Source organism: Pseudomonas sp. BF-RE-25 (assembly GCF_019956105.1).
Classification (GTDB): domain Bacteria; phylum Pseudomonadota; class Gammaproteobacteria; order Pseudomonadales; family Pseudomonadaceae; genus Aquipseudomonas; species Aquipseudomonas migulae.
The window spans coordinates 1-230,686 of the sequence record NZ_JAHBDB010000011.1 but is presented as its reverse complement, the minus strand read 5'-3'; the positions used below and the strand labels follow the sequence as shown (position 1 = coordinate 230,686).

Annotated in this window: 200 protein-coding genes and 4 pseudogenes; 134 read left to right on the top strand and 70 right to left on the bottom strand. The window is 59.2% G+C overall.

All coding sequences use genetic code 11. The features are described from left to right. The first annotated feature begins 19 nt into the window (after positions 1 to 19). Positions 20 to 2,491 carry a UvrD-helicase domain-containing protein gene (locus tag KGB24_RS06710; protein WP_223414360.1) on the top strand — a complete coding sequence of 824 codons (2,472 nt, stop codon included), beginning with the start codon at positions 20 to 22 and terminating at the stop codon, positions 2,489 to 2,491. Between the two features lie 64 nt (positions 2,492 to 2,555). On the opposite strand, the gene KGB24_RS06705 is transcribed toward KGB24_RS06710, so the two are convergent. Continuing rightward, positions 2,556 to 2,828 carry a DUF1652 domain-containing protein gene (locus KGB24_RS06705; protein ID WP_223414359.1) on the bottom strand — a complete coding sequence of 91 codons (273 nt, stop codon included), beginning with the start codon at positions 2,826 to 2,828 and terminating at the stop codon, positions 2,556 to 2,558. A gap of 262 nt (positions 2,829 to 3,090) precedes the next feature. Here KGB24_RS06705 and KGB24_RS06700 point away from each other — a divergent pair, with 262 nt between their 5' ends. The 4 genes from KGB24_RS06700 to KGB24_RS06685 are packed head-to-tail and all read left to right on the top strand — an operon-like array spanning position 3,091 to position 6,865. Beyond that, a complete protein-coding gene (locus tag KGB24_RS06700; protein ID WP_008026304.1) occupies positions 3,091 to 3,906 on the top strand; it encodes a helix-turn-helix transcriptional regulator in 816 nt (271 codons plus the stop codon). A 50-nt stretch (positions 3,907 to 3,956) separates the two neighbouring features. Then, positions 3,957 to 5,363 (top strand): NAD(P)/FAD-dependent oxidoreductase, encoded by a 1,407-nt coding sequence (locus KGB24_RS06695; protein WP_223414358.1) that lies wholly within the window; start codon positions 3,957 to 3,959, stop codon positions 5,361 to 5,363. Between the two features lie 30 nt (positions 5,364 to 5,393). Further along, on the top strand, positions 5,394 to 5,735 hold the full coding sequence (locus tag KGB24_RS06690) for a cupin domain-containing protein (RefSeq protein ID WP_008026311.1): 342 nt from the start codon (positions 5,394 to 5,396) through the stop codon (positions 5,733 to 5,735). A gap of 44 nt (positions 5,736 to 5,779) precedes the next feature. Beyond that, positions 5,780 to 6,865, top strand: coding sequence for a polyamine ABC transporter substrate-binding protein (locus KGB24_RS06685; protein ID WP_192227154.1), 1,086 nt, complete (start codon positions 5,780 to 5,782; stop codon positions 6,863 to 6,865). Between the two features lie 43 nt (positions 6,866 to 6,908). Here KGB24_RS06685 and KGB24_RS06680 read toward each other — a convergent pair whose 3' ends face one another. Continuing rightward, a complete protein-coding gene (locus tag KGB24_RS06680; RefSeq protein ID WP_032828617.1) occupies positions 6,909 to 7,565 on the bottom strand; it encodes a hypothetical protein in 657 nt (218 codons plus the stop codon). A gap of 410 nt (positions 7,566 to 7,975) precedes the next feature. Here KGB24_RS06680 and KGB24_RS06675 point away from each other — a divergent pair, with 410 nt between their 5' ends. From KGB24_RS06675 to KGB24_RS06650, 6 genes are all read left to right on the top strand, one after another. Continuing rightward, positions 7,976 to 9,433: a serralysin family metalloprotease gene (locus tag KGB24_RS06675; protein ID WP_223414357.1), complete on the top strand. Its 1,458-nt coding sequence runs from the start codon at positions 7,976 to 7,978 to the stop codon at positions 9,431 to 9,433. A 73-nt stretch (positions 9,434 to 9,506) separates the two neighbouring features. Further along, a complete protein-coding gene (locus KGB24_RS06670) occupies positions 9,507 to 9,893 on the top strand; it encodes an AprI/Inh family metalloprotease inhibitor (RefSeq protein ID WP_207284344.1) in 387 nt (128 codons plus the stop codon). Between the two features lie 80 nt (positions 9,894 to 9,973). Next, a complete protein-coding gene (locus tag KGB24_RS06665) occupies positions 9,974 to 11,740 on the top strand; it encodes a type I secretion system permease/ATPase (RefSeq protein ID WP_223414356.1) in 1,767 nt (588 codons plus the stop codon). Then, entirely contained in the window at positions 11,737 to 13,071 is a 1,335-nt protein-coding gene (locus KGB24_RS06660; protein ID WP_223414355.1) for an HlyD family type I secretion periplasmic adaptor subunit, read from the top strand. The genes KGB24_RS06665 and KGB24_RS06660 overlap by 4 nt, the downstream gene beginning before the upstream one ends. 2 nt (positions 13,072 to 13,073) lie before the next feature. Further along, positions 13,074 to 14,450 carry a TolC family outer membrane protein gene (locus tag KGB24_RS06655; RefSeq protein WP_223414354.1) on the top strand — a complete coding sequence of 459 codons (1,377 nt, stop codon included), beginning with the start codon at positions 13,074 to 13,076 and terminating at the stop codon, positions 14,448 to 14,450. Positions 14,451 to 14,477: 27 nt separating this feature from the next. Beyond that, positions 14,478 to 16,325 carry a polyurethanase gene (locus tag KGB24_RS06650; RefSeq protein ID WP_223414352.1) on the top strand — a complete coding sequence of 616 codons (1,848 nt, stop codon included), beginning with the start codon at positions 14,478 to 14,480 and terminating at the stop codon, positions 16,323 to 16,325. Positions 16,326 to 16,424: 99 nt separating this feature from the next. On the opposite strand, the gene KGB24_RS06645 is transcribed toward KGB24_RS06650, so the two are convergent. Then, complete coding sequence (locus tag KGB24_RS06645) at positions 16,425 to 16,649, bottom strand: YgdI/YgdR family lipoprotein (RefSeq protein ID WP_008026328.1); 225 nt, start codon at positions 16,647 to 16,649, stop codon at positions 16,425 to 16,427. Positions 16,650 to 16,870: 221 nt separating this feature from the next. On the opposite strand from KGB24_RS06645, the gene KGB24_RS06640 reads away from it, so the two are divergent. From KGB24_RS06640 to KGB24_RS06625, 4 genes are all read left to right on the top strand, one after another. Then, on the top strand, positions 16,871 to 18,523 hold the full coding sequence (locus tag KGB24_RS06640) for a VRR-NUC domain-containing protein (RefSeq protein ID WP_411736627.1): 1,653 nt from the start codon (positions 16,871 to 16,873) through the stop codon (positions 18,521 to 18,523). After that, on the top strand, positions 18,520 to 20,799 hold the full coding sequence (locus tag KGB24_RS06635) for an ATP-dependent DNA helicase (protein ID WP_223414351.1): 2,280 nt from the start codon (positions 18,520 to 18,522) through the stop codon (positions 20,797 to 20,799). Before KGB24_RS06640 ends, KGB24_RS06635 begins: the two co-directional genes overlap by 4 nt. 128 nt (positions 20,800 to 20,927) lie before the next feature. Beyond that, positions 20,928 to 21,836 (top strand): zeta toxin family protein, encoded by a 909-nt coding sequence (locus KGB24_RS06630; RefSeq protein WP_223414350.1) that lies wholly within the window; start codon positions 20,928 to 20,930, stop codon positions 21,834 to 21,836. A gap of 87 nt (positions 21,837 to 21,923) precedes the next feature. Next, positions 21,924 to 23,843 carry a PAS domain-containing sensor histidine kinase gene (locus KGB24_RS06625; protein ID WP_223414349.1) on the top strand — a complete coding sequence of 640 codons (1,920 nt, stop codon included), beginning with the start codon at positions 21,924 to 21,926 and terminating at the stop codon, positions 23,841 to 23,843. Positions 23,844 to 24,344: 501 nt separating this feature from the next. Here the strand turns inward: KGB24_RS06625 and KGB24_RS06620 are convergent. From KGB24_RS06620 to KGB24_RS06590, 7 genes are all read right to left on the bottom strand, one after another. After that, complete coding sequence (locus tag KGB24_RS06620; RefSeq protein ID WP_223414348.1) at positions 24,345 to 25,493, bottom strand: MalY/PatB family protein; 1,149 nt, start codon at positions 25,491 to 25,493, stop codon at positions 24,345 to 24,347. A gap of 205 nt (positions 25,494 to 25,698) precedes the next feature. Continuing rightward, a complete protein-coding gene (locus tag KGB24_RS06615; protein ID WP_008026341.1) occupies positions 25,699 to 26,352 on the bottom strand; it encodes a hydrolase in 654 nt (217 codons plus the stop codon). A 186-nt stretch (positions 26,353 to 26,538) separates the two neighbouring features. Beyond that, entirely contained in the window at positions 26,539 to 27,807 is a 1,269-nt protein-coding gene (locus KGB24_RS06610) for an OprD family porin (RefSeq protein ID WP_223414347.1), read from the bottom strand. Positions 27,808 to 27,934: 127 nt separating this feature from the next. After that, positions 27,935 to 29,707, bottom strand: a complete 1,773-nt coding sequence (locus KGB24_RS06605) for an acyl-CoA dehydrogenase C-terminal domain-containing protein (protein ID WP_223414346.1) — start codon at positions 29,705 to 29,707, stop codon at positions 27,935 to 27,937. A gap of 60 nt (positions 29,708 to 29,767) precedes the next feature. Then, positions 29,768 to 31,429, bottom strand: coding sequence for a cation acetate symporter (locus KGB24_RS06600; protein ID WP_008026348.1), 1,662 nt, complete (start codon positions 31,427 to 31,429; stop codon positions 29,768 to 29,770). After that, on the bottom strand, positions 31,429 to 31,755 hold the full coding sequence (locus KGB24_RS06595; protein WP_223414344.1) for a DUF485 domain-containing protein: 327 nt from the start codon (positions 31,753 to 31,755) through the stop codon (positions 31,429 to 31,431). The genes KGB24_RS06600 and KGB24_RS06595 overlap by 1 nt, the downstream gene beginning before the upstream one ends. A gap of 122 nt (positions 31,756 to 31,877) precedes the next feature. Next, positions 31,878 to 33,500 (bottom strand): acyl-CoA synthetase, encoded by a 1,623-nt coding sequence (locus tag KGB24_RS06590; protein WP_223414343.1) that lies wholly within the window; start codon positions 33,498 to 33,500, stop codon positions 31,878 to 31,880. 230 nt (positions 33,501 to 33,730) lie between these two features. On the opposite strand from KGB24_RS06590, the gene KGB24_RS06585 reads away from it, so the two are divergent. The 8 genes from KGB24_RS06585 to KGB24_RS06550 all read left to right on the top strand — a co-directional run bounded on the left by KGB24_RS06585 (position 33,731) and on the right by KGB24_RS06550 (position 43,263). Further along, positions 33,731 to 36,007 carry a PAS domain S-box protein gene (locus KGB24_RS06585; protein ID WP_008026354.1) on the top strand — a complete coding sequence of 759 codons (2,277 nt, stop codon included), beginning with the start codon at positions 33,731 to 33,733 and terminating at the stop codon, positions 36,005 to 36,007. Positions 36,008 to 36,011: 4 nt separating this feature from the next. Next, positions 36,012 to 36,647 (top strand): response regulator transcription factor, encoded by a 636-nt coding sequence (locus tag KGB24_RS06580; protein ID WP_008026356.1) that lies wholly within the window; start codon positions 36,012 to 36,014, stop codon positions 36,645 to 36,647. 74 nt (positions 36,648 to 36,721) lie between these two features. Continuing rightward, complete coding sequence (locus KGB24_RS06575) at positions 36,722 to 37,816, top strand: AI-2E family transporter (RefSeq protein ID WP_008026358.1); 1,095 nt, start codon at positions 36,722 to 36,724, stop codon at positions 37,814 to 37,816. Next, positions 37,813 to 38,544 carry a hypothetical protein gene (locus tag KGB24_RS06570; protein ID WP_223414342.1) on the top strand — a complete coding sequence of 244 codons (732 nt, stop codon included), beginning with the start codon at positions 37,813 to 37,815 and terminating at the stop codon, positions 38,542 to 38,544. Before KGB24_RS06575 ends, KGB24_RS06570 begins: the two co-directional genes overlap by 4 nt. 21 nt (positions 38,545 to 38,565) lie before the next feature. After that, on the top strand, positions 38,566 to 39,030 hold the full coding sequence (locus KGB24_RS06565) for a MaoC family dehydratase (RefSeq protein WP_008026361.1): 465 nt from the start codon (positions 38,566 to 38,568) through the stop codon (positions 39,028 to 39,030). 219 nt (positions 39,031 to 39,249) lie between these two features. Then, on the top strand, positions 39,250 to 40,260 hold the full coding sequence (locus tag KGB24_RS06560; protein ID WP_223414341.1) for a GlxA family transcriptional regulator: 1,011 nt from the start codon (positions 39,250 to 39,252) through the stop codon (positions 40,258 to 40,260). 226 nt (positions 40,261 to 40,486) lie between these two features. Continuing rightward, on the top strand, positions 40,487 to 41,698 hold the full coding sequence (locus KGB24_RS06555; RefSeq protein ID WP_223414340.1) for a M24 family metallopeptidase: 1,212 nt from the start codon (positions 40,487 to 40,489) through the stop codon (positions 41,696 to 41,698). A 224-nt stretch (positions 41,699 to 41,922) separates the two neighbouring features. Beyond that, on the top strand, positions 41,923 to 43,263 hold the full coding sequence (locus KGB24_RS06550; protein ID WP_008026368.1) for an MFS transporter: 1,341 nt from the start codon (positions 41,923 to 41,925) through the stop codon (positions 43,261 to 43,263). Positions 43,264 to 43,377: 114 nt separating this feature from the next. Here KGB24_RS06550 and KGB24_RS06545 read toward each other — a convergent pair whose 3' ends face one another. The 3 genes from KGB24_RS06545 to KGB24_RS06535 all read right to left on the bottom strand — a co-directional run bounded on the left by KGB24_RS06545 (position 43,378) and on the right by KGB24_RS06535 (position 47,042). After that, positions 43,378 to 44,394: a GlxA family transcriptional regulator gene (locus KGB24_RS06545; RefSeq protein ID WP_008026370.1), complete on the bottom strand. Its 1,017-nt coding sequence runs from the start codon at positions 44,392 to 44,394 to the stop codon at positions 43,378 to 43,380. A 391-nt stretch (positions 44,395 to 44,785) separates the two neighbouring features. Then, a complete protein-coding gene (gene gabP / locus KGB24_RS06540; protein ID WP_008026371.1) occupies positions 44,786 to 46,180 on the bottom strand; it encodes a GABA permease in 1,395 nt (464 codons plus the stop codon). A 79-nt stretch (positions 46,181 to 46,259) separates the two neighbouring features. Further along, the gene (locus KGB24_RS06535; RefSeq protein WP_008026372.1) at positions 46,260 to 47,042 is read right to left on the bottom strand and encodes a creatininase; all 783 of its coding nucleotides are present in this window, start codon (positions 47,040 to 47,042) and stop codon (positions 46,260 to 46,262) included. A 396-nt stretch (positions 47,043 to 47,438) separates the two neighbouring features. Here KGB24_RS06535 and KGB24_RS06530 point away from each other — a divergent pair, with 396 nt between their 5' ends. Genes KGB24_RS06530 through KGB24_RS06515 form a run of 4 tightly spaced genes read left to right on the top strand, consistent with a single transcriptional unit; the run spans position 47,439 to position 51,433 of the window. Then, positions 47,439 to 48,566, top strand: coding sequence for an extracellular solute-binding protein (locus tag KGB24_RS06530; RefSeq protein ID WP_223414339.1), 1,128 nt, complete (start codon positions 47,439 to 47,441; stop codon positions 48,564 to 48,566). A 23-nt stretch (positions 48,567 to 48,589) separates the two neighbouring features. Further along, positions 48,590 to 49,510, top strand: a complete 921-nt coding sequence (locus KGB24_RS06525; protein ID WP_223414338.1) for an ABC transporter permease — start codon at positions 48,590 to 48,592, stop codon at positions 49,508 to 49,510. Then, positions 49,507 to 50,304, top strand: coding sequence for an ABC transporter permease (locus KGB24_RS06520; protein ID WP_008026377.1), 798 nt, complete (start codon positions 49,507 to 49,509; stop codon positions 50,302 to 50,304). Before KGB24_RS06525 ends, KGB24_RS06520 begins: the two co-directional genes overlap by 4 nt. Positions 50,305 to 50,344: 40 nt before the next feature. Next, a complete protein-coding gene (locus KGB24_RS06515) occupies positions 50,345 to 51,433 on the top strand; it encodes an ABC transporter ATP-binding protein (RefSeq protein ID WP_223414336.1) in 1,089 nt (362 codons plus the stop codon). Between the two features lie 51 nt (positions 51,434 to 51,484). Here the strand turns inward: KGB24_RS06515 and gfa are convergent, their stop codons facing one another. Together gfa and KGB24_RS06505 are read right to left on the bottom strand one after the other, a co-directional pair. Next, entirely contained in the window at positions 51,485 to 52,063 is a 579-nt protein-coding gene (gene gfa, locus KGB24_RS06510; protein WP_008026381.1) for an S-(hydroxymethyl)glutathione synthase, read from the bottom strand. Positions 52,064 to 52,217: 154 nt separating this feature from the next. Next, a complete protein-coding gene (locus tag KGB24_RS06505) occupies positions 52,218 to 53,840 on the bottom strand; it encodes a methyl-accepting chemotaxis protein (RefSeq protein ID WP_223414335.1) in 1,623 nt (540 codons plus the stop codon). A 296-nt stretch (positions 53,841 to 54,136) separates the two neighbouring features. Here KGB24_RS06505 and KGB24_RS06500 point away from each other — a divergent pair, with 296 nt between their 5' ends. After that, a complete protein-coding gene (locus KGB24_RS06500; RefSeq protein WP_223414334.1) occupies positions 54,137 to 55,924 on the top strand; it encodes a SulP family inorganic anion transporter in 1,788 nt (595 codons plus the stop codon). Between the two features lie 54 nt (positions 55,925 to 55,978). Here the strand turns inward: KGB24_RS06500 and KGB24_RS06495 are convergent, their stop codons facing one another. The 5 genes from KGB24_RS06495 to KGB24_RS06475 all read right to left on the bottom strand — a co-directional run bounded on the left by KGB24_RS06495 (position 55,979) and on the right by KGB24_RS06475 (position 62,240). Beyond that, entirely contained in the window at positions 55,979 to 58,015 is a 2,037-nt protein-coding gene (locus tag KGB24_RS06495) for an LTA synthase family protein (protein WP_223414333.1), read from the bottom strand. Positions 58,016 to 58,047: 32 nt separating this feature from the next. Continuing rightward, positions 58,048 to 58,662 carry a hypothetical protein gene (locus KGB24_RS06490; protein ID WP_223414332.1) on the bottom strand — a complete coding sequence of 205 codons (615 nt, stop codon included), beginning with the start codon at positions 58,660 to 58,662 and terminating at the stop codon, positions 58,048 to 58,050. Continuing rightward, a complete protein-coding gene (locus KGB24_RS06485) occupies positions 58,659 to 59,957 on the bottom strand; it encodes a sialidase family protein (RefSeq protein WP_223414331.1) in 1,299 nt (432 codons plus the stop codon). The genes KGB24_RS06490 and KGB24_RS06485 overlap by 4 nt, the downstream gene beginning before the upstream one ends. A 307-nt stretch (positions 59,958 to 60,264) precedes the next feature. Beyond that, positions 60,265 to 61,167, bottom strand: coding sequence for a universal stress protein (locus tag KGB24_RS06480; RefSeq protein WP_223414330.1), 903 nt, complete (start codon positions 61,165 to 61,167; stop codon positions 60,265 to 60,267). 182 nt (positions 61,168 to 61,349) lie between these two features. Then, positions 61,350 to 62,240 carry a LysR family transcriptional regulator gene (locus KGB24_RS06475; protein ID WP_032828620.1) on the bottom strand — a complete coding sequence of 297 codons (891 nt, stop codon included), beginning with the start codon at positions 62,238 to 62,240 and terminating at the stop codon, positions 61,350 to 61,352. A gap of 167 nt (positions 62,241 to 62,407) precedes the next feature. Here KGB24_RS06475 and KGB24_RS06470 point away from each other — a divergent pair, with 167 nt between their 5' ends. From KGB24_RS06470 to KGB24_RS29365, 6 genes and pseudogenes are all read left to right on the top strand, one after another. Next, complete coding sequence (locus tag KGB24_RS06470) at positions 62,408 to 63,490, top strand: 4-oxalomesaconate tautomerase (protein WP_008026398.1); 1,083 nt, start codon at positions 62,408 to 62,410, stop codon at positions 63,488 to 63,490. A 44-nt stretch (positions 63,491 to 63,534) separates the two neighbouring features. After that, positions 63,535 to 64,866 (top strand): dicarboxylate/amino acid:cation symporter, encoded by a 1,332-nt coding sequence (locus KGB24_RS06465; protein WP_192227181.1) that lies wholly within the window; start codon positions 63,535 to 63,537, stop codon positions 64,864 to 64,866. A gap of 141 nt (positions 64,867 to 65,007) precedes the next feature. Beyond that, a complete protein-coding gene (locus KGB24_RS06460; protein ID WP_008041516.1) occupies positions 65,008 to 66,312 on the top strand; it encodes a CitMHS family transporter in 1,305 nt (434 codons plus the stop codon). Positions 66,313 to 66,403: 91 nt separating this feature from the next. After that, positions 66,404 to 67,657 carry an OprD family porin gene (locus KGB24_RS06455; RefSeq protein ID WP_223414329.1) on the top strand — a complete coding sequence of 418 codons (1,254 nt, stop codon included), beginning with the start codon at positions 66,404 to 66,406 and terminating at the stop codon, positions 67,655 to 67,657. 80 nt (positions 67,658 to 67,737) lie between these two features. Beyond that, positions 67,738 to 68,553: pseudogene (locus KGB24_RS29370) on the top strand (cache domain-containing protein); the annotation flags it as partial. 36 nt (positions 68,554 to 68,589) lie between these two features. Then, positions 68,590 to 69,411 (top strand): methyl-accepting chemotaxis protein, encoded by an 822-nt coding sequence (locus KGB24_RS29365; protein WP_411740553.1) that lies wholly within the window; start codon positions 68,590 to 68,592, stop codon positions 69,409 to 69,411. Positions 69,412 to 69,460: 49 nt separating this feature from the next. Here the strand turns inward: KGB24_RS29365 and KGB24_RS06445 are convergent, their stop codons facing one another. Further along, entirely contained in the window at positions 69,461 to 70,327 is an 867-nt protein-coding gene (locus KGB24_RS06445) for a patatin-like phospholipase family protein (RefSeq protein WP_223414326.1), read from the bottom strand. Between the two features lie 72 nt (positions 70,328 to 70,399). Further along, on the bottom strand, positions 70,400 to 70,678 hold the full coding sequence (locus tag KGB24_RS06440) for a hypothetical protein (RefSeq protein WP_223414376.1): 279 nt from the start codon (positions 70,676 to 70,678) through the stop codon (positions 70,400 to 70,402). Between the two features lie 95 nt (positions 70,679 to 70,773). Between KGB24_RS06440 and KGB24_RS06435 the strand changes: the two genes are divergently transcribed. The 9 genes from KGB24_RS06435 (at position 70,774) to KGB24_RS06395 (ending at position 81,864) form a co-directional block, all read left to right on the top strand. Then, positions 70,774 to 71,343 carry a hypothetical protein gene (locus tag KGB24_RS06435; RefSeq protein ID WP_223414325.1) on the top strand — a complete coding sequence of 190 codons (570 nt, stop codon included), beginning with the start codon at positions 70,774 to 70,776 and terminating at the stop codon, positions 71,341 to 71,343. Between the two features lie 17 nt (positions 71,344 to 71,360). Continuing rightward, complete coding sequence (locus tag KGB24_RS06430) at positions 71,361 to 72,356, top strand: DDHD family phospholipase (protein ID WP_223414324.1); 996 nt, start codon at positions 71,361 to 71,363, stop codon at positions 72,354 to 72,356. Then, positions 72,353 to 74,008 carry a serine protease gene (locus KGB24_RS06425; protein WP_223414323.1) on the top strand — a complete coding sequence of 552 codons (1,656 nt, stop codon included), beginning with the start codon at positions 72,353 to 72,355 and terminating at the stop codon, positions 74,006 to 74,008. Before KGB24_RS06430 ends, KGB24_RS06425 begins: the two co-directional genes overlap by 4 nt. Positions 74,009 to 74,220: 212 nt before the next feature. Beyond that, entirely contained in the window at positions 74,221 to 75,321 is a 1,101-nt protein-coding gene (locus KGB24_RS06420; RefSeq protein WP_223414322.1) for a toll/interleukin-1 receptor domain-containing protein, read from the top strand. Continuing rightward, a complete protein-coding gene (locus tag KGB24_RS06415; protein ID WP_223414321.1) occupies positions 75,318 to 77,615 on the top strand; it encodes an ATP-binding protein in 2,298 nt (765 codons plus the stop codon). Before KGB24_RS06420 ends, KGB24_RS06415 begins: the two co-directional genes overlap by 4 nt. A 224-nt stretch (positions 77,616 to 77,839) precedes the next feature. Then, on the top strand, positions 77,840 to 79,525 hold the full coding sequence (locus tag KGB24_RS06410) for a toll/interleukin-1 receptor domain-containing protein (RefSeq protein ID WP_223414320.1): 1,686 nt from the start codon (positions 77,840 to 77,842) through the stop codon (positions 79,523 to 79,525). Continuing rightward, complete coding sequence (locus KGB24_RS06405; protein ID WP_223414319.1) at positions 79,526 to 80,089, top strand: hypothetical protein; 564 nt, start codon at positions 79,526 to 79,528, stop codon at positions 80,087 to 80,089. It begins immediately after the preceding gene. 922 nt (positions 80,090 to 81,011) lie between these two features. Beyond that, the gene (locus KGB24_RS06400) at positions 81,012 to 81,248 is read left to right on the top strand and encodes a hypothetical protein (protein WP_223414318.1); all 237 of its coding nucleotides are present in this window, start codon (positions 81,012 to 81,014) and stop codon (positions 81,246 to 81,248) included. Then, complete coding sequence (locus KGB24_RS06395) at positions 81,235 to 81,864, top strand: hypothetical protein (RefSeq protein WP_223414317.1); 630 nt, start codon at positions 81,235 to 81,237, stop codon at positions 81,862 to 81,864. Before KGB24_RS06400 ends, KGB24_RS06395 begins: the two co-directional genes overlap by 14 nt. A 7-nt stretch (positions 81,865 to 81,871) precedes the next feature. On the opposite strand, the pseudogene KGB24_RS29360 reads toward KGB24_RS06395, so the two are convergent. Then, a pseudogene (locus tag KGB24_RS29360) lies at positions 81,872 to 82,090 on the bottom strand (hypothetical protein); the annotation flags it as partial. 18 nt (positions 82,091 to 82,108) lie between these two features. Next, positions 82,109 to 82,441 (bottom strand): hypothetical protein, encoded by a 333-nt coding sequence (locus tag KGB24_RS06390; protein WP_223414315.1) that lies wholly within the window; start codon positions 82,439 to 82,441, stop codon positions 82,109 to 82,111. A 536-nt stretch (positions 82,442 to 82,977) separates the two neighbouring features. Between KGB24_RS06390 and KGB24_RS06385 the strand changes: the two genes are divergently transcribed. Continuing rightward, a complete protein-coding gene (locus KGB24_RS06385; protein ID WP_008026404.1) occupies positions 82,978 to 83,595 on the top strand; it encodes a dTMP kinase in 618 nt (205 codons plus the stop codon). Positions 83,596 to 83,733: 138 nt separating this feature from the next. On the opposite strand, the gene KGB24_RS06380 is transcribed toward KGB24_RS06385, so the two are convergent. Further along, positions 83,734 to 84,234, bottom strand: a complete 501-nt coding sequence (locus KGB24_RS06380) for a cupin domain-containing protein (RefSeq protein WP_223414314.1) — start codon at positions 84,232 to 84,234, stop codon at positions 83,734 to 83,736. Between the two features lie 68 nt (positions 84,235 to 84,302). Next, complete coding sequence (locus KGB24_RS06375) at positions 84,303 to 84,809, bottom strand: transporter suffix domain-containing protein (RefSeq protein WP_223414373.1); 507 nt, start codon at positions 84,807 to 84,809, stop codon at positions 84,303 to 84,305. A gap of 104 nt (positions 84,810 to 84,913) precedes the next feature. Here KGB24_RS06375 and KGB24_RS06370 point away from each other — a divergent pair, with 104 nt between their 5' ends. Genes KGB24_RS06370 through KGB24_RS06360 form a run of 3 tightly spaced genes read left to right on the top strand, consistent with a single transcriptional unit; the run spans position 84,914 to position 88,582 of the window. Continuing rightward, positions 84,914 to 86,431, top strand: coding sequence for an efflux transporter outer membrane subunit (locus KGB24_RS06370; RefSeq protein ID WP_223414313.1), 1,518 nt, complete (start codon positions 84,914 to 84,916; stop codon positions 86,429 to 86,431). Next, on the top strand, positions 86,428 to 87,567 hold the full coding sequence (locus KGB24_RS06365; RefSeq protein ID WP_223414312.1) for an HlyD family secretion protein: 1,140 nt from the start codon (positions 86,428 to 86,430) through the stop codon (positions 87,565 to 87,567). The genes KGB24_RS06370 and KGB24_RS06365 overlap by 4 nt, the downstream gene beginning before the upstream one ends. Continuing rightward, the gene (locus KGB24_RS06360; protein ID WP_223414311.1) at positions 87,557 to 88,582 is read left to right on the top strand and encodes a DUF2955 domain-containing protein; all 1,026 of its coding nucleotides are present in this window, start codon (positions 87,557 to 87,559) and stop codon (positions 88,580 to 88,582) included. The genes KGB24_RS06365 and KGB24_RS06360 overlap by 11 nt, the downstream gene beginning before the upstream one ends. Here KGB24_RS06360 and KGB24_RS06355 read toward each other — a convergent pair. Beyond that, a complete protein-coding gene (locus KGB24_RS06355) occupies positions 88,567 to 89,019 on the bottom strand; it encodes a YMGG-like glycine zipper-containing protein (protein ID WP_008026410.1) in 453 nt (150 codons plus the stop codon). The two genes, KGB24_RS06360 and KGB24_RS06355, sit on opposite strands and share 16 nt — an antisense overlap. 275 nt (positions 89,020 to 89,294) lie before the next feature. Here KGB24_RS06355 and KGB24_RS06350 point away from each other — a divergent pair, with 275 nt between their 5' ends. The 6 genes from KGB24_RS06350 (at position 89,295) to KGB24_RS06325 (ending at position 94,511) form a co-directional block, all read left to right on the top strand. Further along, entirely contained in the window at positions 89,295 to 90,071 is a 777-nt protein-coding gene (locus KGB24_RS06350) for an ABC transporter substrate-binding protein (RefSeq protein WP_008026411.1), read from the top strand. Positions 90,072 to 90,163: 92 nt separating this feature from the next. Then, positions 90,164 to 90,853 (top strand): ABC transporter permease, encoded by a 690-nt coding sequence (locus KGB24_RS06345; protein ID WP_223414310.1) that lies wholly within the window; start codon positions 90,164 to 90,166, stop codon positions 90,851 to 90,853. A gap of 13 nt (positions 90,854 to 90,866) precedes the next feature. Beyond that, positions 90,867 to 91,565: an ABC transporter permease gene (locus KGB24_RS06340; protein ID WP_223414309.1), complete on the top strand. Its 699-nt coding sequence runs from the start codon at positions 90,867 to 90,869 to the stop codon at positions 91,563 to 91,565. Positions 91,566 to 91,574: 9 nt separating this feature from the next. Continuing rightward, entirely contained in the window at positions 91,575 to 92,687 is a 1,113-nt protein-coding gene (locus KGB24_RS06335; RefSeq protein WP_192416381.1) for a succinylglutamate desuccinylase/aspartoacylase family protein, read from the top strand. An 18-nt stretch (positions 92,688 to 92,705) separates the two neighbouring features. Then, positions 92,706 to 93,470, top strand: coding sequence for an ABC transporter ATP-binding protein (locus tag KGB24_RS06330; RefSeq protein WP_008026415.1), 765 nt, complete (start codon positions 92,706 to 92,708; stop codon positions 93,468 to 93,470). 120 nt (positions 93,471 to 93,590) lie between these two features. Beyond that, on the top strand, positions 93,591 to 94,511 hold the full coding sequence (locus KGB24_RS06325) for a MurR/RpiR family transcriptional regulator (protein WP_008041565.1): 921 nt from the start codon (positions 93,591 to 93,593) through the stop codon (positions 94,509 to 94,511). A gap of 12 nt (positions 94,512 to 94,523) precedes the next feature. Here the strand turns inward: KGB24_RS06325 and KGB24_RS06320 are convergent, their stop codons facing one another. Beyond that, positions 94,524 to 95,444 (bottom strand): helix-turn-helix domain-containing protein, encoded by a 921-nt coding sequence (locus KGB24_RS06320; RefSeq protein ID WP_223414308.1) that lies wholly within the window; start codon positions 95,442 to 95,444, stop codon positions 94,524 to 94,526. A gap of 161 nt (positions 95,445 to 95,605) precedes the next feature. Between KGB24_RS06320 and KGB24_RS06315 the strand changes: the two genes are divergently transcribed. The 17 genes from KGB24_RS06315 to KGB24_RS06235 all read left to right on the top strand — a co-directional run bounded on the left by KGB24_RS06315 (position 95,606) and on the right by KGB24_RS06235 (position 116,128). Beyond that, positions 95,606 to 96,964 carry a glutamine synthetase family protein gene (locus tag KGB24_RS06315; protein WP_223414307.1) on the top strand — a complete coding sequence of 453 codons (1,359 nt, stop codon included), beginning with the start codon at positions 95,606 to 95,608 and terminating at the stop codon, positions 96,962 to 96,964. A gap of 173 nt (positions 96,965 to 97,137) precedes the next feature. Beyond that, positions 97,138 to 98,226 carry a polyamine ABC transporter substrate-binding protein gene (locus KGB24_RS06310; RefSeq protein ID WP_008026423.1) on the top strand — a complete coding sequence of 363 codons (1,089 nt, stop codon included), beginning with the start codon at positions 97,138 to 97,140 and terminating at the stop codon, positions 98,224 to 98,226. Continuing rightward, on the top strand, positions 98,223 to 99,524 hold the full coding sequence (locus tag KGB24_RS06305; RefSeq protein ID WP_008041573.1) for an NAD(P)/FAD-dependent oxidoreductase: 1,302 nt from the start codon (positions 98,223 to 98,225) through the stop codon (positions 99,522 to 99,524). The genes KGB24_RS06310 and KGB24_RS06305 overlap by 4 nt, the downstream gene beginning before the upstream one ends. A 785-nt stretch (positions 99,525 to 100,309) precedes the next feature. Further along, positions 100,310 to 100,906 (top strand): paraquat-inducible protein A, encoded by a 597-nt coding sequence (locus tag KGB24_RS06300; protein ID WP_223414306.1) that lies wholly within the window; start codon positions 100,310 to 100,312, stop codon positions 100,904 to 100,906. Then, positions 100,903 to 101,553 carry a paraquat-inducible protein A gene (locus KGB24_RS06295; RefSeq protein ID WP_008026429.1) on the top strand — a complete coding sequence of 217 codons (651 nt, stop codon included), beginning with the start codon at positions 100,903 to 100,905 and terminating at the stop codon, positions 101,551 to 101,553. Before KGB24_RS06300 ends, KGB24_RS06295 begins: the two co-directional genes overlap by 4 nt. After that, on the top strand, positions 101,534 to 103,189 hold the full coding sequence (locus KGB24_RS06290) for an intermembrane transport protein PqiB (RefSeq protein ID WP_223414305.1): 1,656 nt from the start codon (positions 101,534 to 101,536) through the stop codon (positions 103,187 to 103,189). Before KGB24_RS06295 ends, KGB24_RS06290 begins: the two co-directional genes overlap by 20 nt. 17 nt (positions 103,190 to 103,206) lie before the next feature. After that, positions 103,207 to 103,767, top strand: coding sequence for a membrane integrity-associated transporter subunit PqiC (locus KGB24_RS06285; protein ID WP_223414304.1), 561 nt, complete (start codon positions 103,207 to 103,209; stop codon positions 103,765 to 103,767). Between the two features lie 79 nt (positions 103,768 to 103,846). Further along, entirely contained in the window at positions 103,847 to 105,091 is a 1,245-nt protein-coding gene (locus tag KGB24_RS06280; protein WP_223414303.1) for an MFS transporter, read from the top strand. Between the two features lie 77 nt (positions 105,092 to 105,168). Continuing rightward, the gene (locus KGB24_RS06275) at positions 105,169 to 105,684 is read left to right on the top strand and encodes a sigma-70 family RNA polymerase sigma factor (protein WP_192416392.1); all 516 of its coding nucleotides are present in this window, start codon (positions 105,169 to 105,171) and stop codon (positions 105,682 to 105,684) included. Beyond that, positions 105,685 to 106,662 (top strand): FecR domain-containing protein, encoded by a 978-nt coding sequence (locus tag KGB24_RS06270; protein WP_223414302.1) that lies wholly within the window; start codon positions 105,685 to 105,687, stop codon positions 106,660 to 106,662. It begins immediately after the preceding gene. A gap of 101 nt (positions 106,663 to 106,763) precedes the next feature. Next, positions 106,764 to 109,193, top strand: a complete 2,430-nt coding sequence (locus KGB24_RS06265) for a TonB-dependent receptor (protein ID WP_223414301.1) — start codon at positions 106,764 to 106,766, stop codon at positions 109,191 to 109,193. Between the two features lie 65 nt (positions 109,194 to 109,258). After that, positions 109,259 to 110,446, top strand: a complete 1,188-nt coding sequence (locus KGB24_RS06260) for an ABC transporter substrate-binding protein (RefSeq protein ID WP_223414300.1) — start codon at positions 109,259 to 109,261, stop codon at positions 110,444 to 110,446. After that, complete coding sequence (locus KGB24_RS06255; RefSeq protein ID WP_008026444.1) at positions 110,443 to 111,504, top strand: FecCD family ABC transporter permease; 1,062 nt, start codon at positions 110,443 to 110,445, stop codon at positions 111,502 to 111,504. Before KGB24_RS06260 ends, KGB24_RS06255 begins: the two co-directional genes overlap by 4 nt. Continuing rightward, positions 111,498 to 112,253 (top strand): ABC transporter ATP-binding protein, encoded by a 756-nt coding sequence (locus tag KGB24_RS06250; protein WP_223414299.1) that lies wholly within the window; start codon positions 111,498 to 111,500, stop codon positions 112,251 to 112,253. The genes KGB24_RS06255 and KGB24_RS06250 overlap by 7 nt, the downstream gene beginning before the upstream one ends. A 192-nt stretch (positions 112,254 to 112,445) precedes the next feature. Beyond that, entirely contained in the window at positions 112,446 to 113,459 is a 1,014-nt protein-coding gene (locus tag KGB24_RS06245; protein ID WP_223414298.1) for an iron ABC transporter substrate-binding protein, read from the top strand. Between the two features lie 3 nt (positions 113,460 to 113,462). Continuing rightward, the gene (locus tag KGB24_RS06240; RefSeq protein ID WP_223414372.1) at positions 113,463 to 115,061 is read left to right on the top strand and encodes an ABC transporter permease; all 1,599 of its coding nucleotides are present in this window, start codon (positions 113,463 to 113,465) and stop codon (positions 115,059 to 115,061) included. After that, complete coding sequence (locus tag KGB24_RS06235; protein WP_008026452.1) at positions 115,058 to 116,128, top strand: ABC transporter ATP-binding protein; 1,071 nt, start codon at positions 115,058 to 115,060, stop codon at positions 116,126 to 116,128. Before KGB24_RS06240 ends, KGB24_RS06235 begins: the two co-directional genes overlap by 4 nt. Here KGB24_RS06235 and xerC read toward each other — a convergent pair. Continuing rightward, on the bottom strand, positions 116,125 to 117,015 hold the full coding sequence (xerC, locus tag KGB24_RS06230) for a tyrosine recombinase XerC (protein WP_008026453.1): 891 nt from the start codon (positions 117,013 to 117,015) through the stop codon (positions 116,125 to 116,127). The genes KGB24_RS06235 and xerC overlap by 4 nt on opposite strands. 433 nt (positions 117,016 to 117,448) lie before the next feature. Here xerC and arnB point away from each other — a divergent pair, with 433 nt between their 5' ends. From arnB to KGB24_RS06190, 8 genes are read left to right on the top strand one after another with little or no spacing between them, the layout of a single operon-like run. Then, the gene (gene arnB / locus KGB24_RS06225) at positions 117,449 to 118,597 is read left to right on the top strand and encodes a UDP-4-amino-4-deoxy-L-arabinose aminotransferase (RefSeq protein WP_223414297.1); all 1,149 of its coding nucleotides are present in this window, start codon (positions 117,449 to 117,451) and stop codon (positions 118,595 to 118,597) included. Beyond that, complete coding sequence (arnC, locus tag KGB24_RS06220; protein WP_008026458.1) at positions 118,594 to 119,613, top strand: undecaprenyl-phosphate 4-deoxy-4-formamido-L-arabinose transferase; 1,020 nt, start codon at positions 118,594 to 118,596, stop codon at positions 119,611 to 119,613. Before arnB ends, arnC begins: the two co-directional genes overlap by 4 nt. Then, positions 119,610 to 121,601: a bifunctional UDP-4-amino-4-deoxy-L-arabinose formyltransferase/UDP-glucuronic acid oxidase ArnA gene (arnA, locus tag KGB24_RS06215; RefSeq protein ID WP_223414296.1), complete on the top strand. Its 1,992-nt coding sequence runs from the start codon at positions 119,610 to 119,612 to the stop codon at positions 121,599 to 121,601. Before arnC ends, arnA begins: the two co-directional genes overlap by 4 nt. After that, complete coding sequence (gene arnD / locus KGB24_RS06210; RefSeq protein ID WP_223414295.1) at positions 121,601 to 122,485, top strand: 4-deoxy-4-formamido-L-arabinose-phosphoundecaprenol deformylase; 885 nt, start codon at positions 121,601 to 121,603, stop codon at positions 122,483 to 122,485. The genes arnA and arnD overlap by 1 nt, the downstream gene beginning before the upstream one ends. Continuing rightward, positions 122,482 to 124,131: a lipid IV(A) 4-amino-4-deoxy-L-arabinosyltransferase gene (gene arnT, locus KGB24_RS06205; RefSeq protein ID WP_223414294.1), complete on the top strand. Its 1,650-nt coding sequence runs from the start codon at positions 122,482 to 122,484 to the stop codon at positions 124,129 to 124,131. Before arnD ends, arnT begins: the two co-directional genes overlap by 4 nt. Continuing rightward, positions 124,128 to 124,472: a 4-amino-4-deoxy-L-arabinose-phosphoundecaprenol flippase subunit ArnE gene (gene arnE, locus KGB24_RS06200; RefSeq protein ID WP_008026468.1), complete on the top strand. Its 345-nt coding sequence runs from the start codon at positions 124,128 to 124,130 to the stop codon at positions 124,470 to 124,472. The genes arnT and arnE overlap by 4 nt, the downstream gene beginning before the upstream one ends. Beyond that, entirely contained in the window at positions 124,469 to 124,870 is a 402-nt protein-coding gene (gene arnF, locus KGB24_RS06195) for a 4-amino-4-deoxy-L-arabinose-phosphoundecaprenol flippase subunit ArnF (protein WP_223414292.1), read from the top strand. The genes arnE and arnF overlap by 4 nt, the downstream gene beginning before the upstream one ends. Next, a complete protein-coding gene (locus KGB24_RS06190; RefSeq protein ID WP_008026472.1) occupies positions 124,867 to 126,246 on the top strand; it encodes a UDP-glucose dehydrogenase family protein in 1,380 nt (459 codons plus the stop codon). Before arnF ends, KGB24_RS06190 begins: the two co-directional genes overlap by 4 nt. A 133-nt stretch (positions 126,247 to 126,379) precedes the next feature. Here the strand turns inward: KGB24_RS06190 and KGB24_RS06185 are convergent, their stop codons facing one another. After that, a complete protein-coding gene (locus tag KGB24_RS06185) occupies positions 126,380 to 127,348 on the bottom strand; it encodes a LysR family transcriptional regulator (RefSeq protein WP_223414291.1) in 969 nt (322 codons plus the stop codon). Between the two features lie 296 nt (positions 127,349 to 127,644). Here KGB24_RS06185 and argH point away from each other — a divergent pair, with 296 nt between their 5' ends. From argH to KGB24_RS06140, 9 genes are all read left to right on the top strand, one after another. Next, positions 127,645 to 129,072: an argininosuccinate lyase gene (argH, locus tag KGB24_RS06180; RefSeq protein WP_223414290.1), complete on the top strand. Its 1,428-nt coding sequence runs from the start codon at positions 127,645 to 127,647 to the stop codon at positions 129,070 to 129,072. Between the two features lie 135 nt (positions 129,073 to 129,207). Continuing rightward, the gene (locus KGB24_RS06175) at positions 129,208 to 130,086 is read left to right on the top strand and encodes an amino acid ABC transporter permease (protein WP_008026479.1); all 879 of its coding nucleotides are present in this window, start codon (positions 129,208 to 129,210) and stop codon (positions 130,084 to 130,086) included. 10 nt (positions 130,087 to 130,096) lie between these two features. After that, the gene (locus KGB24_RS06170) at positions 130,097 to 130,861 is read left to right on the top strand and encodes an amino acid ABC transporter ATP-binding protein (RefSeq protein ID WP_008026481.1); all 765 of its coding nucleotides are present in this window, start codon (positions 130,097 to 130,099) and stop codon (positions 130,859 to 130,861) included. Positions 130,862 to 130,899: 38 nt separating this feature from the next. Then, on the top strand, positions 130,900 to 131,724 hold the full coding sequence (locus KGB24_RS06165; protein WP_008026483.1) for an ABC transporter substrate-binding protein: 825 nt from the start codon (positions 130,900 to 130,902) through the stop codon (positions 131,722 to 131,724). 149 nt (positions 131,725 to 131,873) lie between these two features. Continuing rightward, complete coding sequence (locus KGB24_RS06160; protein ID WP_223414289.1) at positions 131,874 to 132,716, top strand: polysaccharide deacetylase family protein; 843 nt, start codon at positions 131,874 to 131,876, stop codon at positions 132,714 to 132,716. Continuing rightward, positions 132,709 to 133,596 (top strand): polysaccharide deacetylase family protein, encoded by an 888-nt coding sequence (locus KGB24_RS06155; RefSeq protein WP_223414288.1) that lies wholly within the window; start codon positions 132,709 to 132,711, stop codon positions 133,594 to 133,596. Before KGB24_RS06160 ends, KGB24_RS06155 begins: the two co-directional genes overlap by 8 nt. Then, positions 133,593 to 134,942, top strand: coding sequence for an MmgE/PrpD family protein (locus tag KGB24_RS06150; RefSeq protein ID WP_223414287.1), 1,350 nt, complete (start codon positions 133,593 to 133,595; stop codon positions 134,940 to 134,942). Before KGB24_RS06155 ends, KGB24_RS06150 begins: the two co-directional genes overlap by 4 nt. A 151-nt stretch (positions 134,943 to 135,093) precedes the next feature. Further along, the gene (locus KGB24_RS06145) at positions 135,094 to 136,272 is read left to right on the top strand and encodes an MFS transporter (RefSeq protein WP_223414286.1); all 1,179 of its coding nucleotides are present in this window, start codon (positions 135,094 to 135,096) and stop codon (positions 136,270 to 136,272) included. Between the two features lie 159 nt (positions 136,273 to 136,431). After that, a complete protein-coding gene (locus tag KGB24_RS06140) occupies positions 136,432 to 137,139 on the top strand; it encodes an HPP family protein (protein ID WP_223414285.1) in 708 nt (235 codons plus the stop codon). 51 nt (positions 137,140 to 137,190) lie between these two features. Here the strand turns inward: KGB24_RS06140 and astA are convergent, their stop codons facing one another. From astA to KGB24_RS06105, 7 genes are all read right to left on the bottom strand, one after another. Next, a complete protein-coding gene (gene astA / locus KGB24_RS06135; protein ID WP_008038379.1) occupies positions 137,191 to 138,225 on the bottom strand; it encodes an arginine N-succinyltransferase in 1,035 nt (344 codons plus the stop codon). Continuing rightward, the gene (ctlX, locus tag KGB24_RS06130; RefSeq protein WP_223414284.1) at positions 138,222 to 139,160 is read right to left on the bottom strand and encodes a citrulline utilization hydrolase CtlX; all 939 of its coding nucleotides are present in this window, start codon (positions 139,158 to 139,160) and stop codon (positions 138,222 to 138,224) included. The genes astA and ctlX overlap by 4 nt, the downstream gene beginning before the upstream one ends. 254 nt (positions 139,161 to 139,414) lie before the next feature. Beyond that, complete coding sequence (locus tag KGB24_RS06125) at positions 139,415 to 139,894, bottom strand: Lrp/AsnC family transcriptional regulator (protein WP_008026500.1); 480 nt, start codon at positions 139,892 to 139,894, stop codon at positions 139,415 to 139,417. 12 nt (positions 139,895 to 139,906) lie between these two features. Beyond that, positions 139,907 to 140,668, bottom strand: coding sequence for an ABC transporter ATP-binding protein (locus tag KGB24_RS06120; protein ID WP_008038375.1), 762 nt, complete (start codon positions 140,666 to 140,668; stop codon positions 139,907 to 139,909). A 51-nt stretch (positions 140,669 to 140,719) separates the two neighbouring features. Then, positions 140,720 to 141,430, bottom strand: coding sequence for an ABC transporter permease (locus tag KGB24_RS06115; RefSeq protein WP_008026504.1), 711 nt, complete (start codon positions 141,428 to 141,430; stop codon positions 140,720 to 140,722). Further along, positions 141,427 to 142,152: an ABC transporter permease gene (locus KGB24_RS06110; protein ID WP_008026506.1), complete on the bottom strand. Its 726-nt coding sequence runs from the start codon at positions 142,150 to 142,152 to the stop codon at positions 141,427 to 141,429. The genes KGB24_RS06115 and KGB24_RS06110 overlap by 4 nt, the downstream gene beginning before the upstream one ends. A 75-nt stretch (positions 142,153 to 142,227) precedes the next feature. Then, positions 142,228 to 143,007: a transporter substrate-binding domain-containing protein gene (locus KGB24_RS06105; RefSeq protein ID WP_223414283.1), complete on the bottom strand. Its 780-nt coding sequence runs from the start codon at positions 143,005 to 143,007 to the stop codon at positions 142,228 to 142,230. Between the two features lie 448 nt (positions 143,008 to 143,455). Here KGB24_RS06105 and KGB24_RS06100 point away from each other — a divergent pair, with 448 nt between their 5' ends. The 3 genes and pseudogenes from KGB24_RS06100 to KGB24_RS29270 form a co-directional block, all read left to right on the top strand. Next, positions 143,456 to 144,562, top strand: coding sequence for an enoyl-CoA hydratase/isomerase family protein (locus tag KGB24_RS06100; RefSeq protein ID WP_223414282.1), 1,107 nt, complete (start codon positions 143,456 to 143,458; stop codon positions 144,560 to 144,562). A 3-nt stretch (positions 144,563 to 144,565) separates the two neighbouring features. Further along, a complete protein-coding gene (locus KGB24_RS06095; RefSeq protein WP_008026512.1) occupies positions 144,566 to 145,717 on the top strand; it encodes an acyl-CoA dehydrogenase family protein in 1,152 nt (383 codons plus the stop codon). An 18-nt stretch (positions 145,718 to 145,735) separates the two neighbouring features. Next, positions 145,736 to 145,825 (top strand): annotated as a pseudogene (locus tag KGB24_RS29270) (outer membrane lipoprotein carrier protein LolA); the annotation flags it as partial. 47 nt (positions 145,826 to 145,872) lie between these two features. On the opposite strand, the gene KGB24_RS06090 reads toward KGB24_RS29270, so the two are convergent. From KGB24_RS06090 to KGB24_RS06060, 7 genes are all read right to left on the bottom strand, one after another. After that, positions 145,873 to 146,142: a hypothetical protein gene (locus KGB24_RS06090; RefSeq protein ID WP_008026514.1), complete on the bottom strand. Its 270-nt coding sequence runs from the start codon at positions 146,140 to 146,142 to the stop codon at positions 145,873 to 145,875. A 273-nt stretch (positions 146,143 to 146,415) separates the two neighbouring features. Then, the gene (locus tag KGB24_RS06085) at positions 146,416 to 147,189 is read right to left on the bottom strand and encodes an enoyl-CoA hydratase (protein ID WP_008038367.1); all 774 of its coding nucleotides are present in this window, start codon (positions 147,187 to 147,189) and stop codon (positions 146,416 to 146,418) included. Positions 147,190 to 147,202: 13 nt separating this feature from the next. Continuing rightward, a complete protein-coding gene (locus KGB24_RS06080; RefSeq protein WP_008026517.1) occupies positions 147,203 to 148,330 on the bottom strand; it encodes an acyl-CoA dehydrogenase in 1,128 nt (375 codons plus the stop codon). A gap of 147 nt (positions 148,331 to 148,477) precedes the next feature. Then, complete coding sequence (locus KGB24_RS06075; RefSeq protein ID WP_223414280.1) at positions 148,478 to 149,671, bottom strand: acetyl-CoA C-acyltransferase; 1,194 nt, start codon at positions 149,669 to 149,671, stop codon at positions 148,478 to 148,480. 12 nt (positions 149,672 to 149,683) lie between these two features. Next, positions 149,684 to 150,445 (bottom strand): SDR family NAD(P)-dependent oxidoreductase, encoded by a 762-nt coding sequence (locus tag KGB24_RS06070; protein ID WP_008026522.1) that lies wholly within the window; start codon positions 150,443 to 150,445, stop codon positions 149,684 to 149,686. Positions 150,446 to 150,461: 16 nt separating this feature from the next. Beyond that, on the bottom strand, positions 150,462 to 152,126 hold the full coding sequence (locus tag KGB24_RS06065; protein WP_008026523.1) for an AMP-binding protein: 1,665 nt from the start codon (positions 152,124 to 152,126) through the stop codon (positions 150,462 to 150,464). 250 nt (positions 152,127 to 152,376) lie between these two features. Next, positions 152,377 to 153,393, bottom strand: a complete 1,017-nt coding sequence (locus KGB24_RS06060) for an AraC family transcriptional regulator (RefSeq protein WP_223414371.1) — start codon at positions 153,391 to 153,393, stop codon at positions 152,377 to 152,379. A gap of 274 nt (positions 153,394 to 153,667) precedes the next feature. On the opposite strand from KGB24_RS06060, the gene efeU reads away from it, so the two are divergent. The 4 genes from efeU (at position 153,668) to efeO (KGB24_RS06040) (ending at position 157,986) form a co-directional block, all read left to right on the top strand. Continuing rightward, a complete protein-coding gene (efeU, locus tag KGB24_RS06055) occupies positions 153,668 to 154,510 on the top strand; it encodes an iron uptake transporter permease EfeU (RefSeq protein ID WP_223414279.1) in 843 nt (280 codons plus the stop codon). 110 nt (positions 154,511 to 154,620) lie between these two features. Next, positions 154,621 to 155,820 carry an iron uptake system protein EfeO gene (efeO, locus tag KGB24_RS06050; protein WP_223414278.1) on the top strand — a complete coding sequence of 400 codons (1,200 nt, stop codon included), beginning with the start codon at positions 154,621 to 154,623 and terminating at the stop codon, positions 155,818 to 155,820. Between the two features lie 17 nt (positions 155,821 to 155,837). Then, the gene (efeB, locus tag KGB24_RS06045) at positions 155,838 to 157,136 is read left to right on the top strand and encodes an iron uptake transporter deferrochelatase/peroxidase subunit (protein ID WP_223414277.1); all 1,299 of its coding nucleotides are present in this window, start codon (positions 155,838 to 155,840) and stop codon (positions 157,134 to 157,136) included. Between the two features lie 25 nt (positions 157,137 to 157,161). Continuing rightward, positions 157,162 to 157,986: an iron uptake system protein EfeO gene (gene efeO, locus KGB24_RS06040; RefSeq protein WP_223414276.1), complete on the top strand. Its 825-nt coding sequence runs from the start codon at positions 157,162 to 157,164 to the stop codon at positions 157,984 to 157,986. A gap of 54 nt (positions 157,987 to 158,040) precedes the next feature. Here the strand turns inward: efeO (KGB24_RS06040) and KGB24_RS06035 are convergent, their stop codons facing one another. From KGB24_RS06035 to KGB24_RS06025, 3 genes are read right to left on the bottom strand one after another with little or no spacing between them, the layout of a single operon-like run. Further along, on the bottom strand, positions 158,041 to 159,006 hold the full coding sequence (locus KGB24_RS06035) for an HlyD family secretion protein (protein WP_223414275.1): 966 nt from the start codon (positions 159,004 to 159,006) through the stop codon (positions 158,041 to 158,043). Positions 159,007 to 159,010: 4 nt separating this feature from the next. After that, the gene (locus KGB24_RS06030; protein ID WP_008026537.1) at positions 159,011 to 159,211 is read right to left on the bottom strand and encodes a DUF1656 domain-containing protein; all 201 of its coding nucleotides are present in this window, start codon (positions 159,209 to 159,211) and stop codon (positions 159,011 to 159,013) included. After that, complete coding sequence (locus KGB24_RS06025) at positions 159,201 to 161,348, bottom strand: FUSC family protein (protein WP_223414274.1); 2,148 nt, start codon at positions 161,346 to 161,348, stop codon at positions 159,201 to 159,203. The genes KGB24_RS06030 and KGB24_RS06025 overlap by 11 nt, the downstream gene beginning before the upstream one ends. 179 nt (positions 161,349 to 161,527) lie before the next feature. Between KGB24_RS06025 and KGB24_RS06020 the strand changes: the two genes are divergently transcribed. Next, positions 161,528 to 162,583 carry a tetratricopeptide repeat protein gene (locus KGB24_RS06020; RefSeq protein ID WP_223414273.1) on the top strand — a complete coding sequence of 352 codons (1,056 nt, stop codon included), beginning with the start codon at positions 161,528 to 161,530 and terminating at the stop codon, positions 162,581 to 162,583. A gap of 181 nt (positions 162,584 to 162,764) precedes the next feature. Here the strand turns inward: KGB24_RS06020 and KGB24_RS06015 are convergent, their stop codons facing one another. The 5 genes from KGB24_RS06015 to KGB24_RS05995 form a co-directional block, all read right to left on the bottom strand. After that, positions 162,765 to 163,142, bottom strand: a complete 378-nt coding sequence (locus tag KGB24_RS06015; protein ID WP_008026542.1) for a response regulator — start codon at positions 163,140 to 163,142, stop codon at positions 162,765 to 162,767. A 77-nt stretch (positions 163,143 to 163,219) separates the two neighbouring features. Then, complete coding sequence (locus KGB24_RS06010; protein WP_008026544.1) at positions 163,220 to 164,401, bottom strand: hybrid sensor histidine kinase/response regulator; 1,182 nt, start codon at positions 164,399 to 164,401, stop codon at positions 163,220 to 163,222. Further along, entirely contained in the window at positions 164,395 to 164,988 is a 594-nt protein-coding gene (locus KGB24_RS06005; RefSeq protein ID WP_008026546.1) for a chemotaxis protein CheB, read from the bottom strand. The genes KGB24_RS06010 and KGB24_RS06005 overlap by 7 nt, the downstream gene beginning before the upstream one ends. Further along, positions 164,985 to 165,818 carry a CheR family methyltransferase gene (locus tag KGB24_RS06000; protein ID WP_223414272.1) on the bottom strand — a complete coding sequence of 278 codons (834 nt, stop codon included), beginning with the start codon at positions 165,816 to 165,818 and terminating at the stop codon, positions 164,985 to 164,987. Before KGB24_RS06000 ends, KGB24_RS06005 begins: the two co-directional genes overlap by 4 nt. Then, a complete protein-coding gene (locus KGB24_RS05995; protein ID WP_223414271.1) occupies positions 165,818 to 169,309 on the bottom strand; it encodes a response regulator in 3,492 nt (1,163 codons plus the stop codon). Before KGB24_RS05995 ends, KGB24_RS06000 begins: the two co-directional genes overlap by 1 nt. A gap of 262 nt (positions 169,310 to 169,571) precedes the next feature. Here KGB24_RS05995 and KGB24_RS05990 point away from each other — a divergent pair, with 262 nt between their 5' ends. The 12 genes from KGB24_RS05990 to KGB24_RS05935 all read left to right on the top strand — a co-directional run bounded on the left by KGB24_RS05990 (position 169,572) and on the right by KGB24_RS05935 (position 183,207). After that, positions 169,572 to 169,937, top strand: a complete 366-nt coding sequence (locus tag KGB24_RS05990) for a response regulator (protein ID WP_223414270.1) — start codon at positions 169,572 to 169,574, stop codon at positions 169,935 to 169,937. 91 nt (positions 169,938 to 170,028) lie between these two features. Next, positions 170,029 to 171,330 (top strand): glycosyltransferase, encoded by a 1,302-nt coding sequence (locus tag KGB24_RS05985; protein WP_223414269.1) that lies wholly within the window; start codon positions 170,029 to 170,031, stop codon positions 171,328 to 171,330. 50 nt (positions 171,331 to 171,380) lie between these two features. Beyond that, positions 171,381 to 172,274, top strand: a complete 894-nt coding sequence (locus KGB24_RS05980) for a phospholipase (RefSeq protein WP_223414268.1) — start codon at positions 171,381 to 171,383, stop codon at positions 172,272 to 172,274. A gap of 119 nt (positions 172,275 to 172,393) precedes the next feature. Next, complete coding sequence (locus KGB24_RS05975; RefSeq protein WP_223414267.1) at positions 172,394 to 173,269, top strand: phospholipase; 876 nt, start codon at positions 172,394 to 172,396, stop codon at positions 173,267 to 173,269. Between the two features lie 95 nt (positions 173,270 to 173,364). Next, complete coding sequence (locus KGB24_RS05970; protein WP_008026553.1) at positions 173,365 to 174,270, top strand: AraC family transcriptional regulator; 906 nt, start codon at positions 173,365 to 173,367, stop codon at positions 174,268 to 174,270. A 329-nt stretch (positions 174,271 to 174,599) separates the two neighbouring features. After that, positions 174,600 to 175,910 carry an ABC transporter substrate-binding protein gene (locus KGB24_RS05965; protein WP_223414266.1) on the top strand — a complete coding sequence of 437 codons (1,311 nt, stop codon included), beginning with the start codon at positions 174,600 to 174,602 and terminating at the stop codon, positions 175,908 to 175,910. Between the two features lie 150 nt (positions 175,911 to 176,060). Continuing rightward, positions 176,061 to 176,987 (top strand): carbohydrate ABC transporter permease, encoded by a 927-nt coding sequence (locus KGB24_RS05960; RefSeq protein ID WP_032828623.1) that lies wholly within the window; start codon positions 176,061 to 176,063, stop codon positions 176,985 to 176,987. A 10-nt stretch (positions 176,988 to 176,997) separates the two neighbouring features. Beyond that, on the top strand, positions 176,998 to 177,828 hold the full coding sequence (locus tag KGB24_RS05955) for a carbohydrate ABC transporter permease (protein ID WP_008026557.1): 831 nt from the start codon (positions 176,998 to 177,000) through the stop codon (positions 177,826 to 177,828). A 174-nt stretch (positions 177,829 to 178,002) separates the two neighbouring features. Further along, a complete protein-coding gene (locus KGB24_RS05950; RefSeq protein WP_223414265.1) occupies positions 178,003 to 179,106 on the top strand; it encodes an ABC transporter ATP-binding protein in 1,104 nt (367 codons plus the stop codon). Positions 179,107 to 179,122: 16 nt separating this feature from the next. Beyond that, positions 179,123 to 180,595, top strand: coding sequence for a mannitol dehydrogenase family protein (locus KGB24_RS05945; RefSeq protein ID WP_223414264.1), 1,473 nt, complete (start codon positions 179,123 to 179,125; stop codon positions 180,593 to 180,595). Positions 180,596 to 180,752: 157 nt separating this feature from the next. After that, positions 180,753 to 182,249: a xylulokinase gene (gene xylB / locus KGB24_RS05940; protein ID WP_223414263.1), complete on the top strand. Its 1,497-nt coding sequence runs from the start codon at positions 180,753 to 180,755 to the stop codon at positions 182,247 to 182,249. Positions 182,250 to 182,262: 13 nt separating this feature from the next. Beyond that, positions 182,263 to 183,207, top strand: coding sequence for a carbohydrate kinase family protein (locus KGB24_RS05935; RefSeq protein ID WP_223414262.1), 945 nt, complete (start codon positions 182,263 to 182,265; stop codon positions 183,205 to 183,207). A gap of 100 nt (positions 183,208 to 183,307) precedes the next feature. Here KGB24_RS05935 and KGB24_RS05930 read toward each other — a convergent pair whose 3' ends face one another. After that, the gene (locus KGB24_RS05930; RefSeq protein WP_223414261.1) at positions 183,308 to 184,609 is read right to left on the bottom strand and encodes an OprD family porin; all 1,302 of its coding nucleotides are present in this window, start codon (positions 184,607 to 184,609) and stop codon (positions 183,308 to 183,310) included. 372 nt (positions 184,610 to 184,981) lie between these two features. On the opposite strand from KGB24_RS05930, the gene KGB24_RS05925 reads away from it, so the two are divergent. The 3 genes from KGB24_RS05925 to KGB24_RS29355 all read left to right on the top strand — a co-directional run bounded on the left by KGB24_RS05925 (position 184,982) and on the right by KGB24_RS29355 (position 187,806). Then, entirely contained in the window at positions 184,982 to 186,958 is a 1,977-nt protein-coding gene (locus tag KGB24_RS05925; RefSeq protein ID WP_223414260.1) for a type VI secretion system tip protein VgrG, read from the top strand. Positions 186,959 to 187,046: 88 nt separating this feature from the next. Further along, on the top strand, positions 187,047 to 187,598 hold the full coding sequence (locus tag KGB24_RS05920) for a hypothetical protein (RefSeq protein ID WP_223414375.1): 552 nt from the start codon (positions 187,047 to 187,049) through the stop codon (positions 187,596 to 187,598). 49 nt (positions 187,599 to 187,647) lie between these two features. Beyond that, the gene (locus KGB24_RS29355; RefSeq protein WP_411736642.1) at positions 187,648 to 187,806 is read left to right on the top strand and encodes a hypothetical protein; all 159 of its coding nucleotides are present in this window, start codon (positions 187,648 to 187,650) and stop codon (positions 187,804 to 187,806) included. 15 nt (positions 187,807 to 187,821) lie between these two features. Here KGB24_RS29355 and KGB24_RS29350 read toward each other — a convergent pair whose 3' ends face one another. Continuing rightward, complete coding sequence (locus tag KGB24_RS29350) at positions 187,822 to 187,953, bottom strand: helix-turn-helix domain-containing protein (protein WP_223414259.1); 132 nt, start codon at positions 187,951 to 187,953, stop codon at positions 187,822 to 187,824. A 903-nt stretch (positions 187,954 to 188,856) separates the two neighbouring features. Beyond that, positions 188,857 to 189,153 carry a hypothetical protein gene (locus KGB24_RS05905; protein ID WP_223414257.1) on the bottom strand — a complete coding sequence of 99 codons (297 nt, stop codon included), beginning with the start codon at positions 189,151 to 189,153 and terminating at the stop codon, positions 188,857 to 188,859. A 505-nt stretch (positions 189,154 to 189,658) separates the two neighbouring features. On the opposite strand from KGB24_RS05905, the gene KGB24_RS05900 reads away from it, so the two are divergent. Then, the gene (locus tag KGB24_RS05900) at positions 189,659 to 189,925 is read left to right on the top strand and encodes a DUF2790 domain-containing protein (protein ID WP_008044241.1); all 267 of its coding nucleotides are present in this window, start codon (positions 189,659 to 189,661) and stop codon (positions 189,923 to 189,925) included. Between the two features lie 130 nt (positions 189,926 to 190,055). On the opposite strand, the gene KGB24_RS05895 is transcribed toward KGB24_RS05900, so the two are convergent. Then, positions 190,056 to 190,325 carry a DUF1652 domain-containing protein gene (locus KGB24_RS05895; protein ID WP_008026579.1) on the bottom strand — a complete coding sequence of 90 codons (270 nt, stop codon included), beginning with the start codon at positions 190,323 to 190,325 and terminating at the stop codon, positions 190,056 to 190,058. 304 nt (positions 190,326 to 190,629) lie between these two features. Between KGB24_RS05895 and eco the strand changes: the two genes are divergently transcribed. Further along, positions 190,630 to 191,112 carry a serine protease inhibitor ecotin gene (eco, locus tag KGB24_RS05890; RefSeq protein WP_223414256.1) on the top strand — a complete coding sequence of 161 codons (483 nt, stop codon included), beginning with the start codon at positions 190,630 to 190,632 and terminating at the stop codon, positions 191,110 to 191,112. A gap of 145 nt (positions 191,113 to 191,257) precedes the next feature. Here eco and ilvA read toward each other — a convergent pair. Further along, positions 191,258 to 192,259 (bottom strand): annotated as a pseudogene (gene ilvA, locus KGB24_RS05885) (threonine ammonia-lyase, biosynthetic); the annotation flags it as partial. A 247-nt stretch (positions 192,260 to 192,506) separates the two neighbouring features. Here ilvA and KGB24_RS05880 point away from each other — a divergent pair. Then, on the top strand, positions 192,507 to 192,842 hold the full coding sequence (locus KGB24_RS05880) for a DUF2834 domain-containing protein (RefSeq protein WP_008026584.1): 336 nt from the start codon (positions 192,507 to 192,509) through the stop codon (positions 192,840 to 192,842). 240 nt (positions 192,843 to 193,082) lie between these two features. On the opposite strand, the gene KGB24_RS05875 is transcribed toward KGB24_RS05880, so the two are convergent. Both KGB24_RS05875 and KGB24_RS05870 read right to left on the bottom strand, forming a co-directional pair. Beyond that, on the bottom strand, positions 193,083 to 194,006 hold the full coding sequence (locus tag KGB24_RS05875) for a magnesium transporter CorA family protein (protein WP_008026585.1): 924 nt from the start codon (positions 194,004 to 194,006) through the stop codon (positions 193,083 to 193,085). A 7-nt stretch (positions 194,007 to 194,013) separates the two neighbouring features. After that, positions 194,014 to 195,588: a RimK family protein gene (locus KGB24_RS05870; RefSeq protein ID WP_223414254.1), complete on the bottom strand. Its 1,575-nt coding sequence runs from the start codon at positions 195,586 to 195,588 to the stop codon at positions 194,014 to 194,016. 92 nt (positions 195,589 to 195,680) lie between these two features. Between KGB24_RS05870 and KGB24_RS05865 the strand changes: the two genes are divergently transcribed. After that, a complete protein-coding gene (locus tag KGB24_RS05865; RefSeq protein ID WP_223414253.1) occupies positions 195,681 to 196,778 on the top strand; it encodes a peptidase C39 family protein in 1,098 nt (365 codons plus the stop codon). 110 nt (positions 196,779 to 196,888) lie between these two features. On the opposite strand, the gene KGB24_RS05860 is transcribed toward KGB24_RS05865, so the two are convergent. The 3 genes from KGB24_RS05860 to lpxO form a co-directional block, all read right to left on the bottom strand. After that, on the bottom strand, positions 196,889 to 198,040 hold the full coding sequence (locus tag KGB24_RS05860) for a PQQ-dependent sugar dehydrogenase (protein WP_223414252.1): 1,152 nt from the start codon (positions 198,038 to 198,040) through the stop codon (positions 196,889 to 196,891). Between the two features lie 51 nt (positions 198,041 to 198,091). Next, positions 198,092 to 198,448 (bottom strand): hypothetical protein, encoded by a 357-nt coding sequence (locus KGB24_RS05855; RefSeq protein ID WP_223414251.1) that lies wholly within the window; start codon positions 198,446 to 198,448, stop codon positions 198,092 to 198,094. Positions 198,449 to 198,608: 160 nt separating this feature from the next. Continuing rightward, a complete protein-coding gene (lpxO, locus tag KGB24_RS05850; protein ID WP_223414250.1) occupies positions 198,609 to 199,508 on the bottom strand; it encodes a lipid A hydroxylase LpxO in 900 nt (299 codons plus the stop codon). A gap of 494 nt (positions 199,509 to 200,002) precedes the next feature. Here lpxO and KGB24_RS05845 point away from each other — a divergent pair, with 494 nt between their 5' ends. Together KGB24_RS05845 and KGB24_RS05840 are read left to right on the top strand one after the other, a co-directional pair. Beyond that, positions 200,003 to 201,592, top strand: coding sequence for an ABC-F family ATPase (locus KGB24_RS05845; protein ID WP_008026595.1), 1,590 nt, complete (start codon positions 200,003 to 200,005; stop codon positions 201,590 to 201,592). 269 nt (positions 201,593 to 201,861) lie between these two features. After that, positions 201,862 to 203,049 (top strand): MFS transporter, encoded by a 1,188-nt coding sequence (locus KGB24_RS05840; protein WP_223414249.1) that lies wholly within the window; start codon positions 201,862 to 201,864, stop codon positions 203,047 to 203,049. 80 nt (positions 203,050 to 203,129) lie between these two features. Here the strand turns inward: KGB24_RS05840 and KGB24_RS05835 are convergent, their stop codons facing one another. Next, complete coding sequence (locus KGB24_RS05835; RefSeq protein WP_223451619.1) at positions 203,130 to 204,167, bottom strand: alpha/beta hydrolase family protein; 1,038 nt, start codon at positions 204,165 to 204,167, stop codon at positions 203,130 to 203,132. Positions 204,168 to 204,424: 257 nt separating this feature from the next. Beyond that, complete coding sequence (locus KGB24_RS05830; RefSeq protein WP_008029877.1) at positions 204,425 to 205,036, bottom strand: FMN-dependent NADH-azoreductase; 612 nt, start codon at positions 205,034 to 205,036, stop codon at positions 204,425 to 204,427. Between the two features lie 129 nt (positions 205,037 to 205,165). Between KGB24_RS05830 and KGB24_RS05825 the strand changes: the two genes are divergently transcribed. Together KGB24_RS05825 and KGB24_RS05820 are read left to right on the top strand one after the other, a co-directional pair. Next, positions 205,166 to 206,074: a LysR substrate-binding domain-containing protein gene (locus tag KGB24_RS05825; protein ID WP_008029879.1), complete on the top strand. Its 909-nt coding sequence runs from the start codon at positions 205,166 to 205,168 to the stop codon at positions 206,072 to 206,074. Beyond that, a complete protein-coding gene (locus KGB24_RS05820; RefSeq protein WP_192227109.1) occupies positions 206,071 to 206,430 on the top strand; it encodes an MmcQ/YjbR family DNA-binding protein in 360 nt (119 codons plus the stop codon). Before KGB24_RS05825 ends, KGB24_RS05820 begins: the two co-directional genes overlap by 4 nt. Here KGB24_RS05820 and KGB24_RS05815 read toward each other — a convergent pair. Then, positions 206,427 to 206,852: a DUF1294 domain-containing protein gene (locus KGB24_RS05815; RefSeq protein WP_008029882.1), complete on the bottom strand. Its 426-nt coding sequence runs from the start codon at positions 206,850 to 206,852 to the stop codon at positions 206,427 to 206,429. The genes KGB24_RS05820 and KGB24_RS05815 overlap by 4 nt on opposite strands. Then, positions 206,849 to 207,679 carry an undecaprenyl-diphosphate phosphatase gene (locus KGB24_RS05810; protein WP_223414247.1) on the bottom strand — a complete coding sequence of 277 codons (831 nt, stop codon included), beginning with the start codon at positions 207,677 to 207,679 and terminating at the stop codon, positions 206,849 to 206,851. Before KGB24_RS05810 ends, KGB24_RS05815 begins: the two co-directional genes overlap by 4 nt. 293 nt (positions 207,680 to 207,972) lie before the next feature. Between KGB24_RS05810 and KGB24_RS05805 the strand changes: the two genes are divergently transcribed. The 9 genes from KGB24_RS05805 to KGB24_RS05765 all read left to right on the top strand — a co-directional run bounded on the left by KGB24_RS05805 (position 207,973) and on the right by KGB24_RS05765 (position 216,939). Further along, positions 207,973 to 209,607: a methyl-accepting chemotaxis protein gene (locus tag KGB24_RS05805; protein ID WP_008029886.1), complete on the top strand. Its 1,635-nt coding sequence runs from the start codon at positions 207,973 to 207,975 to the stop codon at positions 209,605 to 209,607. A 685-nt stretch (positions 209,608 to 210,292) separates the two neighbouring features. Further along, complete coding sequence (pnuC, locus tag KGB24_RS05800) at positions 210,293 to 210,856, top strand: nicotinamide riboside transporter PnuC (protein ID WP_223414246.1); 564 nt, start codon at positions 210,293 to 210,295, stop codon at positions 210,854 to 210,856. Beyond that, the gene (locus tag KGB24_RS05795) at positions 210,853 to 211,377 is read left to right on the top strand and encodes an AAA family ATPase (RefSeq protein ID WP_008029890.1); all 525 of its coding nucleotides are present in this window, start codon (positions 210,853 to 210,855) and stop codon (positions 211,375 to 211,377) included. The genes pnuC and KGB24_RS05795 overlap by 4 nt, the downstream gene beginning before the upstream one ends. 357 nt (positions 211,378 to 211,734) lie before the next feature. Then, complete coding sequence (locus tag KGB24_RS05790; protein ID WP_008029893.1) at positions 211,735 to 212,160, top strand: hypothetical protein; 426 nt, start codon at positions 211,735 to 211,737, stop codon at positions 212,158 to 212,160. 1 nt (position 212,161) lies between these two features. Then, complete coding sequence (locus KGB24_RS05785; protein ID WP_008029895.1) at positions 212,162 to 212,734, top strand: hypothetical protein; 573 nt, start codon at positions 212,162 to 212,164, stop codon at positions 212,732 to 212,734. Positions 212,735 to 212,785: 51 nt separating this feature from the next. Continuing rightward, positions 212,786 to 214,096 (top strand): hypothetical protein, encoded by a 1,311-nt coding sequence (locus KGB24_RS05780; protein ID WP_008029897.1) that lies wholly within the window; start codon positions 212,786 to 212,788, stop codon positions 214,094 to 214,096. A 62-nt stretch (positions 214,097 to 214,158) separates the two neighbouring features. Beyond that, on the top strand, positions 214,159 to 214,839 hold the full coding sequence (locus tag KGB24_RS05775; RefSeq protein WP_008029899.1) for a C39 family peptidase: 681 nt from the start codon (positions 214,159 to 214,161) through the stop codon (positions 214,837 to 214,839). A 33-nt stretch (positions 214,840 to 214,872) separates the two neighbouring features. Then, the gene (locus tag KGB24_RS05770; RefSeq protein WP_008029902.1) at positions 214,873 to 215,613 is read left to right on the top strand and encodes a hypothetical protein; all 741 of its coding nucleotides are present in this window, start codon (positions 214,873 to 214,875) and stop codon (positions 215,611 to 215,613) included. Positions 215,614 to 215,658: 45 nt separating this feature from the next. Further along, the gene (locus tag KGB24_RS05765; protein ID WP_008029903.1) at positions 215,659 to 216,939 is read left to right on the top strand and encodes a hypothetical protein; all 1,281 of its coding nucleotides are present in this window, start codon (positions 215,659 to 215,661) and stop codon (positions 216,937 to 216,939) included. Between the two features lie 69 nt (positions 216,940 to 217,008). On the opposite strand, the gene KGB24_RS05760 is transcribed toward KGB24_RS05765, so the two are convergent. Further along, positions 217,009 to 218,334, bottom strand: a complete 1,326-nt coding sequence (locus tag KGB24_RS05760; protein ID WP_008029905.1) for a sigma-54 dependent transcriptional regulator — start codon at positions 218,332 to 218,334, stop codon at positions 217,009 to 217,011. 343 nt (positions 218,335 to 218,677) lie between these two features. Between KGB24_RS05760 and KGB24_RS05755 the strand changes: the two genes are divergently transcribed. The 3 genes from KGB24_RS05755 (at position 218,678) to nhaB (ending at position 222,095) form a co-directional block, all read left to right on the top strand. Then, complete coding sequence (locus KGB24_RS05755) at positions 218,678 to 218,941, top strand: hypothetical protein (RefSeq protein ID WP_008040259.1); 264 nt, start codon at positions 218,678 to 218,680, stop codon at positions 218,939 to 218,941. 283 nt (positions 218,942 to 219,224) lie between these two features. Further along, positions 219,225 to 220,514, top strand: a complete 1,290-nt coding sequence (locus KGB24_RS05750) for a hypothetical protein (RefSeq protein WP_223414245.1) — start codon at positions 219,225 to 219,227, stop codon at positions 220,512 to 220,514. A gap of 78 nt (positions 220,515 to 220,592) precedes the next feature. Further along, positions 220,593 to 222,095, top strand: coding sequence for a sodium/proton antiporter NhaB (gene nhaB, locus KGB24_RS05745; RefSeq protein ID WP_008029909.1), 1,503 nt, complete (start codon positions 220,593 to 220,595; stop codon positions 222,093 to 222,095). 84 nt (positions 222,096 to 222,179) lie between these two features. On the opposite strand, the gene KGB24_RS05740 is transcribed toward nhaB, so the two are convergent. The 3 genes from KGB24_RS05740 to gnd are packed head-to-tail and all read right to left on the bottom strand — an operon-like array spanning position 222,180 to position 225,501. Continuing rightward, a complete protein-coding gene (locus KGB24_RS05740; RefSeq protein ID WP_223414244.1) occupies positions 222,180 to 223,004 on the bottom strand; it encodes an HAD family hydrolase in 825 nt (274 codons plus the stop codon). Next, positions 223,001 to 224,524: a glucose-6-phosphate dehydrogenase gene (zwf, locus tag KGB24_RS05735; protein WP_008029913.1), complete on the bottom strand. Its 1,524-nt coding sequence runs from the start codon at positions 224,522 to 224,524 to the stop codon at positions 223,001 to 223,003. Before zwf ends, KGB24_RS05740 begins: the two co-directional genes overlap by 4 nt. Continuing rightward, the gene (gnd, locus tag KGB24_RS05730; RefSeq protein WP_223414242.1) at positions 224,521 to 225,501 is read right to left on the bottom strand and encodes a phosphogluconate dehydrogenase (NAD(+)-dependent, decarboxylating); all 981 of its coding nucleotides are present in this window, start codon (positions 225,499 to 225,501) and stop codon (positions 224,521 to 224,523) included. Before gnd ends, zwf begins: the two co-directional genes overlap by 4 nt. A gap of 272 nt (positions 225,502 to 225,773) precedes the next feature. Between gnd and KGB24_RS05725 the strand changes: the two genes are divergently transcribed. The 4 genes from KGB24_RS05725 to KGB24_RS05710 all read left to right on the top strand — a co-directional run bounded on the left by KGB24_RS05725 (position 225,774) and on the right by KGB24_RS05710 (position 230,635). Next, positions 225,774 to 225,956, top strand: a complete 183-nt coding sequence (locus KGB24_RS05725; RefSeq protein ID WP_008029917.1) for a DUF6026 family protein — start codon at positions 225,774 to 225,776, stop codon at positions 225,954 to 225,956. 200 nt (positions 225,957 to 226,156) lie between these two features. Continuing rightward, entirely contained in the window at positions 226,157 to 227,899 is a 1,743-nt protein-coding gene (locus KGB24_RS05720) for a phosphoethanolamine transferase CptA (protein WP_223414241.1), read from the top strand. Positions 227,900 to 228,101: 202 nt separating this feature from the next. Beyond that, entirely contained in the window at positions 228,102 to 230,336 is a 2,235-nt protein-coding gene (locus KGB24_RS05715; RefSeq protein WP_223414240.1) for a TonB-dependent siderophore receptor, read from the top strand. A gap of 98 nt (positions 230,337 to 230,434) precedes the next feature. Then, entirely contained in the window at positions 230,435 to 230,635 is a 201-nt protein-coding gene (locus KGB24_RS05710; protein WP_223414239.1) for a hypothetical protein, read from the top strand. Positions 230,636 to 230,686 lie beyond the last annotated feature (51 nt).

Sequence of the window (230,686 nt, the reverse complement as noted above, 5' to 3'; positions counted from 1 at the left end):
CACCCTGGAGTCAGCCCGCGTGCCGCAACACACCCCCGATCTTCCTCCTGAACTTCGTCCCTTGGCCGAGATGCCGCTGCTCAAGCGCCTGGCCGCCCGATTCTTTGGCCATGGGCTGACGCGTCTGCGTGCACAGCATCGGGCGTCATGGCTGCATGGCCAGGCCGACGGTTTTCGCAGCGGTCACAGCGCCGGGGTGGATTACGGCTATAAGGAAGGCAAGCTCGAAGGGTTGGAGGAAGGTCGGCAGGTGTTGCTGATTCGTGACTCGCGCTCCACCGAACACCGGCCCCCCAACGTCGATGACAACCTGTTCGACGACTGGCGCCTGCCATTGAGCGCCGAGCTGAAGAAGCGCATGAAAGCTGATGTCGCTCGTTTGCTGGCGCCGCACGCTCAACCCAGCGCCGCGCAGTGGAAAATGATCTTCAGCGACACGCCATCGACGTCGGTCATCGCCGGCGCGGGGGCGGGCAAGTCGACCACCCTTGTGCTGCGCATTTTGTTGCTGACCCACTATCTGGGCTTTGAGCTGAGCTCAATGACCGTCGTGACCTTTACACGGGAGTCGCGCAAGGACTTCATCAACAAACTGATCGAGATGTTTGCGCTCTGGGGGCGGCCGCTCGGTTTCAAGGAAGCGCGGGACCTGGTGCGCACCTTCCATTCGCGAATCCTGCCCATGGTGCGCAGCCTGCCGGGCTTCGAGCGGCTGCAAGCGTTTGAAAACCTCAGCAGCCGTGTGCAAGGCGCTGATGATGAGGCCGATAGCAATCCTTTCGATTTGCGCATCAACGACGCCCAGCGTCAGCAGCTCAACGCCTGCTATCACAACCTGCACACACGTGATGAGCGCTTTCGCGAACTGATCAAGCCGTTGTCGCGCCATGCCTTGCAGCTCAAGGAGCTGGAGCGCGATCACCCGGACGTGCAAAAACGCATGGCCGTGACTGAGCTGGCCGCCAAGCGTGATGAAGAGCTGTGCGACTTGATTGAAGATCTGTGGTTTCGCGCAGGTGCCTGGCCCATCAAAGGCATCGAGCCCAATCGCCAGTCGTTTGATATCAACGGCTCGACCTTTCATTGCCATGGCTATATCCCGAGTCTGGATGCGTGGGTCGTGCTGGGTTTCGATCCTCGGGAAAACCCGCAGGTCAGCCGCCCGAATGCCAAGCTCAGCGTTCGCGCGGAATGGGCGGTAAAGCGAACCCTGTTTCAAGCTTTCTGTCGTAAGCCTTTGATATGGCTGGATAGTTATGAGGCTTCAAAGCGTGTTTTGGCCTCCCTTGCGGGCGATGCCAGCGCCGGGCCGGGGTTCGATTACAAGGTCAAGGGCGAACTCGGTTCCGCGCCGTTGCTGGACTGTTTTGTCGCGGCGGCCGGGTTTATCGAAAACCTTGGCCTGGATGTTCCGAATGCCGTGGGCCAGATGAGCTTCGCCAAGGACGACCCGGACCGGTTTTTCTTCGAGGCCTTGAGCCTGTTCTGGCGAGCCCTGGAAGATCATCTGCTGGATCAGAAGCCGCCGGTAATGACCTACAACCGTATGTTCGCCTTGTTCAGCGAGCATTCCCCGGAAAACCAGAAGTTGTTGAGCGATGAACTGCTGCGACCGCTGTCGCACCTGATGATCGACGAGTTTCAGGACGTATCGCCGCAGATTGTTTCCTGGATTCGTGCCAGCCTCGCCGAGATTCGCAGTCGTGGCCCGGCCATGCACGTGGGACGCGGCGCTCAGCGTTCGTCGCTGCTGTGCGTGGGCGATGACTGGCAGTCCATTTATGGATGGCGCGGCAGTTCGCCGACGTATTTCATGGAGTTCAACAAGGAGTTTCCTTCGCCGAGCACGACCAGGGTCATGCTCAGCGACAACTATCGCAGCCATCAACACATCATCGATGCCGCCGAACACATCGTGCGCGCCGCACCGGCCATCGCCGGCAAGAAGGCCAAGGCCAGTGGCGAGTCGAAAGCGCTGCTGCCAGTCAATGTGCTCGATCGGGATGATCAAGGCTTGGCCAAGCGGTTGATGGAACACTACAGGCAGGGCGATACAATCTTGATGCTTTATCGAAAAAGTAGCGATAAGTCATTGATAGAAGAGCATATTCAGCCTGTAGTTAATGTTGATTCTAGCTTGCCGTACGAATCACGACGACTGAAGCAGTTGACCTATCACAGCGCCAAAGGCCTTCAGGCCGACGCGGTGTTTCTGTTGGGAGACTGCCAGCACCTGACCAGTTCGCCCTACAAGAATCAGGTCTACCGCATGGCGGGTCTGGGCAAGGCTGGCGACAACGAAGCTTACGATAACGCGCAAAAAGACGAGATTCTGCGGCTGGCCTATGTCGGCATCACCCGGGCGGTCAGCCATTGCTACTGGTATGTCGATGGCCAGGACACCCAGGCGGCGAACATGCCCAAGGCCTCCGACCGGATCGGCAAGGGCAAGGCGTTTTTTGCCGATCACCGGAGCAAGACATCGGCGTAAACCCGTACTCACAAAAAAGCCCACAAGATGTGGGCTTTTTATTAGGGCAATTGCGCTTCAACCTTCAGGCATAACTCCTGAGGGCCACCGGAGGAATGAAAGAATTGAGCTCATCCTCCACCGCTTCGATGATTCGTTCTACGTCCGCTGCGTTCATGACAGTGGCGCACGGAATGCCGGCAATGGCGATCATGGTCTCGCCCGTGGCGCGGTCAAAAAGACGGGCAATCATGCTGCCCGGTGCGTCCATGCTCGCCTCAAAACCCATGGGATGAAAATGCCAGCGCATCAGCTGGCAGGCGTTTGGAAAGGTGACTTTACTGAACCCTTTATTCATATGTTGCCCGCCTTGTTCATCGAGCGCTTCCGTTAGCTCATGTTAGGAGGGAAGAGCCTTCATTGGCTCAACCGTTGACTGTCTTTAAAAGTAGCATCCGCATGTGAAAATAATGTGGATTTTTCAGGCCGATTGGCAATTGGTTGCTTTTTTTTGATTCGGCTCACAGCGCTGTGACCTTTCAGCAAAAGGCCAGTACTGCTTGCTCATTGAAGCCGGTGCGGAATTTCGGCAAGCTCGCCTTTTTCTCGTCGAGTCCTTTATGCATGCCGATGATGATGGTCCGCTGCAAACCCAGGCCACGAGCGAGACGGTCATGCGCTATCACCTGCGCTGGAAGCACCGCGACCTGGACGGTGTCATGGCGTTGTATCACCCGGACATCCAGTACAGCGACTTCTTCCAGAACCGCGTGATGGGGCTGGACGAATTGCGCGAGTACGTGCGCAGCAGCATGCCGCGCGATCCGGATGAAGCGCTGGAGCACTCGGACCGCATCCGTCTGGACGGCAACACCGCGTTCATTCAGTACCGCATTACTCTGCGCGGTGGTGAAGGGTTGGTGTCATTTCGGGCCAGCGAGGCGATTACCGTCCGCGACGGTCTGATCTGGCGAGTCAACGAATACGCCTCGCTGGTGCATGAGCAGCCCGTCAGCAAAACCGCAAACAGTGCACGCCCGGCCGTCAGCCGGCTCGGGTTGTCGCCGCGTCAATTGAGTTTCATGGCGCAAGACCTGCAACAGTACTTCCAGCACCAGCAACCCTATCTGGACCCGGAGCTCGATTTGCAACGGGTGGCGAAGGCGTGCGGGTACAGCCGCAATCAGATGTCCTATCTGCTGAACCAGGTGCTGGGCCAGAGTTTCTACCGCTACGTAAACCAGGCGCGCTTGCAACATGTGCTCGCCGCACTGGAAAACGCCGCGCCGCCACTGCGTATCGACGATCTGGCGTTTGCCGCCGGCTTCAATTCGCTCTCGGCGTTCTACAGCTGTTTCCGCCAGCACACCGGTCTGTCGCCCAAGGCCTACGTCAAACAAATTTCTTTGCGTGCACGCGCGCAAGACAGCCTCTGAGCCCACGCACTAGGATCAACGCCATCGAAGTTTGAGTGGCGGAGTCTTGCATGCCGGCGTGGCGCACTATCAGTTTGTGGATGGATCAACTCGACGAGCCGTTGCTGGCGCGTCCGGCGCTGGAACACGATCTTGACGTCGACGTCGCCATCATCGGCGCGGGGTACACCGGGCTCTGGACTGCGTACTACCTCAAGCGCCTGGCACCGGGCCTGAACATTGCCATCGTTGAAGCGCAAACCGCCGGTTTTGGCGCCTCCGGGCGTAATGGCGGCTGGTTGATGGGCAACCTCCTGGGGGAAGACCGTTTGCTCGCCGATTTACCGGCCGAGCGGCGGCGGGCGTCGTATGACCTGCTGCACAGCATTCCCGATGAAGTTGAAGTTGTCCTCGAACGTGAAGGCATCGACTGCGATTACCGTAAAGGCGGGGCGCTGTATTGCGCGGCGCGGTATCCGGAACAGGAAGCCAGCCTTCGACAGTATCTGGACAAACTGTATGGCCAGGGCCTGACGGAAAGCCATTACCGCTGGCTCAGCCCCGAGCAGTTGGCGCAACAGATCAGAATCGCCAAGCCTTATGGCGGTATCTATGCACCGCACGTGGCAACCCTGCACCCGGCAAAGTTGGTGCGAGGTCTAGCCAGGACGGTCGAACGCATGGGCGTCAGGATTTACGAAAACAGTCCGGTCACCCACTGGCAATCGGGCAGCCTGCGCACGGCGAAGGCCATGGTGCGCAGCCGCTGGATCGTTCCGGCGGTAGAAGGCTATGCGACCACGCTGCCTCCGCTGGGGCGCTATCAGTTGCCGGTGCAAAGCCTGATCGTCGCCACCGAACCACTGTCCGCCGCCACTTGGGACGAAATCGGCCTGAGCCACGGGCAGGCGTTCGGCGAAAGCAGTCGCCAGGTGACTTACGGTCAGCGTACGGCGGACAACCGCCTGGTGTTCGGCGCGCGGGGCGGCTATCAGTTTGCCGGCAAGCTGCGTCATGACTTCGACCTGACCGCCAGTGAAGTCGACTTGCGGCGTTACCTGTTCGGCGAACTCTTCCCGCAACTCAAGAACGTACGTATCACCCATGGCTGGGGCGGCAACCTTGGCATGTCTCGGCGGTTCAAGCCGCACATGTTGTGCGATCAAGCGAGCGGCATTGCGATTTCCGGCGGTTATGGCGGGGAGGGCGTTGGTGCCAGCAACCTGGGTGGACGGACCTTGGCTGACTTGATCCTGCAACGCGATACCGAGCTGGTTCGCCAGCCGTGGGTCATCCCTCAGGGCGGTCTCGATGCACTGAAGCCCTGGGAACCGGAACCCTGCCGCTGGCTCGGCTACAACGCGATCATCCGCAGCTTCGTCCATGAAGACCAGACCCTGGCCAACCCGGCTACCGCGCCTTGGCGACGCAAACTGGCCAGTGGGGTCGCCGGGTTCATGGAAGGTTTCATGCAGTAATCGGCGCTTTCTCCATAGACAGGTACTCCCATGGGCATAACGCAGTTCAAGAACACCGCAACCCTGAAGCTGGACGAATCAAACCCGGTCGCCGTGCCGTTGGGAACTCCCGTGGCGGTGGCGTCCACCACCAGCGTCGAACGCGACGACGGTGTCGAAACCGGCGTCTGGGAATGCACCCCCGGCCGTTGGCGTCGGCAGATCGTGGCCCAGGAATTCTGTCATTTCATCCAGGGGCGCTGCACCTTCACTCCGGATGACGGTGAAACCCTTCACATAGAAGCCGGCGACGCACTGATGTTGCCAGCCAACAGCCTCGGTATCTGGGACATCCAGGAAACCGTACGCAAGACCTACGTTTTGATTTTTTGATCCTCTGATTGCCTGCCAACAAAAACTCACACAGGAATCCACTCATGATCCGAAAGACCCTGGCACTCGCTCCCCTGGCGCTCTTCGTGAGCCTCAGTCACGCCGCCGACACCGTGAAGATCTACAACTGGTCGGACTACATCGCCCCGGACACCACCAAAGACTTTCAGAAAGAAACCGGCATCGGCTTCAGCTATGACGTGTACGACAGCAACGAAACCCTCGACGGCAAGTTGATGACCGGCAAATCCGGTTACGACGTGGTGTTCCCGTCCAACCACTTCATGGCGCGGCAGATCGAGGGCGGGGCGCTGAAGAAGCTCGACAAGAGCCAGTTGCCGAACTGGAAGAACCTCAATCCGGTACTGCTCAAAGCCCTGCAAACCAACGACCCGGGCAATGAGCACGGCTTCCCGTACCTGTGGGGCAGCACCGGCATCGGCTACAACATTGCCAAGGTCAAAGCGGTGTTGGGTGATAACGCGCCGGTGGATTCCTGGGACCTGATCTTCAAACCCGAAAACATGGCAAAACTGCAGAAGTGTGGTGTGGCCATCCTCGACAACGGGCCTGAACTGCTGCCGGCCGCGCTGAACTACCTGGGCTTGCCGCATCACAGCAAGAACCCGGAAGACTACAAGAAGGCTGAAGCGCTGCTGATGAAAGTCCGGCCTTACGTCAGCTATTTCCACTCGTCCAAGTACACCAGCGATCTCGCCAACGGTGACATCTGCGTGGCGGTCGGTTTCTCCGGCGATATCCTGCAGGCCGAAAACCGCGCCAGGGAAGCCAAGAACGGCGTAGACATCGGCTATGCGATTCCCAAGGAAGGCGCGGCCATCTGGTTCGACATGGTCGCCATGCCCGCCGACGCCCCGGACGAAAAAGCCGGCTACGCCTTCATGGACTACCTGTTGCGCCCGGCCGTCATGGCCAGCATCAGTAACTACGTGCACTACGCCAATGGCAACGAACAGGCTGACAGCCTGATCGACCCGGCAATCAAGAACGACACCAAGGTTTATCCGAGCCCGGAAATGATGGGAAAACTGTTCGCGCTGGAAGCGATGCCGCTGAACATCGACCGGATTCGGACGCGGGTGTGGAACAAGATTCGCACGGGCAGCTGACAGGTTGCACCAAGGCATCGGGACAGGACGTCCCGTTGCGCAATCAGCCGACCGGCTCGACCGTGCAACTCATTTGCCCTGAGCCGGGTATCTGGAACAAGGCATCGCTGCCGTTCTGCAAGAAGCTGTAGCTCCCCCGGTAATCCTTGCCGTTGAATTGGGTTGCGGAATCATTTGGCACCTGGATAAGGGTGGCAGAGGTATTCGCCCATTTCAGGTACACGACACGCGGCTCGACATTGAAGTAAGTGACGGCAATCAGCGCGTTGAGCCCGGTGCAACGAAAGGCTACCGGGCCGTCGGTGAGCCTGCTCGGGTCCTTGGTTCGTGCAATCACCGAGCCTTGGCGAAGCTGATGCGCACGCTCGGCATAACTGCGGATCGTGCAGGCCTTGGGTTCCGCCTCGGCAGAGCAGCGATTGCGGGCGTCTACCCAGAACCGTTGTTCGATCTCGACTTTGTCAGGCCGCGGCACGGAATGATCGTCTGTGAGCGCGAGGCGATAGAGGCGCGTCAGTTCAATGTCCATCTGCTTCAGTTGTGGGGTGCGGCAGATCAGCTTCTCGATGGCAGCGCTGGCCCTGGCGCAGTCGAAGCTGGTTGCCAGGACCGTAGAAGTCCCGGCATTCGCGCACAGGCTCGTTGCCGCACATGCACTGGCGGTAATGAGCCTGACCCACAAGGGCGTGACCCTTTTCATCTCGGCTTCACCCGGATCATTTCATAAGGCCCGCGAAGAAACTTAACCCGGTATTCAGTGTGGTCTCATTCTTCGAAAAGTCTAATTTTTACCCATGGAAGTGCGCGAATCAAAACGCCAATAGTCGGACAATTTTGATCCTGGCAACTTACCTTTATTTAATATTTAAATTGTCAATTGTCCGACAATAACGCTGGCTCCTTATTTTAAATGCACTGACTTCTAATCGCGCCTATTGTTTTCGGGCATATTCTGAAGTGCGCAAACTTGACGCCAAAAAAGTAGTGGACGATTGATTTCAAATTGTGTCAGTTTTCTTTCGCCTTCATTGGGCGAGTGATAGGACGATCTCGCCAGAGATTGTTGCTATCTAAAAAAACTGTTCCATAGCAAAACAAGGAAGTGTGTTTATGTCGAAAGTAAAAGACAGCATTATTGATTCCGCTGAACAGGCATTCCAGCCATTTCAAGCCTTGGCGGCTCCCAGTTCTGCGTTCAACCAGATCAATAGTTTCAGCCATCAATATGACCGTGGCGGCAGTCTGACGGTCAATGGCAAACCCTCGTTTTCCGTCGATCAGGCAGCCACCCAATTGCTGCGCGACGGAGCTGCCTACCAGGACAAGGACGGCAGCGGCAAAATCGAACTGACCTACACGTTCCTGACCTCGGCCTCGTCGAGCACCATGAACAAGCACGGGATTACCGGGTTCAGTCAGTTCAGTGCCCAGCAGAAAGGCCAGACCGTGCTCGCCCTGCAATCCTGGGCCGACGTCGCCAATGTCACCTTCACGGAAAAGGCCACCGGCGGCGACGGTCACATGACCTTCGGCAACTACAGCGGCGGCCAGGACGGCGCAGCGGCATTCGCTTATTTGCCTGGCACGGGCGCAGGTTACGACGGGACTTCCTGGTACCTGATCAACAGCAGCTACACGCCCAACAAGACCCCGGACCTGAACAACTACGGCCGGCAAACCCTGACCCACGAAATCGGGCACACCCTTGGCCTGGCACACCCCGGCGACTACAACGCCGGTGAAGGCGCACCGACCTACAACGACGCGTCCTACGGGCAAGACACCCGCGGCTACAGCGTCATGAGTTACTGGAGTGAAAGCAACACCAGCCAGAACTTCAGCAAGGGCGGCGTCGAAGCTTATGCGTCGGGCCCGTTGATCGACGATATCGCGGCCATCCAGAAACTCTACGGCGCCAACACCACCACCCGCACCGGTGACACCACTTACGGCTTCAACTCCAACACCGGTCGCGATTTCCTGAGCGCGTCTTCGTCGGCGGACAAGGTCGTGTTTTCGGTGTGGGATGCGGGCGGCAAGGACACCCTGGATTTCTCCGGGTTTACCCAAAACCAGAAGATCAACCTCAATGAGACCTCGTTCTCCGACGTTGGCGGCCTAGTGGGTAACGTGTCCATCGCCAAGGGCGTCACCGTCGAAAACGCCATTGGCGGTTCGGGCAATGATTTGCTGATCGGTAACGGCGTCTCCAACGAGCTGAAGGGTGGTGCCGGCAACGACATCCTTTACGGCGCGGGCGGTGCGGACAAGTTGTGGGGCGGCACCGGTTCGGACACCTTCGTGTTCGCCGCCAGCAGCGACTCCAAACCGGGTGCAGTCGACCAGATTCTCGATTTTGTCAGCGGCCTCGACAAGATCGACCTGACCGGCATCACCAACGGTGCAGGCCTGCATTTCGTGAGCGCATTCACGGGTGCGGCGGGCGATGCCGTGCTGACGACCTCCGGTGGTAACAGCCTGCTGTCGGTGGACTTCTCCGGGCACGGCGTGGCGGACTTCCTGGTCAGCACCGTCGGCCAGGCGGCGTACTCGGACATCGTGGCCTGATTCAAGGCAAAAGGAGGGCGGCGCCGATGCGCCGCCCTTTGTCACTTGAGCCACGAACCTGAGTGAAACGCCTATGATTTGTAACGCTTTTACCTGCAAAACAAACGTGTGGCTGTTAGCCGCGCTCATGATGTTTTTTGGAGATGTAGCCATGGCAAGCAGCCTGAAGTTGGCAGACCCGTCGGAGCTGGCGGGAAAATGGCGGGTGACGCAGCAAGACAACCCGTCGATCGTTTGCCCCCTCGAATTCAAAGCCAACCAGACGTTGGGCGACGGCACCGAGTGCCTCGTCGAATGGCTGGAGGAACAACCGGTCGGCTGGTTCCCTGAGCCCGACGGCATCGCGCTCACCGGCAAGGAAGGGTCGAAGATTGTGTTTTTCAGTCGTCAGCGCGACGGGCTGTATCGAGGCACTTCAAAGTCCGGGCTGATCATAATACTTGAGCACCCGCTTGATTAATCGAGATGCGCAAAGTTGTTATTAAAGTGTAAGTAACGACCTCGCCAGGCAGGCGCGGGATAACACCTCAGGAAGAGCCCATGAAGATGGCGAATAACCCGGTTTCCACGCCGTTAATAAGGGCGCTGGGTGATTACAAGAGCATTCTGATCAGCGTCGGTTGTTTTACGGCGCTAATCAACATTCTGATGTTAGTGCCCTCTATTTATATGCTCCAGGTCTATGACCGGGTGCTGTCATCACAAAATGAAACCACGCTGGCCATGTTGTCGCTGATGGTCGTGGGGTTCTTTGCGTTTATCGGCTTGCTGGAGATTATTCGCAGTTTTATCGTCATTCGTATCGGCAGCCAACTGGAACGCCGCTTCAACCTGCGGGTTTATCAGGCCGCTTTCGAGCGCAATCTGTTCAAAGGCGAAGGCAACGCCGGGCAGTCGCTGGGGGATTTGACTCACATTCGCCAGTTCGTGACCGGCCCGGCGCTGTTCGCCTTCTTCGATGCCCCCTGGTTCCCGGTGTACCTGCTCGTGATCTATCTGTTCAACGTCTGGCTCGGCGTGTTTGCCACGGCGGGCGCGGTAGTGCTGATCGGGCTGGCGTGCCTCAATGAGGCCATGACCAAAAAGCCTTTGGGAGACGCGGCGGTTTTCTCCCAGAAGTCCAGCCAGATGGCCACCAGTCACCTGCATAACGCTGAAACCATTCAAGCCATGGGCATGCTCGGCGCCTTGCGTCATCGCTGGTTCCAGGTGCATTCGCGTTTCCTCGGCCAGCAGAACAAGGCCAGCGACACCGGCGCGGTCATCAGCTCCCTGAGCAAAACCTTGCGTCTGTGCCTGCAATCCCTCGTATTGGGTCTGGGCGCGCTGCTGGTGATCAAGGGCGACATGACCGCCGGGATGATGATTGCCGGTTCGATCCTGATGGGCCGCGTCCTGAGCCCCATCGATCAACTGATCGCGGTCTGGAAACAGTGGAGCGGCGCCAAGCTCGCTTACCGCCGTCTCGATGCGCTGCTGCAAGCCTTCCCGCCGAGCGACGACGTCATGGCGCTGCCGGCACCGAAGGGCCACATCCGTTTTGAACAGGTCAGCGCCGGTCCTCCCGGGCAGCGCGGTGCGACGTTGCACCTTGTCAATTTCAGCCTCGATGCCGGCGAAGTGCTCGGCGTGCTGGGCGCTTCCGGTTCCGGCAAATCGACCCTGGCCCGAGTGCTGGTCGGCGTATGGCCGACCCTTGGTGGCACGGTGCGCCTCGACGGTGCCGATATCCATCGCTGGAATCGCGACGAACTCGGTCCCTACATCGGTTATCTGCCGCAAGACATCGAACTGTTCAGCGGCAGCATCGCGCAAAACATCGCCCGGTTCCGTGAGGCCGATCCGCAAACCGTCGTCGCGGCCGCGCAACAGGCGGGTGTGCATGAACTGATCCTGCGCATGCCTCAGGGTTACGACACGCTGCTCGGCGAGGACGGCAGTGGCTTGTCCGGCGGTCAGAAGCAGCGCGTGGCACTGGCGCGTGCCTTGTACGGCAAGCCGAGCCTGGTGGTGCTGGACGAACCGAACTCCAACCTCGACACCGTCGGCGAAGCAGCATTGGCCAGTGCCATCGCGCACATGAAAGCCCAAGGCACCAGCGTGATCCTGGTGACTCACCGCTCTTCGGCACTGGCCCAGGCCGACAAGTTGCTGGTGCTCAACGACGGTCGTTTGCAAGCGTTCGGCCCGAGCCAGGACGTGCTCAAGGCGCTTTCCGGTGCCCAGGAACAAAAGCCCGCGCAGGCACCGGGTGGGTTGAGCATGAGCCGGCAGTATCAGCCCTCGACAAGGAGTTCGGGTGTATGAGCAACCTCAGCGAAGCCAACATGGAACACGACTACATCGCCGAACGCCCCGAGCGCGATGCGCGTTTTTTTGCGCGTATGGGCTGGATTCTGGCCATTGTCGGCGCCGGCAGTTTCTTCACTTGGGCCAGCCTGGCGCCGCTCGACCAAGGTATTCCGGTGCAAGGCACCGTGGTGGTCTCGGGCAAGCGCAAAGCGGTGCAATCGATGAGCAGCGGGGTGGTCAGCCGGATTCTGGTGCGCGAAGGTCAAGCGGTGAAACAGGGGCAGCCGCTGTTTCAACTCGACCAGACCCAAGTCGCCGCCGACGTGCAATCCCTGCAAGCGCAATACCGCATGGCCTGGGCCAGCCTGGCGCGCTGGCAAAGCGAACGGGACAACCTCAAGCAGGTGAATTTTCCGGCCGAACTGAGCAACGATCCCGAGCCGCGTCTGGCGTTGGTACTGGAAGGCCAGCGGCAGTTGTTCAGCAGCCGCCGTGAAGCGTTTTCCCGCGAGCAGGCTGCCTTGCGCGCGAGCATCGAAGGCGCTGGCGCGCAACTGGCCGGCATGCGCCGCGCACGCTCGGACTTGACCGCCCAGGCCAGTTCCCTGCAACAGCAACTGAGCAACCTTCAGCCGCTGGCGGACAACGGCTACATCCCGCGCAATCGGTTGATGGAGTACCAGCGCCAACTGTCGCAGGTGCAACAACAATTGGCAGAAAACACCGGCGAAAGCGGCCGGGTGGAGCAGGGCATCCTCGAATCGCGGCTGAAACTGCAACAACACATCGAGGAGTACCAGAAAGAAGTCCGCACTCAGCTGGCCGACGCGCAGCTCAAAAGCGTGACGCTGGAGGAGCAACTGACCTCCGCCGGTTTCGACTTGCAGCACAGCGAAATCATCGCCACCGCCGATGGCATCGCGGTCAACCTCGGTGTGCATACCGAAGGCGCTGTGGTGCGCCAGGGCGAAACCCTGCTGGAAATCGTTCCGCAGGGCACTCGCCTGGAAGTGGAAGGGCATCTGCCGATCAACCTGATCGACAAGGTCGGTACGCACTTGCCGGTGGACATTTTGTTCACCGCGTTCAACCAGAGCCGCACGCCACGGGTTCCCGGCGAAGTCAGCCTGATTTCCGCCGACCAGATGGTCGATGAGAAAACTGGCGCTCCGTATTACGTACTGCGCAGCAGCGTCAGCGAACACGCCATGGAAAAACTCAACGGCCTGGTGATCAAGCCCGGCATGCCCGCGGAAATGTTCGTGCGCACCGGTGAGCGTTCGCTCCTCAACTATCTGTTCAAGCCGCTGCTCGACCGGGCAGGTTCCGCGTTGACCGAGGAATAAGGATGTTGCGCTGTATGAATAAGCTGTCTGTGTTTGCGGCGAGCCTTGTGCTGCTGACCTGTAACCCGACCATGGCCATGGGACCGTTCGACCTCTACGAGCAAGCGTTGCGCAATGATCCGGTGTTCCTCGGCGCGATCAAGGAGCGCGACGCCGGCCTTGAAAACCGCGCGATCGGCCGCGCCGGGCTGCTGCCGAAACTGGGTTACAACTACAACAAGGGCCGCAACACCTCCAAGGTCATTTACCTCAACGAGCGCGGGCAAAACCAGAGCGATGACCGCAACTACAGCAGTTACGGTTCGTCGTTGACCCTGCAACAACCGTTGCTGGACTACGAGGCCTACGCGACGTACCGCAAAGGCGTGGCGCAGTCGCTGTTCGCCGATGAGAACTTTCGCGGCAAGAGCCAGCAATTGCTGGTGCGGGTGCTGGAGAACTACACCCAGGCGCTGTTCGCCCAGGACCAGATCGACATCACCCAGGCCAGGAAGAAAGCCTTCGAGCAACAGTTCCGGCAGAACGAGCAATTGTTCCGTCAGGGCGAGGGCACGCGCACCGACATCCTCGAAGCCGAGTCACGCTACGAGCTGGCAATCGCCGAAGAAATCGAAGCCCGCAACGAGCAGGACGCGTCCCTGCGAGAACTGGGCGCGCTGATCGGCGTGCCGGCCGTCGACATCAGCGATCTCGCGCCGCTGGATCAGCAGTTCCAGACCTTCACCCTGCAACCGGCCAATTACGACACCTGGCATGAGATGGCGGTCGCCAACAATCCGGGCCTGGCCTCGCAACGTCAGGCGCTGGAAGTGGCGCGCTACGAGGTGGAGCGCAATCGCGCCGGGCACCTGCCCAAAGTCAGCGCCTACGCAACGGTGCGCCAGAACGAATCGGAAAGCGGCAACACCTACAACCAGCGCTACGACACCAACACCATCGGCATCGAGGTCAACGTCCCGCTGTACGCTGGTGGCGGTGTCTCGGCGTCGACCCGTCAGGCCAGCCGCGCCATGGAGCAGGCCGAATACGAACTGGACGGCAAGACGCGGGAAACCCTGATTGAGTTGCGTCGCCAGTTCAGCGCGTGCCTGTCGGGGGTGAACAAGCTGCGGGCCTATCAGAAAGCGCTGACGTCCGCCGAAGCGCTGGTGGTGTCGACCCGGCAAAGCATTCTCGGCGGTGAGCGGGTCAACCTCGACGCGCTGAACGCCGAGCAGCAGCTCTACACCACACGCCGCGATCTCGCGCAGAGCCGCTACGACTATTTGATGGCATGGACCAAGTTGCATTACTACGCCGGCACCTTGAACGAGCAAGACCTGGCCAAGGTTGACGAAGCATTTGGGCAAGGCCCGAAGGAACGCCGGAAAGATCTCTGACAATTCCAACAAAAGAGAGGCTTTACCATGGGTGTGTACGACTACAAAAACATCGGCACAGCAGATTCAAAGGCGTTGTTCACCGACGCCATGGCAATCACGCTGTACTCCTATCACAACCTCGATAACGGCTTTGCCACCGGTTATCAGCACAATGGCTTCGGCCTGGGTTTGCCGGCGACGCTGGTGACTGCGTTGATTGGCGGTACTGACTCCCAGGGCGTGATTCCCGGCGTGCCGTGGAACCCGGATTCAGAAAAAGCCGCGCTGGCGGCGGTGCAGAAAGCCGGCTGGACGCCGATCACCGCCGCGCAGCTGGGTTACGACGGCAAGGTTGATGCACGCGGTACGTTCTTCGGCGAAAAGGCCGGGTACACCAGCGCGCAAGTGGAAATCCTCGGCAAGTACGATGCGCAGGGCCATCTCAGTGAAATCGGCGTGGCCTTTCGCGGCACCAGTGGACCTCGGGAAAGCCTGATCAGCGATTCGATCGCCGACGTGATCAACGACGTTCTGGCCGCGTTGGGCCCCAAGGATTACGCGAAAAACTACGTGGGCGAGGCCTTCGGCGACTTGCTTGCCGATGTTGCCGCGTTTGCCCGGGCCAATGGCCTGTCGGGCAAGGACGTGCTGGTCAGTGGCCACAGCCTCGGCGGGCTGGCGGTCAATAGCCTGGCGGACCTGAGCAACGACAAGTGGGCCGGGTTCTACCAGGATGCCAACTACATTGCCTACGCCTCACCAACACAAAGCAGCACCGATAAAGTGCTGAACGTCGGTTATGAGAACGACCCGGTGTTCCGCGCACTCGACGGCTCGTCCTTCAACCTGTCGTCGCTGGGCGTACACGATGCGCATCAGGACTCGGCGACCAACAACATTGTCAGCTTCAACGATCATTACGCCTCGACGGTGTGGAATGTGCTGCCGTATTCCATCCTCAATATACCGACCTGGATTTCCCACCTGCCCACGGGGTATGGCGATGGCATGACGCGGGTGCTGGAGTCGAAGTTCTACGACCTTACCAGCAAGGACTCGACCCTCATTGTTGCCAACCTCTCTGACCCGGCGCGCAGCAGCACATGGGTTCAGGACCTCAACCGCAACGCCGAAACACACAAGGGCAGCACCTTCATCATTGGCAGCGACGGCAACGACCTGATTCAGGGTGGCAAGGGCAACGACTACCTGGAAGGCCGCGATGGCAACGACACCTTTCGCGATGGCGGCGGCTACAACATCGTGCTGGGTGGCAAGGGCAGTAACGTGCTGGATCTGCAGCAGTCAGTGAAAAACTTCGATTTCGCCAATGACGGTGCGGGGAATTTGTACATCCGCGATGCGCAGGGCGGCATCAGCATCACCCGCGACATCGGCAGCATTGTCACGAAGGAGCCGGGGTTTCTCTGGGGGCTGTTCAAGGATGACGTGACCCACAAGGTCACCGCCAACGGCCTTGCGGTGGGCAACGACCTGACGCAGTACGCGTCCACCCTGAAGGGCGGAGCGGGAGCCGATACGTTGAAGGCGCATCCCGGCGGTGATTGGTTGTTTGGTCTGGACGGCAACGACCATCTGGTGGGCGGCCAAGGCAACGACGTGTTGGTGGGCGGGGCCGGAAATGACCTGATGGAGGCGGGTGGCGGGTTCGATACGTTCTTGTTCAGTGGCGCGTTTGGCCAGGATCGGGTCGTGGGTTATCAGGCGAACGACAAACTGGTGTTTCTCGGGGTTCAGGGTGTGGCGCCGAATGATGACGTACGCGCCCATGCCACGGTTGTGGGGCAAGACACGGTGCTGACGTTTGGCGGTGATTCGGTGACGTTGGTCGGGGTTGGGCTGGATAGCCTGGCCAATGTCGTCATTGCCTGAAGGTGATGTGGCGCCGGTAAGGGCCTCTTCGCCGGCAAGCCGGCTCCTACAAGATTTCTGTAGGAGCCGGCTTGCCGGCGATGAACGATAACGCGGTCTTCAGTCTTCCTTGCGAACCGTGGCCACGTCATTAACCTTGACCTTCACTTTCGCCCCGGAAATATCTTCGAACTCGTAAAAGCCTTCTTTGGTATTGGCTTTTGGCATGTCCTTGGTCAAATATTGAGTGCCGTTCTGCAGCGTCACCACCGTTGGCGTCGAGCAACCGGCCAGGGCCAGAAGGGCTGCCGCTACCAGTGGCAAACCCAGTGTCTTGATATTCATAACCACCTCTCATCCTCCAAAAATCAGCGCGACTGCTTCAAATCCTTCAATCGCCGCTGCACTTCTACCGCCGTTGGTGCGACGGATCCCCGGAAAGTTCGACGGGTCACCCAAAAAAACCGGATCGCGCCGCCGCTTATCCTTTTCCGTTTGCACCGGAAGGGTCGTAGCTGGTATCTGTACGCATAACCAGTATTCGTACGCCACGGCCCTGTTTTCCTGTGACCACAAATCCCCTCGACGATCCGTTCTATTACTTGAACAACTTCATGCAAGTGCTTGATTGGCTTGAACATCGTTATGCCGATGTATTGAGTGTCGAGGAGCAATGCTTCATCCGTGAGTTCAATCGACTGCCCCGGGAACCCCGTGCGCTCTTGGTCCGGATGGTCATGCGAAAGGGCGTTCACTTCCGGGCGAGCAAACTGCATTACGTCGAGATCGGCGACATTGCCATGGCCGCTGAGCCGTTGTTGGCCCAGGGCTGGATCGATGAGCAGTCGTCGCTGCCGCTCGACGTGGTGTTCGAGGCGTTGCTCAAGGCCGAAATCCTTCAATGTTTCGGTGCCGCCATCGATCAGCCCAAAGGGAAAAAGTCCGACTGGCTGCCTGCATTGAGCGAACGGTTTCCCGAGGTACAACCCTTCAATCAGTGGTGCGCACCACTGAATGATCGGTTGTTCAGCCTGACTATCATGGGCTTGTGCGATCGCCTGCGCCTGATGTTTTTCGGCAATCTTTACCAGGACTGGTCGGAATTCGTGCTTGCCGACCTCGGCATCTTTACCTATGAAAAAGTCGAGTTCTGCGCGGAATCACGCGGCTTGCGCAGTCGCGAGGACGTGGATGCCTGCCTGTTTCTCCATGACTGTCAGCAGCAGTTCGAGGCCGGTGAAGCGGTGCCGACGGTTGTCGGGCAGATCAACGGGTTGGTGCTGAGCAATCCCTGGCTGCAAAAACGGCGCAGCAAATTGCTGTTCCAGATCGGTCAGCACTGCGAACGCGTGGCGGATTTCGCCAATGCCCTGGGCATATACCGCGAGTGCGCCTGGCCTGGCGCACGGTCGCGGTTGATTCGTGTGCTGGAGCGCTGCGGCGAGTATCAGTTGGCCATGGACCTGGCCGTTGCTGCCGGGCAATCGCCGGAAAGCGCCGCCGAACAACAGCAATTACTGCGAGTGGTGCCCAGGCTGCGGCGCAAACTCGGCGGGCCGGCAGTGAAACGATCCTCTCCACGGGAAATGCAGCGTCTCGATCTGCAACTGCCCAGAACCGACCCGATGCTGTCGGTGGAGTTTTACGTTCAGGCGCATCTGGCGGAGGAATCGGCGCCGGTGCATTACGTCGAAAACAGCCTGATCAACTCATTGTTCGGGTTGCTGTGCTGGCCGGCAATCTTTGCGCCGTTACCGGGGGCGTTTTTCCACCCGTTCCAGCGAGGGCCGGCGGATTTGCTCAATGAAGACTTCCAGGCGCGGCGGGCCGATCTGTTTCAGGCCTGCCTCGCCGAGCTGGATGACGGACGTTACCGCCAGACCATCCGTGAGCGGTATGTCGCCAAGTGGGGCGTGCAGTCGCCTTTCGTGTTCTGGGGCGCGTTGAGCGAACCACTGCTTGAGCAGGCCCTGGACTGCCTGCCCGCCGAGCACCTCAAACACTGGTTCAACCGCCTGCTGCTGGACATCAAGGCCAACCGCGCCGGCATGCCGGACCTGATCCAGTTCTGGCCGCAGCACAAGACCTACCGCATGATCGAAGTCAAAGGCCCGGGTGATCGTCTGCAGGACAATCAGTTGCGCTGGCTCGAGTTCTGCCATGAACACCAGATGCCGATTGCTGTTTGCTACGTGCAGTGGGCGGAGCAGGGCGCTTGAGCTACAGCATCGCGGTGCGGGCGTTGTGTGAATTCACCGCCAAGGTCGGGGACCTCGACCTGCGTTTCACGCCCTCGCCGACGGCACTGGAAGGGATCGTCGGCCACCGTACGGTGGCGTCCCGGCGCAGCGAGGGTTACCAGAGTGAGGTCGCGCTTGAAGGTCTGTACCAGACGTTGAAGGTCAAGGGCAGGGCGGACGGCTACGACCCGGCGCAAAACTGCCTGGAAGAAGTCAAAACCTATCGCGGGGACTTGAGCAAACAACCGGCCAACCATCGTCAACTGCATTGGGCGCAGGCCAAGGTCTATGGCTGGTTGATGTGCCAGAAACTGGGCCTGGCGCAGATCAACCTGGCGCTGGTGTATTTCGACATCGTCAGCGAAAAGGAAACCTGCCTGGTCGAGGCCTTCAGCGCTGAGGAACTGCAGGTGTTCTTCGAGCACCATTGCCGACTGTTCCTGCATTGGGCCGAACAGGAAATGGCCCATCGCGAGGCGCGCAACGGCGCGGCGCAGCAACTGGCGTTTCCCCACGCAGGCTTTCGTCCGGGCCAACGGCATCTGGCCGAGTCGGTGTTCAAGGCGGTCAGCACCGGCCGCTGCCTGATGGCGCAGGCGCCGACCGGCATTGGCAAGACGCTCGGCACGCTGTTTCCGATGCTCAAGGCGCTGGCGCCGCAGCAACTGGACAAGGTGTTCTTCCTCACGGCAAAAACGCCGGGGCGCAAACTGGCGCTCGATGCTGCGCAGGTGATCCTCGACAGCGCTGATGCGCCGCCGCTGCGGGTTCTGGAGATGATCGCCCGGGACAAGGCCTGCGAACATCCGGACAAAGCCTGCCACGGCGAATCCTGCCCATTGGCCCAAGGCTTCTATGATCGCTTGCCGGCCGCGCGCCAGGCCGCCAGCGAGCTGTCAGTGTTGAACCAGAATGCCTTGCGCGAGGTGGCCGTGAAACATGCGGTGTGCCCGTACTACCTGAGCCAGGAAATGGCCCGTTGGTCAGACGTGGTGGTCGCCGACTACAACTATTATTTCGATTTCAGTGCGCTGCTGTTCGGGCTGGCCCAGGCCAATAACTGGAAAGTCGCGGTGCTGGTGGACGAAGCCCACAACCTGGTGGAGCGCGGCCGGCAGATGTACAGCGCCAGTCTCGACCAGTCGGCCCTCAATAGCGTGCGTAAAACCGCGCCCGAGCCGTTGAAAAAATCCCTGCAACGGGTCAATCGTGAGTGGAACGCCCTGCATAACCTGCAACTTGGTGCGTATCAGGCCTACGACAAGCCTCCGGAAAAATTGCTTCAGGCGCTGTCCTCGTGCAGTGCAAGCATCGGCGATTACCTCAATGATCACCCGCAGGGCCTGGACAGCGCATTGCAGACGTTTTATTTCGACATGCTGCAATTCTGCCGCGTTGCCGAACTCTTCGATGAACAGTTTCTGTTCGACATCAGCAAACGGGACCTCGAGCGCAAAAAGCCGCTCTCGCAACTGTGCCTGCGCAACGTGGTGCCTGCCGGTTTCATCCGCCCGCGCCTGACGGCTGCACGCAGCACCGTGCTGTTCTCCGCGACGTTGAGCCCGCGTCATTACTATGGGGATCTCCTCGGGACGCCGGCGAACACGGTGTGGATCGATGTCGAATCACCGTTTCACGCTGACCAGTTGAAGGTCCATATCGTCAATCAGATCTCTACGCGGTTCGTCCATCGACAGTCGTCCCTGGCGCCGATCGTCGAGCTGATTGCCCGGCAGTTCAGTCAGCGTCCCGGCAATTACCTGGCGTTTTTCAGTAGCTTCGATTACTTGCAGCAAGTCGCGCAGTTGCTGGCCGAAAAACACCCGCACATCACGGTGTGGGCGCAATCCCGGGGTATGGGAGAAGCCCGGCGCCAGGACTTTCTCGATCAATTCACCGCGGACAGCCAAGGAGTTGGCTTCGCAGTGCTGGGCGGGGCATTTGGCGAAGGCATCGACTTGCCCGGCGCGCGGTTGATCGGTGCATTTATCGCCACCTTGGGCCTGGCGCAACTCAACCCGGTCAATGAACAGTTGAAGCATCGCATGGCCGCGATTTTCGGTGCCGGTTACGACTACACCTACCTGTTTCCCGGCGTGCAGAAAGTGGTGCAGGCCGCAGGGCGAGTGATCCGCACCCAGCAGGATGAGGGGGTGGTGATGTTGATCGATGACCGGTTTGGCGACAGCAAGGTCAAGCAACTGCTGCCGCGCTGGTGGTCGGTTGCTCCGGCGATTTCGCTCTCGGCTGAGTAGGATTTTTTACCTTAAAAAACATCGACATACCTTGAAAAACTCAGACATTTGAACAAGTGGCGAATGCCCGCTTTATTCATAGAGGCAATCATCACTTTCAAACCAGTCTTTGATAAGGAAATCAAGGTATGTCAGCAGCACCGAACTATACGTACACCCAAGAGCAGGTCACGGCCGCATTCGATGAAATAAAAGCGACGCTGTTCAGCGGCATCAGGGCCGAGGCAACCCCGAAAATGCTGATCGTTGCCGGCCTGCAGGGATCGGGCAAAACGTATCTGCTTGAAAAAAGTCTTCTGTCTTCGGGCCGCTACAAAAACTACGTGCGGCTATACCTGCCCGAATACCGGAAAAAACACCCTCACTACGCTGAGATGATCAAGCTTGGCGTTCTGCATGCGTATGAGCATACAGAGGCGTTTGTACGTGAGGTCAGCGCGATGATCTTTACGCAGGCATTCGTCGGCAAATACAACATCGTCATGGAATGCGCGTTCGACAGCCTCGATTTCGCGGCTTTTCCGCCGACGGCAACAGCCGCCGGTTATCAGTTCGAGACTCATATCGTTGGTTGCACCCAAGAGTTCGCTCACGTGTCGAGCATCAAGAGAGCACTCAACAGCCTCGAAAACCAGGAAATGGAAAGATTTCTGACGGGATCAACACTGGCTGCCAGCATGGGGTATGCACAAGCGATCATCCTGGCCATCGAGACGGCCTCAAAAGCGATCAGCGGTTCGCAAATCACTGTGTACGAACGCGGATTCGGCATGTTGAAAGAGCGAGCGATACGGGCTCAGAGCACTTACACCCTGGATGCCGACGGCTCGCTGACCAAAACGACAACCCTGAGGCATTTTGAGCACATCGTTTACTCGCGGATTATTGATAACCCTGTTTTTGCGGTGAATGGTCACCACGAAATCATCAAGGAGTGCCATCTGGCGCTGCTCAAGATCGCGGGTCATACCCAGCATGTTCCGAGTTTCGTATACAACGATCTGTATGCCTGCATTGTCAGATATGCAAACCGATAAGACTTTGCGTCGAGCGGGGTATTTCGGCTTTCCAAACCCCGGGTTTGTCGCATACTCCTCAAAAAGCATTCACGACGTGAGGGCTCAATGAACGAAGATCGAGGCAAAGCCAGCACCATCGAGGACGGGCGTTTTCGCCTGTTGATCGATGCGGTGATTGACTATGCGATCTACATGATTGATCCCGACGGCATCATTACCAGTTGGAATGCCGGCGCTCGACGCTTCAAAGGGTATGAGGAAGCGGAAATCCTCGGTCAGCATTTTTCGCGTTTCTACACCGAAGAGGACCGTATCAAGGGGATGCCCCAACGAGCCCTGGACACCGCCATTCGCGAAGGGCGTTTCGAGGGGGAAGGCTGGCGGGTGCGCAAGGACGGTACGCATTTCTGGTGCCATGTGGTGATCGATCCGATCCTCGATTCGACGGGCAAGTTGCTGGGGTTTGCCAAGATCACCCGGGACCTGACCGACCGCAAAATGGCTGAAGAAGTGCTCAAGCAAAGCGAACAGCAGTTCCGGCTGCTGGTGCAGAGTGTCACGGACTACGCCATCTACATGCTCGACGCTAACGGACGGCTGACCAACTGGAACCCTGGTGCCCAGCGCATCAAGGGTTACTTGCCCGAAGAAGTGATCGGTCAGCATTTTTCGATGTTTTACACCCCGGAAGACCGCGCAGCCGGCGAACCGAAGCGCACGCTGGACATTGCCGTCCGTGAGGGGCGATTCGAGAACAAAGGCTGGCGAGTGCGCAAGGACGGCACGCGGTTCCTGGCGCATGTCGTGGTCGATCCGATCTGGGGCGATACCGGGACGTTGCTCGGTTTCGCCAAGATCACCCGGGATATCACTGAAGCGACCCGCGCTCAGCAGGCGCTCGAACAAACCCGTGAAGCGCTTTTCCAGGCGCAAAAAATGCAAGCCATCGGGCAATTGAGCGGGGGGATTGCCCATGACTTCAATAATTTGTTGACGGTGATCCTTGGCAATCTGGAAATCGTGCGCAAGCGAATCGGGGACGATTCGAAGATCACCCGATTGCTGGACAACGCTACTCAAGGCGCCTTGCGCGGAGTGGCGCTGACCCAGCGCATGCTGGCCTTTGCCAGGCGTCAGGAACTGAAGACCGAGTCCGTCGAGATACCGACGCTGGTGGAGGGCATCACCGGCCTGTTGCGCAGTTCCCTCGGGCCTTCCGTAGCGCTCGAAACCCGTTTTACGGAAACAATCGAGCCCGTTTGGGCCGACAAAAACCAGCTCGAACTGGCAGTTCTGAACCTGGCGACCAATGCCCGCGACGCCATGCCCCATGGCGGCAAGCTCCTGATCAGCGCGCGCCCTGAAGACGCCGGCGATCACTCCTCGCTCACGCCAATGACAGGTCGTTATGTTTGCCTGAGCATCAATGACACCGGGGAGGGCATGGACGACGCCACACTCGCCGTGGCGATGGACCCGTTCTTCACCACCAAAGGGGTCGGCAAAGGTACGGGGCTGGGATTGTCGATGGTGCATGGCTTCATCGAACAATTGGGCGGGCGATTCATTCTAAAAAGCCAGAAGGGCAAGGGCACCACGGCCGAACTGTGGATTCCCGTCGCCACACAGGGTTCGATCGCCAAGCCTGCCCAGGAGGAAGCCGCACCGCCGGTGCCTCGTCTGTGCGTGCTGGTGGTGGATGACGACAGCCTGGTGCTGACCAGTACCTGCCTGTTGCTCGAAGATCTGGGCCATCAGGTGATCAGTGCGGTATCCGGGGCTCAAGCGCTGACAGTGCTCGACAGCGAACAAGTCATCGACCTGGTCATTACCGACATGGCCATGCCGCAAATGAACGGTGCGCAACTGGCGCAGGCGATCCGAAGCATCAGGCCCGACCTGCCGATCATCCTCGCCACCGGTTACGCCGAGCGGCTGGAAGGCTTTGCGACCCGGCTCCCACGCCTGTCCAAACCATTCACGCAACTCAACCTGGTGGAAATCATCGCCTCGACATTACGGTAATAAACCGCCCGCTCTTCAAGCGTACGCGCTTATTCTCCCGCGCCCGTAGAAGCCGGCTTGCCGGCGATTGGCCCTTGAGCCCTGTGGTGACCATGCGGACGTCATCGCTAGCAAGCCAGCTCCTACAAGGTACGAGGTGGCTGGCAGTAATATGTGCCGCAACAAATCCCTGTAGGAGCCGGCTTGCCGGCGATTGGCCCTTGAACCCTGCGGTGACCTTGCGGATGTCATCGCCGGCAAGCCGGCTCCTACAACGTGCGAGGTGGCTGGCAGGGATGTGTGCCGCAACAAACTTCTGTAGGAGCCGGCTTGCCGGCGATTGGCCCTCGAGCCTTGCGCTGACCCTGCGGACGTCATCGCCGGCAAGCCAGCTCCTACAAGGTACGAGGTGGCTGGCAGTAATATGTGCCGCAGCAAATTCCTGTAGGAGCCGGCTTGCTGGCGATTGGCCCTTGAACCCTGCGGTGACCTCGCGGATGTCATCGCCGGCAAGGGGGCTTGTTAGCGGTCGCGCAAACTGCGCTCCATCCTTGCAATGCCTTCCTCCAGCAACGCGCGCGGGCAGCCGAAGTTCAGGCGTACGAACTGTTTGCTGTCATCGCCGAAATCCAGGCCAGGGCTAAGCCCGACTTTCGCCTTTTCAAGGAAGAACTGCTGCGGGTTCTCCAACCCCAGCGCCGAGCAGTCGAGCCAGGCCAGGTAAGTGCTCTGAGGCACATTCATGCTGATGCCGGGCAAGCGCGTGCGAACGGCTTCCACCAGATAATCGCGGTTACTTTGCAGGTAGTCCTTGAGCGCGGCCAGCCACGGCGCACCTTCGGTGTAAGCAACACGTGTCGCTTCCATGCCCAGCGGATTGACGCTGTCGACCATGCCGCAGCGCGCATGGTTGACGCGCTCGCGCAGGGCACGGTCCTGAATGATCATGAACGAAGTCTTCAGGCCTGCGATGTTGTAGGCCTTGCTCGCCGACATCAGCGTGATGGTGCGCTGGGCGATTTCCGGGCTCAACGATGCGGTGGGAATGTGTTGGCGGCCGTCGAAGCACAGTTCGGCATGGATTTCGTCGGAAATGATCCAGGCGCCCTGCGCCACGCAGATATCGGCCACGGCTTGCAGTTCTTCCCTTGGGAACGCCTTGCCCAGCGGGTTGTGCGGGTTGCTCAGCAGCAGTGCACCGCCGCCTTCCAGCGACTGGCGCAAGGCCTGAAGCGGCGTGGCGTACGTGCCATCAGCCATTTCCTCGAAATTCAGTTCAACCTTGTTCAGCCCCCAATGCCCCGGTGCATGACGCAGCGGTGGGTAGTTGGGCGTTTGCACCACGACATTCTGTTGCGGCTGGACCAGCGCATTCAGGGCCATGTTGAAACCCGATTCCACGCCCGGCAGGAAAACCAGCTCCTGCGGCTCGACGCGCCAGGCGTACTTGTTCCAGAGGTCGGTCACGATGGCATTGCGCAAGTCATCCTGCGCCACGCTGTAGCCGAGCAACGGGTGTTCCAGACGTTTTTGCAGGGCCTGGATGATCACCGATGGCGCGGCAAAATCCATGTCGGCAACCCACATCGGCAATACGTCGGCCGGGTAGCGGCTCCACTTGGTACTGCCGGTGTTATGGCGGTCGAACACCTGATCAAAATCGAAGGTCATGCTCAGTCTCATACAAGGCAGGGTTGTTTTCGGCGCTCATGATAAACGCCAACCCCTGTGTGAGCGAGCCTGCTAGCGACGGCGGAGGTTCAATTGCATCGATGCGGGCTGTGACGGCCCCATCGCGAGCAAGCTTGCTCCTACAAAAAACTCAGTTCTTCGCGAGGGGAAGCGACTCCGGTTTGCCCGGAGTCGCGGCTGTTGCTTAGTGAGCTTCGGATGCGCCGAACATGCTCTTGGCGTAGATCAGCCCCAGACCATAGGCGCCGCCGTTGGCAATCGAGGTTTTCACGGTTTCGTCATAGGTTTCACCGCGAGCCCAGTCGCGCTGCAATTCAAGCAGGTATTGCAACGAAGTCATCGGCCGCGCGCCGATCTGGATCATGCGCTGCATCGCCATTTCATGGGCTTCGGTGGTGACGTCGCCACAGGCGTCGGCAATCACGTACACCTCAAAACCCTGGTCGATGGCCGACAGCGCCGGGCCGACGATGCACACGGAGGTCCACAGGCCTGCGAGGACGATTTTCTGTTTGCCGAATTTATTCACTTCAACGGCAATGCGCTCGTCTTCCCAGGTGTTCATGCTGGTGCGGTCGATGACGTTGTGTTCCGGGAACACCGATTTGATTTCGTCGAAAATCGGGCCGGAGAAGCTCTTTTCGGCAACGGTGGTGAGGATGGTCGAGACCTTGAAGCCACGTGCAGCCTTGGCCACCAGCGCGGCATTGTTGCGCAGGGTCACGGCGTCAATCGACTTGGTGGCAAAGGACATTTGCGACTGGTGGTCGATCATGATCAGCGTGTGGTCGGTTGGGGTCAGCAGGGTTTTGCCGGGTACTGCTTTTGCGATAGCCATGGCGATGTCCTTACGGGGTGAGTGAGGAGGCCATGGTGGCGTAGAGTCGGGCGGGGATATTGAACCGATGTGCTGTGTTTTGACTTTCTTGCGGGGCGAGGCTAGCCAGTTCCTACAGGATCGGGGTGTACGCCCCCCCTGTAGGAGCCGGCTTGCTGGCGAAACGATGGTGGCCGTTATGCCGCCTTACCAGATCGGCAACGTATAGCTGACGATCAACCGGTTTTCATCCAGATCACTGCCAAAATTTGTCGAGCGCACTGTCGCATTGCGCCATTTCACGCCGACGTTTTTCAGCGGCCCGCTCTGCACGACATACCCGATATCGGTATCGCGTTCCCATTCCTTGCCTTCAGGACGGTTGTTACCCAGGTCTATATCGGTACCGTTGATGTAGCGGGTCATGAACGTCAGGCCGGGAATGCCGAGGGCGGCAAAGTTGTAGTCGTAACGGGCCTGCCAGGATTTTTCGTCCTTGCTGGCAAAGTCGCCGATCTGTACGAAGTTCACCAGGAACGCATCGGTGCCATTGATGTAGGCATACCCGGTGTCGCCGCTCATGCCTTGATAACCCAGGCCGAACGCATGCCCACCGAGGTTGTAGGTGAACATGGCGCCAATTGCCTTGTTGTCGACATTACTGCCGCCATCATCGATGGAGCGTGCGAACCGCAGATCAGTCTTCAACGATTGACCGACGGTGACCGGCAACACGTAGGTCAGGTTGACCAGGTGCTGGCTGTAGAAATTGTCGAGGTGGCCGTAGCTATAACCAGTGGCGAGGTTACTGGTCCATTTGTAGTTCAGGCTGGCGAAATCGAAGCTGTCGCTGTCCAAATGGCGGCTGGTGATGCCCTTGGCGCCGGTTCGGGTGATGCCCATGTCCTCATAGTCCGAGGAGTCGCGCTGGTTGACCTGCGTCAGCCGTCCGGCGTCCACGGTCAGGCCTTCGACTTCCAGCGAAGTCAACTGGCCGCCTTTGAAGGTTTGCGGCAACAACCGTGAATCGTTGGCCAATACCGTCGGCAGCTTGGGCAGCAATGTGCCCAGTTTCAATGTGCTTTTGGACGCACGCAGTTTGGCGGTCAGGCCCAGTTCACCGTACTCGTCCTGCGCGCCTTTGCGCGTGTCGCGATGGCGCTGGAGCAGGCCGGAGCCGGCGCGATCCGGGCTGGAGTCGAGTTTGACGCCTACCAGGCCGATCGCATCGAAACCGACCCCGATCAGCCCCTCGGTAAAGCCGGATTCGTAGCGCAACAGGAAGCCCTGCGCCCATTCCTCCTGTTTCGATTGCGCCGCGTTGGTCTGACGATAGTCACGGTTGAAGTAGAAGTTGCGTAGCTCAAGGCTGGCCTTGCTGTCCTTGATAAAGTCAGCAGCGGCGGGGGCCGAGAGGCTGATGACGCCGCCGGCCAGCAACAGTCGGGTAGCGAGAGTGCGGGTGTTGTGATCCATGTGAAGCCCCTTTGTTTTTATTATGAAATGACGGCTTGCGCGACCCTCGCCAACCGGGCGAGGGCTTACCAAGAAAAAACGCGAACGCCAAAAAGAGAGGAGCGTGGCGCCGCGTGCGGTTCAATCGTTAGAACTGCTCGGCGCTCAGACCGAACAACGAGGCACTGCCGGCGCGAATCGATTGTTCGAGGCTCAAAATGCGCGGCAGCAGGCGATGGAAGTAGAAGTCGGCGGTGGCGATCTTCGCACCGTAAAAGCCTTCGTCGTCGCTTAGCTTTTGCCGGGCAACCTGCGCCATGCGCGCCCACAACCAGGCGTAGGCCACATACCCGAACAGGTGCAAATACTCCACGGAAGCGGCGCCGACTTCGTTGCGGTTGGTCGCTGCCCGGTCCTGCAACCAGTCGCTCAGGTCTTCCAGGCGCTGCACGGCATCGAACAGTTGCGTGCTGTAGGGCGCGTCAGGCTGGTGGGCGAAATGCCGAATCTCGCCGGTGAACTGACGCAACGCGAAACCGTTATCGGCCAGCACTTTGCGCCCGAGCAGGTCCAGCGCCTGAATGCCGTTGGTGCCTTCGTAGATCTGCGCGATGCGCACGTCGCGGACCAATTGTTCCTGGCCCCATTCGCGGATGTAGCCATGGCCGCCGAACACTTGCTGGCCGTTGATGCAGCTCTCCAGACCGATGTCGGTGAAGAAGGCCTTGGCAATCGGCGTCAGCAGCGCGACCAGGCTCTGGGCGCTCTCGCGTTCTTGCGCATCGTCGGAGAACTTCGCCAGATCGAGCTGCTGCCCGACATAACTGGCGAACGCGCGGCCACCCTCAGTCATGGCTTTCATGCTGAGCAGCATGCGGCGCACATCGGGGTGGACGATGATCGGATCGGCGACTTTGTCCGCGGCCACGGTGCCGGTCGGGGCGCGGCTCTGAATGCGTTCACGGGCGTAGGCCACCGCACTCTGATAGGACGCTTCGGCGCAGCCAATGCCCTGAATACCGATGGACAGGCGTTCGTAGTTCATCATGGTGAACATCGCTGCGAGGCCTTTGTTGGCTTCGCCCACCAGCCAGCCGCTGGCGCCGTCGAAATTCATCACGCAGGTGGCCGAGGCCTTGATGCCCATCTTGTGTTCGATCGAACCGCAACTTACGGCGTTGGCCTCGCCAAGGGAACCGTCGGCATTGACCAGCACTTTGGGCACCACAAACAGCGAGATGCCTTTTGGTCCGGCCGGCGCGTCGGGCAGTTTTGCCAACACCAGATGGACGATGTTTTCGGTCAGGTCCTGATCGCCGCCGGTGATGAATATCTTGCTGCCGGTGATGCTGAAACTGCCATCCGCCCGAGGTTCTGCGCGGGTGCGGATGATCCCCAGATCGGTGCCGGCATGGGCTTCGGTCAGGCACATGGAGCCGGCCCAGCGACCTTCATACATCGGCGGCAGGTACAGGTTTTTCAAGGTGTCGCTGGCGTGGGCATCCAGCGCCAGGCACGCACCGGAACTCAATGCCGAATACAGCGCGAAACTGGAATTGGCGCCGTAGAGCATTTCTTCAAACTGCACGGCGAGCATTTTCGGCATGCCCATGCCGCCGTACTCGGGATTACCGGACAGACCGACCCAGCCACCCTCGATGTACGTGGCATAAGCCTGTTTGAAGCCGTTGGGCGTGGTCACCTGACCTTCATGCCACTGTGCGCCTTCTTCGTCGCCGCTGCGGTTCAAGGGTGCGATCAGGTGCGCGGTGACTTTTCCCGCTTCCTCAAGGATCGCGTCGGCGATGCCGGCATCGATGTTGTCAGCCAGGGCAGGCAGGCGTGCCCACAGGGCCGGGGCGTCGAACACCTCATGCAGGACGAAGCGCAGATCGCGCAGGGGGGCTTTGAATTCGGGCATAACGTGAACCTCGACAGGACGGTTGTGCACGGCGCCGCAACCGGGCGCCGTGCCTTTCAATCAATGACTGGAAGCGCTGGCAGCACCGAGACCGGTCTGGGCGCGCACGAACTGGTCGGCGTAGGCGTCACGTTCCTTGTCGGCCCGCACACTGCGGTCGAGTCGGGACACGACGACAATCACCAGGAACGCCAGCGGCATGGAAAACAGCGCCGGGTGGTCGTACGGGAAGAGGGCGTGAGCATGACCGAGCACGGTCACCCACACGGCCGGGGACAGGATCACTAGCACCAGCGCGCAGATCAGGCCGGCAAAACCGCCGATGATCGCGCCTTTGGTGGTCAGGCCCTTCCAGTACATGGCCATGATCAGTACCGGGAAGTTGGTCGAGGCAGCGATGCCGAAGGTCAGGCCGACCAGGAACGCGACGTTCATCTTCTCGAACAGGATGCCCAGCAGAATCGCGATGATGCCCAGGCCCACGGTGGCCATGCGGGTGACGCGCATTTCCTGTTTCTGGGTGGCGTTGCCTTTCTTGAAGACGGTGGCGTAGAGGTCGTGGGAAATCGCCGACGCACCGGCCAGGGCCAGCCCGGAGACCACCGCAAGGATGGTGGCGAACGCCACGGCCGAGAGGAACCCGAGGAACAGGTTGCCGCCTACCGCTTTGGCCAAGTGCATCGCGACCATGTTGCCGCCGCCAATCAAGGCGCCGCCCACTTCACCGTTGACGTAGTACTGCGGATCGGTGCCGATGATCACCATCGCGGCGAAGCCCAGGGTGCAGACCACGAGGAAGAAGAAACCGATGAAACCGGTGGCGTAGAACACCGATTTACGCGCTTCCCTGGCGTTGGGTACGGTGAAGAAACGCATCAGAATGTGCGGCAGACCGGCAATGCCGAATACCAGGCCGAGAGACATTGACGCGGTGTTGATCGGGTCGGCGAGCATTGAGCCGGGGCCCATGATATTCCAGCCGCTGGCATGCGCTTCGACCGCTTTGGTGGCCAGGGTTTCGTAGCTGAAACCGAACTGCGACATGGCCATGCCTGCGAGAGTCGTGCCGCCGGCCAGCAGCAACACCGCCTTGATGATTTGCACCCAGGTCGTTGCGATCATGCCGCCGAAGATCACATACACCAGCATCAACGCGCCGACGATCACCACCGCTACCGGGTAGTCGAGGCCGAACAGCAATTTGATTAACTGGCCGGCACCGACCATCTGCACGATCAGGTAGCAACACACCACCGTCAACGAACCGAATGCAGCGAAAATCCGCACTTTGTTCTGGTCCAGCCGGTAGGAGACGATGTCGGCAAAGGTGTAGCGCCCCAGATTGCGCAGCCGCTCGGCCATCAGGAAGGTGATGATCGGCCAACCGACAAAGAAGCCGATGGTGTAGATGAAACCGTCGTACCCCTTGGCGAACACCAGGCTGGACAGCCCCAGCAGCGTAGCGGCGGACATGTAGTCGCCGGCAATCGCCAAGCCGTTCTGAAACCCGGTGATGCCACCGCCGGCGGTGTAGAAGTCCGAGGTGGATTTGGTCTGGCGCGCGGCCCACCAGGTGATGGCCAATGTGCCGAGAACGAACACGAAGAACATGCCGATCGCATGCAGGTTCAGCGGTTGTTTTTCGATGGTTCCCAACGCGGGTGCAGCGAATACAACGGAGGCCGGCAACAGGCAGGCTGCGGCGAGGATGAGTTTACGCATCACTTGCTCTCCTCAAGAATGGCCGCACCCAGCGCATCGAAGCGCGTGTTGGCGCTGTAGACGTACCAACCGGTCAGCAACCAAGAAAAAACAATGATCGCCGCGCCGACCGGCATGCCCAGGGTCAACATCCGGTGCTCGCCGAGCGGCGTGTGCAGCCATTGCGGGGCAAACGCCACCACGAACATGAACAGGTAATAAGTGCCCAGCACCGCAGCACTCAACGACCAGGCCAGGCGCGAGCGACTGCTGACCAGTTGCAGGAATTTCGGGTTGGTCCGAATACGTTCACAGCGTTGGGTATCGGTTGCATGGATGTCGATCATGATGCGCTCCACATTGTTGTTGTTATCGGTGTGTGGGGGCAGGGCAGGCCGAATTCGGCCTGCACGAGCCCGAGGCGGCAGGTAAGACACCTGCCGCCTGATAGGTGAAACGTCGGTGAGGGTTAGAGGGCCTTGGCCCTGTCGCGCAGTACGTACTTCTGGATCTTGCCGGTGGATGTCTTCGGCAGGAGGGTGAAAATCACCGTGCGCGGAACTTTGAAACCGGCCAGATGCTCGCGGCAGAAACTGATGATGTCGGCCTCGCGAACGTCCTGGTGATCAGCCTTCAAGGTGATGAAGGCGCAGGGCGTTTCGCCCCATTTTTCATCGGGGCGGGCGACCACGGCGGCTTCCATCACCCCCGGATGGCGATAGAGCACGCCTTCGAGTTCGATGGTGGAAATGTTCTCGCCACCGGAAATGATGATGTCTTTGAGGCGGTCTTTGATCTCGACATAACCGTCGGGGTGACACACCGCCAGGTCGCCAGTATGAAACCAGCCACCCTCGAATGCTTCGGCGGTGGCCGTCGGGTTTTTCAGGTAGCCCTTCATCACGGTGTTGCCGCGCATGAACACTTCACCGATGGTCTGGCCATCGCGCGGGGTCGGTTCCAGCGTCTTCGAATCGCCGACCATCACACCTTCGAGCGTCGGGTAGCGCACGCCCTGACGGGATTTGATCTGCGCCCGTTCTTCCAGCGGCAGTTCGTCCCATTCGGCATGCCAGGCGCAGAGGGTCACCGGACCATAGGTTTCCGTCAGGCCGTAGACGTGGGTGACCTTGATGCCCATTTCCTCCACGGCGCCAATGACTTTGGCCGGCGGGGCAGCACCGGCGACCATGGCGTTGACCGGGTGATCGATGGCCGCCTTCGCGGATTCCGGCATGTTGACCAGCGCGTTGAGCACGATCGGCGCGCCGCACAGGTGCGTGACCTGATGTTCGCGAATCAGCGTGAGGATTTTCTGCGGATCGACCCGGCGCAGGAACACGTGAACGCCGGCGAGTGCGGTGATGGTCCATGGGTAGCACCAGCCGTTGCAATGGAACATCGGCAGGGTCCAGAGGTACACCGGATGGTTGCCCATGGCCCAGGTCATCTGGTTGCCCAAGGCATTCAAATAAGCGCCGCGGTGGTGATAGACCACGCCTTTCGGATTGCCGGTGGTGCCGGAGGTGTAGTTCAGCGAGATGGCTTGCCACTCGTTGGCTGGCCATTGCCAGGCGAACGCCGGGTCGCCTTCGGCCAGCAACGCTTCATAGTCCAGATCGCTGACGGCCTGGCCTTCACCGTATTCCGGGTCGTTGACGTCGATGACCAGAGGCGGGTGATCAAGCATGCCGATGGCGGCGTGAATCACGTTATGGAACTCGCGGTCGGTGATCAGCACCTTGGCCTCGCCATGCTGGAGCATGAACGCAATGGCTTCAGCATCCAGGCGCACGTTAAGCGGGTTGAGCACGGCGCCGATCATCGGCACGCCAAAATGCACTTCCAGCATTTCCGGGATATTGGGCAGCATCACCGCCACGGTGTCGTCTTTGCCGATGCCGCGACCAGCCAGCGCCGAGGCCAGGCGTCGGCAACGGGTGTAGGTCTGCGCCCAGGTACGGCGAATCGAGCCGTGGATGATGGCGGGGTAGTCGGGGTAAACATTGGCCGTGCGCTCAAGGAAGCTGAGCGGAGACAAGGCGATGTGATTGACAGCCGAAGGGACTAGCCCTTGTTCATAGATCGACATGTGCGGTACTCGGTGGCTGATTGTTAGCTCTATCGGTGGCCTTTCAGCGTTGCCGCTGAGGTCACCTTTATATGTCCGGTGTGCTTTATATAACAATCCTCCATCGATATGGAAGTACAACCTATGGCGTATGGTATATGTACTATATTTGATTCGTGCTGAACTAAATGACTACCGTTAAATCGCCAAGGCCGGTATATCCTTGGCTTCCCCAACGAAGCGGACCCGTGATGACCCTGACCCCCGTTCGATTGCACAGCTGGTTGCGCCTGCAGCGTGAGGCCGTGCCTCTGGCCGCCCGGGCCGATGCGTTGTGCCGGGCCTTGCAGGATTGCCCCGAGGTGCGTCGCGCGGTTTACCTGAGCTGGCAACCCCAGGCGCGAATCTACAGCCATGAAGGTGCCGCCCAGCATTTTCCCCCGGGCCAGGGCGACCCTTCGCTGGCCAGCGATCAGTTGCTGTTCGAGCGTTTGCTGGAAGCCGGGCGCCTCGACCTGGCGCAAGTGCGGCAACTGGATTGCTGGTTGGCCGGTCGACTGCGCCGCGCCGCCATCAGCCATGGCCAAGTGTTCGATCTGGCGTTGACGCCTGGGCAAGCCGGGTTGTTGCTGGTGGAAGTCTGCGAAGGAGTGAGTTTCGATTGGCTGGGGTGGGTGCAGGATTTGCTCACGACTTTGCTCAGCAGCGTCAACGGCATGCTGCGTGGCTCGCCACTGTTGGGCCACGATCCGCAACCGAGCCTTTTGCTCGATGCGCAGGGACGGCCGCAGGAATTCAACGCGGCGTTGCTGGCGTTGCTGGCGGAAAAGCCGCTGAGCGACGTATTCGGTTTTCTGCCGGTCAACCATCGGGTACTGGTGCGCGCGTGTCTGGACCAGCAGCGCGCCATTGAAGGGGTCGAAGCCCAGCTCGAAACGCAGATTCTGATCTGGACATTCATTCCCGATCCCCAGGACAACCGTGTGCTCGCCCGTTGCCGCGACGCCACCGCGCAAGTGCTGGCCGAGCGCGAAGCGGCCCAGGCGCGGCGGTTGTACCGGCTGATCATCGAGAACACCACCGACTTGATTTCCCGGCACACACCGGACGGCTGTTTTCTCGATGCCTCCCCCGCGTCATGGACGTTGCTCGGCTACTGGCCGGAAGAACTGCGCGGGCAAATGGCCCAGGGCCTGTTCCATGGTCAGGACCTGGCCAGCCTGGTGCAGCGTGCCCGCGATGCGCTGGAGCAGGACGGTTATCACACCATGACCTATCGCATTCGCCATCGGGACGGCCATTACCTGTGGTTCGAAACCGCCAGTCGGGCGATTCGTGAAACCTATACCGGCACGGTGGTCGAGGTGGTCAGCGTCTCCCGGGACATTACTGCCAGAGTGCAGGCCGAAGAGAACAAGCGGCGCCTGGCCGAAGTCGTCGAGGTCAACACCGATCCGGTGCTGTTTATCGACCCCGAGGGGCAAGTCACTTACCTCAACCCGGCGGCGCGCCGCATCCTCGGCATAGGCGAGCAACAGCCGATGCCGGTCCTGGCACAACTGTTCGCCAGCGCTGACCTGACGCGTCTGCAACGTGACGGCTGGAGCGGCGCCGAACGCGACGGCGTCTGGAGCACCGATGCGCGCTTGCAACCACCGGGCGGTGGCGCGTCGGTGCCGGTATCGCTGGTGCTGTTGGCGCATCGTTCGGCCGGTGGCGAGCGCTACTATTCACTGGTGGCGCGGGACATGACCGAACGTGAACTGCGCGAAGTGCAGCAACGCCGCCATCAGGATGAACTGGCGCACACCGCGCGCCTGGTCACCCTCGGTGAACTGGCCTCGGGCATCGCCCACGAAATCAATCAGCCACTGGCCGCGGTGGTCAATTACGCCAACGCCAGCCAGCGCTATTTGCAGACCGTGGATTCCAACCCCCAGGCGGCCGCCCGGGTTGCGCAAGGGCTGGAACGCATCACCCATCACGCCACGCACGCCTCGGAAGTGATCCGCCGTTTGCGCGCGTTTCTGCGCAAAGGCCAGCGCCGCATGCAGGCGCTGAACGTCACCGATGTCGCCCGCGAAGCCGTGCGTTTGTGCGCCTGGGAAGCGAGTAATTGCCAAGTGACAATCGAGGATCGTCTGCCGGATAATCTGCCGCCCGTTTATGCCGATCGAGTGTTGCTGGAACAAGTCCTGCTCAATCTGTTGCGCAATGCCATCGATGCCAATCGCGAACAACATCCCGGCCAGCCCTCGCTGATTGTGATGACCGCCGGGCAGGGCAGTGCCGCCACCGTGGACATCACGGTGCAGGACCAGGGGCCCGGCGTGAGCGAGCCCGAACTGGAGCAGATTTTTACCCCGTTCTATACCAGCAAGGCCGATGGCCTGGGGCTCGGTTTGTCCATGAGCCGCAGCATCATCGAAGGTTTCGGCGGCGAATTGCAGGCCCGCCGCCAACCGGTCGGGCTGCTGATGTGCTGTCGCTTGCCGCTTGCCGGTCCAACAAAACAACAACAGGAATAATGCAATGGCGGGTGTGACGGAGCACGTGGTGTACGTGGTCGATGACGATCAAGGCATGCTCGATTCAACGGTCTGGTTACTGGAGTCAGTCGGCCTCAAGGCGTTGCCGTTTACCAGCGGTGTTGAGTTCCTCAATGCCTGCGATGCCAGCCTGGCGGCCTGTGTGCTGCTGGATGTACGCATGCCCGGCATGGGTGGCTTGAACGTGCAGGAAGAAATGCGATTGCGCGAACTGAACCTGCCAATCATCTTCGTCAGCGGTCACGCCGATGTGCCGATCGTGGTGCGTGCGTTCAAGGCCGGCGCTCACGACTTCATTGAAAAGCCCTACAACGAACAACTGCTGCTGGACAGCGTGCAACAGGCCCTGAGCACTTGTGCGACCCACCGTTCGGGTAATCAGGGGCATGAAGCGTTGCAGGCGCGTTTGCTCACGCTGACCCCACGGGAACGCGACGTCTTGTTGCCGCTGGTGCAGGGTTACACCACCCGTGAAATCGCCGAGCAACTGGGGGTGAGCGCAAAAACCGTCGACCTCTACCGCTCACGCGTGATGAAACGCATGCAGGCCAATACCCTGCCGGACCTGGTCGGCATGGCCATTGCCGCCGGAATGGTTGATCCATTGAAGTTGCGTTGAATCCACGCGTTTTCCGCCGAACGACTATGCTGGGCTAACCGATCCCGTACCGTTGCAGTGATCAGGAGGCCTCCATGGAGCCCACTTCGTTCTCCGAAAAAACGCTGACGCGCACGCTGCTCGATGTCCTTATCCGGGCTGGGCTGATCGCGGTTCTGGTGCTGTTCTGCTTTGAAATCTTCAGCCCGTTCCGTGACCTGATGCTGTGGTCGCTGATCCTGGCGATTACCCTTTACCCGTTGCAGGCTCGGCTGAAAGGGCCCTTGGGGCAGAATGACGGGCGTATTGCGACGCTGATTATCCTGATCGCCATCGTCATCCTGGTGTTACCGATCTACTTTCTGGGCACCTCGATAGCCGACTCGGTCGACCGTGTGATGGAAGTGGTCAAGGGTGGCGACTTTCACCTGCCACCACCCGCCGAATCCATCGCCAGTTGGCCATTGGTGGGGCAGCCGCTGTTTGACTTGTGGCTCGAGGCCTCAACCAATCTTCCCGACCTGACCGCCAAATACCTCCCGCAGATCAAGCACTTCAGCCTGTCCCTGTTGAGCAAATTGGCCGGCGTCGGCATGGGTTTCCTGACCTTCATTTTCGCCTTGATCATCGCCGGTATTTTCATGGCCTATGGCGAGAGCGGCAATCGCAGCGCGGTGCAGATTGCCTCGCGGGTCAGCGACCCGACCAAAGGGCCGAAAATTGCCGCGCTGTGCACCGCAACGATCCGTGCGGTTGCGCTGGGCGTAGTCGGGATCGCGTTCATCCAGATGCTGCTGGTGGGGCTCGGGTTTGTCTTCAAGGGCATTCCCGGCGCCGGTTTGCTGGCCCTTGGGGTGCTGTTGCTCGGCATCATGCAATTGCCGGCGACGCTGATCACGGTTCCGGTGATTGCCTATGTGTTCGCCACCGAAGGCGCCAACACTGTGACGATCGTGTTCGCCATCTTCGTCTTCGTTGCCGGCCTGGTGGACAACGTGCTCAAACCGCTGCTGCTGGGGCGCGGTGTCGATGTGCCGATGCCGGTGGTGCTGATCGGCGCGCTTGGCGGGATGGTCACCAGCGGCATCATCGGGTTGTTCATCGGTCCGGTGGTGCTGGCGGTCGGGTATCAATTATTCTGGCAATGGGTTCGGGATCAGCCTTCGGAGGGAGGAGGGCCGCCACTATGAATGCGCCGGGTGATGAACTGCTCAATTGCGTACTGATCGCCCATGGTGGTCTGGAGCGCTGGAGCAGTTTCAACCAGGTACGCGCCACTATCGTGACCGGGGGCTCGCTCTGGGCCATGAAAGGGCTGACCCAGGACAGCGCGCCACGGCAGATGACCGTCTGGCTGCATGAGCAGCGGGCCTCAGTGACGCCCTTTGGTGGGGCCGACCAATTCACCGCCTACACCCCGGATCGAATCGCCATCGAAAATACCGCCGGCAAGGTGATTGCCGAGCGATCGAAACCCAGAGAATCCTTTCGCGACCATGGGGAAAACAGTCCCTGGGATCCCCTGCACCGAGCGTACTTCAACGGTTACGCACTTTGGTCGTACCTGACCATGCCTTTCCAGTTCACCTGGCCGGGTGTCGTGACCGAGGAAGTCGAGCCCTGGCACGAGGGCTCGGAGCGCTGGCGTCGTTTGCGGGTGACCTTCCCCGAGACAATCGCCACGCACTGCGCGGTGCAGGATTTCTACTTCGGTGCAGACTTTCTGTTACGTCGTCACGACTACAACGTGGATGTCAGCGGTGGCCTGGCTGCTGCGCAATATGTCCATGGCTATGTTGAAACCGACGGCTTGCGCATGCCCGGCAAGCGGCGCGCCTATCGACGCAAGGCCGACGGCCAGGCGGATGAGCACGCCTTGCTGGTAGCCATTGATCTCAGCGACATAGGCTATTCGTAATGCACTGCGGAGGAATGAATCATGACCCTGCATGCCTGGGAAAAACTCTATCTCGATGACCTGAGTCTGGGTCAGGAGTTTGAAAGCGACCCTGTTCGCGTCCATCAGGAAGCGATGTTGGCGTTTGCTCGCGAATACGACCCGCAACCTTTCCATTTGAGTGCCGAAGAGGCCGAGTTGAGTCTGTTCGGCGGTCTGGCGGCCAGCGGCTGGAACACTGCGGCCCTGACCATGAAGATGCTGGTGGCCAGCGTCCCCCTGGCGGACGGTATCATTGGCCTGGGCATCGAGCTGAGCTGGCCGACACCGACTTATCCGGATGACGTGTTACGCCTGTTCAGCAAGGTGCAGGCCATCGAACCGTCGGCTTCAAAACCGGATCGGGGCGTGGTGACGCTGTTCATGGAAACGCTGAATCAGAATGACAAGGTGGTGCAGCGTGCAACCGGGAAGCTGCTGGTATTCAGAAAACCCCCAGAGGATTGAAGCGCAAACAGCAGATCCCCCGCGTCGCCGGTAGTGGCGGGCAATCAGGGGTCGATATCTGACACATCTCGATGATCCCTGGCGCCGACAATCGGGTGAATGGCAGACACCTTTGAAGCGGCGCCGACCTCTATGACAAACACAAAGAAACCTCCTGCGGCAGGTTGGCGGTCAGCTCCATCGTGTGCTGAATAACCTTGACCAACGGGAGAGCGGGACATGCTGCAACCAAGCGAATCCAGCCGGCCATCACCGCCGGTGCTGCGTATTGGTTTCTGGTTGATGGAAGCCTTCGACATGTATGCCCTGGCCAATGCGCTGGAGCCATTGCGCCTGGCCAACCAGTTGGCGGGACACGATGTCTGCCGCTGGCAAATGCTGAGCCTGGACGGGCAGCCACTGAACGCCAGCAACGGCATCGTCACCGCCACTGCGCGACTGGATCAGGCACGAACGTTCGATGTGTTGATCCTTTGTGGCGGCGATAGTCAGCCTCTTCAGACGGAGCATCCGCATCTGCTCGCACAGCTCAACCACTGGGCGAGACAACCGATCAGCCTCGGGGCGTTGGGCGAGGCCGGCTGGCTGCTTGCGCAGACGGGGGCCCTGAAGGGTTTCCGTTGCAGCTTGCCGGAGCCTGCGGCTTCACTGCCGTTTGCGGGTTTCAGCCAGTTGACGCCCGTGGTCGCGCCGTTTTGTGTCGATCGCCAGCGTTTGACCTGCGTCGGCCCGCAGGCGGTTCAAGGGCTGATGCATGAGCTGCTGGCCCGGACCCATGGCCGTGGCCTGATCCTGCGGATGGAGAAACATGCGGCACGCCAGGCCCGACCGCTATTGCCCGTGCATGAGGCGCCGGAAAAGCTCCAGGCAACACTGGCATTGATGAGCGAGCACTTGAGCCGAACACTGGGCATCGACGAACTGGCCGAGGCGATGGGCATTTCCGTCCGACATCTGGAGCGCTTGTTCAAACGCAGCCTGGGTTGTTCCCCGGCAAGGCATTATCTGGACTTGCGCCTGCAGCAGGCGCGTCAGTTGCTGCGGGGCAGTGAACAGTCGCTGTCGGATGTCGCGGCGGCGTGCGGATTCGTCTCGCTGCAACATTTCTTCCGCTGCTATCGGCAGTACTTTGGCGCGCACCCTCGCGACCATATGGGGACGGGCTTGCTCACGCGGGAATCGATGTTGGCAGTACCGGCCTCATCGCGAGCAGGCTCGCTCCCACACTGACCGCGTCATTTTCACCGATGCCTCCGCCAAGCGGCTTTTTTGCGCTTGGCGGGGGCATTTTTGTTTCTGGCACAGGGGTATGGGGAGCGCTTTCGAAAACAGCGGATATGACCAACTACAGGTCGGATTCGCGCAAAAAAGCCCGGTTTGCATCTGTTCGAATGATCTTCAGCGGCCCGCCAGATTGGCGCCATCTGTAGCTCAAACAATGAAAAGGATAAATGACATGCAAATGCCGAAAACCATCCAGATCAAGAACGGCGAAAAAACCAGCCCGACGTTCTCGGCTCAGGAATATGCCAACCGCCAGGCCAAATTGCGCGCCTATCTTGCGCAGAACAATATCGACGCCGCCGTCTTCACGTCCTATCACAACATCAACTATTACAGCGATTTCCTGTATTGCTCCTTCGGACGTCCGTACGCGCTGGTCGTGACCCAGGACAGCGCCGTGACCATCAGCGCCAACATCGATGGCGGTCAGCCATGGCGCCGTACTGTCGGCACTGAAAACATCGTCTACACCGACTGGCAGCGCGACAACTACTTCGTCGCGATCCAGCAAGCGTTGCCCAAGGCCGGGCGCATCGGCATCGAGTTCGACCATCTGAATCTGCTCAATCGCGACAAGCTGGCCAGCCGCTATCCGCAGGCTGAACTGGTGGATATCGGCGCACCGTGCATGCGCATGCGCATGATCAAGTCCGCTGAAGAACACGCGATCATTCGTCATGGCGCACGCGTTGCGGACATCGGCGGTGTCGCCATCGTCGAAGCCTTGCGTGATCAGGTGCCGGAATACGAAGTCGCGCTGCACGCCACCCAGGCCATGGTGCGCGAAATTGCCCGCACCTTCCCGGATGCCGAACTGATGGACACCTGGACCTGGTTCCAGTCCGGCATCAACACCGACGGTGCGCATAACCCGGTGACGTCGCGCAAGGTCAACAAGGGCGACATCCTCAGCCTCAACTGCTTCCCGATGATCGCCGGTTACTACACCGCGCTGGAACGTACGTTGTTCCTGGACCACTGCTCCGACGAGCATCTGCGCTTGTGGGAAGTGAACGTCAAAGTGCACGAGGCCGGTCTGAAGCTGATCAAGCCGGGCATGCGCTGCTGCGATATCGCACTGCAATTGAACGAGATTTTCCTGGAGCACGATCTGCTGCAATACCGCACGTTCGGCTATGGCCACTCCTTTGGTACGCTCAGCCACTACTACGGCCGCGAAGCCGGGCTGGAACTGCGCGAAGACATCGACACGGTTCTGGAGCCAGGGATGGTCGTGTCCATCGAACCGATGATCATGCTGCCCGAAGGCCTTCCTGGGGCCGGCGGCTATCGTGAGCACGACATCCTGATCGTCAACGAACAGGGCGGGGAAAACATCACCAAGTTCCCGTATGGCCCGGAACACAACATCATCAAGAAGTAAGACTTTGCGCCGCACAGCGAACCTGTGCGGCGTTTTACGTTGATGAGCGGCAAAAATCTTACCGGTGGCTGAGATAAACCGGAAAAAACAACGCATGCGAGCCCGAGAGCGCGCAGCATCTAAAGAGCCTTAACCCTGCCAAGTAAAACAATAGAGGGTTTTGTCATGTCCTACGTCCCGACGCTTCATCCTGATAACTGCACCTCTGACACCGGAGGTGCCCAATGAGTACTCAAAGTGCAAGCCTGACGCCGACCCTGGCGCAGAAACTTGAACAGACCGCCGAGCGCAAGGCGCTGCGGCGTGCAGCCAGTGCCAGCTTCATGGGCAACTTCGTCGAGTGGTTCGACTATGCCGCCTACGGCTACCTGGCAACCGTCATCGCACTGACGTTTTTTCCGCAAACCGACAAGGCTTCCGCGCTGCTGGCAACGTTTGCCGTGTTCGCGCTGTCGTTTATCGTCCGCCCGCTGGGGGGATTGGTCTGGGGCCACTTTGGTGACAAATACGGGCGGCGCAGTGCGTTGTCCTGGTCGATTCTGATCATGTCGGTCTCGACCTTTTGCATCGGTATCCTGCCGACCTACAACCATATCGGCCTGTGGGCACCGGCGTTGTTGTTGCTGATTCGCTTGTTTCAGGGCTTCTCTGCTTCAGGTGAGTACGCCGGGGCATCGGCTTTTCTCGCCGAGTATGCGCCGGAGGGCAAACGTGGTTTGTACACCAGCATCGTCCCGGCGAGTACGGCGGCCGGCTTGCTGTTCGGCGCGGTGTTCGTCGCCGGTCTGCATGCGTGGATGAGTGTCGAGGACTTGCACAGCTGGGGCTGGCGTTTACCCTTTTTGCTGGCGGCGCCATTCGGGCTGGTGGGGCGCTACATCCGCATGAGCTTGCAGGACACGCCCAAATTCCTGGAGATGGAAAAACGCCTTGAGGCGAAGGAATGCGCGACCCACGCCCCGGTTCGCGAATTGCTGACCGTGCACCGGCGCAGCGTGATGATCGGGATCGGCGTGACCTGTCTGAATGCGGTGGCGTTTTACCTGTTGCTCAGCTACATGCCGACCTACCTGTCCACCGAAATGGGCATGAGCGAGAGTGATTCGTTCCTGGCCTCGACGGTGTCGCTGGCGACCTATATCGGGCTGATTTTCCTGATGGGCAAGTTGTCGGACCGGTTCGGGCGCAAGACCATGTTGCTGACGGCTTCGGTATTGTTCCTGGCGCTGACCTTTCCGCTGTTCGGGATGTTGGAGAACCAGCCGCTGATCGTGATCCTGATGATCCAGATTGCGTTCGGCGCGATCCTGGCGATGAACGATGGCACCTTGCCGTGCTTCCTCGCCGAGATATTCCCCACCCGTGTGCGTTTCAGTGGCTTTGCCTTCAGCTTCAACATCGCCAACGCGGTGTTCGGCGGCACCGCACCGTTTATCGCGACCTGGCTGATTCAACTGACCGGCAACAAAATGGCCCCGGCCTGGTACCTGTTGGCGGCAGCGGCGGTGGCGTTGATTGCGATGCTGGCGAGTCGGGAAACGGCGCATAAGGCGTTGCAGGATTGATAGATGTTGGGTGTTCTTGAGTAAGCCATCGCGAGCAGGCTCACTCCTACATTGAACCGTGCCCGGTCAACTGTAGGAGTGAGCCTGCTCGCGATGAGGCCCGTCCGGCCGACATCAATGCAAGGCCGCCACCTGCTTGCGCTCACCAATCGGCGACACACCAAAAAACCGGCTATAGCATTTGGAAAAATGCGCTGGCGAAACAAAGCCGCAGGCGAGGGCGATATCACGGACCTGCGATTCACTGCGCAACAACAGTTGCCGCGCCCGTGCCAGGCGCAATTCCAGGTAGTACTGACTCGGCGTGCGTTGCAGGTGCTTGTGAAACAGGCGCTCCAGTTGCCGCACCGACACCTCGTTCAACCGCGCAAGTTCCTCAAGACTCACCGGCTCCTCAAGATTGGCTTCCATGATCGCCACCATCTGGCTGAGCTTGGGTTGCGAGGTGCCGAGCTTCTGCCGCAAGGGCACACGCTGTTGTTCCTGCGCCCCCCGGATCCGGTCACACAAGAGCAGCTCGGCCGTATGGGCGGCGATGTCCCGGCCACCGGGCTCGCGGGCGATCAATTGCAGGGTCATGTCCATCGAGGCCACACCACCGGAGCAGGTGTAGCGATCCCGGTCCAGCTCGAACAGCTGGTTGGAAATGATGATCCCCGGGAAACGCTCCTTCAGCGCTTCGATGTCTTCCCAGTGAATCGTGCAGCGATAGCCCTTGAGCAGATCGGCACGCGCCAGCAAATGGCTGCCGGTGCAAATCCCGCCCAGTGGCACCTGATCATGCGCCAGCTTGCGCAGCCAGTTGAGCAGGGGTCGGCTGCTGTGATTGGAGACGATCGGGTTTGATCCCACCACGAACAGCATGTCCAGCTTTGGTGCATCGGTGATGCTGTGGTCGGGCAGGATGCGCATGCCGTTGCTGGCCGTGACCGGGTCCAGGCTGGCGGCGATGATCACCGTGCGAAACATCTGTTTGCGCGCGGCCAGGTTGGCCATGCGCAAGGTTTCCACGGCAGAGGCGAAGCCGATGGTGGTGAAGTTGGGGATGACCAGGAAACCCACGGTTTTCACCGGTCGTTGTTCATTCGCCGAGCGTCCTGCGGCGGGGTTCGCCACCTGGAGTTTCGCCATTGTTACCGCTCCTCAACTGCATCAGTGACGCGCTCTGCGGCAAGCTGCCGGCAGGGGCAACGTCATCTTGTTTTTGTGATTGTGAACCCTGAAAACAGGTTTGTGGATTTTACACCGAGTGATCTTTCAACAGGCCGTCACGACAGGTGTATGCACGCAAGATGGCATGAGTATGGATCGGCTTGAGAGGGGGCGTTTAAAGCATGGAAGCAAGGCATGAGTGATCTGCAAAAAAAACCGGCCGGCTCCGTGGTGGCGAGCGGCCGGAAAGAGGTGATCGGAAACCTGTAGGAGCCGGCTTGCCGGCGATAGCGGTGTATCAGCAGACATCAATGTTGCATATGACACCGCCATCGCCGGCAAGCCGGCTCCTACAATTGGGATCGTGGTGTTAAGCGTTTTCGGTTTGAGCCATGTCAACGGCTTGTACGGTTTTCTTCCTGGCGTTGAAGATTGCACCCATGCAGACGATGGACAGTGTCAGTGCCCCCGTGGCGATCACTTCCATGCGGTGTTCCGGCAATATCAGCATGACCGTCAGGATGCTCAGGATGCAGAAGATCACCAGGTAGCTAAGCCACGGGTAAAACCACATTTTGAAAGCGATCGGCTGCCCCGATGCATTCATCTTTTTGCGAAGCACCAGTTGCGAAACCGCAATGGCCAGGTAGACCAGCAACGCAACGGCCCCGGAGCTGGCCAGCAGGAAGGAGAACACTTCGTTGGGCGCAAAGTAATTCAGTGCGGTGGTCAGGAAACCGACCGCCGTGCTGGCCAGGACCGCAATATAGGGCACCCCTGAAGACGAGGTTTTCTGCAGGACCCGAGGCCCATCCCCGCGTTTGCTCAGGGAGAAGACCATGCGTGACGCCGTATAAATGGCCGAGTTGAGGCAGCTGGCGACAGCAATCAGTACGACGATGTCGACGATCATTTTCGCGTGGGGAATGTTCATCAACTCAAGCGCTCGCTGATAAGAGCCGACCTGCACGAGCATCGGGTCGTTCCAGGGCACGATGGAGATGATGAGGAACACCGAGACGATGTAGAAAATCCCCATTCGCCAGACCACGGAGTTGGTCGCACGGGTGATCTGTTTCGAGGGGTTTTTCGATTCGGCTGCGGCAATGGTGACGATTTCCGTGCCCATGAAGCTGAACACGGTGGTGAGCATTGCACCGATCACGGCGGTCATGCCATTGGGCATGAAGCCACCGAATTCATGGCTCAGTTGAACAACCCCGCTCACCGTCGTATCCGGCAATCCACCCGCCAGGGCAAGGGCGCCCAGCGCGATAAACCCCAACACCGCGATGACTTTGAGCATGGCGAACCAGAATTCGAACTCGCCGTACCGGGCGACACTGAACAGGTTGGTCAATGTCAGCAGGCCGGTGACCGCGATCGCGAATTCCCAGGTCTGGATCGAGGGGAACCAGGCATGGAGGATGGCCGCAGCGGCGATGGCCTCAATCGGAATCACCAGTACCCAGAACCACCAATACAGCCAGCCGATGGTGAAGCCGGCGCTGCGTCCCATCGCCCGCTCGGCGTAGGTCGAGAATGAACCGGTATCAGGCGACGCGACGGCCATCTCTCCCAGCATGCGCATCACCAGCACCACCAGGGTGCCGGAAAAAATATAGGCGAGGATGGCGGCGGGGCCCGCCGACGCGATGGCGTGTCCCGAACCGATGAACAGGCCGGCGCCAATGGCACCGGCAATGGACAACATCGTGACGTGACGCTGCTTGAGGCCTGGGGCCAAGGTTGAGTTGCTGGACATGAGACTTACCCTTTTTATTCTATTTGGGGAGGGTGAAGCGTTAACCGTGAGTGCGTGTTTCGGCACGTCCATGTGTTTGTTATGTGTCCAGCTCAAAAGCCTCGCGCACTGCGGCACTGATACCGGTGATACACACTTCGAGAATCAGCTCGCCTTTTTCGCGACTGGAGCCTTTAGGCGAAGACAGTGTTCCGCAGGCCGGCGTGCGCTCCGGGATGATGGGGAACACGTCGTAAGGCGGGAATTTCGCGGGAGGGTGGTCGACCGCACGGCTCAGATCGACCTTGTCCGGGTGCAGGGCCAGCATTAGCGACGTTTCGAAAACGCCGCCATGTTCGATATCCCAGCCGAGGAAGCCGTCGGGGTACAGCTTTGCGATGACTGCGGGGTCGTTGACGAAGTCCCAGTAGGACAGCACGACCACCTTGAAGTCCGTGATGCCACCATAGCGAAGTTCCCGAAGGGCGAGGTCGATGCCCTCGACAATGAACATCGAGTTTTCAAAGTGGCCGTTCATCAACACCAGTTTGCGTGCGCCATGGCGCGCAAGCTCGCGGATGATGTCCTGCACGGTGCTGGTCAGCGTGGCGCCGTCGAGGCTGGTGGTCCCTGGAAAGTGATTGCCGCCGCCGGATTTCTGCTGGGATTTGTAACCATAGGCCAGGGCAGGCAACACCAGGCCACTGACCTTTTGCGCCACCGCCTTGCAGATCGCGGAAGGCAACAGGACGTCGACCTCCATGCACATGTGATGGCCATGCTGCTCCAGTGCGCCCACTGGCAGGAAGACGGGGCAGCCGGTAGCGACCTTCTCTGCGTACTCCGGCCAGGTGAGTTCTCCAATTACGACGCTGTTGTTCATCTGCACACCCTTGGAAAGTAATTGACCGCTTGCTGGTTTGAGGCCGGTGACTGGAGGCGTTTGCCCACGGTTTGACTAACCCTTTGGAGGGCTGGAACCGAAAGGCGTCCATAGGGCAATTCGATCAGATGAGGAGGGGGGCTACTTGTCTAAATCCGACCCGTAAATGACAAAACACCATCTGAAATGGCGTTTCTGACTGGCGAATCAGGTAAGTGAGTGCCGCTTTTGGGTAAGCGGCGCAATAAGTCGGATCTGACAAAGTCCAGGTCGGGCGCGCACAAAAACCGCTGATGGCTAACTGCTGCAATGCAACCAGCCAGCGAATGATGCGTGTGGTTGGCAGCGAAAGCCGGCAGGAGACAAGACACTTTCCATCACCCAGGCGAGACAATAATGAAAAATCGCACCGACCTTTCACGCCGTACATTCCTCAAGACCACCAGCATCCTGGCAGGCACCGCAGCGCTGTCCGGTCTGCTGCCCTTGAGAAGCTTTGCCGCTGCGGAAAAAGAACTGGTCATCCTCGCATGGGCCGGACACGCCGAGCCGGACATCGTCGCTGATTTCGAGCGTCAGTACGGGGTCAAGGTCCGGGCCAAGTACTACACTGGCGGGGACAACATGCTGGGGCTGATCTCGCAATCTCCGCCCGGCACCTTCGACCTGATCCTGTCCGACGCTGAATATGTCCAGCAACTCAATGCCGCCGAATACATCGAGCAACTCGACCCTGCGGATTACCCCTTCGATGACTTCTACCCGGAGTTCCAGCATTTCCCGGGGCACTGGCAAGGGGACAAGCTCTACTCGGTGCTGATCCGCTTCGGCTTCCTCGGCATCGCCTACAACACCCAACTCGTTCGCGAAGCCAAGGTGAACAGCTATGACGTGTTCTGGGACGAGAGCCTCAAGGGCAAGGTCGGGCACTTTGACTGGCACCTGCCGAATCTTGGGCAGATAAGTTTGATGAACGGCAATGCGCGGCCCTACGACATCGATGCTGTGCACTGGCAATCAGTCCAGCAGAAGCTGATGAGCCTGCGCCCGCAGATCGGCGGCTTCTTCGATTACGGCGGAACCTTTTCTTCGCTGAAGAACGGCCAGGTCCATGCCATGTGCGGCATCGGCGACTGGATCACCGGTGTCTTGCAACGCGCCGGCGCCCCAGTGAAAACCGTGCTGCCGAAGGAGGGCGGGTTGCAGTGGACGGAGTCTTACTGCATCGCCAGGAAAGCACACAGCCCGGAACTGGCGAAGAAGTTCATCCAATACATCACCTCGCCGCAAGGCCAGGTCAAGTCGGCGAAGATGGCCGCGTATCCGGCGCTCATCCCGAGCAAGAAGGGTTGGGAACTGCTGAACCGGACCGATCCCGCCGAAGCGAAGCGCCAGGGCATGGTGCTCGGTCAGCGCAACGTCATGGACGACATCCGCGATGGTCGCATCAAGTACCGCGAACTCCCGGTCCGGCAGAGCCTGGATGAGTGGAACGACTTCTGGTCGCAATACAAAGGTGCCTGACGAGACGCGCGGAGAGGGTCGCTATGATTTCTGACAAATTGAAGACTTCGCCGTCGGTGCTCGCTGAAAACGCCGGGGCCGGAGTGCAGCGTGGCATCAGGAGGAGAGGGCGCCTGCCCTGGTTCGGCCTCTGTTTCTCGATGCCGATCCTGATCTGGCAATTGGTTTTTTTCGTATTGCCGCTGGCGTTTCTGGTGGCCATCAGTTTTTGGCTGGTACGCAACTTCCGGATGGTGCCGACGTTCGAGTGGCAAAACTGGAGCTACATGCTCAGCCGCGGCTTTTTCTGGGATGCCTACGTCCATACCCTCGCAATGGCGGCTGGCGCCACGGTACTGGTCAGTCTGGTGGCCTTTCCCTGTGCTTACACCATCGCCTTCAAGTTCCGCGAGTCGGCCAAGCAGTTGTTGGTGTTGTTGCTGGTGACGCCGTTTTTCACCAGCTACCTGGTGCGCACCTATTCCTGGCAGGTGTTCCTCAGCGATAACGGCATCTTCAATGCCGCGCTGGGCCTGGTCGGGATGGAACCGTTTGCGATGCTGAACACGACGTTCGGCACCTACGTCGGCTACTTCACGTTGTGCCTGCCATTGGTGGTGTTGCTGCAACTGTTCAGCCTGATGTACATCGATCGCTCGTTGATCGAGGCCGCACACAACCTTGGCTGTGGACGATGGCGCACGATGCTTCTGGTGGTGGTGCCGTCGGCGCGGATCGGCATCGTCGTCGCCGCGCTGTTCTGCTTCATCCTGACGTTCGGCGACTTTGTCAGCCCGCTGTATCTGGGCGGTGGCCAGCCGCCAACCTTGAGCACGCTCATCACTGACACCACCAAGTCCGGCCAGCAATGGCCACGCGCTGCGGTGATTGCAACGATGATGATTGTCACGTTGCTGATCACGGCGTTTGGCGCGGTTCGCTTTGCTTACCGGAGACGCGCATGAACGAGCATCGGCTGATCAATTTCCTGCTGCGCAGCTTTGTCGTGTTGGTGTTCCTCTTCATCTTCATGCCCATTGCTGGCAGCTTTGTGTTCTCGTTCAACATCGACCGCTTTCCTTCCTTGCCACTGGGCGGCTTCAGCCTGCACTGGTACGAGACGATTGCGGCCGACCCGGCGGTTTGGCAGGCCTTCCGCAACAGCCTCACGGTAGGCGTGGTCGTGTCGCTGGTCTCAACCCTGCTCGGGTTTACCGCGGCTTACACCGACTTTCGCTACCAGTTTTTCGGCAAGTCGATCTACATGGCGCTCGCGCTGTTGCCGCCGACCATCCCGGTGGTGATCCTCGGGCTGGCGATGTTGGCTTTTCTGTCGCGGGTCGGGCTCTCCGGCGAGATTTACGCGGTGATGATCAGCCATATCGTGATGTGCGCACCGTTTGCCATGGCGGTCATTCGGATGCGCCTGGCGCAGATGGACCCGAACATTGAGGCTGCGGCCTGGAACCTGGGCGCCCATCAATGGAAAGCCATGCGTTACGTGATCCTGCCCTTCACGGCACCGAGCATTGTCGCCGCGCTGTTCGTGACCATGGCCGTTTCCTTCGATGAGTTTGCGGTCGCCTGGTTCGTCTCGGGGCTCAACGAGACCGTCCCCGTGCGCATCCTCAACACCTTGCAAGGCCAGGTGAGCCCGACCATCAACGCAATCGGCACGATCGTCTTTATCACGACCATGACCCTGGTAATCCTCGCGCAACTGCTGCTGATGCGGCGGCGTAAACCCGCGAATGCCTGATACCAACCCTGACAATCATCCGGACACGAAGGATTCAGCCATGACTCAACCGCTGGTGGTATTCGACAACGTGGTCAAGCATTTCGGCAGCTACCAGGCTGTCGAGCGTATGAACCTGGAAATCTACAAAGGCGAGTTTGTCGCGATCATGGGGTCGAGCGGCTGCGGCAAGACCACCACGCTGCGCATGCTCGCCGGGCTGGATAAACCCAGTGAAGGTGAAATCCGTCTTAACGGTGAGCGCATCAATGATCTCTACTCCTGGGAGCGGGAAACGCCGCTGGTCTGGCAAAACCTCGCTCTGTTCCCGTTTCTCAACGTGCTTGAGAACGTCGAGTTCGGCCTGCGCATGAAAGGGATGGCCAAGGCCGAACGACGCAAAAAGGCGTTGGTGTGGCTTGAGCGGCTTGGTTTGGAGGAGTTCGCCACCCGCGATATCAGCCTGCTTTCCGGCGGCCAGCGGCAACGGGTGGCGCTGGCGCGTTCGTTGGTCACCGAACCGCCGATCCTGCTGCTCGACGAGCCACTGAGCGCGCTCGATGCTCATCTGAGCGTGCGTATGCAAGGTGTGCTGACCGGGCTGCAAAAAGACCTGGGGATCACCTTTGTCTACGTCACCCACAGTCAATCCGAAGCCTTCGCCATGGCCGACCGCGTGGTGATCATGAGTCGGGGCCGGGTCGAACAGATCGGCTCGCCACAAGAGGTTTTCCTTGAGCCTCACAACCGTTTTGTCGCCGAGTTCGTGGGCGGCAAGAACATCCTGTGCGGCACGGTCGTCGGTGTCGAAAACGGCGGGCTGGTTCGCCTCGATTCGGAGCACGGCGGATTCCTGGCGCGACTGCCGGACGGTAAAACGGTTGCACCTGCCGAACGAGTGACGTTCTGCATAAGCGCCGAGCATATCGACCTGACCGAGCAACCTGTGCGACGCAACCGGTTGAACTGCACCGTCGTCGGTGAAGAGTTCATCGGTTCGATGGTCAACATTTACCTCGAAGCCAGCGGCGGGCTTGAGTTGCAGGTGCAGAAACTGCATGCCGAGTACAAGCGGCTTGGGGGGCACTGCGGGCAAAAAATCTTCGCCGAGTGGGACGGTGCGCATGCGCTGATTCTGCGCGGGGACTGACATTGCCAACCGGGGCCGCGGTCCGGCAAACAAACCGCGGCGGCCGATCAATCAGGCGGCAGGCAGCAGGCCTTTCTGTTTGGCGACATGAGTCGCCATTGCGTCCATCAAATCCGGTGACAGGCAGTCATAGGGCTCCAGGCCGATAGAGCGCAGGCGCTCACGGATGGCTTTCATTTGCGCTGGCGGTGTGCCGGTTTCGATGATGGAGGACACGAACGCTGCGAAGCCTGGTGCAGCCCAGCCTCGTTGGGGAGAGAGCTCGGTGTGGACGAAGTCCAGGCCATAAAACGGATGGTCCTTGTTCTCGATGCGCCCAAAGAGATGGGCGTGGCACTGCTTGCAGGCATGGCGCTGGATGGTGGCTTTTTCGTCGACAATGGCCAGTTTTTCGCCGTGGGCAGTGACGCTGACCTTGTCCCGAGGCACCACGGCAATGACGGCGAATATCGCGTTTTGCGGTTTCCAGCATTTGCTGCAGCCGCACGCGTGGTTATGCAGGGTTTGCGCGTCGATCCGGACCTCGACTTTGTCGGTCGCACACAGGCATTGCAGGGTGCCACCGGTGAAATTCGCGTCGGCGGGTTGGATACCATTGTCCAGGGCGGGGTGAAGTTTCAAGGTACTCACGTTGGCGTCTCCCTTTGAGTGGGCCAGACAAACAGCGGCAGGGTGTGAGTGACGAAAGCTCGCCATTTAAATCCTAGACTATCTTCGGTAACCGGGTGCGCCCCCGTCATAACCTTCAAACTGCCGTTGACTGGTTTGACGGGGGCCAGGCCTTTTAGAAGCTGAACCGCTGCAGCATGACGCCCAGTCCGTCGGACATTGCCTTGAGTTCCTGGGTTGTGCGCACGATCCCGCCTTGGGCGGTGGCGTTCTCTTCCACACTTTGCGCTACTTTCTCGACGTTGCAGGCGACCTGTTCACTGGCGGCGCGTTGCTCCTGGAGCGACACCGAAATGAAACTGACGGCCGCAAGGGATTCGTCCAGTACACCCTTGATCCTGCCCATGGAAAGGCCCGCGCTTTCGACCAGTTTCTGACCATGAGTCACGCGCTCACAGCCGGCGGCCATGCTGTCTTTGGCTTTGACCATTCCGCTTTGTATGGCATTGACCAAGGCAACGATTTCCGTGGTGGATTGGGCTGTGCGGGCGGCCAGGCTGCGCACTTCATCGGCGACCACGGCGAAGCCGCGACCTTGTTCGCCCGCGCGTGCCGCTTCAATGGCGGCATTGAGAGCGAGGAGATTGGTCTGTTCGGCGATGCCGCGAATCACACCGACAATCAGGCTGATGTCGTTGGACTGAATCGCCAGTTGATCGATGTCCGATGAGCTTTGTGTCACCAGATCGGCAATCTGGCCCATTTCCTGGATCGAGGCCTGCATGACCTCCATGCCTTCGCTGGTGATTTCGCCTGCTTTCTGTGCGGTGCTCTGAGCCTGTCGAGCATTGTCGGCGATGTGAGTGATGCTGACGGAAAGCTCTTCTACCGTGGCCGCCATGGAGGAGGCTGTCTCGCTTTGCAGTGCGGCGCTGCTCAATCCTTGTTCAGAGGACGCAGACAATTGCAGCGTGGCCCCTTCGATCTGCCCGGAGGCCTGGCTGATCTTGCCGATCATCTCGCTCAGGCTGTGGCGCATCGCCTGGACGGAGTGCAGCACCCCCGTCGACTGTTGCTGATCAAGCTGTGTAGCAGCGAGTTTCCCTTGGGCGATGTTCGAACTGATGGCCGCCAGTTCTGCCGGTTCGGCACCAAGCTGGCGGCTCAACAGGCGGGAGAACAAGACCGTGTAGGCCACGCCCGCGATCAGGGCCAATGCCAGAATCAACAGGCTGAGCTGGAGACTGGAGGTATAGGCGCTCTGGTTCTGTTCGAACTGGTTTTTGGCCTCCACCAGTTGAACTTCGATCAACTCGGAAAACTTGGCTGACAAGGGATCGATCAGTGGATACAGCTGATCTGTCGCGAAACGCGCGAGACCGGCGGCGTCGTTCTGGCGCAGCAGGCCCTGCAAGTTTTGCAATGGACCGTGGGTCGCTTCCATCAGCGGGTCGATTTGCGCGATCAAACGGGTTTCTGCAGGGATCAGTTCTGTTGATTTGTACGCGCGCCACGTCTGATCGATTTCCCTCTGCGCTTGCTCTATCCGGGTCAAAGATTCAGCGTTGGTGAAGTTGCCATTGCGTGCCTTGTGGGTGGCATCGACGATATCCACGGCGTACAGGTCGGCGATTTTTTTCAAGTCCCGCAGCGGCACGACCCGATCGAGGTACACGGTCTCTAGGCTGCGTACCGCAGATTGCATTCCCAAGAGTCCAAGCCCGCCGACACACAACAAACCCAGGAGCAAAGTGCTGGTAAGCACAAGCAGATGAGTCCTGATTTTCCAGCTTCCCATAGTCCGTAATTCCTGAGTCAGCTAATAGATGGCGATCAAGAGGTCAGCGTAAGGTGCAATAAAGGCACATTGGCATCATTGGCTGAGACCCAGGAGAAAAAACATCGTGTGATCGGCGAGAATTTATGAATTTGCGACACTGGGAGGCACGCTATTGGCGTCGGTGCGATCGACGATGAGTGTGCAGGTTGCCTGGTCCATCGTTGAATTTTTCACTCACTACTGAGCAAGATCGCAGACTTGACCCAGAATGAATCTACCGCACGCTGTTTGTTATCCCTGAGGGCTAAAGTCCCATGAGCGATTCGGATGCTCCGCCACCCGCTCCCGAACCGGGCCGGATTACGCACAGGCATACTGGCGATCAAACCGGCTTGAGCCGTTGGCTGCCGGGGTTGCGGACGTTGAGCCGCTACAAGATGGCATGGTTGCGGCGCGACATTGTGGCCGGACTCGTGCTCACCACCATGCTGGTTCCCGTCGGCATCGCCTACGCGGTGGCGTCGGGGGTGCCCGGCATTTATGGCCTTTACGCGACCATCGTTCCATTGCTCGCTTATGCGTTGTTCGGCCCCAGCCGAATCCTGGTGCTGGGGCCGGATTCCTCATTGGCAGCCATCATTCTCGCCGTCGTTTTGCCGCTGTCCGGCGGTGACCCGCATCGCGCGATCGCCCTTGCCGGCATGATGGCGATCGTCTCGGGGGTGGTGTGCATCCTGGCGGGTGTCGCGCGGCTGGGTTTTGTCACCGAGCTGCTATCCAAACCGATCCGCTATGGCTACATGAACGGCATCGCACTGACGGTATTGATCAGTCAGCTACCCAAGTTTTTCGGCTTTTCGATTGAATCCGACGGACCGCTGCGCAACCTGTGGGCCATTGCCACCTCGGTGATGGATGGAAAAACCAACTGGACCACCTTCATGATCGGTGCAGCCACCGTGGCGGTCATCTTGTTGCTCAAGGACAAAAAACGCGTGCCGGGGATTCTGATCGCCGTGGCAGGCGCCACCGTCGCCGTTGGCGTGCTTGACCTTACAACCCACAATGTCGCGGTCCTCGGTTTGCTGCCCCAAGGCTTGCCGGCGTTTGCCATCCCTTGGATCAGCCGTGCCGATATCGTTCCTGTAGTGATCGGAGGTTGCGCCGTTGCGCTTGTCTCGTTCGCCGACACCAGTGTGCTCTCGCGCGTTTATGCGGCGCGGACCAAGACCTATGTCGACCCAAACCAGGAGATGGTAGGGCTCGGCGTGGCCAACCTTGCCGGCGGTTTGTTCCAGGGGTTTCCAATCAGCAGCAGTTCGTCACGCACGCCTGTGGCCGAGGCGGCGGGGGCCCAAACCCAACTTGCCGGCGTGGTTGGAGCGCTGTCTGTTGCCTTATTGCTGGTGTATGCCCCGGATTTGCTGAAAAACCTGCCCACCAGCGCACTGGCGGCGGTGGTCATCGCTTCGGCTATCGGCCTGATCGAGGTCGCCGATCTGCGACGGATCTATCGTATCCAGCGCTGGGAATTCTGGTTATCGATCGTTTGTACGGTCGGTGTGGCCGTATTCGGCGCCATCGAGGGCATTGGCCTGGCCATCGTTGTCGCGGTGATCGAGTTTCTATGGGATGGCTGGCGGCCGTATTCTGCGGTGTTGGGTCGCGCCAAAGGCGTCCAGGGCTATCACGACATCACGCGTTATCCGGATGCGCGCCTTATTCCCGGCCTGGTGCTGTTTCGCTGGGATGCGCCGTTGTTTTTTGCCAACGCAGAACTGTTCCATGACCGAGTTCTGGACGCCGTGGCGACATCACCCACGCCGGTTCGTTGGCTGGTGGTAGCAGCCGAACCGGTCACCAGCGTGGACGTGACTTCCGCCGACATGCTGGCTGAACTGGACCAAACCTTGAACGAGGCTGGCATCACGTTGTGCGTGGCCGAGATGAAGGACCCTGTCAAAGACAAGTTGAAGCGCTTCGGACTATTCGAGCGGTTTGGCGAAGCTGCGTTTTTTCCGACTTTAGGCGTCGCTGTCAGCAGCTATCTCAAGGTCCATCCCGAGGAATGGAGGGAAGGGCAGGATGAGGATCGCGATTAGACAATAATGCGGGCACGCTATCGGGGGCGGCGCGGTAGCCGACCCCGATCCCGGTTACTTGCGCACGTTCTGGTACAACATCAACCTGGACGTTTCATGCATGCCGCGGGTCAGTTGCACCAGGCGCTTGAACTCTTCAGGGTTTTGCCCGGCTACGTTGTCCAGCGGCGTCGCGGAGGCCAGGTCGTGCAGCGTCGGCGAGCTGCCGTCGTGCTCCATCTGCACCATGTAGTGTTGAGTGACGCCCGCAATCAACGGGAACGTGCCTTCACGCAACACCAACGGCACTACGCGTTCACCCTCGGGCGCAGGCTGCTGGATGTCACGCCCCAGGCCGCTATTGCGAAACTCAAGGCCGGCCATGCCCGCCACGGTTGGCAGCAAGTCCACCAGGCCGACAGCTTCCTTGACGGTCCGCGTGCCGAGTAGACCCGGTGCATGGATGATCATGGGCACCGCGTTACTTTCCAGACCCAGTTGCTCATACGCCGGTGCCAGGAAAGGGATCTGGGCGATACGGGTGTTGTGGTCGCCAAACAGCACGAAAATGGTGTTGTCGTAGTAACCACCCGCTTTGGCAATTTCCATCAAGCGTCCGATGTTGAAGTCCAACAGGCGCACGGCGTTGTACTGCTCGACACTGCGCGATCCCGCAGCCTGAACTTCGGCCAGGGTAGGGTGCTTGACCTCGAATCCGTCATTGCTCTTGGGAATCGTGAAGGGACGATGGTTACCGGCCGTCTGCACATAGGCAAAGAACGGTTTGTCCTTGGGCAGCGCTTGCAGGATCTTGTCGGTTTCCTTGAACAGATCCAGATCTGAAATCCCCCAGACATCCACCACCGGGGATTTCCAGTCCCGCTCTTCGAACAAACGAACCCCGTCGATACTTTGCCGGATCAAGGCATTCATGTTGGCCCAACCGGAGTTGCCGCCAATGGTGTAGATCTTCTCGTAACCGGTGAAGGCATTGATCAATGTGTGCTGCTTGGTGATCAGCGGATTACGCGTCGCGGTTTCCTGTCGAGTGACGTCTGGAACCCCGCTAATGCTGGCCCAAACGGTTTTTGCGGTCCCGGTGACCGGAACATAGAAGTGCTCGAAGAACCAGCTCTGCGTGGCCAGGCGATCGAGGTTGGGTGTCGGATTGATCGGGTTGCCGTAGGCGCCGACGGCACTGGTACCCAGCGACTCGAGCATGACAAACATCACGTTCGGCGCCCGTGTGCTCGATACTTTGTAGGGTTGTGGCGCCTGGTGACGGACGAAATTCAGGGTTTGCGGATCGGGCTGATCCACGCCCAGGTACTTGGCAATCACGGCGTAGTGTTCACGCACCTGCGCTTCGTCGTAGCGCGATTGGCCGACCTTGACCGTGTCGTAGAGGAAAATCACCGGGTTCAAGCCCAGCGCAGCGACCTGGTTATTGCCGGAGAAAAACGCATCGCTCCAACGCAACGGGACAGGGTTTTCCAGGTTCATGTTCTCGACACGGCCCAAAATACCCAACAGCACCAACACGACCATCAACGCGCTACCCCATGTAACGGAGAGCGGGTGAATGGCTTTACGGGGGCGGTCCAGCGTTACGCGCTCCAGGCGCACCAGGGCCAGCGTCACCAGGGCGACTGTTGCCAGCCACCCAAGCGAAATCCAGATAACCGGGTAGGTTTGCCAAACCATGTCACGGGATATTTGCGCGTCGTCTATGAAGCGCAGCACCGTGGCGTTGATCCGTACGCCCAGATAGGCGTAATGGCCAAAATCGACGATATAGATCAGCAGCAGGGCGCCCAGGGCGACTGACAGATACACCCGTGCCAATCGGCGAAGCAGGCGGCTGCTGACAAGATTCCAACGAGGAATCCAGGCCAGCAACGCCAGTGGCAACATCACCAGGATGGCCAGGCGCAGATCGAAACGAAAGCCGATGCCCAGGGTTTCCAGGACGGCAGGGTCGTCGCTCAATGCTCGGGCGTCGAAACCGGAGAAGCCGAAAAAGAACACCACCCGCAGCAATGCAAACAGCACAAACACAATCGCTGTTGCGCCTAGCCAATAATGCAAACGTCTCGATTGCAGCCAACCCATCCCTGTACCCCTGTTAAAAATGTCGTTGAGTCTCAAATGGATCCGGAGTCTTTCACTGCGCCACGCCTTGTGTTCAGCCAACCGAACGTCCAGCGCGCCGCAAGCATCAGCATTGCCGCGCAGCAATACAGCCCCAGCAGCGGATCAACCAGGTAATCCCAATAGTTATGCGAAGGTTTTACCCCGGCGATGAAGGCCAGGGTCGCGCTGGCCAGCATCACGACGGCCAGGTAGCTGCGCAGGTAAAACAGACCTGCCGTGAGCAGAGCGAAGACGATCAGCATCGGGCGCGGGCTGAAGCCAAACCGGTAAGGGTCCAGATGACTCAACCCCAGCGTTGCCGGATACAACGCCAGCGCCATCGCTGCGAAGATAATCAATACGCGGGTTTTATCCTGCTGCGCAGCCGGCAGGAAACCCAGTCGACGCAAACAGCCCCACACCATGAACACCAAGGTCGTCATCGCAAGGTCATCAATGTGGCTGCGCAGGTAAGCCGCCAATGACAAGCCATCCAGCGGTATAAAGCTGGCGGCCAGCAATGCAACCAGCAGCACGATCTGCGCGGCCCTTTTTAAGCCGAAAGAAGGCAGCAACAGAAAGATGATCAGTGTGAAACTGAGATGCGCTTGCCAAAGGTTGATCATTTGGCACGCTCCGACAGCCATGCATCGTTGAAGGTGACGTGCTTGATGAAGGTGTTGTTCCAGGAATAAACCAGGTGATACATACCGTCGGGACTGCGGATGAAGTACGGGTATTCATATTCGAAACTGCAGGCTTGTTCCTTGCAGACCCGGCTGTCCAGGTTGTCCAGGAACTGCGCTTCCAGCGGTTGGCGAAGTGCGCCACTGGATCCGCGAAACTCTCTGCCGATGATTTCCTTGTAGGCCTCGGGAGAAAACGTATCGCCCTCTGGATCAGGCGATTTGTCGAGGTCCCGTAGCGAGCGCCAATCGTCCATTTTTGCGTCGGTGCCATAAAGACTCAGTTTGAAGCGCCCCTCTTGCAAGTCATTGAGTGCCACCAGCAACCCATGCTCGGGCGTCGCTATGGCCGCCAACGAGGAATTGGGATTCGAGGGGTCGAGCGGATAAGGCTCGCTCCAGGTTTGCCCGGCGTCTTCGGTACGGGTTGCCAGTACTCGATGGTGGGTGTTGCCGGCATAGCGCAGCAAGGCAATACCGCGCTGTCCATCCAGCGGAACGACAGTGGGTTGCAATGAGTTATTGCCATGGCTGATGCGGAATTTATCGATCACCTCACCGTCTGCGCTCAAGTACAGGTACTCGGAAAACTTGCCCAGAAATTCGTGGTAGACCGGTAAGCCGATGGAGCCGTCGGCATGAAACACCGGGGCTGACCGTACCAGGGTGCTGATATTCAAGAAGGGCGAGGTGATCAACTGGCGCGGCGCTGACCAATGGCGTCCATAGTCTTCAGAGACCATTACATTGACCGCACTACCGGCCCAGCCCCCCATGGACACGGACACGTAGAACAACCAGAGTCGGTTGTCCGGTGCGAGCGCAACGACCGGGTTACCCAGTTTTCGAATGTATTTACCAGTACCCAGTTGGGTCGACTGCCGAGTCGCCAATACCTGTTCCGCACCCCATTCGCCGGTTTGCGCGTCGAAGCGGGCAGAGCGCACCTGCACATCGGCTGCGCCTTCGCGAGTGCCGGCGAACCAGACGGTCATCAGACTGCCGTCAGGCAAGGCGGTTACCGCCGAGGAATGCACGAAGTCCACCAGCCCGGACGAGGCAAAACGGCTGGTATAAATGGGTTTGGCTACTTGCTCAGCCACAGCCCTCGCCGGGTTCATCAGGGCAAAGGAAGAATGCACAGGGGCAGGGTGGGTGAACCATGCGGCCGCAAACAGGCAGGAAAGGGCAACATAAGCCAAGAAGGCAGGGAGGGAGGGGAGGTGGATGCGCATAATCGAGGCTGTGCATCTCATGGCCGATTCAGGCAGCTCAACCTATCACTTGTAGTAGCAGACTCGGTCTTTAGCGAGCTGCTGCTTTGTAAGCAAATGTTTGTAGCACGATATTCGGACCTGAAAACTATAAAAATACGTTATTTATCAATAACATAAAGAGATCGATAGACACCAGGCCGTTAATCGAAAAACTGCTCTCGAAGGCGGAAGAATAGACTGAAATTCACAACAACCCATTCAGTGGGCCGAGCGTCGCGGCCTGTTCGGCCGCCAACGCTGCCGTCGTGCTCTAAAAGCCGATCCGTTATTGATCTGCTTGCGCCTTAATTGCCAAAACATTGCAGGGCACCTTATACAACACGTGCTCTGTAGTACTGCCAATCAGCTTGTGCAGCCCTTTACGGTGCGTATCGCCCATGATGATCACATCGGCTCGGGTGTGGGCCGCGAAGTCGGACATCACTTTGGTGGGCGGCCCTTCAATGAAGTGTTGTCGTTCAGAGGGCACGCGGTAGTTTTCAGCCAACGCAATGAAGGACTTGTGCAGTGACCGACGTACATCGGTGCTGAAGCCCGGCATCGTCACGGCGCCGGCACCGGCGTCAGAGATATGTGTCAGCGATGGATCGAAGGCGTGCAGCAGGTGCAGCTCTGCATCGCACTGCATGGCCATCCGCTGCGCAGCCACGATGATCCGGTCATTGAGGTCGTTAATCTGGTGCTCTGGATGCGACAAATCCACTGCTGCCACTATCACCCGTGGAAGTGGACACCTGACTTCGCTGACCAGATGAACAGCAACCGGGCAATCGCGCAGCAGATGCCAATCCAGAGGCGTGACGAATACGCGTTTGAGTGCTGATTCGTGGTGTACGTCCTTGATAACCAGGTCCGGTTGCAAGTCTTTCACATGCTGAAGGATTTCTTGAAGTACGTCCCGAGCCAATACAACTTCGGTGGTCACCGCAATGCCATTGCCACGTATCAGTTGGGCTTCATCTTGCAGCCACTTCTGGTTCTCTTGCTGACAGATCTCGCGAAATTGCTCATTCCCGCTCATCAACCCCAAGATGTCGACGTCTTCAATGAACACCGCGATATGCAGCACTGCGTCAGTGGCTTTGGCAAGTGCGACTGCCCGCTCCATCGCCGGCGTGTGACGCATGGTTGGACCGACAATCAGAAAGAGGCGTTGATATTGGCTCATGTCGCACCTCCAGCATTCCGGGTTATCCGTTGGTTTTTGCCAGCACTCTCGTCCGCTACACCATTGGCGACCTCTACGGCCTCAACTTCCTGGATCGCCAATACCAATATACGCCTGCATTCAGTGAACGCGCGCGGGACGAGTTGCCCTATGCACTTATTAAAGCTGGCAGGACGGGAGGGTCATTGTTCCCACTGTTCCAGCAGTATCGAGACGAATTTTTCCGCTGCCGGAGAGAGTGAGGCGCCTCTTCGGTAAACCAGTCCCAGCGATCGGTTCACGATAGGCTCTATCAAAGGGACGCTCACCAAGGTTGGATGATCCACCGCCGGCATTGCGAGGCTCGGCATTGCCGAAACGCCTAATCCAGCTTCTACCAGGCCCAGCGACGTAGACAGGTGTTGCACCTCATAGAACCACTGTGGACGCCAGCTCAAGCCCGACAAGGCGTGGTCCAACAACATGCGGTTGCCGCTCAGGCGACCGACCCCGATAAGGCGGTAATTGCTCAGTTCAGACCAGGTGACCGAACTGCGTCCAGCCAGCTCATGATCGCGTCGACACGCCAAAACAAAAGGCTCGTTGACCAACGGCACAAACTCAATGTCCGGGTGTTGGCCGCTCATCATGTTGATGCCAAAGTCGGCTTCGCCACGCAGAACAGCCTCCAGTCCTTCGTTCGCACTGAGATCAAGCAAACGAATGCGGATTTGTGGATAGCGTTCGTTGTAGAGGCGGATGACCGAAGGGAGGAAGTAGAAGGCTGCGGTGGGGATGCAGGCGAGGGTGACACGGCCGCTCTGCCGCTCCGCCAGCTCGCGGATGTTAAGTATCGAATCGTCGAAGTCATCCAGTAAGCGTCGTGCCTTGGGCAGGAAGTCTCGCCCAACGCTGGTGAGGCTTACCCTTCTTGTCGTGCGATCAAGAAGCGCGGTTCCCAATCCCTCTTCAAGCTTTTTCATTCTCCGACTCAACGCAGGTTGAGAGAGATGCAATGCATCGGCAGCTTCGTGGAAGCTTCCAAGTTCTGCGATCTTCACGAAAGATCGGATGTCATTGAGCTCATAATTCACTTTTTTTATCTCAGCAGAGGTGCGTTGTTCAGCCCGGTCATCCTAGATTCGTCATGCGTCAAACGCAATAATCAGGCTGATATTTGCATTGGAAACAATTTTTAAAGCCTGCGACTCTTGCTCACAAGACATCAATAACCCCCATTGATCAACAAGAGTCAGTATTCATGCAACGAATTCCCTGTGTGCTAATGCGCGGTGGTACTTCCAAGGGTCCGGTATTTCTCGCCTGGGATCTACCTGTTGCGATCGAAGACCGTGATGAGCTGCTGCTCAACCTTATGGGTTCTGGCCATGAGCTGGAAATTGACGGCATCGGTGGCGGTAGTCCACAAACCAGCAAGGTGGCGATCGTCAGCCCGTCGCTGCATCCTGACGCGGATGTCGACTACCTGTTCGTTCAAGTCATGGTCTCCCAGCGTCGAGTCGACACGGCGCCCAATTGCGGCAACATGCTTTGCGCCGTTGGCCCGTTCGCCATCGAGCAGGGGTTGGTAAAAGGCACCAAAGACCTGACCCGTGTGCGTATTCGCAACCTCAACACGGGGACTTTTGTGAACGCCGAGGTACAGACCCCGGGTGGCAAGGTCAGCTATGAAGGCGACACCGCCATCGATGGTGTGCCGGGTACCGCCGCTCCTGTGCAATTGACCTTCCTGGACGCGGCGGGCAGCAAGACCGGCAAGCTTTTCCCGACTGGGCAAACGCAGGATCTGATCGACGGTATTGCAGTGACCTGCATCGACATGGCGATGCCGATGATGATCGTCGAAGCCGGCCAGTTGGGTAAGCGCGGTGATGAAAGTCCTGCCGAACTGGATGCCGACAAAGAATTTCTGCGTCGCCTGGAGGCCTTGCGACTGCAAGCTGGCCTGGCAATGGGCCTGGGTGATGTCAGCGACAAAGTGATCCCCAAGCCTGTACTGGTTTCACCGGCCAAGGCAGGCGGCACAATCCAGGTGCGCTACTTCATGCCACACAATTGCCACCGGGCCTTGGCGATCACCGGTTCCATCGGCCTGGCCACTGCTTGTGTCACTGAAGGCAGTGTGGTTGCGCAATTGCTCGGCGGGGTTAGCGAGCCGCGCTTGCAGCAAGTACGCATTGAACACCCAAGTGGTGGAATAGATGTCGTATTGTCCTACACCGGCGCTCAGGGTGAGACCATTCGTGCTTCGGTAGTGCGTACATCGCGCAGGCTGTTCTCCGGTTTTGTCTACGCCGCGGCTTCCCAACGACTCGCCGGATAACGTCCCCTAGTCATTGCCGTTTTTGCATCAGCACAATTCTAAAAATGGGTGATGCCATGAAAGTTGTAAAATCGCTCTACTTTCAGATTCTCTGCGCCGTGCTGTTGGGCGTACTGGTCGGACATTTTTGGTCGCAACAGGCCATCGCCTTGAAGCCGCTTGGTGATGCCTTCATCAAACTGATCAAGATGATGATCGCTCCGGTGGTGTTCTGCACCATCGTCACCGGTATCGCCGGTATGAGCGATAAACGCTCCCTTGGACGCCTGTTGAGCAAGACCATGCTGCTGTTCCTGGCGTTGACCGTGATCAGCCTGATTATTGGCCTGGTGTCGGTCTACCTGTTCAAACCCGGTGTGGGCATGAACATCGACCCCACCCAGTTGAGCACCAAGGGCTTGTCGCAGTACACCGATTCGGCCGCGAAGCTGGGAGTCGTCGAGTTTTTCATGCACATCATCCCCGACACGTTCATCGGTGCTTTCAATAAAGGCGAAGTACTGCCGGTGTTGTTCATCGCGGTGCTTTGCGGTTTCGCGCTGTCGGCCATAGGCGAGCGTGGCAAGCCGGTACTGGATGTACTGGAATCCGCCTCGCACATGGTGTTCAAGATCTTCTCCTACCTGATGCGCTTCGCTCCGATCGGTGCCTTTGGCGCTTTGGCCTTCACCGTGGGCCAGTACGGTATTACATCGCTGGGCTCGTTGGCCAAGCTGATCATGACGCTGTACGTCGCCTGCGCCTTCTTCGTCTTTGTGGTGCTGGGGAGCATTTGCCGGGCGAATGGCTTCAGTCTGTGGAAGTTGCTGCGCTACTTCCGCGAAGAATTCCTGGTGGTGCTCGGGACTTCCTCCACCGAGCCGGTGATGCCGCGGATGCTGGAAAAGCTGCAAGCCCTGGGTTGCAAGAAAGGCGTGGTGGGGCTGGTGTTGCCAACGGGGTACTCGTTCAACCTCGACGGTACGGCGATCTACCTCTCGCTGGCAGCGGTGTTCATTGCTCAGGCCTGCAACATCGAACTGAGCCTGACACAGACCGTGACCATGCTGGCAATCATGCTGTTGTCCTCCAAGGGTGCAGCGGGCGTCACCGGTGCCGGTTTTGTCGCACTGGCTTCGACACTGACAGTGATCCATGACATTCCCTTGGCCGGCCTTGCCTTGCTGATCGGTATCGACCGTTTCATGTCGGAAGCCCGGGCTTTGACCAGTCTGGCAAGCAACGCCGTGGCTACCGTGGTGATGTCCATCTCGGAGAACGCCTGTGATCGCGAAACACTGATGCGGACTCTGGACGGCAAACCTTCGCCAGCTGCACCCCCAGCCCAAGTCCAGAACCCCGACTGGGATGGGCTGAAGGTCACCGAACACGCTTGACCGTTCGCGGCTGAATCCAGCCCCCTTAAATACCTCAATGAATAACTCCCGCCAGGCACCGTTGATCGTGCCGTCTGGCGGGGACGGGGTCGCGCGCCTGTGCGTCGGCCACGCTACTCATAAGAACAAGAGAACTGACCTATGCTCGCATTGCTTGGATTGGCCATGGTGGTGGTCTTCACCGTCCTGATAATGACCAAACGGTTATCGCCGATTGTCGCGTTGACGGTGGTGCCGATTGTGTTTGCCGTCATTGGCGGTTTCGGTGGCACTACCGGCAAGATGATGCTCGACGGCTTGAAAATGGTCGCTCCTTCGGCCGCGCTCCTGCTGTTCGCGATCTTGTTTTTCGGCTTGATGATCGACGCCGGTCTGTTTGACCCGCTGATTCGCAAGATCCTCAAACGCGTCAACGGCGACCCGATGAAAATCGCTGTCGGCACAGCGTTGCTGTCGCTGCTGGTGGCCCTGGACGGTGATGGCACCACCACCTACATGATCACCTGTGCGGCAATGCTTCCCCTGTACAAACGCATCGGGATGAACCCGATGATTCTGGCGACCATTGCCATGCTTTCTCTGAGCATCATGAGTGGCATGACGCCTTGGGGAGGGCCGGCGACCCGAGCGATCGCGGCGCTGGGCCTGGATGCCGGTGAATACTTCGTGCCGTTGCTGCCGACCATGATTGGCGGCGCCATGTGGGTGGTGTTCACCGCGTTTCTGCTGGGCCGTGCCGAGCGCAAACGGATCGGCAATATCCAGTTGGAAAGCGGCGGGGGAGATTGCTACATCAAGGCGATTCTTGAAGACACGCCACACAAGCGACCGAAACTGGCCTACGTCAATCTGCTGTTGGTGATCGCGGTGATGGTCGCACTGGTGATGGGGATCATGCATTCCGCGATCCTGTTCCTGATCGGCTTCGTATTGGCGCTGATGATCAACTACCCGCAACTGGATATTCAGAAGGAACGCATCCTCGCCCATTCGGGCAACGCCATGACCGTCGTACTGTTGGTGTTTGCTGCCGGCATCTTTGCCGGGATTTTCTCCGGCACCAAGATGGTCGACTCCCTGGCGCAAACCCTGGTTGACTGGATTCCGCCGTCTTGGGGGCATCTGTTCCCGCTGGTGGTGGCGATTACCAGCATGCCGCTGACATTCGTCCTGTCCAACGATGCTTATTACTTCGGCGTGGTACCCATTCTGGCGAATGCCGCTGCGGCGTATGGCATTGACCCGGTGGAAATCGCCCGCGCGTCGATTCTCGGGCAGCCAGTACACCTGATGAGCCCGCTGGTCGCCTCAACCCTGTTGCTGGTGGGGATGGTCGATCGCGATATCGGCGACTTCCAGAAAGCCACCGTCAAATGGGCGGTGCTCACTTCACTGGTCATCACCGCGCTAGCCCTGCTGACAGGGGCGATCAGTCTCTTCACCTGATTCACCCAAGCCACCTGTTTTCTCCCAAGGCGCCTCGCCAGCGAGGCGCGCGCTGTTCTGCACCCCAAATAACAACAATGAGTAGTTTTCCATGACCACTTTGCATACCCAACGAGCGCTGTTTTCACTTCTTGGTTTGTTGCCGCTGGCCAGTGCCAGCGCAGAAGGATTTATCGATGGCAGCAAGCTCAAGCTGCAATTACGCAACGTCTATTTCAATGAAAACTTCCGCGACGAGCATGGCTTGAGTGCCAAGTCGGCAAGGACGGCGAAGAGCGAACGAACCGAATGGGCCCAGGGATTTCTGTTGGATTACCAGTCGGGATTTACCCCTGGCACCCTCGGGTTTGGTGTTGATGCCCTTGGCCTGGTCGGGGTCAAGCTCGACTCCGGCCGTGGCCGCAGCGGCACGGGCTTGCTGCCCGTCCATGATGACGGTCGCGCGGCAGACGAGTTTGCAAGCCTGGGGATGACCGCCAAGGCCCAACTGGCCAAGACCACAGTCAAGTACGGCACCTTGTTACCCAAGACTCCGGTGCTGATCTACAACGATGCGCGTCTGTTGCCGCAAACGTACCAAGGCACGCAGATCAGTAGCGTCGACATCGAAAACCTCACCCTCACCGGGGGCTACCTGGATCGATTCAAACTGCGCGATTCCACCGACAGCATGCCGATTGTGCCCGACGGTTATGGCGGAGATAAATCAGGGGACTTCAGCTATGCAGGGGCCGAATACAAGCTGGGGAAGAGCGTTCGTTTGAGTTACTTCTACGGTGAGCTGGAAAACTTTTACCGTCAGAATTTTGCAGGTATCCAGCACGATCTACCCTTGGGCGGCGGCGTGCTGACCAGTGACTTGCGCTACTTCAACAGTGTCGATACCGGCTCGGCCTACGGCGGCAAGATCGACAACAACATGCTGAGCGGGCAACTGTCCTACGCCATTTCCGGCCATACATTCGGCGGCGGCTACCAGACCCTCAGTGGTGACGCCGGATTGCCCTTTATCAGTGGCGCAACGGTTTATTCGTTCAGCAACGCCGGGATAGGCAAGTTCATCGAGGAAGATGAAAAAACCTGGATGCTTAATTACGGCTATAACTTTGCCGCCCTCGGCGTGCCGGGCCTGACTTTCTCTACTCGCTATCTGAGCGGCAACGACGGTAAGTCCAAAACCACGGTAAAAGAGTGGGAACGTGATGCCGAACTGGCTTATGTCGTGCAACAAGGCACCTTCAAAGGCTTGGGTGTGCGGTTGCGTAACTATGTTTATCGCTCTGATTATTCCCGTGGCCGAGACAGCAACCGGATCTACTTTACCTACGACATCGCGCTCTGGTGATTCCCTGATCGCGGCCTCGCGATATTCGCAGGCCGCCTTTTAAGCCTCGGCCTCACAGGATTGGGTGAAGGATTTCAACGATGTCGTTTAAAACCAAAATACTGTTGCTGACCTTGTTTCCGGTGATGTTGTTTGCCCTGGTGTCAGGTTTGAGCACCCGCAGCACTTTGCAGTCCCAGGCCGAGCAAGAAGTCGCTCAAACCCGCGAGCGACTGCTTGAGGAGAGCCGCACTCGGCTCAAGGATTACGCGAGCATTGCTCGCACTTCCATAGCCGAGCTTTATGATCGGGCTGCTGCCGGGGATCCGTCCAGCCGAGCCTTGGCGATCAGCCGCTTGTCGAAAATGAAGTATGGCGATGACGGCTATTTCATCGGTTATGACAGCCAGGTTGTACGCCTGTTTCGCGGTGACAGCAGCGAAGGCGTCGGCACTAACATGAGTGATCGCAAAGACGTCAACGGGAAATACTTGAACCGCGAAATGGTCGCTGCGGCAAAAAATGAGACTCACTTCGTCACCTATTCAGGTGGGCTGGTCAACACCGATAAGGTGGTGGCGAAGCTCGCGTACAGTTTTTATTTGCCCAAGTGGGACATGGTCGTGGTCACGGCGATCAATCTGGACAGTATCGACGTTCAGGTCGCCAAGGTGCGGGCTGATGTTGATGCGCGGGTGCACAGCTTGATGTTCAGCATCGCCATCATTGCTTGTGTGCTGGTTGGCATTATCGGTGTGTTGGCTTTACTGCTGGTCAAGCGCAGTTTGCGTCCCTTGACCCTGATCCGGGCCCACCTTGATGAAATCGCTGCGGGCGAGGGCGATCTGACGCGGCGTCTGCCGGTGGTCAGTCGAGATGAGCTTGGGCAACTTGCCGGTTCGTTCAATGCGTTTATCGATCAGATTCACAGCCTCGTCAGCCAGATCGTCGCCATGAGCGAGCAGTTGAATGGATCTGTGAGCCATGTGGCCGAGCAGAGCAGACATATTGACCGTGCCATGGATAAGCAGCGCCAGGAAACCGACCAGGTGGCCGCGGCGATAAATGAGATGTCATCGGCGGCACAAGAAGTATCGGCCAGCGCGCAAAACGCTGCCGACGCAGCCGTCGAAACTGACAGGCAGTCCCGGCACGCGAGGCAAATCGTCAATGGCAGCATGACTCGAATTCAGGCACTCACCGTGGAGCTTGATGAGAGTGGTCTCGCCATGAAGAGCCTTCAAAACGATGTGACTTCTATCGTCACCGTGCTGGATGTGATCCGCTCGATTGCCGAGCAGACCAACCTCCTGGCACTCAATGCGGCTATCGAAGCCGCTCGTGCCGGTGCTGCCGGGCGAGGGTTTGCGGTGGTTGCCGATGAAGTGCGCGCGTTGGCCAGTCGTACACAGCGCAGTACCCAGGAAATCCAGGCGATGGTTGAGCGTCTCAAGGGCACGACTGATGGCGTGGTCAGTGCGATGCATCAATCCACCAAAGCGGCTCAAGGCGCTAACGCTCAGGCTGATCAGGCGGGTGAGTTCCTGGGCAACACTGTCGAACTGATCGCGACCATCAACGCGATGAACGCACAAATCGCGAGCGCAGCGGAGGAACAGACCTCGGTGGCTGAAGAAATCAACCGCGGGGTACATCAGATCGCGCGGGCCATTGATTCCGTTGCCAACCAGACAAAGAGCGGGGTCAAGACCGTCGATGAGCTGTATATGATCGGTAATCGTCTGCAAAGCTTGCTGGGGCAATTCAAGATTTGATGCCGAGGGAGCAGGGCGGTTAGACAGGGCTACAGGTCATTCACATCACTCAATGTTCATGGGCATGTGAATGGAGGGTCAGGGCCCCCGGTACCTTGGTGCGCTCGAGCCCTCCACGTTCCAGCCACCGAAGAGTCTGCACATAGGCACGCTGCAGCAAAGACTCGGTCTGATCAAAGTTGAACACCGAGACATCCACAGGACACAACGGCGGGACAATGTGCAGGCTGGTGACAGCGCGGAAGTGTTCGATGTCGCTCACCAGTTGACGCATGCTCATCAGGTTGACGGTGTGCAGGGCCAAGGCGACCAGGCCCCGGGGCGGTTGTGTCAGGGCGCAACTCACGCCGGTGGGGATGACCACGACGCTGGTGGCTCCCAAGGCTACGGCCGTCGAAATAGGTGTATTGCTTGCCACGCCTCCATCAACCAGAAACTGATCGGCGATTTGCACGCAGGGGAACACCAGCGGGATGGCCGCGCTGGCCAGCAACGCCTGCTCAAGGTTGCCACTGGACAGAACCGTCTCGGCACCACTGAGCAGATCGGTGGTGACGATGTGCAGAGGCAGCGTAGCCTCCTCAATGCGATGAATGGGAAGTGCCTGCCCCAGCAATCGGTGTAACGCCGACGGCTGCAATAAAAAGCCACGCCGCTTGATCAGTCCTTTGCAGGTGTCGATCCAGGAGAGGGGAAAGATGTCTGTTTTACTCAGCCCACGCCAAAATCCGGCGAGCGCCTCGACGCCCTCGGAATCGGGCCTTGCGGCAAAGTAGGCACCGTTGATAGCACCTACCGAAGCGCCGACGACCATGTCGAATCGAACATCGGCCTCGACCAAGGCCCGCAACATTCCCACCTGCACAGCACCCAAACTGCCGCCGCCAGCGAATACGATTGCGGTTTTGGTGACCATGGTCGAAGTCTCTGTGCGGAGATGTATCGAATGAGTGTAGCTGACGGGGTGGCGTTACTTCGGGGGGGCGGTTCATGATCGAGACGGCGCGAGCCTCGAATTCCGGATGATGCAGGGCTGGTACTTTCCAGAAAGCGATGGTCTTGATTTGGAAGAATCGGCGAGTGGAATTGGATATTGATGGTCGTTGGTGTTGCCCATGGCCATGTACCCCGGTTTCACAAATAGGGTGCGTTCATAACTCAATTCGGTGAGACGCGTGTAAAGACCGCCGTAGTTTTCCTGGATGGGCAGACGGTTTTCTGAAAGTGTATGGCGACCTACCTGGGCTTCGGGAAAATGTGAGTTCATTGCGGTACTCCCTGGCAGTGGCAGGACTATCATCGTCGATCACCTGGTCGGGCGTAGTCGACTGGAAGCCAACCCATCGTTTGCAAGGTGACCTCATGAACGTACAAGCAGCTGTCGAAGGCGTCCGGTCACAAGGTCGGGCACGCGTGGTTACCTTTCTGGGATTTTCCGGCGCAGGGTACGAAGATACAGCTGAGGTCCGGAAGACAGTCCTGGCCGAACTTGAAAACTTCGATCCATCAGACACGATCATCTGCTCCGGTGCCACCACCGAGGGCATTGGCATGGTTTATCCCCTCGCAGTACGGAGGGGGTTTCGGACGGCGGGCATCGTCTCGTCCGTAGCACACGCCGAGGGGGCGATGTTTTCTCCGGAATGCGAGAGCGTATTCGTGGTGGACGATAACTCATGGGGCGGAAGACAGGCCGATGGACGCCTATCCTCTACATCGCAAGCTATAGTCAGCGCAAGCGATGTAATGATAGGCATCGGCGGAGGCACGATTACCAGGGATGAACTTGAGGCAGGACGCAAGGACGGCAAGACGGTTCGTTTTTATAGGGCAGACATGGACCGCGCGCGAGCGCAGATGAACGCCACCAGAGCGGGCAGACCGGTTCCCCAGGAGTTCGGCGGAGAGGCCCAGTCGTTGTTTCAGGATTGATGCAGGGAGGAATGGTCATGAAGAAATATGCTGTTGTCTTTGTGCATGGACTAGCGAAGAAGCCCTCACCAGCAAAACTTGAAGAAATCTGGCGCTGGGGCCTGGACCGTTCCGATCCGCCGCCGCCATTCGCTGGTAATAATCCGGGCATAGATCTGGTTGTCCAGGGTGTGCCGGCCCGTTTTACCTATTATGCGGACGTTTTCTACGGCGAAGACTATGAAACGGAGTTTGATTCCTTTTATGAGTCCGAAAGCGACGCTGTTGTTCAGGAACAAAACTTCGATGAGGTGGCCGGAGAACTTGTAACGCCGGAACCCGCCAACGCTGAGGAAGTGAAGTTCCTCGAAGAAGTCGAACGCAAGATGCAGCAAGCGCCTTCACCCGATGAGCCGCCGGGCCTGGAAGCATTGCCGGCGGCACATGAGCCTGCGCAATTCGAGATAGCGTCGTGGCTCCCAAGCCCCGTCAAGCAAGCCGTCATCAAAAAAGCTGCCATGGAAGCGTATTACTACCTGTTCGACAAGGATTACGTGCGGCCCGCTGACGGTTTCAGATTCAAAGTCCGCAAGGAGCTGCGCGACCGCCTGATCAAAGATCTGAAGGCTGCCAGGCAAGAAGCGGAAAAGGTCGTTCTGGTGACGCACAGTATGGGGACGATGATCGCCTACGACGCCATACGCAATTGCGAGGAATGTCCAACCGTGGATGTCCTGTTCACGCTCGGCTCACCGCTCGGAATTACCGAAGTGCAGGAACAACTGTCGGCGGGCGGCGGCAAGCACGTCGATTTCCCGCCGGCACTCAGACGCTGGATCAACATCTATGACCCACTCGATCCAATCTGTGGGGCAGACCCAAAGATGGACGATTACGCCCCTTTCGAAGGTCGCAGTGTCGAAGACGTTCGCGAAAGCAACTGGGGAAGCTGGCGTCACACCGTCACCCACTATTTTGCCGGCAGGCAGTTTCGCAAGTTGCTGGCGCAAGCACTCGGGCTGCAATATCCATGATCGCCCAGACCGGGTCCGAACTTGCCAATGCGCTCATGCGCGGCGAATACCCGGAGGCGTCTGTGCCGCTCCTTGCGAGTGCCGTGCACCTTATCGCGGATAAGCTTGTGCGCGTTGGCAATCAGTTGCCTCAACACGGAATTCGTCAAGCCATGGATGTTCTGCGCAAACACCGCCAGTTCGAGCATGTTCATGAAATTGGCATGGCCTGGCACGACACCCGGGGGTGTGATCCTGTCATCCAGCGGTTGCTCGCTCAGGCACTGGTAGAACTCGGCGCCCTGGAGCGGGCCGACGAACTTCTGAACGAAGCTGAAAACGCAAGCTCTACTGGCCCAAAAGACTTGGAATACAAGGCGCAGGAAAGCGATCTCCATGCCCTGCGTGGGCGCATTCGCAAGCAACGGTTTGTGTTGACAGATGACGTGAATGACCTCGCGGAATCGATCGTGTGCTATGAGAAGAAGTGGAGCGTCGCGCCGAGTTTCTTTCTCGGCGTAAACGTGTTGGCGCTGCGTACGCGGCTGCACGACAGGATTGCGCAGCAGGTTCCGGAACTGATTGACCTTGCGCGTGATGTCCTTGATCAGGCAACTGCGACTGCCCGTAGCAATCCAGGTGACCCATGGGCATTGGCGGCTGCATCCGAAGCGTGTCTGGCGCTGAATCGATTCCAGCCTGAGGAACGATGGTGTGACTGGGCGGAGCTGTGGCTCTACCGGTTTCTATACCATCCGAAGTGCGGTCCATTCGAGTTGGAAAGCTATTCCCGTCAATTACGCGAAATCTGGAAGGGGTCGCCGCTCGATGAATCGACGTGTGCGGGGCGTCTGGCCCGGATCTTCGAACGCCATGTGCTGCACACTCAGCGTCGCTGGTCCGTGGACGTTCATCAACTACGGCGCCTGCAGCAAAATCCTGAGGAACTGGAAAAAAATTTCTCCGGCGAAAAATCATTTACGGTCAGTGACATTCGCAAAATGGTCGAGCTCGCCCCGAACATCGGGTGCGTGACGAACAAGGAGGGCGTGCGTTTGGGAACCGGTTTTCTGATCCAGGGCTCGGTCTTCGGAGAGGAGGGCTTGTTGTTTGTGACCAATGCACATGTGATCAGTGACTCTGTACCGAGAGCCATCCTCTGTGCCGACGCGCGCGTCACGTTCGAGGTGGAGGCAGACAGCGGTTTGTCACCTTGTGTCGTGCAGGGAACCCTGTACAGCTCAGAGCCTGGCCAACTCGGGAGCGTGGCGGAGTCACCGGGCAAGCTGGATGTAACGATTTGTCGACTGAGTCGAACACCGGATGGCGCGCAAGGCCTTCGCGCAGCAGCAAACATCCCTTTGCCCTCACCCAAAACCAAAGCTTTTGTCGTGGGGCACCCCCGATCCGGAGAATTGCAGTTTTCACTGCAGGACAGCGTCCTTCTCGATGTCTGCAGCGAACAACGACTCATGCACTACCGTACACCCACGGACCCAGGCAGTTCCGGAAGCCCCGTGTTCAACAAATATTGGGAAGTCGTCGCTGTGCACCATGCCGGATCGCAGATCTGTCCGCGATTATCGGGATCAGGGTTCTATGAGGCGAACGAAGGTATCACGCTGCGTTCGATCAGCAATGGCTGGAAGGGTGATGTTCCTCAGGTATCGTAAGCCCCTTGAAGCGAGGCCAGTCTGCAAGTGCAGTTACCCGTTGGTAAACCAAGCTTTGTGCCTGCGTTCCGTGCATTTTTCTGGCACTTTGCTACTGTCATTGGACATGATTGGATCCGCTGATTATGCCCATGAGCCACGGTGCACCGGGGGTCTTTGAGCAATGTCGGAAAGTAGATCTTCACTCTGCTAGCACTCAAGGATGCATCGTTATGTCCTATGTAGGTGATCCCTTTATCCATGACTTGTTTATAAGCTACAGCCATGGGTATGACGAAGGGCTAGGCATCGGCCATCTGCAACCTTGGTCGGCGGCTTTCGCGAAAGAATTGGAGCGGGAACTGCGAGCCGAGCCCAAGATCCGAAACCATCTCGCTATCTTCCGCGATGGTGATTATCGCCTCGGCCATGGCGTTGACCCCATGGCCCCTCTGACCCAGCAGTTGTGTGAGCAGATAGGGCGTACAGCACTCCTTGTGATTCTGATGTCACCGGATTACCTTAAATCAGCCTGGTGCGCCGACGAGCGTGATTGGTGGTATCGCCACCAGTCTGGTCTGGATTTGACTTGTGATGAGCGGATAGCTGTCGTTCGTATCTGGCCGACTGAAGACGACCCTTGGCCCAGGTTACTCACCGATAATCGTGACCATCCTCTGGTCGGGTTTCACTTTCACGCTCCCGTTTTCGGCAATGAACGACCTTTGGGCTGGGTTGACATGCCTGCATTCGGTAGCGATTTCAAAAAAGAGATTCTTAATATCGTCGCAAGGATTTATCCGAAACTTGACGCGCTCAAACAACGGGCGGATGAACGCGCCCGGCTCAAAATGGAAATTGGCAAACTCTCCGAGGAAATGGGGCAGACTATCTACCTGCATGGTCGAGCGGAACATTTTGCTATTTGGCAAAAAATGGCACTCGCTCTGACGGATGCCGGTTTCAGTGTAACCCCCGGGAAACTCGATCTTCGACGTGACCCGCGCGACCTTCAGGATATTCGTGAACAACGCGTGGAGTTGATGTCAGCCAGTGACGCCGTGCTAATCATTGGCACCCAGGACAATCATGCGCTCGACGCCGACCTGGTTGTCGTCGGCAAGCATGATCGTCAGTCGGCGCGTGCGCGCTGCAACCGACTGTTGCCTTGTGGGCTGCTCGATACCGTCGGCACAGATATCGCGACCCCTGTACGGAAAGCGACAGCGCGAATTTTGCAAACGGACTGGCTTGACGCTACTCAGGAGCCTTGGACGGACAATATCAAGCACTGGCTGGACGAGAAAAGCGACATCCTGAGGCAGCGGTCATGAGCATTATCGCGGGCGAAACCGGCGCCTCGTTCATCGTCACGCTGCCAACGCAGCCATATCCTGGACTGCGACCATTTGAAAAGGCGGAATGGCCGATTTTTTTTGGTCGAGAGCGCATGACCGATGCAATCGTCTCGCTACTGCTCACGAAACAGCTGTTGGTCATCCACGGTGATTCAGGCTGTGGAAAGAGCTCACTGATCCGCGCCGGCGTGTTGCCGCGGCTGGAGCACGAAAGTGCGCTTGGCGGCGTACGTTGGAGAACATGCGTAGCTGTCCCACAGGAAGCCCCTCTATGGAATCTGGCCGAGGCGCTGGCAGAGCTTTCCGAGGAAGACCAGCGGGAACAACACATCATTGATTACCGGCGAGTACTTAATTACGGCCGAAGTGGACCGGCAGAACTGGCCAGACTTCTGAACACTGGTCCGAACAACCGCGTTTGCATTCTCATTGACCAATTCGAAGAACTTTTCGAGTACGTCCATCGACATGGGCCGGAAGAGGCCCAGTTACTCACTGAGTTCCTGGTATCGCTGCTCGAAAGTCAGCCTGAGGGGCTCTATGCAATCCTGACCATGCGCTCGGAGTTTCTCGGCGCCTGCGCTCGCTTCGAAGGGTTCGCCGAAACGGTGAACACCGCCCAATATTTACTTCCACGAATGGGTCATGAAGACCTGATGCGTGCAATCTGTGAGCCCGCCCAGATGTTCAATGGCGAAATCACTAAAGCGTTGGCTGATCGCCTGGTCGCTGATTCAAAAGGTAGCCAGGATCAACTGCCACTCATACAACATGCATTGATGGTGCTCTGCCGTGAACGGGATGAAATACGCACAGCACTGGACGACAAACAACCCTCGGATCGGGCGACCTGGAAACTGGACATTGAGAGTTACCAGGAAAAGGGCGGTATCGACACTTTGCTGTCGTCTCATGCCGACAGCGTACAGGCAGAAGCCGAGCGTGAGTTTTTGCAGCCAGGTAGCCGCGTGATCGAAGACGTTTTCCGTGCGGTGACGACGATGAACGCCGAGGGAAAGGCTATTCGTCGCCCATGCACCCTAGAGACACTCATCAAGGTGACCGGCGTCGACGAGGCACGTCTTCGTGGTGTCATCGATCATTTTCGCGCTGAAGGGACTTCCTTTCTCCGGCCTTATGGAACCCATCCAATTGCGCTGAACGATTTGATAGATGTGAGCCATGAGGCCTTGATCCGTTGTTGGAGCAAGATCGCAGCCCCTATTGAAGGTTGGGTGAATCGTGAATTCAGGACAGGTCAGGTATGGCACTCATTGTTGGTACAGGCAGACAGCTATGAAAAAGATAATCGTAATGTGTTAAGCAGCATTGCGATTGGAGGACGTGAACGCTGGATGCAACGCCGAAATTCTGCTTGGGCCGAGCGCTATGGAGGGGGCTGGGGCAGGGTGCAGGAGCTGATTGCGGCAAGCATGGTGGCGCGTGATCGAGAAGCCGCCCAAGAGGCAGCGGAACGTGATCGGCAGGAAGAATTGCAGCGAAAGGAATATCAGTTAGCTGCCCAGCGCGCCCGATTTCGAATTTTAATCGCATTTGCCCTGGCTTTCGCGGCAGTGAGTATTCTGGCGCTCAAGCAATGGCATAACGCAGAGCAAACCAGAAAAATTGCTGAAGCAGAGTCAGAAAGCGCCAAGAAGTCACTTAAAGAGGCGAAAACTCAATTTTCGCTGGCCAACGCTGCTCGAGACCGCACCGAGGTGTTGACGCAGAGCAACCAACAATCTGCACAAACACTGCGTGAGGTACAAGACTCACTCGAAAAGCTCCAGCGTGAGGTGAAGAACAGCAATTCCACGTCCGGCCTGGCGGAAACATTGGATAAAGCCAACGCCCAGCTTGGGAATGAAGTCAGCATCCTCGACAAATCCGGTTCGATAGCAGAGCCTCCCCAGATCTTCACCAAGACCTTGAGTCCGCGTGTCTACATCCAGATCAGTGATGAGCAGCAACGCAGCACAGCTCAGGCGCTGGGCCTGGAAATTTCTTCACTTCAGTTAGCCAATCTGCCTGTCATGGTGCCTGGTATTGAGCTTGTCGAGGCAGTACCGCGTGTAACGCAGCTTCGTTGCTTCCAGGAAGCAGACTGCGAGGTGGGTAAATTGCTGGTCAGGGACATTAATGAGCTGTTTGTTCGACCTGCGGTGGACCTTGTGAATCTGAGTGAAGATTACGGCGCCAGCGAGAACATCCGCCGAGGTCATTACGAGTTGTGGTTGGCACCAGGAGAGATCGCGCTCAAAGAGCCTTGAGGCTGTAGACGACATTCTCGCTGTACCGGCCGCCCGCTTGCACTGGAAGGGCCAATACCTGAAATCTGATACCGTTAACGCCTTGCCGTTTTCTTGTTTTTTCTGAGCTAGAGTAAACGTTGAGCGCCAAGACCAAGAGGTCTGCGTGGCTGACAGCGCGATAAATGGCTAGTAATGATTTGGGCTATTTCAAAAATCACCATGGGTGTCATGGAGCGTGACCTATGACCAGCGAGGAGGGTGACAGTGGCACCGTCTTCACCTTTGACATTTTCATATCCTATCGCCGCTCCGATGGCACCCAGGCTGCACGACGCCTACGACAAAAGCTTCAGCGCTATGACATTCACAGCCGACTCAAGCATCTACGGCGGGAAAAACTCAAAGTATTCCTCGACACGGTTTACGAGCGAGGCGCTGACGACTTCTACGAGCGCAATATCCGGCCAGCGCTCTTGTCCTCAAGGCGCTTGATTGTGTTAGCAACCCCGGATGCCATTTCCCGACCTGGCGCTGATGACTGGATCCAACGTGAAATCCAGGACTTCCGTGCCCATCGTGGTGCCGAGAACATCCTGGTCGTGCGTGCAGCGGGCGAGCTTTTCGAGACGCTGCCGGGTGATCTTGATGTCACCGCGCCCAATATCCAGATCATCGACCTTAGGCGCTTGGGTTTCTTTTCGATGATGTCGCCCCTGCATGCCTCGCGCCTGGCGGATGAATGGATAAAACTGGTCGCGCCCCTGTTCGATGTGCCATCCGCCGACATGCCTAGGCTCAGGCGCGAGCAGGAGTTGGCTCAACAACGCGTATTGGCGATTGTGCTGGGGGGAAGCGCCGGTGCGATTGCGTTCGCCGTGGCGCTGTCCTGGTATGCCTTGAGCCAGCAGCGGGCCTCACAGCAGACCCTCGACAACAGCCTGTTCGCCGCCAGCCGGATCATAGAAGGGGCAAGCGCGCTGAACGTTGGCCCGGCGCATGAGGGGCAGAGGCGGTCCATGCTGATGATGGCATGCGACCTGTTCGACAACATGGCGGATGAGGCCGCACGGGAGAAGTTCGAGCTCGAAAGCCTCAACTGCGACGTTGACCGCATCACCTCCTTGATAGAGCTGCCAGACCTCGAGCGTGCGCAGACGTACCTGAAGGCAACACAGGCACGGGTGCGAGCACGGTACGCAGAGAAAACCAACGCCAACTGGGCAGAAGCCGCCTCATCGCTGCTCAACCTGCAACTCAAGATCAACCTATTGTCCGCACAAGACGATACCGCGCAACTGCGCGTTGTACGCGACAACGCGCGCAAGCAGGGCGAGCTTTTCAAGGCGCACCTCACGCTAGCGCTGGCCGATGGTTATTCCAGCCGTGTCGGTTGGCTGACCGACGCGTTGGAAAAGACAGGCAACTTCAGGGATTCGGCGCAGGTGATCGAGGCCGCCGCCGTTTTATTTGAAGCGATGGCCAAAAAACAACCGGACATGAAAAGCGAAACCGATGAGGGGGCGCAACGCCGGCAGCAGCTCGGTTTTGAACGGGCGGTGTCGTTTCAACGTCGGTTGGGGTGGCTGCGAACCGAGAAACTCGGAGACAACGCCGGTTCGCTTGCCGTGACGACGTCAGCCCTGGCCTTGGTGAATGAAGCGCTCGGGCTGACGACGAAGGGTGACGAGCACTATATCGCCTTGCGCATGGAGGAAATACTGGCCCACGAAGTACGCGCAACCGCGCTGTTCACGGTTGGTCGCCAGCCAGAAGGCATGGAGGCAGACAGGCGTGGATTGGCCATTTCTGACGAACTGCTTGCCCTCGACGTGAGCGATGCGCAGCGGGAGGAGTTAAAGCAGGAAAAAGGCTTCCTCGCTCAGCGCATTGCAAACACCGAATCGGCGATTGCGCTGAAGGCCAACTAGATGCGCAACCTGTTGACGGCAATTGCCACCGCTGCGCTGGTTTTCGTCGCACTGACCGCCGCTGGCCTCGCGGTTGCGAACTTTCTGATGCCCGCACCGGCGAACCTATACCGCATGTCGGTGTACGACATAACGCTGCCTATGGGATGGGTGTGCGGGATGGAAAGCTCCGAATTGGTCTGCACACCACCCGGGCCAGAGCCGTATCACGCCATATTGATTGCGACGATGAAGTATCGAAACCCGCAAATGGACACGTTCGTCGCCTATGAAGCCCATTTGAAAACACCCACTATACACCCCAACGAAGTCACTTCAGTCGTCGAGCAGGTCAAGCGCTCGGTGATCAACGGCCGCACCTGGATCGAAGGAACTCACCTCAACAGCGAGGTGATTGGCTATCGCACACACTACCTGGCTACGCTCACTGCGCAAGTGGCTATCCTGATTACCTTCTCGTCCTACGCAAAGGAACTGGAGACCTACCAGCCAGTACTGGAAGGGGTGGTACGGAGCATCAATATCTATCAGAGAAGCAACGAGGCTGACGTATCGCCGAATTGACCGCATTACCGCGCGGCGTGCTCAGCGGTGAGGCCAGCCGATATGCCATAGGATGTGTAATGCGCAATCCGATGAAGATCGCGCCATCGAACGACGTACCGCCTCAAACATGTGTTGAGTACTGCCAGGGCCGTCGCCGGATTCGACACTCCATACACAAAGGAAGACCAAGTCATTGGAAAAGCGCCGGGATTGTTCAAGCACCCATGAGTTGGTGCGTTCGTAGGGATCTTCTCCCTCGTATAACAGGCCTAAATGCTTCGTTGCGATATATATGTCTTACTGCTGCGCAACCGCGTGAAACCTGTTTATCCAGTCGTTGCCTGCGAAGGCAATTGATCGCAAAAAAAACTCCTCCGGCGGGAATGGCAGGTAGAGTCGAAGAGGAACGCCACGGGCCAGTAAAGCTTGCGCGAAAATCAGCACGCTGCCGCAAGCACTGCTGCCAAACGCTACGTCCCTCGAAGTAGGGCGTAACGCCCCTAGTTTTCGGGCAAGCGAATGGATTACTGCACTTTCAAGCGTAGACGGGAAACGCGGCACTATTCAGTCAGGCGCATCGATCATGTGACTGATGCACAAAATGCTTCGGGTGGTCTTCGATTTTGAAGGCGTAAAGTTGCGCACTTGTAACGCTCCCGCTCGCTAGAGGTTTACTGCAGCATATTAGTCTAGATCAGCAACTTCGGTAGGGATGGATATCCGCCGAAAGGTCACACCAAGGTTTCTGCAGCGTGCTATTGCTGCTGTAGTTGTAGTTGTAGTTGTAGTTGTAGTTGTAGTTGTAGTTGGACGGCCATGGTCTATTCTCACGTTTGCGTTCTCGTGATTTGCATGCGAGCTTTTTTCAAGCTATTGGAACGACACTTCAGCAATCCGAAAAATGAAACAGGGTCTCTATATATAAAAATCGGAGGTATTTATGCAGTGGTTTTTTTGGATTTTAGGTTTGGTTATTTACTTTGTTTTCCGCGACCCAAGTGGGAATGTTAACTGGCTTTACATGGGCGGCTTAGTGCTGGTAATTGCCGTTTTTAGCGCTATCGGTAAAAGTTTTCAAGAGGAGAACGAGCGTAAGAAACAGGAGGTAAGAGATCGAGAGGCCAACGAGGTTGCCAAGGAGCTTCTCAAGGATATAAACAAGAATGATAAAAGTTGAGGGTTGTCGTATGGCTCCTATGTATCTTTACCTGCGTCCATTCGAAAGCGATGGGCAGATATGGGTTGACAACCCTAGAAAAAAATCAATCTGGAACTATTTGTTAATTACCTACCAAGTGGCTACGCCCTCAGCTGTCAATCTTGAAGAGGCCCTTTTGCAGAGTGTTGAAAAGTATGGGTTACTAGTATCCATAGGCGAACAGACAAAAATAATCGGTGCTGGACGAGTGATAGCATCGGACAATGACTGGCGCGCTAATTTTGTCGCACTTGCACATAGGGCTGCCTACATTTTTTCAGTCCCGTCGCTGCATACCAGTACGATCTGGGAGTTGGAGTGGTTGGCGAAGAGTGCCATGCACGCAAAGGTGGCAATGTTTTTCACTCCAATGCATCAAGAATCTTTTCCAGCGGGTCCTGCAGGTGTAGATCCCAAGTCGAAATTTGGAATAGGAGACCTTCGAAATAAATTAATAGCACTCGGATGGTCGATTCCCAGTTCGGTCAAAAAAGGAAGTATCGTCAATTTTTATAATGATGGGACTGTGAAGACACACATTGAGAATTCGAGTTTCAAAAGGAAGTATATTGATTTAATACTGAAATCTGTCTAGCGGGCATTTACAGATAGGTTTTGGCGCGATGACGATGACGATCATGACAATCTCTTCGGCCGCGGTGGGTACCTCCTACTGAAAGGCTGTTGTAGTCGGTGTTTTGTGTTGTGCTTAGGTTCTAATGGCGCAAATCCGCTTGTAGGTCTTTCATATCACGAAGCGGTGCGTCAAACGTGGCAGCGGTATGGCGAAGCCAGTGTAGGGATGCTGACCGAAGCTGGTCATTGCCGCGTGTGACCCTTTACGGCCTTTGCGTTAGCGAGAAGAAGAGACCGTCCAGGTTCAGCTTGTGGGCGCTGATCACGCCATCCGAACTCATCAGCAGCCGATTGCCTGCCAGGAATCGCTCGGGCTGCCCGTCCCAAGCAGGCCGCGGTCGTCCGATGCGGCCCCGTCGAGGCGTCGCAAGCTCGTGCAATGCAGCGCCGGGCCGTCGAAGCGCCCAGGTGCTAGGATTGCTGGTGGTCAGCCATATGCCGTCGGGAGAGAAGTCATAGTTGATAGGATCGCAGCTGAAGTTGCCCGAGAAGCAGCCGACATGGGGGATGCTGAGTTTGACATCGAACATAGGCATGCTGAGAACCCTGATTGATATCCGTGGTGTAGAGCTTCAGAAGCTCACCGCGACGGATACCGGTCTCCAGCAGCAATTCAATCATTAGCCAATTGCGCAACTGCAGTCTACGGAAAAGGTATCGTTGCAGCTGTGCCGATTCGGGCGACTAGGTTGTCAGCTTGACGGCCGCTTTGGAGCCAGATGACGTAACCATCCAGCAAAACCAGAATCGCCTCAAAGTTGCTGGCCAAGATGGTCTCGTCGATATACATGGCCCGTTGAGAGAGTGGACGCCAGAAGCGGGCTTGTCGAATCAGTGCCTTACGAGCCTCATGAACATTTCTGATACGGCATCTTATTTGACTTATGGGCGATGACCGATGTTCATAAACGGCTGTACCCCTGGATTTTTGGGCCCGTTAGCCAGAAAACGGGTTAGAGTGTTCATCTAATGTCTGTTCATAAGGACCCTCCACTCGATTTGCGTAGTCGCGCCAAGCGGTTCCAGCGAACGACCCGGGCCAAAAAACCGTATACCAATCGTTATGTGAAGAATGAATCGTTCGCTATTTGTTTCTCTAGATGGGCCCAAGGGAACCGGCAAAACCACACTGTTGGAGGCCGTTACGAAAGTACTGAGGGCAGACAACAAGAAGGTGATCCGACTTTGCGAGAAAAAAAGCGATCCCTTCAGGGGTGAAACAATGACCCTCGTTAACAAACTCGTCAGAAATTCCAGCAGGGATTTGGAGTTGGCGGTTTGTGAGCGCTTTGCTGATAGCCGTACCTGGATTTCCCGGCACGTGCTGGCTAAACAGCCACCAGACAGCATCATCTTGATCGATCGCTGGTACCCGTCAGATGCCGCGTTTCGCCGGACAGTCCCGTTTGCAGAAATTCTACAGTTGAACATTGATCGAAACGTGCGAGTGCCAGACCTGCATGTCGGGGTTGTCACCGCGCCTGATATTTCATGGGCGAGAGCAGCGGCACGACGGCGTGGACTGAGCAGTACTGTGATCCATAAGCTGGAAGAACATGTCGCTTGTACCAATGCGTTCGAGCGAGCGATTGCAGATCACGGCTGGGTTTTATGCCGTAATGAAGGAACGATCGAAGACGCAACGATGCAGGTAGTTTCTGAGATCTATAGAGTCCTTCGATGCCCGTAGGCGAAGTTCGCTGAGAGGCCGTCGGAAGAAGTTCCACTCAGACACATCATTTAACATAATATACATTACACGTAACAATGTGTTTCGAGATCAGCCCGGTTGCACGCAGATTTTGAAGCGCTGATTCCCCCTTGATCCTCAATCTCTCGTCAGTTGCTCAATCAATCCTCCATGCTCTGGAAATTCTTCGCTGAGCTTTTTCCTGTCGCCCATTTCCATGTCCGCAAAATGAAACTCTGGTGTTACCGCTTCACTGATCAAACCGAATCCCGTCGATCCCTTCATCAACCGCGAAGCTTTCCAGATGCCACCTGGTACATGCAGCTGCAAACATTCTCCGGCCAAAACGTCGCTGCCCATCACGACAGTTTTTAATGTGCCGTCCGGGAAAATCAGGCTGTACTCAATGGCGTCGCCCAGGTGGTAGTAATGCATGATGTCGGATCGGTTCAGGTGAAACTGGCCGACGGGCGAATCTGTGGTCAACAGGTAATAGATCGAGCTCATCGTGTAACGTGGACCACCAATCGTCTCGACCAAAGGCTGTTGATCAGCCTGATAGGTTCTTCGGTAGTAGCCACCTTCGACATGCGGTTCAAGGTTAAGCGCGATCACGAGTGCTTCACTGTTTAGCTGCAATGGCTGCTCCGAATGCCGTGATGGCAAATAGCTATACTAAATAGCCCTTTAGTTAAGTTAATCAATAATCACACTGCACCGGTGTTCACCACTCGCGCGGTTCGAATGAACAATGCACGCACTTTTTCCCAGAAATTTCCCCCCAGTACAAAAAAGCTGCCGATCAACATCAAGTCGCCCAACGCCTGGAGCTGCCAGATGTTTGGCCTGAGTCCAGGCCAGATGCTGTCTACGTAGGGCTCCAGAAATGCCGAAATCAGCGGCAGACAAAACATCACGACACCAATCCGATGACGCCACGGCCCAACTTCGGTGTCGGTTGCCGGTGCCAGTTTAGACACGTAGCCAAATACAGTGCTTTTAAGCTGCTGAAACCCCGCCTTGCCCATGACAGCAATGACGATAATCAACAGCACTTTGTTACTGATAAACAGGACGCCGGTCAGCGCGGCGATCTTGGAACCCGGCATGTCGGTTGCCGCCATGATCGGCACCAACAGCCAGGAGCCGAGCATCAGACAAATGATCGCGATGCCCAGTTTGAATCGCCATCCAGCGGTATGGGGTGCATTCATGGCTGTCGTACCTGTTAAAAGGGTCAGATGTTTGGACAGCTTAGCAGTCAGTTGATCATTTGGACGTCTATGCTCCTGTGAACTTCCTTGGCTGGAAAACATGCATGCATCTGACGCGATCGGGACAACTGTTGCTGCTGGGTGTGCTCGGCTTGAGTGGCTGCGTACGTCTGGGGCCGGATTTTCAGTCGCCGAAGCCCACGTGGATCGAGCACTGGAGCTCCCCTGCCCTTGAGCAATCCAGTCAACGCAGCCTGAACCCGGATTTGCGTCAGTGGTGGCAAGTCTTCGGCGATCCCGTCCTCGATCGCCTGATTGCCGAAGCGGATACGAACAATTCAGATCTGAAAATCGCCGGTCTGCGGGTCATGGAGGCTCGTGCGCAATTGGGGATTGCCCAAAGCGGACGCTATCCGCAACTGCAGCAAGCCAGCGCCGACAGTCTGTACTTCAACCGCCGACAATCCGGCGGGAACAATCCTCAGGACAGTCATTTCTGGCAGCACAGTGCCGGGTTCGACATTGGCTGGGAGCTGGACTTCTGGGGGCGTTTCAGCCGAGCGATCGAGTCGGCCGATGCCAGTTACTTCGCCGCCCAGGCCAACTATGAAGACGTGCTCGTGCTGCTGCGCGCGCAGCTGGCGGATACGTACTTTTCGTTGCGCACCACCGAGGCACGCTTGCGGGTTGCAAGGGAAAACGCCAAACAGCAAAAGCGTAACTTCGAGATCACCGAAAAGCTGTTCAACAGCGGCCAACAAGCCGAACTCGACTTGCAGCAAGCCAGGACACAATACCTGGGCACCCTGAGCACCATCCCCAGCTTCGAGGATCAGTTGCTGCGCACGCGCAATGCGTTGGCGGTGTTGATTGGCCAGCCTCCCGGTGCGCTACCGCAACTCATCGACAATGAAGGACTGATCCCGCTGGTCGACCGCGCCGTGCTGCAGGACGTCCCGGCCAATCTGCTGCTGCGACGCCCCGATGTGCGCGCCGCAGAACTGAATGTCGCGGCCCAGTCGGCCTTGATCGGTGTCGCCGAAAGCGATTTCTACCCGTCGCTGACCTTATTGGGCAGCATCGTCTGGTCGGCCGACACGCTCAATGGCACCTCGAGAAGTCTGGACTTGATCGGTGGCCCCAGCCTGCGCTGGAACCTGTTCGACCATGGCCAGATCAGCAACAACGTGCGCGTGCAGGATGCGCGGTTGCAGCAGTTGATCGAGGCTTACCGCGACAAGGTTCGCCAGGCGGCTCGCGAGGCAGATGACGCCGCCAATGGGCTGATCAAATCCCTGGAGCGTGAAAGCATCCTGCGTGAGGCTGAAGTCGCCGCCAAACGTTCGTTGGTGCTGGCGAGCGCCCAGTATCGCGAAGGCTATTCCGACTTTCAGCGGGTGCTGGACGCGCAACGCGCATTGCTGGAGCAACAGGACAATTACCTGGTCAGCCGCAGCAATGCCGTGAGCAATGTGATCGCGCTGTATAAGGCGCTGGGCGGCGGTTGGTACAGCGCCCAGCCGATCGTTGATCCGGCCACCCGCCAGGACATGAAAAAACGCACGGACTGGGGCGATTTACTGGATGAGCCCACAGCCGCCCAAAAAGGTAATGGACCATGAGTGATGTCGCGCAACCCTCCCCTGAGGCGCCCTCCTCCAAGGCGCCGGAACCGCCTGCCGACCCGGCGAAAAAAGGGCTCAAGTGGGTGCTGCTGTTGATCCTCCTGAGCCTGGCCTGGTATCTGTTGGCCGACCGATACACGCCTTATACGCAACAGGCTCGGGTCGGTGCCTTTGTCATTCCGGTGGCCGCGGAAGTGGCCGGTCGGGTCATTCGCGTCAACGTGCGCAACAATCAGGACGTGAAGGCGGGAGACGTGCTGTTCGAGGTCGATCCTCAGCCTTATCAGATTGCTGTCGACCGTGCGCGCGCAGACCTTGAGTCGACACGTCGCCAGATTGGCGCCAGTACCGCCGGCATTGCCTCGGCCCAGGCCAATTTGCGCGCCGCGCAAGCCAACGAACTCAAGGCTCGCCAGGACAATCAGCGCCTTGAAGGTTTGTACCGCGATGACCCCGGGACCATTTCCGTGCGCCTGCTCGAAGTGTCTCGGGCCAACCGCGAACAAGCGGTCAGCCAGGTCGCCGCTGCCCGTGCCGAAGTCCAGCGCGCGCGTGAGCAGGAAGGTGGCAGCGAGGAAGAGAACGCCTTGCTGCGTAGCGCCGCCACCGCGTTGTCGAAAGCCGAACTGGATCTGGCCAATACGCAGATTCGTGCGCGTTCGGCCGGTTTGATCACCGACCTGCGCACTGACGCCGGGCAGTTCGCTGCCGTTGGTACTCCGGTGATGACACTGATCGCGATCCACGATGTCTGGATCAGCGCGGACATGACCGAAAACAACCTCGGCCGGGTCAGGGTCGATACGCCGGTGGCAATCGTTCTGGATGCGCTGCCGGGCGAGGTGTTCGACGGGCGCGTGCGCAGTGTCGGTTACGGCGTCAGTGTCGGTCAGACGCCGCCACCCGGTACGTTGCCCACTGTGCAAAACAGCCGCGACTGGCTGCGCCCGGCGCAACGCTTTCCAGTGATCATCGAGTTTTCCGAAGCGTCGATGGCCAAACTGCAAGACAGTCGCGCCATTCGTACCGGCGGTCAGGCTGAAGTCATGGCGTTCCCCACCGAGGGCAATCCGTTGAATCCACTCGGCCGCTTGTTTGTGGGCCTGATGAGCTGGCTGTCGTATGCCTACTGAGCGCACGCCCCGGGAGCAGCGCGCATTGCGCCTGGCCACCGGCACCGCGATGTGCCTGGCGGCCAGTTTCGGTTTGGGATTGCCGATTCCGTTCATTGCGCCGGTGCTGGCATTGTTGCTGCTCGCCAGCGTCAATCGTGCGCTGCCGTTTAAGGCTGGACTGGCGCTCGCGCTGATCGCAATGTTGACCACCGGCGTCGGCCTGTTGCTGATTCCGATCCTGCGTTATTACCCGGTCAGCGGCGTGCTGTTGATCGGCGTGTGCCTGTTTCTGGTGTTTCGTTTTGGACTGCGCGGCGGCAACAATTTGATCGTCACTTTCCTGGTGATCGGCCTGACCATGATTTCCTCGGCCGGTGTCGCCGAGTTCGATCTCGCGGCGACGGTCATCGGGGCGCTGGTCAAAGGATTGCTGCTGGCCGTGATGGTGGTCGGGCTGAGTCATTGGCTGTTTCCTGAGCCTGCCAACGCACCGTCGCCGCCAGGAGCGCCGCCGATGCCGGCCGAAGAAGTCAGTCGCGTGGCGCTGCGTGCAACCCTGATTGTGCTGCCGGCGTTTTTACTGGCATTGATCGATCCGGCAAGCTATCTGCCGATCATCCTGAAGGCGGTCGGCCTGGGTCAGCAGAGTTCCACCACAGCCCGCAACGCCGGTCGCGAACTGGTCGGTTCGACCCTGCTCGCCGGTGTGCTGGCGGTGCTGTTCTGGAGTGCACTCAGCCTGTTTGTGCACCTCTGGATGTTTTTTCTGTGGATGCTGCTGTTCGGTCTGATCATTGCGCGCAAGCTCTACGCGCTGAGCCCGACAAGTTTAACTCCGGGGTTCTGGCTCAACAGCCTGATCACGATGATCATTCTGCTGGGCCAGTCGGTGCAGGACAGCATCGCAGGCAAGGACGTCTACACCGCGTTCGCCGTGCGCATGGGACTGTTCATTCTGGTGACGCTGTATGCCTACCTGATGGTGTATCTGCTGGATCAGCGACCGCCAAAACACGCTCAGGGATTGACCTGATACCCCTTACCTTGCAGGCAACTGGTATAGGCCGTCGAGCTGGTCGATGCGGCGGTTTTCTGCTGCGCCCGGCGCTCCTGGCGTTGACGCGAGCCACCGACCACCGCACCCGCCGCAGCCGTCTCTTTGGCGCGATTCTGCCGATAATCCTGCTTTACATCGTCATCGACGCGGTCATAAAACTCGTCGTGCTGGCGCCCGCGAACCTGCGCTCCAGCCGCTCCTGCAGCGGCACCGACCGCCGCGCCTTTCAGGCGGCCACCGGATGTTGGCTGCGTCGATGAACTCTGACTGGCGGCCACGTTGTGGCACTCATTGATGTCCAGCTGTGTCTGTTGCGAGTTCTGCCCTTTCATCGGCACAACCGTTTCTGCCCGACTCTGAGTAGCGACAACCGACAGCGCGAGACACAGGCCAATGCAAGACAACCTGTTCATGAAAACCTCCTGGCATTTTTCTCAGCCATCAAGAGTGTAGATCACCCCCGCTCCCCCTCCTCCGACGGGTGACTGACGGCCCTCACTACACACCGGCTTCGGGTCATGCACGCCGAGAATTTGTGCGCCCTGTGCTGATATGTTTATTTTCACACTGTTGCAATATGAAATAAAACGCGTCAATTATAGCTGCACACATTTCAGGGACTGCGACATCGCCAGATCGGACGGCTTCTACCCGAACCACCCAAACGCCCCTTCAAGGAGTCAACAAAATGAACAAAAGAGCACTTCTAGGCGCCATGGCACTGTGCGCAACAAGCTTCCTGGCGCATGCCGACGAAGACAGCCTGCGTATCGGTATCGAAGCCGCTTACCCTCCCTTCTCCTTCAAGACACCGGAGGGCAACGTCAGCGGTTTCGACTACGACATCGGCAATGCCCTGTGCGAAGAAATGAAGATCAAATGCGAGTGGGTCATCCAGGAGTTCGACGGCATGATCCCGTCACTCAAAGTGCGCAAGATCGACGCCGTGCTGTCGTCGATGTCGATTACCGAAGACCGGATGAAGTCGGTCGACTTCAGCAAAAAGTACTACCACACGCCGGGCAAGTTCGCGATGAAGGCCGGCAACGTGATCAACGACCCGCTGATTGATCTCAAAGGCAAGAAAGTCGGCGTGCAACGCGCCTCGACTTACGACCGTTTCGCCACCGAACAACTGGCGGAACGCGGGATCGAGGTGGTGCGCTATTCCTCGCAGAATGAGGCGTTCCTCGACCTGGCGTCGGGCCGTCTGGACGCGACGCTGGCCGACATCGTCAACACCAACGAAAGCTTTATCAAAACCGCGGCGGGCAAGGATTTCGCCCTGGTAGGGCCGGACATCAACGACCCGAAATACTTCGGTCGGGGCGCCGGGATCGCGGTGCGTAAAGGTGACAGTGCCAACGTTGCCCGCCTGAGTGCCGCCATTGACGCCATCCGCGAAAATGGCAAGTACCAGCAAGTGATGAGCAAGTACTTCGCGTTCGATATCTACGGCGAATAAGCCTTCACCCGCCACTCTGGCGCCGGCCCCCGGGCAGGCGTCGCTTTGGGCTTGTTTGCGCGCCTCACCGCGCTCGCTTGAGGAACTTCATCATGCTTCACGGCTACGGATCGAGCATTCTCGATGGCGCCTGGCTGACCGTTAACCTGGCCCTGACTTCCATGGCCATGGCGATAGCATTGGGTCTGCTGGGAGCGGCCTTTCGTTTGTCGCCACAGAAATGGCTGGCGATGCTGGGCGAAAGTTATACCACCCTGATTCGGGGCATTCCCGACCTGGTGTTGATCCTGCTGATTTTCTACGGCGGCCAGGATCTGGTGAACCGCGTCGCTCTTGCGCTCGGTTACACCCGCTATATCGATATCAATCCCTTTATCGCCGGTGTCTGCACCATGGGTTTCATTTTTGGTGCCTACCTGTCGGAAACCTTTCGCGGCGCCTTTATGGCGATCCCAAAAGGCCAGGCCGAGGCTGGTGCCGCTTATGGCATGAGGGGCGCGCAGGTGTTCTGGCGAATTCTGGTGCCGCAGATGATTCGTTTCGCCCTTCCCGGCTTCACCAACAACTGGCTGGTGCTGACCAAATCCACCGCGCTGATATCGGTCATCGGCTTGCAGGACATGATGTTCAAAGCCAAGAACGCTGCGGACGCCACCCACCAGCCGTTTACCTTTTTCCTCGCGGTGGCGGCGCTCTATCTGATGCTGACCAGCCTGTCATTGCTGGTGCTGCGCTATCTGGAAAAACACTACTCGGTCGGCATCAAAGCCGCCGAACTGTGATGGGGAGCAACCAATGATGCTCGACTACAACCTGATCTGGGAAAACCTGCCGCTGTATTTCAACGGCATCCTGGTGACGCTGAAAGTGCTGCTGATTTCCCTGGCCTTCGGCCTGGTCCTGGCCGTTCCGCTGGCGCTGATGCGGGTGTCTCGATCGCCGCTGATCAACTTTCCGGCCTGGCTTTACACCTACGTGATCCGCGGCACGCCCATGCTGGTGCAGTTGTTCCTGATCTATTACGGCCTGGCGCAGTTCGAATCGGTACGCCAAAGCGCGCTCTGGCCCTACCTGTCCAGTGCCACCTTTTGCGCGTGCCTGGCCTTCGCGATCAACACCAGTGCCTACAGCGCGGAGTTGCTGGCCGGCAGTTTAAAGGCCACGGCTCACGGCGAGATCGAAGCGGCCAAAGCCATGGGCATGTCACGCGTGACGTTGTACCGCCGCATTCTGCTGCCGTCGGCCTTGCGCCGGGCGCTGCCGCAGTACAGCAACGAAGTGCTGATGATGCTGCAAACCACCAGCCTGGCGTCGATCGTCACGCTGGTGGATATCACCGGGGCCGCGCGAACAGTCAGTTCGCGGTTCTACCTGCCGTTCGAGGCGTTCATCACTGCCGGCCTTATCTACCTGGCCCTGACCTTCATCCTGGTTCGTCTGTTCAAGTTGGCCGAGTGCCGCTGGCTGGCATACCTGGCACCGCGCAAGCATTAAGGAGCTGTTATGGAGCACATTGAATACCTGTTGCCGTGGAGTGCTTCGGGCACCGAGCGGCGCCTGTCACTGTTTCGCTTTGGCAGCGGGCCGCGCAAGGCTTACATCCAGGCCTCACTGCATGCCGACGAGTTGCCGGGGATGCGTGTGGCGGTGGAACTCAAACGTCGTCTGCGAGTACTGGAAGAGCAAGGTCGCCTGAACGGGGTCGTCGAGTTGGTGCCGATGTCCAACCCCATCGGCATCGCCCAGATGTTCCAGGCGACCCATCAAGGTCGCTTCGAGTTCTCCAGCGGCAAGAATTTCAATCGTGATTTCCCGGAGTTGACCGAAGCCGTAGCCGCATTGGTGAAAGGCCAACTGGGCGCCGACGCCGACGTCAACACCGCGCTGATCCGCCGCGCAATGGCCGATGTCCTCGCCGACATACCGCCAGCCACTTCGGAACTCGATGGCCTGCGGCGCCTGCTGTTGCGGCATGCGTGTGACGCCGACGTGGTGCTGGACCTGCACTGCGATTTCGAATCAATCATGCTGCTTTATGCCATGCCGCAACACTGGCCACGCTTGCGCTCATTGGCCGCACGCCTGGGCGCCGGTGCCGCCCTGCTGGCCGAAGATGCTGGCGGCAGTGCCTTCGATGAAGCCTGTGCGATTCCTTGGTTACGCCTGGCCGAGCTGTTTCCCGAAGCGGCCATCCCGATGGCGTGCGTGGCCACGACCATCGAATTGCGTGGCATGGCCGACACCGAGCGCGAGCAATGTGTCGACAGCGCCGAGGCCATTCTTGGCTATCTCGCCGAACAAGGCCTGATCAGCGGTGACTGGCCCCAGGCCCCGATATCCGCTTGTGAAGCAACGCCATTCGCCGGGACGCAATACGCCTACGCGCCGCACCCTGGTGTGGTGAGTTTCCTGCAACCGCTGGGCGCCCGGGTCAAGGTTGGCGACCCACTGTTTGAAGTGCTTGATCCGCTGAACGATCGCCACAGCATCGTGCGCGCCAGCACCGACGGCATCCTTTATGCCCGCGAACGTCTGCGTTTTGCCCAACCCGGTTTGTGGCTGGCCAAAGTCGCCGGCACCCGCCTGATTCGCCAGGGCCGCTTACTCAGCGACTGACACCAGAGAGTGAACAGAATGTACAAACTTGAAATCCAGAACCTGCACAAAAGCTACGGCACCCACGAAGTGCTCAAGGGCGTATCCCTGGAAGCGAAAGCGGGCGACGTCATAAGCATCATCGGTTCCAGCGGCTCAGGCAAAAGCACCTTCCTGCGCTGCATCAACCTGCTGGAACAGCCAAACGCGGGCAACATCGTGCTCAATGGCGAGCAGCTCAAACTGGTGAACAACAAACTCGGTGGCCTGAAGGCTGCCGAACCCCGGCAGTTGCAGCGCATGCGTTCGCGACTGTCGATGGTGTTTCAGCACTTCAATCTCTGGTCGCACATGAGTGCCCTTGAAAACGTCATGGAAGCCCCGGTGCATGTGCAGGGGCTGGGCAAGAAAGAAGCGCGGGAAAAGGCCGAGCATTACTTGAACAAAGTCGGCGTGGCGCACCGCATGAACGCGTGGCCGGCGCATATGTCGGGTGGCGAGCAGCAGCGCGTAGCGATCGCACGTGCGTTGGCCATGGAACCGGAAGTGATGCTGTTCGATGAACCGACGTCGGCACTCGACCCCGAGCTGGTCGGCGAAGTGCTGAAGGTCATGCAGGACCTCGCTCAGGAAGGCCGCACCATGGTGGTGGTGACCCACGAAATGGGTTTTGCCCGGGAAGTCTCCAATCAACTGGTGTTCCTGCATAAGGGCCTGGTCGAAGAGCGCGGTGATCCGCGTGAGGTGCTGGTAAAACCACAGTCCGAACGGCTGCAACAGTTTTTGGCCGGCAGCTTGAAGTAATCCGCGCGTTTGCGTCACCGACCCTCGCCCTTGCGCTGCACGCCGAGGGTCGGCTTCGGATACACTCGCGCCAACCTCATGCCAGGCCTTCTCTAATTCTCAGGAAATGTTGAGCCGGATATGCCGACCCCATCGAAAGACACCACGGTCTATGCCGCGCCGGTCATGCGCAAACTGGCGGAAACCGTTTCCGAATTGCCGCCGTCACTGCGCAAGGTGGCCGACTTCATTCTGCGCCACCCGCTGAAGGCGGCGACGCTGACCATTGAAGAGATGGCTCACGTCACGTCCACCTCACCCGCAGCGGTAAACCGCCTGGCCAAAGCCCTGAACCTCGGTGGCTACACCGGCATGAAGGCCGAGCTGGTGGCGACGTTGCAGCAAATGGTCTCGCCCGTCGACAAGCTGCGCAACGAACTGGCGCATCGCCCCGACGGCGCGTTTGGGCTGCAGGAACAAATCCAGAGCGCCACCAGTAACCTGGCGACGGCGGCGACCAACAACCATGAAGACACGTTTGAAGCGTTCGTCACCAGCCTGATCAACGCACGAAAAATCTACATTCTTGGATTTGGCAACAGCGTCTATTTTGCCGGCCTTGCCGCCTCGACGCTGATGCCGTTCTGTGCGGACGCCACCGCCATCAGCATGGAGGGCGGTAACGAAAACGCCGCTTACCGTCTGGCCGCCATTACCGACCAGGACGTCTTGCTGGCGATTGCCCTGCCGCGTTACTCGCTCGATACCCTGCAACTCGCCCGCTTCGCCCATGAACGCGGGGCCAAAGTGCTGGCAATCACCGATTCGCCTGCGTCGCCGCTGACCAGCGTTGCCGATCACGTTCTGTTCGCCCCGGCCGATCACCCGGTCATGACCAGTTCCAACATCGCCGTACTCGCCTTGATCGAAGGGTTGGTCGCAGGGGTGATGGCGCGCAACAAGGAAGCCGTCAAACTGGCGACCGAGTTGACCGAAAGCGTCATGGCTTATCTGCACATCCCCGGCAGCACTAAATCGCCCAAAGCAACCAAGCCACGCTGAGCAGTGATCGGCTCAGCGGCTTGATGCCCGGCCGGTTTTACGCGCGAGGGTCTGACTGGGAAGCTCTTTGAACAACGCTCGGTAGCTGCTGGAAAACCGCCCCAAATGCCAGAACGACCACTGCATCGCCACTTCGGCCACGGTGGTTTCCATAGGCGAGCGATTCAGCAGTTCGCGGTGCGCGCTGTTGAGTCGGCGCAGACGCAGCCAATGGGTCGGTGTCATGCCGGTGTACGCCTTGAACGCGTGCTGCAACTGACGCAATGACACCCCGGCAACCCGGGAAAGCTCCAGCAGGTTCAGGGTTTCTTCCGGGGAATCGGCCGCCCATTCACCAATGCGCTTCATCACCGCCCGCTCTTCAGCGCGGCGCTGCAAACCGCCGCGATCCAGGCAGACCGAGGCGTTGTCGAGGATGTACAGGCAGTCTTCCAGCAACTGCTGGGTCAAGGCTTCTTTGCTCGGCGGATCGAGGGTTTGCGCCAACCGGGTCAAGGTCCCGCTCAGCCAGCGGCTGAACAGCGCGTTCTGCCCCGAATTCAGCGGCGCCATGAACAATCCTTCGAGCCTGGCGACATTCAGACCGTGACGCTGAACGAACTCCGGCCCGAACACCACGGCAATTTCCTGGTAGTTCTCTGGCGTGATCCAGATGTTGCGGCTTTCTTCATTCAGCACGTACAGCGCGTTGTCACTGCGATCGAAACAGAACGCCAGTGCTCCCTCGGGCGCGCTGAAATTCTGCTCGACCCGGGTGTTCATGTGTTCTTCGTAAATCTCTACGCCCTGCAGGTCGAGGTAACGCACCCGCCCGGCGAAATGCCCCGGCGACATCTGCTGGTAATGCTGGACCCAACCAGGTGTGGCGCGGATTTGCTCGGCGACATCGGCGGTATCGAACGCTTGGACCTGTAATGGATTGCACGCTGTCATGGGTGACCTTACGCACTCGTTTGGTGCGTTTTGGTGCTGCTGAAAGTGGATAGATGGAACGTCAAGGCTCGCCCAAGATAGTCGTCAACGCGTCCCAGGGGAAGTGTGTGGCGGATGAAACCACCCTCCCCGGCGTTAATAAAACCAATAACGAGGTCTTTATGAATGTCCCTTTCGATCAGCTGCTCACGTGGCTGAAAGATCACAAGATTACCGAAGTCGAGTGTGTCGTCAGCGACCTGACCGGCATTGCACGCGGCAAAATTGCGCCCACCAACAAGTTCCTGCATGAGCGAGGCATGCGCCTGCCGGAAAGTGTGCTGTTGCAAACGGTAACCGGGGACTTTGTCGACGACGACATCTACTACGACCTGCTCGACCCGGCCGACATCGACATGGTGTGCAAGCCGGTTTCCGATGCGGTGTACGTGATCCCATGGGCCATCGAGCCCACCGCAATCGTGATCCACGACACCTTCGACAAGTTCGGCAACCCGATCGAACTGTCGCCGCGCAACGTGCTGAAGAAAGTCTTGCAGTTGTACACCGACAAAGGCTGGAAGCCGATTGTCGCGCCGGAAATGGAGTTTTACCTGACCCAGCGCTGCGAAGACCCGGACTTGCCGCTCAAAGCGCCGATGGGCCGTTCGGGCCGTGCGGAAAGTGGGCGTCAGTCGTTTTCCATCGACGCCGCCAACGAATTCGACCCGCTGTTTGAAGACGTCTACGACTGGTGCGAATTGCAAGGCCTGGACCTCGACACGCTGATCCACGAAGACGGCCCGGCGCAGATGGAAATCAACTTCCGTCATGGCGACGCGCTGGACCTGGCCGACCAGATCACGGTGTTCAAACGCACGATGCGCGAGGCAGCGCTCAAGCATAACGTTGCGGCGACGTTCATGGCCAAGCCGATTGGCGACGAGCCGGGCAGCGCCATGCACATTCACCAGAGTGTGGTGGACATCGCCACCGGCCAGCCGATCTTCGCCAATTCCGACGGGCAGATGAGCGAGCTGTTCCTGCATTACATCGGCGGCCTGCAGAAATACATCCCCAAAGTTCTGCCGATGTTTGCGCCCAACGTGAACTCGTTCCGCCGTTTCCTGCCTGACACCTCGGCACCGGTGAACGTCGAGTGGGGTGAGGAAAACCGTACCGTGGGCCTGCGTGTGCCGACCTCCAGCCCTGAGGCGATGCGCGTGGAAAACCGCTTGCCCGGCGCCGATGCCAACCCGTATCTGGCCATCGCCGCCAGCCTGCTGTGCGGTTACCTCGGCATGGTCGAACGCATCGAGCCGAGCGCTGCGGTACAGGGCCGGGCCTACGAACGACGCAACCTGCGCCTGCCGATCACCATCGAAGACGCGCTGACGCAGATGGAAGAATGCGAAACCATCGAGCGTTATCTGGGCAGCAAGTTTGTCCGCGGTTATGTCGCGGTCAAGCGTGCCGAGCACGAGAACTTCAAACGGGTGATCAGCTCGTGGGAACGGGAGTTTTTGCTTCTTAGTGTCTGAAAACCACACGTCATATGAGATCACGCTGCCCCTGTAGGAGCCAGCTTGCTGGCGATAGCGCTGTGTCAGGCGTCATCAATGTTGCTTGATGCGCCGCCATCGCCGGCAAGCCGGCTCCTACAGAGGGACAGGAACGCTCAGGAAAACCCCCAATAACTCCAAGAGGTGTCGATATGCGTCTATTGAAATCCGTGGTCCCGGTCGCGCTGGCCCTGCTGTTCAGCGCTGTTGCCCAGGCTCAACCACAGGTCAGCGTCTACAACTGGACCGATTACATCGGCGAAACCACCCTCGCCGACTTCCAGGCCAAATCCGGAATCAAGGTGATCTACGACGTTTTCGACTCCAACGAAACCCTGGAGGGCAAACTGCTCGCCGGTCGTACCGGGTATGACGTGGTGGTGCCGTCCAACCACTTCCTCGCGCGCCAGGTGAAGGCCGGCGCGTTCCTCAAGCTGGATCGCGCACAGCTGCCGAACTTCAAGAACCTCGACCCGAAACTGCTGGCGCTACTGGAGAAAAACGATCCGGGCAACGAGCATTCGGTGCCTTACCTGTGGGGCACCAATGGCATCGGCTACAACGTCGACAAGGTCAAGCAAGTGCTGGGCATCGATCACATCGACTCCTGGGCCGTGCTGTTCGAACCGGAAAATATCAAGAAGCTCAGCCAGTGTGGCGTGTCGATGATGGACTCGGCGGATGAAGTCTTCCCCGCGATCCTCAACTACATGGGCATGGACCCGCGCAGCGAAAATCCCGAGGACTACAAGAAGGCCGAGGCCAAGTTGCTGAGCATCCGGCCTTACATCACTTACTTCCACTCATCCAAGTACGTGTCGGACCTGGCCAACGGCGACATCTGCGTGGCGTTCGGTTATTCCGGCGACGTGTTCCAGGCCGCCAACCGCGCCAAGGAAGCCAAGAACGGCGTGAACATCGCCTACGCGATTCCGAAGGAAGGCAGCAACCTGTGGTTCGATTTGCTGGCGATTCCTGCCGACGCCAGTAATACGAAGGAGGCGCACGCCTTCATCAACTACCTGCTCGACCCACAAGTGATCGCCAAGGTCAGCGCCTCGGTCGGTTACGCCAACCCCAACCCGGCCGCCAAACAATTCATGGACCCTGAGTTGGTGAACAATCCCGAGGTTTACCCGCCTCAGGAAGTGCTAGACAAACTCTACATCTCGACCACCCCGCCCCAGGCGATCATGCGGCTGATGACCCGTTCCTGGAGCAAAGTGAAGTCCAACAAATGAATCAGTACAACCATGAACATGCGCGCTCCTATTACGCGGCATCGGCCCATACGCTGACGCCCTTCCCTGCGCTGGAAGAGGACCTTGTCGCCGATGTCTGCGTGATCGGCGGCGGGTTTACCGGGGTCAATACGGCCATCGAACTGGCTCAGCGCGGGCTCTCGGTGATTTTGCTGGAAGCGCGGCGGATCGGCTGGGGCGCCAGCGGGCGCAACGGTGGCCAGTTGATCCGCGGCATTGGCCATGACGTCAGCGGTTTCGCCCGGCACGTCGGTGTAGAAGGCGTGCGTTACCTGGAGCGCGCGGGGACCGAATCGGTGGAACTGGTGGGCAAGCGCATCCGCGAGCACGGTATCGATTGCGACCTGCGCTGGGGTTTTTGCGAACTGGCCAACACCAAGGCACAGTTCGCGGCGTTCAAGGCCGAGCAGGAAGGCCTTGTCGAGTCGGGTTACGCCCATGAGACGCGCTTGGTCGGGCCGGAGCAGATCCGTGAACACGTGGTGAACTCAGGCGTGTATGCCGGTGGCCTGGTGGACATGGGCTCGGGGCATTTGCACCCGCTCAATCTGGTGCTTGGTGAGGCTCGACTGGCGCGATCGCTTGGGGTGCAGATCTTCGAACAAAGCCCGGTGCTGGAGTTGATTCATGGCAATACCGTGCAGGTGCGTTGTGCCGGGGGCACGGTGCGCGCAGGCAGTTTGGTGCTGGCATGTAACGCGCATCTGGACGAACTCGAACCGAAGCTCAGCGGCAAGGTGCTTCCGGCGGGCAGCTACATCATCGCCACCGAGCCTTTGGCGCCTGACGTCGCAACGCAGTTGATCCCGCAGAACCTGGCGCTGTGCGACCAGAAAGTCGGTCTGGATTACTACCGGCTCTCGGCGGACCGGCGTTTGCTGTTCGGCGGTGCCTGCCATTATTCCGGGCGTGATCCGGCAGACATTGCCGCCTACATGCGCCCGCAAATGCTCAAGGTGTTCCCGCAACTGGCCGATGTGCGCATTGATTATCAATGGGGCGGCAAGATTGGTATCACCGCCAATCGCTTCCCGCAGGTCGGGCGCTTGAGTCAGCATCCGAACGTGTTCTACGCACAGGGTTATTCCGGTCACGGCCTGAACGTGACCCATTGGTGCGCCAAACTGCTGGGCGAAGCGATTCACGCCGGGCACAGCCAAGGCTTTGACGTATTCAGCGCCGTGCCCCACATGACCTTCCCCGGCGGCCCGAAGCTGCGCTCGCCGCTGCTGGCCCTCGGCATGTTCTGGTATCGCCTGCGCGAAATCCTCGGCTAAAACACCCACTCCTTGCTGGCGATGGCGCCCTCAACATAGCCGCAAACCTCAAGGCCCAATCGCCAGCAAGCCGGCTCCTACAATGGTCGTGCGCAGCCGATCCACCAGGTAAACACCAAACCCTGTAGGAGCTGGCTTGCCAGCGATGGCGCCCGCAAGATCACCGCAAGTCTCAAGGCCCAATCGCCGGCAAGCCGGCTCCTACAATATCCGTGCACAGCCGATCCACCGGGCAAACACCAAACCCTGTAGGAGCTGGCTTGCCAGCGATGGCGCCCGCAAGATCACCGCAAGTCTCAAGGCCCAATCGCCGGCAAGCCGGCTCCTACAATATCCGTGCACAGCCGATCCACCGGGCAAACACCAAACCCTGTAGGAGCTGGCTTGCCAGCGATGGCGCCCGCAAGATCACCGCAAGTCTCAAGGCCCAATCGCCGGCAAGCCGGCTCCTACAATATCCGTGCACAGCCGATCCACCGGGCAAACACCAAACCCTGTAGGAGCTGGCTTGCCAGCGATGGCGCCCGCAAGATCACCGCAAGTCTCAAGGCCCAATCGCCGGCAAGCCGGCTCCTACAATGGCCGTGCACAGCCGATCCACCGGGTAAACACCAAACCCTGTAGGAGCCGGCTTGCTGGCGATGGCGGCCGAAAGATCAGTGCAGGACTCAAGGCCCGATCGCCAGCAAACCGGCTCTTAGTCCGCCTTTTAATTTGCTCAATCGCAAGGCACTTCTATATTGAGGATGTGCTCTGACTTTCCTGCCTCCTGGCGAGTGCGGCCTATGGCTACGACTGACCAACTGATCATCTGCGAGCACTGCGACTGCGTGTATCAAAAAGTCACGCTCGCCAAACATCAGAAAACCCTCTGTACGCGCTGCGGCGGCGTGCTTCAGCGCTATAACGGTCTGACGGTGGAGCAGCGGCTGGCGCTGACCGTCACCGCGCTGATGCTGTGGATTTTCGCCAATTTCTACCCGGTCATGAGCATCAGCCTGCAAGGCCTGAAAAACAGCGCGACGCTGTGGGATTCGGTGCAGGCCCTGAGTCTGGGGCCGATTACCTTCATCGCGATGGTGGCGGCGATCGCCATGATCATCGCGCCGATTTTCCAGTTGCTGCTGCTGATCTGGGTCCTGAGTTTTGCCCTCGCCTCCCGTCGTTCGCCGGGTTTCAAATTCTGTATGCGCTGGCTGGAAACCCTGCGGCCCTGGAGCATGCTGGAAGTCTGCCTGCTGGGGGCGATGGTCGCGGTGATCAAGCTCGCCGGGTTGCTCGACGTCCTGCCCGGCATCGGCCTGTTCGCCCTGGCCATTCTCAGCCTGATGATGATCCGCGTCGCCGGGCGCGATGTCCGTGAACTGTGGGATGTCTTATGAACACGCCACCGGTCGCCAGCGAACTCAACCTGTGTCTCTGCCACAGCTGCGGCCTGGCCTGTGACATGACCGGCGAACCCCACGAATGCGAACGCTGCGGTGCGCCGCTGCATCGGCGCAAAACCAACGCCCTGACCCGAACCTGGGCCTACTTGATCACATCGTTGGTGTTTTACATCCCGGCCAATGTGTTGCCGGTGATGAACACCAAAATGGTCGGCAGCGGCGCGGACAGCACAATCATGGGCGGTGTGCTGGATTTCTGGCAGCACGGCGCCTGGGACATCGCCCTGATCATTTTCATTGCCAGCATCGCGGTGCCGGGCATCAAGTTCGTCGCCCTGACGTTGTTGCTGGTGACCGTTCAGCGCGACAGTGATTGGGCGCGCAAAGAGCGCTCAAAAATGTACCGTTTCGTCGAGCTCATCGGTTATTGGTCGATGCTCGACGTGATCGTGGTCGCCCTGGTGGCTTCGTTGGTGAAGTTCCAGGCGCTGGCCGATATCGAACCGCGCGCGGGCATTCTGTTTTTTGGTCTGGTGGTGGTGTTCACCATGCTGTCGGCGATGAGTTTCGACCCACGTCTGATCTGGGATCAGCAACATTCCGAAAACGAGGAGGTCATGGATGAAGTCTCAAGCCGCTGACGGGCCGCAAGCTCCCGGACAGGCCCCCATCAAGACCCGCCGCTACAGCGTTTCATTGGTGTGGATCGTGCCGATTGTCGCGGTGCTGGTGGGTATTTCGCTGGTAGTGCACAGCATTTTGCAGGAAGGACCAACCATCACCGTCACGTTCAAGACCGGTAGCGGCCTGACTGCCAACAAGACCGAAGTCAAATACCGCAACGTGGTGATCGGGCATGTCTCCGACGTGGAACTGAGCAACGACCAGAAAAGCGTCAACGCCACCGTCAAACTGTCCAAGCAGGCGGAAAGTTTCACCCGCGAAGACTCGCAATTCTGGGTGGTGCGGCCCCGCATCGGTGCTGGCGGCGTGTCGGGCATCGATACACTGCTGTCCGGGGACTACATTGGCGCCGACATCGGCCAGGCCAATGCCCGGTCGAAGAATTTTACCGGGCTGGAAAATCCGCCACCCATTACCTATGGCGAACCCGGAAAGCGCTTTACGCTGCACACCCAGGACCTGGGCTCGCTCGACATTGGTTCCCCCGTCTACTACCGCAAAATTCCGGTCGGCCAAGTGGTCGCCTATGCCCTGGACGCCGACGGTAAAGGGGTAAACCTCGAAGTCTTCATCCATTCGCCCAACGATGCCTTCGTCACCGATAACACCCGCTTCTGGAATGCCAGCGGCATTGATGTCAACGTCGGCGCCAACGGTTTTTCGGTGAAGACCGAGTCGCTCTCGTCCATATTGGTGGGCGGCATCGCGTTCAGGGCTCCGGAATACAGCCCCAACGATAAACCGGCGCTGGAGGACAAAGGCTTCGAGCTGTTCGAAGACCAGCAAACCGCCCTCGCCCCACCCAGCGGCAAGGCGCAGTTCCTGAGTTTGCGTTTCGACCAGGCATTGCGTGGGCTGAAGGTCGGTGCACCGGTGGAATTCCTCGGCATCGAGTTCGGCAGGGTCGTGTCAGTCAATCTGGATTTCGACCCGAAAAAACGCAGCTTTCCGGTCAACGTCGGCATCGTGATCTACCCGCAACGGCTCGGCCAGGCCCACGCCAGAATGCTTGAAGCGTTGAAGCATGACCCCAATGACGAAGCCGCCGGCGTACGGTTGATGGGCAGCTTCATCGAAAACGGTCTGCGGGCCCAGGCGCGCAGCGGCAATCTGTTGACCGGCCAGTTGTACATCGCACTCGACTTCTACCCCAAAGCGGAGAAAGTCGTGTTCGACCCGACCGCCCGCCCTGTCAGCATTCCCACCATTCCTGGCAGCCTCGAACAATTGCAGGAAAAACTCGAAGGCATGGTCACCAAGATCAACCAACTGCCCATCGAGCGCATCGCCGGCAACCTCGACAGCAACCTCGTAGAGCTGCGCAAGGGCCTCGCGCAATTCAACGCCAAGACCCTGCCTGGCGTGCAAACCACCCTGGCAGACGTCAGCAAAACCCTGCAATCGGCCAGCTCGACCCTTGCTGAAGACTCGCCGCAACGCGAGCAATTGACCCAGACCCTGGAAGAACTCGGGCGCATGTCGCGCTCCCTGCGTGAGCTCTCGGATTACCTGGGCCGGCATCCAGAGTCGCTGATTCGCGGTCGTCCCAATAACGCAGCACCGACGGACCTACAGGGCCCACCGCGCAACTGACCACAGGAGCAACACCCATGGCTTTTTCGCTGAAGATTACCTTGGTCACTGCGTGTCTACTGCTCGCCGCCTGCCGCAGTGACCCGATTCAGTTCCACACCCTGACCCCGGCACAACTGAGCGGCACCGCACGAGGCAACGGCGGGGAAATCCAGATCGAAAGCCTCAGCGTACCGGCCCAGGTCGATCGCCCGCAGATCGTCATTCGTCAGGGCAACAGCGGTGTGGCAATTCTCGAAACCCAATGGTGGGCTGCGAGTCTGGTGGACGAGTTGCGCAGTGCTCTGGTGGATCAACTGGCCAACAGCAGTCCGAAGCGAAGAGTGTCAGTACGCCTGGAGGTGCAACGCTTCGACTCGATTCCCGGGCAGTACGGTTTGATCGACGTCAAATGGCGCCTGCGCAATCCCGGCGAAGGCGATAGCACGCTGATTACGTGCCGCAGCACTTTGCAGACGCCTTCAGGCCCCTCCATTGATGACTTGGTGGTGGCCCAGCAAAACAACGTCAAACGCCTGGCCGCGTTGATCAGCCAGGCGGCAACCACTGCGCAGCGAGGCTGTCCGGCTGCCAACTGACACCGATACAGAACGCCCGATATGGTTTTCCCTCGATGGCAAAGCACGTAGGATGCCGGCCAACCACCGAGGCTGACCGATGTTCCATTCAGGCACTTTTCAGGGTTCCAGCGTCAGAATCCTGATTTATCTTCTGTTCACGATCCAGCTCATCTCCATGGGGGCGATGGAAATGAGCGGCCCGTTCTGGCCGGTCTACCTGCGCGGGCTGACCACGTCGGAATCGCTGTTCAGTTTCGCCAGCATCGCCGTGTACGTCGGCCCGATGCTGGGCATCATGCTGACCAGCGCCTTCTGGGGCAGGATCGGCGACCGTTATGGTCACAAGTTGATGATGATTCGTGCCTTGGCCGGTTTGTCGTTGACTCAGCTGGGGTTGGCACTGTGCAGCGATATCTGGGTGATTCTGCTGCTGCGCTTCCTGCAAGGCGCCTTTGCCGGGTATATCGCGCCAGCCCAGGCTTATGGGGTCAGTATCGAGGCGCCATCACGGCGGGCCCGCCTGTTTGCGATCCTGCAAATCTCCACCAACGTCGGCTCGTTGCTCGGCGCAGTGGTTGGCGGTCTGATTCTCGATTACGCGACTTTTTTCTGGATCAATCTCATCGCTTCGGCGCTCTGCGCGGTGTGCACCGTGGTGGCGGCCGTGACGTTGCCGGATGTACCGCCCGTGAAAAAAACGCCGGTGGTGGATGCGGCGCTGCAGCCGGCTCGGGCCCGCGGCGTGTGGCAGGGTTCTCCCCTGATGTCGCTGTTGGGCGTCATGGGCATTCTGCTGTTGGCGCGGATGCTGCCGCAGACCTCGTTTTCGTTGTACGTCAGCTCGGTGTTTGAGGTTGGCAATTCGGTCACGGGCCTGTGTTACGGCTTGCTGGCACTGGGCTTCATCCTTTCGGCGACACGCTGGGCGCGCTACTTCGAACACCGGACCCAACAGCAAACCCTGCAGCGAATGTCCTGGGTTGTCATTGGCTGCATCGGCCTGACCGGCGTCGCCGGCCTTACCCGAAACCCGGCCGTGTTTGTCATCGCCTACTTCCTGTGGGGCGTGCTGCTGGGCGCCACGACGCCGGTGCTGATGGCGCTGATTTCCAAAACGGTCGACAGTTCGCAACAGGGTTACGTACTGGGTGTGGCACAGAGCACTGCGCAACTGGCCTCCATCGCAGGAATTTCCCTGGGTGGTTTGCTCAGTCAGGTCTACGGCCTGCAATACACCTATCTGATCGTTTGCCTGGCCTACGCAATGGCCTTGGTGCTCATTGTCGCCTTGCGTTTTCGATCAGTACTGTTGCAACCGGACGAAGCGCCACGCTGCGACTGATCAGCCTCCCCCTTGCGCCGCAGGGGTGCAGTCACTTAGGATTGGGAATACTTCTCAATCGCTAAAAATTATCATCCATGAGCGATACCCTGCCCGCGACTCATCACAATCACCTGCGCGCGATCGAGGCTCTCTATACCGGCCATCACGGCTGGTTGTACGCCACGCTACGCAAAAAACTGGGCAACGCCATGGATGCGGCGGACCTGGCGCAAGACACCTTCACACGCATACTGGCTTCCAGGGTCGCGGTCATTGAACAGCCCCGCGCCTACCTGAGCTGTGTGGCCAAGGGCATTCTGGTCAATTGGTATCAGCGCAAGGCGCTTGAACGCGCCTATCTGGATGCCCTGGCGCTGTTGCCTGCCCCTGAAGCGCCCTCGCCCGAATTGCGTTTCCTCGTGCTGGAAACCCTGCATGAAATCGACGCGATGCTCGACGCCCTGCCGCCGCTGGTCAAACGCGCATTCCTGCTGTCGCAGATCAGCGGGCTGAAATACGACGACATCGCCACGCAACTGGACGTGTCGCTGATCACCGTGAAGCGCTACATGAAACAGGCCTTCGTTCAATGCCTGATGCTGGTGGAATGAATGTCGACCTACGCCACGCCCACTCAGATTGATCCACAAGTACTCGACGAAGCGGCCGAGTGGCTGATGCGCATCAGCGAAGGCGACCTTGACGATACCGAACGCGCCGAGTGGGAATGCTGGCGCGTCAGCAGCCCTGAACGCAGCCGCGCCTGGGGCCGCGCCCAACTGCTGCAAAGCAAGCTGGGCGGCCTGCCCCCGTCATTGGCGATGTTGGCGCTGGATCGCCCGAGCAATCCCGAGCGCCGCGTGGCCCTCGGCAAACTGGCGATAATGCTGGCCGTGTTACCCGCCGGCTGGGGCAGTTGGAAGCTGGTTGAATCCCAGCAATGGTCGGCCGACTACCGGACCGCCGTGGGCCAGCAACGCGAGTTGACGCTCGCCGATGGCTCGCGCATTACCCTCAACACCGACTCGGCGATCGATGTGCTGTTCGACGCCCGTCAACGGCTGATCAATTTGCGTGAAGGTGAAATCCTGGTGCAGACCGCGCCGGATGTCGCCCCCCAGTCCCGACCGTTTCTGGTGACCACCCGTCAGGGGCGAATGCAGGCATTGGGCACGCGGTTCACGGTGCGCGAACTGCAAACCCGCACTCAGCTCGCGGTACTGGACGGCGCTGTCAGGGTTGAACTGCCCGGTGGCAACGGCGTAACGCCCTTGATCGTCAATGCCGGGCAACGCACCGACTTTTCATCGCAGGCTTTTGGCTTGCTGAACCCGGTGGACCGCTCCGTCAGCGCCTGGACCCAAGGCATGCTGATGGCTGACAACATGCGTCTGGCCGACTTCATCGCGGAACTGGCGCGTTATCGCAAAGGCTTCGTGCGTTGTGATCCGGCCATTGCCGGTCTGCGCATTTCTGGCGCGTTCCCCATCAGCGATACCCAACGCACCTTGAACATGCTGGTGCAAACCTACCCGGTGCTCGCAACCGGCCACTTGAGCGGTTATTGGGTGACGCTCTCCCCCGCCTGAACCTCGCGCAAAAAAAAAGGCTGAGCGGGTGATACTTTTTTTGATCTCGACTGGCAAGGAAAGGAAGAACTTCTCAACCTCGTCGAAAGGGTCATCACTCCATGTTCGTTGCACGCCCTCTGCGTTCGGATCGCTCACTCAAGCTGGCTATCCGCAGCGCGTTGCTAAGCCTTGCCCTGACCGGCGTCGCCTGCCCCGTTGCCCTTGCCGCGCCAGCGTCACTGGATGCCTCTGCGACCCGCGCCTACAGCATTGCCCCCGGCCCGCTGGGGGCAACCTTGTCGAAGTTCGCGGTGGACGCCGGCATTGCGCTGTCATTCCAGCCATCGATGACCGAGGGCCTGATGAGTCCGGGGCTTTCCGGCACTTACTCGACCCAGGAAGCGATCACCCGACTGTTGTCCGGCAGCGGTCTGCAAATAGTGCCGCGCACTGATGGCAGCTACACCCTGGCGCCGATCCCGGCCAACAGCGAGGGTGACCTGACCCTTGCCGAAACCACGATCAACGGCACCGACGGTCGCAAGGGCAGCTTGCCGCCAGCCTACCCGGGCGGTCAGGTCGCCCGTGGCGGGCGTCTCGGCATGCTGGGCAACAAGGACGTGATGGACGCGCCGTTCAGCGTCAGCAACTACACCTCGACGCTGATGAAAGATCAACAGGCCGTGACAGTGGCCGATGTGCTGGAGCGCGACTCCTCGGTACGCTCCACTGGCCAGACTGGCGGCATTGTCGATTCCTTCTTCATTCGCGGTTTCCCGGTGGGCGAAGGCAACCTCGGCGAACTGGCATTCGACGGGGTGTATGGCGTTGCACCCAACTACCGGGTCTTCACCGAATACGCCGAGCGTATCGAAGTGATCAAGGGCCCCGGCGCCCTGCTGTACGGCATGTCGCCCAACAGTGGTGTCGGTGGCGTGATCAACGTAGTCCCCAAGCGTTCTCTCGATGAGGACCTGACCCGCTTCACCGCCAGCTACGCCATGGATTCGCAGATCGGCGGGCACATCGATGTCAGCCGGCGCTTCGGCGAAGAACGCCGCTTCGGTGTGCGCGTCAACGGCAGCACCCAGCAAGGTGACACGGCCATCGACGATCAATCTCGTGACGTCGACATCGGCGCCATCTCCCTGGACTATCAGGGTGATCGTCTGCGAACCACCCTGGACCTGATCAGCCAGAAAGAACAATTCGACGCCGCATCCCGTCCGTTTCTCATCGCCTCGGGCGTGGAGATTCCCTCCGCCGCCAACGGCCGCACCAACGTGAGCCAGGACTGGGGTTGGGCCGAAACCCGCGATAAATCGGCCCTGCTCGGTGCCGAGTACGACCTCAACGACGCCTTGACCGTGTTCGCCCACGCCGGTGGCGGCCGGTCGGACGTGAAGCGGATGTCTGATCAGACCCCGACCATTCTCAACAACGCGGGTGACACCTCTTCAATCCCGGGCTACTACAAGTTCGAAGTCGAGCGCTACACCGTCGACGCCGGTGCCCGACTGCGCTTCGACACCGGTCCGATCAGCCACAGCACCACGTTGCAGGTCACCCGTTATCGCGACGATCTGAAACGCGGCATCATTTCCGGCCCGGCCGTGCTGTCGAACATGTACCACCCGATCGACCGCCCGAAACCGTCCATTGCCGAACCGGACGCCCTCAAAGTCTCCGAGACCGAACTGTCGGGTGTGGCGTTGGCCGACACCCTTTCGGTACTGGATGAGCGCTTGCAGGTCACTGTCGGCCTGCGCAAGCAGAACATCGAATCCGATAACTTCAACGCGGCCGGCGCCGTCACCACGTCTTACGATGAAAGCGAAACCACGCCGCTGTTCGGGGTGGTGGTCAAGCCCTGGGACCACGTGTCGTTCTACTACAACTACATCGAAGGCCTGAGCAAGGGCGACATCGCCCCGGCCACTGCGTCGAACTCCGGCGAGATCTTCGCGCCATACATTTCCCGCCAGCAGGAAGTCGGGGTCAAGGTCGACTACGGCACCTTCACCTCCACGCTCAGCCTGTTCCAGATCAAGAAACCCAGCGGCGAGCTGGCCTCCGGTGTGTTCTCGGTACGAGGTGAACAGCGCAACCGGGGCGTGGAGTTGAACGTGTTTGGCGAAATCGCCCAAGGCACTCGCCTGCTCGGTGGCGTCACCGTCCTCGACGCCGAACTGACCAAGACCGGTACCGCGGCCAATCGCGGCAACAAACCGGTGGGCGTGCCCGAGGTCCAGGCCAACTTGTGGGCCGAGTGGGACGCGCCATGGATCGAAGGTTTGACGCTGACCAGCGGCGCGATCTACACCGGCAGCCAATACGTCAACCAGGCCAATACCCAGGAACTCGACCCCTGGACCCGCTTCGATGTTGGCGCACGTTACGCCACGCGCATCGCCGAGCGTCCGACCACGTTCCGGGCCACGGTGCAGAACGTTTTCGACCGTGAGTACTGGTCCGGTGTCGCGTCCTATGGCGCCTTCTCACAAGGTTCGCCGCGCACCCTGCAACTGTCGGCCACCGTCGACTTCTGAAACGTTCAGCCCCGGGCAACGGCCTGAGCCGTTGCCCGGTCTGGCTACCTGCAAAGGTTTCAACCATGGCATCTGTTCATCCACGCCGCCACGCCTTCGCGGCCCTGCTATTGGCGGGACTGCTGGGCGTGGTGTGGTTTTCCCTGGCGCCGCGCACCGCGCTCGCGGCGAATCCGGATCCCGCCGCTGTCACGGTCACTGACCTGCTGGGCCGCAAGGTCAAGGTCCACATCCCGGTCAGACGGGTGATTCTCGGCGAGGGGCGCCAGTTGTACCTGGTCGCCGCGCTGGATACGCAAAACCCCATCGAGCGCATCGTCGGTTGGCGCAAGGATTTGATTCAGTCCGACCCGGACACTTACGGCGCCTACCTGCGCAAGTTCCCCGACATCGCCAGGATTCCCACCTTCGGCGGCTTCGAGGACGGCACCTTCGACATCGAGCAAGCGATCTCGCAACAACCGGACGTCATCGTCCTGAACATCGAAGCACAACACGCCACCGAAGATGCGCGTTACATCGAGAAGCTCGACGCGCTGGGGATCCCGGTGGTCTACGTCGATTTTCGCAACAACCCGATGCAAAACACCGAGCCGACCATGCGCCTGTTCGGCCAGTTGTTTGGCAAGGAGGATCGCGCCGAGGCGTTTATCGACTTTCGCAATCAACAGATCCGTCGTGTCACCGACGTCATCGAGGCCAAACACCCTGCGCGGCCCACTGTATTCATCGAGCGAATCGGTGGGTACACCGACGATTGTTGCCTGAGTTTCGGCAACGAAAATTTTGGCCTGTTTGTCGACATGGCCGGTGGCAACAACATCGCCAAAAGCATCATTGCGAACACCTTTGGCCAGTTGAACCCCGAACAGGTGATCGTCGCCAACCCGGACCAAGTGGTCGTCACCAGCGCCAACTGGCAAGCCTTTGCGCCCGGCGGTCGCTGGGTAGGCGTCGGACCGGGCGCGGACCTGACACAAGCACGACATAAACTGGCCTGGTACACCCAACGCCCGGCCTACGCCGGTATCAAGGCGCAGAACGATCAAGCGTTTCATGCCATCTGGCATCAGTTCTACAACAGCCCCTATCAGTTTGTGGCCATCCAGCAATTGGCCAAGTGGTTCCATCCGGCGCTGTTTGCCGATCTGGATCCCGACGCCGCGTTTCGCGAACTCCACGAGCGCTTCCTGCCCGTGCCCTACCAGCCGGGCTACTTCGTCAGCCTTGAGAAAACCGGGGTAAAGCCATGAGTTCGTTAGGCGAACTGCCTATTGCGCAGAGCGTGACGTACCGTCAACGGGTCCTGCGAAAACGGCTGATCCTGGTTGCGCTTGCGGTGTTGCTGGTGTTCAGCGTGTTGCTCGATCTGGCGCTGGGGCCGGCCAGTTACAGCCTGAGGGAGGTGCTTGGCGCCCTGTTTTCACCGGACACGGCGTCGGCGCAAGTGCGGGTGGTGATGTGGGACATCCGCTTGCCGGTCGCACTGATGGCGGTTGCGGTCGGCGCGGCGCTGTCGCTGGCCGGTGCGCAGATGCAGACAATCCTCAACAACCCGCTGGCCAGCCCGTTCACCCTGGGCCTTTCTGCCGCCGCAAGTTTTGGCGCGGCAATGGGGCTGGCTTTCGGGGTGGCGCTGTTTCCACTGGCGGCGCAGTACATGGTGCCGCTGAACGCGTTCATCATGGCCATGCTCTGCGCGCTGCTGATCCACTTTCTGAGCATGCGTCGCGGCGTAACCGCCGAAACCATCGTGCTGCTCGGTATTGCCCTGGTGTTTACGTTTAACGCGTTGTTGGCACTGGTGCAGTTTTTTGCCACAGAGCAAGCGGTAGCGGCCGTGGTGTTCTGGACCATGGGCAGCCTGACCAAAGCCACCTGGCCAAAACTCGGGGTGATTTGCGCGGTGATCCTTATCACCCTGCCGATCTTCGCCAAACGGGCCTGGGCCCTGACGGCCCTGCGTCTGGGCGATGACAAAGCCGCGAGCTTCGGGATCAACGTGCGCAGCTTGCGCTTCCAGACGCTGATCATGGTCAGCCTGCTCGCCTCGTTTCCGGTGGCCTTCGTCGGCACCATCGGTTTTATCGGGCTGGTCGGCCCGCACATTGCCCGGATGCTGATTGGTGAAGATCAACGGTTCTTTTTGCCGGCGTCATTGCTGACCGGTGCGCTGATTCTGTCCGCCAGTTCGGTGGTCAGCAAAACCCTGATCCCCGGCGCGATTTTCCCTATTGGCGTGGTCACTTCGCTGATCGGCGTGCCGTTCTTCATCTCTTTGATCCTCGGCGGGAAGAAAAACACATGGTGAAGCTCCAGCTTGAAAACCTTGGCGCCCGCTATGGCCAGCGCGAGATCATTAGCGCCGTGACCACGGCAACGTTTATCGGTGGCCAGGTGGTCGCAGTGGTCGGGCCCAATGCAGCGGGTAAATCCACCCTGTTCAAACGCATGGCCGGGCTGATCGACGGCCCGGGACAGGTCAACTTGCAGGGCTCGAAAAAAGGGCCACAGGGCATCAGCTACATGCCTCAGGGCTTGAATGCCAGTGCCCGGCTGACCGTCTATGAATCCGTGCTGCTGGCCCGCAAACAACTGACGCCGGGGTGGGTCGTTCACGACGACGAGCTGAAACTCGTGGACCAGATTCTCGACGCGCTCGGCATCACCGAACTATCCTTTCGCAACCTCGGTGAACTCAGTGGCGGGCAGCAGCAATTGGTATCGATCGCACAAACGCTGGTGCGCGAACCGGAAATCCTGCTGATGGACGAACCGACCAGCGCGCTGGACATGCATCGGCAGGTTCAAGTGCTGAACTTCATGCGCGCACTGGCACGCAAACGCGAAGTCATTGTATTTATTGCCATTCATGACCTGAATCAAGCGCTACGCTTTGCCGATCAGGTATTGGTGATTGCCAATGGAACGTCCCGGGGGAGCGGCCCCAGCGATGAAGTGATCACCGAACAGATGCTGCGCGATGTCTACGGCGTCGAGGCCAGGATCGAGATTTGCAGCCGTGGCCAGCGCCATATCCTGATCGACGACATCGTTTGAATCAGATCGACCGGGCAAGGGGCTGAGTCACTGCTAATCTGAATGAAAATTACATGTATTAACGGTTTATTTAACGTTTTTTTCTCATTGTACCCACTACATTCCAGCGATCCGAAACATGCAAATGATTCGCATTGGTTGAACCGCGAATTCCTGCGCATGACGCCCAAAAAAACAGGAGCTGCCCGAAGCATGAATCGCCATATCCCCTCTTTCCTGAAAAAAGCCCTGCTGGCCACTGCCCTGCTGAGCGCCGGCCACGTCTACGCCGCCGATGCCGACGGTATCGTGGTCTACAACGCCCAGCACGAAAGCCTGACCAAAGCCTGGGTCGAAGGTTTTACCAAGGAAACCGGGATCAAGGTCACGATACGCAATGGCGACGACACGGAAATGGGCAATCAGATCGTGCAGGAAGGCGCGGCCTCCCCGGCTGACGTGTTCCTGACCGAAAACTCCCCGGCCATGGTGCTGGTGGACAACGCCGGGCTGTTTGCGCCGGTGGCGCCGACCACCCTGGAACAGGTCGATGCAGCCTACCGCCCGGCCCATGGCAAATGGGTCGGGATCGCGGCGCGCTCCACGGTGTTTGTCTACAACCCGGGCAAACTGCCCGAAGCCGAATTGCCGAAGTCACTGATGGACCTCGCCGACGCCAAGTGGAAAGGCCGTTGGGCGGCCTCGCCGGCCGGTGCCGACTTCCAGGCGATTGTCGCCGCCGTGCTGGAACTCAAGGGCGAAGCCGCCACGCTTGAGTGGCTGAAGGGCATGAAAAACAACTTTACCGCGTACCGGGGCAACAGCTCGGTGCTCAAAGCGGTCAACGCCGGGCAAATTGACAGCGGCGTGATTTATCACTATTACCGCTTCGGTGATCAGGCCAAGACCGGCGAGAACAGCAAGAACACCGCCCTGCACTACTTCAAGCACAAAGACCCGGGCGCGTTTGTGAGTATTTCCGGTGGCGGTATCCTGGCGTCCAGCCAACACAAGGATCAAGCCCAGGCGTTCCTGAAGTGGGTCACCGGCAAAGACGGCCAGGCGATCCTCAAGACCGGCAACTCCTATGAATACGCTGTAGGCAAGAACGCTGAATCCAACCCCAAACTGGTGCCGCTGCAGCAGCTCGACGCGCCGAAAGTCGACGCCTCGAAACTCGACAGTAAAAAAGCCGTGGAGCTGATGACTCAGGCCGGACTGCTCTAATTGATACCTGAAACATTACCCGCGGGCGTCGCTGAGGCGATTCCCGCAACTTTACGCCGCCGCTCCCGCGGATTGTTCGTGGGTCGCGGCGGTGCGTGGGTGATCGGTTTGTCGGTGCTGGTTTCTCTGCTCGCGCTGCTGCCCATCGCCTTTGTCATCGGCGTGTCCGTACAAACTGGCTGGTCGACCTTGCTGGCGCTGGTGTTTCGGCCTCGGGTTGGCGAGCTGTTGATCAATACGGTGTTGCTGGTGTTGATCACGATCCCCTTGTGCATCGCGCTGGGCGTGACACTGGCCTGGCTGACCGAGCGCAGCGACCTGCCGGGGCGACGCTGGTGGTCGTTACTGGCAACCGCGCCGCTGGCGGTTCCGGCATTCGTCCACAGCTATGCCTGGGTCAGCCTGGTGCCGCCGATTCACGGGCTGTTTGCCGGGGTTCTGGTGTCGGTCATCGCCTACTTCCCCTTCCTCTACTTGCCTATTGCGGCGACCTTGCGTCGGCTCGATCCAGCCATTGAAGATGTCGCTCAATCGATGGGGCTCAAGCCCTGGGCCGTGTTTTTTCGCGTCGTGCTGCCGCAATTGCGCCTGGCCATTTGCGGCGGCGCCTTGCTGGTGGGGCTGCACCTGCTGGCCGAATATGGCCTGTACGCGATGATCCGCTTCGACACCTTCACCACGGCGATCTTCGATCAGTTCAAATCCACCTTCAACGGACCTGCCGCGAACATGCTGGCCAGTGTTCTCGCGCTGTGCTGCCTGGCGATGCTCACCGTCGAATCGACGGCGCGTGGCAATGCGCGTTATGCCCGCGTGGGTTCCGGCAGCGCCCGGGAGCAGCAGCTCGTGCGCCTGAAAAAGGTGCCCACCGTGCTCGCGCTGACCTTGCAAATCGTGACCTGCGCCCTCGCGCTCGGGGTGCCGTTGATCACCTTGGGCAAGTGGCTGATCGCCGGTGGTGTGCACGTCTGGCAGATGGACGACTTGATACCGGCACTGCAACAGACGCTGCTGCTGGGGATTGCGGGTGCGGCCCTCACCACCTGTGCGGCGATCCCGATTGCCTGGCTGTCGATCCGCTCGCCGGGGCGGCTGCAACGGGTCCTCGAAAGCTGCAACTACATCACCAGCTCATTGCCGGGCATTGTGGTCGCCCTGGCCTTGGTGACCGTCACGGTACATTTCGCCCGGCCGATTTATCAGACCACGATCACCGTGCTGCTGGCGTATCTGCTGATGTTTTTACCCCGTGCGCTGGTCAGCTTGCGGGCCGGCATCGCCCAGGCGCCGGTGGAGCTGGAGAACATCGCGCGCAGTCTCGGTCGCTCGCCCGGTCGCGCACTGTGGCTGATTACCCTGCGCCTCGCCGCGCCCGGTGCGGCCGCGGGTGCCGCGCTGGTGTTTCTGGCGATCACCAATGAATTGACCGCCACCTTGCTGCTCGCGCCGAACGGCACGCGCACGCTGGCGACCGGGTTCTGGGCGTTGACCAGCGAGATCGACTACGCCGCTGCCGCGCCATATGCCTTGCTGATGATCCTGCTGTCACTTCCGTTGACCGGGCTCCTCTATCACCAATCCAAAAAAACGGCTGGCCGATGAACGCTCTTGAACTGCATTCGATCTGCAAATCCTATGGCTCGCAACGCGCCCTGGAAAACATCAGCCTGTCGGTGCCAACGGGCAGCCGCACGGTGATCGTCGGGCCTTCCGGTTCGGGCAAAACCACCTTGTTGCGCATGATCGCCGGTTTCGAGTTTCCGGACTGGGGTCGCCTGACACTCAACGGCCAGACGTTGGTGGACGACACCCACGAAGTCCCGGCGCACCAACGTCAGATAGGTTATGTCCCGCAGGACGGCGCCCTGTTCCCGCACATGACCGTCGCCGCCAACATCGGTTTCGGCCTGTCGATCAAAGGTGCGCAAAAACAGGAGCGAATTGCTGAACTGATGGACAGCGTCGCACTGGATTCCAGCATGGCCAATCGTTGGCCCCACGAGCTTTCCGGCGGCCAGCAACAACGTGTGGCTCTAGCGCGGGCACTGGCGCAACAGCCGCGCCTGATGTTGCTCGATGAGCCGTTTTCCGCGCTCGACACAGGCTTGCGCGCGGCCATGCGCAAACTGGTCGCGCGGTTGCTGGCAGACGCCGGGGTCACCACCATCCTGGTGACCCATGACCAAAGCGAGGCGCTGTCGTTTGCCGATCAACTGGCGGTCATGCGTGAGGGCCAACTGGTGCAGTCAGGTCATCCACTGGACCTCTACCGCTACCCCGGTGACGAACAAACCGCGCTGTTCCTCGGCGATGCGGTGGTCATGCCCGCCAGGATCGAGGCTGGCTGGGCGCATTGTGATCTGGGGCGGATCCCGGTCAACAACCATCGCAACAACCGTTGCGCGCAGATCATGCTGCGGCCCGAGCAGCTGCAGGTGGTCGGCATCGTGCCGAGTGCGGTGGAGGCCACCGGGTGCCGCGCGGTGGTGACCGAGCGGGATTTCAGCGGCAATACCTGCACCTTGACCGTGGAACTGGAGTCGCTGCCATCCGCCGAGCAGCCCGGCCGCACACTCATGGTGCGCAGTTCGGGCCTGTACGCGCCCCCCACCGGCAGTGCGGTGCACGTCTCGACCATCGGTCACGCCCACGTGTTGAGCGAAGCTTAAAGGTCGAAACGATCCACGGCCCGTCGCCGCTCGTTGTCATCCCGCACGTCGTAGTTGGCGGTTGTCTGGATATTGCTGTGATGGGCGAGTTTCTGCGCGATCGACAGGTCATGCTCCTCGATCACCCGGGTAATGAACGAGCGGCGAAAATCGTGAGGCATGATCTTCACCCCGACCTGCGCACCGCGCTGGCGGGCGATGTAATAGATCGCGTGCTTGGTGATGCGCTCACGGGTGATGTGGCTGCCACGGCGAATGCGATTGAACAGGAACGGATCGTCCACTTCGCCGTCCTTGAGTTGCGAGCGGCGCAGCTCCAGCCAGGCATCCAGCTTGGCGAATGCCCAGGCCGGTGCGTATTTGATCAGTTGCTTGTTGCCTTTGGCGGTCACCCGCAGGCTGCGCTCGGTGAAATCCACCTGATCGAGGTCCAGGTTCACTGATTCCGACTTGCGCATGCCCGAGCCATACAGAATCCCGATGATCGCCGCGTCTCGCAGGCCCTGTGGCCGTGGGTCCGCGGCACAGACCGCCATCATTTCCTGAATCAGCGAGCGCCGCAGGTTGCGCCCCTGGGACAGTCGCGTTCCGGCAATTCCTTTGACCGAACGCATTTTCAGCAAGTGTTCCTGGCTGATCAGGCTCATGCGCCATGCTTCGTTCATCACCCCGCGCACAGCGTTGACGTACAGCGACGACGTATTCGGCGCGTAGCCATCCTCACGCAGTGCCGCGACCAGCGCGATCACATCCTCGGGCTGAAGCTCGTGCCAGGGAATTTCCTCGACGTTCATGTCTTCGAAGCCCAGACGGTCGGCGGCATCCTGCAACACATAACGCATGGTCAGTTGGCTGGACGGCGCCAGTCGCGCCAGATACACGGTCATCGGGCTCTTTGCAGCAGTTGAATCAGCAACAGGTAAGTCAATCAAAACAAAACGGCCTTGAGTGGAAACAGATCAATAAAACAACTAAGGATTGAAACATCCTTCATATAAAGCGGAACACTTCTGTAGGACCTTTCTACTAAAAACGCGATGAACGGCAGTAGTCTGAACATGGGCTTAATAGCTGTCAGAAAAACGATTCAACGACCGGTTTTTCATGTTCCTTTCACAAAAACGCGCCTAACCTCTTATGAATACGGTGAGCCGCAAGGGGCTCCCAACCTGCCGGTCCAGGCAGGAAAAGTCAATGAAAGCGGATTGTCAGCATGATGAGTCAACTCATTGATGCAGCTTTCATTTGTTCGGCTACGCTTTCATTGGATCCAAGAATTATCTAGAGCCATACCACTAAGCCAACAGCCTTGAGGTGCCCATGAGTCAGGCTTTTCTCCCCTTCTCCCGCCCCAGTATCGGCGATGAAGAAATGGCTGCCGTAGAGCAAGTATTGCGCTCCGGCTGGATCACTACCGGACCGAAAAACCAGCAACTGGAAGAACACTTCGCCAACTACGTGGGTTGCCGTCATGCCGTGGCACTTTCCTCGGCGACCGGCGCCATGCACGTCACATTACTGGCCTTGGGCATTGGTCCCGGCGATGAAGTGATCACGCCGTCCCAGACCTGGGTCTCCACCGCCAACATGATCTGTCTGCTGGGCGCGACACCGGTGTTCGTCGACGTTGACCGCGACACGCTGATGAGCAATGTGGAGCACATTGAAGCGGCCATCACCCCGCGCACCCGGGCAATCATTCCGGTGCATTATGCTGGCGCCGCGTTCGATCTCGACCCGCTCTATGCGTTGGCCGACAAACACGGCATCCCCGTTATTGAAGACGCCGCCCACGCCGCCGGAACCCGCTACAAAAATCGTCACGTCGGCGCGAAAGGCACGGCGATCTTCTCGTTCCACGCGATCAAGAACATGACCTGTGCCGAGGGCGCGATGTTCGTCACGGATGATGAAGCGCTGGCCAGTCGAGTGCGCATGCTCAAGTTTCACGGCCTCGGCGTCGATGCCTACGACCGCCTGACCCACGGCCGCAAACCCCAGGCCCAGGTGATCGAACCGGGGTTTAAATACAACCTGGCCGACATCAATGCCGCCATTGCTTTGGTGCAACTGGAGCGCCTGGACCAGATCAACGCCAAGCGCACCGAACTGGCCAAGACTTACCGGCAACGGCTGGAAGGCTCACCGGTGCAACCGCTGGCGATTCCGGCCTACCCGCAGCAGCACGCCTGGCACTTGTTCATCCTGCGCATCGACACCGAGCGCTGCGGGCTGGACCGTGAGGCGTTCATGAAAGCCCTGCAGGAACAAAACATCGGCACCGGCATTCACTTCATCGCCACTCACCTGCACACCTACTACCGCCAGCGATTCCCCAATATTTACTTACCCAACACCGAATGGAACTCGGCGCGCCTGTGTTCGATCCCGTTGTTCCCCGACATGACCCACGACGACGTCGACCGAGTGGTCAGCGCCATCGAAGCCACTGTGGACAGACGCCTGTGAAACCTTACCCAATCCGTTGCGTGTCAATTGTCATCCCGGTCTACAACGAACAGGACAGCCTGCCCGAATTGCTCAGGCGCACCGAAGCGGCGTGCCAGCAATTGCACCATGACTATGAAATCGTATTGGTCGACGACGGCAGCCGCGACCACTCGGCGCAGATACTTGAAGAAGCCGCCAGTCGCGAGTGCAGCCCGGTGGTGGCGGTCATTCTCAACCGCAATTACGGGCAGCACGCGGCAATCATGGCCGGTTTCGAGCAGTGCAAGGGCGATGTCGTCATCACCCTCGATGCCGATCTGCAAAACCCGCCCGAAGAAATTCCACGGTTGGTGGCTCAGGCCGAACTCGGCTATGACGTGGTCGCCACGGTGCGCAACAACCGCCAGGACTCGGCCCTGCGCCGTTGGCCGTCGAAGCTGATCAACCTCGCCGTGCAGCGCTCCACCGGCGTCGCCATGAGCGACTACGGCTGCATGCTCCGGGCTTACCGCCGGACCATTGTCGACGCCATGCTCGCCTGCCGTGAACGCAGCACGTTCATTCCGATCCTGGCCAACAGCTTCGCCCGGCACACCACGGAAATCCTGGTGACCCACGCCGAGCGCGAACACGGCGAATCGAAGTACAGCCCCATGCGCCTGGTCAATCTGATGTTCGACCTGATCACGTGCATGACCACCACGCCGCTGCGGTTGCTGAGCATCGTCGGCTTCGCCATGGCCGGACTGGGCGTGGCATTCGCCATGGCGTTGATCGTCCTGCGGCTGGTGTTCGGTGCCAGTTGGGCCGGTGACGGTACGTTCGTGCTGTTCGCCGTGCTGTTCGTGTTCACCGGCGGCCAGTTCATCGGCATGGGGCTTTTGGGCGAGTACCTCGGGCGCATGTACAGCGACGTTCGCGCCCGTCCGCGGTTCTTCATCGAAAAAGTCCTGCGCGGCCAGCCGGCCACCCCGGCGCCTGTGGTCACCGTCGACGGCCTCACTTCCACCTCTTCAGATCAGGTTCTCTCATGAGCGCAAAAGCTGTTGTCTTCGCCTATCACGATATTGGCTGTGCCGGCATCGAAACCCTGCTCGCCAGCGGTTACGAAATTGCCGCCGTGTTCACCCATGCCGATGATCCGCAGGAAAACGCCTTCTACGGCTCGGTTGCGCAACTGTGCGCCCGTAAGGGGATCCCGGTGCACGCGCCGGAAGACGTCAATCATCCGCTGTGGATCGAACGCATCGCCAAGCTCAACCCCGATTACCTGTTCTCGTTTTACTACCGCCACCTGCTCAGCGAGCCGTTGCTGGCCACGGCCACTAAGGGCGCGTTCAACCTGCACGGCTCGTTGCTGCCGCGCTATCGCGGTCGTGCGCCGGCCAACTGGGTGCTGGTCAACGGTGAAAGCGAAACCGGCGTGACCCTGCACCGCATGGTCAAGCGTGCCGATGCCGGTGCGATTCTCGCCCAGAAAAAAGTCGCGATAGAGCGAAACGACACCGCGCTGAGCCTGCACGGCAAGTTGCGCGTGGCCGCTACCGACCTGCTGCGCGACACGCTGCCGGCGTTGCTCGCCGGGAAAGTCAGCGAGACCCCGCAGGACGAATCGAAAGCCACGGTGTTTGGTCGCCGCACCCCGGCCGATGGCAAACTGATTTGGCAAAAACCGGCCGAAGAACTGTTCAATCTGGTACGCGCCGTGACCCAGCCTTATCCCGGCGCTTTCTGCGCGGTGGGTGAGCACAAGCTGATCGTCTGGAGCGCCGAAGTCGCCCAGGGCAACGAAGGTCAGGCACCGGGCCGGGTCATCAGCGTCGATCCGCTGCGTATTGCCTGCGGCGAAGATTCCCTGGTGATCACTGCCGGCCAACGCAACGATAATGGTTTGTACCTGAGCGGCCCGCAACTGGCCAACGAACTGGGGCTGGTCGACGGTTCTGTGCTGCGCGGTGCCGAATCAGGGCGCGCGCCACGTCGCACCCGCGTGTTGATCCTCGGCGTCAACGGCTTCATCGGCAATCACTTGTCCGAACGTTTGCTGCGTGACGACCGCTACGAGGTCTACGGCCTGGATATCGGCTCGGACGCCATCGAACGCCTGCGCAGCCATCCGCATTTCCACTTCGTCGAAGGCGACATCAGCATTCACTCCGAGTGGATCGAGTACCACATCAAGAAATGCGACGTGGTCCTGCCGCTGGTGGCGATCGCCACGCCGATCGAGTACACCCGCAACCCGCTGCGTGTGTTCGAGCTGGACTTCGAAGAAAACCTGAAACTGGTTCGCTACTGCGTCAAATACAAGAAGCGCGTGATCTTCCCCTCGACTTCAGAAGTCTATGGCATGTGCCAGGATCAGTATTTCGACGAAGACACTTCCAACCTTGTGGTCGGGCCGATCAACAAGCAGCGCTGGATCTACTCGACCTCCAAGCAATTGCTCGACCGCGTGATCTGGGCGTACGGCCAGAAAGGTCTGAACTTCACCCTGTTCCGCCCCTTCAACTGGATGGGCCCGCGCCTCGACCGACTGGACTCGGCGCGAATCGGCAGCTCCCGGGCGATCACGCAACTGATCCTCAACCTGGTGGAAGGCACGCCGATTCGCCTGTTCGATGGCGGTGAGCAAAAACGCTGCTTCACCGACATCGCCGACGGCGTCGAAGCGTTGGCGCGGATCATCGATAACGACAACGATGCCTGCAACGGCCAGATCATCAACATCGGCAACCCGGACAACGAAGCCAGCATCCGTCAGTTGGGCGAGGAGCTGCTGCGCCAGTTCGAAGCGCACCCGCTGCGCGACAACTTCCCGCCGTTCGCCGGCTTCCGCGACGTCGAAAGCAAGGCGTTCTACGGCACCGGTTACCAGGACGTGTCCCACCGCAAACCGAGCATCGATAACGCCAAACGCCTTTTGGACTGGGCGCCGACCGTGCAGATGAGCGAAACCATCGGCAATACCCTGGATTTCTTCTTGCGTGAAGCGATGCTCGAAATCGCGGACAAGCTCTGATGCAGGCAGGCCTTCGAATCGATGTCGACACCTACCGGGGTACTCGGGAAGGAGTGCCCCGGTTGCTGGAGATGCTCGATGAAGCGCAGGTCAAAGCGACTTTTTTCTTCAGTGTCGGGCCGGACAACATGGGGCGCCACTTGTGGCGCCTGATCCGTCCGCAGTTCCTGTGGAAGATGCTGCGCTCCAACGCCGCCGGGCTGTACGGCTGGGACATCCTGTTGGCCGGCACCGCATGGCCGGGCAAACTCATTGGTCGCGACCTCGGGCACTTGATGCGCCAGGCCCGGCATGCAGGTCATGAAGTCGGCCTGCATGCCTGGGATCACCACGGCTGGCAGGCCAATGCCGGGCGCTGGAGCGACGCACAGTTGATCGAGCAGATTCGCCAGGGCGTGGACACGCTCGGCGACATCCTCGGGCAAAAAATCGAGTGCTCGGCAGCCGCTGGCTGGCGCGCGGACGAGCGCGTGATCGAGGCCAAGCAGGCTTTCGGCTTTCGCTACAACAGCGATTGCCGTGGCCACAGCCTGTTCCAGCCGACTCTGGCCGGGGGTGGTTTGGGGGCACCGCAGATTCCGGTGGACCTGCCGACCTTCGATGAAGTGGTTGGCCCAGCGCTCGCGTCCAAGGACTTCAACGGATTCATTCTCGATCGATTCTCCCCGGAAAAACTCAACGTCTATACGATCCACGCCGAAGTAGAAGGGATTCTGATGGCCAACGATTTTCGTCAACTGCTGGCCGCTGCGCGCCAGCGAGGTATCCGTTTTCAACCCTTGGGCGACCTGCTGCCCAAGGCGCCAGGCACCTTGCCGACCGGTCGTGTAGTGCGCGGCACGCTCGACGGTCGTGAAGGCTGGCTGGGAGTGCAAGGTGCATGAGTAAACGCTGGGTACTGCCGCTGCTGCTGGGGCTTTTCCTGCTGGGCTACCTGCTGCCGATGGGCACCCACGGTCTGTGGATTCCCGATGAAACCCGTTACGCGCAGATCAGCCAGGACATGCTCTTGAGCGGCAATTGGATCTCTCCGCATTTCATGAGCCTGCGCTATTTCGAAAAACCGGTGGCCGGGTACTGGATGATCGCCCTTGGCCAGGCACTGTTTGGCGACAATCTGTTCGGGGTGCGGATTGCTTCGGCCATCAGTACCGGGCTCAGTGTGATGCTGTGTTACTTGATCGCCCGCCGGCTGTGGAACGAGCCCCGCAAAAGCTTTGCCTGCGCGTTGCTGTACATGAGTTTCACCGTGGTCGCCGGGCAAGCCGGCTACGCCAATCTCGATCCGCAGTTCACTTTCTGGGTCAACCTGAGCCTGGTCGCCTTGTGGTTCGCGTTGGACAGCGCCACCCGCGCCCGGCGCCTGATTGCCTGGGCAACACTGGGCCTGGCCTGTGGCATGGGCTTCTTGACCAAGGGCTTTCTCGCCTGGCTGCTGCCGGTGCTGATCGCCCTGCCCTGGATGCTCTGGCAAAAACGCTGGCGTGAACTGTTGATCTACGGCCCGCTGGCAATTGCCGTGGCCATCGCCGTGAGCCTGCCCTGGGCCTTGGCGGTGCACGCGCAGGAGCCCGATTACTGGCGGTTTTTCTTCTGGCACGAGCACATCCGTCGGTTCGCCAGTGAGGACGCGCAGCATGACGCGCCGTGGTGGTTTTATCTGCCGTTGCTGGTGGCGTTCAGTCTGCCGTGGGTGGTGCTGCTGCCGTCTGCACTTCGTCAGGCATGGCAAACCCGCAGGCAGGCAAACATCGCTTTCCTGCTGTTGTGGTTGCTGATGCCGCTGCTGTTTTTCAGCCTGAGCAACGGCAAGTTGCCCACCTACATCATGCCGTGCCTGTTGCCACTGGCCTTGCTGCTGGGGCATGCGCTGGCGGATCGCTTGCGGCTGGAGCAAGGCCGGGTACTGGGCCTCAATGGTTTGCTCAATCTCATGCTGGGCCTGACCACCCTCTTCACTTTGGTGTACCTGCAACTTAAGAAACCGCTGTACGACCACGAGCTGCACAACCTGGTGCTGGTGTTCATCGGCCTGATCGGCTGGATCATGGCCAACCTTCTGCAAGCGTTCCGGCCCTTGCAATGCTGGGCGGCGCCGGCCTTCGGCAGTCTGCTGCTGGTCGGGGTCTTGCCGGCGGCCATACCCGAATCGGTGGTGGCGAACAAAATGCCCGACCAGTTTGTCCTTGAGCATGCCAGGGAGCTCGGCGAGACCGCCAGTTTGTTGAGCAACGATCTGGGCGCCGCTTCGGCCCTGGCCTGGCGCCTGAAGCGCCCGGACGTGGCGTTATACAACACGATAGGCGAACTGAAATATGGCCTCGCTTATCCTGACGGCGCGTCGCAACGCGTCGACCCTGATCGCGTGCAACAGTGGATGCACGACGCCCGTCAGCGTGGCTCGGTAGGCGTGCTGATGCGGGTCAAGGGTGAAGACGAGCTGCATGAAATCGACCGCTTGCCCAAGGATGGCAAGCGCTATGAACAAGGCAACCTTGTGATTTTGATATTCCCTCAGGGTGCGTCATGAGCCTGTTGCTGGTATTGGCGGCCTGCCTGCTGACCTGCCTGGGCCAGATCGCCCAGAAATACGCCGTGGAGAACTGGCGCGGCAAGACGTCGGGCTGGGGCGAAAAACTGCGCTCGCCATGGCTATGGCTGGCCCTCGCCGCGCTGGGCGCTGGTTTGCTGGTATGGCTGCTGGTGTTGCAGCGACTTGAAGTCGGCGTCGCCTATCCGATGTTGAGCCTCAATTTTGTGCTGATCACCCTGATCGCTCGCTTTGTCTTCCACGAAACCATCGACCGCCGCCACGGGTTGGGCGTGGCGCTGGTGATCGGCGGCGTGATTTTGCTGGGGTTGAACGCATGAGCCTGCGCCGGGGCATCGCCTTCGCCCTGGGCAGCGTGCTGCTCGGCAGTGCCGCGCAGTTGGGCATGCGCTGGAGCATGACGCGCCTGCCGTCACCGGAGCACTTGCTGACCGCCAGCCTCGACCCGAGCGCCGTCGCCGTGGTGCTGGCCGCGATCCTCGCTTATGCCCTGTCGATGCTCAGCTGGCTCTTGGCCCTGCGCGATGTGCCGCTGGGCCGGGCTTACTCGCTGCTGAGCATCAGCTACGCGCTGGTGTACCTGCTGGCCGCCGTCCTGCCGGTGTTCAACGAAGACTTCAGCCTTTCCAAAAGCCTCGGGGTGGCCCTGGTCATTCTGGGCGTCATCACCATCAACGCTCGACCTGCTCACGCGTCCACACTCAGGAGTGACCTATGAAAATCAGTGTATTTGGTAGCGGTTACGTCGGCCTGGTGCAGGCCGCTGTCCTGGCTGAAGTCGGCCACGACGTAGTTTGCATGGACATCGACGAGAAAAAAGTCGAGTTGCTGCAACAAGGCCACGTGAGCATTTTCGAGCCGGGGCTGGCCAGCCTCGTGCGCGAAAGCCTGGAGGCCAAGCGGTTGCAGTTCACCACTGATGAAAAATTCGCGGTGCAACACGGCCAGGTGTTGTTCATTGCGGTGGGCACGCCGTCCCGGGACGATGGTTCGGCGGATTTGCGCTACGTGCTGTCGGTGGGCGAAGCGGTGGCCCGCCACCGCGAGCAGCCGGTGATTCTGGTGGAGAAATCCACCGTTCCCGTGGGCACCGGCGATACCTTGCGCTCGCACATCGACAAGTGCCTGATCAAGGTCGGCCGGTTGCTGCAGTTCGATATCGTCTCCAATCCGGAGTTCTTGAAAGAAGGTTCGGCCGTCGCCGATTGTCGGCGCCCGGACCGTATCATCATCGGTTGCGAAAACGATGACGTGCGCGATGTCATGCGCGACCTCTACGCACCGTTCAACCGCAACCATGACCGGATAATGTTCATGGACCTGCGCAGCGCCGAGCTGACCAAGTACGCCGCCAACTGCATGCTGGCGACCAAGATCAGCTTCATCAACCAGATCGCCGAACTGGCCGAACACCTCGGTGCCGACATCGAATCGGTACGCCTGGGCATCGGCGCCGATTCGCGCATCGGCTACCACTTCATCTATCCCGGCTGCGGTTACGGCGGTTCGTGTTTCCCCAAGGACATGCGCGCCTTGATCCACAGCGCCGAGGAAGCGCATTGCTCCAGCGACCTGCTGCAAGCGGTGGAAGCCATCAACCAGCGGCAGAAACACAAACTGTTCGAGCGCATCAACGCATTCTACAAAGGCGATTTGCGCGGCAAGACGTTTGCTGTGTGGGGTCTGGCGTTCAAGCCCAACACCGACGACATGCGCGACGCGCCGAGTCGGGTACTCCTGGAATCGCTGTGGGCCGCCGGTGCCAGCGTGCGGGCGTTCGACCCGGAGGCGATGCAGGAAACCCAGCATTTGTATCCCGACGAAGCGAAGCTGATGCTCATGGGCACCCCGGAATCGGTGCTGGCCGGCGCTGATGCGTTAATCATCTGCACCGAATGGCAGCAGTTCAAGGCGCCGGATTTCAATCTGATCCAGCAACGATTGAAAGCGCCGGTGATATTCGATGGACGCAATCTGTATGACGCAGACCGGTTGGCGCGCAGCGGGTTTATGTACTTTCCGATGGGGCGAGGCGACTCGCGCAAGTTACCGATTCCGCATCAACAATGGCCAGTGGCTTCGGTTGTTGCGTGATTGACAGAGGCATACGCAAAACACTGTAGGAGCCGGCTTGCCGGCGATGAGGACCTTGGACTTTGTGGTGATCTTTTGATTGCTATCGCTGGCAAGCCAGCTCCTACAGTTTGATGGTGTCAGTAAAGTTTGATTAACAAACAGGCACCTTCAAATCAACGCCCAACGCCTGGGCAAACGCCTTCACCAACGGACTGCGCACGGTGTTGTGACGCAGGATCAGATTGAACGGCGTGCTGATGTGAATGAGGTCCGGCCGCACCGCGCGAAATTGCCCTTGAGCGACCATCGACGCGGCGTAATGCTGCGGTAGAAAACCCACGAAACGCCCGGTCTTGATCAGCAGCGCCACGGCTTCCACCTGGGTGGCCGAGGCGGAAAAACTGTCGTACCGGGCAAAATTCAGTTTGTCGCGGTGGATCGCGTAGCGGTGGTTGATGCACTCGTAATCCTTGAGCACGTTGCTGCCGATTTCTGCGTCCGGCACCGAGAACAACGGGTGGCCGATCGCGCAGTAAACCTGCGAGCGTTCTTCATACAGCGTGTAATAGTCGAACTCTTCGCGTTTCTGATAAACCGGCACTATACCGGCCACCAGGCGCCCCTCTACGACCCCTCTTTCAATTTCATCCAGTTGTGACGCCTGAAGTTGAAACCTTACTTTCGGCGACTCTTCATTTATCCGTCTAAGCGCTGCAACTAACGGTGAATTAAGATCGGAAATAGTGTTATCAATAACCCCCACACCCAAGTCGCCAATAAGTTCGTTCTGCGCCGAACTAAGCCGGTCGCGAAAGTTGTCGACCGAGGCAAATAAATCAATCGACGCCTGATACACCAGGCGGCCTTCTTCGGTCAGATGAAAGCCCTCGCGACCTCGGGTGCACAAGCGCATGCCGATGCGAATTTCAAGGTCGGAGATCTGTTTGCTGATGGCCGCCAGCCCCACATTCAGCTCGTTCTGCGCCGCACTGAAACCACCGGCCTCGACCACGGCCTTGAACACTTTGAGCAGTTTGAAATCCAGCCCGCTGAGGGCCAGTGGCGCCCGATGCACCGTTTTTGGCGCCGGGTTTCCGGAATTGGAAAGTGGGGTTTCCATAATGCTTATTTACCTCTGGCGCTCTATTCAACAACCTGTGTCCAACAACAAAAACATAGCTGGCCAATAATAATGAACACAGAAAACCAGGCTTGGCAACCGCTAATAATCCCCGTACTTCAGTGCCAACTCACTGATTTCGAACTACTAAAAGCTGACACTTCGATCAGCTCTCGCAACGCTGCAACTGCCCTCTTGAAAACTGCTTAGGCCGAACCACGCCCGAATTATTTCCGGCGGGTCTTCCCGGCTCTGCGCATCAATTTCAGTTCGCTTTACCGACGAGGAAAACAACAATGTCTCAAACCACCGACCGTCTCTGGGGTGCCCGCTTCAAAAGCGGCCCATCCGAAGCCCTGGCGGCCCTGTCCCGTTGCCCTGAGCGCTACTTTCGCCTGACCCCGTACGACCTCGCCGGTTCCAAGGCCCATGCCCGTGAACTGCAACGCGCCGGGCTGTTGAGCGAGCAGGAAACCCACACCATGCTGGCCGCGCTGGAAGGTATCGGCGCTGACTTCAAAGCCGGCAGCATCGCGCCAACGCTGGATGACGAAGACGTCCACACCTTCATCGAACGCCTGCTGACCGAGCGCCTCGGCCCATTGGGCGGCAAGCTGCGCGCCGGCCGTTCGCGCAACGACCAGACCGCCAACGATCTGCGTCTGTTCCTGCGGGACCACGTGCGGACCCTGGCCGTCGAAGTGCTGGCCTTGCAACAAGCGCTGGTCGACCAGGCCGAACAACACATCGAAAGCATCTGCCCCGGTTTCACTCACCTGCAACAGGCGCAACCGATCGTCTTTGCTCACCACTTGCTCGCTCACGCCCAATCGATGCTGCGTGACGTGCAACGGCTGGTGGACTGGGACATCCGCACCTCGCTGTCGCCACTCGGCGCCGCTGCCATGGCCGGTTCCGCCATCGCGCGCCTGCCGCAACAGTCGGCCAAGGAAATGGGTTACAGCGGCGTCTGCGAAAACTCCATCGACGCCGTGGCCAGCCGCGATCACGTCGCCGAGTTCCTGTTTATCGCCAGCATGCTCGGGATCAACATTTCGCGCCTCGCGGAAGAATTCTGCCTATGGTCTTCGCGGCAATTTCGCTGGGTCGCACTGGACGATGCCTACGCCACCGGCAGCTCGATCATGCCGCAGAAGAAAAACCCGGACATTGCCGAGCTGGCCCGGGGCAAGGCAGGTCGCCTGATCGGTAACCTCACCGGCCTGCTCTCCACCCTGAAATCCCTGCCGCTGTCGTATAACCGCGACTTGAGCGAAGACAAGAACGGCGTGCTCGACAGCGTCGACACCTTGCTGCTGGTGCTGCCCGCCATGGCCGGGATGGTCGCGACCATGAAGGTCAACGTTGAAGAGTTGCGCCGTCAGGCACCGCTCGGGTTCACCCTCGCGACCGAAGTGGCCGACTGGCTGGCAGTGCGCGGCGTGCCGTTCAAGGAAGCCCATGAAATCACCGGCGCGCTGGTTCAGGCCTGTGAGAAACACGAAATCGAGTTGTGGGAAGCCTCGCCGGCACTGTTGGCCGAGATCGATTCGCGCCTGACCCCGGAAGTACGCGACAGCCTGACGCTGGAAGCCGCCATCGCCGCCCGTAGCGGTTGGGGTGGTACGGCGCCGCAGCAGGTGCGCGAGCAGATCGGACGGTTGAAGACCGCCCTCGCCGCGCAACACGAATGGACCGAGAACTATCAGGGCTTCCGCCTCTGATAGACAACGCAAAACCCTTGTAGGAGCCAGCTTGCTGGCGATGGAGTGTCAGTCGACATCAATTTAGCTGACACACCATCGCCGGCAAGCCGGCTCCTACAAAGGGAATGTAATACCAGTGTTCGGAGAAACAACATGAGCCAGACTCAGGCAGAACGACTCCAGGCGGAGCGCAAACTGGCGGAAAACCAGTTCGATATCACCCAGTACGATCATGTGCCACGGCGTTACTACGGGCGGATCTTTTTCGCCACGGTCATCGTCATCGCGATCATCGGCCTGGTGCGGGCCTTCGCCGAAGGCAAGATCGAATGGTCGTACATCGGCCAGTTCCTCACGTCCCAGGCGATCATGTGGGGCTTGCTCAATACCATCGTCATGGCCGTGCTGGCGATGGGGCTGGGCATTGTGTTCGGGGTGATCACGGCGATCATGCGCATGTCGGCCAACCCGATCCTGCGCTACGTGGCAGTGACCTACACCTGGCTGTTCCGAGGCACACCACTGATCCTTCAACTGCTGTTGTGGTTCAACCTGGCGCTGATCTTCCCCACCATCGGCATCCCCGGCGTGTTCGAAATGGACACCGTGAGCCTGATGACGCCGTTCGTGGCCGCCCTCCTCGGCTTGAGCATCAACCAGGGCGCCTACACCGCTGAGGTGGTGCGCGCCGGTCTGCTGTCGGTGGACACCGGGCAGTACGAAGCCGCCAAGTCGATCGGCATGCCACGCCTGCAAGCGCTGCGCCGGATCATCCTGCCGCAGGCCATGCGGATCATCATTCCACCAGTCGGCAACGAGTTTATCGGCATGGTGAAAATGACCTCGCTGGCGAGTGTCATCCAGTACTCGGAGCTGCTCTACAACGCCCAGAACATCTACTACGCCAACGCCCGGGTGATGGAGCTGCTGATCGTCGCGGGTATCTGGTACCTGGCCACGGTCACCGTGCTGTCCTTTGGTCAAAGCCGTCTGGAGCGTCGTTTCGCTCGCGGCGCCGGCAAGCGTTCTTGAGGAATCGAACATGAGAAGCATCGTCAAGGCCGTGAGCCTGAACAAGTATTACGACCATTTCCACGCCCTCAAGGACATCAACATCGAAGTCGAGCAAGGCGAAGTGCTGTGCATCATCGGCCCGTCCGGCTCCGGCAAAAGCACCTTGCTGCGTTGCGTCAACCAGCTGGAAAAAATCGACAAGGGCGGCCTGTGGGTCGACGGCGAGCTGGTGGGTTACCGCATCGTCGGCAACAAACTGCACGAACTCAACGAGTCTCAGATCGCCCGTCAACGCCTGGCCACCGGCATGGTGTTCCAGCGTTTCAATCTGTTTCCGCACATGACTGTGCTGCAAAACATCATCGAAGGGCCGTGCCAGGTGCTCAAGCGTTCGCCCAAAGAGGCGCACGAAGAAGCCTTGGAACTGCTCGCCCGTGTCGGCCTGGCCGACAAGCGCAACAGCTACCCGATCGAGCTTTCGGGTGGTCAGCAACAACGTGTCGCCATTGCTCGCGCATTGGCCATGCGGCCCAAGCTGATGCTGTTCGATGAACCCACTTCGGCACTCGACCCGGAACTGGTCGGTGAGGTGCTGTCGGTGATGCGCGATCTCGCGCAATCCGGCATGACCATGATCGTCGTCACCCATGAACTGGGCTTCGCTCGCGAAGTATCCAACCGCATGGTGTTCATGGACGGCGGGCAGATCGTGGAGGCAGGAAGCCCCGAAGAAATACTAATAAGTCCGCAAAACCCGCGCACCCAAAGCTTCATTTCTGCCGTTCGAACCTAAGCGCCGGCTGGCGTAACAACACACATAAGAGAACGACCATGAAGAACATCGTAATCCCAGCAGTACTCGCAGGCCTGATGGCATCCAGCGTCAGCTTCGCCGCCGAATTGCCGGCCAGCATCAAGGAAAAAGGCGAGATCGTCGTCGCGATCATGCCGAACTACCCGCCGATGGATTTCAAGGACCCGGCCACCAATACCCTCACCGGTGTGGACGTTGATCTGGGCAACGCCCTGGCCGAACGTCTGGGCGTGAAGATCAAATGGCAGGAAACCGGCTTCGAGCAAATGATCAACGCCCTGACCACCGACCGCGTCGATATGGTGCTGTCGGGCATGACCGACACCAAAGAGCGTCAGGCCAGCGTGACCTTCGTCGACTATTTCACCAGCGGTCCGCAGTTCTACACCCTGCAGAAGAACAAGGACTTCAACGAAATCACCGACCTGTGCGGCAAGAAAGTCGGCACCAGCCGCCGGACCACGTTCCCGGCGGAAATCGCTGAATACAGCAAGGCCAACTGCGAAGCCGCCGGCAAACCGGCCATCGTGGTGATCGGCACCGAAGGCTCGGCGGATGCCCGTGCGCAACTGCGTCAGAGCCGTATCGATGCCGCGATGCAAGGCAGCGAGACCTTGTCGTACCTGAAGACTCAGGAAAAGGACATGTACAAAACGGTCGGCCAGCCGATTTCCGTGCAGTTCTCCGGCATGGGCCTGAGCAACAAAAAGCCTGAGCTGAGCGAAGCGGTGAAGGTTGCGTTGCAAAGCATGATCGATGACGGCAGCTATCAGACCATCCTGAAAAAATGGGACCTGGAGCTGGGCGCAATCAAGACGGCAACCATCAACGCCGGCAAATAATCCGCTCGGGATGAACACATCCCTGTAGGAGCCAGCTTGCTGGCGATAGCGGTGGGTCAGGCACCATCAATGCAGATTGATGCGCCGCCATCGCCGGCAAGCCGGCTCCTACAAGGTTGCGTTTCGACAATTGAATACGGAGCATCACGATGTCGTCCTCCCCAACCTGGCCCGACCAGCACAAGGCCTGCCTTGCCCTGGCCTTCGACCTCGACGGCCCCACCGGCGATGCGATGCTCAACGGCTCGATCTGGCGCAAGCCCGAGTACTTCGGTTTTGGTGGTTACGGCCCTTACCGGGCGCTGCCACGGATTCTCGACCTGCTCGACGAATTCCGCATCCCGACCACGTTTTTCGTTCCGGCCTGGGTCGTGGAGAACTGGCCGAAACAGTGCCAGGCGATTGTCGAACGCGGGCATGAAGTGGCGTATCACGGCTACAAACACGAATCCTTTTACGCCCTGACGCTGGACCAGCAAAGGGACGTAATGAAGAAATCCCGCGAGGTGTTCTGGAAACACCTGAACATCCGCGCCGAAGGTTTCCGCACGCCGTCCGGCGACTGGCGCGCCGAGACCCCGGCGATGCTGGTGGAAGCCGGCGTGACCTACTCCAGCAGCATGCGCGGCGACGACCGACCGTACCTGGTGAACGTGCCGGGGTTCGACACGCCACTGGTGGAAATCCCCGGTCGCTGGGAAATGGACGACTACGCCTCCCTCGCCTACACCCGCGCGCCGGACTTTCCTTCGGGACTGGACCGCACGGCCAGCTACGAGCTGACTCTGGACAACTGGTGCCGCGAGTACGACGGTGCCATGAATGAGGGGTTGTGCCTGACCACCCTGTTCCACCCCAAGATCACCGGCAAACCGGGACGCATCCTGTTGCTGGAAAAACTGTTCGAACACATGCGTCAGCGCGACGACGTGTGGTTTGCCACTTGCCGCGATGTCGCCCAGTGGTGGCTGAAGGAGCATCACCATGGCTGATTCCATCGTCTGGCCCGACGGCTATCGCTGCGCGGTGGTTCTGACCGTCGATTACAACGACATTCACGGGATTCTCACCCAGGCGCCGGAAGTCGCCGGGCGCGACAAGACACTGTCTGTATGGCGTTACGGGAGCCAGCGCGGCGTTGAGCGTCTGCTGGGTTTGTTCAAGGAACTGGGGGTTCGCAGCAGCTGGTTTGTCCCCGGCATCGTCGCCGAAGAAAACCCCGAACACCTTCAGGCGATTCAGGCCGGTGGGCATGAAATCGGCTGCGCCGGGTATCGCCATCAAAACTACGACACCCTCGATCTGGCGCAGCAGAGCGCCGAAATTGCCGCCGGCTGCGAGGCTCTGCAAGCGTTGACCGGCCAGCGCCCGACGGGGTTTCGCATCCCCGCCGGCAATGGCGCGCCGGGGTTCATCGAGGCGCTGAGGGATCAAGGCATTCGTTGGTCATCCTCGTGGCGCGGCGATGATTTGCCGTTCGCGCATCCCACTGCGCCGCAGGTGATTGAACTGCCCTTGCACTACGAGCTGGAAGACGAACCCTACTTCGCGTTCAACCTGAGCCCGGCGGTGCCGCCGGCACAATCGCGGATCGCTTCCTACAGCCACACCCTGGGCAACCTGCAAATGGACTTCGCCGGGTTCCACCGCTTCGGGCTGTGTTACGTGCTGCGTTTGCACCCGGAAATCATTGCCACGCCGGGACGGATCGGCGTGTTGCGCGAATTGCTGCAGGGCATTCAGCAACACAACGACGTGTGGATCGCCACCGGAGCCGAAGTCGCTCAGTGGTGGGCCGATTCCGCGACGCCTGTGACCGAGGATCACCCGGCGTCAGTGTACGAACGGCATTATCGGGACTACCTCCTATGACCGAGCGCTTGCAACGACTGGCGCAGTTTTGCGTCGACACACGATTTGAAGACTTGCCCCCGGCACTGGTTGCACAAGCCAAACGGCACATTCTCGACACCTTTGGCGCGACGCTGGCCGGGGCTGATAGCGATGTGGCGAAACAGGCGCGCCTGGTGTTCGCGGGTGAAACCGGTGGCACGCTGGTCTGGGGCGCGGACCTGCGGGTCGGTGCCGCTCAGGCTGCGATGCTCAACGGCGTCGCCGCACATGCGCTGGAACTGGATGACACCGGTGGCTGTGACCATTCCGGCGCAGTGGTGCTGCCGGCGGTGATGGCCGCTGTTTCGATGTGCACGCGGCCTGTCAGTGGTCGCGAGTTCATCACGGCGGTGGTCATCGGTTACGAAGTCGGCCGCCGCGTGCTCGAAGCCTGTGGTGGTTATTCGGCGCACAACGGTGCCGGCTGGCATTCCACCGCCACCTGCGGCGTGTTTGGCGCGGCGGCGGCAAGTGCACGCATCCTGGGTTTGAACGCCGGACAAATGCTCTCGGCACTGGGCATTGCCGGCAGTTTCAGCGGCGGCTTGTGGGCCTTCATCCACGACGGCTCGCAGAGTAAAAAACTGCACAGCGGGCGCGCCGCCGAAGGTGGATTGCTGGCGGCACGGTTTGCGCAGCAAGGCATCACCGGGCCGTCGAAGCTGTTCGATGATGTCTGGGGCGGTTTCCTGAAAACCCTGGCCGGGGCGTCTTCACAACCTGAAGCACTGGATGCCGACCTGGGTGTCGTGTGGAAGCTCGCCCGCTGTTCGATCAAGCCGTACGCCTCGTGCCGTGGCACGCATTCGGCCATCGACGCGTTGGGGTTGTTGCTGGATCAACTGCAGGTGGATGTCGATCAGGTTGAAGACCTTGAAGTTTCGCTGTGCGGGTTTCTGCAGGACATGTGCGGCGCTCAGGAAGTGAGCAGCCTCGCGGCGGCGCAGATGAGTTTGCCGTACGCCCTCGCCGCACGCCTGGTTCATGGGCATTGCCGGCTGGAGGCGTATGACGACGAGCAACGGCGTGTTCCGCAGATTGCGCTGTGGATGTCGCGCATTCGTCTTGTAGTGGACCCGCAACTGTCAGAGGATGGCGAGCCCGTGGTGAGCGTGCGGACGGTGGACGGTCGGCAGGCGAGCCTGTGCGTCGACCCGCCACTGGGTGCGCCGGCTAATCCGTTGAGTGATGACGCGTTGGAACAGAAGTTTTTCAGTCTGGCGGTGCGGGTGATGCCGAGGTCGCAGGCAGAGGAACTGATCGGGCAGTTGTGGCGGTTGGAAGCATTGGAATCGGTTGCTGCGCTGGATCGGTGGTTGAGTTGAATTTTGCGTTGCCTGTGCGGGCCTCTTCGCGGGCAAGCCTCGCTCCTACAGGGGCAGCGCAACCCCGTAGGAGCGAGGCTTGCTCGCGATTGGGCGCGACGCGTTACACCGTCGAACACCCTGAAATCTGAATAAGGACATTTGCCCCACCGTGGCCACTTACTCGCTTGTTATCCGCCGGTTGATGATCGTATCGCTGACCATCGTCGTCAGCCGCGCCATCACCAGCCCGTTGCTCACGTTGTTCCTGAGCAACAAACTGGGCCTCAACCAACAGGACGTTGGCTTGCTACTGGGCATCGCGGTGTTCATCGCCACCCTGCTCGCGCTCTACGGCGGCTACATCATCGACCGCCTCGAAAAACGCCGGCTGCTGATCCTCGCCATGCTCTCCAGCGCCATCGGTTTCGTGCTGCTGACCTTCGCCGAAAACCTCTACCTGACCACCCTGACCCTGGTGATCACCGAAACCGCTTCGGCGCTGTTCCTGATCGGATCGAAGGCGATCCTCAGCGAAAACCTGCCCATGGGCCAGCGCGCCAAGGCCTTTTCCCTGCGCTACACCCTGACCAACATCGGTTACGCCACGGGGCCGATGCTCGGCGTGGTCATTGCCGGTGTCTACCCGATTGCGCCGTTCCTGATTGCCGGCGGCATTGCGTTTTTCAGCATCTTTTTGATGAGCGGGATCCCGAAAGATTCGAGCCAGACACCGGCGATCGGCCAGCCGCAAAGCTTTCTGAAAACCCTGATCACCCTGAAAAACGACCGCACGCTGATTATGTTCACTTGCGGCTGTCTGCTCAGCACCGTGGTCCATGGGCGCTTCACCCTGTATCTGTCGCAATACCTGCTGGTGACCCAGGATTCCAAACGCGCCCTGGAAACCATGGCCGCCCTGCTCGCCTGCAACGCCATCAGCGTGATCCTGCTGCAATACCAGATCGGCCGTTTCCTCAAGCGTGAACAACTGCGCTACTGGATTGCCGGTGGCACCAGCCTGTTCATCCTTGGCCTGATCGGTTTTAGCCTGGCGGACAGCCTGGTGTCGTGGTGCGTCGCGATGTTCATCTTCACCCTCGGCGAAATGATCATTTACCCCGCCGAATTCCTGTTCGTCGACACCCTGGCCCCGGAAGAGCTGCGCGGCAGTTACTACGGCGCACAAAACCTGGCGGCCCTGGGCGGTGCCCTGAGCCCGGTGATTTGCGGTTTCCTGTTGATGCACACCCCGGCGCCGACGATGTTTTATGCCCTGAGCGCGCTGACCGCCATGGGCGGTTTCCTGTGTTTTATGAGCGGACGCCGGGTGGCTTTACAGCAAAATTAATGCACTGAAACTGCATTAATATGAATTTGTCTCCGTCTGGAATGAGCGGCACACTGTGCCTCGTTCCTCCCCCAATAGTTGGAACGACTTCAAGGGCTTTCTGGGTATCCCAGCTAAGCCTTTTTTTTGCCTCGACTTTTGCAACGGACCGTTCACCTCATGTTTGCTCGCTGGTTCCCCGCCGCCATCAATACTCGACCTTCTGAATGGAGCCGTGCCGCCATCGGCATGGCCCTCGGTACGATGTTCAGCGTCTGGCTGTGCTCACAGGTTTTCGGCATCGAAGTGGCGCAGCACCTGATCGGTCCGCTGGGCGCCTCGGCAGTGCTGTTGTTCGCGGTGTCCTCCGGTGCGTTGGCGCAACCCTGGTCGATTCTCGGCGGCTACTTGAGCGCAGGGGTCATCGCATTGTTGGTCGCCCACGTGCTCGGACGAACCCTTGGCAGTGCTTGCCTGGCCGCAGGCATGTCACTGATCCTGATGTGCTGGCTGCGTTGCCTGCATCCGCCGGCCGGTGCCTTGGCGTTGCTGCTGGTATTGGCAGACCCTGCGACCATCGCGCTGGACTGGAAAGCCCTCGGCCCGGTAATGCTCGGCGCCTCGACGATGTTGCTCAGCGCGCTCGCATACAACAACCTGACGCGCATTCGTTACCCAAGACGCGCCAGTGAACCGGTGCCGATGGTGCCGGCCGATCACCCGCCAATCGACAGCCAGGCGATCACTGCCCAGGACCTGAAACGGGCGCTGGCGGACATGGAAGCTTTCTTTGATGTCACGCCCGAAGACCTTGAACAGTTGATTCAAGCCAGTGAGTTGCATGCCAAACGGCGCAGTATCACTGAAGTCCTTAGCCGCAGAACCTGACACCCTACAGAACCCTTCAGGAGCGAGCAGGCTCGCTCCTGAAGGTTCGAGTCAAGCCGCAGATAATTGCTTGGCCGGTACTGCCAGGCTCACCGCCCGCACTGATGCACCGGCACTCAACCCCAGCGTTTTTGCGGTCTGCGCATCGACAATCAACGTGCCCGCCGCCACCCGCGCCGGTGCTGCGGTAATCCGGCACTCGGCAAACTGGCGGTTGTGAATCAGGTAAGTCGCCGCCTGTTCTCCGGGGGTGCCAATGCTCAGTTGCAGCACCTGACTGTCACGCACCGCGCGGATGTCGGCGGTGGCGCATTCAATCAGCGGCCCGCCGTCGAAAATGTCGATGTAGTCACGGTGTTCGAATCCTTCCGCCTGTAGCATGCCCAGCGCCGGCTCGGTGTTGGGATGGACGCGGCCAATCACCGAACGCGCCGCTTCCGGCAACAGACAGGTCGGCAGCGGAAACTTGGGCATCAGTTCCGCGATGAAGGTCTTGTTGCCCAGGCCGGTGAGGTAATCGGCATCGGCAAAATCCATCTTGAAAAAGTGCCGCCCCAGCCCTTCCCAGAACGGTGAAATGCCCGCTTCGTCCGAGTAGCCGCGCATCTCTGCAATGACCTTGTCGCCGAAGTGCTGACGGAACTCTGCGAGAAACAGGAACCGCGCCTTCGACAACAAGCGCCCGTTCAGCCCGCTGCGATGATCGGCGTGCAGGAACAATGAGCACAACTCCGATTGCCCGGTCATGTCGTTACCCAGGAACAGGGTCGGCAGTTGTTGATTGATCCCGAGGTTTTTCGAGGCTGCGACAAACAAGCCCATTCGATAGTTGTACCAGGGCTCGCGCAGGCCGACGGCACCGGCCAATGCGCAAATACCGATCGCTTCTTGCTGGTCGTTCTCCAGCACAAACAGGTAGTCGGCATCGGCACGCTCGGCGTCGCCGGCAAAGGTTTTCGCGGCCCATTCCAGACGCTGGCGCAAACGCGGCGCATCGGCAGGCAAGGTGGTCAAACCGGTCCCGGCGCTATGAGCCAGGGCCAGGAGTGCCGGCAGGTCAGCCGGTGTGGCGGGACGGACGATCATCGCACTTGCTCCTTGGCAGTCAGGTGTTTGGGCAGGAATACTTCGGCCAACATGCAGCGGGCACTGCCGCCGCCAATGCGTTCGATGGTGTCGATGTTCACTGGCAGCGGCGTGGTGTGGGCTTCAATCAACCGACGCTGGCGGGTGTCCAACGCTTGCCAGGCGGTACGTGACATCACCAGCACGGGGTCGCCCGCACTGCTTTGAACTTCCAGCATGTTGCCGGCAAAGGATTCCAACTGGCTCCAGTTCAGCGCGATGACTTGCTTGCCGCTGTCTTCCAGCCGCGAGCGCAGGGCCAGGCGTTCGCTCGGGTTCGTGACCGATGCCAGGCAGGCAATGGCCAGCCGCGTACCGACGCTCATCATCACGTTAGTGTGGTAAATCGCGACGCCCTGACGGTCTTCTGCCGTGAACGCGCACAGCTCGTAACCCAGATGGTTGACCACCTGATCCAGCGCCCGGGCGTGGGTGCGGGTGGAATAGCCGGCGTAGCAAATCCGCTGCTGACGATCCAGCACCATGCTGCCGGTGCCTTCAAGGAAGACTTCCTGTTGTTCGAGGCTGGAAAGGTCCAACAACTGCTCGACCCGGTACTCGTCGCGCAGCCAGTCGAGCACACCTTTATCCCGCTCCAGGCGCCGGTTGTGGCCCTGCATCGGATACAGCACCAACGTGCCGTCGGGGTGGCTGCTCCACCAGTTGTTGGGAAAGATCGAGTCTGGCGTGTGCGGGGCTTCAAGGTCGTTGTGCACAAGGACCTCGACGCCTTGCCCGCGCAGTGCGGCAACGTAGCCGTCGAATTCTTGCAGGGCCTTGAGCTGAACGTCTTCGGACACGGCTGCCGGGCGCTGAAAACGGTTGTTCGCCGCCGTGTCCTGATTGAAAGAGAAACGTGTCGGGCGAATCATCAAAACGGTATTGGTGGTTTGCATGGGCACAGATTCAATGAGGGTTGAGAGAGGCTCATTGTCTGTTTCGGGAGCGGGAAAACCCGGTTGATAACGGTTTTTAAGGTGATGGAAACGGCTGAAGATTTCGGCTCGTCCAGCCGATTCGGCAAACACCAAAAACCAAATGTGGGAGCGAGCCTGCTCGCGATTGCGGTGTATCAGTCACTAATGAATTGACTGATACACCGCTATCGCCGGCAAGCCGGTCTCGCTCCCACAGGGAACCGGGGTGTTTATTACTCCATCGTGGTCTTGACCATCGCCAGTTCCGGGTGGCTGACCAGTTTGTCGATGTGCAGCTCCGGGTCGTCGAACCAGACTTCGGTCAACACCCGGTAATGTTCCATGTCGCGGCAACGCATGCGCAGGCTGTAGTCGAACGCGCCGCTGATCAAGCGACATTCCAGCACCTGCGGGCAAGCACGGACCTTGGCTTCGAAGGCTTTTTGCGCCGCCCGCCCGCTCTGGTTCGACAGCGCCACCAACACCAGCAAAGACAGCCCAGGTGTCAGTTTTTTCTCATCGAGAATCGCTCCGTAACCGCGAATGACCCCGAGCTGTTCAAGCTTGCGCACCCGTTCCAGGCATGGCCTGGGGGTCAGGTGTACGCGCTCCGAAAGCTTTTGGTAAGTGATGCGCCCTTCATGGCGCAGCACTTCAATGATTGCCTGATCGATACGATCAAGCACGATCGACAGATCGCGGATGTCCGCCATGTACGTCTTGCCTCACTTCAAACGACCCGATAGGAATTGCTGCAAACGTTCACTGTTTGGCCGGTCGAGGATCGTCGCATCACCCTGCTCCTCGACCCGCCCCTGATGCAAGAACAACACCTGGCTTGACACCTGCCGGGCAAAGCCCATTTCATGGGTCACCATCAACATGGTCCGGCCTTCTTCCGCCAGTGCCTGAATCACCTTGAGCACTTCGCCGACCAACTCCGGATCAAGGGCCGAGGTCGGCTCGTCGAACAGCAGAATTTCCGGCTCCACCGCCAGCGCCCGGGCAATCGCCACCCGTTGCTGCTGGCCGCCGGAGAGAAACGCCGGGTATTGATCGGCGACCCGCTGCGGCAAGCCGACCTTGTCCAGATAAGCCCGTGCACTTTCCTCAGCCGCCTTGCGGCTGATGCCCAGCACCCGGCACGGCGCGAGCACGATGTTTTCCAGGACGGTCAGGTGACTCCACAAGTTGAAATGCTGGAACACCATCGCCAGGCGCGTGCGCAAACGCTGCAACTGTGCCGGATGGGCGACACGCATACCACCCGCGCCCGGGCGAGTGATGACCCGTTCGCCGTCGAGTTCGATGGCGCCCTCGTCCGCCCGTTCCAGAAAATTGATGCAGCGCAGCATCGTGCTTTTGCCTGAACCGCTGGCGCCGATCATGCTCACCACGTCCCCTGCCCGCGCATTCAACGAGACGCCCTTGAGCACTTCATTGTCACCAAAACGTTTATACAGATTTTCAACCGTGAGTTTGTACATGCAGACACCCCTGCAGCAGCACCCGATTCGGCGCTGCTCTGGATAAATGGATTAATGAGTCGGCCCGAGAAAGCTCAGCCAGCGCTTTTCCGCGAGGCGAAATGCGCCGACCAGGCCAAACGACAACGCGAGGTACAGCAGGCCGGCAATGCCGAACGCCTGAAAGGTCATGAAGGTCGCGGCGTTGGCGTCGCGGGCGACTTTGAGAATGTCCGGAATGGTTGCGGTGAACGCCACCGATGTCGCGTGCAGCATCAGAATCACTTCGTTGCTGTAATACGGCAGCGCACGGCGCAGCGCCGAGGGCAGGATCAGTCGCAGGTACAGGCGCCAGCCGCTCAAGCCATAAGCGTGGGCTGCCTCGATTTCACCGTAGGGAATGCTGCGGATCGCACCGGCAAAAATTTCCACGGTATAGGCGCAAGTGTTGAGGGTGAACGCGAGCAGCGTGCAATTCATCGCGTCGCGAAAGAACGCTTCGAGCAGCGGCTGCGAGCGCACCACCGCGATGCCGTAGATCCCGCTGTAGCAAATCAGCAGCTGGATATACAGCGGCGTACCGCGAAACACGTAGGTAAACAGCTGGACCGGCCAGCGCAGCAAGCCCCAGCGCGAGGTGCGCAGGATCGCCAACGGCAACGACAGGACAAACCCCATCGCGATGCTCGCCACCAGCAACCACAGGGTCATCGCCAGGCCAGTGAGGGTCTCGCCGTCGCTGAACAGAAAGGGTTTCCAGTATTCGGCAATCAACTCGATCATCGCGCCATCCCCCGTACGCCCTGGTTGTAACGTCGCTCCAACACACGCAAGGCGTAGTTCGACGCGCTGGTGATCAGCAGATAAAGCGCCCCCGCCATCAGCAGGAAATCGAGCATGTTGAAGGTGCTTTTACCGGCCTCCTGCGCGACCTTGACCAGGTCCGACAGGCCGATGATCGATACCAGCGCCGTGGCCTTGAGCAACACCAGCCAGTTGTTGCCCAGGCTCGGCAAGGCGAAACGCATCATTTGCGGAAACACCACGAAGCGAAACCGCTGCCAGCGGTTCAAACCGAAACACGCCGCGGCTTCCTGCTGTCCACGCGGCACGCTGAGGATCGCCCCGCGAAAGGTCTCGGTGAAATACGCGCCATAGATAAACCCGAGCGTGATAATCCCGGCCACGAACGGGTCGATTTCCATGTACGGCCAGCCCATCGCTTCGGTCAGGCTGCTCAGCCAGCCTTGCAGGCTGTAGAAAATCAGCAGCATCAGCACCAGGTCCGGCACACCGCGAATCAAGGTGGTGTAGAAGGTAGCCGGCAGGTTCAACAGCTTCAGCGGCGACAGCTTTGCCGCCGCGCCGAGCAACCCCAGCGCCATGCTCACCAGCAGCGAGAGCGCCGACAGTTTCAGCGTGACCCAGGTGCCGTGCAGCAACAATGGGCCATAGCCTTGCAGGGCCGAAACATCGAGCCCGATCAGATTCAGGAAGGAATTCACGCCAGTCACCTGTCTTGAGGCGCCCACGATGAAACACTGTACCGGTTCACGGCACAGTGTCTTGGGGCGCGAGGATCAGTTGTTGTAGAGGTCCAGATCGCCGAAATGCTTCTGCTGGATCTGTGCGTAGATGCCCTTGTCGTGCAGGGCCTTGATGGCGGCATTGAGCATGCCTTTGAGTTCTTCGTTGTCCTTGCGCACGCCGATGGCAATTTCCGACGGCACCAGCGGGTCGCTGATGCCTTCGCTGTTCTGGAAGTCAGCCCCTTGTGGGGATGTGAGGAAGCTCATCTGCGCTTGCAGCTTGTCCTGGATCGACGCATCGAGACGGCCATAAACCAGGTCGGCGTACACCTGATCCTGATTCTGATAAGCCCGCAGCTTCACGCCGCCCGGCCCCAGTTTGGCCTTGGCGTAGGTTTCCTGAATCGTGCCCTGCATGTAACCGATGGTCTTGCCCCGCAGCGACTCGGCGGTGGGCAGCAGCCCGGAGTCCTTGCGGGTGACGATGGCGGTCGGCCCGGCGTACAGACGGTCGGTGAAGTCGATCTGCTTTTTGCGCGGCTCGGTCACGGTCATCGACGATTCGATGGCGTCGAACTTGCCGGCCTTGAGGGCTGGAATCAGCCCGTCGAAATCATTGCTGACCCACACACAGGTCAGTTTCAGCTCGGCACAGATCGCGTTGCCCAGGTCCACGCCAAAGCCCTGCACGCCGCCATCGGCGGTGGTTGACTCAAAAGGCGGGTAGCTTGGGTTGACGCCGAATCGCAGCTCTTTCCATTCCTTGGCATGGGCGTTGGTGGTGCAGCACAGCAGCGCGAGTGTCGGCAAAGTCAGCCATTTGATATTCATCTTCTTGAGTCCCGATTTGTTTGGAGTTATCGCGGCCTGGCGAACCGGACCGCCTTTTTGGGCAGGAACAGAGAGTCGGTGCGGCGCGAGCCGCAACAGCGTTCTTATTGTTTTGTTCGAGGGGCCGCACGTTGCGGCCTCCAGCCTGAAACCCTCGGCACAGACGGCTTCAAAACCACGGCCAGAATGCCAACAGATAACCTGTTGCAGGTGTCGTAAGGGCCGCTCCAGACGCCCCGATTGCGCTGATAAGGCTGTTTTCACAGCCGATTCGGTCGTGAGCGCGGCCCGCGGTGGTCTTGAGAGGGAAATCCTTCAGCGCTATTACAAAAATGCACACAAGACCTGCACATATCCGGGTTGTACTAGGCAAATTTGCACTGTTACGATCCAGCATCGCTCGCGCGCGAGCTTCTCTATAAAGAACAATAAAAGCAGGGAGTTAGTGATGACTGCTCAGGTTTCATCGAAGTGGACTTCGTCCATGGATGCCACGCAAAACGACGTGCTGGCCGAGGTTCGCAACCATATCGGTCACCTGACCCTCAACCGCCCCGCCGGCCTCAACGCCATTACCCTCGACATGGTGCGCAATCTGCAGCGTCAGCTCGACGCCTGGGCGCAGGATTCGAACATTCACGCGGTGGTCTTGCGCGGTGCCGGCGAAAAAGCCTTTTGTGCCGGCGGCGACATCCGCTCGCTGTATGACAGCTTCAAAAACGGCGACACCCTGCACGAAGACTTCTTCGTCGAGGAATACGCCCTCGACCTCGCGATTCACCATTACCGCAAACCGGTTCTCGCCCTGATGGACGGCTTCGTCCTGGGTGGCGGCATGGGCCTGGTGCAAGGCGCCGATCTGCGCGTGGTCACCGAGAAAAGCCGCCTGGCGATGCCGGAAGTGGCCATCGGTTATTTCCCGGACGTCGGTGGCAGCTACTTCCTGCCGCGCATCCCCGGTGAACTGGGGATCTACCTGGGCGTCAGCGGCGTGCAGATCCGTGCGGCGGATGCGCTCTATTGCGGCCTGGCCGACTGGTATCTGGACAGCAGCAAACTGGCCACGCTGGACGAAAAACTCGATCATCTGGAATGGCACGACACGCCGCTCAAGGAGCTGCAAGGCCTGCTGGCCCGACTCGCCGTGCAGCAACTGCCGGACGCGCCATTGGAAGCACTGCGCCCGGCTATCGATCACTTCTTCGCCCTGCCCGATGTGCCGGGTATTGTTGAACAATTGCGCAACGTCACGGTTGCCGACAGCCATGAATGGGCGACCACCACCGCCGACCTGCTGCAAAGCCGTTCACCGCTGGCCATGGGCGTGACCCTGGAAATGCTGCGCCGCGGTCGGCACCTGAGTCTGGAAGACTGTTTTGCCCTGGAGCTGCACCTGGACCGTCAGTGGTTCGAGCGCGGCGACCTGATTGAAGGCGTGCGCGCCTTGCTGATCGACAAAGACAAGACCCCGCGCTGGAACCCGCCGACCTTGCAGGCGCTGGACGCCGCACATGTCGCGAGTTTTTTCACAGGGTTTGACCGGAGCGGGAGCTGAGCCATGCACGATATCGAATTGAGCGAAGAGCAAGTCATGATCCGCGACATGGCCCGGGACTTTGCCCGCGGCGAAATCGCGCCCCACGCGCAAGCCTGGGAAAAGGCCGGCTGGATCGACGACGGTCTGGTGGCGAAGATGGGCGAGCTGGGGCTGCTGGGCATGGTGGTGCCCGAGGAATGGGGCGGCACTTATGTCGATTACGTCGCCTACGCCCTGGCGGTGGAAGAGATTTCCGCTGGAGACGGCGCCACGGGTGCACTGATGAGCATCCACAATTCCGTGGGTTGCGGGCCGGTCATGAACTACGGCACCGACGAACAGAAACAGACCTGGTTGCCGGATCTGGCCAGCGGCAAGGCCATCGGCTGCTTCTGCCTGACCGAGCCGCAAGCCGGTTCCGAGGCGCATAACCTGCGCACCCGCGCCGAACTGCGCGACGGCCAGTGGGTGATCAACGGCGCCAAGCAATTCGTCAGCAACGGTAAACGGGCGAAACTGGCGATTGTGTTTGCAGTGACCGATCCGGACCTGGGCAAGCGTGGTATCTCGGCGTTTCTGGTGCCGACCGATACTGCCGGTTTCATCGTTGATCGCACTGAACACAAGATGGGCATTCGCGCGTCCGACACCTGCGCAGTGACCCTGAGCAACTGCACCATCCCCGAAGCCAATCTGTTGGGTGAACGCGGTAAAGGCCTGGCCATCGCCCTCTCCAACCTCGAAGGCGGACGCATCGGCATCGCCGCGCAGGCCTTGGGCATCGCGCGTGCCGCGTTCGAAGCGGCACTGGCCTACTCCCGTGATCGCGTGCAGTTCGCCAAGCCGATCATCGAGCACCAGAGCATCGCCAATATGCTGGCCGACATGCACATGCAACTCAACGCTGCACGGTTGATGATCCTGCATGCCGCGCGGTTGCGCAGTGCGGGCAAGCCATGTCTGTCGGAAGCTTCGCAGGCCAAGCTGTTTGCCTCGGAAATGGCTGAGAAGGTCTGTTCGTCAGCGATGCAGATCCATGGCGGGTACGGGTATCTGGAGGATTACCCGGTGGAGCGTTACTACCGGGATGCGCGGATCACGCAGATTTATGAAGGATCGAGCGAGATTCAGCGGATGGTGATTGCCCGAGAGTTGAAAAATTATCTGGTGTGACACCGTGTAGGAGCGAGCTTGCTCGCGAGGGTCGTCAACGATGACGCGGGGAACCTGAAACACCGCGGTGCTCTCAGGTTTTTCGCGAGCAGGCTCGCTCCTACAGTTGATCTCTGGTGTTCATGAGATCCCCTGCTCGCGAAGGCGTTATTGGTTTAAACCACAGACGTTGTGGCACGTACGGTCTGAATTGCCACGCTCAAATCGGGTTCGCTGGACGGCATTTCCTGCACCGCGAAGAACACCGATGTCGTGCCGTCTTCCTCGATCACAACGGTTCGTCGGGTCACCAACAAGGCTGTGTTGGGGGTTTGCGGCCAATAGACGATGTCGTCTTTCATGGGCTCGTTGGCCAGAACATAACCTTGGGGAACGTGCGATACCGGCGTACCGCACTGGGCGTGCACAAAATGACAAATGCTCATGTAAACCTCGAATAAAGTGATTGAGCCTGAAACGACGGCTTCGTCCTGAAGCCTCGGTTAGCGTCCGGGCAAATTCACCATAGTCGAGGTACATGGGAGCGGATACGGGCGGAGTGATGGCCCTGCTTCGCTGAATTCTTTCAATGCATTTCAAGGACGCTGAAAAAGCATCGCGAGCAGGCTCACTCCCACACTTGACCGCATTTCTCCTGAAGAAACCTGGTCGAATGTGGGAGCGAGCCTGCTCGCGATGGCGTCCGTCAGGACACCGCATTACTTACCGACGAACTCCGCCTCACGCTTGGCAATAAACGCCGCCATCCCTTCCTTCTGATCCTGCGTCGCAAACGCTGCATGGAACACCCGACGCTCAAAGCGCACGCCCTCCGAAAGGCTCACTTCGAAGGCTCGGTTGACGCTTTCCTTGACCATCATCGCAATCGGCAACGACTTCTTGGCGATCAGCGCGGCGACTTTCAGCGCTTCTTCCAGCAACTCATCCGCCGGAACGATTCGCGCGACGATCCCGCAACGCTCTGCTTCCACGGCATCGATCAAACGCCCGCTCAGGCACATTTCCATCGCCTTGGCCTTACCGACGGCGCGAGTCAGGCGCTGGGTGCCGCCCATGCCCGGCAGCACGCCGAGGTTGATCTCCGGTTGGCCGAACTTCGCGTTGTCCCCGGCGAGGATGAAGTCGCACATCAACGCCAGTTCACAACCACCGCCCAGGGCAAACCCGTTCACAGCAGCGATGATCGGCTTGCGGCGGTTGGCCACGCGGTCGCTGTCGCTGAACAGATCGTCGAGGTAGATCTGCGGGTAGGTCAGCTCAGCCATTTCCTTGATGTCGGCACCGGCGGCGAAGGCTTTTTTCGAGCCGGTCAGCACGATGCAACCGATGTTCGAATCAGCTTCCAGGCCATCGAGGGCGTGGTTCAGTTCGCTGACGATCTGCGCGTTCAACGCGTTCAGCGCCTGCGGACGGTTCAGGGTGATCAGGCCGACACGGCCGTGGGTTTCCAGCAAAATCGTTTCGTAACTCACAATGGACTCCTTCTTAAAGACTGCGCGAAATGACCATGCGCTGAATATCGCTGGTGCCTTCGTAGATCTGGCATACCCGCACGTCGCGGTAGATCCGCTCCAGCGGGAAGTCGTTCAGGTAACCGTAACCGCCGAGGGTTTGCAATGCGGCAGAGCAGACCTTTTCGGCCATTTCCGAGGCAAACAGCTTGGCCATGGACGCTTCGACCAACGCCGGTTTGCCGCTGTCACGCAGCGCGGCGGCGTAATGCACCATTTGCCGGGCGACGGCGATCTGGGTCGCCATGTCCGCGAGGCGGAACGCGACGGCCTGATGCTCGATGATCGGTTTGCCGAAACTCTCGCGCTCACGGGCGTAATCCCGCGCCGCTTCAAACGCGGCTCGGGCCATGCCCACCGATTGCGAAGCGATACCGACGCGGCCGCCTTCGAGGTTGGCCAGGGCAATTCGATAGCCTTCACCCTCCTCGCCCAAGCGGTTGGCCACCGGCACCTTCACGTCTTCGAACAGAATCTGGCAGGTGTCGGACGCATGCTGGCCGAGTTTGTCTTCGACGCGGGCGACTTTGTAGCCCGGTGAATCGGTGGGCACGATCAGTGCGGTGATCCCGCGTTTGCCGGCGCTCGGGTCCGTCACTGCGAACACGATCACCACACCGGCGTTCTGCCCGGAGGTGATGAACTGTTTGCAACCGTTCAGGACGTAATGATCGCCTTCCAGGCGCGCACGGGTTTTCAGGCCGCTGGCATCGGAGCCAGCCTGCGGTTCGGTCAGGGCGAAAGCGCCAAGCATTGCACCGCTGGCCAACGGTTTGAGAAAGCGTTCTTTCTGGTCGTCGTTGCCGTAGTTCAGGATCGGCACGCAACCGACCGAGTTGTGCACGCTCATGATGGTCGAGCAGGCGCCGTCGCCGGCGGCGATTTCTTCCAGGGCCATGGCGTAGGCCAGGTAACCGGTGTCGCACCCGCCCCACTGTTCGGGCACCAGCATGCCGAAGAAGCCCAGTTCAGCCATTTCGCCGATGGCTTCCTTGGGGAAGCGGTGCTCACGGTCCCATTCGGCGGCGAACGGTTTCAGGCGTTCCTGGGCAAACTGCCGGGCCGCTTCGCTGATCTGCAGTTGTTCGTCATTGGGAATCATGACCAGTCCTTAAAAAAAGAATCGCATTCCCTGTAGGAGCGAGCTTGCTCGCGAAGAACTTCAGGGCACCGCGTTTATCCGGGCAGCCCTCGTCATCGTTAACGTCCATCGCGAGCAGGCTCGCTCCTACAGGGTTTTGCGTTGGTTTCAGTACAGGCATTCCACGGCCATCGCCGTGGCTTCGCCGCCGCCGATGCAGATCGCTGCAACGCCGCGCTTCAGGCCTTTCTGGCGCAGGGCCGAGAGCAGGGTCACGAGGATCCGCGCGCCGGACGCACCGATCGGGTGGCCCAAGGCGCACGCGCCGCCGTGCACGTTGAGTTTCGCGTGGGGGATTTCCAGATGGGTCATCGCTGCCATGCCGACCACGGCGAAGGCTTCGTTGACTTCCACCAGGTCCACGTCATTCAACGACCAGCCGGTTTTCTTCATCAGCCGCTTGATCGCGCCTATCGGTGCCACCGGGAACAGGCCCGGCGTGTCGGCGAATGCCGCGTGACCATGGATCACAGCCAGCGATTTCAGGCCGCGCTTGTCCGCTTCGGAACGACGCATCAGCACCAGCGCCGCCGCACCGTCGGAAATCGAACTGGAGTTGGCCGCCGTCACCGTGCCGCCTTCGCGGAAGGCCGGTTTCAGCGAGGCAATCTTGTCCAGTTTGGCTTTCGGCGGCTGCTCGTCGTTGCTGATGACGACTTGCTCTTTGCCGACGGTCACGGTCAACGGCACGATCTCGTCCTTGAAGCTGCCGTCCTTGATCGCCTGCTGCGCGCGGGTGGTCGAAGCGATGGCAAACGCATCCTGAGCTTCGCGGCTGAAGCCGTTGGTTTCAGCGCAGTCCTCAGCGAAAGTGCCCATCAGGCGGCCCTTGTCGTAGGCGTCTTCCAGGCCGTCGAGGAACATGGAATCGAGCACACGGCCATGGCCCATGCGATAACCGCTGCGGGCGCGGTCCAGCAGGTATGGCGCGTTGGACATGCTTTCCATGCCGCCCGCCACCACCACATCGGCGCTGCCGGCGAGCAGCATGTCATGGGCCAGGATGGCCGCTTCCATACCGGAACCGCACATCTTGTTCAGGGTGGTGCAGCGGGTCGATTTATCCAGCCCGGCGCCCAGTGCGGCCTGGCGCGCCGGCGCCTGGCCGAGGCCGGCGGGCAGCACGCAGCCAAACAGCACTTCTTCAACCGCGTCCGGCGCCACACCGGCGCGTTCAACGGCGGCGCGAATCGCGGCGGCACCCAATTGCGGTGCAGTCAGGCTTTTCAGTTCGCCCTGGAAACCGCCCATCGGGGTACGGACGGCGCTGACGATAACGATTGGATCGTGGGAAAGGGTCATGACAAATCCTCCTTACTTGGCGGCCATGCGCAAGGCACCGTCGAGACGGATCACCTCGCCATTGAGCATGCTGTTATCAATGATATGCCTGACCAGCTGCGCGTACTCGGCCGGTTTGCCCAAACGTGGTGGAAACGGCACGCCAGCGGCAAGGGAATCGCGGACTTCCGGGGTCATGCCGGCCATCATCGGCGTCTCGAAAATCCCTGGGGCGATGGTCATCACACGGATACCGAAGCGCGCCAGTTCACGAGCCGCCGGCAAGGTCAGGCTGACAATCGCGCCTTTCGATGCCGCATAGGCCGCCTGGCCAATCTGGCCGTCATAGGCTGCGGCGGAAGCCGTGTTGATGATCACACCGCGCTCGCCATCGGCATCCGGCTCGGTTTCGGCGATGGCCGCCGACGCCAGACGCAGCATGTTGAAGCTGCCGATCAGGTTGACGTTGATCACCTGGCTGAAACTGGCCAGTGCATGCGGACCGTTTTTGCCGAGGATCTTCTCGCCACGCACGATGCCGGCGCAGTTGACCAGACCGTTCAGGCCACCGAAGGCTTTGACCGTGGCCTGCACCGCCGCTTCCGCCGCCGCTTCGTTGCTGATGTCCGCGACCACGCTTTGCGCGCCAAGACGTTCAGCCTGGGCCGCGACCGCTTCGGCGTTCATGTCCACCAGCATCACTTTGGCGCCGGCCGCGACCAGCATTTCAGCCGTGGCCGCGCCGAGCCCGGAGGCACCGCCGGTGACGAGAAAAACCTTGTTTTCGATCTGCATCATTGTTTCCTTGGATTCAAGCTGAAACGTTCTTCGCTGCGGCCTCTTGAGCCTTGGCGATTTCCTGGTTGCGCAAGATAAAGCGCTGCAATTTGCCGCTTGGGGTTTTCGGCAACTCGCTGACAAATTCGATTTCACGTGGGTAAGAGTGCGCGGCCAGACGTTTGCGCACATGTTGGCGCAGCTCTTCGGCCAGCTCCGGCGCGGCGCGGTATTGCGCGCTGAGCACGACGAAGGCTTTGACCAGTTCGGTGCGCTCCGGATCGGGTTTGCCGACCACGGCGGCTTCGACGACGGCCGGGTGTTCGATCAACGCACTTTCGACGTCGAACGGGCCGACGCGGTAGCCGGAGGTGGTGATCACGTCGTCACTGCGGCCGACGAAGCTGATGCTGCCGTCCGGGTTCCACTCGACGGTGTCGCCGCTCAGGTAATAGTTGCCGACGAAGGCTTTGGTCGGTGCGCCTTCGTAGCCGTTGAACCAGCACATTGGCGACTGAGTGCGGTCGATGGCGAGGATGCCGGGTTGGCCGACACCCAGTTCCTTGTACTCCTCGTCCAGCACCACGATACGGTGGCCCGGCGAAGCAAAACCGGCGGCGCCCATGTGGATCGGATGATCGAGGCCGTGGTGGTTGCACAGGACCATGCCCAATTCGGTCTGGCCGTAATGGTCGTGAATGACCACGCCGAGGTTGTCGGCAAACCAGCGGATCACTTCCGGGTTCAACGGCTCGCCGGCGCTGCTGACGATGCGCAGCTTGCCTTTGATCGACTTGGCAAACTCATCGCCACCGGCGATCAACAGACGATAGGCGGTTGGAGAGCCAGTGAGGTTGGTGATCCCGTATTTGTTGATCACCCGGCAGGTGCTTTCGAGGGTGAACGGGCCATCGTAAAAGGTGATCGGATGCCCCATCGCCATCGGCCCGGTGACGCCGAAATAGATGCCGTAGGCCCAACCCGGATCGGCGACGTTCCAGAAAGCGTCTTCAGGGCGCAGGTCCACGGCGTCGCGGGTGTAGCTCTCGAACGCGACGATTGCCTTGAGCGGCACCGACAGCGCTTTCGACGGGCCGGTGGTGCCAGAGGTGAACATCAGCAGGAATGGGTCTTCGCCGGTCAGCAGCACCGGTTCGCAATCAGCGGAATAGTTGGCCAGTTCGGCCCAGAAGCTGAAATCACCACGGACGATGCCCTGGCCTTTTGCACCACCGACGGTGACGATGGTCGGGCAATCGGCGACTTCAGCGAGTTTGGAGCGATTGACTGCGTCGGTCACCACCACTTTGGCGCCGGAGCTGCTCAAGCGGTGTTCGATGGCCTTGGGACCGAACGCGGTGAACAGCGGCTGATACACCGCGCCGATGCGCCAGGTGGCGAACACGGTGATCAACAATTCGATATTGCGCGGCAGCAGGCCGGCGACCTTGTCGCCTTTCTTTACGCCCTGCGCCAGCAGGAAATTGGCGAAACGTGCAGCCTTGTCCTGCAAGTCGCTGAAGGTGTACGTAGAGCTGGAACCGTCGCGACCTTCCCAGAACAGCGCGATGCGACCTGGCAACGCATGCCGGTCGCAACACTCGACACAGGCATTGAGGGCCGTCAGGTTACCCGCGAGTGCGGCGTCGACGGTGTGCTGATAATTGAACTGTGACGTGGCAGACAAGTAATCGCGCATTGCCAGAATCCCTCGGTATTTTTATTAGGTTGGGGGAAGCGTAACCAACAGGGAAATACTCGCTCTGCGCGGGGGGTGGGGCAATGGTCAAAGCTATCAAGTTGTCTGACTGGTTTGGCCAAGATCCAATAGATGTGGCGCCTGGTTTGACGCGTTCGCGGGCAAGCCTCGCTCCTACAGGGGATCGCATTTCTCTGTAGGAGCGAGGCTTGCCCGCGAAGAGGTCAGCTGCATCAATACAAAATCAGGATCAGTCGGCCTCGGTCAGAATCAAACTCCGATAATGCCCCGGATTCGACCCCGACCATTTGCGAAACGCCTTGTAGAACGAGCTCGCATCGGCAAACCCCAGCCGCGTGGCGATTTCGGCGAAGCTGATACTTGGCTCCGCCAGCCAGACAATGGCCAGTTCCTTGCGCACGCTGTCCTTGAGGCCTTGATAAGTCTGCCCCTCCTCCGCCAGCCGCCGCCGCAAGGTCGAGGCCGACATGCACAGTTGCTGTGCCAGAGGTTCGGTCTCAGGCCACTGCTCGGCGGGCAATTGCCGCAAATCGTGCTTGATCCGACTCGCCAGACTCTCCGGGTCGCGGTACTTGACCAGAATATTGGCCGGCGCATGGGCCAGGAAGCGCTTGAGTTCTTCCGCGCTGCGCTTGATCGGCAGATCCAGGCAATCGGCCGAAAAAATCATTCGGGTGCGCGGCCGGTCGAAACGCAGGTTTTCGGAAAACATCACCTGATAGTCATCGCAAAAGTCCGGCGCCGGGCAGCGCAACTCGATGGCCAGAATCGGAATCCGCCGCCCGGCCAGCCAACACGCAACACCGTGAACGATCATCCAGTAGGTGAAATAGGTGAACGCGCGGCGAGGGTCCTGGTCGTCTTCCAGCAGGACGATTTCCGCGAGACTTTGCTGACGAACCAGCTGCGCGGGCAGGTATTCGAGCATCAACGACAAAAACCCCAGCCCCGAAGTCAGGCCGGCGGCCAGGCTCGGCTGGACCATCGAGCAGCGACACAGAAACTCCAGGCTGCCGGATTTGAGCTTGCGCGGGTCCATGCCAAAAAATTCATCGTCGCCACGCCGGGCCAGCAACCGCCACAAACGCGCATAGGCCGTGGCCGGGACGCGGGCAACGGCGGACTCCAGCAGCGCCGGATCGATACCGACCTTGTTCAACACCTCATCGGTGGCCGCGCCAGGGGCGCAACTTTGCAACAGCGCTTCACGCACCAGTTGAATGGAAATGGTGTCTTTTTCCGACATTGCGCGGGGTGTGCCCTGTTGTTTGAGTGGTGGCATCTTAGCGCAGATCCTGTGGGAGCGAGCCTGCTCGCGAAGAGGCCAAATCAGTCGACATTGATGCCGCCTGACATACCGCAATCGCGAGCAGGCTCGCTCCCACAGGGTGATGTGGGTGATGTGGGTGATGTTGAGGGTTGTTCAGGTTAGGTTCAGGTAAATGTCAACTATTGGCATTTGGGAATGAGTGTCATTATGTTACAAATTAGCACCCTATCTATTTCCACGACGGTGCTGAATGCTTGTTCCTTTTCTGATCATGCTGCGCGAAGGCATCGAGGCCGCATTGATCGTCGGCATCATCGCCAGCTACCTCAAGCAAACCGGTCGTGGCCAGTGGATGCCAGCCGTTTGGATAGGTGTGTTTCTCGCTACGGCACTGGCCCTGCTGGTGGGCGGCGGTCTGGAACTGGTCAGCGCTGAGTTCCCGCAGAAACAACAGGAACTGTTTGAAGGTGTGGTCGGCCTGGTGGCGGTCGGCATCCTCAGTTCCATGGTGTTCTGGATGCGCAAGGTGGCGCGTTCGATCAAGCATTCGCTGCACGTCTCCCTCGATCAGGCGCTGACTGGCTCTAAGCATCAGGTCACGGCGCTGATCGCCATGGTGTTTTTCGCCGTCGCTCGGGAAGGCCTGGAAACGGTGTTTTTCCTGCTCGCGGTGTTCCAGCAAAGCGAAGGCCCGGCGGCACCGATTGGCGCCCTACTCGGCCTGATTCTGGCGATCATCGTTGGCTTCCTCATTTACACCGGCAGTATGCGTCTGAACCTCGGCGCGTTCTTTCGCTGGACCGGGCTGTTCATCCTCGTGGTCGCGGCCGGCATTCTCGCCAACTCGGTACAGGCGCTGCATGAAGCCGGGATCTGGAATCACCTGCAAACCGTGCTGTTCGACTTCAGCGCCACGCTGCCAATGGACGGACCGCTGGGCTCGGTGCTGGCCGGGATGTTCGGCTACCAGGACGCGCCCACCGTCAGCACCCTCGGCGCTTATCTGATTTACCTGGTGGTGGCGCTGGTGATGTTTTTTCTCCCGGCGCCACCTGCCCTCCGTAGGAGCGAGCCCGCTCGCGATGGTCGTTAACGTTAACGCGTGAAACCAGATGCCCAGCGGCGCCTGTGGCTTTTTCGCGAGCAGGCTCGCTCCTACAGGGGCGTACGCCAATGCATTTTTTCCAGTCAGTAAGGGCACCCATGTCAAATCAAGCCCCTCCTCAGGCCTCCCCTCCCCGTGCCTTGCGCTGGGCGGTGGCCGGTTCGGTGATCGTGATGATCGCCGCCGGCGGCCTGTTCTACTACGCCTCGAAAATGGCCTCGGCCAAACGCCAGGCCAACCATGACGAAGTGCTGGTGACCATTCACCCCCACAGCTGCGAACCGAACGCGTTGACGGTGCCGGCCGGTCGCGCCAGTTTCCGCATCGTCAACCGTTCGGATCGCGCCGTTGAATGGGAAATCCTTGACGGCGTGCTGGTGGTCGAAGAACGGGAAAACATCGCGCCTGGCCTGAGTCAGGTGATCAACGCCAACCTGTTGCCCGGCGATTACGCGATCACCTGCGGCCTGCTGAGCAACCCGCGTGGCACGTTGCACGTGACATCCACCGCGGCGTCCGATGCCGCGGCCAAAGCCAAGCCGTCGATGGTGGCTTTCGTCGGGCCGTTGTCGGAATTCCGCGTTTACCTGAGCAGCCAGAGCACCGCGCTCATCAAAGCCGTCACCGCGCTTGAACAAGCCATCGAAGCCGGTGAACTGAGTCAGGCGCAAGCGTTGTACGTCCCGGCGCGCAGTGCCTACCAACGCATTGCCCCGGCCACGCAACGCCTGGCGGAACTGGACAACACCATCAACGCCCGTGCCGATTACTTTGAAAAGCGCGAGCAGGACCCCGGCTTCGCGGGCTTCCATCGCCTGGAATATGCGTTGTTCCAGCAACGCAACCTCGACGGCCTGACACCGGTAGCCCAACAGCTGCTGACCGACGTCACCACGCTCAAGCAACAACTGCTCGCGCAATCGCTGCCCCCGGAACAACTGGTCAGCATCGTGGTGCGCAACCTCAATAACCTCGGCGATGTACGCGCCAGCAGCGGTGAAGAAGAACGCTACAGCCACACCGACTTGAACGGTTTCGCCGGCAACCTCGAAGCTGCCCGCAAAGTCGTCGACCTGTTGCGTCCGCTGCTGACCAAGTCCGCCGCCGAACTGCTGCCAACCATCGACAGCGCTGTCGCCAGCCTTGATGCCGAACTCAACGGTTTCAAGGTCAAGGACGGCTTTGCGAGCTACGACACGGTCGGCGCCACACAACGCAAACAGATCGCCGACAAGGCCAAGGCACTGGCCGATGCACTCGATGGAATCGATCCCGCCCTTGGCCTTTCCGGCCTGTAGCAGAAGACGACATTCAGATGAACGATTCAGAGCAATTCAACTTCCAGCGTCGCCGGGTATTGATGGGCATGGGCGCCACCGGTGTGGCGTTGGCCGCTTCGGCATTGAGCTGCCCGGCCATGGCCGCCAGCCCGGCGCAAGTCACCGAAGCACCGAGCAGCGACCGGACCGAAGACCACCACGACTTCCACGGCCAGCACCAAAGCGGCATCGTCACCCCGCGCCCGGCGTCGGGCATGTTGGTGTCGTTTGATGTGTTGGCCAGTGACCGCGAAGACCTCGAACGGCTGTTCCGCACGCTCAATGAGCGCATCGCGTTCCTGATGAAGGGCGGCCCGGTGGCGCAGGTCGATCCAAAACTGCCTCCGGTGGATTCAGGGATTCTTGGCCCGGTGGTCACACCGGACAACCTGACCATCACCGTCTCGGTGGGTGAATCGTTGTTCGACGAACGCTTCGGCCTGGCCAACGCCAAACCGAAACGGCTCAGCCGCATGGTCGGTTTCCCCAACGATGCGCTGGAAGCCGATTGCTGCCACGGCGACCTGAGTTTGCAGTTCTGCTCCAACACCACCGATACCAACATCCACGCCCTGCGCGACATCGTGAAAAACCTGCCGGACTTGTTGCTGGTGCGCTGGAAACAGGAAGGCAGCGTACCGCCCCAGGCACCGGCGAAACCCGGTGTGCCGGCGCAGAGTGCGCGTAACTTTCTGGGCTTTCGCGATGGCTCGGCCAACCCCGACTCCAATGACGCCAAGGCCATGGATCGCATCGTCTGGGTCCAGCCCGGCAGCGACGAACCGGCGTGGGCCATCAATGGCAGCTATCAAGCGGTGCGGATCATCCGCAATTTCGTTGAGCGCTGGGACCGCACGCCGTTGCAGGAACAGGAAAGCATTCTCGGCCGGGTCAAAAGCACCGGCGCGCCCATGGGCGGTGCCCACGAAACCGAGGTTCCGGATTACGCCAAGGACCCGGAAGGCAAGCTGACCAAGCTCGACGCGCACATCCGTCTGGCCAACCCGCGCACCGCCGCGAGTCAGGCCAACCTGATCCTGCGCCGGCCGTTCAACTACTCAAACGGCGTGAACAAGAACGGTCAGCTGGACATGGGCTTGCTGTTCATCTGCTACCAGGCTGACCTGGAAAAAGGCTTCATCACCGTGCAAACCCGCCTCAACGGCGAGCCGCTCGAGGAGTACCTCAAGCCGGTCGGCGGCGGGTACTTCTTCACCCTGCCGGGTGTGACGGGCGACCAGGATTTCATCGGCCGCTCGCTGCTCAACGCCACACAAACAAAAGCCACCGCCTAACCAACCCCCAACACGGAACCGTCCCATGAAAAAGTCGCCACTCGCGTTATTGCTGACCCTTGGTTTGCTCAACACCCCGTTTTCGGCTTTCGCGGCGACGGCGCCGCTGGAACTGGTGGGGCCGATTTCGGATTACAAGATCTACGTCACCGAGCAACTGGACGAACTGGCCAGCCACACTCAGAAATTCACCGATGCGGTGAAGAAAGGTGATCTGGCCACCGCGCAAAAACTCTACGCGCCGACCCGGGTTTACTACGAATCGATCGAGCCGATTGCCGAGCTGTTCAGTGACCTCGATGCGTCCATCGACTCCCGTGTCGACGACCACGAAAAAGGCGTGAAAGCCGAAGACTTCACCGGTTTCCACCGCATCGAATACTCGCTGTTCTCCGAGAAGAGCACCAAGGGCCTGGGCGAACTGGCCGATGGCTTGAACAAAGACGTCAAGGACCTGCAAACCCGCGTGGCCGGCCTGACCTTCCCGCCTGAAAAAGTGGTGGGCGGCGCGGCGGCGCTGCTGGAAGAAGTCGCCGCCACCAAGATCTCCGGCGAAGAGGATCGTTACAGCCACACCGACCTCTATGACTTCCAGGGCAACATCGACGGCGCCAAGAAAATCGTCGACCTGTTCCGTCCGCAGATCGAGAAGCAGGACGCGGCGTTCATTGCCAAGGTCGACAAAAACTTTGCCACGGTGAACAAGACGCTGGCGAAGTACAAAACCAAGGATGGCGGTTTTGAGACCTATGACAAAGTGAAAGACAACGACCGTAAAGCCCTGGTCGGGCCGGTGAATACCTTGGCTGAGGATTTGTCGACGCTGCGTGGAAAACTGGGTTTGAACTGAAGTTTTTTCGCGCCGGGAAGGACTTCATCGCAGGCAAGCCCGCTCACACAGGGGCTAGCGGCGATCTTGAGAATTGCGGGTTTCCTGCACGGTCACTGTGGCTGTTGTCCCGGCCCGCAATTTGTCCTTGCCGGCATAGTCAGCGTCAATTCTGATCCGCACCGGCACCCGTTGCGCCAGCTTGACCCAGGTGTAACTCGGGTTGATGTTGGCCAACAGGCGGCCGCCCGGCAGGTTCTCGCGGTCGGCGATGGCGAAGGCAATGCTTTGTACCGTGCCGCCGAAGGTTTCGCCGCTCATCAATTCGATCCTGACCCGATCACCCTCCTCGATTCTCGGCAGCTTGGTTTCTTCGAAATAGCCGCTGACATAAAACGAGTCGCTGTCCACCAACGCCAACAATGCGCCCCCGGCCGCGGCATAGTCGCCCTGTCGGGTCAGCAGGTTGGTGACGTAACCGCTGACAGGCGCTTCGACCCGGGTACGCTGCAGATCCAGTTCCGCCTGAGTCAAGGCCGCGACAGCCAATTGCACATTGGCCTGCGCCAGCCCCAGGTTGGCCTGGTTACGCAGCAACTCGGCCTGTGCTACCGCCACCTCGGTGCTGGACTTTTCCCATTCTTCGCCTGAAATCGCGAAGCGTTGCTTGAGCGTGCGCCGCCGGCGCTCTTCACTCTGACGCTGGCGCAACATCGCTTCGCTGGCGACAATCGTTGCTTCGGATTGGCCGAGAGTGGCCTTCGAAACCTCCACCGAACGCTTGGCATGCTCCACTGCGAGAACGTAGCGAGCCGGGTCGATCTCCAGCAGTAACTGGCCCTTGTCGACATGCTGATTGTCCTGAACCCTCAGCGTGACAATGCGCCCCGAGACATCGGCGGACAAGGTCACCACATCAGCCCGCACCCGTGCATCGCGAGTCCAGGGTGCGCGGGTGTAATGCTCCCAGGCGAACCAGCCGAGCACAAAGGCCAGCAGCACCACAGCCACCGTTGTGAGCCGGGCAAGGATCTTCTTCAAGGCATCAAGCTCCCATCACCAGAATCAGCGTCGCGCAAACGCAGGCGTACAACGCACCTTCAAACAAGGCTTCGTGCCAGACGAACCGCAACACACCAAGACGGCGCAAGGTCCAGTCCAGTAGCAGGAAAATCGGCAAGGCCAGCAACAGCGCCTGCGCGATCGGCGGCAAATAGACGCCGCCTACTTCCAGGTCAATGGGCAAGGATGGGGTCTCCTTCCTGTCCGGCGGGTTGAAACCAGGCGCGATATCGCTCCAGAAACGACACCACAATCAATAGCGCCACGCGCATCCTGAAAACCGACCACAGGTGTTTATGAACGTCCAGATGCAAGTCGTCCATTTCATCACCCAGGACATGCAAGTTCTCCAGCAACCGTTCAAGGTCGATCCCGGCGCGCCCGGCAATCAATCGCCCTGTCTCGCGGACCGCCGCCAGCAAACGGTTCAATTGATCGGTACTGAGCAACGTGTTGTCTTGCGCCTGTTGCCTGAGCTGATTCAACGCCACGCCCAGTGCCATGCACCCGAGGCTGACTTCAAACAGGTCTCTGGAATGCTTGTCACTGATGGCCGGCAACAATCCCAACATCATGGTCAGGCGGTCGACCATGCGGCTTTCAAACGCAAATTGTTGCTCGTCGGTGGCCGGGGTCTTCAGCAAAGCGTAGACCTGCTCGCAGTTCTCATTGAACAGCCGACGCATTCGCAAAACGGGTCGGAACGGGAAAATCAGGGCATAGACACTGAGTGCGAGTGCGGTGGCACTGATATAGGCGCCGGCAAACTCGAACCACTGAGTTGCGGTGTTTTGCCCGACGCCGACGTTTTGCGGGCCCAGCAACAGCATCGTCGTCAATCCGAGGCCGATGCCCGTGCCGGTGGTTGGCGGGCTCGACAGCCCCACCGCGACGGCATACAGCAACGGCGCGAGCAGCAAGGCCAGCAGTTCGAAGCCATTGATCATCGGAATCAGCAAGAACAGGTAGAGCGCCGACACCACCAACGACAGACCCAACCCCCTGGCAAAGCTTTGGCTGGCCAGTAATGGCCGAGGGAAAGTCGCCATCAGCGAACAGAGAATCCCCACCACAATCATCCCGCCCCGGGCCCCATCCCAAGCGGTCTCGATCCAGATGAACCCGGCCACCACCAATGCAGTAAAGGCGCGGATTGCGTTCATTGCCGCCAGCGTATAGTCCAGATGCAACGGATTCTCCTGGCCGCGGAATACGCTACTGGCCGCCCGCTCTTCCTGGATCGCGTCGCTCAGCTCCAGCATCTGCCCCAGTTGCTCCAACATCCGGGCTTGTTCCCAGCGCAGTGCCCAGGCTAGAGAACGCAACGTGGCAGGCATTGTCTCGGTGAGTTGTTCAGCCTTGTAGGCCTGATCATCGAAACGCTGTTGCAACGCCGAGAAATGGTGCCGCGCCTCGCTCGACAGCGAGCGCCCTTGCAGGGCCAGTTGATCGAGGAAGGCCAGCTCTTCGGCGCGCAAACGCTGGATTTCCTCGGGTAATGCCCCTTGCCAACGCTCGGTCAGCAGTTCTCGCTGGTGACGCAGCGCCGTCAGCCGCGAGGTCAGTAACACGAGCTGATTGCCCAGTAACTGCACGAGACCATTGGCGCTGCGTAACCGTGGCGCGTCGAAATACAAATGCCTGCGCACCCCTTCAAGGGCGCTGATTTCCCCCAACAGTTGCATCTGCCGGCGGTGAAAGTCAGCCTCGCTTTCTTCGGTGCGAATGACCGCAGCGGCATGGGTTGCCAGCAGCTTGATGACTTGATCGATTTTGGCGAAATAGTCCCGGGCCACGGTTTCCGGGCGCGCGGTGAGCAGGCTGACCACACACACGCAGGCCACCGCCAGCAAGGTTTCGGTGACGCGGGTCACGGCCAACAGGAACGTGCCGTCCTGATCAGGTACTGCCAGCAATGCCACGACCACCGCGGTGTAGCCGCTCAAGACAAACGCCTGGGAACTGGTATAGCGCAATAAGGTGCCGCCGGCGGTACACAATGCCAGCCACAAGGCCAGGGTAACGATGAAAGGCAACGGCGCCTGGGGAAAAACCGCCATGATCAACACTGCGACGACGGCCCCGAATGTGGTGCCGATGACTTGGCCGAAGCTGCGGGCCAGGGTCATTCCGCCCAATGGCTGACTGACGATGACCACCGCCATGATCGACCACTTGGGTTGGTCGAGGTCGAACAGAAACGCCAGGTACAGCGTCAACAGCCCCGCCGCGATGGTTCTCAACGCGAACAACACCACCCCTGGCCCAGGGTTGAGTATTGCCTTGAAGTATTGAAGCAGCGGTTGCATGGGAACGCTCATCGGGTCATCTCCAGCAAGCGTAGTCACTGCTTCGGCGGCTCGACAGGGTTTCAGTGTCGACAGCACTTGTAGGAAAAATACTGACTATTCACCGCGTAATGGCCTCAGGGTTTGACTCACAGCCCGGCCTGACCGAAGCTGGCAGCCTTGCAAAAGCTAGCCAGCTCCCGGATTCCTGCATGCCCCAGTCCCGCCGTTACCTGATCATCAGCTTCTGTGTCCTGTTTGCCATCGGCCTTGCGTGGCTGTTGCTGCGCAGCACAACGCCCGTAGTGCCGGAGGCGATCAAGCGCGGTTACAGCGAAGCGCTGAACCAGGCGCGGGCGGGGCAACCGGGCGCCGCGCGGGTTTTATATCAGCAGTTGGGTCGCCCTGACATATCCCCCAAACGCCGCGTCTGGCTGCATGCCGAACTGCCCAATTATCCCAGTCCGCTTGCTTTGAAACTGGCGGATGCAGACCTGCAACACCCGGCGGCCGAGGTGCGCATCGCGGCGATCAAGAGCATCAGCGGTTTAGTCCCCAGCGGGCAGCGCAGCCTGCTGTTGGGCCCGTTGCTCGATGACAGCGAACAAAACGTGCGGTTTGCCGCGGTGAACGCATTGCTTGGATTGTCACCGGACGACCTTGGTTTGTATTTTGGTCCGTTGCAGCAGGCGATCGACACGTGGGAGCAAGTGCTCACGAGCGCGCCCGACAGCGCGGACAACCAGTACCAGTTGGCCCGGCTGCACTTGCACAACGGCGAATTCAAGGCGGCGCAACAGGCGCTCGAGAACACTTTGCGCCTTGCGCCTGACAATCTGCCGGCACTGGTGATGCAGATCGAGGTGCTGGACAAACAGGGCCAAGGCGAAGCCGCCCGGTTGCTATTGGCCAAACAGTTGAAGGCTCAACCCGATTCTGCCTACCTGCAACATGCCCTGGGGCTCTGGTTGCTGCATCACGGGCAGAGTGAGTTCGCCCTGCTCGGCCTGTCCAAAGCCGTGGAGCTGGAACCAGACAACAAGGACTACCGCTACGACCTCGCCACCACGCTACACGGCGAACAAGAGCTGGAAGCGGCACAGAAACAGTTGCAGGAAATCGTCCAGCGCCATCCGGCCGACCGCAAGGCACGGGTGTTGTTGATCAACTACTGGAAAGAAAGCGGGCAACTGCAAAACGTGCAGATTCTGTTGGCGCAACTCGAACAGCTCAATCCGGACGATCCCGCCCTGCAGCAAGGGCTTTAAATCATTGTTGATCTTGCGGTCGCCATCGCCAGCAAGCTGGCTCCTACAGGATCGGGGCAACACGACGCAGCATTGTAGGAGCGAGGCTCGCCCGCGAAGAACGATAACGCGCAGTGTCAGAACATACGCCATCGCCAGCAAGCCGGCTCCTACAAGGTCGGGACAACCTGTCGAGCCATGCTCAGGACAGCATGTCCTGCATTATTTCCTGCAACACATCCAGATCAAACGGCTTACCCAGAATCGGCGCCGTGCGCGTGATCGGACTGTCAGTCTCGCGGATTTCCTGCGGGTAGCCGCTGATGAAAATCACCTTGAGCTCCGGTCGCAGTTTCACGGCGGGCTCGGCGATCTGCACGCCGGAGATCCCGCCCGGCAGGCGGAAGTCGGTGATCATCATGTCCAGATGCGGCTTGCTCGCCAGAATCTCGAAGGCCTGCTCGCCGTTTTCGGCCTGCAATACCCGGTAACCCTCACCCGACAGGTAGGCCGACAGCACCATCAGGATCGAAGGGTCATCCTCGACGATCAGTACGACATCTTGTGCATCTTCACTCATGGGTAGCCTTTGTTCGGTCAATAGCTGCTGATACGACCGTGAGGTCGATCAGAGGTTGCGTTTAAATGGCTGTTTTCCTACAGCGGCAGACAAACGCGAAACAAGGCGCCTTCGCCAATCCGGCTCTCGACGGTAATGGTACCGCCATGGGCGGTCACAATCTGTTCTGAAATAAACAACCCCAGGCCCAGTCCGGCGACGGCGTGTTTGGCCGAAACCCGTTCGAACTGCTGGAAAATACGCTTCTGGTTTTCTTCACCAATGCCGATCCCCTGATCGCGTACGTCCACCCGCGCCTGACCGCTCTCACTGTACACCTTCACGGTGATCGGGCTCTTCGCGCCGTATCGCAAGGCGTTGGTCAGCAGGTTGGAAATCACCTGTTCTATACGAAATTCGTCCCAATTGCCCTCCACCGGATGCTCGGCGTCCAAGGTGACCGAGGATTCGGCGGCATCGATCTGCGGGGCGAAATTTTGTAACAAGTTGCGCACCAGCGCCGACAGATCGAAGCGTGTCGGTCGGATCGACAGCTTGCCAGTGCGAATGCGCGACACATCGAGCATGTCTTCGATAAGGCGAATCAGGCTTTTGATCTGCCGTTCGTCACGATCGACCATCGCGTGCATCTTTTCCAGGGTGAACGCTGCGGCGTTGTCGCGCGCCAGGTGCATCTTGCGCAGCTGGGTTTCGAGGATCAGGCCGTTGAGCGGCGTACGTACTTCGTGGGCGACGATGGACATGAAGTCATCGCGCATGCGCACCGCCTGCTCCAGTTCCAGTTGGGTGCTCTGCAACTGTTTAAGCAGCGCTTCCTGCTCGCGGCGGCTCTGCTCCAGCGCTTCGACCTGTTGCTTCATGGCCTTGCTCTGGCGGAACAGATCGACGAACACGTTGACCTTGCTCTTGACCGCGTGGATATCCAGCGGCTTGTGCAGGAAGTCCACGGCGCCGCTTTCGTAGCCCTTGAACGCATAGTTCAGCTCACGGCCGGCGGCACTGACGAACACAATCGGGATGTTCTTGGTTTTTTCCGTGCCGCGCATCAACTCGGCCAGTTCGAAGCCGTTCATGCCAGGCATCTGCACGTCGAGAATGGCCATGGCGAATTCGTGTTGCAGCAACAGCGACAAGGCTTCGTCGGCGGACAAGGCTTTGTAGACGATGCGGTCTTCGCGTTTGATCAGCGCTTCAAGCGCCAACAGGTTCTCCGGCAGATCGTCGACAATCAGCAGTTTGGCCTGGATGTTACTTAGCATGCTATTCGTTCCAGCTCGACAAGCAGACGGCCGATGTCGTTGATAGGGAGAACATGGTCTGGCTGGTGAACATCCAGCGCCGCCAGGGGCATGGTCGCGACTTGGGCTTCTTTCGGATCCTGGACGATGGTCAGGCCGCCACGCTGTTTGACCTCGGCCAGGCCGCTGGCGCCATCGCGGTTGGCGCCGGTCAACAGCACGGCGGCCAGGGCGGGACCGTAGGCATCCGCCGCCGACGAGAACAGAAAGTCGATGGCAGGCCGCGAATAATGCACGCGGTCTTCCAGGCTCAGGGAAAAGCTGCGGTCCTGCTCCACCGACAAGTGATAGCCCGGCGTGGCGAAATACAGCGTGCCCGCTTCAATCAGCGTCTTGTCATGGGCCTCGACAACGCGCATGGCGACTCTTCGGGAAAACACGTCGGCGAGATGGCTGCGACGCTCGTCCGGCAGGTGCAGCACCACGATGATCGGCAGCACGAAGCCTTCGCGCAGAGGGCTGAGGATGCTCAGCAACGCCTCCACGCCACCGGCCGAAGCCCCGATCACGATAGCCTCCACAGAAGGCAATTTCGCTGCACTGTTCATGATTTACGGTAGATCCGTTCTTGTTTGACCAACGGCTCGAACTGGTTGCCGAAGGCCGAAAAATCCGGGGTTTCCTTGCTGCCCAGCACCAGAAAACCGCGATGACAAAGGGATTCATGGAACAACCCGAACGCCCTGTCCTGGAGCTTTTTATTGAAATAAATCAAAACATTACGGCACGAAATTAATTGAGTTTCTGAAAAGACACTATCGGTCGCCAGGCTGTGGTCGGCGAAGGTCACGTTCTCACACAAACTCTTGTCGAAAATCGCGTAGCCATACGCCGCCGTGTAGTAGTCGGCGAATGAACGCTGGCCACCTGCCTGCTGGTAGTTATGAGTGTAGGCCCGGACATTCTCCATGGAGAAAATCCCCTGCTTGGCCTTGTCCAGGGAGCGCGGATTGATGTCAGTGGCATAGATGATGGTGCGATCGAGCAAACCTTCCTCGCGCAGCAGAATCGCCATCGAGTACACCTCTTCTCCGGTGCTGCAACCGGCGATCCAGATCTTGATCGAGGGGTAGGTCTTGAGCAGCGGCACCACTTCCTGGCGAATGGCGAGGAAGTGCGAAGGGTCGCGGAACATCTCGCTGACCGGGATCGTCAGCAATTGCAGCAACTGCATAAACGCAGTTGGATCGTGCAGCACCTTTTCCTGCAACGCCGAAATGGTCGCGCACTCGAACTGGCTCAACGCATGCTGGACGCGTCGTTTGATCGACGCGCCGGAATAATCACGAAAGTCGTAGCTGTATATGAGGTAGATCGCCTCGATCAACAACCGCAATTCGATTTCGCTACTTCGCTCCACTGAATAATTGCGTTCCACTAAATGCGTTCCATCTTCGGTAACCACACGCGAATCAGCGAGAACAGGCGATCCAGGTCGATGGGCTTGGCCAGGTAATCGTTGGAGCCGGCCTGCAGGCAGCGCTCCTGATCGTCCTTCATGGCCTTGGCCGTCACCGCAATGATCGGCAGCTTGCGCCAGCGCGGGTCCTGACGGATCAGGCTCGTCGCCTCGAAACCGTCCATCTCCGGCATCATCACGTCCATCAACACCAGATCGATGTCCTCCACTTCATTCAGTCTTTCAATCGCCTCACGACCGTTCCGGCCGATGACCACGATTGCGCCCTTTTGCTCCAGCGCGCTGGTAAGGGCGAAGATGTTGCGCACATCGTCGTCCACCAACAGCACTTTGCGACCCTCGAAGACCTTGTCGCGGCTGCGCGCGGTCTTGAGCATCGTTTGCCGTTCATGGGACAACCGCGATTCGACTTTGTGCAAAAAGAGTGTGACCTCATCCAGCAGACGCTCCGGCGAGCGTGCACCCTTGATGATGATCGAGCGCGAATACTTGCGCAGTTCGGTCTCTTCATCGCGAGTGAGGTTGCGCCCGGTGTAGACGATCACCGGCGGGAACGAACAGATGTCCTCGGTGGACATGCGCTTGAGCAGATCATTGCCCAACATGTCGGGCAGTTTCAGGTCGATGATCATGCAGTCGAAAACGGTGGTGCGCAGCAGGTCCAGCGCATCCTGCGCGAGGCCGACCGCAGTGATCTCGATGTCATCGTCGCCGATCAACCGGGCAATGCTGTCGCGCTGCAAGTCATCGTCTTCCACCAACAGCACGCGCTTGACCTTCTGGGTCAGCTTGGCTTCGAGGCGGGCAAACACGTCCTTGAGCTCTTCACGGGTGGTCGGCTTGACCGCGTAACCGATGGCGCCCATGTGCATCGCGGCTTCGACCCGGTCTTCGACCGAGATCACATGCACCGGGATGTGTCGGGTTTCGGCGTGTTCCTTCAGGCGCTGCAACACGGTCAGGCCAGAGTGGTCCGGCAGGCGCATGTCCAGCAGGATCGCGTCGGGAATGTATTCCTTCGCCAGGTCATAACCTTCGTCGGCGCCGTGGGCCACCAGGCACTGATAACCCAATTCGTGGGCCAGATCGTAGAGGATGTGCGCGAAGTTCGGCTCATCTTCCACCACCAGAATGCAGCGAGTGGTGAAAGGTGCCTTGCCTCGATCATCGTCGAAACGCGGGATATCGACTTCAGCGATCAGCGGCACCAGGGCAGGCGCCGGTGCTCTCGGAGCCATCGCAACCGGTGAGGCCTGCATCGGCTCGACCGGCGTCTCGCCCGGTTCAACGTATTGCTGCGGCAAGACCAGGGTGAACACACTGCCCTGCCCCGGTTCGCTGGTGACGCTGATGGAACCGCCAAGCAGTGCCGCCAGATCGCGGGAAATCGACAGGCCCAGCCCGGTGCCGCCGTAACGGCGATTGGTGGTGCCGTCGGCCTGGCGGAACGCTTTGAAAATGCTTTCCTGTTGCTCCTGTGCGATACCGATCCCGGAATCGCGGACGATAAAGGCAATGCCGTCGCCGGGCTGGCTGGCGACGGTCAGGCTGACCGTGCCTTTCTCGGTGAACTTCACCGCGTTTGACAGCAGATTCTTCACCACCTGCTCCAGACGCTGGCGGTCGGTGAAAATCATCATCGGTGCGCCGGGCTGCACATCGACCTGGAAATCCAGCTGCTTGTCCGTCGCCAATGGCTGGAACATCCCGCGCAGACCGTCCACCAGGCGGGCGACGCTGGTGTTTTCCGGACGCATATCCAGCTTGCCGGCCTCGACCTTGGAAATATCGAGAATGTCGTTGATCAGGTTCAGCAAATCGTTACCGGCCGAATAGATCGACTCGGCGAATTTGACCTGTTCGGCGCTGAGGTTTTCCTGCGGGTTTTCCGCCAGTAACTTGGCCAGGATCAACGAACTGTTCAGCGGCGTGCGCAATTCGTGGGACATATTGGCGAGGAATTCGGACTTGTACTTGCTAGAGCGCTGCAACTCTTCGGCGCGCTCTTCGAGCTGGGTCTGGGCCTGATTGAGTTCGGTGTTCTTCAGGTCCATGGCATCGCGTTGCTCGGCCAGAGTCAGGGCCTGTTCGGCAAGCTGTTCGTTGGTCTGCTCCAGCTCGACCTGCTGGGTTTCCAGATGCGCCTGGGATTCCTTGAGAACCCTTGATTGTTCTTCAAGCTCTTCGTTGGCGGTCTTGAGTTCTTCTTGCTGGACTTGCAGTTCTTCGTTGAGTTGCTGGGTTTCGGCCAGCACTTCCTGCAAGCGTTGACGATAGCGCGCGGCCTCGATGGAAGTGCCGATGTTGCCGGCAATCAGTTCGAGCAGTTCGATGTCGCGGTCGTTCAACGGGCGCAGGAAGCCGAGTTCGATGACCCCGTTGACCCGATCGTCATCACTGGTCGGCACCACCAGCACGCTGTGCGGCAAGCCTTCACCAAGGCCGGAACTGACCTTGAAATAGTTGCTTGGTACATTGTCGAGGCGTATCAGCTTCGCCTGTTGCGCCACTTGCCCGACAATCCCTTCGTCGCTGTAAATCTGTTGTTCAAGGGCTTCCTGCTCACGGGAAAAACCGTAAGAGGCAATGCGCTTGAGGCCGCCATGTTCTTCACGTACATAAATAGCCGCCACCGCCGTGCCGAGGTATTGCGCGCAAAACTGCAGAATGTTGCGCCCCAGCAGATTGAGCGACAGTTGCCCCAGCACTTGCTCGGCCAGTTCGGTCTGGCCGTTGCGCAGCCAGGCTTGCTGTTCCAGTCGATGAGCACTGGCCTGCTGCGCGGCCAGGTTGGCGCTGTAGCTTTGCGAAAGGTTGAGCAGATCCCGACGGCCAATGTAGGCGAGCAACCCGCTGATGCCGACAATGAACAGCAGATAAAGGCTGATACTCCAGATCGTGCTGCGGCGCACTTCTTCGTTACGCGTAGCGCGTAACTGCTGCTCCATGTCGATCACGTCTTCGAATTGCTTGCGGATTTCATCAGTCAGGCGTTTGCCGCGTCCGGCCTTGATGGCGCTGCGGTAGTCACCGCCCGCATGCTGCAAGTCGATCATGTTCTGCGCGTAAGTCGCCCATTCACTCTGCAGGGCCTGGAGCCGTTGCAGGCGGTCGGTTTGCACCGGGTTGTCCGCCGTCAGTTCGAGCAAGGTCTTGACCGCTACCGCGACTCTCGGCTTGGCGGTTTCGTAGGGTTCAAGAAATCTCTCGTCGCCACTGAGCAGGAAACCGCGCATGCCGGTCTCCAGATCGACGGTCAGCTTGACCGCTTCATTGGCGTTATTGATCACCCGGTCGGTGTGCTGGACCCACTGGATCACCGACAGCAGATAGGTGATCAGCGAGACAAAGAACACCGCACTGAGCACACCGACACCCAACGGCAGGCTGACGTTGCGGCTCAGGAGTTTACGAAATCGTTGCTCGTCAACCGAAGACGCAGTGGTCATGGGAGGGCCTTGTCGAACTGTTGGAATGCAGGGAGTCTGCCTCAAATCTGCCGCATTGATCCAATTTTCTGACGTGATTGTGCGCGAAATCCTACATTCAACTGCCCCAGCGCAAAGGAGCGGTTATCCTTGTCCGCCCTGGTACGGCTATTCTTTTTCCAGTGGGGTCGGGAACTTGTCGGGTTCCGTTACTTACTCATGCTAACGCCCGGCGTTTTTGATCGACCGGTCACTGCGAATTCAACTGTTGAGAACCCCCAATATGTCCGCTGAACAATCCATCATCCTGGTCGTTGAAGACGACGACATTGTGCGCATGCTGATCGTCGATGTGCTGGAGGAGCTGGAATTCAAGGTACTCGAGGCGAACGGATGCGAGCAGGCGCTGGAATTTCTCAATGATGAAGATCAATACATCGACCTGATGATGACCGACGTCGGTTTGCCGGTCATGGATGGCCGCGAACTGGCCACGCAGGCGCGCATGGTTCGCCCGGAACTGCCCGTCCTGTTTGCCAGCGGCTACGCAGAAAATATTGAGGTGCCCGCCGGAATGCATGTGATCGGCAAACCGTTTTCCATTGATCAATTGCGCGACAAGGTCAAAGGCATTCTCGCTATTACCTAGCCTTCGTTGAGCGGGCTGAGGAATCGTCCTCGGCTGTGGTTTAATTGCGCCCCGCTTTTATTCCCCTGCCCGCTTCAAGGAATCTCCCTGCATGAGTCTGCCCCGCGCCACCAAAGTCCTGGTTATCGGCTACGTCTGGCCCGAGCCACGTTCTTCCGCAGCGGGTGGGTATGTGATGCAACTGCTCGGGACGTTTCTGCAACAAGGTTGGGACGTGACTTTCAGCAGCCCGGCCGGTGCTGGCGAACATCAGGAAGACCTGACGGCGCTGGGCATTCGTGAAGTGCCGATCGAACTGAACAACAGCAGTTTCGATGTGTTTGTCCGCGAACTGGCGCCGGACATCGTGTTGTTCGAGCAATTCATGATGGAAGAACAGTTCGGCTGGCGTGTCGAGAAGCACTGCCCCGATGCCTTGCGCGTGCTCGGAACGCAGGATTTGCAAAGCCTGCGCCATGCCCGGCATCAACGGCTCAAGGACCGGTTGAAAGCCAGCGACGACGACAATGACTTCAGCGGGCTGTTCGCACCGGCCTTGCGTGAAGAGTTCGAACTGATGGCCGACACCGACCTGGCGAAACGGGAAATCGCTGCGTTGTATCGCTGCGACTTGAACCTGATGATTTCCGAAACGGAAATCGAGTTGCTGGTCGAGCAGTTCAAGGTGCCACGCAGCCTGCTGCACTGGTGCCCGTTGATGGTCGACCTACCGAGCGCGCCGCCGACGGGTTTTGAGGAGCGCGCGGACTTCCTCAGTATCGGCAACTTCCGTCACGCGCCCAACTGGGATGCGGTGCTCTGGATGAAAACCACCATTTGGCCATTGATTCGCGAGCAATTGCCCACCGCTCGTTTGCTCATCTACGGAGCCTACACGCCACCCAAGGCGACCGCGCTGCACAATGCGGCGCAAGGTTTCCATGTAATGAACTGGGCAGAAGACGCGTTGCAAGTGATGTCGGCCGCTCGCGTATGCCTGGCGCCGTTGCGTTTCGGTGCGGGCATCAAGGGCAAAATCGTCGATGCGATGATTTGCGGTACACCGAATGTCACCACGCCGATCGGTGCCGAAGCGATGTATGGCCAAGGCCCCTGGCCGGGCGCCGTGACCCGCACGGCACGCGAGTTTGCCGATAGCGCGGTGCAACTCTATAAAGACCAGGCCCAATGGTTGAACGCCCAGGCTGTTGGCCTGGAACTGTTGGCCGAACGTTACCAGCTGTACACCCACGGCCCGGCGCTGATTGCAAAACTAGAGTATTGCCAACAGCACTTGCCGACACTAAGACGGGACAACTTTACCGGTAGCATGTTGCGCCACCATCAACATAAAAGCACTCAATACATGGCGCAATGGATTGAAGCGAAAAACCGAACTAAAGATGACACTTGATCGTTAGAATCGTCTCCCCTGACGATTAACCTACTGTGCAAGGACGCACAATGAATAACGATCTAACAGCAACTAATCATAATTTCCTCTACAACAACCAATCATTTACAACCCATCGCTGGATGACACAACTTCCGGCCATTGATTCACTCTCGCTTGCGGAACTGGTTTTACCCGGCGCGCATAATGCCGGCGTGGACAAAAAGGCCTCGTATGCGGCGCCGGGCATCAGTCACTGGGCCGCTTGCCAGACTCATACGTTCTATTATCAATTGACCCAAGGCGCCCGCGCGCTCGATGTCAGGCTGGAGTATGAAATCGGCCGCAATGGCGTCGGAACATTCTGGTGCCAGCACAACGGTTTTCGCTCCTCCCGCTCCCTGGAAGACCTGATCACGAGCGTGATCCGGTTTCTGCAGGAAAACCCCGATGAGTTCATCGTGCTGGATTTTCATCAGTTGAATGCAGGTAACCAGGCCTTTGACCATCGGGAGTTCAATCGCCTGCTGATGACTCATTTGGGTGACCGGATAATTCCTTACAGGAATGCGGGCCTGACACTCGGTCAATTGAAACGGGCCAGTCATGCCCGGCGCGTGCTGGTTGCCGCCGAATATCACCCGAGCTTCGATGCCACCTTGTTTTGTCGGTACATTCCGCACGAATGGAGCGGAATCGGGACGACCAGCATCAGTGAACTGAACGCGCATATCACGCAGGTCATGCGATACCCGCCAACCAGCGACATGCCATGGTCGCTCTCCGCCACCAGTTACCACGCCGTGGGCGGTCCGGTGAACATCGGCGAGCAGCTTGATCAATGGTTTGACCCGGCCGTCAGCGAGTGGATTCTGAAGTGCAGCATTATCAATGCGGACTTTTTTGAAACGTCGAATCTGGTCAGCCATTGCCGGATGGCCAATCTGATCAAAGCCAACGCCTGACACTATTAATTTGTGCAGATGTTTCCGTCACTGGCAATGCTGGAACGCACCTCTATGCTTGAAATTACATATATCCACTTCATCCCACGGATGGGCTGAAGCCACTATCAGGAATGACAATGACCCAATCTTTACAAGGTACGTTCGACAAAAAGAAATGGATGAGTAATGTGCTCGACATCGACCGCCTGAAGTTGACCGACTTGATCTGGCCAGGCACTCACAACAGCGGCATGGACAAAAAAGCCCCCAACTATGATGTTGTCATTGGTAACTGGACCACGTGCCAGAACGATTCATTTGCGTGGCAACTGGCCAACGGTGCACGGGCATTTGATATCCGACTTGGTTACACCGAGGGGCGCGATCAATCGATCTTCTACTTTCATCACAATGGCTTTCAGTCTCATCGTGTCCTTGATGAGCTGATCGACGCGACAACCGCGTTTCTTGATCAAAACCCGGACGAGTTCATCGTCTTCGACTTCCACCAAATGGGCGACGGTGCCAAGCGTTTTGACCATAAGAAACTCAATGACCTGCTGGTGAATCGACTCGGCTACCGAGTCATACCGCCCAACGACGCGTCGAAAACGGTGGGACAACTCAAACGCATGAGCACCCGCCGCAGGCTGGTGCTGGCAGCGCACGTTGTGCGGGGGCTGGACGATGATTACTTCTGGCCGCGCATCCCGCACAAATGGAGCGGCGAAACCTTCACCGACACAGCCGAACTGGAACGCCACATTGCCAACGAGCTGCAAGACGCACCGTTCGAGAGCTTTCTCTGGTCGTTGTCGGCCACCAGCTACGGCTTTCTGGGCGGGCCTCAGGACATCAAGAACCAGATCAACGCCTGGTTCAACCCGACCCGGGACTGGGTGACCCGATGCAGCATTGTCAGCACCGACTTTTTCGATGAGTCAGACATCGTGCGTTACTGCTGGAGCGCGTCGAGCATGAAGGCGGTTTATGGCAGCGCCCTGCATCCGTAACCGGGCGCATGACGTCGGTCGACATGCCCCAGGCTGGCAATGTCGGCCGGTAAAGAGGCATGATCAGGGCGCAATAACAATAAAAGCGCCCTGATATGACCCGGACTGCCAGAGTCACCGATCCTTCCTACGAACTGATGGACGACCATAACGGGTTGTCGATCATCTATCGCCAGCACGGTTTCCCCTGCCCCTTGGTGCGCTGGCATTTTCACAAGGAATACGAACTGCACCTGATCGTCGCCAGCTCCGGCAAGGTGTTCATTGGCGACTACATCGGCAACTTCTATCCGGAAACACTTTTCCTCACCGGCCCCAACCTGCCCCACAACTGGATCAGCCAGGTCGCCGAGGACGAAGTTGTGCCCAAGCGGGACATGCTGGTCAACTTCACCGACGAGTTGTTCGAGAGCGGCCACCAGGTGTTTGCCGAACTCAAGACACTGGCGCCCTTGCTGGAGCGCGCGCAGTACGGCATCGAGTTTCGCTGCAAGCACACTATCCGCCAGGCGATGACCTTGATGCAGCGGATCGCCGACACCAAAGGCATGACCCGCCTCGGGCACTTTTTCATTTTGCTGGAGTTGCTCGCAGCCACCGACGACTACCAACTGCTGTCCGGTGCCACAACGCCACAACTGGCGGATGAACACAATATCGATCGCACCAACCGCGCGGTGGATTACATCTTTGCCCACTACGCCCGTGAACTGCCGCTGGAGGAAGTCGCCGAGCACCTGGGCATGAAGCCGACCTATTTCAGTCGCGTGTTCAAGCAAGCCACCGGGCGCTGCTTCATCGAGTTCGTCAACCGGCTGCGCATCAGCAAATCCTGTGAACTGCTGGCCGACGGCGACAAGCCGGTGACCGATGTTTGCTTCGAGTCGGGCTTCAACAATATCTCCAATTTCAATCGGCGTTTTCAGCAGTTGAAGGGAATGACGCCGTCGCACTATCGGCGGTTGGCGGTGCAGCGGTTGACTGAACAGAATCTGGGTTAATCCATTCGCGTCATGCGTTGATTTCCAGATCGCCTTCGCGGGCAAGCCTCGCTCCTACAGGAATTGCGCCCCCCCCTGTAGGAGCGAGGCTTGCCCGCGAAGGCGCCCTAAAACCTGTACAAATTATATCCCCGCACACCGCTGTGACGCCTATCCCTGCATCCCCCACCCCCGACAGCAGTGCAAAATAGTATCGATTCAAGTGCGATGGATGATTTGTCTCATCCTCAATTGAAGGCTGTAATCAGCGCACATTCTTCCTGCCCCGGAAGACACAAAAACAATAACTGTCCTTCTGTCCCCCACCGGGTGCAGAAAAGGAGTGCACGATGCAACCTTCTGTAAAAGCTCTGCTAGCCCTTACCTGCATGACCCTCAGCAGCGTCAGCCTCGGCGCTCAGACCCTGACCATCGCCACCGTCAACAACAGCGACATGATCCGCATGCAAAAGCTCTCGAAAACCTTCGAAGGCGAGCACCCGGACATCAAGCTCAATTGGGTGGTGCTCGAAGAAAACGTCCTGCGTCAGCGCCTGACCACCGACATCGCCACCCAGGGTGGGCAGTTCGACGTGCTGACCATCGGCATGTACGAAGCCGCACTCTGGGGCGCCAAGGGCTGGCTGGAACCGATGAAGGATCTGCCGGCCACTTATGACCTCGACGACGTGTTCCCTTCGGTGCGTGAAGGCCTGTCAGTCAAGGGTTCGCTGTATGCCTTGCCGTTCTACGCCGAAAGCTCCATCACCTATTACCGCACCGACCTGTTCAAGGACGCCGGGCTGACCATGCCGGAACATCCGACCTGGGAACAGATCGGCGAATTCGCCAGCAAACTCACCAACAAGGATAAAGAGCAGTACGGCATCTGCCTGCGCGGCAAGGCCGGCTGGGGCGAGAACATGGCGCTGATCACCACCGTCGCCAATGCTTATGGCGCGCGCTGGTTCGATGAAAAATGGCAACCGGAATTCACCGGCCCCGAGTGGAAAAACGCCCTGAACTTCTACGTCGACACCATGAAGAAGTCAGGCCCGCCGGGCGCGTCGAGCAACGGTTTCAACGAAAACCTGGCGCTGTTCAACAGCGGCAAATGCGCGATCTGGGTCGATGCCAGCGTCGCCGGCTCGTTCGTCACCGACAAAACCCAGAGCAAAGTCAGCGAGCACGTCGGCTTCACCTACGCGCCGCACCAGACCACCGACAAAGGCTCGGCCTGGCTCTATTCCTGGGCGCTGGCGATTCCAACCAGCTCCAAAGCCAAGGACGCGGCGAAGACCTTCAGTGCCTGGGCAACCTCCAAGGAGTACGGCGCACTGGTCGCGGAAAAAGACGGCATTGCCAACGTACCGCCAGGCACGCGGGCCTCGACTTACAGCGAGGCGTACATGAGCGCAGCGCCATTTGCCAAAGTCACGCTTGAATCGCTGAAAACGGCGGACCCAAGCAAGCCGACGCTCAAGCCTGTGCCTTACATCGGCATTCAGCTGGTGACCATCCCCGAGTTCCAGGGCATCGGTACTCAGGTAGGCAAGTCGTTCTCGGCGGCGCTGATCGGTCAGACCAAGGTCGACCAGGCCCTGACCGCCGCCCAGCAAACCACAGAGCGTGAGATGAAGCGCGCGGGTTATCCCAAGTAACCCCAAATCCCTGTAGGAGCGAGCCTGCTCGCGATGGACTTTAACGCTGACGCTGGCTGCCTGATTGAACGCGTTATCCGGACATTTTTCGCGAGCAGGCTCGCTCCTACAGTAGTTCTTCGTCGTCTGTTCTTAATGGGTTCTTTCACCATGAATATTTCAACTGCCAAAGCTCACATGGACATTCCCCAGCCGGTGCGTAAAAGCCGGTTGGCCAACCCCGGCTGGTTTCTCGTCAGCCCCTCGGTGGCCTTGCTGCTGCTGTGGATGATCGTGCCGCTGGGCATGACTGTTTACTTCTCGATGATCCGCTACAACCTGCTCAACCCGGGCGAGAACGAGTTCGTGGGGCTTGAGAACTTCACTTACTTCCTGACGGACTCCGGGTTCATGCCCGGCGCCACCAACACCTTGTTGCTGGTCGGCAGCGTATTGCTGATCAGTGTGGTGCTCGGGGTGTTGATCAGTGCGTTGCTGGAGGCCAGTGATTTTCTCGGTCGCGGCGTCGTGCGAGTGATGCTGATCTCGCCGTTTTTCATCATGCCCACCGTCGGTGCGCTGATCTGGAAGAACCTGATTTTCCACCCAGTGTCGGGGATTCTCGCCTACGTCTGGAAACTGTTCGGCGCGCAACCGGTGGACTGGCTGGCGCACTACCCGCTGCTGTCGATCATCATCATTGTGTCCTGGCAATGGCTGCCCTTCGCGATCCTGATCCTGATGACCGCCATGCAGTCCCTCGACCAGGAACAGAAAGAAGCCGCGCGCCTCGACGGTGCAGGGCCGATTGCGATCTTCTGGCACCTGACCCTGCCGCACCTGGCACGACCGATTGCCGTCGTGGTGATGATCGAAACCATCTTCCTGCTCTCGGTGTTCGCCGAAATCTTCACCACCACCAACGGCGGCCCCGGCTACGCCTCGACCAACCTCGCCTACCTGATCTACAACCAGGCGCTGGTGCAGTTCGACGTCGGCATGGCGTCCGCCGGCGGTTTGATTGCGGTGGTGATCGCCAACATCGCGGCCATCGTGCTGGTGCGCATGATCGGCAAAAACCTGACAGACAAAGCCTGAGGCCCGCGCCATGACCCTTCAACAATCCCGTCGTCTGCAAAGTGTGCTGCTCGGCACGCTGGCCTGGGCCATCGCGATCCTGATCTTCTTCCCGATTTTCTGGATGGTGCTGACCAGTTTCAAAACCGAAATCGACGCGTTCGCGACGCCGCCGCAATTCATCTTCACGCCGACGCTGGAGAATTACCTGCACATCAACGAGCGCAGCGATTACTTCAGTTTTGCCTGGAACTCGGTGGTGATTTCCTTCAGCGCCACGGCGCTTTGCCTGCTGATCGCGGTGCCGGCGGCCTACTCAATGGCGTTCTACGAAACCCAGCGCACCAAAGGCACGCTGCTGTGGATGCTCTCGACCAAGATGCTGCCGCCGGTGGGCGTGCTGATGCCGATCTACCTGCTGGCCAAGAGCTTTGGCCTGCTCGACACACGCATCGCGCTGATCGTGATCTACACGCTGATCAACCTGCCCATCGTGGTCTGGATGATTTACACCTACTTCAAGGACATCCCCAAAGACATCCTCGAAGCCGCACGTCTGGACGGCGCCACGCTGTGGCAGGAAATGGTCCGCGTGTTGCTGCCGATCGCCAAGGGTGGCCTGGCTTCCACAGTGCTGCTGTCGCTGATCCTGTGCTGGAACGAAGCCTTCTGGTCGCTGAACCTGACCTCGTCGAAAGCCGCGCCACTGACCGCGCTGATCGCCTCGTACTCAAGCCCCGAAGGGTTGTTCTGGGCCAAGTTGTCGGCGGTGTCGACCCTCGCCTGCGCGCCGATCCTGATCTTCGGCTGGATCAGCCAGAAACAACTGGTCCGCGGCCTGTCGTTTGGCGCGGTGAAATGAAACGACGCCTGACACGAATTTCCGGCCTGACACGATCCCCTGTAGGAGCCAGCTTGCTGGCGATGACGGCCTCAAGAGCGATGCAAAATTTCAGGGCCTCATCGCCGGCAAGCCGGCTCCTACAAAAAAGCCCGTTCGGTTCAACTGAATAAAAACAAGCGGAGGCCCATCACCATGGCCAACCTGAAAATCAAGAATCTGCAAAAAGGCTTCGAAGGCTTTTCCATCATCAAAGGCATCGACCTGGAAGTGAACGACAAGGAGTTCGTGGTCTTCGTCGGCCCGTCCGGCTGCGGCAAGTCCACCCTGCTGCGCCTGATCGCCGGCCTGGAAGAAGTCAGCGGCGGCAGCATCGAACTCGACGGCCGCGACATCACCGAAGTCAGCCCGGCCAAGCGTGACCTGGCGATGGTGTTCCAGACCTATGCCCTGTACCCGCACATGAGCGTGCGCAAAAACATGTCGTTTGCCCTCGATCTGGCCGGCGTACCGAAAGCCGAAGTCGAGAAAAAAGTCGGCGAGGCGGCGCGCATCCTTGAGCTCGAGCCGATGCTGGAGCGCAAACCGAAGCAACTGTCGGGCGGCCAGCGTCAACGCGTGGCCATCGGCCGCGCCATCGTGCGCAACCCTAAAATCTTCCTGTTCGACGAACCGCTGTCCAACCTCGACGCGGCGCTGCGCGTACAGATGCGTCTGGAACTGTTGCGCCTGCACAAAGAACTGCAAGCGACGATGATCTACGTGACCCACGACCAGGTAGAAGCCATGACAATGGCCGACAAAGTCGTCGTGCTCAATGGCGGCAAGATCGAACAGGTCGGCTCGCCGCTGGACCTGTATCACCAGCCCGCCAACCTGTTTGTCGCAGGCTTTCTCGGCACACCGAAGATGGGCTTTCTCAAGGGCAAAGTCACCCGTGTCGACAGCCAAAGCTGCGAAGTGGCGCTCGATGCCGGCACCCGCATCACGTTGCCGCTGAGCGGCGCCAGCCTGAGCGTCGGTGGTGCGGTGACGCTGGGCATTCGCCCGGAACATCTGGAGCTGGCAAAAACCGGCGACTGCACCTTGCAGGTCACCGCCGACGTCAGCGAACGCTTGGGCAGCGACACCTTCTGCCACGTCCGGACCTCCTCCGGTGAAGCGCTGACCATGCGGGTTCGCGGCGATCTGGCCAGCCGCTATGGCGAGGCGCTGAGCCTGCACCTGGACGCCGAACACTGCCATTTATTCGATGCCGACGGCGTGGCGCTGACCCGCCCGTTGCGCGCAGCGGCCTGATTTCAGAGAGCGTGTGATGAAACTGAATAAACAGAACCTGCACCACCTCGCGCCCGACGTGGTCCTGCCCGCCTACGCCCTGAGCGACGCCCGCCAAGGCATCGCGCACATCGGCGTCGGCGGCTTCCACCGCGCCCATCAGGCGTATTACACCGATGCCTTGATGAACACTGGCGAAGGCCTGGACTGGGCAATATGCGGCGTCGGCCTGCGCGCCGAAGACCGCCGCGCCCGGGACGACCTGAAGGAGCAGGATTACCTGTTCACCCTGTTTGAACTCGGCGACACCGATGACACCGAAGTGCGGGTCATCGGCGCGATCCGCGACATGCTGCTGGCCGAGGACGGCGCGCAAGCGTTGATCGACAAGCTCACCAGCCCCGAAATCCGCATCGTCTCGCTGACCATCACCGAGGGCGGTTACTGCATCGACGACAGCAACGGCGAATTTATGGCCCACCTGCCGCAGATCCAGCACGACCTCGCGCACCCGGATTCGCCGAAAACCGTATTCGGTTTTCTCTGCGCCGCGTTGACCAAACGCCGCGCTGCCGGCACGCCGGCGTTCACCTTGATGTCCTGCGATAACCTGCCGCACAACGGCGCAGTCACCCGCAAAGCGCTGCTGGCCTTCGCCGCGCTGCGCGATGCAGACCTGCACGACTGGATCGCCGAAAACGTCAGCTTCCCGAATGCGATGGTCGACCGCATCACGCCGATGACCAGCACCGAACATCGCCTGCAACTGGCCGACAAACACGCCGTCGACGATGCCTGGCCGGTGGTCTGCGAACCGTTTGTGCAGTGGGTACTGGAAGACAAGTTCGTCAACGGTCGCCCGGCCTGGGAAAAGGTCGGTGTGCAATTCACCGACGACGTCACGCCGTACGAAGAGATGAAAATCAAACTGCTCAACGGCAGTCACCTGGCGCTGACGTACCTGGGGTTTTTGAAGGGTTACCGCTTCGTTCACGAAACCATGAACGACCCGCTGTTCGTGCGTTACATGCGTGCCTACATGGACCTGGATGTGACGCCGCAACTGTCGCCCGTGCCGGGGATTGATCTGACTGATTACAAGAACACCCTGGTGGAGCGCTTTTCCAATCAGGCGATTGCCGATCAGCTGGAGCGTGTGTGCTCGGACGGTTCGTCGAAGTTTCCCAAGTTCACCATTCCGACCATCAACCGCTTGATTGCCGATGGCCGGGAGACCAAGCGTGCAGCGCTGGTGGTGGCGGCTTGGGCATTGTATTTGAAGGGCGTGGACGAGAATGGTGATACCTACGCCATTCCCGATCCTCGGGCGGCGTTTTGTCAGGCGCTGGTGGCCGATGATGCGTTGATGGCCCAGCGGCTGTTGGGGGTGGAGGAGATTTTTGGTACGGCGATTGCGCATTCGCCGGAGTTTGTCGCGGCGTTTGAGCGGTGTTGCAACAGTTTGCGCGAGGTTGGGGTTTCGCGGACGTTGGAGCGGGTGTTGGCGTAAAAGCGGCGGTGACATCACCGCCGTCATCGCGAGCAGGCTCGCTCCCACATTGGATCGGTGTCGTACACAAAATCCGCGTCCACTAAAGATCCCCTGTGGGAGCGAGCCTGCTCGCGATAGCTTCACCGAGAGAGACCTGACACACCAAGGATTTACCATGCCAAACCAACAACTATTCCTCGGCATCGACTGCGGCACCCAAGGCACCAAAGCCATCATCCTCGATGCCGCAAGCGGTCAGGTCCTCGGCCAAGGCGCCGCCGCACACACATTGATCAGCAGCGCCAATGGCCGTCGCGAGCAGGACACCTCGCAATGGCTGGAAGCATTCACTGCCGCCACGCGTCGTGCGCTGATCGCGGCAAACGTCGACGGTCAGGACATCCTCGGCATCGGCGTTTCCGGTCAGCAACACGGCCTGGTCCTGCTCGACGATCAAGGCCAGGTACTGCGCCCCGCCAAGCTCTGGTGCGACACCGAATCCACTCCGGAGAACGACCGTCTACTGGCGCACATTGGCGGTGAAAAAGGCTCGCTCGAACGCCTCGGCGTGGTCATCGCACCGGGCTACACCGTTTCAAAACTGCTCTGGACCAAAGAACAGCACCCGGAGGTTTTTTCCCGGATCGCGCGCATCCTGCTGCCCCACGACTACCTCAACTACTGGCTGACCGGCCGCAGTTGCAGCGAGTACGGCGATGCCTCGGGCACCGGTTATTTCAACGTGCGCACCCGCCAGTGGGACTTGCAGCTGCTGCGCGACATTGATCCCAGCGGTCGCTTGCAAGCGGCGCTGCCGGAGCTGATCGACGCCCATCAAGCGGTGGGCACGATCCTGCCGGGCATCGCCGAGCACCTGGGCATCAACCCCAAGGCGCTGGTGTCCAGCGGCGGTGGCGACAACATGATGGGCGCCATCGGCACCGGCAACATCCGGCCCGGCGCGATCACCATGAGCCTCGGTTCCTCGGGTACGGTGTACGCCTATGCCGATCAACCGACCGTCAGCGCTGACGTGTCGGTCGCGACGTTCTGTTCCTCCAGCGGTGGCTGGTTGCCGCTGATCTGCACCATGAACCTGACCAATGCCACCGGGGTGATTCGCGATTTGTTCGAGCTGGATATCGAGCAGTTCAACGCCCTCGTCGCGCAAGCACCGATCGGCGCCGAAGGTGTGAGCATGCTGCCGTTTCTCAACGGCGAGCGCGTCCCCGCCCTGCCCCACGCCACCGGCAGCTTGCTGGGCTTGACCATGACCAACCTGACGCAAGCCAATTTGTGCCGCGCCGTGGTCGAAGGCACGACCTTCGGTTTGCGTTATGGGCTGGACCTGCTGCGCCACAATGGCTTACAAAGCCGCACCATCTGCCTGATCGGCGGCGGCTCGAAAAGCCCGGTGTGGCGCCAGATTGTCGCCGACATCATGAACACCAAGGTGATCTGCACCGAACAAAGCGAAGCCGCCGCCCTCGGCGCGGCGATTCAGGCGGCATGGTGCAAATCCTGGGAAAACGGCCACGAAGACAGCCTCGCGGACTTGTGCGAGCGCTGCGTGAAGCTCGATCCGGCGAGCGAAACCCTGCCGATTGCAGAGAATGTAACGGCCTGTCAGCAGGCCTATGAACGCTATCAACAGCATGTCGCAACCCTTTAAAGAGTGAACAACTATGTATCTGGTGTGTGGCGAAGCGCTGTTCGATTTCTTCAGTGAAGACGACGCCAGCGGCCTGGCTTCAAAAGTGAATTTCAAGGCGATTGCCGGCGGCTCGCCCTTCAACGTGGCGGTGGGTTTGCGCCGTTTAGGCGTGGACGCGGCGCTGTTTGCCGGGTTGTCGACCGACTACCTGGGCCGGCGTTTGCAGCAGGTGCTGCAAGATGAAGGCGTACGCCCGGATTACCTGGTGGATTTCGCTGCACCGACCACCCTGGCGATGGTCGCGGTCGGCGCCAATGGTTCACCGCAGTACAGTTTCCGTGGTGAAGGTTGCGCGGATCGGCAGTTGAAACCGGAGCATTTGCCGGAACTGGGGCCAGAGGTGCGCGGCTTGCACATTGGCTCGTTCTCGCTGGTGGTGCAGCCGATTGCCGACACGTTGCTCGCCCTGGTGCAGCGGGAAAGTGGCAAGCGCCTGATCAGCCTTGATCCGAACGTGCGGCTCAATCCTGAACCGAACATCGAGCTGTGGCGTTCACGGGTTGCGACGCTGGTGGAGCTGGCCGACTTGATCAAAGTCAGCGATGAGGACCTGAGCCTGTTGTATCCAGGGCAGGATCCGCAGCGGGTGATTGAAGGCTGGTTGCAGCATCGCTGTCAGGTGGTATTCCTGACCCGTGGCGGCGAAGGTGCGACGGTGTTTAGCCGCAATCACGGTTCGTGGTCGGTGCCGGCCTGTCCGGTGAAGATTGCCGACACCGTTGGGGCTGGCGATACGTTCCAGGCGGCGTTGATTACCTGGCTGACCGAGCAGCAGCTGGATTCGGTCGAGGGCGTGCAATCGCTGGCGCGCGAGCAGATTGACGGGATGTTGAAGTTTGCGGTGCAAGCGGCGGCTTTGACGTGCAGCAAGACCGGGCCGGATTTGCCGTATCGGCAGCAGTTGGATCTTGGCTGAATGTGAGGGCCTCTTCGCGGGCAAGCCTCGCTCCTACAGGGTTGGTGTCGCGCCATAGAACCTGTAGGAGCGAGGCTTGCCCGCGAAGGCGGCCTCCCTGTCACAACACCGAAAAGTTGTAACTCACAATCAACCGCGTCTCATCCACATCCCGGGCAAACTTCTCGTAGTTGGTCCGGTATGTCGCGTTCCTCAGCCGCAGGCTGACATCCTTGAACGTCCCGCTTTGCACCACGTACTTGAGCTCGCTATCGCGCTCCCACTCCTTCCCTTCCTGATCGCTGCCAAGCACTTTGATGTGGTCGCCGTTCACATAACGGGTCAGGAAACTCAGGCCGTTGATACCAATCGACTTGAAGTCATAGTCATAACGCAGTTGCCACGAACGCTCTTGCGCGGCGGCGAAGTCATTGACCTGCACGTAGTTCACCAGGTACGGATTGGTGCCATCCAGGTACGGCATCGAGTTGTCGCCGTTCATGCGCTGCCAACCGGCGCTGAAGGTGTGGCCGCTGATGGCGTACGCGAGCATGCCGCTCAGTGCGCGGTTGTCGATGGAGCCGGCACGCTCGGCGCCGCTGTCGTCACTCTTGAGCACGCGCAGATCAGCCTTGAGCACGCCCTCACCCAGCGGCTGACTGGCCAGCAAACCCACGAAGTGCTGGCGATAGATGTCTTCCAGCTCGGCGTAGTGATACTGCGCGGTCAGGTGCTCATTGATCTTGTAGTCGAAGCCGTACATGTCGAAGTGATCAGCGGTGACGTTGCAGGCGTAGCGCTTGTTCTTGCAGTGCACGCGGATGTCCTGGGAGTCGGTCGAGTCCCGGGCGGTGTACTGGTCCAGGCGCGCGGCCATGAACGTCAGGTCCTTGATCTCTTTAGAGGTGAGCAGCGCTCCGTTGAACATGGTCGGCAGCAAACGCCCGTCGTTGTACTTGAGCAACGGCACATCCGGCAGCAGCGCGCCGTACTTCAATACGCTGTCGGAGACGCGCACTTTGGCGGTCAGCCCGAGTTTGGCGTACTGGTCTTTCGAGCCACGCGGGTTTTCACCCGACGATGGCAGCAAGCCGCTGTTGCTGCTGTCGGCGCTGGAATCGAGTTTGAACCCGAGCATGCCCAGCGCATCGATACCGAAGCCGACGGTGCCTTCGGTGTAACCCGATTGCAGATTGAGAATGAAGCCCTGCGCCGACTCTTCGCGCTTGGACGCGCCCTGTTCGGTGGACGTATGACCATCACGAAAATCACGGTTGAAATACACCGTGCGCGATTCGATCTTCGCCGTGGTGTCATCGAGAAAACCGCTCGCCTGAGCCTGGACGGTAAAACCGGCGCACAGGACTAAAGCGCCGAAGCCGAGTGACTGGCGCGCGGTGATGAGTTGAAAAGGGGGACGCATGAAAAAGCTCCAACAGTGCAGCGTTTGCGCAAGGCGCAATAAGCCAGAAAATAGCTTCGCCCCGGACCAGGAACTGGCCAGGATGAAGGCGACACACGGGGGTGAGCGGCAATGATGGCAGAAGGCTTTTACCGGCTACAGACGACTTTAGTCGGAAAATGACTCCCTGTTCTGGCACGGCGCTGACCAGCGGGGGGCAATTGATCGATGAGCCCGCAGGCAAAGAGCCCCTGTGTTTATTGGTCGAAACCGTGCCATTAGGGGTTTTCCTGATGCCGGGGCACGCCCTCATCTACGGCATTTGCGCCTTGAACGAGGCGGTTTAATCCTGCACCATCCGCTCCTGCTTATCCAAAGGACGGAATTCAAGGCATGCTGGACGCAAACGCAATCCATATTTCCCTCACGCTGGAAGGCGTTTCCGCTGACCTTCAGGTACTCAGTTTCGTCGGTCGCGAAGCCCTCAATCAGCCCTTCTGTTTTGACATCGAACTGGTCAGCGCGCGCCCCGACCTGAAACTCGAAGAGTTGCTGCACAAGCCCGGCTGCCTGACCTTCGGCGCCACCGGCGAAGGCATCATTCACGGCCTGGTCTATCGCATCGAGCAAGGCGACTCCGGCAAAAGCCTGACCCGCTACAGCATCAGCCTGGTGCCGCAACTGGCCTACCTGCGCCACAACCATGACCAGCAGATTTTCCAGCATTTGACGGTGCCGAAGATCATCGCCCAGGTCCTTGAGGCCCGCGGCATTCTGGCCGACGCCTATGACTTCCAGCTCGGCGCGATCTATCCGGAGCGCGTCTACTGCGTGCAGTACGACGAATCCGACCTGCATTTCATCCAGCGCCTGTGCGAAGAAGAAGGCATTCACTTTCACTTCCAGCACAGCAGCAACGGCCACAAACTGGTGTTCGGCGATGACCAGACGGTGTTCCGCAAACTGGCGCCCGTGGCCTATCAGCAAGACTCGGGCATGGCCGCCGAGAAGCCGGTGATCAAGCGCTTCAACCTGCGCCTGGAAACCCGCACCAGCCGCGTCAGCCGCCGCGATTACGACTTCGAAAAACCGCGCATCCTGCCTGAAGGCGCCGCTTCCAGTGCGTTCGCTCCAGACCTCGAAGACTACGATTACCCCGGCCGTTTCACCGACCGTGCCCGTGGCAAGCAACTGGCCACCCGCGCCCTCGAACGCCACCGCAGCGACTACAAACTCGCGGAAGGCAAAGGCGACCAGCCGACGCTGGTCAGCGGTCACTTCATGGCCCTGAGCGAACACCCGCGCGCCGAATGGAACGACCTCTGGCTGCTGCTGGAAGTGGTCCACGAAGGCAAGCAACCGCAAGTGCTCGGCGCCAACGTCACCAGCGACGTCACCCACAACAAAGACGATTTCCACCAGGGCTACCGCAACCGCTTCCTCGCCACGCCGTGGGACGCGCACTACCGCCCTGCCCTCGAACACCCGAAACCGCAAGTCCTCGGCAGCCAGACCGCCATCGTCACCGGCCCGCCCGGCTCGGAAATCCACTGCGACGAGTACGGCCGCGTCAAAGTGCAATTCCACTGGGACCGCGACGGCCAGGCCAACGACAACACCAGTTGCTGGCTGCGCGTCGCCACCGGCTGGGCCGGCAGCGCCTATGGCGGCATCGCCATCCCGCGTGTCGGCATGGAAGTGCTCGTCACCTTCCTCGAAGGCGACCCCGACCAACCGCTGGTCACCGGCTGCCTGTACCACAAGGAAAACGTCGTCCCCTACGACCTGCCGGCGAACAAAACCCGCAGCACCTTCAAGACCCTCAGCTCACCGGGCGGCAAGGGCTACAACGAATTCCGCATCGAAGACAAAAAAGGCGCGGAACAGATCTACCTGCATGCCCAGCGCGACTGGGACGAAAACATCGAACACGACCAGAAAATCCGCATCGGCAATGAGCGGCACGACACGGTCGAGGCGAAGGTGTTTAGCGAGTTCAAGGTTGAAGAGCATCGGATCACGCATCTGGACCGCAAGACTGAAGCGCGGGCGGATGATCACCTTACGGTGGGTGTAACCCAGCACGTGAAGGTTGGGACGGCGCAGTTTGTTGAGGCTGGTGAGGAGATTCACTACCACGCGGGTAATAAAGTGGTGGTTGAAGGCGGGATGGAACTGACGGCGAAGGCTGGCGGGAGTTTCGTCAAGGTCGATGCGGGTGGTGTGACGATTAGTGGGGCTGAGGTGAAGGCGAACTCGGGTGGAGCGCCGGGTGCGGGCACGGGGATTGCTCAGTTGCCGCCGGTGGTGCCGACGCCTGCCGATCAGGATCGTGCGGGGAATGTGGTGCAGGCGAAGACGGTTCACTAAAACAGTTACGGCGAGCGGATACTTAAAGGGCCAGCGAACGGGATTTGACTCGACCGCTCGGCCTCTTAGTCCAGTGTGGCGGGATCAAATGAAGAATATTGTGCCTGGCATTGGGCTAGTCATTTTTTGCGCTCAGGTATCGGCGGCTCAACCACCGTTTCAAACGATGATCGATTGTGAACTGGCAGGATCACAACACACGATTTCGCTGCTGCGTGGCTCGCCAATCATCGATTCCTATATTTACAAAACCCGCTATGGCCAAATCACCCGGTTTATATACGACGATGCTGAGGCATCTCGAGGAAGCGAAGTGCAATGGCAATGTGCTTCAGATCAAAAAAATACAAACGTACTGGTGGTGTCGGGCGAGTTCACTTCTAACTATCTGCAAGGTGCTTTGTTCTATTTCGATTCAACGGACGGGAAAATCCAACGTATTGATTTCGCCGAAAGGAACCGTCCTAGCTGGATAAAAATTTCCGCGCAGGGAGCGCAGGTGATCTTTGAGAATACGGGTAATGAAAGTTCGCACAAATATTTGAGCTACGGAAAGAATGGGCTTCCTCTAGAGTTGGACGAGTTTCCAGTGATCTCGAAGGGTGAGTCGTTGATACAACTGCACGCCTCCAAGCCTTGACGCGACGCCACTTCCATAAAAAATCCAGCGTCTGCGGGCGCTGGATCTGGTGAATGTGCCGGTCGAGCCCTTCGGGCAAGGCCGCCAGCTGGAAGATCTCTTGCCGCTCAATGCGCTCCGTCAGTGCCGCGAATTTGGTTTCAACGGTGACTGTCGCAGCCAGGTCAACCAGATGCTGTTGCTGCCTGCTTTGACGGTCATTCGTTGAAGCTGTCGTAGCGGATCAGATCGTCCTGGCTTCCGGTAGTGACCGAGAGTATCGAGCGGCGCGGCATATATCAGTATCCGTGCGAAGGTACCGATAGAGGGTTTCCCTACTTATACCGAACTGACGGGAAAACTTTGATCTATTCAATTACGGTCGACCCCTTCGCGACCTTATCGACGTGTTGCTTACGGGTAGGTCTACTGCAGTTTGCGGAAGCCACGCTCATCTTCAGAGAATTCAGAGAAGGGGCGATCTCTAATGATCCTAGGTTGTGTGCTGCCATCCGGCTTCAGCAGCTCCTGCTCGAAACCCGTGCCAAGGAGCACATTGTTAATGTCGGCATACTTGAATCTTTTGGACGTGTTATCGCTCCAGGCTATGGTTACTTCCGTACTATCAGCCGAAGCGAACGGGCCACTCGTCTTGGTTGGTGCACTAATTTCGATATGGGATCCGACGGCGATCTTAGCGAACGATGTTTGAGAGTAAGGCATAATTAAAACGCTCTTTTGATTTGGATGTGGCTTAACTCTACGGCGCAGGGTGAAACCTGACACCTGTAAGTTCTGACAGTTTTTTATAATCATTCGAAATAGAAAGTATTTCGAACTATTCAATAGCGGATCGAGGACGGATGCTGGAGCTGACTGCAACCCGGTTATTGACTTAGCTTAGGGGTGTCATACCGTATACACATGGACTCTTGCATCACTTAGCCCATAGTTTCTTTTCGGGATTTAAAATCAAAACGCTTGCGTGGGTGCATGTTCAATTGCAGGGCTATGTTGTTCATGCTGTTGAGCGCAACGCTGAAGCCGGATTCTGTAGGCCACCCAGGGAGAAATCTGATTTCTACTTCGTAGCCTGCGCCAAACGGGATCGAAAGGGTAAGGCCTATCTCATCCCCAAATATAGCGATGCCATGGATGTGGAGCAGTATCAACAAGTCTTGGAACGGCTTTTAAGCAAAATGCCCGCGCCCGCCGAATGGTGGTTGGCGGCCTTCGAAGCCTGCCCACGGGAGGCAGGCTCATGTTTGCAGCTACGACGTCAGATAGGCGCCTTCCAGCCCAGCATCCGTTGCTGCGCAACCTTGAGCAAGTCGCAACCGTCCTGCGTCAGCAGGTAAAGAGCGTGCGTGATGTGGGGGATGTCCTGGACGTCGCCGTCTTTGAAACATTGGAGGTGGAGTGTTTCAAGTAGCTCGCTGGAGGCGCGGATGCGCTGGAGGGCGGCTTCGAGGATGTCTTGGGGGTTGGCTTCGGTGTCGATGACCAGAGGCGTTGAGTCGGTGACGCTGCTTTTGATTGAACGGTAGCGATCGGGGAACGGATTTAACGTATGCATAGTAATTACTCGGACATTAATTAGTAATCGCCAGCACCGTGACCAAACGATGGGAGGCGGCTGTGTACAGGCTTGGTCAACCGATAACGCCCAAATCGGCTCGCCCGAAGGCGTCCCGCACACAGCCGCCATTACAACGCAATACGAGACATAGAAGTTCGTAGTGCGAATGAGGGCACATGTGGGGGCATTATCAGGTGACCAAACCTGTTCGCTGATTTTGCAGCGAGCCCAAACAGTAATCGCTACGCCCCATCAGCCGAAAGTCGACAAAGCATCCATCCTTGTAGGACGAAGCCGAAGCTACCGAAGATTTTCACCCCAACGAAACGCCTGACAGAATCGTCCCTTACGACAGGCGGCATTCAGCCGGGTTAACCATTGCTTAACCCTGCGGTCCAAGACTTTACTGGACCGCACGCCCTCAGGTTCCTCTGACGCCCAGTGCGGCAGGTTCGACGTTCACTACGTCGAACTCTCGTTCCGTCCGCACCGGAGATTGCTCATGAACACGCGCATTTTGCTGGTTACCGCTGCCCTCGCCTGCACCGGGTTTACCGGGCTTGCCCAGGCCGACGACACCACTTCCTCACAAGCCGTGCCCTACGAATACGGGATGCCGCTGCACGTGGCCAAGGTGGTTGCGCTGACCGAACCTACGACGCTGGACTGCAAAGTCATTACGGCTGAGATGAAGTACATCGATACGTCGGGCAAACCCGCAGAGATCTCGTATCGCAAATGGTCGGATGCGTGCAGTTATCAGAATTGATAACGCGACACTCATGCTTTTCTGTAGGAGCGAGCTTGCTCGCGAAAAACGTTCGGATAACGAGTTTGTTCAGAAAATACGCGTTATCGTTCACGTCCATCGCGAGCAAGCTTGCTCCTACAGGATTGGCTTATAGCGCTTGCCGGTCGGGATGCAGCGTCTGCAGCGCTGCCCGATGCTGAATTTCGGTGCGCAGCTCGGCAATCAGGTCATTGATTTCCCGGCAGCCATTGAGTGTGCTGGCGTCTATGCCAGTGACCAATAGATCCACTTGATCGGTCTGGCCGTCGGCATACACCTTGATGCTCATCGACAGGTCGGGCGTCAGCGTGCATTGACAACGTTTCGGCAGAAAACTGCTTTCGATGATGTTGCGAAGTTCCAAGGCAGAAAGAAACATGGCGACCCTCTCCTTATGTGAGATTGCCAATCAGCTATCAATGCCGACTCAACTCATTCGCGGCCAGCTTCAGGACCAGATGAAGCATAAAACATGCCCCGGATTTCGCCGTGCAGCTCATCGGTAATTCAAAGGTTTAATGTGTCTTCAAGTAAATGGACTCATGCAGTCTGCATGAACGCAGGTTCTCGCCCCTGCAAATTGCAACCTGATGAGTCCGGGTTTGCATTGGCCGCCCATGGCAGTAAAAATGCGGCCACTCCCTTTAACATCCGCTGACCCTACTCACACGCAAGGAGGCATCATGGGTTCATTGACCCGAATCACTACCGTCGGCCTGATTGTTGCCGGGCTATCGACCGTTGTTCACGCGGCGAAACTCGAAGACGTTGCACCGTTTCCCAAAGCCGAAAACGGCTTCACCCGCCAGGTCATTCACCTCGCCCCGCAAGCCGGTGAAGACAACTACCAGGTCGAAATTCTCGCTGGCAAGACCTTGACCGCTGACTGCAATCGCCAACGCCTGGGCGGTATGCTCGAGGAGAAAAACCTCGAAGGCTGGGGCTACCCGTTCTACCGACTGGAAAAAGTGATCGGCCCGATGAGCACGCTGATGGCCTGCCCGGATGGCAAGAGCAAACAGGACTTCGTCCCGGTGGTCGGTGACGGCTTCAGGTTGCGTTACAACAGCAAGCTGCCGATCGTGCTGTATGTGCCGAAGGACGTAGAAGTGCGCTATCGGATCTGGTCGGCGTCAGGCAAGGTTGAAAAAGCGATTCAGGAATAACCCGGATCCTGTAGGAGCGAGCCTGCTCGCGATGGCGTCTTAAGAGTCAACATTGATGTTGACTGACAGACCGCTATCGCGAGCAGGCTCACTCCTACAGGGATTGGGGATTGGTTGGCCCCCTGCTGTCTGCTCACACTAGGGCTTCGCTCAGCGCGGCGCGTTCGGCGACGTGGCGCAAGCTGTCGAAGTTGATGTTGGCGCCGGAATCGATGGCCACCAGCGTTTGACCACGCACGCCAGTCTGCGCCACGTACTTCTTGATTCCCGCAACGGCCAACGCACCGGAAGGTTCGGTGATCGAGCGAGTATCGTCGTAGATGTTCTTGATGGCGGCGCAGAGTTCGTCGTTGCTGACGGTCAGCACCTCATCCACGCAAAACCGGCAAACCTCGAAACCATAAGCGCCGATCTGAGCGACGGCGACGCCATCGGCGAACGTACCGACGTTGGACAGGACAACACGTTCGTCTGCCTGTAAGGCGGCGCGCAGGCACGCGGAATGTTCCGACTCGACGCCAATGATGCGGACTTCAGGTCGCAGGTATTTGACGTACGCGGCGATGCCCGCGATCAGGCCGCCACCGCCCACCGGCACGAAAATCGCGTCGAGCGCTCCTTGGTGCTGACGGAGGATTTCCATGGCGACCGTGCCCTGCCCTGCGATCACGTCCGGGTCGTCGAAGGGCGAAACGAAGGTGCGGCCGGTTTGTTCTGCCAGGTTCAAGGCGTACGCCAGGGCAAACGGAAAACTCTCCCCGTGCAGCACGGCATCGGCACCGCGACTGCGCACTCCGAGCACCTTCAGTTCCGGCGTTGTGGCGGGCATGACGATGGTCGCGGCAATCCCCAATTCACGCGCCGCCAGCGCCACGCCTTGGGCATGGTTGCCTGCCGAGGCGGTGATCACACCGCACGCCTTCTGCTCATCGCTCAATTGCACCAGTTTGTTGTAGGCGCCACGGATCTTGAAGGAAAAGGTCGGCTGCAAGTCTTCGCGTTTCAACAGAATCTGATTGCCCAGGGCTTCGGACAGCGCCGGCGCGGCTTGCAACGGCGTGCGTACCGCCAGTTCGTACACCGGCGCGGCGAGGATCTTTTTGACGTAATGCTCAAGCAAGCTCTGCTGGGCGGGTGTGCTGTTCATGGTCGTCTCCTGACGTTGATCAGAACCCAAGAGACAGAAAGTAAAAACCCGCCTCTAGGGCGGGTTGGGTGCTGCAGTCGTGAGCTAGCCCGCCAAATAAGGAATGGCGGTAATAATGCTTGGCTGGCAGCGCAATACGGTGGAAGTCATGGCTGGAAATTAGCCGGGCATGGCAGGCAAGTCAATGGCCAAATTTTCCCGGCCTGTGTAGGCTCGCTGTTCTGCTCATCGTCCAAGGAAGGAAATCATGAAGTCTGTCGCCCTGCCCCTGATTGCCCTGCTCGCCTTCGCTGGCTACACCGTTGCGGTGATGCTCCAGGCGGAACAATCGTTGATCGAATTCGGCATCAGCCTGATGTCGCGACCTGATACCGCGCAGGTGGTGATTGATCTTTATCTGCTGGCGACGCTGGCCGGGGTGTGGATGTACAGCGATGCGCGCAAGCGTGGGCAGTCGGCATTGTCCGTCATTCCCTATTTATTGCTCACCGCGATTTTTGTGTCGATTGGGCCGTTGTTGTATCTGGTGGTTCGGGGGTTGCAGGATCGGAAGAGGTCCGTGGGTGCCACGCAAGAAGTCTGATCCTGAGTGTGTGGGTGTTGAGGGCGCCATCGCCAGCAAGCCGGCTCCTACAGGAGATTTGTGTTGAACAGGCAACCTGAGTTCAACCCGGCCCCTTGTGGGAGCGAGCCTGCTCGCGATTACTGATCTGAAGTTTGTGGTGTAGTTGAGGCCGCCATCGCCGGCAAGCCGGCTCCTACAAGTGGTGCGCGCCACTGTAGGAGCCGGCTTGCCGGCGATGGCGGCCTGACATTCACCACATCATTTGGCCAACCGCCGCAACCCCATCACCATCACTCCCGCCCCTAGCATCATCGCCGTCAAAAACAATGGATACGACACCCACCACGGCGTCCCCGCCGTCATCATGCTGAACTCGGACATGCCGCCGATGCTCGCTATCAGATTGAGCGGCAGGAACACCACGTTGATCAGCGTCAGTTTGCGCAGCAGGTTGTTCATGCTGTTGTTCATCAGGTTGCCCCGGGCGTCGATCAGCCCGGAGAACACCGTGGAATAGATTTCCGCCTGTTTGTAGCACTGGTTGTTTTCAATGATCAGGTCGTCGATCAGGCCGATGGCCTCGGCGCCGAAGTGCTCCTTTTCCGCGTGGTTGCGCAGCCGGGTCAAGACCGCGCCGTTGCTGTGTATCGCGTTGATGTAATAGATCAGGCTTTCGCTGAGGTTGAACATCTGGATCAGGTGCTGGTTCTGCATCGACGCGTTGAATTTCTGCTGCAACTCCCGCGCAACCAGCTTGATCACCTTGAGGTGGCCCAGGTAGTGATGGATGTTGTTGAACAGCAGATCCAGCAACACATCCAGCGGCGTGTTCAGTTTCTGCCGGGTGCCGAGCCCATGCAGCGGCGAATCGTCGGTGGCGATCACCAGTAAACGCTGGGTAGAAAACAGCAAACCGCAGGACGACACTTCAAAAGCCAGGCTGCCGGCACCGGAATAATTCTCCGGGCGCTTCCAGATCAGGAACAGGTTGTCGGGGTGAAACTCGATGCGCGATACCTCATCGGGGTCCAGCGCCGACGCCAGGGCGTGTTCATCGAGTTTGAAATGGCTGTGCAGCAAGTCGCGCTCGGCCGCATCGGGGTTGCTGAACAGCATCACTTCGGCGTCCAGCCGTTCGACCGCATGCAGCACGCCGTGGGTCAGTTGGAAGCTCTTGATCATCGGCCGATCACCAGGCCTGGCCGCGGCGTTTGAGTTCCAGTCGGCGGACGAACTCTTCCAGCACCAGCGAGTACAAATCGTCCTGCAGATACGCGTCTTCGATACCGGCGTCCATGTTCGGGTTGTCGTTGACCTCGATGACTACCACCTTGTCGCCGGACTGTTTGAGGTCGACGCCGTAGAGGCCGTCGCCGATTAGGTTCGCGGTTTTCACCGCCAGCTCCACCACCGCACGCGGTGCTTCGTGAACCGCCAGGGTACGGCACTCGCCGTTGATGTTCTGCCCCTTGGCCTTGTGGTTGTAGATCTGCCAATGGCCCTTGGACATGAAGTACTGGCAGGCAAAGATCGGTTTGCGGTTGAGCACGCCGATGCGCCAGTCGTACTCGGTGTAGAAAAACTCCTGAGCCAGCAACAGCACCGAGTGTTCGAACAGTTCGGCGGTCGCTTCGAGCAAGGCTTGCTGGCTTTCGACCTTGATCACGCCACGGGAGAAACAACCGTCGGGAATCTTCAACACCAGCGGAAAACCCAGGCGCTCGCCGACCCGTTCGAAGTCTTCCGGTCGCTCCTTGTAGAGAATTTCGGTGGCGGGCATGCCCAATTGATGGCTGTTGAGCAGGTCGGTCAGGTAGACCTTGTTGGTGCAGCGCAGGATCGATGCCGGGTCATCCATCACCACCAGCCCTTCGCTCTCGGCTTTTTTCGCGAAACGGTAGGTGTGGTTGTCGACGCTTGTAGTCTCGCGGATCAACAGCCCGTCGTATTCGGCGATGCGTGCGTAGTCCTTGCGCTCGATCAGCTCCACGTCGATGCCCAAGGTCTTGCCCACGCGTACGAAATTTTCCAGCGCCTTGGGATTGGACGGCGGCAACGCTTCCTGCGGATCGTGCAGGATCGCCAGGTCATAACGGGCCAGGCGTCGCGACCGTGGCACGCGCCAGATCTTGCGGCTGAACGTGTCGAGTGAGTGGGCGAACTGATCTTCCTGATCTTCGCGCAACTTATGCAGGGCGCCAGACTTTATCCCTTCGATGTGCCAGCCGTTAGTTCGGCGAAACTCAACTAACAATATCGGGCACGGAAACACTTCAAACAACTGCCGCGCCAAATCCTGCAATGGCTCTATATGCGTCTTGCCAAAATACAGGGTCAGGGTAAAACCTTCGGTATCACTGTAAAGGTGATGACTGAGGGCTTTTTCCAGGGTTTTATCCAGGTCATCCAGCGCCAGGCCGTACAGGGCTTTGCGCGTCAGTTCGCTGATGGTGCGCACCGATGGAATAACCTTGTGCCCCCGCGCCTCGGCCAGCAGCGAGCAGTAATAACCGTGCCCCAGGTACTTGTAGCTGCGGCACAGGTTGATCACCTGGACCCGTTTGCCCTGCTCGTTGTCGCGGGTCTGCTCGAGGTATTCCTGAGCCGTGACGATGTCTTCGCTGGGGAAGTAGGACGCCCAGTCTTCCTTGCGTTCGACGATGATAATCAACTGACTTGAAGTTCTAACCGTGTCATTTAAATAAGTTGCTGCCGGCAAACTTTGCTCGGATACTTCGCGCCAATGACCTTGTACCGCTGACATAGTAATTGATCCGTTGGAGAACAAGACCTTTCCTATTAAGCACGAACTTTTTCGAAAGTCCCGTTTCGTTACGCAACTTTTACGGCGGTCATATGAATCCTGTCTTTCGCTTGGCGGTAGTTGAAGACTTACCCGCGTTGCAGGCACTCGAACAGCAATGTTTCACCACGGACCGGCTCACCAGCCGCAGCTTTCAATGGATGATCACCCGCGCTCACGGACGACTGCTGGTGGCCCAGCGTGGCGAGGAATTGCTGGGTTACGCGTTGGTGTTGTTTCACCGGGGCACATCGCTGGCGCGGCTCTACTCGATTGCCATCGCCGAACAGGCTCGCGGCAGTGGGCTCGGCAAGCAATTGCTGGAACGCATCGAGGCCTGCGCCCTGGAACACGACTGCGCGTACCTGCGGCTGGAAGTGCGCATCGACAACCCTGCCGCCATCGCCCTGTATGAGCGCAACGGTTACCGGCGCTTCGCGCTGATCCATGATTATTACCAGGACCATGCCGATGCGCTGCGCCTGGAGAAACGCATCCTTCAACACCGTGACTCGCGCAATATCAACGTGCCCTGGTACGCCCAGACCACCGATTTCACCTGCGGCCCGGCATGCCTGTTGATGGCCATGGGTGCGCTGCAAACCGGTCGTGTGCTGGAGCGCCGCGAAGAACTGCAGATCTGGCGCGAGGCGACCACCGTGTTCATGACCTCTGGCCACGGCGGGTGCAGCCCTCAAGGTCTGGCATTGGCGGCGGCGCGACGCGGGTTTCGTGTGCGCCTGCAAGTGAGCATGGCCGGGCCGTTGTTTCTCGATGGCGTGCGCGATGAGCATAAAAAAGACGTCATGCGCCTGGTGCACGAGGAGTTCATGGCTCAGTTAGTAACGACTGACGTCGAACAGGTACTCGGTGGTCCACTGGACCTGCCTCGGTTACTGAGCGACGGCGGACAGCCGCTGGTGCTGATCAGCAGTTATCGGCTGACCCGCTCCAAGTCGCCGCACTGGGTGATCGTCACCGATTGCGATGAAGAGTTTGTGTACTTGCACGACCCGGATGTCGACCATAGCCAGCATCGTCAGCCCATGGACTGCCAGCATTTGCCGGTCAGCCATGGGGAGTTCGAGAAGATGTGCAGTTTCGGGCGCGGCAAGTTGCGGGCGGCGGTGATTCTTTATCGCCGTGAGTAATCAATGCATTTATATTGTGTCTACCGCCGCCATCGCGAGCAGGCTCGCTCCCACATTAGATTGCGGTCAAATGTGGGAGCGAGCCTGCTCGCGATGGCGGTGCATGATTTTTACATCAGCCCGACCTTGTACAACACGCCATCATCTTCATCGGTGAGCACATATAAATACCCGTCCGGCCCCTGCCGCACGTCGCGGATGCGTTTGTTCAGCTCACCCATCAAACGCTCTTCGTGAACCACCCGGTCGCCGTCCAACTGCAGGCGTATCAACTCCTGACTGACCAGTGCACCGATGAACACGTTGTGCTGCCACGCCTTGAAGCGGTCGGCGTCGTAAAACGCCATGCCGCTCAGGCCGGGAGATTTTTCCCAGACGTGGCGCGGCGCAACAGTGCCTACGGCGGTCTTGCCCGTGGCTTCCGGGATCGGTTGACCGGAGTAGTTGATGCCATGGGTCGCCAGCGGCCAGCCGTAATTCTTGCCACGTTCGATGACGTTGATCTCGTCACCGCCACGCGGGCCGTGTTCGTTTTCCCAGAGCACGCCGGTCCAGGGATTGAGCGCCGCGCCTTGTGGATTGCGCTGGCCATACGACCAGATTTCCGGACGCACGCCCGCCTGGCCGACAAAGGGGTTGTCGTCGGGCACCGTGCCGTCCGGGTAGATCCGCACGACCTTGCCTTGCAGCTTGTCCAGGTCCTGCGCGGTTGGCCGGTCATTGTTCTCGCCGAGGGTGATGAACAGGTAGCCGTCACGGTCGAACACCAGTCGCGAACCAAAGTGATTGCCGACCGAGAGTTTGGGCTCCTGACGGAAGATCACTTTGAAATTTTTGATTGCTGTCAGGTCTTGCGACAGTTGCCCACGACCAACCGCCGTGCCGGCCTTGCCCCCCTCGCCGCCACCTTCGGCGTAGGACAGATAGACCGTGCGGTCCTGTTTGAAATCGGGCGACAGCACCACGTCGAGCAGACCGCCCTGCCCTTTGGCCCAGACCTTCGGCACGCCACTGAGCGGTGCCGAAAGTTTGCCGTCGACGCTGACCACGCGCAGGTTGCCGGGCCGTTCGGTCACCAGCATCCCTTGGCGATCCGGCAGAAACGCCAAGGCCCACGGATGATCCAGCCCCTTGGCGATGGGCGTGACCTCAAGAGTGCCCTGTTCACTTTTCAGCGCTTGCGCGGGTGCCGCGATAACGGGTGCGGCGGTGCTGATCAGGGCGCTGGCGCAAACGGTGGCTAGGAGGGTTTTACGCAACATGCACGATTCCTTTTGTCGTCTGAATGGCTGGCAAGACGTGCGTCCTGCTGCTCAACGGTTGCTGGTGCCTGCGTCCCGAGGGGGTGGATTAGGGATGAATTTCGGTGGGCTGACAGGCGCCGACCGATCCTGGGGATAGCGGTTGCCAATGCCGCCGTTGTCCAGCGTCGGTGGCCGCGGAACGGGAACCGTGTTCGGCCCGCGGATGGCCGGTGCACTGGGTTGTGTGCCTTGCATGCTATTGGGGTTGGCCCGGCGAATCGGGCTGTTGTAAGGATTGCTGGTGGCGCCCGTCGGGCTCTGGGCCAACAGCATCGGGAATGTGGGCAACCGGATGTCGGCCTGGGCCAGATGGCTCAGGACGCCAGTCAATGCCATCGTGATGATGCCAAACGCTAATCGGTTCATGGCCAGCCTCTCGAGGTGATACAGCCTTCGATAGCACGCTACGCCCGAGGTTCGGATTTGTTAACCAAAACCATGTAACACGAAGTTGTTCCCCTGCCAGGACTGGCTTGTACGCCGCTGAAAACTTTGCGCCGGGCCATGGACAGCCGCGGCGCCTCAATCAGATCCAGACAAAAATCGCCAGCAACCCGGCAAAAATCGCCCACTTCTCCAGGTAATAGAGTGTGCGGTTGCGCTTCTTCAACGCTTTGCCGCGCAGGCGAATCTTGTAGATTCTGGTGAACAGTCGATTGATGCCACCCGTCTTGTCGCCCACTTCGTTCGGCGCGCCCGCCGCCGACATCACGTTGCGGCTGAACCAGCCATTGAACGCCGCTGCCCAGCGATACTTCATGGGGCGCTCGATGTCGCAGAACAAAATGATGCGGTTCTGCTGCGTAGTGTTTTCGGCGTAATGAATGAAGGTTTCGTCGAACATCACCGCTTCACCGTCACGCCAGTGATAATTCTCGCCATCGACGTTGATGTAGCAGCCGGCGTCGTTCGGCGTCTCCAGGCCCAGGTGATAACGGTAGGAACCGGCATACGGGTCGCGGTGACGTACCAGTTTCGAACCGGGCGGCAGTTCGGCGAACATCGCCGCCTTGATCGAACCGATGCTCTGCACCAGTTCGGTGGTACGCGGGCAGAGCTTCATTGCCGAAGGATGACTGTCGCCGTACCACTTCAAGTAGAAGCGCTTCCAGCCGGTTTTGAAGAACGAGTTGAAGCCGACGTCGTCGTACTGGTTCGAGCGCTTGATCTCACCCGCCTTGAGCAGGTTCTGACCTTCGGCGCGGATTTCTTCCCAATGGGTCTGCAACGGGCTCAGGTCCGGGAAGTCGGCCGGATCGAGATACGGTTTGTTGGGGATTTTCGAGAACAGGTACAGGAAGCAATTGATCGGCGCGAGAAACGTCGAGTGATCGCTCAGTTGGCGGCCCAGCTTGTGGCGCACCTGACCGCGCAGGTGGACGTACGCAATCGATACAACATAAATAGCGGCAATGATGAGTTTCACGGAAATCGTCACACGTCAGAAGTGAACAAACTGCGACCCCTGACAGGCCCTACGGCCCAAGGGTCTTGTGCAGCGTCTGAATACGAAACAGCGTCCCTGAGGCGCGTCCTAGAGCATCCCCGTGGCCGGCACCCGGTTGAAAGATGGCATTTTAGCCACGGCTTGTAACAAATGGTTAGCATTCAGGTGTGAAAATCTGTCCACTTGTACCGCCAAAGCATCCGTGCGGCCTAAACGCCCTATCGTTTAAAGAGCCAGACCAGTACAATCGCCGCCAAACATTACGCGCCCCCCTTGGTTGATGACGGGAATGAACCCCGTCTCAGCGCACTTCGACTCGGGCCAAGCGCTCCAACTGCTGCTGTCCACTTATTGCCAGATGGACCTTCCGCTTCTGATCGGGATGTATTTCCCGTGGTTTGAATACCGGAAACGGGTACTGAATCGGTACTGCCGCAACCCTAGCTACTCTGAATGCTTCGCAGGAAAAACCTTTGATCTCTACAGCTAACATCACGATGCAGTTCGGCGCCAAGCCGCTATTCGAAAACGTTTCGGTCAAATTCGGCGCGGGCAACCGCTACGGCTTGATCGGCGCCAACGGCTGCGGCAAGTCCACTTTCATGAAAATCCTCGGTGGCGACCTCGAGCCTTCCGGCGGTCAGGTCATGCTCGAGCCGAACGTGCGTCTGGGTAAATTGCGCCAGGACCAGTTCGCCTACGAAGAATTCACCGTGATCGACACCGTGATCATGGGTCACGAAGAACTGTGGAAGGTTAAAGCCGAGCGCGACCGCATCTACTCGCTGCCGGAAATGACCGAAGAAGACGGCATGGCCGTGGCCGAGCTGGAAACCGAATTCGCCGAAATGGACGGCTACACCGCCGAATCCCGTGCCGGCGAACTGTTGCTGGGCCTGGGTATCGGCATCGAGCAGCACTTTGGCCCGATGAGCGAGGTTTCCCCAGGCTGGAAACTCCGTGTATTGCTGGCGCAGGCGCTGTTCTCCGATCCTGAAGTACTGTTGCTCGACGAACCGACCAACCACCTGGACATCAACACCATCCGCTGGCTGGAAAACGTGCTGACCCAGCGCTCCAGCCTGATGATCATCATCTCTCACGACCGTCACTTCCTGAACAGCGTGTGCACCCACATGGCTGACCTGGATTACGGCGAGCTGCGCCTGTTCCCGGGCAACTACGACGAGTACATGACCGTGGCGACCCAGTCCCGCGAGCAACTGCTGTCGGACAACGCCAAGAAGAAGGCACAGATTTCGGAACTGCAATCGTTCGTCAGCCGCTTCTCGGCCAACGCCTCGAAAGCCAAGCAGGCCACTTCCCGCGCCAAGGCGATCGACAAGATCCAGCTGGCCGAAGTCAAGCCTTCGAGCCGTGTGAGCCCGTTCATCCGCTTCGAACAAACCAAGAAGCTGCACCGTCAAGCGGTCATCGTCGAGGGCATGGCCAAAGGCTTCGACGGCAAGACACTGTTCAAGGACTTCAGCTTCCAGGTTGAAGCTGGCGAGCGCGTTGCGATCATCGGCCCGAACGGTATCGGTAAAACCACCCTGCTGCGTACTCTGGTCAACGAACTGACCCCGGATGCCGGTACCGTGAAGTGGACCGACGCCGCGGAACTGGGCTACTACGCCCAGGACCACGCGCACGACTTCGAAGACGACTGCAACCTGTTCGACTGGATGGGCCAGTGGACCCAGGGCGGCGAGCAACTGGTTCGCGGCACCCTCGGCCGCATGCTGTTCTCCAACGACGAGATTCTGAAGTCGGTCAAGGTCATCTCCGGTGGTGAGCAAGGTCGCATGCTGTTCGGCAAGCTGATCCTGCAAAAGCCGAACGTGCTGATCATGGACGAACCGACCAACCACTTGGACATGGAATCCATCGAGGCGCTGAACCTGGCGCTGGAGAACTATCCGGGCACGCTGATCTTCGTCAGCCACGACCGTGAGTTCGTATCGTCGCTGGCCACCCGCATCATCGAGTTGAGCCCTAGCGGCGTGATCGACTTCAGCGGTACTTATGACGATTACCTGCGTAGCCAAGGCGTTGTGTTCTAAGCGTTCGCTATAAATGAAAAGCCCTGTCCATGTGACGGGGCTTTTTGCATTTCAGGATCAAAAAGCTTGAGCCTGCGGTAACCGGTCCCTGTAGGAGCCGGCTTGCCGGCGATAGCGTCCTCGAGATCGCCATCGCCAGCAAGCCGGCTCCTACAGTAGTCCGTATTCCAAGTCAGGAAGGTGCGATGTTTGATCGTTAGCCTGCTTTCTTTTATTCCACACCCGCGCCATGATGGACCTCTCCCACCGCCGCCCGCGAACGAGCCCTCATGTCTGCGCAGCAACTGCCACCGCAAAGCTCCATGGCGATCACCCTGCAGATCGTCTCCATCGTTTTCTATACCTTTATTGCCTTCCTCTGCATCGGCCTGCCGATTGCGGTGTTGCCAGGTTATGTCCACGAACAGCTCGGGTTCAGCGCGGTCGTCGCAGGGCTGACCATCGGTTCGCAATACCTCGCCACCCTGCTCAGCCGCCCGATGGCCGGGCGAATGTCGGACAGCATCGGCACGAAACGATCGATTGTTTACGGGTTGACGGGGATTGTCCTGAGCGGCGTGCTGACGTTGCTCTCGACGCTGTTGCAAAGCTTTCCGCTGACGAGCCTGTTGATCCTGATCGCTGGCCGTTTGTTGCTGGGCATCGCGCAGGGCTTGATCGGCGTCGGCACCATCAGTTGGTGCATGGGCCAGGTCGGCGCGGAACACACCGCGCGCTCGATCTCGTGGAATGGCATCGCGTCCTACGGCGCCATCGCAATCGGTGCGCCATTGGGCGTCGTGATGGTGGCCGCGTATGGTTTTGCCAGCCTGGGCATCGCGCTGTCATTGTTGGCTGCGTTGGCGCTGCTGCTGATCCGCAATAAACCTTCGGTGCCAGTGGTTCGCGGCGAACGCCTGCCGTTCTGGGCGGTGTTCGGGCGTATTGCGCCGTTCGGCGCGAGCTTGAGCCTGGCGTCGATCGGCTACGGCACGCTGACCACCTTTATTACCCTGTATTACGTGAACCGTGGCTGGACCGGCGCCGCGTACTGCCTGACGGTGTTCGGTGTCTGCTTCATTCTGGCGCGACTGCTGTTCATTTCCAGCATCAGTCGTTTTGGTGGATTCACCTCGGCGATTGTCTGCATGAGCATTGAAACAGCGGGCCTGGTGCTGCTGTGGCTCGCGCCGTCGACCGGTTTCGCCCTGATTGGCGCGGGTCTGGCCGGGTTTGGCCTGTCGCTGGTGTACCCGGCGTTGGGGGTAGAAGCCATTAAACAGGTGCCCAACTCCAGTCGCGGCGCGGGTTTGAGTGCTTACGCGGTGTTTTTCGATCTGGCGCTGGCGATTGCCGGACCGCTGATGGGCGCAGTGGCGTTGAACCTGGGGTATTCGTGGATTTTCTTCAGTGCGGCAATGTTGTCGATCACCGGCTTGGCCCTGACCCTGCTACTGAAACGCCGCGCTATAGCCTGATCATTTCAACCCATGCTGGCGATGGCGATTCCGAGGACGCCATCGCCAGCAAGCCGGCTCCTACAGGTGTGGCGTGAGACCTATTGATCGGCGGTTTGCATGCCGGCGCGGGTCGGTTTGCCCAGTGCGTGGGAGAAGAAGCGCCCGGCTTCGGAGATCATGTTGCGGTGAATGTCCTCGCGATCGACACCATCGGCATCGGTGCACAGCGCCGGCATCGCCCTGATCTGTTCTTCGTTGCACGGTGCCATGAACACAAAGTGCCCTGCCCCGGCCAGTAGCTTGAAGTCCGGTGCGGTCGGCAGTTTGCGCGCCAGCGCCGCGGCGTTTTTGTCGAAGGCCACCAGTTTGTCGCCGTCACCGCTGTACAGCAGCACCGGTACATGCACGTCGGCCAGGGTATGGCGGCCGAACTTCAGGCTCAACGGCGCCATCAGCAGCAGCGCGTGCACCCGGGGATCCGCCACCGGTTGCAGGTCATCACGGTCGACAATCAGTTCACCCTGGGTGTTGCAGGCATCGTGGTCGTCCGGACGCTCCTGGCAATAGCGACGCAGACGATCCAGATCCGGCGTCGCCCCCGACAGAATCAGCGCCGTTTCCCCGCCGGCCGAATAACCGATCACCCCCACCTGATCGGCATTGACGAACGGTGCGAGCATACGGTCGCCCAGTGTCGCGGTAATAGCTTCGGAAATCTGGATCGGCCGCCCATACAAGTTGCTCAAGGTACCGAGGCGGCTGTGGTCTTTGGAGTTGTCGCCGGGATGGATCACCGCCACCACCACAAAACCCTTGCGGGCCAGCGATGTGGCGAGGTCGTGCAGGGCCAGCGGGGTTCCGGTGTTGCCGTGGGACAGCATCAGCATCGGGAAGCGGCCAATGGCGACGCGGGTGTCTTCGCCCGCTTCGACCGTGTAGCCCTCGAGTTTACTGGAGTGTTCGCGGTCGCTGGAGGGGTAGAACGCGATGGCGCGCATCGGTTGCAGGTCCAGTGGGTCGAGAAAACTCATCTCATGGAAACCGACGCTCCAGTGAGGATGTGGCGCAGGCGCGGCGTGCACTGAATTCAGGCTGCTGAGCAGGCAAATCAGTAACGTTGCCCAAAGACGCACCATGGGATGCCCCACCTTTGTTACTTGACCGGGAAGCCCGTTCTCCATCGATTACCGAGGAAGCGGCCTTGTACCAGCAATTGCGGCCACCAAGGTCGTTACAGAACGGGGACGTTAAACCCTCGACTGCATAACCTGAGCCACAACATGAAAGATTACGCAATGATCAGAAACAAAAAACTCCGTATCTGACCTTGCGGGATCAGAATACAGAGTTTTGTGGGGTGTTGCCCGAGCTGATTTACAACTTTACGCAAGCCTTACGCGGCGGCGAACAGTTGCTCGCTGATTTGCGTGCGAGCAGCGCTCATGGCTTTGGTGCGGACTTCATCACCGTACGCCAGGCCTTCGGCACGGACGAATTCAATGTCGGTGATGCCGAGGAAGCCGAACAGCAACTTCAAATACTCTTCGTGCGCAACGCCACTCGCCTGACCTGCATGCAAGCCGCCGGCAGTCGACACGATCACGACTTTCTTGCCACCGCACAGGCCTTCAGGGCCGGCTTCGGTGTAGCGGAAGGTCTGGCCGGCAACGGCGATGCGGTCGATCCAGGCCTTGAGTTGGGTCGGGATGGTGAAGTTGTACATCGGTGCTGCGATGACGACGGCATCGGCGGCGAGGAATTCGGCCAGTGTCGAGGCGCTCAGTTCGGCTTCGTGCTGCTGAGCGGCGTTGCGCAGTTCAGCGGAGGTGCCGGCGGCGACCAGGGTCGTGGCGGAGAAATGGCTGATGGCATCGCTGGCCAGGTCGCGGTAGGTCACGATGGCGGTCGGCTCGGCAGCTTGCCAGGCGCTGACGACTTCGCGGCTCAGCTGACGGGAAGCCGAGTTGTCACCAAGAATGCTCGAATCGATATGCAGCAGTTTCATATGGGATCTCCAGGTGAGGACCGCCACGAGGCGATCTGATGGAGACAATCCTACAGACGAAACCAATAGCTGATTAGACCGCAACAATGCGATAGTTCGTCTCACTGATAGAACAATCGAGTTAAAACCATGCAAGACCTCAATGACCTCTATTACTTCGCCAAAGTGGTCGAAGCCGGCGGGTTCGCGGCAGCCGGGCGTTTGCTGGGGATTCCCAAATCACGATTGTCGCGCCGCATCGCCGAACTGGAAGAACGCCTGGGTGCGCGCCTGCTGCAACGCACTACCCGGCAACTTAAGCTAACCGCTGTGGGCGAGCGCTATTTGCGCCACTGTCAGGCCATGTTGCTGGAAGCCGAGATGGCCGATGAGGCCGTGGCCAGCATGTCCAGCGAACCTCGCGGACGCTTACGGGTGTCTGCCCCCGTCGGGCTGGCTCACGAAATGTTGCCAACGGTGATCAGCAAATTCCTCGAGAAATACCCTCATGTCCAGCTTGAAGTCATGCTGGTGAACCGCCGGGTCGATCTGGTGACCGAGGGCGTCGACGTCGCGTTGCGGGTTCGCGAACCGGGCGATGAAGACCCGCTGCTGGTGACCCGGCGCCTACGTCAGGCGCAGATGCTGATGGTGGCCAGTCCGGGTTTTCTTCATGGACGAGCAATCAATCATCCCGAAGACCTCAAGGGCTTGCCGGTGCTCGGCGCACTGGAAGCGGACCGCATGGTGCACATCCGCATGCTAGACCAACAGGGTAAAAGCCATGAACTCGCGCTCGAAGCGCGACTGGGCATCGATGACTTTATCGTGCGCAGGGCCTGCACCCTCGCCGGCCAGGGTTTTACCATGCTGCCGATGATGTATTGCGAGCAGGAACTGGAAAGCGGCGCGCTGGTGCAGTTACTGCCCGACTGGTCTTTGCCTGGCGGCTGGCTGCAAGCGGTCTACCCTCATCGGCGCGGGGTGATGCCGGCCGTTCGTGCCTGGCTCGACCATTTGATCGAATCATTCAATGCCTGTGGGGACCGACTGATATGAAGGCTGGGCGTATGAGCGAAGAGGATGTCGCGCAATTCTGTCTCGCGCTGCCGGGTGCGCGGGAAGATTACAAATGGGGCGGCGTGCGGGTGTTTTCGATTGCCGGGAACAAGATGTTCGCCCTGCAGAACCTGCGGGGCGACTCTTTGGCGTTCAAGGTCGACAAGGACTTGTTTCTGGGGCATTGCGACCGCCCGGGCATTCATCCGGCGCCATATCTGGCCCGGGCCCAGTGGATCATCATGCAAGCGCCCTACCCGTTGGGCAGTGAAGAACTGCAAGGACTGCTGCAACGTTCCCATCAACTGGTGGTGAGCAAACTGCCCAAACGCACGCAGGTCGGGCTGCTGCTTTAAAGCAGCGCCAGATTGGCGCCCAGGAACAGTTGATCGATCCAGAACACTTGATGCAGCAGCACGATCACCCAAAACAGCAACTGAAACGACACTTTGCGGGTCTTGTGCCGAAACACCTGCTGGGCCAGCAACGCGCCCGGCCAGCCGCCGGCGAGTTCCACCGCATGCAACACGTTTTCCGGCGTGCGCCAGCGGTCGGTCCGGGCCTTGCGTTTGTCGCTCCAATAAAGGAAGAACGCCAGTACGCTGACGATGCCATAGGCCGCCAGGGGAATCAGCGAAACCCCTCGCAGCCAGAACGACATCGAGCCGAACAACGGCAGCGCACACACCATCGCGAACACCAGCAGTTTCAGCCGTGGGTTCTGGATTCCGCCCCCGGACTGGCGCCCGGGATTGTTGCGTGCGCGGGTGTCATTCATGGCTTGACCGAGGTCCAGTCAACCCAGCCAAACTGCCAGGTGGCGAGAATGAGCAGGCCAAATGCAATGCGGTACCAGGCGAACACCGCGTAGCTATGGCTGGCGATGAACTTGAGCAAGCCCCGGACGGCAATCATTGCGAAAATGAACGCGGTGACAAAACCGATGGCGAACACCGGGAAATCGGCCGGGACGAACAGGTCGCGGTATTTGTAGCCCGAGTACACCGCCGCACCGACCATGGTCGGCATCGCCAGGAAAAACGAAAACTCGGTGGCCGTCTTGCGCGACAGCCCGAACAGCAAACCACCAATGATCGTCGCACCTGAACGCGAAGTGCCTGGGATCATCGCCAGGCACTGGGCGAAGCCGACTTTCAAGGCATCTTTCCAGGTGATCTCGTCGACGGTTTCAGCATGCACTTCATGCTGACGCTGCTCCGCCCACAACATCACGATGCCGCCCACGACCAATGCGGTGGCGACGGTAATCGGGTTGAACAGGTAATGGTGGATCAGGTCGGCGAAAATCACCCCCAGGACCACGGCCGGCATGAAGGCAATCAGCAGGTTGGCGGTAAAGCGTCGGGCGCCGGGTTGCGTCGGCAAACCGATGACGACATCGAAAATCTTGCGGCGAAATTCCCACACCACCGCGAGGATCGCCCCAAGCTGAATAATGATGTTGAACGCCATCGCCCGCTCGCCACCGAAATTGAGCAAGTCGGCCACGATGATCTGGTGTCCGGTGCTGGAAATGGGCAAAAACTCCGTCAGCCCTTCTACAACGCCAAGTATCAATGCCTGAAAGGCGGTCCAAAGATCCATCAATCCCCCAAAAAGCGATGCGCTACGGCATGCCCCGTTAATATTTTTCAAAACATTGACTGCGATCAGCGCAGTTGCAGCCAGACGCGCACAGAATCCAGACGAAACCGTAAAAATTCCGTGAAAAATCAACTTGGATTCAGGTTTTTCCGTGCGGGGCCGAAATCCTATCAGACAAGCCTGAATAACGCTGCCACGTTATTGGACTTGGGTCGGATATGCCCGATCGGCAAAATGTGGTTGGATGCTGGCGGTCGTTTATTACAAGAAAAAGAAACAGGAGTGACAGCGTTATGAACAGCTTGCGCAATATGTCGATCAGCCGTCGTCTGTGGCTGATTTTGATCGTGGCCGTCATGATGCTTTTGACGTTGGGCGTGTTGATGCTCAAGCAGATTCACGAGGACCTGTATCACGCCAAGGCGCAGAAAACCCAGCACGTCGTGCAGACAGCCAGCGGCATTCTGACCTATTACCACGGGCTCGAAACCGCCGGCACGCTGACCCGCGAAGCCGCGCAGAAACAGGCGCTGACCGCCGTTCGCGGCCTGCGCTATGACCAGAACGACTACTTCTGGATCAATGACCTGACGCCGGTGATGATCATGCACCCGGCCAACCCGAAACTCGATGGCCAGAACCTCTCGGCAATCCGCGACCCGGACGGGTTTGCGCTGTTCAATGAAATGGTCGCCCTCGCCAAGGCCAAGGGCGCCGGCCCGATCGACTATCGCTGGCCGAAACCGGGCGCCAGCGAGCCGGTCGCAAAAACCTCCTACGTCAAACTTTTCGAACCGTGGGGCTGGGTGATCGGCTCGGGTATATATATAGATGATATGCAAGCCGAGTTCATGGGCCAGGTCTGGAAAGCGACAGTGGTCGGGCTGGTAATCGCCGCCATCATGGCACTGCTGGTGATCCTGATTGCCCGCAGCATCGTGCGTCCGCTTCAGGACACCGTGAACGCCATGGCCAACATCGCCAGCGGCGAAAGCGATCTGACTCGCAGCCTCGACACCCACGGTCAGGACGAAGTCACGCAGTTGGCACACCACTTCAATGCGTTCACCGCCAAGCTAAGACTGGTGATCAGTGAATTGCAGGTGTCCGCCAGCGCCCTGGGCCAGTCGTCCAGCGATCTGGGCAACGACGCCGTCCAGGCCCAGCAACGCAGTCAGCAGCAATCGCAACAGATGGAACTGGTGGCCACGGCCATCAATGAAGTGACCTATGGCGTGCAGGACGTGGCGAAGAACGCCGAGCACGCCGCCAGCGAGATGCGCGATGCCGAGTCTCAGGCGCAGCAGGGCCAGGTGAACATCGACAGCAGCCTGCAACAAATCGACAAGCTGTCTTCAACGATTGATCAGGCCGTGGAGGTCATTCGTACCCTCGCCGCCGAAAGCACTCAGATCGGCAGCGTGTTGGAAGTGATCCGTTCCATCGCCGAGCAAACCAACCTGCTGGCCCTCAACGCGGCCATCGAAGCCGCCCGTGCCGGTGAGCAGGGTCGCGGGTTTGCCGTCGTCGCCGATGAGGTGCGCCTGCTGGCCCAGCGCACGCAGAAGTCCACCGCCGAGATCCAGGCAATGATCGAACGCCTGCAAAGCCATTCCGAAGCGGCGGTCAAGGTCATCGGCGACAGCAGCCGCGCCTCGCAACTGACCATCGAACAGGCCGGCCTCGCCGGTGCAAGCCTGAATGCCATTGGCCAGGCACTGCGCAACCTCAACGGGTTGAACGCTTCCATTGCCAGCGCCACCCTGCAACAGGCCCATGTGGTCGAAGACATCAACCAGAACGTGACCCAGGCAGCCGGTTTGTCCCACAGCACGGCGCTGGCGGCGGAACAGTCGAGCGTGGCCAGCGTCCACCTCAAGGAACTGAGTGAGCAGTTGAACGGGTTACTCAAACAATTCCGCGTGTAGGCGCCTGGCTTGCCGGCGATGCCACCCGCGACATCGCCATCGCCGGCAAGCCGGACTCCTACAGGTTTCGGGTGAGCCCTCAACCCCCAACACCCTCGCGATCTGTAGGAGCCAGCTTGCTGGCGATGGCGCCAGTGAAATCGCCATCGCCGGCAAGCCGGGCTCCTACAGGTTTTGGGTGAACCCACAATCCCCAACACCCCCGCGCCCCGTAGGAGCCAGCTTGCTGGCGATGGCGCCCATGAAATCGCCATCGCCGGCAAGCCGGACTCCTACAGGTTTGGGGTGAACCCACAATCCCCAACACCCCCGCGCCCCGTAGGAGCCAGCTTGCTGGCGATAGCGCCCATGAAATCGCCATCGCCAGCAAGCCGGGCTCCTACAGGTTTGGGGTGAGCCCTCAATCCCCAACACCCTCGCGATCCGTAGGAGCCGGCTTGCTGGCGATAGCGCCCATGAAATCGCCATCGCCGGCAAGCCGGGCTCCTACAGGTTTCGGGTGAGCCCTCAATCCCCAACACCCTCGCGATCTGTAGGAGCCGGCTTGCTGGCGATGGCGCCAGTGAAATCGCCATCGCCAGCAAGCCGGGCTCCTACAGGTCAACGGGCGCTTTCTCCCTCGCCAGCACAGCCTCATATCCGGGTACAATCCGCTCCCCCTCTTCGTCTGCTCCAAGGAACCTCCATGTCCGGGCTTGAACTGTTTGCCGCCGCCCTCGGTGTCATTGCCGTCTGGTTGACGGTCAAACAGAACCCTTGGTGCTGGCCGATCGGTCTGGTCATGGTGTCGCTGTACAGTTGGGTCTTTTTTGAAGTGAAGCTGTATTCGGACATGCTGTTGCAGGTGATCTACGCCGCGTTGCAGCTCTATGGCTGGTGGCAGTGGACCCGCGCGGGGGTTGCTCGGCAAGGGCGGCAGGTTAGCCAACTCAAGGGCAAATCGATCGCGACAGGTCTGGCCATCGGCGCCCTCGGCAGTCTGTTGCTTGGCGCGGCCATGGCGCACTGGACCGATGCCGCGCAGCCCTGGCTCGATGCGGCGCTGACGGGGTTCAGCCTGGTGGCGCAGGTCTGGATGGCACAAAAGCGCGTTCAATGCTGGCCTCTGTGGATCACCCTGGATGTGGTTTTCGTCGGGCTCTTCGTTTACAAGGGCATGTACTTGACCGCCGGGCTCTATGCGTTGTTTGCCGTGATCGCGGTTCAAGGCTGGCGGGAATGGCGCACCGACCCGGCATTGCGCACATGAAAGTCCTGGTACTCACCGGTCCCGAATCCAGCGGCAAGAGCTGGCTCGCGGCCGAGTTGCAAGCGCATTTCGGCGGGGTGCTGGTCGACGAATATGTCCGCTGGTTCATCGAACAAAACCCGCGTGATACCTGCCTGGCCGATATTCCGGAGATCGCCCGTGGGCAATTGCAATGGGAAGACGAGGCCCGCGCCCGGCAGCCATCGTTGCTGATTCTCGATACCCACCTGCTGAGTAACATTCTCTGGAGCCAGACCCTGTTTGGCGATTGCCCCGCGTGGATCGAGCAGGCGCTGCTGGCTCGCCAGTACGACTTGCACCTGTTGCTGTCTCCCGATCAGGTCGACTGGAAGGATGATGGCCAACGCTGCCAACCCGATTTGAGTGAGCGCCGGGCATTTTTCGACGCAACCCTGACATGGCTTGAAACCCATCAACAGCCTTTTCAAATTCTGCAGGGAAACTGGGCGGAACGTCGTTTTCAGGCACTGCAAGCCGTCACGCTGCTGCTGAACCCCTGACCCGTTTTTAGGGGTTTTCACCCAGTAATTCCCCTGTTTTGGGGGCAAAAGTGTCCATACCTGTTACACCCACCCCGCCCCAAACAGGCCGTTTCAGCGGTCCGCACCCTCTTCGCCCGTCAGCTGTTAAGCCCTCAATACACCTCGGCGCAAAGCATTGATCTAGAGCACTGCAACCGCTTTTGTTGGACAAAAGAGCCAGCGCCCGTCTCAGACGTGAAACAACACCGACATTGGCCTCCCGGACAAAATTTTTAACCCGTTGAATTAAAACAATATTCAAAAAACGGCACAGCATTCGCTCTCTCCTTCACATCGCTGACTAGGGCCAGCCCACAAAAAGAAGGAATTGCCGCTGTGGGGACTTTCAATAAAGGCTTTACCTGCCTCCTCCTGATCGGATGCGCATTAGGCTCAAGTGTCCAGGCTGACGACGGCATCATCATTATCAAGCGTGATGTCCAGACACGAAACGCCGTGCAAGCGCCGGTGGCTCCCGACCCTAACCCCACGACCGCCAATGCCAACCCGAGCCAACAAATCCTCAGGCATACGAACGAGCTGAACGACGGCGACTTTGCCAACGTCGCCAGTGGCGCCGGGATCACCCGCCTCGTCACGCTAGGCAACACAAACCTGGGCGGCAACATCACCACCCAGAATCAGCTTTCCAACCTTCCCGCCGGACGTTCGGGAGGTTCGGGCAACGGTATTTCCAACCTGGTCAATTCAAGCGTCCAGCGAGGCCTGAGCGGTCTGAACGTCATTACGGGAGGCCGTTGAGATGAATCGTAAGCTGCTGATTATCGCTATGTTTTGCAGCGCATCGAGCTTTGCTCAACCCCCCGTCATCAATAACGCCGACATCAGTAATTCGGGCGCGCAGTACCAAGGTAACTTCGCGGTCAACCAGGCTGCCGGCGATCAGCAGCAACAGGCTAATGCCCGGGCCATCGCCATGGGCCATGGCGCCAGCGCGACCACGCAGATTCGCCAACGATTGCATACCGAAGTCGACCCCAGGATGGATGCTCGAGCCAGCATTCAGGGCGACTCCTTCAGCCGCGGCAACGGCGTTCTGGGCGTCAACCAGAGCGCGGGGGCCAGCACTCAGCAAGCCAATGCCCTGCGGATAAGCATCAGTAATCAACCGCAAAGTATCGACGACAGCGTCCTCATGCAACAGAACGTGGCGCTGATCAAAAACTCCGATCCGACTGACTCTGCACCAGGCTATCGCCAGGTCTCTACCAGTGACCAGGCTTTCACCGGTAGCCGTGGGGTGATTCAGTTGAATCAGAGCGCCGGGGTGGGAAACCGAATGGCTAACACCCTGAACGTACGGGTCGCGGATTGACCCAAACAGTTAGGAACAACACTTAACCTAAAATAAGTACGGAGAATCACCATGAAACCTTCGACGGCACTCAAGCCTCTGGTTTTCGCAATTGCTGCGGTCATGGCTGTTGCTGTACAAGCAGGGCAAAACGATCGGCGTCACGATGACCACCACAATGGCCATCATAACAACCATCAACACACCCCTCCTCCAACAAAGATCCCTGTCTACGCGACTGCCAATGCCTACGACAAACAAAGCAGCACCAACAATCGCATCCGTAACGAAGGGACTATTAACAAGGCAGAGATGACCGATTCTGCTACAGGCGCCGACGGCAACGTCGGTATCAACGTGGCGGCAGGCGACGGCAACCAACAGGACAACGCTGCCGCCATCGCGAACGCTGGCGCCACTTCCGCTCTGGATAACTCCTTCGTGTTCGGGATTGCCACTGCCACTGCCAGCGTCAAGCAGTACAGCAACCACAACAAGGTCGACAACTACAACACCACAGCCTCTGCCGTGATGAGCGGATCGGGCAATGGTGGCAACGGCAATATGGGGATCAACATTGCCGGTGGCGACCTGAACCAACAGAAAAACACCATGGCGATTGCCAACTCCAATTCGCCGCTGGGTAACGCAACAGCCACCGCCTCCGCCGATCAGAATGGTCCTGGTCTGGTAGTGAATAACAACGCCGATCGGAACTTAGCCCTGACGACGGTGACGCTAACCACAACCAAAAGCGGTAGTTCCTCTTTCAGCCATAACTCCGAGTTGAACATTGATAAGAGCGCGTCCAGCAACTGGACCAAGAAAGGTGCTAGCAGTTTTGACGTCAGCGGCACCAAGCACTTTGATGCGAACGGATCAAAAAGCACCGACAAGAGCTCCACTAGCCATGCTGCTGTGGACGCTATTTTGACCGCAGATGCGAATGTTACCAAAACCGTTACTCATAATAACGGCTATGGCGATCGCACTCGCAGCAAGTCTGTCGACCTATCGGTTGACGCATCGCTTAAAGCATCTATCGATACAGAGCACTCAAAATCGACCGACTCTTCGTTCGAGAAGAAGTTCGATTCTTCGTTCTCAAAATCGTTTGACTCTTCGTTCGAGAAATCAGGCGAGAAATCGTCCGCTTCTACCAAACACGAAGAGAAGGGCTACAGCGAAAGCAATGCATGGGAATTGAGCAACACAGTTTCCTATCAAATCCTGACCCCAAATGGCTGGGCTAACCCTGTGACCAACACTGCAACCCTGAGCGGTTCGGTGAATGGCGGCAGTGGCAACCTCGGCGTCAACGTGGCTGCCGGTGTGGGTAACCAACAAAGCAACTCGTTGGCCATTTCCAACCAATCGTTCTGATGGCTGTCTCTGGAGGCCCCCTCACGGGGGCCTTTTTCAACACAACCAGAGGGCGTCCCACCATGCGCATTATCGCCTTGGTACTTTTGCTTTGTGTGTCCAGTGTGATCGAGGCTGCACAAATGCCGCTTTCCGTCCTGCCGGGCGGCGCGGTGGTGTACAAGCCGATCCAGAGCATACGTGAGCGTAAATTTGCCGACCTGGTGCAACAGAAAACCGACTTCAGTTGCGGCGCAGCTGCGCTGGCGACCATTTTGCGCCAGGCCTATTGGCTGGATGTGAACGAAGAACAGATCATCGAAGGCATGCTGGCACACGCCGATCAAGACCTTGTCCGCGTTCAGGGCTTCTCCATGCTCGACATGAAGCGTTACGTGGAAAGTATCGGCATGCGGGCCCGTGGCTACCGGGTAGCGCCAGAAACGCTGAACGACATCAGAATTCCGGTCGTGGTCCTCATGGATATCCGTGGCTACAAACATTTTGTGGTCTTGCAAAAAGTCCACAAGGGCTGGGTATACATCGGAGATCCGGTACTCGGTCACAAACGCTACCAAGTCGACGACTTTGTCAAAGGCTGGAACGGCATCATCTTTGCCGTCATTGGCCAGGGCTACGACAAAACCAATGCGCTGCTCGACCCTCCCGTGCCACTGACCGCCAGGAACCGCCTCGACACCTTCAGCCCGGTGCAAGACGCAGAGTTGTTGGACTTCGGATTTATCCGAAGCGACTTCTTCTAATAACAAGGGAGCATGACGCTCCGGGAGCATCTAATGAAGACTCCAATCTGGCTGGCTGTGGTTTGCCTGGCCGCCAGCCTGCCAACCCAGGCACAGACTTTCAAACCCATTGAACTGAGCGATCAGGAATTGGCGAGCCTGCGAGGCCGCTATGTCATGCCGGGACGCGTCATCAGTTTCGGGATTGTCATGACCAGCACCTGGCAAAATGCCAACGGTCAGGTGATCGGGGCAACCTCCTCGATGCAAATTCAACAAACGACCATCAAGCCACAGTTCTATGTGTCGATGATCGACGTGAATGGCGATGGCTCGGCGGTTTCTCAGGGCACAGGGACCGTCAGCGGCGGTAACGGTTTGAACACTACCCAGGGCGTCACTCAGGTTGTGCGCGCTGCGGGCGACAACAACAGCGCTTACAACAACGTTGATCTCAACGTCAGCAGAGGTAGCCAGGCACCACAGATGGACAACCAGGGGCAAGCGTTGGCCTCGGGCTCAACCCTGAACCACACCAACGGTGCCGGCGCGATGAGTATTTCCGCCACTGGCACGGGCGTGCAGCTCAACATCATCGCCAACAACAACCAGGGCAGTACCGTGCAGCGCCTTGCCCAAGGCGGGCTGATGCAAAACGCGACCCTGCTTGGCGGTGGTAACCAGGTCAGAAACATGATGTCGATCAACGTTGTACTGCGCGACAACCTGCCATCAACCGGCTCAATGAACGGCAACCTGGACCAACTCAAAGGAATTCGCACTCTAGGATTCTGATCTACGCTCAGTCTCACAGATGCAGTCAGAAGGGACGGCTAACCCATGCACCGATCCATAACGCTCAGAGCTATCGTTTGTTTGAGTAGCCTGGCCCCGGCCACATTGCTGTACGCAGCATCGGACCCCCAGGTCGAAGCATTAAAACAAGAACTCATGGAGTTGAAACAGCGTTACGAAGCACAACAGAACGCGCTGATGGTACTTGAACAGCGCGTTCGCCAAGTAGAAGAAACACCTGCGACACCGGCCCCCAAACGTCTGACCAAATCCCCTGCCGAGCCGACCAGGGGTGGCCAGACGGTGGCCGCCGGTGCGCCGGGCACCACAGGCAGTTCATACGGCCAATCGCTCAAAGAAGATTCCGAGCCTGCGCAAAGCGTGTCCAACCTGTATGACGAAGCCAGCGGGTTCTTCGGCGGCGGCAAGTTCAGTGTCGAAACCGGCCTCACCTACACGCACTTCGATACACGCGCGCTGACGCTCAATGGTTTTCTGGCACTGGACTCGATTTTCCTCGGCAACATCAACCTCGACCGCATCAAGGCCGACAACTGGACACTGGATCTGACCGCCCGTTACAACGTGGCGCAACGCTGGCAGTTCGACATTAACGTCCCCGTGGTTTATCGCGAATCGACGTATTCCTCCGGTGGCGCCGGTGGCGCTGGCCCCGTCACGTCGGACGCAACCGTCACCCGCGACCCGACCATCGGCGATGTGAACGTTGGCATTGCTTACAAGTTTCTGGATGAATCGGTCAGTCTGCCCGACGCGGTCTTTACACTGCGCGTCAAGGCACCGACCGGCAAGGACCCTTACGGCATCAAACTGATCGAAGACCCGAACAACGACAACCTCGCGGTACCCGAGGATTTGCCTACCGGCAATGGTGTCTGGTCGATTACCCCGGGTATCTCGCTGGTCAAGACTTTCGACCCGGCCGTGCTGTTCGGCACCCTGGCCTACACCTACAACATGGAGGACTCTTTCAGCGACATCAGCCCTCAGGTCGGCTCCAAGGTGAAAGGGGACGTGAAACTGGGCGATTCCTGGCAAGTCGGCGCCGGCATTGCATTCGCCTTGAACGAGAAGATGAGTATGTCGTTCTCGTTCACCGACCAGTTCGCCCGCAAGAGCAAGATCAAGCCCGACGGCGGCGATTGGCAATCAATTTCCAACAGCGATTACAACGCGGCCAACTTCAACATCGGCATGACCATGGCAGCCACCGACAACCTGACGATCGTCCCCAACCTGGCCATCGGCCTGACCGACGACGCGCCAGACTTTTCCTTCAGCCTGAAATTCCCGTACTACTTCTAACCGCTACACCCGAATGAAAAAGGCCCGCTGCGAGGTTCATCGCAGCGGGCCTTTTCATTTCGCCCCGCCCTAACGGATCTGGTGCTTGTGCAGCAGTCGGTAGAAAGTTGGCCGCGAAACGCCCAGCACTCGGGCAGCGACACTCAGGTTGTCGCTGTGGCGGTTCAATACATCGCACAACGCCTGCCGTTCGGCGCGGGTCTTGTAGTCTTCGAGGGTGCCCATCGGTGCGGCGATTGTATGCTGGCTGATCAGCCCGAGGTCTCGCGCCTCGATCTGCCGCCCTTCCGCCAGAACCAGCCCGCGACGTACACGGTTGGCCAGCTCCCGCACGTTGCCCGGCCAATCGTGCTTGCCCATGGCAATCAGCGCGTCCTCGCTGAAACTGCGCGGACGGCGGCCGGTTTCATGGCTGTAGAAATGGGAGAAATGGTTGGCCAGCATCGACAGGTCGCCATGCCGCTCACGCAGCGGTGCGGTGGCCACTTGCAGCACGTTTAGGCGGTAATACAAATCCTCGCGGAAGCGTTTCTTCTCGATGGCCGCTTCAAGGTCGACGTGGGTCGCCGCCAACACCCGCACATCGACCGGAATCGGCTGGCTGCCGCCCACGCGTTCGATGTGTTTTTCCTGGAGAAAACGCAGCAGGTTGGCTTGCAGTTCCAGGGGCAGGTCACCGATCTCGTCGAGAAACAGAGTGCCACCATTGGCCGCTTCGATCCGTCCGACCTTGCGCTGATGGGCGCCGGTAAAGGCACCTTTCTCGTGGCCGAACAATTCGGACTGGATCAGGTGTTCGGGAATTGCGCCGCAATTGATCGCGACAAAGGGTTTGCTGTGGCGCTGGGATTGCCGATGGAGGGTGCGGGCGACCAGTTCTTTACCGGTCCCGCTCTCGCCACGAATCAACACCGGAGATTCGGTTGGCGCCAGTTTGCTCAGCAGTTTGCGCAGTTCGCGGATCGGTTTGCTGTCACCGAGCAGCTCGTGTTCGGCCTGATCGATGTGAACCGTGCCTTGACCGCGCAAGCGCGCCATACCGAACGCCCGCCCCAGCGTCACCTGAACCCGGGAGACATCGAACGGCAAGGTGTGGAAATCGAAAAACCATTCGCAGACGAAGTCCCCGACGTTTTGCAGCCGCAGGACTTCCTGGTTGAGCACGGCGATCCACTCGGTGCCGCTGCGGCTGATCAGTTCCTTGACCGCATCGGGGTGCTCCAGATGAAAAGGCTGGAGCCGCAACAGGCCGACGTCGCAGGTTCGGTCAGCGGCATTTTCCAGCGTACAGCTATCAACGTCCCAACCTACAGAACGCAGACCTGGCAGCAGGCGATGACAGTCGTCGCAAGGGTCCACTACTAACAGACGTCGTAACGCAGGCGCTTCGATCATGACTGTTCCTTGACGCCAAATTTTATGAAATTTTATTAAAAACAATCATTTGGCGGATCTGGCTGTAACACTAGCAAGAATTTGACACTGTCTTGTATCGATTGACTATAGGAAGTGCGCGCAAGCAGTTATAAGAAGCAACTTTATTAGTTACCTAACGACTCGAACCTTTCACCCAGCTTTCAAAAGCCGTCGAAACCTTGAACCGATGAAAGAAAGTTGAAAATTCTTTTAATTGTATGTGACCCACCCACCGGTTGCGGGCATCAGTACAAGTAACCAGCCGAACGGTAAGCCCAACCGACGGCACATCACTTGATTGGGCATACAGAGAGAAAACCCCATGACCGCCCCGCTCCGTATCAACGAAGCTCTTTTGATTGCCGACCGCGCGTTCAAGCCATTTCAATGCGTGGCCTGGGCCCCACAAGACGGCAACGGCGAACTCAGCCTGACCGTCATCGACCGCACCAACACCTGCATTCGCAAGCAGATCCCAAGCAGTGCCTATACCGACCCGGCACAACTGGAACATGTTCTGGAAGAAGCCCGTAAAGAGCTGAGCCAGGAAGGTTACACGCTGCAATCGTGGTCGATGCCGCACTAATCTTTTTGCGGATTACTTATCGGTAATCCGCACCCTCCTCCATGATCGTTAGTTTGCCGGCCTCGCCAGCAGACAACACGCGCAACATTTATTTGTACCTGAACGCGGCCAAATACTTGGCATGCTTGTCAGTGGGTCGAAAAGACACTGTTCTGGCACAAAGCGACCCTCCGTCTGTTAGTTATTACAGTTGTGCAACCAATCATTCAGGGATTGAATGTTTCTACTATAAGTCGCCCTCCCCCAACTCCTGGACCAAGACGACTCGCAAGGAGATGCGTGCATGTCAACCCAGACCGCTGTGGTCCTGCCTGCGACGCTGAGCGGCGCCGGGGAGCTCGACAAAACCTTTGCCAGCGCCGGAAAAACCCAAGTGTATTTCGCCGGCAGCACTTCGAGCATCGCCACCGGCGTCGCGATTGATTCACAAGGCCGGCTGCTCGTCGCGGCCAAGGTCGGAACCCCGAGCGGTAGCCGCTTCGGTCTGGCCCGCCTGCTTGCGGATGGCTCGGCAGATCTGGCGTTCGGCAAACAAGGCAGCGTCATCAGCCAGTTCGAACCCGGCTTCGAGTCCATGGGTGGCAAAGTGCTGATCCGGCCCGACGGGTGCATTCTGTTGGCCGGCCTGCACTATGAAAATGAGCACCAGACACTGCCTGCCCTCGCCTTGTTCGATCAGCAAGGCAAACCGGTCCCCGACTTTGGCGACAACGGACGCCGTGTCGTGCGCCTGCCAGGCAATCTTTCCCGGGGCGTGCGGGATGCCTGGCTTCCCCCCGGCGTACCGGGCGCCGAAGCCTGTAATGTGTGCGTGCAGGAAGACGGTCGGATGGTCCTGCTGGCCAATCATCATTTCGAACTGGCCGATCACGTCGGCCTGCTGGTGCGACTAAACCCCGACGGCTCGCTGGACGACACCTTCAACGGTCGTGGCTTCGTCCTGGTCAGGCACCTGCTGATGAACACCTGGCTCAGCAGCCTGCTGGTGCAACGCGACGGCCGGATTCTGGTGGGCGGCTCGATCAACTTCCCTGAAGAAGGCCTGCTTGCGCGTTATCTAAGCGACGGCAGCCTGGACGACCGTTTCGCCGTGGATGGCTTCATGAGTTTCTTGGCACAAGGGCGTCACGCTCAGGTCAGCCATGTCGTCCAGCAGGCCAACGGCGACCTGCACTGTTTTGGCAGCAGCCGCGACCCGATGCATTGCATGGCCTTGAAAGTACACAGTAACGGTCGCCCGGACATCCATTGCAACGGTGGCCAGCCGCATTTGCTGGGGATCGGCCACAGTGGCTGCCAGTGGACCGCCGCCCACGCCCTTGCAGACGGGCGTGTGCTGACTGTTGGCGCGACCATCGGTGGTGTCGAAGCCGACTTCATCCTGGCCCGGCATCGTCCTGACGGACAACTCGACGAGCTGTTCGGCAAAGGCATCGGCTGGGTCCGCACCCGCCTGGGTCGCAGCCTGGATACGGCAACGTCGCTGGCCGTGCAGGACGATGGCAACATTGTCGTAGGCGGCTATTCGCTGGATGGCAACTACCGGGCAATCGTCGCTCGCTATCTGGGATAGGCCTGCCGAGCTTTCCTGCGCTTGATCTTCCGTACCGCTTGCGGCAAGTTGCGCGCTTCTTAATACAAGGAGCAGCCGATGTCCGGCTCAATGGCCCAGGCGTTCGCGCATAATTTTCTCGGGCACTCACCTCGCTGGTACAAGGCCAGTATTGTCGGTTTCCTGATTCTCAATGCCCTGGTGCTGTGGACCGTGGGTCCGGTAGCGGCCGGTTGGCTATTGGTGCTGGAATTCATCTTCACCCTGGCCATGGCGCTCAAGTGCTATCCGCTGATGCCGGGCGGCTTGCTGCTGGTCGAAGCGCTGTTGCTGAAGATGACCACGCCTCAGGCGCTGTATGACGAACTGCTGCACAATTTCCCGGTGATTCTGCTGCTGATGTTCATGGTGGCCGGCATCTACTTCATGAAAGACCTGCTGCTGTTTCTGTTTTCGCGCCTGCTGCTCGGCGTTCGCTCCAAAGCCATGCTGGCGTTGATGTTCTGCTTTCTTTCGGCGTTCCTCTCGGCTTTTCTCGATGCCTTGACCGTGACCGCTGTGATCATCAGTGCCGCCGTTGGGTTTTACTCGGTGTATCACCGTGTCGCTTCGGGTAACGATCCGCGCCAGGACAGCGAATTCAACGATGACCAGCACCTGCCAACGCTGCATCACGGGGACCTCGAACAGTTCCGCGCCTTCCTGCGCAGCTTGCTGATGCACGGCGCCGTGGGCACTGCACTGGGTGGCGTTTGCACGCTGGTCGGCGAGCCGCAGAACCTGCTGATCGGCCACGAAATGGGTTGGCACTTCTCTGAGTTCTTCCTGAAAGTCGCCCCGGTTTCCATGCCTGTGCTGGTGGCGGGCCTGGTGACCTGCGTGCTGCTGGAGAAACTGCGCTGGTTCGGTTACGGCACGCTCCTGCCAGACAACGTGCGCGCGGTGCTGGCCAATTACGCCGCCGAAGACAACGCCCAACGCACCTCACACCAACGCGCTGCGCTGATCGTTCAGGGGCTGGCGGCGCTGATACTGATTGCCGCTCTGGCGTTCCATATTGCGGAAGTCGGTTTGATCGGCTTGATGGTGATCGTGCTGATCACCGCATTCACGGGCATCACTGACGAGCACCGCATCGGCAACGCCTTCAAGGACGCCATGCCGTTCACGGCGCTGCTGGTGGTGTTTTTCGCGGTAGTGGCGGTGATTCACGACCAGCAGTTGTTCACGCCGCTGATCCAGTGGGTGCTGGCGCTGCCGGCGAATCAGCAACCGGGCATGCTGTTTATTGCCAACGGTTTACTCTCGGCGATCAGCGACAACGTATTCGTCGCGACCATTTACATCACCGAAGTGAAACAGGCGTTCATCTCCGGCCACATGAGCCGTGAGCATTTCGAGACACTGGCGATTGCGATCAACACCGGCACCAACCTGCCGAGCGTGGCGACGCCGAATGGCCAGGCAGCGTTTCTGTTTCTGCTGACGTCGGCGATTGCCCCGCTGATTCGCCTGTCGTATGGGCGGATGGTGTGGATGGCGTTGCCGTATACGGTGGTGATGGGTGTGCTGGGGTGGTATGCGGTGAGTTTCTGGCTTTGAGTCGGCAGGTTTGACGCCTTCGCGGGCAAGCCTCGCTCCTACAGGTGTAGGAGCGAGGCTTGCCCGCGAAGAACGATAACGCGGTTAACCTGCGTTGAGGATGTACCGCTCGATCGCCTGCGCCGCGCCGTCTTCGGTATTGGCCCCGGTCACTACGTCGGCCTGACGCTTCACCGCTTCCTCCGCCTGCCCCATGGCAATCGACAATCCGGCGCGATGAAACATCGCCGGGTCATTGCCGCCATCGCCCATGGCGGCGGTCTGCCCGAGCGGTACACCGAGGAACTCCGCCAGTGTCGCCAGCGCGTCCCCCTTGTTTGCCTGCATCGCAGTCACGTCGAGGTACACCGGCTGCGAGCGTGACACCTGCGCCTGGCCCTCGACCCTGGGCAGCAACTGCGCCTCCAGCTCAATCAACAACTGCGTGTTGTTGCTCGCCGCGACGATCTTGTCGATGTATTCCAGATAGGGCTCGAAACTCTCAACCACCACCGGCGGATACCCCAGGCCGTGCTGTTCCCGTGGCACCATGGGGCCATTCGAGTCTTTCACCAGCCAGTCGCCGCCGCTGAACACCCACACCTCGATGTCCGGCAGATCGGCAAACTGCGTCAACGTGGTCAGCGCGGCCGTTGCCGGCAAATAATGCGCGACCAGCAAACTGCCGTCGGGGTTTACGATGGTGCCGCCATTGAACGCCGCCGTCGGCAGATCGACGCCCAAGGCTTCGATCTGCTGCAGCATGGCTTTCGGAGGGCGGCCAGTGGCAAGGCTGAACAGCACGCCCGACTCACGCAACGAACGGACCGCGTCGATGGTGCGCTGACTGAGGCTGTGATCGGGCAGCAACAAGGTGCCGTCCATGTCACTGAGCAAAAAGCGGATGGGTTGTTGCGTTTCGTCACTCATCCGAGGCTATGCCAGACGCGACCATCGCGAGTCAGCAGGTCTTCTGCCGCCGCCGGCCCGTCTTCGCCCGCCGCGTAAGTCTGCACGCTCGCATCCTGCTGCCAGGCATCGAGGAACGGTTGCACGGCACGCCAGCCGTTCTCGATGTTGTCGGCGCGCTGGAACAGCGTCTGATCGCCGGTCAGGCAATCGTAGATCAGGGTTTCGTAGCCGGTGGACGGCTGCATTTCGAAGAAATCCTTGTAGGCAAAACCCAGTTCGATATTGGCCATTTTCAACGCGGGGCCGGGGCGTTTGGCCAACAGGTCGAACCACATGCCTTCGTTGGGTTGAATCTGGATCCGCAGATAGGTCGGTTGCAACTCATCGACCTCGGTATCGCGGAACTGCGCGTAAGGCGCCGGTTTGAAGCAGATGACAATCTCGGTGTCGCGCACGCTCATGCGCTTGCCAGTGCGCAGGTAGAACGGCACACCGACCCAACGCCAGTTGTCGATCATGACTTTGAGCGCGACATAGGTTTCGGTCGTGCTGTCGGGCGCTACGTTGTTTTCCTGGCGATAACCCGCCAACGGCTTGCCGTCGATTTCGCCAGCGGCGTATTGGCCGCGCACCGAATTGGCCCGTGCCTCTTCGGTGGACCAGGGACGAATCGCCCCCACCACTTTGGCCTTCTCGCCGCGAACCGCATCGGCGCCAAAGGCAGCCGGCGGTTCCATGGCCACCATCGCCAATAGCTGGAACAGGTGATTGGGCACCATGTCCCGCAGGGCGCCGGTGTGTTCATAAAAACTGCCACGGGTTTCCACGCCGACGGTTTCCGCGGCGGTGATCTGTACGTGGTCGATGTAATGGTTGTTCCAGAACGCTTCGAACAGGCTGTTGGAGAACCGGCTGATCAGAATGTTCTGCACGGTTTCCTTGCCCAGGTAGTGATCGATCCGGTAGATCTGGTTTTCCGTCATGACCTTGAGCAAGCACGCGTTCAAGGCTTCGGCGGTATGCAGGTCAGAGCCGAACGGCTTTTCAATGACTACCCTTCTGAACGCTTCCGGCGTCTCTTGCAGCAAACCGGCAGCGCCGAGACGACGCACCACTTCGCTGAAGAAACGTGGCGCGGTGGCCAGGTAGAACACCGCGTTGCCGGTGCCGCTGGCGGCGATTTTCGCCGCCAGCGCCTGATACGTGCTGTCGTCCAGGAAGTCGCCCTGGACGTAGCTGATGCCCTTGGCCAGTTTGGCCCACAACGCCGGGTCAAGGGCTTGATCGCCCTTGCCGACCTTGCTTGCCACTTCGGCCCGAATGAAGTCTTCGAGCTTCTGGGCAAACGCTTCGTCGGTGATGGCGTTGTGGTCGACGCCGATGATCCGCAGTCCATCGCCAAGCAGACCGTCGCGACTCAGGTTGTACAGCGCCGGCATCAGCAAGCGCTTGACCAGGTCACCGTGGGCACCGAACAGGAACAGCGTGGTCGGTGGTGCGGGTTCTGCCTTGGATTTATTGCGGATCAAACGGGTCATTTCTTCGCAGTCTCCACGTGGCCGCCGAAGCCGAAGCGCTGGGCCGAGAGAATCTTGTCGCCAAAGGTGCCTTGGCCGCGCGAGCGATAGCGGGCGAACAGCGAGTTCGACAGCACTGGCACCGGTACCGCTTGTTCCATGGCCGCTTCAATGGTCCATTGACCTTCCCCGCTGTCCGCTACGGAACCGGAGAAATTATCGAGCTGCGGATCGGCAGCCAGGGCATCGGCGGTCAGGTCGAGCAGCCACGACGAGACCACGCTGCCACGACGCCAGACTTCGGCGATATCGCCGACGTTCAGGTTGAAGCGCTGGTCTTCCGGCAGGTTGGTGCTGGCCTTGGTCTTGAGGATGTCGAAGCCTTCGGCGAAGGCCTGCATCATTCCGTATTCGATGCCGTTGTGGATCATCTTCACGAAATGGCCGGAACCTGCGGGACCGGCGTGGATGTAACCGCGTTCGGCGCGGTCGTCGTCCGACTTGCGGTCCTTGGTGCGCGGGATGTCACCCATGCCAGGCGCCAGGCTGTCGAACAGTGGATCAAGGCGTTTAACCACTTCGGCTTCGCCACCGATCATCATGCAGTAACCGCGCTCCAGCCCCCAGACGCCGCCGGAGGTACCGACGTCGATGTAGTGCAGGCCTTTTTCCGAGAGGGTTTTTGCCCGGCGAATGTCGTCCTTATAGAAGGTGTTGCCGCCGTCGATGATGGTGTCGCCGGCTTCAAGTAAGGTGCTCAGGGTGTCGATGGTGTCTTCGGTCGGTGCGCCTGCCGGCAGCATGATCCAGACCGCTCGTGGTTTGGCCAGGCCGGCGACCAGGGCCGGCAGGTCGATGACGCCCTTGGCGCCTTCGGCGGCCAGGGTGTCGACGAAGGCGGTATTGCGGTCGTAAACAACGGTGGTATGCCCGTTGAGCATCAGGCGCCGCGCAATATTGCCGCCCATGCGGCCCAGTCCAATAATCCCGAGTTGCATGTGCTGATGCTCCCTACTACAAATAAATGTGTGTCAAAGGTTATAGCCCAACGCGACTAATGAGGGTTAGTCCAGAGCGTTGGCATGAAGTTTCCGGGCATTGTGCCCGATCCTGATTGATAACGTCGGGAATCGTGCCGAAGACACAACGACCACGAAAAATAAAAAAGTTCCCTTCCGGGACAAAAGAAATCAAAATCAGCGCCGATAGTAAATCAGCACCGATGTCGGGGCGGATTTACAGTTGAGGCAAGCCATTTGCGAGGTGAGCAATGGGCACAGTACAAGCAGCACGGCCAGCACAAACCCTTTACGTCACGATCCGTCGTGATGAATTGCGCCAGTTGAAAGACGAACGCGACCAGCTCAAACAGGAAGTCGAGCAATTGCGCCTGCTGACGCAAGGTATCCAGGCTCAGCCGATGCCTGTCACTTTGCGCGCTCCCCACGCCTGATCCCCTCGCCTGAATCGGAAGCAGCCAATCGCTGTTTCCGATACGCCATCACGATTTACCCGCGTCCAGCAGCTCACAAAACTTTCACACGCCCTTGTTGATACTCCGGTCCTTTATGGCCGCCCGGTATCTGCGCGGCGCCTGTTCGTCGGCGACCTTTCCGTCCCGGCGGTGGAAGTGATTTCTGGCTGGAGCACGCAATGGCTTTGTATGAACGCAGCAATTCGACTGCGGACAAGTTTGATTGGGCAGGGTTTCTCTGGCTGTTTCTGTTCTTCTGGTATTTCTCCGGCATTACCCAACTGCTGATCCAATTGACGGGCACCTCCGGGTTCAGCGGTTTCCGCCAGGCCTTCACCATGAGCGCCATCTGGCTGGCGCCGATGCTGCTGTTTCCCCGCAAGACGCGTGTATTGGCGGCGCTGATCGGCGTGGTGCTGTGGGCCTGCTCCATGGCCAGTCTCGGTTACTTCTTCATCTATCAGCAGGAATTTTCCCAGAGCGTCATCTTCATCATGTTCGAGTCGAACATCTCTGAAGCCGGCGAGTACATGACCCAGTATTTTGCCTGGTGGATGGTGGCGGCATTTGTCGCCCACACGCTGTTCGCCTATTTCCTGTGGACCCGCTTGCGCCCGGTGTACATGCCCCGTGGTCGCGCATTGGTCGCCGCGACCGCCATTCTGGTGGCCGTGGTGGGTTATCCGCTGGCCAAGCAGACCGTTCACACCGGCAGTTTCGCCAGTGGTTTCGAGAAGTTCGAAACCCGCATCGAACCGGCAGTGCCGTGGCAGATGGCCGTGGCCTATCACCGCTACCTCGACACCCTGGCCGACATGCAGGGCATGCTCGACAGCGCGAGCAAGATTCCACCGCTGCACAATTTCAAAGACTCGATGGCCAATCAGCCCGCCACCCTGGTGCTGGTGATCGGCGAATCCACCAACCGTCAGCGCATGAGTCTCTACGGCTACCCGCGTGAAACCACGCCGGAACTGGACAAGCTCAAGGACCAACTGGCGGTCTTCAATAACGTCATCACCCCGCGCCCTTACACCATCGAGGCATTGCAGCAGGTCCTGACGTTCGCTGACGAAGAAAACCCGGACCTGTACCTGTCGACGCCGTCGCTGGTCAGCATGATGAAACAGGCGGGCTACAAGACTTTCTGGATCACCAACCAGCAGACCATGACCAAGCGCAACACCATGCTCACGACCTTCTCCGAGCAGGCCGACGAGCAGGTGTACCTGAACAACAACCGCAACCAGAACGCCGCCCAGTACGACGGCGACGTGATCGAGCCGTTCAACAAGGCCCTGGCCGACGCGGCGCCACGCAAGTTGATCGTCGTGCATTTGCTCGGCACACACATGAGCTATCAGTACCGCTACCCATCGACCTTCGACAAGTTCAAGGACCGCAACGGCGTTCCGGCTGGCGTGCGTGACGATCAGTTGCCGACCTATAACAGCTATGACAACGCGGTGCTGTACAACGACTTCGTGGTTTCGAGCCTGATCAAGGATTACGCCAAGACCGATCCTAACGGCTTCCTGCTGTACCTCTCCGACCACGGCGAAGACGTTTTCGACTCTGCCGGTCACAACACGCTGGGTCGCAATGAGGCCAAGCCGACGGCACCGATGTACACCATTCCATTCATGGCCTGGGCCTCGCCGAAATGGCGCGAAAGCCATGACTGGAGCTTCGCCGGTGATCTGGGGCGGCCGTACAGCAGCTCGCACCTGATCCATACCTGGGCCGATCTGGCGGGCCTGAGCTTCGATGAACTGGATCGCAGCAAGAGCGTGGTCAGCGACAGTTTCAAGCCGCGCCCACTGCTGATCGGCAATCCTTATGAGCGCGAGCAGAAAGCGCTGATCGACTTCAGCCTGATCAAACCCAAGGTGAAGCCGACCCCGGCAGTCGCTCAGCAGTAGATCTGTAGGAGCGAAGCTTGCTCGCGAAGACGTCGGCAGATTCAACATCTATGCTGGCTGGGCCAACGTCTTCGCGAGCAAGCTTCGCTCCTACAATTCACTCGAAAGATAATAATTATTCTCGTTTATAACTAAATACCCCCGCCCTCCTTCGTCTTTGAACAAACGGAATTTTTTCATTGACGACAAGGAGTCGGCCGCGATGTTCGCGCCTATCACCCGTTCCATGACTTTTACCCTTGGGTTTTGCAGTGCCGTACTAAGCCCGGACCTGCTGGCTGAAACCGACCCGGACAAACAACCCTCCGCCCTGATACTCGGTGCCACCAGCGTCACGGCCCAAGGCTTGGGCAGCACCACCGAAAACACCGGCTCGTACACCACCGGCGCCATGAGCACCGCCACCCGCCTGAACCTGTCGATCAAAGAGACGCCGCAATCGGTGTCCGTGATCACGCGCCAGCAAATGGACGACTTCAAGCTCGACACGCTCTCCGACGCCATGCGCCAGACCACGGGCGTGGTGGTTCAGCACAACGACTCGGACCGGGTCGTCTATTCCTCCCGCGGCTACACGATCAACAATTTCCAGATCGACGGGATGCTCAACACCTTCAATTACATGAAGTCCGATTCCGACACCATCATCTATGACCGTATCGAAGTCGTCCGTGGTGCAACCGGCCTGACCACGGGCGCAGGCGACCCTTCGGCCACCATCAACATGGTGCGCAAGCGTCCGACGGCGCAGTGGGAAGCCAAAACCGGTGTCAGCGGCGGCAGTTATGACGATTACTACAGTTACGTCGATGTCGGCGGGCCGCTGGCGTTCGACGGACGCTTGCGCGGGCGCAGCGTGCTGGCCTACCGCGACAGTCATTCGGTGCGCGACAAGTATCAGCTGCAACGGGAAGTCGGCTACGGGATTCTCGAAGCCGACCTGACCGACGATACGCTGATCGCCGTGGGTTATGACTATCAGGACAAACAGGTGCAGGGCACCTCTTGGGGGACCGTGCCCTACTGGAACGCGGACGGCAGCAAAGCCAGACTCGGCCGCTCCACCAACATGGCCACACCCTGGAGTTCCTGGCCGCTGAAAGACAAGAACGCGTTCGCCACCCTGGATCAGCAACTGGGGATGGGCTGGCACCTCAAGGCGGCTTACACCCATCGCGAAAGCGACACCGACGGCAAGATTTACTACGGCGGTGGCGGTTTCCCCGAGGCGGATCGCAGCGGCATGATCGCCAACGTCAGCCACATGATCGGCACGCAAAAAATGAAGGCTTATGACTTCAACGTGTCCGGACCCTATTCATTGTTCGGGCGAGAGCACGAAATGATGCTCGGGTATGGCGAAGCCGAACGCAGTGACGAAAGCCCACACACCGTCGATGGCGCCCGCGCGAAGGACTACGAAAACGTCCCCGACTGGAAGTACATGGGCGGCATCCCCAAATTCCCCGACACCGTCACCAGCCTGCCTGGCTCCAGCGACAACACCCGCCAAAAGGCCGGTTACCTGGCCACTCGCCTGACGTTGACCGACGATCTGCACGCCGTCCTCGGCAGCCGCTATGGCAGCTGGAAAGCGTCGAAAACGGCTAACAGTTACACCGACAATCTGCAGTTGAGCGAGTCCGAAGTTACCCGCCAGCAACACAACGACCTATGGACGCCATACGCCGGATTGCTGTACGACCTGACGCCCGAATACACGGCTTACATCAGCTACACCGATATCTTCAAGCCACAAACCAACCGCGACAGTAGTCGCAAGTACCTCGAACCGGTGGTGGGCAGCAACTATGAACTTGGCCTCAAGGGCAGCCTGCTGGAGGAGCGACTGAACCTCGCCACCGCCGTGTTCTGGAGCAAACAGGACAATGTCGCCGAACGCGACGATTCGGTGCCACCGGACCCGGTTACCGGCGAGGAGTTCTACACCTCCAGCGGTAAGGGCAACAAGGTTCAGGGTTTCGAAGCCGAACTCTCCGGCGAGGTCATGCCGCACTGGAACATGACCGCCGGTTACACCTACACCCACTCGGTCAATGGCGAGGAAAAGCGCACCAATACCAGTCAGCCGCTGAACCTGCTTCGGGTGTCTACTTCGTATCGCCTGCCTGGCGACTGGCAGGCCCTGACCGTGGGCGGTGCAGTGAACTGGCAAAGTGACGTTTACCGCGCCGCCAGTCACCCGGTCGGACGCAACGCCGCTGGCAATGTGATAACTGAACGCACAAACATCCGGCAAGGGGCGTACACCGTGGTCAACCTGATGTCACGTTACGAGTTCGACCCGCACCTGTCCGCCTCGCTCAACGTCGAGAACCTGTTCGACAAGAAGTATTACGACAACGTCGGTTTCTACAACGGCGTGTATTGGGGTGATCCGCGTACGGTGACACTGAGCCTGGACTGGAAGCTCTAGGCGCAGTTAATTCCCAATCGACGAAATCGGCAGATAATGTTCTCGCGACATTGCTTCATGGATGAAAAGCACCCGATATCCGTTTTGGGAGGCGAACCATGAAATGTACACCCTTGATCGTTGCCGGCCTGATGACGTTCATTTCGGTCAGCGTATTTGCCGAAGGTGGCGCAGAACGCATGCGCTATTACTACGAAAGCCTGCGGCTCAGCCAACAGGAGAATCAAAGCCAGCAAACCGCTGAGGTCCGGGTTCCGGACGATCAAACGGCGCAAGTGACCGAGCATTACAAGCCTTGAACAGGGTTATGTGAAACTCGGACCTGTAGGAGCCGGCTTGCTGGCGATGGG

What these genes read in the sequence shown, in the direction of transcription:
- gabP (WP_008026371.1), bottom strand. Translation starts at nt 46,180, where the DNA reads ATGTCCAGCAACTCAACCTTGGCCCCAGGCCTCAAGCAGCGTCACGTC.
- KGB24_RS06305 (WP_008041573.1), top strand. Translation starts at nt 98,223, where the DNA reads ATGAATCAGTACAACCATGAACATGCGCGCTCCTATTACGCGGCATCG.
- KGB24_RS06580 (WP_008026356.1), top strand. Translation starts at nt 36,012, where the DNA reads ATGGCGGGTGTGACGGAGCACGTGGTGTACGTGGTCGATGACGATCAA.
- KGB24_RS06400 (WP_223414318.1), top strand. Translation starts at nt 81,012, where the DNA reads ATGCAGTGGTTTTTTTGGATTTTAGGTTTGGTTATTTACTTTGTTTTC.
- ctlX (WP_223414284.1), bottom strand. Translation starts at nt 139,160, where the DNA reads ATGCAAACCACCAATACCGTTTTGATGATTCGCCCGACACGTTTCTCT.
- KGB24_RS06260 (WP_223414300.1), top strand. Translation starts at nt 109,259, where the DNA reads ATGGCATCTGTTCATCCACGCCGCCACGCCTTCGCGGCCCTGCTATTG.
- KGB24_RS06605 (WP_223414346.1), bottom strand. Translation starts at nt 29,707, where the DNA reads ATGCCCGAATTCAAAGCCCCCCTGCGCGATCTGCGCTTCGTCCTGCAT.
- KGB24_RS05920 (WP_223414375.1), top strand. Translation starts at nt 187,047, where the DNA reads ATGAAGAATATTGTGCCTGGCATTGGGCTAGTCATTTTTTGCGCTCAG.
- KGB24_RS06340 (WP_223414309.1), top strand. Translation starts at nt 90,867, where the DNA reads ATGATGCTCGACTACAACCTGATCTGGGAAAACCTGCCGCTGTATTTC.
- arnD (WP_223414295.1), top strand. Translation starts at nt 121,601, where the DNA reads ATGCAGGCAGGCCTTCGAATCGATGTCGACACCTACCGGGGTACTCGG.
- KGB24_RS06565 (WP_008026361.1), top strand. Translation starts at nt 38,566, where the DNA reads ATGACCCTGCATGCCTGGGAAAAACTCTATCTCGATGACCTGAGTCTG.
- efeB (WP_223414277.1), top strand. Translation starts at nt 155,838, where the DNA reads ATGAACGATTCAGAGCAATTCAACTTCCAGCGTCGCCGGGTATTGATG.
- KGB24_RS06310 (WP_008026423.1), top strand. Translation starts at nt 97,138, where the DNA reads ATGCGTCTATTGAAATCCGTGGTCCCGGTCGCGCTGGCCCTGCTGTTC.
- KGB24_RS06070 (WP_008026522.1), bottom strand. Translation starts at nt 150,445, where the DNA reads ATGCAGATCGAAAACAAGGTTTTTCTCGTCACCGGCGGTGCCTCCGGG.
- astA (WP_008038379.1), bottom strand. Translation starts at nt 138,225, where the DNA reads ATGATCGTCCGTCCCGCCACACCGGCTGACCTGCCGGCACTCCTGGCC.
- argH (WP_223414290.1), top strand. Translation starts at nt 127,645, where the DNA reads ATGTCTCAAACCACCGACCGTCTCTGGGGTGCCCGCTTCAAAAGCGGC.
- KGB24_RS06150 (WP_223414287.1), top strand. Translation starts at nt 133,593, where the DNA reads ATGACCGAGCGCTTGCAACGACTGGCGCAGTTTTGCGTCGACACACGA.
- KGB24_RS05815 (WP_008029882.1), bottom strand. Translation starts at nt 206,852, where the DNA reads ATGAATGACACCCGCGCACGCAACAATCCCGGGCGCCAGTCCGGGGGC.
- KGB24_RS06065 (WP_008026523.1), bottom strand. Translation starts at nt 152,126, where the DNA reads ATGCGCGATTACTTGTCTGCCACGTCACAGTTCAATTATCAGCACACC.
- KGB24_RS06015 (WP_008026542.1), bottom strand. Translation starts at nt 163,142, where the DNA reads ATGAGTGAAGATGCACAAGATGTCGTACTGATCGTCGAGGATGACCCT.
- KGB24_RS05875 (WP_008026585.1), bottom strand. Translation starts at nt 194,006, where the DNA reads ATGATCAAGAGCTTCCAACTGACCCACGGCGTGCTGCATGCGGTCGAA.
- KGB24_RS06435 (WP_223414325.1), top strand. Translation starts at nt 70,774, where the DNA reads ATGAACGTACAAGCAGCTGTCGAAGGCGTCCGGTCACAAGGTCGGGCA.
- KGB24_RS06265 (WP_223414301.1), top strand. Translation starts at nt 106,764, where the DNA reads ATGTTCGTTGCACGCCCTCTGCGTTCGGATCGCTCACTCAAGCTGGCT.
- KGB24_RS05810 (WP_223414247.1), bottom strand. Translation starts at nt 207,679, where the DNA reads ATGGATCTTTGGACCGCCTTTCAGGCATTGATACTTGGCGTTGTAGAA.
- KGB24_RS05990 (WP_223414270.1), top strand. Translation starts at nt 169,572, where the DNA reads ATGTCCGCTGAACAATCCATCATCCTGGTCGTTGAAGACGACGACATT.
- KGB24_RS06185 (WP_223414291.1), bottom strand. Translation starts at nt 127,348, where the DNA reads ATGGAAACCCCACTTTCCAATTCCGGAAACCCGGCGCCAAAAACGGTG.
- KGB24_RS06615 (WP_008026341.1), bottom strand. Translation starts at nt 26,352, where the DNA reads ATGGCTATCGCAAAAGCAGTACCCGGCAAAACCCTGCTGACCCCAACC.
- KGB24_RS06685 (WP_192227154.1), top strand. Translation starts at nt 5,780, where the DNA reads ATGATCCGAAAGACCCTGGCACTCGCTCCCCTGGCGCTCTTCGTGAGC.
- KGB24_RS05860 (WP_223414252.1), bottom strand. Translation starts at nt 198,040, where the DNA reads ATGTTGCGTAAAACCCTCCTAGCCACCGTTTGCGCCAGCGCCCTGATC.
- KGB24_RS06610 (WP_223414347.1), bottom strand. Translation starts at nt 27,807, where the DNA reads ATGGATCACAACACCCGCACTCTCGCTACCCGACTGTTGCTGGCCGGC.
- KGB24_RS06345 (WP_223414310.1), top strand. Translation starts at nt 90,164, where the DNA reads ATGCTTCACGGCTACGGATCGAGCATTCTCGATGGCGCCTGGCTGACC.
- KGB24_RS06575 (WP_008026358.1), top strand. Translation starts at nt 36,722, where the DNA reads ATGGAGCCCACTTCGTTCTCCGAAAAAACGCTGACGCGCACGCTGCTC.
- KGB24_RS06120 (WP_008038375.1), bottom strand. Translation starts at nt 140,668, where the DNA reads ATGTACAAACTCACGGTTGAAAATCTGTATAAACGTTTTGGTGACAAT.
- xerC (WP_008026453.1), bottom strand. Translation starts at nt 117,015, where the DNA reads ATGACCGTGTATCTGGCGCGACTGGCGCCGTCCAGCCAACTGACCATG.
- KGB24_RS06165 (WP_008026483.1), top strand. Translation starts at nt 130,900, where the DNA reads ATGAAGAACATCGTAATCCCAGCAGTACTCGCAGGCCTGATGGCATCC.
- efeO (WP_223414276.1), top strand. Translation starts at nt 157,162, where the DNA reads ATGAAAAAGTCGCCACTCGCGTTATTGCTGACCCTTGGTTTGCTCAAC.
- KGB24_RS05955 (WP_008026557.1), top strand. Translation starts at nt 176,998, where the DNA reads ATGACCCTTCAACAATCCCGTCGTCTGCAAAGTGTGCTGCTCGGCACG.
- KGB24_RS06485 (WP_223414331.1), bottom strand. Translation starts at nt 59,957, where the DNA reads ATGCGCATCCACCTCCCCTCCCTCCCTGCCTTCTTGGCTTATGTTGCC.
- KGB24_RS05965 (WP_223414266.1), top strand. Translation starts at nt 174,600, where the DNA reads ATGCAACCTTCTGTAAAAGCTCTGCTAGCCCTTACCTGCATGACCCTC.
- KGB24_RS06420 (WP_223414322.1), top strand. Translation starts at nt 74,221, where the DNA reads ATGTCCTATGTAGGTGATCCCTTTATCCATGACTTGTTTATAAGCTAC.
- KGB24_RS05760 (WP_008029905.1), bottom strand. Translation starts at nt 218,334, where the DNA reads ATGATCGAAGCGCCTGCGTTACGACGTCTGTTAGTAGTGGACCCTTGC.
- arnE (WP_008026468.1), top strand. Translation starts at nt 124,128, where the DNA reads ATGAGCCTGTTGCTGGTATTGGCGGCCTGCCTGCTGACCTGCCTGGGC.
- KGB24_RS06140 (WP_223414285.1), top strand. Translation starts at nt 136,432, where the DNA reads ATGTTTGCTCGCTGGTTCCCCGCCGCCATCAATACTCGACCTTCTGAA.
- KGB24_RS06650 (WP_223414352.1), top strand. Translation starts at nt 14,478, where the DNA reads ATGGGTGTGTACGACTACAAAAACATCGGCACAGCAGATTCAAAGGCG.
- KGB24_RS05960 (WP_032828623.1), top strand. Translation starts at nt 176,061, where the DNA reads ATGAATATTTCAACTGCCAAAGCTCACATGGACATTCCCCAGCCGGTG.
- KGB24_RS06480 (WP_223414330.1), bottom strand. Translation starts at nt 61,167, where the DNA reads ATGAGCCAATATCAACGCCTCTTTCTGATTGTCGGTCCAACCATGCGT.
- arnB (WP_223414297.1), top strand. Translation starts at nt 117,449, where the DNA reads ATGAGTCAGGCTTTTCTCCCCTTCTCCCGCCCCAGTATCGGCGATGAA.
- KGB24_RS05835 (WP_223451619.1), bottom strand. Translation starts at nt 204,167, where the DNA reads ATGGTGCGTCTTTGGGCAACGTTACTGATTTGCCTGCTCAGCAGCCTG.
- KGB24_RS06365 (WP_223414312.1), top strand. Translation starts at nt 86,428, where the DNA reads ATGAGTGATGTCGCGCAACCCTCCCCTGAGGCGCCCTCCTCCAAGGCG.
- KGB24_RS05710 (WP_223414239.1), top strand. Translation starts at nt 230,435, where the DNA reads ATGAAATGTACACCCTTGATCGTTGCCGGCCTGATGACGTTCATTTCG.
- KGB24_RS06090 (WP_008026514.1), bottom strand. Translation starts at nt 146,142, where the DNA reads ATGAGCATTTGTCATTTTGTGCACGCCCAGTGCGGTACGCCGGTATCG.
- pnuC (WP_223414246.1), top strand. Translation starts at nt 210,293, where the DNA reads ATGTCCGGGCTTGAACTGTTTGCCGCCGCCCTCGGTGTCATTGCCGTC.
- KGB24_RS05805 (WP_008029886.1), top strand. Translation starts at nt 207,973, where the DNA reads ATGAACAGCTTGCGCAATATGTCGATCAGCCGTCGTCTGTGGCTGATT.
- KGB24_RS06655 (WP_223414354.1), top strand. Translation starts at nt 13,074, where the DNA reads ATGTTGCGCTGTATGAATAAGCTGTCTGTGTTTGCGGCGAGCCTTGTG.
- KGB24_RS06190 (WP_008026472.1), top strand. Translation starts at nt 124,867, where the DNA reads ATGAAAATCAGTGTATTTGGTAGCGGTTACGTCGGCCTGGTGCAGGCC.
- KGB24_RS06250 (WP_223414299.1), top strand. Translation starts at nt 111,498, where the DNA reads ATGGTGAAGCTCCAGCTTGAAAACCTTGGCGCCCGCTATGGCCAGCGC.
- KGB24_RS06095 (WP_008026512.1), top strand. Translation starts at nt 144,566, where the DNA reads ATGCACGATATCGAATTGAGCGAAGAGCAAGTCATGATCCGCGACATG.
- KGB24_RS06270 (WP_223414302.1), top strand. Translation starts at nt 105,685, where the DNA reads ATGTCGACCTACGCCACGCCCACTCAGATTGATCCACAAGTACTCGAC.
- KGB24_RS05785 (WP_008029895.1), top strand. Translation starts at nt 212,162, where the DNA reads ATGAATCGTAAGCTGCTGATTATCGCTATGTTTTGCAGCGCATCGAGC.
- KGB24_RS06325 (WP_008041565.1), top strand. Translation starts at nt 93,591, where the DNA reads ATGCCGACCCCATCGAAAGACACCACGGTCTATGCCGCGCCGGTCATG.
- KGB24_RS06445 (WP_223414326.1), bottom strand. Translation starts at nt 70,327, where the DNA reads ATGGTCACCAAAACCGCAATCGTATTCGCTGGCGGCGGCAGTTTGGGT.
- KGB24_RS06235 (WP_008026452.1), top strand. Translation starts at nt 115,058, where the DNA reads ATGAACGCTCTTGAACTGCATTCGATCTGCAAATCCTATGGCTCGCAA.
- KGB24_RS29365 (WP_411740553.1), top strand. Translation starts at nt 68,590, where the DNA reads ATGAGCGAGCAGTTGAATGGATCTGTGAGCCATGTGGCCGAGCAGAGC.
- KGB24_RS05980 (WP_223414268.1), top strand. Translation starts at nt 171,381, where the DNA reads ATGAATAACGATCTAACAGCAACTAATCATAATTTCCTCTACAACAAC.
- KGB24_RS06535 (WP_008026372.1), bottom strand. Translation starts at nt 47,042, where the DNA reads ATGAACAACAGCGTCGTAATTGGAGAACTCACCTGGCCGGAGTACGCA.
- KGB24_RS06505 (WP_223414335.1), bottom strand. Translation starts at nt 53,840, where the DNA reads ATGGGAAGCTGGAAAATCAGGACTCATCTGCTTGTGCTTACCAGCACT.
- KGB24_RS06375 (WP_223414373.1), bottom strand. Translation starts at nt 84,809, where the DNA reads ATGAATGCACCCCATACCGCTGGATGGCGATTCAAACTGGGCATCGCG.
- KGB24_RS06405 (WP_223414319.1), top strand. Translation starts at nt 79,526, where the DNA reads ATGCGCAACCTGTTGACGGCAATTGCCACCGCTGCGCTGGTTTTCGTC.
- KGB24_RS06115 (WP_008026504.1), bottom strand. Translation starts at nt 141,430, where the DNA reads ATGATCGAGTTGATTGCCGAATACTGGAAACCCTTTCTGTTCAGCGAC.
- KGB24_RS06440 (WP_223414376.1), bottom strand. Translation starts at nt 70,678, where the DNA reads ATGAACTCACATTTTCCCGAAGCCCAGGTAGGTCGCCATACACTTTCA.
- KGB24_RS06390 (WP_223414315.1), bottom strand. Translation starts at nt 82,441, where the DNA reads ATGCCTATGTTCGATGTCAAACTCAGCATCCCCCATGTCGGCTGCTTC.
- KGB24_RS05905 (WP_223414257.1), bottom strand. Translation starts at nt 189,153, where the DNA reads ATGCATACGTTAAATCCGTTCCCCGATCGCTACCGTTCAATCAAAAGC.
- KGB24_RS06410 (WP_223414320.1), top strand. Translation starts at nt 77,840, where the DNA reads ATGACCAGCGAGGAGGGTGACAGTGGCACCGTCTTCACCTTTGACATT.
- KGB24_RS05775 (WP_008029899.1), top strand. Translation starts at nt 214,159, where the DNA reads ATGCGCATTATCGCCTTGGTACTTTTGCTTTGTGTGTCCAGTGTGATC.
- KGB24_RS05895 (WP_008026579.1), bottom strand. Translation starts at nt 190,325, where the DNA reads ATGTTTCTTTCTGCCTTGGAACTTCGCAACATCATCGAAAGCAGTTTT.
- KGB24_RS06395 (WP_223414317.1), top strand. Translation starts at nt 81,235, where the DNA reads ATGATAAAAGTTGAGGGTTGTCGTATGGCTCCTATGTATCTTTACCTG.
- KGB24_RS05720 (WP_223414241.1), top strand. Translation starts at nt 226,157, where the DNA reads ATGGCTTTGTATGAACGCAGCAATTCGACTGCGGACAAGTTTGATTGG.
- KGB24_RS05840 (WP_223414249.1), top strand. Translation starts at nt 201,862, where the DNA reads ATGTCTGCGCAGCAACTGCCACCGCAAAGCTCCATGGCGATCACCCTG.
- KGB24_RS06275 (WP_192416392.1), top strand. Translation starts at nt 105,169, where the DNA reads ATGAGCGATACCCTGCCCGCGACTCATCACAATCACCTGCGCGCGATC.
- KGB24_RS06520 (WP_008026377.1), top strand. Translation starts at nt 49,507, where the DNA reads ATGAACGAGCATCGGCTGATCAATTTCCTGCTGCGCAGCTTTGTCGTG.
- KGB24_RS05995 (WP_223414271.1), bottom strand. Translation starts at nt 169,309, where the DNA reads ATGACCACTGCGTCTTCGGTTGACGAGCAACGATTTCGTAAACTCCTG.
- KGB24_RS06680 (WP_032828617.1), bottom strand. Translation starts at nt 7,565, where the DNA reads ATGAAAAGGGTCACGCCCTTGTGGGTCAGGCTCATTACCGCCAGTGCA.
- KGB24_RS06425 (WP_223414323.1), top strand. Translation starts at nt 72,353, where the DNA reads ATGATCGCCCAGACCGGGTCCGAACTTGCCAATGCGCTCATGCGCGGC.
- KGB24_RS06080 (WP_008026517.1), bottom strand. Translation starts at nt 148,330, where the DNA reads ATGATTCCCAATGACGAACAACTGCAGATCAGCGAAGCGGCCCGGCAG.
- KGB24_RS05795 (WP_008029890.1), top strand. Translation starts at nt 210,853, where the DNA reads ATGAAAGTCCTGGTACTCACCGGTCCCGAATCCAGCGGCAAGAGCTGG.
- KGB24_RS06620 (WP_223414348.1), bottom strand. Translation starts at nt 25,493, where the DNA reads ATGACCTTCGATTTTGATCAGGTGTTCGACCGCCATAACACCGGCAGT.
- KGB24_RS06100 (WP_223414282.1), top strand. Translation starts at nt 143,456, where the DNA reads ATGACTGCTCAGGTTTCATCGAAGTGGACTTCGTCCATGGATGCCACG.
- KGB24_RS06060 (WP_223414371.1), bottom strand. Translation starts at nt 153,393, where the DNA reads ATGTCGGAAAAAGACACCATTTCCATTCAACTGGTGCGTGAAGCGCTG.
- KGB24_RS05950 (WP_223414265.1), top strand. Translation starts at nt 178,003, where the DNA reads ATGGCCAACCTGAAAATCAAGAATCTGCAAAAAGGCTTCGAAGGCTTT.
- KGB24_RS06255 (WP_008026444.1), top strand. Translation starts at nt 110,443, where the DNA reads ATGAGTTCGTTAGGCGAACTGCCTATTGCGCAGAGCGTGACGTACCGT.
- KGB24_RS06560 (WP_223414341.1), top strand. Translation starts at nt 39,250, where the DNA reads ATGCTGCAACCAAGCGAATCCAGCCGGCCATCACCGCCGGTGCTGCGT.
- KGB24_RS05825 (WP_008029879.1), top strand. Translation starts at nt 205,166, where the DNA reads ATGCAAGACCTCAATGACCTCTATTACTTCGCCAAAGTGGTCGAAGCC.
- KGB24_RS06315 (WP_223414307.1), top strand. Translation starts at nt 95,606, where the DNA reads ATGAATGTCCCTTTCGATCAGCTGCTCACGTGGCTGAAAGATCACAAG.
- KGB24_RS05865 (WP_223414253.1), top strand. Translation starts at nt 195,681, where the DNA reads ATGAATCCTGTCTTTCGCTTGGCGGTAGTTGAAGACTTACCCGCGTTG.
- KGB24_RS06495 (WP_223414333.1), bottom strand. Translation starts at nt 58,015, where the DNA reads ATGGGTTGGCTGCAATCGAGACGTTTGCATTATTGGCTAGGCGCAACA.
- KGB24_RS06290 (WP_223414305.1), top strand. Translation starts at nt 101,534, where the DNA reads ATGAAGTCTCAAGCCGCTGACGGGCCGCAAGCTCCCGGACAGGCCCCC.
- eco (WP_223414256.1), top strand. Translation starts at nt 190,630, where the DNA reads ATGGGTTCATTGACCCGAATCACTACCGTCGGCCTGATTGTTGCCGGG.
- KGB24_RS05870 (WP_223414254.1), bottom strand. Translation starts at nt 195,588, where the DNA reads ATGTCAGCGGTACAAGGTCATTGGCGCGAAGTATCCGAGCAAAGTTTG.
- KGB24_RS06010 (WP_008026544.1), bottom strand. Translation starts at nt 164,401, where the DNA reads ATGCTAAGTAACATCCAGGCCAAACTGCTGATTGTCGACGATCTGCCG.
- KGB24_RS05765 (WP_008029903.1), top strand. Translation starts at nt 215,659, where the DNA reads ATGCACCGATCCATAACGCTCAGAGCTATCGTTTGTTTGAGTAGCCTG.
- KGB24_RS06570 (WP_223414342.1), top strand. Translation starts at nt 37,813, where the DNA reads ATGAATGCGCCGGGTGATGAACTGCTCAATTGCGTACTGATCGCCCAT.
- KGB24_RS06555 (WP_223414340.1), top strand. Translation starts at nt 40,487, where the DNA reads ATGCAAATGCCGAAAACCATCCAGATCAAGAACGGCGAAAAAACCAGC.
- KGB24_RS06690 (WP_008026311.1), top strand. Translation starts at nt 5,394, where the DNA reads ATGGGCATAACGCAGTTCAAGAACACCGCAACCCTGAAGCTGGACGAA.
- KGB24_RS05780 (WP_008029897.1), top strand. Translation starts at nt 212,786, where the DNA reads ATGAAACCTTCGACGGCACTCAAGCCTCTGGTTTTCGCAATTGCTGCG.
- KGB24_RS06385 (WP_008026404.1), top strand. Translation starts at nt 82,978, where the DNA reads ATGAATCGTTCGCTATTTGTTTCTCTAGATGGGCCCAAGGGAACCGGC.
- KGB24_RS06645 (WP_008026328.1), bottom strand. Translation starts at nt 16,649, where the DNA reads ATGAATATCAAGACACTGGGTTTGCCACTGGTAGCGGCAGCCCTTCTG.
- KGB24_RS05935 (WP_223414262.1), top strand. Translation starts at nt 182,263, where the DNA reads ATGTATCTGGTGTGTGGCGAAGCGCTGTTCGATTTCTTCAGTGAAGAC.
- KGB24_RS06280 (WP_223414303.1), top strand. Translation starts at nt 103,847, where the DNA reads ATGTTCCATTCAGGCACTTTTCAGGGTTCCAGCGTCAGAATCCTGATT.
- KGB24_RS06625 (WP_223414349.1), top strand. Translation starts at nt 21,924, where the DNA reads ATGAACGAAGATCGAGGCAAAGCCAGCACCATCGAGGACGGGCGTTTT.
- KGB24_RS06295 (WP_008026429.1), top strand. Translation starts at nt 100,903, where the DNA reads ATGAACACGCCACCGGTCGCCAGCGAACTCAACCTGTGTCTCTGCCAC.
- KGB24_RS06460 (WP_008041516.1), top strand. Translation starts at nt 65,008, where the DNA reads ATGCTCGCATTGCTTGGATTGGCCATGGTGGTGGTCTTCACCGTCCTG.
- KGB24_RS06585 (WP_008026354.1), top strand. Translation starts at nt 33,731, where the DNA reads ATGACCCTGACCCCCGTTCGATTGCACAGCTGGTTGCGCCTGCAGCGT.
- KGB24_RS06300 (WP_223414306.1), top strand. Translation starts at nt 100,310, where the DNA reads ATGGCTACGACTGACCAACTGATCATCTGCGAGCACTGCGACTGCGTG.
- KGB24_RS05985 (WP_223414269.1), top strand. Translation starts at nt 170,029, where the DNA reads ATGAGTCTGCCCCGCGCCACCAAAGTCCTGGTTATCGGCTACGTCTGG.
- xylB (WP_223414263.1), top strand. Translation starts at nt 180,753, where the DNA reads ATGCCAAACCAACAACTATTCCTCGGCATCGACTGCGGCACCCAAGGC.
- KGB24_RS06630 (WP_223414350.1), top strand. Translation starts at nt 20,928, where the DNA reads ATGTCAGCAGCACCGAACTATACGTACACCCAAGAGCAGGTCACGGCC.
- KGB24_RS05970 (WP_008026553.1), top strand. Translation starts at nt 173,365, where the DNA reads ATGACCCGGACTGCCAGAGTCACCGATCCTTCCTACGAACTGATGGAC.
- efeO (WP_223414278.1), top strand. Translation starts at nt 154,621, where the DNA reads ATGTCAAATCAAGCCCCTCCTCAGGCCTCCCCTCCCCGTGCCTTGCGC.
- KGB24_RS05880 (WP_008026584.1), top strand. Translation starts at nt 192,507, where the DNA reads ATGAAGTCTGTCGCCCTGCCCCTGATTGCCCTGCTCGCCTTCGCTGGC.
- KGB24_RS05715 (WP_223414240.1), top strand. Translation starts at nt 228,102, where the DNA reads ATGTTCGCGCCTATCACCCGTTCCATGACTTTTACCCTTGGGTTTTGC.
- KGB24_RS05945 (WP_223414264.1), top strand. Translation starts at nt 179,123, where the DNA reads ATGAAACTGAATAAACAGAACCTGCACCACCTCGCGCCCGACGTGGTC.
- KGB24_RS05820 (WP_192227109.1), top strand. Translation starts at nt 206,071, where the DNA reads ATGAAGGCTGGGCGTATGAGCGAAGAGGATGTCGCGCAATTCTGTCTC.
- zwf (WP_008029913.1), bottom strand. Translation starts at nt 224,524, where the DNA reads ATGACCCGTTTGATCCGCAATAAATCCAAGGCAGAACCCGCACCACCG.
- KGB24_RS05925 (WP_223414260.1), top strand. Translation starts at nt 184,982, where the DNA reads ATGCTGGACGCAAACGCAATCCATATTTCCCTCACGCTGGAAGGCGTT.
- KGB24_RS06175 (WP_008026479.1), top strand. Translation starts at nt 129,208, where the DNA reads ATGAGCCAGACTCAGGCAGAACGACTCCAGGCGGAGCGCAAACTGGCG.
- KGB24_RS05855 (WP_223414251.1), bottom strand. Translation starts at nt 198,448, where the DNA reads ATGAACCGATTAGCGTTTGGCATCATCACGATGGCATTGACTGGCGTC.
- arnT (WP_223414294.1), top strand. Translation starts at nt 122,482, where the DNA reads ATGAGTAAACGCTGGGTACTGCCGCTGCTGCTGGGGCTTTTCCTGCTG.
- KGB24_RS06020 (WP_223414273.1), top strand. Translation starts at nt 161,528, where the DNA reads ATGCCCCAGTCCCGCCGTTACCTGATCATCAGCTTCTGTGTCCTGTTT.
- KGB24_RS06285 (WP_223414304.1), top strand. Translation starts at nt 103,207, where the DNA reads ATGGCTTTTTCGCTGAAGATTACCTTGGTCACTGCGTGTCTACTGCTC.
- KGB24_RS06415 (WP_223414321.1), top strand. Translation starts at nt 75,318, where the DNA reads ATGAGCATTATCGCGGGCGAAACCGGCGCCTCGTTCATCGTCACGCTG.
- KGB24_RS06355 (WP_008026410.1), bottom strand. Translation starts at nt 89,019, where the DNA reads ATGAACAGGTTGTCTTGCATTGGCCTGTGTCTCGCGCTGTCGGTTGTC.
- KGB24_RS05770 (WP_008029902.1), top strand. Translation starts at nt 214,873, where the DNA reads ATGAAGACTCCAATCTGGCTGGCTGTGGTTTGCCTGGCCGCCAGCCTG.
- KGB24_RS06600 (WP_008026348.1), bottom strand. Translation starts at nt 31,429, where the DNA reads ATGCGTAAACTCATCCTCGCCGCAGCCTGCCTGTTGCCGGCCTCCGTT.
- KGB24_RS06350 (WP_008026411.1), top strand. Translation starts at nt 89,295, where the DNA reads ATGAACAAAAGAGCACTTCTAGGCGCCATGGCACTGTGCGCAACAAGC.
- KGB24_RS06125 (WP_008026500.1), bottom strand. Translation starts at nt 139,894, where the DNA reads ATGGCGGACATCCGCGATCTGTCGATCGTGCTTGATCGTATCGATCAG.
- KGB24_RS06550 (WP_008026368.1), top strand. Translation starts at nt 41,923, where the DNA reads ATGAGTACTCAAAGTGCAAGCCTGACGCCGACCCTGGCGCAGAAACTT.
- KGB24_RS06700 (WP_008026304.1), top strand. Translation starts at nt 3,091, where the DNA reads ATGCATGCCGATGATGATGGTCCGCTGCAAACCCAGGCCACGAGCGAG.
- KGB24_RS06465 (WP_192227181.1), top strand. Translation starts at nt 63,535, where the DNA reads ATGGGTGATGCCATGAAAGTTGTAAAATCGCTCTACTTTCAGATTCTC.
- KGB24_RS06105 (WP_223414283.1), bottom strand. Translation starts at nt 143,007, where the DNA reads ATGAATATCAAATGGCTGACTTTGCCGACACTCGCGCTGCTGTGCTGC.
- KGB24_RS06455 (WP_223414329.1), top strand. Translation starts at nt 66,404, where the DNA reads ATGACCACTTTGCATACCCAACGAGCGCTGTTTTCACTTCTTGGTTTG.
- KGB24_RS06525 (WP_223414338.1), top strand. Translation starts at nt 48,590, where the DNA reads ATGATTTCTGACAAATTGAAGACTTCGCCGTCGGTGCTCGCTGAAAAC.
- arnF (WP_223414292.1), top strand. Translation starts at nt 124,469, where the DNA reads ATGAGCCTGCGCCGGGGCATCGCCTTCGCCCTGGGCAGCGTGCTGCTC.
- KGB24_RS06170 (WP_008026481.1), top strand. Translation starts at nt 130,097, where the DNA reads ATGAGAAGCATCGTCAAGGCCGTGAGCCTGAACAAGTATTACGACCAT.
- KGB24_RS06500 (WP_223414334.1), top strand. Translation starts at nt 54,137, where the DNA reads ATGAGCGATTCGGATGCTCCGCCACCCGCTCCCGAACCGGGCCGGATT.
- KGB24_RS06590 (WP_223414343.1), bottom strand. Translation starts at nt 33,500, where the DNA reads ATGTCGATCTATGAACAAGGGCTAGTCCCTTCGGCTGTCAATCACATC.
- KGB24_RS06675 (WP_223414357.1), top strand. Translation starts at nt 7,976, where the DNA reads ATGTCGAAAGTAAAAGACAGCATTATTGATTCCGCTGAACAGGCATTC.
- KGB24_RS06360 (WP_223414311.1), top strand. Translation starts at nt 87,557, where the DNA reads ATGCCTACTGAGCGCACGCCCCGGGAGCAGCGCGCATTGCGCCTGGCC.
- KGB24_RS06160 (WP_223414289.1), top strand. Translation starts at nt 131,874, where the DNA reads ATGTCGTCCTCCCCAACCTGGCCCGACCAGCACAAGGCCTGCCTTGCC.
- KGB24_RS05830 (WP_008029877.1), bottom strand. Translation starts at nt 205,036, where the DNA reads ATGAAACTGCTGCATATCGATTCGAGCATTCTTGGTGACAACTCGGCT.
- KGB24_RS06430 (WP_223414324.1), top strand. Translation starts at nt 71,361, where the DNA reads ATGAAGAAATATGCTGTTGTCTTTGTGCATGGACTAGCGAAGAAGCCC.
- KGB24_RS06530 (WP_223414339.1), top strand. Translation starts at nt 47,439, where the DNA reads ATGAAAAATCGCACCGACCTTTCACGCCGTACATTCCTCAAGACCACC.
- KGB24_RS06515 (WP_223414336.1), top strand. Translation starts at nt 50,345, where the DNA reads ATGACTCAACCGCTGGTGGTATTCGACAACGTGGTCAAGCATTTCGGC.
- KGB24_RS06665 (WP_223414356.1), top strand. Translation starts at nt 9,974, where the DNA reads ATGAAGATGGCGAATAACCCGGTTTCCACGCCGTTAATAAGGGCGCTG.
- KGB24_RS06320 (WP_223414308.1), bottom strand. Translation starts at nt 95,444, where the DNA reads ATGACAGCGTGCAATCCATTACAGGTCCAAGCGTTCGATACCGCCGAT.
- gnd (WP_223414242.1), bottom strand. Translation starts at nt 225,501, where the DNA reads ATGCAACTCGGGATTATTGGACTGGGCCGCATGGGCGGCAATATTGCG.
- KGB24_RS05975 (WP_223414267.1), top strand. Translation starts at nt 172,394, where the DNA reads ATGACCCAATCTTTACAAGGTACGTTCGACAAAAAGAAATGGATGAGT.
- KGB24_RS06330 (WP_008026415.1), top strand. Translation starts at nt 92,706, where the DNA reads ATGTACAAACTTGAAATCCAGAACCTGCACAAAAGCTACGGCACCCAC.
- KGB24_RS06695 (WP_223414358.1), top strand. Translation starts at nt 3,957, where the DNA reads ATGCCGGCGTGGCGCACTATCAGTTTGTGGATGGATCAACTCGACGAG.
- nhaB (WP_008029909.1), top strand. Translation starts at nt 220,593, where the DNA reads ATGTCCGGCTCAATGGCCCAGGCGTTCGCGCATAATTTTCTCGGGCAC.
- arnA (WP_223414296.1), top strand. Translation starts at nt 119,610, where the DNA reads ATGAGCGCAAAAGCTGTTGTCTTCGCCTATCACGATATTGGCTGTGCC.
- KGB24_RS05900 (WP_008044241.1), top strand. Translation starts at nt 189,659, where the DNA reads ATGAACACGCGCATTTTGCTGGTTACCGCTGCCCTCGCCTGCACCGGG.
- efeU (WP_223414279.1), top strand. Translation starts at nt 153,668, where the DNA reads ATGCTTGTTCCTTTTCTGATCATGCTGCGCGAAGGCATCGAGGCCGCA.
- KGB24_RS06155 (WP_223414288.1), top strand. Translation starts at nt 132,709, where the DNA reads ATGGCTGATTCCATCGTCTGGCCCGACGGCTATCGCTGCGCGGTGGTT.
- KGB24_RS06005 (WP_008026546.1), bottom strand. Translation starts at nt 164,988, where the DNA reads ATGAACAGTGCAGCGAAATTGCCTTCTGTGGAGGCTATCGTGATCGGG.
- KGB24_RS06075 (WP_223414280.1), bottom strand. Translation starts at nt 149,671, where the DNA reads ATGACCCTTTCCCACGATCCAATCGTTATCGTCAGCGCCGTCCGTACC.
- KGB24_RS06660 (WP_223414355.1), top strand. Translation starts at nt 11,737, where the DNA reads ATGAGCAACCTCAGCGAAGCCAACATGGAACACGACTACATCGCCGAA.
- KGB24_RS06490 (WP_223414332.1), bottom strand. Translation starts at nt 58,662, where the DNA reads ATGATCAACCTTTGGCAAGCGCATCTCAGTTTCACACTGATCATCTTT.
- KGB24_RS05930 (WP_223414261.1), bottom strand. Translation starts at nt 184,609, where the DNA reads ATGCGTCCCCCTTTTCAACTCATCACCGCGCGCCAGTCACTCGGCTTC.
- KGB24_RS06025 (WP_223414274.1), bottom strand. Translation starts at nt 161,348, where the DNA reads ATGAGCGTTCCCATGCAACCGCTGCTTCAATACTTCAAGGCAATACTC.
- KGB24_RS06335 (WP_192416381.1), top strand. Translation starts at nt 91,575, where the DNA reads ATGGAGCACATTGAATACCTGTTGCCGTGGAGTGCTTCGGGCACCGAG.
- KGB24_RS06370 (WP_223414313.1), top strand. Translation starts at nt 84,914, where the DNA reads ATGCATCTGACGCGATCGGGACAACTGTTGCTGCTGGGTGTGCTCGGC.
- KGB24_RS06705 (WP_223414359.1), bottom strand. Translation starts at nt 2,828, where the DNA reads ATGAATAAAGGGTTCAGTAAAGTCACCTTTCCAAACGCCTGCCAGCTG.
- KGB24_RS06545 (WP_008026370.1), bottom strand. Translation starts at nt 44,394, where the DNA reads ATGGCGAAACTCCAGGTGGCGAACCCCGCCGCAGGACGCTCGGCGAAT.
- KGB24_RS06670 (WP_207284344.1), top strand. Translation starts at nt 9,507, where the DNA reads ATGATTTGTAACGCTTTTACCTGCAAAACAAACGTGTGGCTGTTAGCC.
- KGB24_RS06595 (WP_223414344.1), bottom strand. Translation starts at nt 31,755, where the DNA reads ATGATCGACATCCATGCAACCGATACCCAACGCTGTGAACGTATTCGG.
- KGB24_RS06245 (WP_223414298.1), top strand. Translation starts at nt 112,446, where the DNA reads ATGAATCGCCATATCCCCTCTTTCCTGAAAAAAGCCCTGCTGGCCACT.
- KGB24_RS05755 (WP_008040259.1), top strand. Translation starts at nt 218,678, where the DNA reads ATGACCGCCCCGCTCCGTATCAACGAAGCTCTTTTGATTGCCGACCGC.
- KGB24_RS05740 (WP_223414244.1), bottom strand. Translation starts at nt 223,004, where the DNA reads ATGAGTGACGAAACGCAACAACCCATCCGCTTTTTGCTCAGTGACATG.
- KGB24_RS05725 (WP_008029917.1), top strand. Translation starts at nt 225,774, where the DNA reads ATGGGCACAGTACAAGCAGCACGGCCAGCACAAACCCTTTACGTCACG.
- KGB24_RS05750 (WP_223414245.1), top strand. Translation starts at nt 219,225, where the DNA reads ATGTCAACCCAGACCGCTGTGGTCCTGCCTGCGACGCTGAGCGGCGCC.
- KGB24_RS06470 (WP_008026398.1), top strand. Translation starts at nt 62,408, where the DNA reads ATGCAACGAATTCCCTGTGTGCTAATGCGCGGTGGTACTTCCAAGGGT.